Source organism: Dethiosulfatarculus sandiegensis (genome assembly GCF_000931935.2).
GTDB lineage: Bacteria > Desulfobacterota > Desulfarculia > Desulfarculales > Desulfarculaceae > Dethiosulfatarculus > Dethiosulfatarculus sandiegensis.
The window spans coordinates 1-163,047 of record NZ_AZAC01000017.1; the positions used below are offsets into that span (position 1 = coordinate 1).

Below are 163,047 nucleotides of genomic sequence, written 5' to 3' on the forward strand. Positions count from 1 at the left end.
GTTTTTTACTGTCCCTTCATCGCGGATTTTGACCCGCAGGGCGTCGAAGATCACCAGAGGGTAAAGGGCGTCCAGGGGCCGATTCTGCCATTCCCGAACCTCTTCCATAACGGCGTCGGTCACTCGCGAAATCAGGTCGGGCGAAACCTGGACTGCGTATAGCTCCTTGAGATGTGACTGGATTTCCCGGACCGTCATGCCTCGGGCATACAAGGAAATGATCTTGTCGTCAAAGCCGTCGAAATGGCGCTGGCCCTTTTTGATCAACTGAGGTTCGAAGCTGCCGTCGCGGTCGCGGGGGACTGACAACTCCATTTCGCCACCGCTTGACTTCACCCGCTTTTTGCCGTGGCCGTTTCGGGTGTTGCCGCTTTTGGCTTCCGGCTTCTTACCTTTCTCGCACCCCAGGTGGTGCGTAAGCTCCGCTCCAAGCGCCTTCTCAACCAGGGCCTTCTTCAGCTTTTGGAATATTCCGTTTTCTCCCAACAGGTCTTCGGGCTTCTCATAGCCCTTGAGCAACTCATCAAGCAACTCGTCCTTGGTAGCCATTCTGCGTACTCCTCCGATGATGGGGTGATTATCTCACAATTGGCTCTATACACGAAATTCCTGACACTCCTTCGCTTAAAACGATCTTGGTTTCAGATACGTGCCGCTCCAGACGTAGCAGTCGCTCATGGCGGCTCAAAAGGTTGTGTCGCGACCACACGCCTCTAACCCCACCGGAGCTGACTTGGATTCCTTTGAGAGCCAGCTCATCGGCAACTCGAAGGCACCCGTGGGTGGGATAATCCAAACAGTGATCCAGAATGGCCTTTTCGATTTCCTCTGATACGCGGTTGGGGTGGGGGCCCTTGGGGCCTGGCAGCCGGTCTATCAGACCTTCTGCTCCGTAGGTCTGATAGTTGCGTCTGATCTCATAGAACTGCTGGCGTGAATAGCCCATGATCTTGCAGGCGCGACTTACGTTTTTCATTTCGGCAGCAAGCTCTAGCAAACTGAGCTTCCTACGTGCTACTTTCTTCTCGGTGGTCATGTCCTTTGCCTCCTTGGGTTTGAAGTGCTTCAGCAACACTTCTTCTAACCCAGTAGGAGGCGACATGGCCACCTCTTCATTTGGCTCAATGTGTCAGGTAATTACCATCACAGAACACGTGCGGCTAAAACCGTAATCCCTTTTCAGAGTACCGAAGCCCCTCTCAACTTTTCCCCTGAGGCCGCTGATAACCCGGTTCATTAATTTTTCAGACTCAGTCAGTTCTTTTCCCTTGACTGCCTTGCACATGATTCCGCCAGTGAGGTTGCCCTTTTTAAGCTCTATTCTGTTCTGGGCGCTGGCATATTCCTTGTCTGCGAAAACCATTCAAACCCGGGGTGTGTTTGATTCTTGGACCACCTCCATAAGCTCCTTGGTGTCCGCCTGGTTGTCCGGTGTTACATGACCGCCATTTTTGAAGCTATGATCAGCATCAGTGGCCATGTGCAGTTTGTAGCCGTAGTAGGATTTTTAGCCTTGATGGCCCATTTGGCTTCACTATCATCAGAGTAGGTGGTGGTCACCTCACAATTTGACAGGCTGTCTTCATCTTCTATTTTCCCCACGATTAGAGTTTTTCTGGGGCGACGACTGGATTCCACAATAGATGCGTCAACGATAGCCCCTTGTTTGATTATCAGGCCATGGTCTTCGAGTTGACCGGCAAAAATGTTGAACAGCTTCACGTCCAAACCGCGCTCTAAAAGATGATTGCGGAAGCGGCCTATAGTGGAGGCGTCTGGGGTGTCGTAATCAAAAGAAAAACCGGCAAATCCGACCACCGGCGGGGGCGAGAAAGGTTTGCCCCGGCTCGGCTGTTTCCTTGCCCGGACAATTCGAACCAATTGACCGCACAAGTGTTTAGGTGTTATTAAAAATTAATGAACAACGTCTGGGTGGGGGGAAACATGTCCAGATATTTTTATGTGCCGCTTTTGATCCTGCTTTTGGTTTGCACTGCCTGTAAAGAGTCTTCTCCTTCCAAAACAGATCTTGCCTCGGGCATCAAGGCCTATGAAGCTCACGACTATGTTACAGCCCTCAGGATATTGAAACCCCTGGCGGAAAAGGGTGATCCCAAGGCCCAGTATTACCTTTCCCTCACTCACTTGGGAGGGGCGGCCCGCTACCCTGAGTTTTCCTGGAAAAAGGGCGAAAAGTGGCTGAAAAAGGCAGAGGAACAAAAATATCCAAGGGCCCTGTTCGATGTCGCGGTTGATTGTTTCCATTCCGGCAGGGTTGATAAGTCAAAGTATCAAAAGGCAAGAGAGTATTTTCTGGAGCTGGCGGAAATGGGTGATCCCGTGGCCCTGGATTACCTGGGGGAGATGTATTTAGAGGGCAAGGGGGTGCCGATTGATCCTGCCAGGGCTGCGGACTATTTCCGCCGGGCCGACGCCCGTGGTGTGCAGAGGGCCAAAGTTAATTTGCACCAAATGTTTGACTACGGCCTTGTGTTTCCCCCTGATTATGCCCGGGCCCTTAAACATTACCGCAAAATGGCAGAAGAAAATGTTGGTGGCGAGGGCGCATATAACCTGGGGCGGATGTACCTGAAAGGCTGGGGCGTGGTTCAAAACGATGAAACAGCCGTCAAGTGGTTTGAAAGGGCCTTGGAACGGAATTTTTATCAGGCCGCGTTTAGTCTGGGGAGCATGTATTACCAGGGGATGGGCGTGAAGGCGGACCCCGAAAAGGGCCTGCGTTATTTGCAAAGGGCCATGTTGGGCGACAATGGAGCGGGCTATTTGTATTTTTATGCCATTTACCTTCATGACCGATTCAATATTTTGCCTTTTGACCAGGCTTTTAAGTTGATCAAAGATCGGGCAATAAAACAACAAGACCCCCATGCTGAATATGCCTTGGGCATGATTTTTTACCAGGGCAGGCTTGTACCCAGGGACTATTCCAAGGCGGTTTTCTGGCTTACCAAGTCGGCAGAAAAAGGTCATGCCGCGGCTCAGTACTGGCTGAGTAGATGCTATTTCTATGGGCGAGGCGTGTTAGAGAATGATGAGAAGAAGAAGTACTGGGTTGTTAAATCCGCCTTTCAGGGGAATCTGATTGCCTTGGATGTGTTTACGATAAAGGTGGATTACGCGCTTTGCTGGGACTTTCCCAAGGATATGGAGGATGCCAAGTTGTTTTTGAATGAGGCCTTTTTGGGTGATCCCAGGTTGCAGTATCAGGCCGGCCGCATGTTTGAAATGGGGTTATTGTTTGAGCAGGACTATGCCAAGGCAGCCCATTGGTATGGCCTGGCCGCTAAAAGGGGCCATGCCCTGGCCCTGTATCGAAAGGCCCGTCTGCATCATTATGGTCAAGGGGTGAAAACCGATTATAAAAAAGCGTTTTCCGGTTATATGCAGGCTACCCTGCAAGGGGTGAAAGACGCCTACATCGGTTTAGGAGAGCTTTATCGCTTGGGTTTGGGGTGTGAAAAGGATGCGGAAATCGCCCTGACTTGGTATCAGGGCACAAGTGGAGAGAGGGCCTGGGTTAACCAGATGGTAGGAGAGATTTATGCCAAGGGCCAAGGCGGTTCCAAAAATTATTTAAAGGCAGTACATTGGTTCAAAAAGGCTGAGTTTTGTGGTTATCTTTGGGCTGAATATCGTTCTGCCGAGATGGAAGACGATGATTCCAATCACTCCCAAAAGACCCTCCTTGAAAGAATTAAATATTTGTACAAATTGGCTGAAAAAGGAGATCCCAGGGCCCAGAACAACCTGGGAGTGATTTATGCCAAGGGTGTGGGGGTTAAAAAAAATCCTGCGTCGGCCCTTAAATGGCTCAAACGTTCCGCCAGGCAGGACAATCCAGTGGGCCTCTATAACCTTGGGGTGATGTTTTATAATGGAGATGGCGTCCCTCATGATTACCTAAGGGGATTTTATTCATTTTTGGCTTCAGCTGAAAAGGGATATGCCCAGGCTCAATATATGACAGGCTATTGTTATTACAATTGTCATGGAGTCCCCTTGTCCGGTAGTAGTCATGGACTCTCTTATGCGTCTCATGTGTCAAGTGAGTGGTTTGATAAGGCAGTTAAAAAAGAACATCCAGGAGCACTATATTTTACGGCCATGTTTTTAACCGGGCATTTTGAGAGAGATAAGTATCGGTATTTAATGAAAAGAGCCTGTAAGAAAAAATATGCAAAAGCCCTTTATGCGTGGGGGGAGTATATACTTCACGGTCATTATAAAAGAGAGCCTGAGACTGATAAAAAGGCCTTGGCCTTGATCAGGGAAGCTGCTTTAAAAGGAGTTGCCAGTGCCCAATACAGTTTGGGGGTTAATTTATTGATAAGGGCTGAAACATGGGAACAAAGAAAAAAGGCCATGGCCTGGATAAAACAGGCTGCAGAGTCTGAAGATTATGAGGCTCAGGGATTTTTTGGTGAAAAGCTGGCTAAAGGCGAGGATGTTGAAAAGGACTTGGTGCAGGCCTACAAATGGTTCAAGCTGGCTATGGCCGGATTGGCGAAGGGAGATTACTATGAAGATATCGGTGATCTTGTAGATGAAATTTCTCAAAAAATGACCCCAGAGCAGCTTAAACAGGCCGAATTTTTGACCAGAACCTGGGAACCGCCAGACAGAAAATATTATCTTACCAATTGAAATTCTATTGCCATATCTCTTGGTAAAAAATGGTGTTTTTCTTAATTTCTTCGAACCCATTGTCAAGGTTATATTTGCTTAAAAAAAGTAACTTTACCCATTGGCTATACATAATCACTTTAAAATAGTGTTATACCGTTTGGCTGCGAGAGAGGTGATATCCTTAGTCTGTCGGCTAAAGAAGTCACTGTTTTAGAGGGGGGCTATAAGATGGGTTCATTTTTAGGTGATTTAAAGGTTCAATATTTAGGTGCCTTTAGTGAAGAAGACCTTGATTATGATCCAGCAAGGGATGGTAAGGCTCCTATAAGGTTTGATTCTTATCACCAATGGCTGGTCTTGGATGATCTTTACTATATAACTGATAAAAACAGGTTGATTAAAATAGAAGCCGGTACTTTGACTGATTTTGCCAGTGTGCCTAAGGTGGTTAGAAAGTTAATACCTGATACAGGTAAGATGTCCAAGCCTGCGTTGCTTCATGATTGGCTTTATCGTAAACCTTTTTATGATAAATTAAAATATGCACCTCAGTCAGAGCAGCCCATTTCTTCAATTGGAGTAGAAGACTTAGAAAGATCGTCTGTTCTTATAAGAGAAGCTTCTGCATGTAAGGGTAAAAAATCCGTTAAATTTGATATTGAACATATCAAAAAAAAGAATGGTTGGTCTGATGAAGATCTCTCAAGGAGTTTTACCTATATTTTTAAATGCTGCAAAAATCCTACTCTTCTAACCAAGATATCACAAAATAGTCTTCGCAAAAATGGCAATGAGGATGTTAACCGGTCATTAGAAAGTGAAAAATCTTCTAATGTCGGTGAATTAAAACTAATTTTAGATAGCATTATAGTAAAAGAAAACAGTAAAAGTAAAACAGAGAAGAAAAAGTACCCGCTTTCGCAAGACTATATTGCTGACTCAGGAGAACGAGTTCCTTTTATCGATGGTGTTTCTCAGATTGGTTACAAAAAAGCGGGGATTGGGAGTAGGTTAGGAGGTAAGGGTGATGAGTTACGTTCTATATCTCGGTCAGATATTGATAAGATGCTATTTGAAAATATGCTTACAAATGGTTTTAATTATGGACAAGCATTGGCAACTTTTGTTGCAGTGAATTCTTTTGGGGCAGACTCATATAATGGTGGACCAGAAAAGAATGAAGGTGCTTCAATAGATCCCGAATTGATTCTTAAAATGCTTAATAATAAATTTAAATTGAAAGCATTAAAAGCAGAACTAGAATATATCACTGGGAATACTTTTCAAAACTTACCTAAAAATACTGATGCCGATGGTTTTCTCAAAAAATACTGTGGTGTACTTAGGCGCGTGTATAATAGTATAGATACCCCTGAAAAACTCCAATCCTATCATATAGCCCTTTTGAGGTCATTTAAGGGAGATCCCCATGAATATATGCGTAAGGCATCGGAATTTGAAAAGGCTTCTATTTTCGCCGGAAACAAAGAAGCCTCAGATAGGATGGATCAGCTGGAGGCCATGACTTATTTCATGAAAAAAAATCCTTTTTCTGATATTGAAAATACCAGGCAATATAGGGAGGTATTACGAAAAAATTTTTATCCAAATAAAGATTATGATCTTTTGTCCAAGCAGGAATTGAAACTCACCAGTTGGCCGGGATCGAACCATAAAATAGCTGAAAATAAAAATGACTTTTTTGTACCTAAAAAATCGATTTCCCAAAATCCTTCCATTTTGAATAAAGAGACAATCGATACTCCCGGCAGGAGTTGGTCGGGTAATAATTTTCGAGTTGATCGGCCGCTTTATGCTCAAAATTTAAACCAAAAACCAAAAACATATGGTGCAGGTATTGTTGGAGAGGGCTTTGCCAAAGAAATTGCTCCGGTTAATCCGTTAGCGGCTACGGCCCAAGCCGAGCCCCAACGTGCATCGTATGGCGAGAAAATCGTCAGGCAAGGCCTTTTGGCCGGGAACAGGCCGGTAGATAAGTCGGCGTCTATAGCCCAAGCCACACCCCTGAATTTTTTTCGTGGAGATCAGATTACAGGGGCGGGGATTTTGGGGCTCAACAGGCCTGAAAACCTGCTAGGCCAGGTTTTGGCTGATATTTTAAAGAGTCGAACAGAGACACCTTTTCCGGGGATAAGCCAATCAATTCCCACAGCCGGGCCGGAAACTTTGATCCCCGGGACAACGGGGCCGATGATCCCAAATGGGGGGGTAAGCAGTTTGGGTCTCTTAAATCTGCCCGCAGCCTTTTTTTTGAGGGATGAAATGCCCAACCAGCCGATCTTTGAATTTGGCGGTTTGGGGCAACATGCTCCTGCAACACGGCAAACAGGGCAGCCAATACCAGGCAAGCCAAGGCAATCGCCCCGTTAAGCCCATGGCGTTTTTTATGTTGCAATAATTACCATAGGTTCCGCACCTGATCCGGATCTGTAGTAATGTCGTTGCTTCTTAATTTTGCAGCGCACGGGAGCCCTTTATCATCAAGTTGACTAGTTTTATTAAGAAAAGGCCTTTTCCCCCAAAGGGCCGTCCTCCTTTTATAAATACTGCAAAGTTTTTTTGATCCTTACCGGCATAAACGGTGGTTCAGTCACCTGATAACACAATATGAAGCCGGCGCATAATTAACTTGGTTGTATCTTTCCCTTTTTGATACGGTTTTTTATGGTGCCAGCCCTGTTTTTTTTCAAAATGAGTAGCCTTTTAGTTGCCTCTTTGGGGCGCTTCGGACCGTATTGAGGCGTCTTTTATCCCCTCGGCGCACTACCCTCACCATAAGCGCCGCCTTTTTAAGGTTGAAGGCCATGGTGGTTAAGAGAAACTCCAGTTTCACCTTGGCACATCCAATGTAGCGAGTGCGGCTAAAACCGTGATCCCTTTTCAGAGTACCGAAGCCCCTCTCAACTTTTCCCCTGAGGCCGCTGATAACCCGGTTCATTAATTTTTCAGACTCAGTCAGTTCTTTTCCCTTGACTGCCTTGCACATGATTCCGTCAGTGAGGTTGCCCTTTTTAAGCTCTATTCTGTTCTGGGCGCTGGCATATTCCTTGTCTGCGAAAACCATTCAACCCCTGGGTGTGTTTGATTCTTGGACCACCTCCATAAGCTCCTTGGTGTCCGCCCGGTTGTCCGGTGTTACATGATGCCTATTATGAAGCTATGATCAGCATCAGTGGCCATGTGCAGTTTGTAGCCGTAGTAGGATTTTTAGCCTTGATGGCCCATTTGGCTTCACTATCATCAGAGTAGGTGGTGGTCACCTCACAATTTGACAGGCTGTCTTCATCTTCTATTTTCCCCACGATTAGAGTTTTTCTGGGGCGACGACTGGATTCCACAATAGATGCGTCAACAATAGCCCCTTGTTTGATTATCAGGCCATGGTCTTCGAGTTGACCGGCAAAAATGTTGAACAGCTTCACGTCCAAACCGCGCTCTAAAAGATGATTGCGGAAGCGGCCTATAGTGGAGGCGTCTGGGGTGTCGTAGTCAAAAGAAAAACCGGCAAATCCGACCACCGGCGGGGGCGAGAAAGGTTTGCCCCGGCTCGGCTGTTTCCTTGCCCGGACAATTCGAACCAATTGACCGCACAAGTGTTTAGGTGTTATTAAAAATTAATGAACAACGTCTGGGTGGGGGGAAACATGTCCAGATATTTTTATGTGCCGCTTTTGATCCTGCCCATGAAAAACGGACAATCAGTTAAGCTACAGTTTTCATTTCAAAGTCCAATGGGCTGATATGTGCCATTGGCACTATGCCTTATGGTTCGGTTGCATTCCGCCTCAATATACTCAAAGACAGCCTGACGCGTGATTCCACGGGTGTCGAAGCTTTCGCCATGGACCAGTTCTACTTTCATGGAATGGAAAAAGCTCTCGTCAAAAAGCATTATCGTATGGGTTGCCTTTGGCGCTCATGGAGCAAATCAGTTTTTGTTTTTTGATCAGGGCTTGGTATTTCTTAGAGTAATACTGGCTGCCCCGATCAGAGTGAACGATTACGCCCTTGGGCATGCGCCGCCGCCAAAGGGCCATTTGCAAAGCATCAGTGTCCAGCTTTGCATTCATGCGCTTATCCATGGCCCAGCCGACCACCATGCGCGAAAATAACTCCAGCACCACGGCCAGGTACAGCCAGCCCTCGCCGGTCCACTTGGCAAGCTGCCGCTTCAGCCGGGCATTTGCGATGGCCTGCTCTTTTTCGGTCTCACTGCGGCTGGCCTCAAATCTGTCTTTCTTGCGCCAACCATGGAGCTGGGACTCCTGAAGACCCAGTTGCTTAGCCGCACCGGCTACTCCAACCTGCTCGGCCAGCCCAAGCGCCTCTGGCTTGAACTCCGTCGAAAACCGGCGGCGTGGCGACTTCTTCTGATTTTTCTGTGCTGCCATTGAACACCTCCGTAAAGCAAATTACTCGCTTAACAAGGTGTCCGTTAAAGATGGGCTGGATTAAACAAGGTCTCAAACAGATTAGTGTACTGACGGGGTAAACAAGGCCGCAAACTTCCGGGTAAAGGCTGCTTCGCAGTTACTATCTCATAATTTGAGATATAGGCTCGAGTAAGGAAAGATCTTGGCAATCAGCTATAAACGGACGTGACTCACGGTGGAACGCCGGTGCCTCCCACATGAACCATGCCATTAGTAACTAATCGTTTTTTTTAAAGCATGTGCTTGATTATTAGGTTCGACCATTAAAGTTTTGTTTGTTGGAGCCGATAAGTATTATAGCGAGCTGAAAGCAAGAGGTCTCAGCTTTAAAACCAAGGGGGGGTAAATGTCTGAAATGGTTGTATCAAACACTGTTCAGCCTGTAGGGGTTAACAGTGTAGATATCTTTACAAAAAAACCTTTACAGTCTCCCGAGGAGGCAAGCGTGCTTGCCCCAGTGGAGTCCCAGGTGAAGGTTACAATTTCTGACCAGGGCAAGGCTTTGCTGAAGCAGTCTCAAAGTAGTGCTATTGCTGCAGAAGATTCTGTTACGATGCCTGCCGCAGCAGAACAAGAATTATCTTTTTCTGAAAGGCTTGAACTATCCAAGAAGGCCCTCGCCAGTATTGCAAAAACTGTAGATGAGATTACAAAGAAGCTTGATGCCTACTATGCCCAGCAAACTGGTGTTATAAATGACTTGAGTCTCACTATGGCGGAGAGGCAGGATCCTGCAGAGCCGGCAGATAGCGGGCAGGCTAGTTTGCTAAGTGAAATGCAAGCTATGCTGGAGGGCCTCCTGCAAAGTTTTGCTGATAGGATTTCAGCTGAGCCACAAAACGAAGAACAGCTTACCCAATTGGAACAAGGTTTATCTGATTTTAGTGTGTTAGCTGAAGCGTTGTCTGCTAGTTTAAACGATCACCAAATTGAGCAAAACTCGGAAAGTGGTGATCTTAGTCAGTTTAGCACCGGTAATAATTTACTGGAAGGCACCTTATTTAATCGAGAAAAGGGAATAGAATACGATGGAATTGCGCTTGAGGCTGAACTGAGAGAGGCACTTAAGGCAGTCAATCAGCTGCTGGAGGCAAACATATCCTCTTCCCAGGTAGGCCAGATAGTGGGTGAGATAGGAGAAAGAGCCGAAGTCTTCGAACAATCTTCCACTAAAGAGTCGAGTGCAGATGAAGCGTCGAGTGCAGATGAAGCGTAGAGTGCAGAATCAGAGCTTGACCTAAAGCGTTTTCATGGTGAATTGGGACGATTTTATGGTGTGTACGAGGTCCCGCCTCTCGATCGAACTCTTCCATTATCTGATGAATTAAAACAGAAAATAGTAAGTAACAAGACAAAACTGGATAAGGCCGTGGTTGATGAGCTGGTAGAGGGTGTCCGCGAAGATAAAGAGGATAAAGTGCAACACGAAGGAGATGTATCCAATAAAAATATGGAGGGACTGGATACAGAGACAACTCAGCAGCAGCTTGCAACCCGAGATTCTAAGATCGCAGATGTTATGGCATCCAATAGAGATCTAGAGGGGCTAGGTGCAGAGGCAGCCCAGCAGCAGATTACGACCCAAGGTCATAAGACTGTAGATGTTGTGGCATAGTTGGAGCTGCAGTGCGAGAAATCCTACTTTGTCCAAAAGATTATAAAAATTCGAATGAATAACCAATAGAAGATTGCTATTTAAGCATAATCGTCAAGCGAGGTTTTGACTCCCACAGGCCAGGAGGCTGCCTATATAACTGGACAGGTGCTATAGATTGACGGCGGCTGCCTCGTTATTAAACCAATCCACCCAGGCCAGGGAGGCGAATTCCACGGCTTGACGATGTCTCCAGGGACCTTGTTTATTGATCACTTCGGTTTTGTACAGGCCGATCACCGACTCGGCCATGGCGTTGTCATAGGGCATCGCCCACGCTCCCCACGGACGGCTCAATGCCGGCGTCAGCCAGGTGCTCGGTATAGCGGATTGAAAGGTATTGGGATCCGTGATCCGAGTGATGGACCAGATGACCAGTGTCCTGACGGGCGAAAATAGCCTGTTCCAAGGCAGTAAGAGGCAGATCGGTTTTCAAGGAATTGGACAGACACCATCCCGCGCTCATACGGGCGAACACATCTATGACAAAGACCACATAGGCAAATCCCCGCCAGTTCGATACATAGGTCATATCCGCAATCCACAGCTCAGTGGGCCGGCTGGCCGGGAAGCCTCATCATCGGGTGTGGTGGTCTTGAACTTCTTGCCCCTGACAGCCCCGGATAAGCCTATATACGCTCCTTGAAAGGCGCTCCCTTTGAATATATGCGTAAGGTATCTCAATTTGAATTTAATTCCCAAAATCCTTCCATTTTGAATAAAGAGACAATCGATACTCCCGGCAGGTGTTGGCCGGATAATAATTTTCAAGTTGATCCGCCGCGTTATGCTCAAAACTTAGCCCAAAAACCAAAAATATATGGTGCAGATATTGTTGGAGAGGGCTTTGCCAAAAAAATTGTTCCGGTTAATTCGTTAGCGCCTACGGCCCAAGCTGCGCTCCAGCCTGCATCGTATGGCGAGCAAATCGTCAGGCAAGGGCTTTTGCCCGGTAACAGGCCGGTAAAGCAGCCAGCGCCTACAGCTCAAGCCGCACCCCTGAATTTTTCTCGTGGAGATCAGATTACAGGGGCGGGGCTTTTGGGGCTCAACAGGCCTGAAAATCTGCTTGGCCAGGTCTTGACTGATATTTTAAAGAGTCGAATAGAGACACCTTTTCCGGGGATAGGCCAATCAATACCCACAGCCGGGCCGGAAGCTTTGATCCCTGGGGCAACGGGGCCGATGATCTCAAATGGGGGGCCAAGCGGTTTGGGGCAACATGCTCCTGCAACACGGCAAACAGGGCAGTCAATAGCAGGCAAGCCAAGGCAATCGCCCCGTTAAGCCCATGGCGTTTTTTATGGTGCAATAATTACCATAGGTTCCGCACTTGTCCGGGTTTGTAGTAATGTCGTTGCTTCTTAATTTTGCAGCGCACGGGAACCCTTTATCGTCAAGCTGACTAGTTTTATTAATAACAGGCCTTTTCCCTAAAGGGCCGCCCTCCTTATTTTTAAACACCGCAAAGCTTTTTGGATCATCACCGGCAAAAACGGTGGCTCAGTCACCTGATAACACAATATGAAACATGATGATTGACTTACCTGGTTGGCGGCCATTAGGATAAAATCGGTGGGAAACTTTATTTTCCCTTATTTTCCCTGTAGTTCCAAAGAAAAAAGACGCTATCCCGTGACCTGGTCATTTTCCAATGGTGTAGCTGTTAATAAACCAACTTGACTTTTCTGATCATCGCGTAATCACCCACAATTGTTTTAAGTTGACCCTGAGAGCCGGGATACAGCGTTTGGGCCAAGGAATCGATGACGTCCGGGCATGGAGCAGTATGCCGGGCGGATCACAGGAGGAGAGGGGCCATGACCACAGTTAAGGGGTGCGTGAAGGTTAAGGAGACCGGCGATCCCATGGACGGCTTGGTTGTTGCGGTGTTTTTCGGCAAAATGGGGGTGACAACCCCCATGAACAAGCCAACCTCCGCCGGTTTTTGGAAGGCGGACCCGCAAAGCCTGGGCTCGTCTATAACGGATCTTAATGGAGCCTTTGAGGTTCAGATAAACCCGGACGCCCTGGAAAAGATCAAGGGCAGCCAAAATGTCCGAATGTTGTTGGCCGTCATGGCCCCGGCAACAGCACAAACAGCCAAAGCCACTACCTCCGAAAGCCTGCGCGCCAGGCTTCTGCATTGGGTGGAATTGCCCAAACTGAGGCCCGGGCAAACAGAAGCCTGTGTGATCCGCGTGTTGGAGAAACAGTTGGATGGTTTTGGCCTTGTTTCTCGCAACCGAAAGCCAAAAGACAACATCAAGCGGATCGCCGAACGCCGAATTCAAGCCGAACATGACAGTGAGGAGCTGCGTCTCCGCATACGCGAAGGCCTGGCCCCACTGCGGAGCAAAAGGATAAACCTTCGCCGCAAGACCGCCGACGCGGCCCGGCTGTTTGCCTCCCAATTTAACGCAGTGCCCAAAAAGGCGCTCACCCACGCCAACTTTATTTTATCCCGGGACCAGGCCGAGGCTGCCCAACAGGATGCCGTGAGAGACGGGCTTTTGACCATGGCCCAGGGCGCGGAGCGCATAGCCTCTATTGGCGCGGTCTATCTGGACGATAATGACCTGTCATCCATTGGGGTTGCCGTTGCTCCCGTGGTGGGCCGGGCCGTTCAGGTGGATGGCGAACAGTTGTGCAGGCTTTTAAGCGAGCGGCGCGGGGGAACCGAGCTGGTCAGGGTTCACGGATTGCTTGAGGCCTATAAGGCCGCTTCCGAAGCCGCCGACAGGTTGGATGGTCAAACCACGGAGGAGGAAGAGACCGGGGATTCCACGGACGAGGCCCTGCCGGTGGAAGAGCGATTGGAGGCCTCTGAAGCCGCCCGGCAGCGTGTGTTGGGCCAGATCAAGGATATGCCGCTGGCCACCGGAAGCGATGGCCGCGAATTTCAACCCCTGACCAGGGAAGAGCTGAATGCCCTTTTGCCAACGGTTCAGCTTCGGGCCGGACCGGCCGACACGCCTGCTTTTCATGATTTTTACAGCCTGCAGATCGCTTTCCCCCATGTCTGGACCGAAGCGTTTGACGGCGAACTCCGTGAAGAAATAGAAGAACTCTACAAGCTGTATGTGGAAATCAATGAAGAATACGGCAGCGTGGAGTTGCCCGAGGTTGAACTTGGGGAGCGGGATGATCTTTTGAGGTTCCTGGCTCAACTCAGGAAACTGGATTCGGAAACAGACGAGCCGGTGCCTGAGTGGGCGGAACAGAACTTTAACTGCACCTTAGGCGAGTGGAACAGCTTGAGTGAGGCGCAAAAGCTCGAGCTCCTTGAGCTGTTCTATGAATATCATGATCCCACTTTGCATCCGGGGCTGCGGGAGGCCGTGATGCATAAGGCATTGGATTTGATCTCCGCGGCAGCCGGTTACAAGACTCGTCTGGCCCGGCTGCTCGGCCAGGTGGCGATTCGCATCAACGAACCCTATGCCTTTCACCATTTCGTGCCGGATACGGTAAATTTCGGAATCCTTTTGACTTACCGGCAAAATTGGCTGCCCGGCCCTTATCAGGTGGGGGACCTGGTTGCCACCATTCCTCTGGCTCCGGGCGAAAAGCGCAAATACACCACCAAGGAAAACGTCAAGCGCACCCGCTCCCAGACAGAGTTGGAAAAAGCCCTGGCCAGCAAGAGCACCGAGGCCACCACCACGCGGCGCGCCGAAGCCGAGATCACGGAAAAGGCCATGATGCGCAGCAACTTCCAGATGACGGCGGAAGGCACTTTCCGTTTCGGTATCGGCGAGATTTCTTCCGGCACCCAGTTCGGCATTGATCAATCACAGGAATCTTCAAGAATCAAAAGGGATTTTCGGGAGGCTGTGCTCAAGGCGTCCCAGGAGTATCGGCACGACCGCTCCCTGGAAGTTCGCACCACCGATGAGGTCACGACTGAAGCCACCACTTCCGGCGAACTTATAAATCCCAATAACGAACTCACGGTCACCTATCTGCTTTATGAACTGGAGCGTCAGTACCGGATCTCCGAACGCATCCACCGTGTAACGCCTGTTATTTTGGTGGCCCAGAAAATACCGAATCCCAACGAGATCACCGAAAGCTGGCTGTTGAGTCACGAGTGGATTTTGCGGCGTGTGATATTGGATGACACCTTGCGCCCGGCTCTGGATTACCTGTCCGAAGCCTTTGCCGGGGAAGAGGTCAGTGTTCAGGTGCGCAAAGCCGTCTGGGAAAAGCAGGTGGCCCTGGTGTCGGATCTTGAAGGCAAGGTCAAGGGGCTCAAGGAGGCGCGTGATGTCTTGAGAGGGCGGTTGATCGAAGCCGAGGAGGAGATCAGCCGTCTGGAAAGTGTGGAGGAGGCAAGCAAGGCGTCCCGCATTTTACGCGGCATCTTCACCTTCGGGCTGAGCGAGCTGGCCCCTTCGCCCGGAGAAGCGGCCCTGGCAGACGCCACCTCCATGCAGGAAAGCCTTGAAAAACGCCTTGAATACCTTGAGGAATACCTCACTGAATCCCAGGAGCGGCTGAGCAGCGGTCAAGAGGCCTTAAACGAGGCGACAAACGCCTATACAAGGGTCATAGAGACTCAAACCAACCGGCGTGTGGCCATTGATCAACTGCGGGTTCATGTTAAGGAAAACATACTGTATTACATGCAGGCCATTTGGGATCATGAGCCCCCTGACCAGCGTTTCTTCCGCCTCTACCATATTATGGTCGATCTTCCCGAATCATCCACTCGCACAGTTAACCTGAGGCGGGCCAGCGAGGCTGAAATTGAAATGGGCATTCCGTCCATTTCGCACGCAGGGAAAAAGTACATACTGGAGTATGATCCCCCGGAGCCCCCGGACCCGGACAACCCCAACCAAAAACGGCTGGTTGAAATCGCCGACCTTGATCATCCGTTGGGATACAAGGGCAACTACATCATGTTCTCCTTAAAGGAATGCCTGTATCTCACCAACTTTATGATGCGGGAATTTTTTGACGACTATTTCGGGGTCAGGGATCCGGATGTGGCCGCCAATTTCAGCATTGAAGAGCTCCTGGCCTACACCGAGGCCTTGATCCGGGAAGGTTCTCTCACTGAAGATCAGCGGGCGGCCCTGCAGGCTATTGTCATGACCAAGCTTAAGCATCCGCGGCGCGATTCGGAACTGGTGGTGGTCCCCACCGGCGAGCTTTATATGGAAGCGCTCTTGGGTGAACATGCCTTGCTGGAAGAATACAAGCTGAACCATCGTTTCTTTGACATGGCCAAGGCGCGCGCTGAATGGCGCGAAGTGGAGATCGAAAATCTCAGGCGGGCCTTCAGGCTGCTAAAGGAAGAGCCTGATCTGGATGACCCTGATATCGATGAAAATATCGTTGTCAAAGGCGCTGGTGATATTACCGTGGACACCCCCTGAATCCGGGATGAGGTTGAAAAATGGCCAACTGGCGAATCCTGAGGCGGGTGGTGAACAGCCGGGGGCGTCCCCGCGCGGACATAAACGAATCGGATCTCATCATCCAGGGTGAGGAGATAGAATTCGAGCTGATCTACGGCGCGGACCTGTTGTACGGGCAGTGGGAACACGCCCAGCAGGGCGCCAACTGGTCCCCCAGGTTTTCCATGGCGGTTTATCCCATGGGCGGTTCCGCATCCATGGCCGAGCCGGGAACCATAGTCTCCGCCACGCCTCAGCGCCCCCGCCACCTGCGCTTTCGATTCCGGGCATCAGGGCGCAGACGCCTGTTTTTCCAAGGAGCTTCGGTCAGCGCTCCCCACCGCTCCGTGGCCGCACCCCGGCCCGGAGCCGCGCCGAGTGAGCCCCTTTTCCCGCCGGTCGAAGGCGAGATGGTCATAGAGGTCGTAGACCGGCGCACCTATGAACAAAGACGGGCCTCCGGTCCCCTGGCCGGGCGTTCACGTCAGCAGGCCCTGGCCACAATGCAGGGCGAGGCAAGTCAAGGGTTCCGCCATTGGCAACGGGAACAGGCCGTGCTGGAGCGGGAACAGCAGGCCAGCCCCGGACGGCAGCGGTCCGGCGTTCCCAACGGAGTGCTGGATTTTCGGGTGCTGCCGGAGCAGGAGACCTGGGACCTGACCATGGGCGAGTTCAGCCAGTACATGGATGCCTTGAATAGGGCCGTGATGGCCACCCCCGTGCTTGATCTCAGCTCCAGCACCCATAGGCAGTTTTTGCCTTGGCGCGCTCCCGGCCTACAGCAGGGAAGCGGCCCCATCCTTCCGGATACCATTTCGGTTCAATTGAACTGGCAGGTGGAAGACTGGGGGGGCGCTGAGGTGCGCATTTCCGCGACAATGCAGGCCCGGGGCATACTCGGCAATGAAATGAGAATGTGGCGCAGCCTGGTTGCCGAAAGGAGAATTGAAACAGCTCAGTTTTATCCCACTGACTCCTGGCTGGTGGTTCGCATAAATGGCGGGGAAGGCCGTCCCGTCGGGCCGGTGCTCATGACACCGCGGGCCCTCATAGCCCATCAAACCCGGCTCACGCTTCTTAATCTATGGGAATGTGTGGAGCGGGTGGCAGATATCTATGATTTTTTCACCTTTGTGACCGCCGCAGGGGGACCGGCGCTGTTCGGAACCGCCCTGATCGGCCGTGGTCTGCGAGCCGCTATCCGAAGAGCGCGCAGCGCCATTGCCCGCCTGGGGCGTGAAGCCTGGCAGAGCGCCCGACGGCTCTTGCCGCGAGGCCGGGGAAGGCCGCTGGCCCTTCCCGCGCGCGGTGTGGATGATGCGGCCCGCGGAGCCTCCAGAGGCCATCGGGCTGCCGGGCGCGGCAACAGAGGCAGCGGGGGGCCGGATCGGGGCGTCACTGCGCCGCGGCTGCCTCGCGGCCCTCACACCGGCGGTGCCGGAGTCGAAGAGCCGTTTGAGGAGATCGGCATCCAGTTTGGCCGCAGATCCGTGCTCGAGGTGGGTTACGCGGCAAGAAGAAGCCGCAGCACTTTCGAGGTCAGCCAGGCCGAGCTTCGCCGCATAGCCGAGGAGATTTTTGATAATTCTCCGGTGCTCCAGGAATTGGCCAGACTGAGTCAAGGACAAGTGGGGGAGCTGCGGGAAGGGGTGGAGCAGGTCTTGCGCAATTGGCACCATCAATCCGGATACGGGATCGAGATTGTCAACAGCATCCCGGCGGCGAGCGGACGCGCCAGCCTTTTTTCCCGGCGAGGTTATCTGCAACTTTCCACTGCCTGTCTGGAGCGCAGCCCCGCCGGATTTCACGAATCCATAACCCACGAGTTGGCGGCTTATTACAGCTGGCGTCATTATCGCGCCCTGGGCGCTCCTTTGCCCAGATTCGGTGAATTTTACAACCTGCCTTTTTACCTGGAGGCAAGAGTCCTGCATGGCAGGTGGCTTTAAGGTTCAAGGCCCGAGACAGAGCAGGCAAAGCCAAAGCAAACGGCCTGTTAACCTCGGGCCGTTTGCTTTGGCTTTTTGCGGTCGGTTAAAGTTTTTTCAGACCTGATCCGGCCCTGCGGCAATGCCGTCTCTTCTGAACTCGGCAGCGCCCTGGAACCCTTTGCCGTCAAGTTGCCTGAGCACTGTGTGCACTGCGCCCAGGTAAAAGGATCGGGGCCTTCTCTGGTCCAGGGTGTAGCCCTGGTGAGCCAGGCCTTGCACCAGCTCGTCTTTAAAACCGCCTGCCTCCAGGCTTACGGTGCGGTTTGTTGCGCAGTGAATCCTGGGTTGGGCCTGGGCACGGGCAATGGAGAGTCCGCCGTCGGCCAGATACAGGAAAAAACGGGCCAGGGCGGAGATGATCCTCTCCGAGCCGGGACTGCCGGTCACCAGCCAGGGCTTGCCCTCAACCATTGCCATGGTGGCAGCCACAGAGGACCAGGCCATGCCGCCGGGGGCCCGGTAATTGGGGTGGCCGGGGGTGTGGTCCTGGGTGTCGAGAAGGTAGTTGTTGTACAGAAAGCCCAAGCCCTCACAGGCGGTTTTTGAGGCGTAAACCAGGTTTACCGACTGGGTCAGGCCAACTGCGTTGCCCTCGTTGTCCATCACCGAAAGATGGGTTGTTTCTCCTCCTTGCCAACCAGGCTCGGAAAAGCTCATATCCGGGGTTTTGCGGCTCAGAATCCAACGGCTGATTTTTTGGGGCAGCTCCGGTGAAGAAAGCACCGGGTCTTTTTCCTGGTCATATTGATCCGGCCAATAGGGGTGCTCTTCCCGCTCCATCAGGCCTTTTCTCATGACTTCGCAGAAATAGGCCATGGATTTTTCGGTGAGGGGCAGATGAAATTCAGGGGGCATGGCCTCCAGGAGTTTCAGGATGAAGAGTAAAATACGTCCTGAGGTGGGGGGAGGCGTGGAGACCAGTTCAATCCCCCTGAAACTGCCGGTAACGGGTTTTCTTATTTTGGGCCAGGGTGTTTCGGCCAGGTCTTCGGCCCGCAGAAATCCCTTGTTTTGCCTCATGTCCCGGTCTATGGCTTGGGCGATTTCGCCCTGATAAAAACTCTCCAGGCCGTTTTGGGCCAGATGTTCCAAAAGCCCGGCCAGGTGGGGCTGGCAAAAGATTTCGCCGGGTTCATAGGGTGTGTTTCCGTTTTTTAAGAAATAGCGGGCCGCCGAAGGATTTTCCGGCAGGAAAAAGTTTTCCAATTCCCTTTTTTGCAAAAAGCTCTGCAAAGGGGTTATGGTGTAACCCTCTTTGGCCAGTTCTATGGCCGGGGAAATCACCTGTTCCAAGGTAAGTTTGCCGTATTTTTTGTGCATAAAGGCCAACACCGCCGGGGTGGTCGGCACAGTTGTGGCCCGGTAACCCACTTTGGTGTCGTTGGGACCGAATTTGTCCGGTTTGGCCAGGGCCGGGATGGGGCCTGAGCCGTCCAGGGCCAGGGTCTGGCCGTTTAGATGCAGGAGCACCATGGACTGACCGCCAAGCCCGCTGGCCTGGGGCTCGCCCACAGACAGGGCCAGGGCTGTGGCGCAGGCCGCATCCGCCGCATTACCGCCTTTTTTAAGCATCAGGGCTCCGGCTTTGGAAGCGGCGGGAAAGGCGGAAGAGACCATACCGCCTTTGCTGAAGCAGGAGGTCTGGTCAGGTGTCGGTGTAAAGGCGCTTTGGATGCTTTCAAAATCAATCACAGGGCAGCCCTCCTTAAAGGCGAGGTAAAGACCCCGGTTTGGCACAGACGGGAGCATTCCAAAAGGGAGAGGGTGAAGAGCGCGGCCCTGGGGGCCAGGCTTTTGGTGACAATGAATTCCTGGTCACTGTGGTCCTTGCCCCCCAGTGGCCCCAGGCCGTCGACCACAGGGGTTCTCTGGGCGGCGATGAGGTTTGCGTCAGAAACCCCCTGCCTGAATTCATGATCCAATTCCTGGCCCAGTAACGCCGCCACCTGGGCCAGAACCTGGTAGAGCTTCAAGTTGCCCTGGGACTGGTCCATGGCAGGCCTTTGGCTGGTGGGTTCTGTCTGCACGCTGGTTCCGGGGATAAGCCCCGTTTCCGTGGCTTCCTTAAGGCTGCTATGGAAAAAATCCAGTTCCTTGGGGGTGCTGAACCGCACATCCACCAGGGCCTTGGCATTGGGTGCGATTGTGTTGGGGCCAATGCCGCCTTCAATCTGGCCCACATTCACCGTAAGGCCGGGCATCCTGTTGTTAAGGCCTTCCAGCACAATGATCTGGCGGGCCAGCTCTAAAATCGCGCTGGGTTTGGCTGCCTCGGCATAGGCGGCGTGGCCCGCCTGACCCTTGACCTCAAGCTTGAAGCCAAACTTGCCCTTGCGGCCGGTTACCACCTCGCCCTTGGTCCCGCCGCACTCCAGAACCAGGGCCAGGGCGGCCCTTTTGGCCTCCCGGCTTATCAGGCCCCTTGAGACCGGCGAGCCTATCTCCTCGTCCGGGTTAAAGATAAAGCGCAAGGGGATATCAGCTAAGAGTCCCCTTTGGCTCAGGAGCTTAAGGGCGAATATGCCGATAACCAGCCCGCCTTTCATGTCCACCACACCCGGCCCATAGCAGTTTTCTTCATCCTGCTTAAACCAGTTGAAATCAGTACCCTTGGGAAAGACCGTATCCATGTGCCCGACCAGGAGGATATTGTCCCGGTCTCCGGCCGCCGGAGTCTCGGCCAGCAGGATGTCCCCGTGGGCCGGGCAGGGGTGGCGGGTGAGTTCAAGCCCCAGGGGGGCCAGGGTTTGGCTGATAAAGCCGGCCACCTGGTCCACCCCTGGTTTGTTATGGGAACCGCTTTGGATCAGGACCATTTCCCGCAAAAGGGAGACCATTTCATCGGTCCCCTCCAGGCAGGCCTGGACCAGATCCCGGTTCAGCTCAGGCGTAATATTTTCTAAAGGCAAAGGCTGCATCTTCGGCATATTCTCCAGGTTCGGGATCGGGGTAGCTTACCTGCTCGCCCGACCAGGGCTTGCGCAGGGTTATCTTGGCTCCGGTCTGTTCCACCACATTGGAGCGGTGCAGGGGGACCTTGCCTCCGGCAGTGGCGATATATCTGGGAATGGCGTCTCCGCTGATATTGCCGTACATGGATTCCACAATGTCGCGGCCCTTTTCCACCGGCACCCTCAAGTGCATGAACTGGGGATTTCGGTAGGAACAGTTGAAAATGTAATAGGGCCTGACATCCGCTTCCTGTATGGTCTCGCATAGTTTCCACATCTTGAATTGATGATCGTTTATTCCCTTTAACAGAACCGCCTGGTTCAAAACCGCGGAGACCTTTTTGTTGATGCGGTGGAAGGCGTCTTTGCTCACCGGGGTGATCTCCTGGGCGGTGTTGATCTGGGTGACCACGCGCACCGGTTTTTTGTCGTTGGATTCTTCCAGAATATCCAACAGCTCCTGGTCCACCCTTTGGGGAGAAGTCACCGGGATGCGGGTGCCCAGGCGTTTCATCTTGAGGTGATCAATCTCATCCAGACGCTCGAGCAGCCAGCGCAGGTTTTTGTTGGGGAGCATAAAGGCGTCTCCGCCGGTGATCAGAACATCCCTGACCGCGGGGTTTTCCCGGATGTAGTCCAGGGCCTCTTCATAGGCTTCCGTGGCGTAGATGCGGTCCTTTTTACCGATATGGGCCAGGCGCAGACAGTGGGTGCAGTACATGGCGCACATGTTGGTGGCCTTGATGGTGACCACCCTGGGATAGAACTGGTCTATGAGCCTGGCCGGGGAATGGTCCGAGGCCACCGGCGGGATCTCCTCGCCCACATTATCCACCATCTCGGCCGTGGGCACGCTCTGGATCAGGATTGGATCGTTGATTTTGCCCGGCTGAATCAGGCTGGCGTAATAGGGGGTCAGACGCATGCGGTAGGTCTCGGTCACCCTCAACACATCCTTTATGGCGGCCTCGGGCAGGTCGATCACCTTGGACAGGGTCTCCACCGAGTCTATGGCATGGCGGAGTTGACCGGAAAAGGAGTTCCATTCTTCTTCCGTGATATTCAGGGTCTTTTTAATGCGGGCCATGTTTTCCTGGATCTGGCCCCACAATTCAATGCCGCTGGGAGCCAGCTCGCCCTTTTGCTCCAAATAGTCCTTGACCCTTTGGTTGGCGCTTAAGGCCACCTTGCGGGCCTGGGCCAGGCGGCCTCCAACGGTCACCCCGTGCTCCTCCATCTCGGCATAGGCCCCGGCCAGTTCGGTCAATGCCTCCAGGCTGAATCCCAGGTCCTCCGGGGTGAGTTTTTGTTCCTTTTTAATCTTGGTCAGCCGCAGGAAAAAATCGTTGACAGGCTGGGTTAAATTATTATTGTCACAGGCCTTTTGGTAAAGCTCTTTTAGTTCGTCCTTAACTGCCTGACTGGGGGCTCCCCCTTGGGCCGGGCTGAACAGGTCTTGGAAAAACTCTTTGCTGAATCCGTCCATTTCATAGCTTTTACTGCCTGGATTACACACTGTTACACACCTTGTTTACGGTAAGTTGGATGTATTACCCGCCTTTAAAGTAAAAAAAAGGTTTTGGTCAAAGGACGGGGTTTTATTTGAGCTGTAAAGCAAGCAAAGGATGTGCCTAGATTTATCTATTTGATATTACAACTAAAGATAGAATAGAGTTGGAATAATAGGAATTTGGAGTTCTTTTAATTTTTGAAAATAAGAATTACAAATTCCGATTGTCGAGCAAAACGATCCTTAACCCCAGGCTTTGCTTGAAAATAAAGGCCCCGGTTTGCTATTAGTGAAGAAGTTCAGATGAACGGGACAATGATTTTGGGAAAATAGGAACTATAAGTTCTTAAAATTTTGGAAACCAAAGCCGATGGATATTGTCAAGGTTGAACAGGGTTTTTGCCCAAGTAAAGACGGCAAGGCCACCCGATCTGAGGGAGGCATGGTTGCCACTGCCTTTCCCCTGGCCACTCAGGCCGGGGTGGAAATGTTGAAAAAAGGGGGCAACGCAGTGGACGCGGCCTGTGCCGCCGCCTTTGCCCTGGGGGTGTGTGAACCCCAGGCCAGTGGGCTCGGCGGCCAGACCATGGCCCTTTTGTATTTGAACGGCCGAACCTTTGCCTTGGACGGCTCCTCCAGGCTGCCTTCCCTGGCTCATCTTGACCGGCTGGGCACCCCGGAGAGGATAAGGGGATACAAGGCGGCCACAGTGCCTTCCACCCCGGCGGTGTTGGGTTACATGCATCTGCGTTACGGAAGCCTTTCCTGGGATGAAATTTTAGAGCCCGCTTTGAGGCTGGCCCATGACGGATATGAAATAAGCCCCTTACAAAGCGGGTTGCAGGAAAGGGAGCTTGAGGGCTTTAACCAGGTTCCGGGAAAAAGCGGGGCCAGGGCCTTTCTTAAAGACGGCATAAGGCCCTATGAAGCGGGCGACCTCTTTAAACAACCGGAGTTGGCCGCCACTTTGGAGGTCTTGCTGGAGCAGGGGCCCCGGGGGTTTTACCTGGGCCCGGTGGCCCGGCGTATTGACCAGGATATGCGGGAAAATCAGGGGCTCATAAGGGCTGAGGACCTGGCTTTGATTCCCTGGCCGGTGGAGAGAAGGCCCATAATGCGTCCCTATCGGGATCTGCAAGTGGCAACCATGCCTCCGCCTGCGGCCGGGCGCACCTTGCTCCTGGTGCTTTTAATGCTCGACAGCCTGAGGCAGGGCTTTTTGGCCAAGGAAGACCCTGAAACCTGCCTTTTTCTGGTGGAGGTTTTTCGCCGGGCCTTTTTGCAAAGGCGGCAGCAGCCCATGGACCCCAACCGCTATGCCCAGTCCCCGGACCGGACCATGACCAGCCTGGCCTTTGCCCGCTCCCTGGCCCGATCCATAAGCACCAAAGTGGCCCCGGACCTTGGCGCGCCGGAAGGCCGGGCGGGCGGCGGGGAGACCACCCATATTTCGGTCATGGATAAACACGGAAACACCGTGGCCTTAAGTCAGTCCATTGAATCCATATACGGTTCCAAGGCGGCGGCTGAAGGGCTTGGTTTCATGTACAACAATTATATGCGCACCATGGAGACCATGGACCCGGCTCATCCCTATTATCTGCGCCCCAACGCGGCGCCCTGGTCTTCCGTGGCTCCTGCCATTGCCTTTTACCGGGGCAAACCATGGCTGGCCGTGGGCAGTCCGGGCAGCGACCGCATCTATTCCACCATTGCCCAGTTTTTCGTGCATATTGTGGAAAGGGATTTTTCCCTGGAAAAGGCGGTGGCCCACCCCAGGCTGCATTGCTCCATGGGCGGCAGGGTGAGCCTGGAGGCCGAACGTTTTGATCCGGCCATTGTCAACCACCTGAAGGAGATGGGTTATAAGCTGGATAAGCGAAAACCCTACTCCTTTTATATGGGCGCCTTGAACGCGGTGATGAAGTGCAGGAGCCGCAGGGGTTTTTTGGGAGCCGCCGAGGTGCGAAGGGACGGCTCCGCCATGGGGCCTTATGAGGTTTAGCCGATGACCAGGCGGGAACGGGACGCGTATCCGGAGTCTGGGACCGGCCCTTCAGGATCCGGTCGGAGAAACCAGGGATCGGGTTTTTCAGATGCCCTCCCGGGGCACGAGGCAAGCCCTGATCTGTGGCAGGAGGAGGTGACCGATTCTCTGCGCACCTCTTCCCCTGTCATGGCCGAGGTGTTGGAGCAGGTGCGCCTGGTCGCCGCCACAGACAGCACGGTTCTTCTCACCGGTGAATCCGGCACCGGCAAGGGAGTGACGGCCCGTTTGATTCATGCCCTCTCCCCCCGCAAAAATCTTCCCTTTGCCAGTGTGCACTGCGGCGCTATTGCTGATTCCCTGATCGAAAGCGAGTTGTTTGGCCATGAAAAAGGGGCCTTTACCGGGGCGGTGACCCGTAAAAAAGGGCGCTTTGAGCTGGCCTTGGGAGGAACCATTTTCCTGGATGAAATAGGCACCATCACGGCGGGCACCCAGATAAAGCTGTTGCAGGTCTTGCAGGACCGCACCTTTCAGCCGGTCGGCGCGGAAAGGGTGATGGAGACAAACGCCCGCATCCTGGCCGCCACCAATAACGACCTGGAAAAGATGTGCGCGGAAGGGCTCTTCAGGGAAGACCTGTATTACCGTCTCAAGGTTTTTCCCCTGGAAGTTCCGCCCCTGCGCAAGAGAAAAGAAGACATCCCCCATCTGGCCCGGGTTTTTTTAAGACGCCTTGACCGGCATTACGGCAAGGGCATATCCGGCTTGGAACCGGGGGTGCTTAAAGCGCTTTTAGCCTATGACTGGCCCGGCAACATAAGGGAGCTTGAGAACCTCATGGAGCGGGCCTATATCCTGGAAAAGGGGGATATGCTGAGCCGGGGTAGTTTCCCGAGTGATTTTTTCCATTCCGGTAAAAGCTTTGTTGAAGCGGCAAAAGCCGAGGACCTGCCCACCTTGCCGGAGATGCGGGCCGAGGTGCTGGCCAGGGCGGAAAAGCAATATCTCAAGCAGGTGCTTGCGGCAAACCAGGGGCGCATAAACAAAAGTGCAGCCACCGCAGGCATAGGCACCAGGCAGCTGCATAAGTTGATGACTAAATACAACCTCAGGAAAGAGGAGTTCAAAAAAGGTTATTCCGATTAGGGCAAGGTTTTTTGGCTGGCCGGGGGACACTTTTCCAAAGTCGGGATTCTCGCAAAACCCGAGCAAAAAATCCTGATTTCAAATTGTTATTAAAATCGGATTGCCTTAGGCAGGAGCCAATGCGGGCTTTGTCTTTTGGTGATGAAAGCCCCCTTCCTGATCGGAAGAGGGCTTGATTTATCTGCAAGCTGAGAATGGGCGAGCCAATTCCCCTTTTTTACAGTTTAGGCTCAGGCGGGGGTGAAGACATAGTTGATCTGCCCGTTGGACAGGGTGTTGGCAATAGTCTTCATTTCCATGCCGACCTTTAATTCTTCAAAAGCCAGGTCGTCTGCAATACGGCCAAACACCTTGTAATCGCCGTAATCCAAAAGCGCGATGCTGTAGGGCAGGTCGTCTCCAAACCCCACCGGCGCATACATCAAACCGCCAAAGGCCACCAGCTTGCCTGTGCCGCCGACCTCAAACCATTCCATCTCCGCCTTGTCCAGGCATTTATAGCAATGGGCCCTGGGCGGGAAAAATTTGGTTCCGCAGGTCTTGCAGATCGTGCCGCAGATCTCCCCTGCTTCAAGCTTGTCCACAAAGTCGTTCACCTGGGTGGTGGCCGTGAAGCTGACTGTGCCGAACTTGTTGAAACGGGCGTCTATCTCTTTTTTCTTTTTCTTTTTGTCGGCCATGGCTCACCTCCCCAGGATGCTGACGTTGCCGTAAAGGCCCACACCGCCGATATTGTGCACCAGCCCTATCTCGGGGTCTTTGACCTGCATTTCACCGGCCTCGCCCCTCAGCTGCAAGACAATGGTGCGAATCTGGCTGCCGCCGGTGGCTCCTATGGGGTGGCCCTTGGAGAGCAGACCGCCGTCCACGTTAACCGGGATTTTGCCTTCTTTGTAGGTCTCCTTGGCCCGGATCAGCTCCGGCCCGCCTCCGGGCTCGGCAAATCCCAGGTCTTCGTAGGCCATCATTTCGGCGATGGTGAAGCAGTCGTGCACCTCGGCCACATCCACCTGGTCCGCGCTGATGCCTGCCATGGCGTAGGCCTCTTTGGATGCCATGCGGGCCACGGCCAGGCCGTTGAAAAGATCCCTGCCTGCCAGGTTCACCGGGTTGGAGGCCGATCCCAGGCCCAGGATCCATACAGGCTTATCGATCCCCAGCTCCTTGGCCTTTTTTTCGTTGGCCACGATCACGCAGCTGGCCCCGTCCGCATTGGCGCAGCAGTCAAAGACCTTGAGCGGCTTGGCCACCGGATCGGCGTTCATGCACTGTTCCAGCTCCACGCCTTTTCGGTAGACCGCTTTTTCATTTATCTGGCCATAGGTGGCGGCCTTGACCCTGATTCGGGCCAGGTCTTCTTCCTTGGCCCCGTAATGGTTGAGATAGGCGCTGGCATACATGGCGTAATAAGCGGGCATCATGGTGCCGAAGGGGCTTTCCCACTGGATGTCCGCGCCCCGGCCCATGCGCTCCTGGCTTTCCGCGCTGGTTATTTCGCTCATTTTCTGGAAGCCGATAACCATTACGCTGTCGTGCAGACCCGACTCAACCATGGCATAGGCCAGCTTGAGTCCGGTGGAAGAAGAGGAACAAAGGGTTTCAGCGTAAAAAGTGGGCTGGGGGGTGAGCCCCAGATACTCGGCTATCACACCTGCCGGTGAACGTTGTTTGTCATACTCGGGCGCAGAGCAGATAACAGTTGCGCCCACGTCTTTGGTCTCAATTGCCGCATCCTGCATGGCCTCGCTGAAGGCCTCAAAGGCAAGTTCGCGGATGGAGCCTGCGTATCCGCGAACAAATGCGGATTGCCCGACCCCGATGATGCCGACTTTCGCCATGACACGCTCCTTGGTCTCGGGAAAAAATCGTTTTCCCTGTCATTGACAGGGGTTTAGGTTCAGGTGGGAGCTCAACAGCTAAAATGTAGCTGCAATATAATTCAAATCCCGGCTGGTGACAAGAAAAACCTTGTTAGACTATAAGAAAGGGGTTTTTAGTGATAAATCCGGATAAAAACCGGCACGCGGAAATTATATTTCACCATAATTAATCTGGCTCGGCCCTTTGATAAGCATTAAAATTAAATTCCTGTTTGTATTATTAGCGCCGAGTTTTTTAGTCTGGTTTTAAAATCGGGTCCTGATTTCCGGTAATATAAGTAAAAAATAGGGATTTATGGATAGCCTGTTGATAAAAATGAGTCTTGGGTCTTGATAATCCGGTTTAATAGTTGAGGTGCGCGCGTTTTTGAGCTAGATTTCTTTATAAATGTGAAGATGTTATCCTTGTACATTCAACGCCCGGAAAAAGATGGAAAATTTTTCAGCGCCAAAGAGGTCTTAAAACAGGCGGCTTGCCAACCGGGGCCCGGCAGGCATAAAATTTGAAGTAACTATTAACGCAGGAAAAATTCATGGCCGGAGCCTGGCTGTTAAAGCCTGCGGGAATAAGATAAAGGGCCTGTGGGTGATCGTAAAGATTGCGGCTAAAGTCGCTCGGGCAACATGAAATCACCTGTAATTCTTAATTCATCAAAAAATCGGGTCGTGTTTGGCGGTCCGCTATAGATGCCAGAACATTTCGCCAAGGAGACTTGAAAGTGCTGGACCTGAAATTTGTACGCGAAAATTTTGAAAAGGTGAAAACTTCGGTGGCCCAAAGAAGGGCCAAGGTCAACTTGGAAGCCTTTCAGGAACTTGATTCTAAGCGCAGGGATATTCTGCCTGAGCTGGAGAGTTTACGGGCCAGGCGCAATCAGGTCTCAGCCGAGGTGGGCAAGATTAAAAAACAGGGCGGAGATCCTTCCGGCGTATTCGCCGAGATGAAGGAAGTCGGCGGCCGCATCAAGGAGTTGGAGGAAAAACTCTCCTCGGCCGAGGCCGGGCTGAAGGATCTGGTGCTCACCATCCCCAATATTCCCGACGCCTCGGTGCCGGAAGGCAAGGGCGAGGAAGACAACCCGGTGGTCTCCACCTGGGGTGAAAAACCCCGGTTTGATTTCGAGCCCCTGAATCATTGGGACCTGGGCGAGGCCCTGGATATCATTGATTTCGAACGGGCGGCGCGTATGACCGGGGCCAGGTTTGCGGTGATGAAAGGGGCCGGCGCCAGACTGGAGCGGGCATTGACCAGTTTCATGCTAGATATCCACACCACGGAGCACGGCTACACCGAACTCTTGCCGCCCTTTATGGTGAACAGTCAGGCCATGACCGGCACGGGTCAGCTGCCCAAGTTTGCGGAAGACCTGTTCAAACTGGAGAACACCGACTACTGGCTCATCCCCACGGCAGAGGTGCCGGTGACCAACATGCACATGAACGAGACCGTGGACACCGAAGAGCTGCCGATAAAGTACACCGCCTACACCCCTTGTTTCCGTTCCGAGGCGGGAAGCCACGGCAAGGATGTGCGGGGCCTCATACGTCTGCACCAGTTTGACAAGGTGGAGCTGGTGCGTTTCACCAGGCCGGAGGATAGCTTTGACCACCTTGAAGAGCTGACCGCCAATGCCGAGGAGATCTTAAGGCGGCTTAACCTGCCTTATCAGAAGGTGGTGCTCTGCACCGGCGATCTGGGCTTTTCATCTGCCAAGACCTATGACCTGGAGGTGTGGCTGCCCGGCCAAGACAAGTACCGGGAGATCAGCTCCTGTTCCAACTTCCTGGATTTCCAGGCCAGGCGGGCGGGGATCCGCTGTAAGGCCAAGGGCCAGAAGGGAACCGACCTGGTTCACACCCTGAACGGCTCGGGCCTGGCCGTGGGCCGCACCCTGGTGGCCGTCTTGGAGAATTACCAGCGGGCCGACGGATCGGTGGCCATTCCCGAGGCGCTGGTTCCCTATATGGGCGGCTTGACCGAGATTAAACCCGCTTAAATGAATTTGGGGAAGAATTTAATGAAACTCCTACGCAGGCCGATTTTCCAACGGGTCTTACAGGCCCGGTCGGCCTGTGTATTGTGTCTTCTGCTTTTGCTTGCCCTGGCTTTACCCACGCCGCTTATGGCCCAGACCACCTTGGGCAAGGAGCACATGCGCCAGCTTCTGGCCGGACATCTGACCCAGGCCACCAAAGGCGGCACCCTGGTTATCAAGGACAGCAGACTCGGCAAGGTGGTCATAGAAAACACCCTTGACCCCTACCTGCAGAAAAAAGTAAACCGCCTTTTAAAACACAGCCGCATGAGAAAGGCGGGCGTGGTGGTGATGGACGCGAAGACCGGGGAGATCCTGGCCTTGAGCGGGGTGAAGAGAAGGCGGCTCAAGCCCGAGGTGGCTCTTACGCCGGGAGGACCGGCGGCGTCATTGTTCAAGATCGTCACCGCGGCCGCGGCCATAGAAGACACCGGCGCCAAACCGGGGAGCAGGTTTAAATATGCCGGGCGCTCTCACACCCTTTATCGTTATCAGATCCGTAAAACAGTGCGCCGTAAAAAAAGGGTGATCTCCCTTAAATCCGGTTTTGCCAAATCCAATAACCCTCTTTTTGCCCGCCTTGGCATCTACCGGGTGGGGCTCTCCAAGTTAAAGGAACACGCCCTGGCCCTGGGCTTTGAAAGGCGCATCAATTTTGAGATGCCCACCGGTATAAGCAGGCTGGGCAAGGTGAATAATTCTTTTAACATAGGCGAACTGGCCAGTGGGTACCACCGCTACACCACCACCAGCCCCCTGCATGCGGCGGTGATGGTGGCTCCCTTTGTGAACGGTGGTCACCTGGTGGAGCCCTATGTGGTGCGAAAGGCGCTGGGCGCTGCGGGAGAGGTGCTTTATCTGGGGCATCCCAAATTCTCCGGCAGGCTTTACAGCCAGGGCACCTGCACCAAAATGTGCCAGTTGATGCGGGCCACAGTCACCGAAGGCACCGCCAGAGGGGTTTTCCGCAGGATAAGGCGGGACCGGGTGCTTAAGCACGTGGAGGTTGGCGGCAAGACAGGCACCCTGCGCAGCGCGGACCGGTCCGAGCTTTTTGTTTGGTTTGCAGGCTATGGCAAGGACACCCACACCGGCAAGACCGTGGCCGTGGCCACCATGGTTGCCCACGGCAAGGTGCGCAGGGGAAATCCCCGCAAGCTGGCCAGGCAGATTCTGCGCTATACCTTTGAGTCGGATAATTTGCGCAGGCAGGCCGCCTTGCAGAAACCGGTCAAGGTAACCAGCCAAAAGGCCGAATTGGCCGTGCCTTCCAAAAATCGGAAAAATTAAGCCCTGAAATTGAAAAAAATCCGGCTGCCCGGATTGTTTTATGAGCCCGGCTTGAAGCCGGGCTCTTACTGGGTATGGCGAGAAGATGAGAGCTATTCACCCAAATAGGTGGCCTTTGCATTGTCAGACTCCCAGGCCGAGACGCTTTTCATGGTGACCTGGGAGGGAAGGCCTTGGGCAATGGTACTGAAAAGGTGTTTGGCGATCTGCTCGCTGCTGGGGTTAAGCTGGTCAAACGGCGGCAACTCGTTCAAATACTTGTGGTCCAGCCTGTCCAGCGCCTGGTTCATGAGGGCCTTTAAGTCGCCAAAGTCCATGAGCAGGTCGGCTTTATCCAACTCGGTGCCGGTCACCACCACCTCGATCTTCCAGTTGTGGCCGTGAAGGTCTTCGCATTTGCCCTTGAAATTACGTAAAGAATGGGCAGCCGCGAACTTGCCCAAGACAGTTAATTCATACATGGAAAACTCCTTAACACAAAAAAACGGACTTGAATCTGATAGAGCCTTGAAATGGGCTTATCAGCTTTCCGTGTCCTGTTTTTTTTCGGGCCTGGAATTAGGTTCCTCTTCCTGTTTTTTTTCAGGTTCGGAATCGGATTCCTCTTCCTTTTTTTCCTCGGGTTGGGAATTTGTTTCTTCCTGAACCGTATCCAAAGGTTCTTCAGAAGCGACTTCAGGTTTGTAGGGTTTGCCGCATTCAGTACACTTGCCGTCAGGGCCGATAATCCCGATACACAGCCCGTCTGAACAGGCTATGCGTTCAGAGGGGTCAAAGGTGAAATCATCCTGGTCCTGATCCTGTTCTTCAGGCTCTGCGTGCCTGGAATGGCCGCAGCTTGGGCAGTAGTCGAATTCAGGCAGCAAAGGGCGGTTGCAGGAACTGCATTCAATCAGCTTGGGTTCTTCCCCGGCGGGCAGCGCCAGTTGGTGACCGCACTGGGGACAGAAATTAGCGCCCTCTAAAGTGGGCTGGCCGCATTGAGGGCATGTTTGCCCGGGTAGCTCTTTTTCACAATGTGGACAGTTCATTTATCAGTCTCCTGATTTGATTTGACCGTACCTCGGGCCTGGGCTTTTTGCCCGCCCGTCCAGGCAAATTTTGCGGCTAAACCGCTTCCGTGTCAACTAAAGTGGTAAAAGGGGTTGCCTTGACAGCGGTCAGGGCTCATGCTAGCTTACAATCTGCCATACTGGATTCAAAACTACCATTATAGTGGGTAATTTGCTATCCATAGGCATTTATTTGAAAAAGCGAAAATAATTTGACGCTGCATTCAAATTTGAAAATTCCACTAAGAACAAGACTAAAAATCACGGGGTGTAATATGCAGAACCGCCGGGTGCTTGGTCCGGTCCTTTGGGGCTTGGCCGTCTGTATGCTTTTTGTGACCCTTGGAGGCGGATATGCCCAGGCAGCGGCTCCCCAAAGGGTCGCGATCCTGCCTTTCACAGCCAATGCCAAGGATGATATTTCCTACCTGATCAAAGGTGTCAGGGATATGCTGGCCACCCGTTTGGCCTGGCATGACAAGGTAACGGTTATTGAACCTGATTTGGTGGCGCCTGTGATGAAAAAGGTAAAGCCGCCTTACAACGACGCCAAGGCCCGGAAAATGGGTAAGGAGCTCAATGCCCAGGCCGTGGTTTTCGGTTCCATAACCATGCTCGGCAAAAGCGTTTCCGTGGATGCCAGAGTGGTGAAGACAGGCGATGACTCACCGGCCTTGACCACCTATGTCCAGGCTTCGGATATGGACCAGATTATTCCGCAGATCAGCAACTTTGCCCAGCGCATCAATGCGGAGATTTTCAGACGGCCCGAGGCTGTGCAGGCCATGCGCGAGCAGGAGGCCAGGCCCGCCGAGGCAAAGCCGGGGGCAGGCGGCGACCAGCAGCAGACCGCCCAGGACTCCAATCTGAACAAGCTTCCTCCCCATATGAGCCCCTTGAACCCACTTTTTTTGCGCAGCCTTTCCGGGGTTGACTCGGATCGTTATTGGCGCAGCCCGCGTATAAAAGGCCAGATCACCTCCATCGCAGTGGCGGATATTGACCTTGACGGCAAAAACGAGATTCTGGCTCTGCACCACAAGGGACTTAAGGTCTATCGCCTGGCCGGTAAGCATTTTGCCCTGATCTATGAAATGAAAAACGGCCCCAAGGGCACCTATCTTTTTGTGGATGCAGCTGACATTGACCAGGACGGCAGGCCCGAGGTTTTTGTTTCCTGCTTAAACGACGAAGTCATCGAAAGCTTTGTCATGGTCTGGCAAAAGGGCAGTTTGGTCGTTAAATCCAAGAACCTGCCTTATTATTTCCGGGCCCAGCCCAGGCCGGACGGCAAGGGGGATATGCTCTTTGGCCAGAAAAAGGTTTTGGGCATGGCTTTCTCAGGCCCGATCTATGAGATGCAGGCCAAGGGCGACGGGTATGTTCCCAAAAGGGACATGAAAATGCCCGAAGAGGTCCACATCTTTAACTTCGCGGTGGCCGACTTAAACGGCGGCGGCAGCTACATGACCGTGCTTATCGGCCCTGCCTGGGATCTGCAGGTGTGGAACCGTAAGGGCACCCAGATGTGGATCGGCACCGAAAGCATCGGAGCCTCCAGCAAGTCCATTGTGTTGCCGGCCGGAAGCACCGGCGGCAACAATCCGGGCGATGAGGAGAGCTATTTCTATCTGCCGGTCAGGATTGTCACTACGGACCTCAACAAAGACGGGCGCACCGAGGTTGTCTGCGTTAAGAACAGCGACCGTCTCGGCAACATCATGGAAGTGCTGACTATGTATTACAAGGGCATGGTTTACGCCATGCAGTGGAACGGCATGTCTTTGATCGAGGATTGGCGCACCCCGCGCATCAGCGGTTACTTAAGCGACCTGGCGATCGCGGATGTGGGCAATGTGGGCAGGCCCGCCTTGGTCATGGCCGTTAACCAGGAGAAGTTCTCCGGACTTCTTTCCAAGGGAACTTCCCACCTGGTGGCCTTCACTTTAAAGGCCCAGAAAAAGAAGGCTAAAAAGAATAAGGGTTTATAAAGATAAAACCCTATAAGGCAATTAAACGGGCATGTCGCTTTGGTTTAAAGCGGCATGCCCGTTTTGATTTTATGGAAGCTTTTTAATGGCTGCTCAGGCGTAAAGGTGGCAGGCCATAAAGTGGCCGGGTTCTTTTTCCTTAAGCCCGGGCTCTTCTTTTGAACAGATATCCATGGCCTTGGGGCAGCGGGTGTGAAAACGGCACCCCGAAGGCGGGTTGATGGGGCTGGCCACATCTCCGATCAGAGGGGGAGGGGGTTGTTTTATATGGGGGTCCGCCACAGGCGCGGCCTGAATGAGCGCGTTGGTATAGGGGTGAATCGGCCCCTCGCCAAATCCCTTGGCACTGCTTATTTCTACGATTTTGCCTAGATACATCACCGCAATGCGGTCTGAAAGGTGCCTCACCACCGAAAGATCGTGAGCAATGAACAGATAAGTGAGGCCAAAACGTTTTTTGAGGCTGGCCAAAAGGTTCATGACCTGGGCCTGAATCGATACGTCCAGGGCGCTCACCGGTTCGTCGGCCACCACCAGTTTGGGGCGCAGGGCCAGGGCCCGGGCAATGCCGATGCGTTGCCTTTGCCCGCCCGAGAACTGATGGGGATAGCGCCTGGCCTGGTCCGCCCTCAGACCCACATCCTCCATGAGCCGGGCCACCTTTTGGGCCCTTTCCCGCTTGCTCCCCAGGCCGTGAATCTTAAAAGGTTCGCTTAAGATGCTTTCAACCGTCATGCGGGGGTTAAGCGAAGTGACCGGGTCCTGGAATACGATCTGCATCTCACGCCTTAAGTCACGCATCTTTTTGCGGGAAAGGCCGGTGATCTCCCGACCCTGGAAAAGGATTCTGCCCTTGTCCGGTTTAAGCAGGCCCAAGGCAAGCTGCCCCAGGGTGGATTTTCCACAGCCGCTTTCACCCACCAGGCCCATGACTTCTCCCTGCCTGACGGCAAGGTTCACCTGATCCACCGCATGCACCACCTGCTTTTGAGCGGCCATAAAGCCGGTTCCAACCTGGAAATGTTTCACCAGGCCTTCCAAGGCAAGCAGGTATTCGCTATTTGGAGCGCCGGTATGATTCATGCCGCGGCCTTTCTCTTTTTACGCACTTCCTTATGATGCAGAAAACAGCGCACCATGTGGCCGGAAGAAACCTCCACCAGGGCCGGCTCGGCCTCGCGGCAAAGGGAGAAGGCTTCCGGGCAGCGGTCCGAGAAGTTGCAGCCTTTGGGCAGAGCGTCCAGGGGAGGAACAACGCCCGGTATGGTGGGCAGATCCACTCCCAGCTCCTGTGACCTGGAAGGAAGGCAGGCCATGAGCCCTTTGGTGTAGGGGTGCAGGGGATGGTCGAAAAGTTCTGTTACATCCGCCTGTTCCACCAGACGGCCGGTGTACATCACCGCCACGCGATGGGCCATCTTGGCCACCACGGCCAGGTTGTGGGTGATCAAAAGAAAGGCGCTCTGGGTTTTTTGCTGCAAGGATTCCATCAAACCCAGAATCTGGGCCTGAATGGTTACGTCCAGGGCGGTGGTGGGCTCGTCCGCTATGATAAGGGCCGGTTTCAAAGCCAGGGCCATGGCGATCACCACCCTTTGGCGCATACCCCCGCTCAACTGATGGGGATAGGCCCCGGCCCTGTTCTCCGGGTCTGCTATGCCGACCTGGGCCAGGCTCTCTACGGTGAGTTCCCAGGCCTTTTTCTTATCCATTTTTCGATGAGCCAGGATCAGCTCCGAGATCTGCCTGCCCACGGTGAAGACCGGGTTCAGAGAGGTCATGGGCTCCTGAAAGATCATGGATATCTCAGCTCCCCTGATCTTTTGCAGGCGCTCAGTGCTTGCACCCAGCAGCTCCTCGCCCTTGAATTTGATACTGCCCCGGCTGACCCTGCCCGGGCTCGGCACCAGCCCCAAAATGCTTAAGGCCGTCATGGATTTGCCGCAGCCGCTTTCCCCCACCAGTCCCAGGATCTGGGCCGGGCGTATATTCAAGTCCAGTCCGTCCACTGCCTTGAGTTCGCCTTCGGGCCAGGGAAAAGAGGTCACCAGGTTTTTTATTTCCAGTAGTGATTCGCCCAATTGTCTCCTAATGAATAACAGTTTCGATTATCTACAATCTAGGCGCGGGTATGGGGTTCAGTCAAGCCAAACCGCCTGGGTTTTTAAGTTAAAAGAGCGGAATAAACTTTTCTTCGCAGGTAAAAATCCGCCCTTTAGAAGCAGTCTGCTTTTGAAGGGCGGAGATTTGACGGCTATATAACGGCCTGTCAGTTACGCCTTTTTATGTTTGGCGGGCTGGTAAAGGCAAAGCGGCTCCTCAGCCATTTCATCGCCGCTCACCTCATAGGCCCTGGCCCGGCAGCCACCACAGACCCGGCGGTATTCACAGATGCCGCATTTGCCCTTGAGCTTGTCTTCATCCCGCAGGCGGTTGAAAAGCTCGGATTCTTGCCAGATGGTGCTGAAGGGTTGCTTAGTCACGTCTCCGGCAGGCAATTCCAGGTAGCCGCAGGGCTGCACCTGCCCCACGTGGCTCACAAAGGCAAAGCCCTTGCCGCCCAGACAGCCTTTGGTCACTGCGTCCAGGCCATGGGTTTTGAATTCAACCTTTTCGCCCTTTGCCTTGGCCCTTTGCCGGATCACCCTGAAATAATGGGGCGCACAGGTGGCCTTGAGCTCCATTTTGGCGGTTTTCTTTTTCTCGGCAAACCAATGGAGAACATCTTCGTATTCCTGGGCGGTTATTATCTCGCCGGTTAAAGCCCTTCCCCTGCCGGTGGGCACCAAAAGGAAAATATGATGGGCAACCGCGCCAAGGTCTTCGGCCAGTTTATGGATATTCTCCATCCAGGGCAGGTTGCTCCTGGTGACTGTGGTGTTGAGCTGAAAATCAAGCCCCACCTTTTTGGCTGATTCCAGTCCTTCCAAGGCCTTGTCAAAGGCCCCGTCCAGGCCCCTGAAGGCGTCGTGACTCTTGGCGTCCGGTCCGTCTATGGAGACGCTGATGCGCTGAATACCCGAATCCACCATGCGTTGGGCTATCTCGTCGGTCATAAGGGTGCCGTTCACAGCCATGACCATTCTGAGGCCCAGGTCGGTGCCAAAGCGGGCCAGGTGAAAGATGTCCTTGCGCAAAAGCGGTTCGCCGCCGGTGAGGATAATAACCGGCTTGCCCATGGTGGCCAGGTCTTTGAGCATCTCCTCACCCTGGGCTGTGGTGAGTTCATTGGGATAATTTTCGTCTTCGGCGCCTGCCCGGCAGTGCAGACAGGAAAGGTTGCAGCGCCTGGTGGTTTCCCAGGCCAGAAGCCTCAATTCAGGTGTGCCTTTATGTCCATCGGCGTTCATATGTACGCCGGGATGGTTATGTGTCATGTGTACTCCTTGATTTTTGAGCACCGGAATGTAATACCGGCAGATTTGAATTCTAGCTTTGTTGGGCTTTTGCCGCAAGGAGATGGAAATAAATGATTCTTTATCAAATTAATTGACAAAATGGGTTAAGTTATATTACCGTGATAACTGAGCGAGCGCTCAGTCGCTAAAGCGGATGCCACGCAATCAGAGATGGATGGTTAACTACTAATGGAAAGACCCCAGGCAGGTAATCATTGGCGGGAGATACCAACCGAGGTCAAGGACCCTTCCCTGGTGACAGTCAGGAGAAGGCAGATAGTCGACGCGGCGGTAAAGCTCTTTGTGCAAAAAGGCTTTCACAAAACCACAACCAGGGAGATAGCCAAGACCTCGGGATTTTCCATCGGCACCTTGTATGAATATGTGAAGAGCAAAGAAGACGTGCTTTATCTGGTCTGCGAGGCGATCCACCAGGAGATGGAGGAAAAGATAACCCAAAGGCCCCAAAACCAGGCCAAGGGAGCCGTAGAGCTTAAAGAGGCGGTCAGGGGGTATTTGAGGGTCTGCGACCAGATGAGCGACCATATTCTTCTGATCTACCAGGAAACCAAGAGCCTGCCTTTTGAATCCATGCGTTTTGTGCTTAGTCATGATGAATATATTACCGAAATATTTGCCGAAATCCTAAGACGTGGGGTGGAGGATAAATCCTTGCGCCCTTTGAGTGAATCCAAAATGATGTTGTCGGCCCACAACATCGTGGTCCTGGGGCATATGTGGACCTTTCGCAGATGGTCATTGCAAAAGCGTTTCAGCCTGGACCAGTACATTGAATGCCAGCTTGAATTTTTGCTAAAGGAGCTGGCCTCTTAACGGGGGAGGAGTCATGGTAGTGGAAAGTGAGCCCTATGTACCCAAGCACAGTATCAGGGTGGTGACCGCAGCATCCCTTTTTGACGGCCACGACGCAGCCATCAACATTATCCGAAGAATTTTGCAAGGCACCGGGGTGGAGGTGATTCACCTGGGCCACAACCGTTCGGTTTCCGAGGTGGTCCAGGCCGCTGTCGAAGAGGATGCCCATGCGGTGGGGCTGAGTTGCTACCAGGGCGGACATGTGGAGTTTTTCAAATATACCGTGGATCTCCTGAAGGAAAACGACTGCGGCCATATCAAGGTCTTTGGCGGCGGCGGCGGGGTGATAGTGCCCGAGGAGATCAAGGAGCTGGAGGATTACGGGATTTTCAAGATCTATTCTCCGGAAGACGGCCGTAAGATGGGTCTGCAGGGCATGATAAACCATCTGGTCAGGAGTGTGGATTATGCCCTGGGAGACGGTCAGGGACCTGAGCTGGCCTCTGCTCTGGCCCCTTCGGCTCCCTCCAAGGTGGCCCGGGTCATGACCCTGGCTGAAAAGGCGGCCTTAAACGGCCGGGGAGGCAAGGCCGAGGCCTGGAAGGCCGCCCTGGGCAGTGCCATGGGAAAGAAAACGCCGCCTGTTTTGGGTATCACCGGCACCGGCGGATCAGGCAAATCCAGCCTGACAGACGAACTTCTTTTACGTTTCTTGCAGGATTTTCCAAAAAAGACCGTGGCTGTGCTTTCCGTGGACCCCACCAGGCGCAAGACCGGAGGAGCGCTTCTGGGGGACCGCATCCGCATGAACAGCCTGGTGAGCCCCAGGGTGTTTCTGCGCTCCTTGGCCACCCGCGGCTCGGGCATGGAGGTGAGCAAGGGGCTTTCCGGGGTCATAGACACGGCCAAGGCGGCGGGCTATGACCTGATCATTGTAGAAACTGCGGGCATCGGTCAGGGCGACGCGGCTGTGGTGGATATGGTGGATATAAGCCTTTATGTCATGACCAGCGAGTTCGGCGCGGCCAGCCAGCTGGAAAAGATAGACATGCTGGATTTCGCGGACCTGGTGGCCATAAATAAATATGACAGAAGAGGCGCGGAAGACGCCTTAAGGGATGTGCGCAAGCAGATGCAGCGCAACAAAGGGGCCTGGCACACGGACCCCGCCTCTATGCCTGTCTATGGGACCATAGCCGCCAAATTCAACGATGACGGGGTGACGGCCCTTTACCTGGCCCTTTTGGATCTCTTGAACCATAAATGCGGCCAAAAGCTTAAGACTTCCCGTCCAAAGGTGGAGGGCCATTCTTCCTCCAGCAAGACCATCATCGTACCGCCTGAACGCAGCCGCTATCTGGCCGAGATAGCCGACACGGTAAGGGGCTATCACGCGGAGACCAAAAACCAGGCCGAGATTATCCGTCTGGTCTGGCAGATGAAAAACACCCACGACTTGCTGGCCCAGAGCTGGCAAAAGGATAAAAAGCTGAAACCAGCCCTGGATGAGATGCGGGCCCAGGTGCACGGTCTGGAAGAGGGGTTCACCGAGGAAACTCACCAGCTTCTGGCCAAGTGGCCCCGGATGAAAGAAGACTATTCAGGCGAGGAATACGTCTACAAGGTGAGGGACCGGAAATTCAAGGTGCCTTTGATCACCACCTCCCTCAGCGGCAGCAAGATACCCAAGGTGTGCCTGCCCCGCTGGGAAGACCCGGGCCAGGTTTACACCTGGATGAGAAGCGAGAACCTGCCTGGTCATTTCCCCTATACCGCGGGCGTTTTCCCCTTTAAACGCACCGACGAGGACCCCACCCGCATGTTTGCCGGGGAAGGGGATCCCTTCCGCACCAACCGGCGTTTCAAGTTGCTTAGTAAAGACGCCAAGGCGGCCCGGCTTTCCACGGCCTTTGATTCAGTGAGCCTTTACGGAAATGATCCGGATGAACGGCCGGATATTTACGGCAAGGTGGGCAACTCGGGCGTGAGCATCTGCACCCTGGAAGACATGAAGGTGCTTTACTCGGGTTTTGATCTGGTGGATCCCAACACCAGTGTATCCATGACGGTTAACGGACCCGCCCCTGTAATGCTGGCTTTTTTCATGAATACGGCCATCAGTCAGCAGCTGGGAAAATTTGAAAAAGAGCATAACCGGGAACCTGAAAAGGAAGAAAAGGAAGAAATAAAGAAAAGGGTCCTGAATACGGTCAGGGGCACTGTGCAAGCCGATATCCTCAAGGAGGATCAGGGCCAGAACACCTGCATCTTTTCCACGGATTTCGCCCTGCGCATGATGGGCGATATCCAGGAATATTTCATTAAAAACAAGGTGCGCAATTTCTACAGCGTATCCATAAGCGGCTACCATATTGCAGAGGCCGGCGCCAACCCCATCAGCCAGTTGGCCTTTACCCTGGCCAACGGGTTCACCTATGTGGAGTACTATCTTTCACGGGGTATGAAGATAGACGACTTTGCGCCCAGCCTGAGCTATTTCTTTTCCAATGGAATGGACTCTGAATACACGGTTATCGGCCGGGTGGCCAGGCGCATATGGTCCATAGCCATGCGGGAAAAATATCAGGCCGGTCCCCGCAGCCAGATGCTGAAATACCATATTCAGACCTCGGGCCGCTCCCTGCATTCCCAGGAGATAGACTTCAATGACATAAGAACCACCCTGCAGGCCCTTTGCGCGGTTTATGACAACTGTAACAGCCTGCACACCAACGCCTATGACGAGGCCATAACCACCCCCACCGAGGAGTCGGTGCGCCGGGCTCTGGCGATTCAGCTCATAATCAACCGGGAATGGGGCCTGGCCAAGAACGAAAACCCCCTGCAAGGCGCCTTTATTGTGGATGAACTCACAGATATGGTGGAAGAGGCCGTTTTAAGCGAGTTTGAGCGCATCGCAGCCAGGGGCGGGGTCCTGGGGGCCATGGAGACCGGTTATCAGCGCTCCAAGATTCAGGATGAATCAATTTGTTACGAAACCCTGAAGCATACGGGCGACCTGCCGATTATCGGGGTTAACTGTTTTTTGAATCCTCAGGAGGATCAGGTGGTGCAATGCCAGGTTGAGCTGGCCAGGGCCACGGAAGAGGAAAAACAAAGCCAGCTGGACCGCTTGAAAGCTTTTCACCAGGCTCATGAGGACGAGAGTGAAAAAGCCCTGAAAAGGCTGCAAAAGGTTGTGCTTAAGGGTGAAAATATTTTTGCCGAGCTGATGGAGACGGTAAAGTCCTGCTCCCTGGGGCAGATAACCAGGTCCCTGTACCAGGTGGGTGGACAATACCGAAGGGGCATGTAACAAAAAGTGTAAAATATGTCAGACTGAAATTATGAGCCCCCTCACTTGTGGTTTCAGCCTTTTTAAAAATGTCGATCTGTTTTTACTTCCCTTGGAGCCTGCATGTTGTTGCGCTTTTTAAGGTGGGCGGTTTTTTCGGTGGCATTTTGCCTTTGCCTGATCTCAGGCCCGGCCGCTTATTGCGACGAGCCTCCCACACCGCCCGAGCTCGGGATCAGTGAGCAGGAGCTGACCCAAAAGGCCCGCTCCGGGCGTTTGAAAACCTCGGAGCTGATTCTGTTGGGGGAAGACCTTTCCTGGTTCACCAAGCTTAAACTTTATCTTTATTCCAAGGAGCTGGAGCCCTTTTTCCTGGGCCTGGAGGATGCCATAAGAGATTTGGCCCGCACAGACCCCAATGACCAAAAGGCCCTTGCCAGGTGCGGAAAAAAGGTTTTCGAGTCTTTGGCCCTTTCCAGAAAGCGCCTTGCCGAGGCCGGGAGGGGGGACCTTGAGCTGGAATGGCGTCGGGGCCTTGCGGGCTTGATTTTTTTGGATCATGACTGGCGCGGAAGGGTTTATGATCAGAAGAAAGATGAAATAAGAAATTCCTATGACCTGGTCCGTCTGCTTGACTGCATGGATGCGCGCCTGCGCGGCCTGGACCGGGGAGACCCCTTAAAATGTCCCTTGCGTTAGATCGGATCGACAAAGGAGGTGAGACAGGATGGAAAAAAAGGTTCTTTTGTGTGTGGACGGATCCCAGGCCTCCCGTTGGGCGCTGGATTATGTTTCCATGATGGAGAGTTCTGTGCTCAAGGGGCTTAAGATCACCTTGTTTCACGTCATGAATCCGGTGCCGCCTTTTTTGCGCAGGGAGGCCCAGACAAAGCCCGAACTGTTCCGCAGCCTGCGGGCCATGGAGCAGAAGTATCGCCAGGAGGCCAATGAAATTCTTGAAACGGCCAAAACCAGGCTGGTGGAACATGGTTCGCCTGCGGAAAATATCGAGACCTTATCAATGCCCAGGGCCTCTGACGCCGCCCGGGATATTTTGTTCCATTCCGAGCAGGGGCTTTATGACGCGGTGGTTCTGGGGCGCAGGGGCTTAAGCAAGGCCCAGGAACTGTTTGTGGGCTCTGTGACCAACAAGGTTGTGCAGCATGCGGACCGCACCCCGGTCTGGATCGTCGGCGGACAGGTGGAGAACGAAAAGGTGCTCTGCGCTGTGGACGGCTCCGAGGGATCGCTCAAGGCGGTGGATCATGTGGCCTTTATGTTGGGGCATAATCCGGATGTGATGGTGAACCTTTTTCATGTCACCGCTTCTTTGGCCAGCTATTGCCCCATAGATTTCAGTGAAGAGCTGCAAAAAGAGATCCAGGGGGATCTCATGAAAAGCGATCTGGAATGCATGGACTATTTCTTCAGCCGGGCGGTGAAGGTGCTGGAGGAAGGCGGCATTGACCAGAGCCGCATCTTAACCAGCATAAAAAGCACCACTCTGGGCATAGCCAAGGCCATTGCCAATGAAATGGAAGAAGGCGGCTACGGCACCCTGGCCATGGGGCGCAGGGGCGAGAACCGCTCCTTTTTCCTGGGCGGGGTGAGTGACAGGATGCTGGTCAAGGGGACCTCGGCCGCTTTGTGGATAGCGGGATGACTGAAAAACAAGCCCTGGCCAAGAATGTCTGGCGTCTGGGTAATCACCATATAGCCGCTTTTTTTATTAAGGGCAGTCACGGCCAGGCCTTGTTTGAAGTGGGAGTGGGGGCCACCGCGCCCCTTATTCTGAAGCAGATGCAGGAAGTGGGACTTGACCCTGAAAAGCCTCTCTATCTCATAGTGAGCCACAGCCACGCGGACCATTCCTGCGGCCAGGCGGGGCTTTTAAAAACCCTGTCCGGGGCCATACTGGTTATGACCGAACCCTGCCTCAAGCACCTGGGAAAACCTGCGGTGGCCAGGCACTTTAAAGAGGAAGACGATTTCACCACCCGGGCTTTGGGCCTTTCCAACGCGGCTGATCCCTTGCCCTTGCTTCCGAGACCGGTGAGTATAACCAGGTCCGGAGAAAGACTTGATCTGGGAGGGATTAGCCTTGAGTTTTTAAGCGCCCAAGGCCATGCACCCGGCGGAATTATGGCCTGGATTCCGGAAAAGGGTGTGGCACTTTGTTCTGATTCAGCCGGGTTTTTAAATAACAGCGGTCAGATTTTTCCTTTGTTTTTTGTTTCTTATAAAGTCTACATGGAAGAGTTGCAGGCCATAGCGAAACTTAATCCCCAGGTGGTCGCCCTGGGGCATCAGGCCTGGTTCAAAGGTAAGAAGGCAGGGGAATACCTTGAAACGGTCCGACAGGAGATGGAACAGGTCCGGCAAGGCATAAGAGACAGAAAGCTGAGGGGGATTTTAGACCAGGATCAGGCCAGGGAAATGGCCAATAGCTATTATCAAGGGGAATTGACCATTTACCGGAAAAGGGGGATTTACATCTGCTGCGACCTTTTGGTAAAGAGAGCCCTGGAAGACCAGCCTATTGAACCAGGCCCACCTTGATAAGCCTACGCAGGCTCACCGGCTTTTTACTATCCATGAAAATCGCCATGCGTTGAAAGATCAGGGCTGTGGCCAGACAGTCGCCAAAGGCGGTGTGCCGGTCGGCCAGGTTCAGGTTGAATCTGTTGCAGAGTGCATCCAGGGTGCATTGCCTGCGGTTTCGGTTTATGCCGTAAGGATCGTGGGGGAGAATCACCTGTTCGCACATGCGAGCCGTATCCAGAACCGGGTTCTGCAAGGCAAAGCCGTAAAGCCGCTTCATGGTCAGGTTAATAAAATGCAGGTCAAAGGCCGCGTAATGGGCCACCAGTATATCCGCCCCCAGAAAATCCAGAAAATCCTCAAAAACCAGGCTTGCCGGTCTGGCCCGGGCAACCTGGTCCGGCTTTATACCGTGGATCTTTATGGATTCGACCGGTATGTCGCGTCCCGGATTCACCAGTTCGTTAAAGCGGTCGGCCAGACGCACCCTACCCTTTACCAGGCGCACCGCGCCCACACTCACCACCCGGTCCTTTTGCGTGTCCAGGCCCGTTGTCTCCAAATCCACAACCACATAATTGAAGTCGGTATAGGGCAACTCGGGTTTGTATTTTTTCAGGACATGAAGGTTTTTTCGGGCTCTGGCCGGCAATTCCCGGCTGCCCACCCTGGCCCTGGTCAGGCGGTTTTTCAATCTGGCTTTTAAAAGGGACAAACTTTTTCCTTTTTTCAGGTAACCAGCCAGGTCTGGAAACGGTGTTCCAACAGGTCCTGCAACCGGTTTATCACTGTGAAGCTCTCCTTAAGCATGCTGCGCTGAAGCTTGTTGAGGCCCGCGGGATTGAGGAAGTTGTCCGGTTCTTTTCCGTGGGCCCGGTCTTCCAGATGCCTGGTGATGCGCAAAAGGGTTATAAAACAAAAGGCCTCTTCCAGGTCCGCGGCGAAATCGCCCTTTAAAATTCCCCTTTGAGCCAGTTCCCTTAAACGGAAAAGGGTGTTTGTCTCTTTTATTCCCTGTTCCAAGGAAAGCACCCTGGCCGCGTCAACCAAAGGGGTGAGGCCGCTTAGTTTCAAATTGAGTTTGTTCTTATGCTCCCCCGATTTTTCCACCACAAATTGCCTGAAAAAGCCCAAGGGGGGCCTGTTGTAAAGACCGTTTTTGGCCATGAAACGCAAGAAAAGCCGATTTGCGTCCATGGCCCTGCCCAGCTTGGCGGCCAGGTTGTCCAAGAAATCGGCCTCCACCATAATTCCGCGGAAATCAAAGAAAATGCTGGCCAGCCTTAAAGTCTTGGGATTGGGCTCCCTGACCCAGGAGATAAAGGTCTTTATCCATCTTTCCTCGGTTTGGCAGCATTTGGGGTTGCTGGCCATAACCCCGCCCTTGCAACGGGGAATACCGCAGCGTTCCAGTCCGGCCACAACCTGCTCGCCGAATTCCAGAAACCAACCCTGGATCTGGTCGTGTTTTTCCGGCGGTACATTGGCAAAGATAATGGAGTTGTCCTGATCTGTGCGCAGGGTCTGTTCCCGTCTGCCCTCACTGCCCAGGGCCATCCAGACATAGCGCACCGGCGGGCTGCCCAGGCCTGATGCCTCCATCTGGTTTTCAATTATGTGGATTAATTTTCTGACCACCCGGTCGTTAAATTCGGTGACCAGCTCCAGCATGGTCTGGGCGCTGCCTCCCTGGCGCAAAAGCATCTCCAGGATGCGGTCCACCCTTTCATGCTGACGCACCAGGTCGTCAAGTTTGGTGATTTTGTCTATGTCCCTGGCCACGGCCACCGGCGAGGAACCGGTGAGAGTCTGCAGGTCGTGATCGCTTAACACCCCCACCACCCGTTCATTATCCGTGACCACCAGGTGATGCACCCCGTGACGGCTCATTTGCAAAAGGGCCTCGAAGGCGAATTTATCCGGGGTTATGGTGTGAAGGGGCTGGCTCATGACATGATAAACGCTGGCGCCGTAGTCCATTCCTCGGGTCAGGACCTTGGTCCGCAGATCCCGGTCGGTGACTATGCCGACCGGAACGCCTGACTCCTCCTTGATCACCATGGCCCCCACCTGGGCCTGGGTCATGCGGCGGGCCGTTGTACGGATGCTGGTGGCAGGCAGGCAGGAGAGCACCTGGCGGGACATAAGCTCGCCCACCCGGCTGCGCACCAAGGCCGCCTCTAAATAAAGCCCGCCCAATCCGGTGACCTGGGGCAGCTGATTGTCCTTGCCCTTGCGCACCGCCTCCAGGTTTCTGGCCAGGGAAAAGGCAAAATGGCGCTCAAACACCTGGTTCTCCTCCACCAGGCGCTTGAAGTTAAAGGCAGGTAAAAGATAGCAGATCAAGTCCTCCCTGGCAGACACCTCAAACAGGGCCTTTTTGCCCTGCAAAAGGCTTAAGGCCCCAAATGAGTCGCCCTCTCCCCGCACATCAACCAGGATTTCGCCTTCGTCGCCGGGCAGGGTGATTCTGGCCGATCCTGACTGGATGATATGTAAGAAAGAAGAGGGCGGGCCGCCCATGGGGATGATCACCTCGCCCTTGGGGTAAAAGGCAATCTCCATCTGGGAGACCACCTCTTCCAGGGCCTCCCTGTCCAGGGCGTCAAAGGGGGTGACTGTGGCTACAAAGGCCAGCACCCTCTCCAGAGGAAAATCGGTCATGAATCCGCCTTGGTTGTAATCTGAAAAGCCACAGCCGCTTTTAAAACGGCTGTGGCTTTTTTACGGTTTAAGGCATGGTGAATGACCTTGCCGGGAGTTTTGGGTTTTTACATATTGCGGGCGTCAAAGACCCTCTTGGCCTTGCCCTCGGAGCGCTCAATGCTCTTGGGCGGCACACAACGGACCTTGACCCCGATGCCGATGATGCCCCTGATGCGGCTTTCGATCTTGTGAGCCACTTCGACGAGTTTTTCTTCGCCCAGATCATAGACTTCCGGCTTGGCTTCCACATCCACGCTGAGTGCGTCGAGATAACCCTTTTTGCGGATTATCAGCACATACTGGGGCTCAACCTCTTCCACATCCAGCAGAATGGATTCTATCTGGCTGGGGAAGACGTTGACGCCGCTGATGATCAGCATGTCATCGCTTCTGCCGTAGACCTTCTTCATCTTCAAAAGGGTGCGGCCACAGGAGCAGGTCTCCCGCTTCAGCTCGGTTATGTCCCTGGTGCGGTAGCGGATCATGGGCATGGCCCTGCGCTGGATGGCGGTGAAGACCAACTCGCCCTTTTCACCGATCGGCAGCACCTCTTCGGTCACCGGGTCGATGATTTCGGCCAGGACATGGTCCTCGTTTACATGCAGGTATCCGTCCTGGGCCGAGCAGTCAAAGGCAACGCCCGGTCCCATCAGCTCGGTCAAGCCATAGGCCTCATGGGCCTTGATGCCGATGCGATCCTGGATTTCCTTCCTCATCTCCTGGGTCCAGGGTTCGGCCCCGAAGACACCCACTCTCACCGGCAGCTCCCTTAAGTCCACGCCCATGTCCTTTGCCTTTTCAGCAATGGTGAGCGCATATGAGGGAGTGGAAAAAAGGACCGTGGTTCCAAGGTCTTGCATCAGGGTTATCTGACGTTCGGTCATGCCGCTGCCGGCCGGAATAACCGTACAGCCCAGGGCCTCGGCCCCCTGATGGAACCCCAGGCCGCCGGTGAACAGGCCCAGGCCATAGGCGTTTTGTGCGATATCCTCCGAGGAGACACCCGCTGCCATCAGGGTGCGGGCCATGCAGTCCTTCCACTGGTCCAGGTCTTCCTCGGTGTAGGGACCGGTTATGGGTTTACCGGTGGTGCCGCTTGAGGCATGCACCCTGACCACCTTGGTTGGGTCGACCGCACAGAGGCCAAAGGGATAATTATCCCTCAAGTCGGTCTTGACCGTGAAGGGCAGCTTGCCCAGGTCTTCCAACTGGTTGATGTCTGCGGGGGAAACGCCTAGCTCGTCAAATTTCTTTTTGTAAAATGGGATTTTTTCGTAAACCCAGGCCGCAGTCTCTTTCAGTTTATCCAGCTGAAAGGCCTGCATCTCATCGGTGGACATGCTTTCGAATTTTTCTTGCCACATACTCACACCCCTCCCTCATGAGAGTTCCATACCCCGCACAAGACACACTTGTCTCAGACCCGTCCCAATAGAGGACAATTCCGTCAAAACGCAGGGAGATACTGTGATTCTTTTAGCATAGCCAAGTTGCGCGGCGCAAGCTACTTTTCAGCTGAAATATAACTCTATTGTGGCTAGATTTATTTAGAAAGGGACAAAACGGTTGTGTCTGGGGGATTTTTCCCTTAAACCAGACAGAGGAATAAAAAAAGGCCTTTCACCCAAAATCCTTTGGCGGGAACAAAAAAAGTGCCTCCCCGGAAAGAAAATATCTGCGCCCTTTGCCACGGCCAGAGAACAGGCTGCTGCACCCTTGGAGCAGGGTCCCAAGAGCAGATGTTCGGCCTGACCAAAGACGAGATTAAGGAAATGGCAAAGGCAAGCGGACTCGCACCCCGCGATTTTGTGGTTGAAGACCGGATAGGCAGGGATTTTCAGGATCTGCTTCGTTCCATAAACCCGGTCTTTTTAAAGACCATGCCGGGGGGAAGACGTTTGAGGCTGCGCCTTAATCCCTTTGGGGACTGCATTTTTCTGGGCAGCCGGGGATGTACGCTTCCCCGCCGGGCAAGGCCGATCTATTGTCGCCTTTATCCCTTTTGTTTTACGGCTGAGGATCGCCTGATGGTGCTTTTGTCCGACACCTGTCTGGCCCAGAAAGGGGCCGGATCATGGCATGATGTGATTGAGCGCATGGGTGAGGATGAAACCGGCCTGCGTCGCCTTTTCGCAAGGTTCAAGGAAAACGCAAGGGAACACGCCGAGTGGGCCGCGGCCGGGGGGACTGTCGACGAACTGAATTAAAACCAGGGGTTTTATTCGGAACAGGCGTCCTGGTATAGTTTTTCCGAAAAGGTTTTTCAAAGCGACTGTTTAAGAGGATTTTAACTATCATGCTCGAACAGAGAAAACCTAAAAGCCCCTGGTTCGCCTTTTTTGCCATTGGCGTGTTGGCCGTGCTCTGCGGTCTGGGATTCAATTTTTTCATGCCCCAGGGCATTGGGCTCAGGCCCTCCTATGTGGAATCTCCCTTGTGGAAATCGGTTGATCTTAAGGAAGCCATGAACCTTTGGATCAACGGAGCCGGTTTTGTGGATGCCAGGGATCCGGGAGACTATAAGCTTGTGCGGGTGAAAAGGGCCGTCAATCTTTATCCCGCTGAATATGAAATTATCTATCCCCTGCTCAGCGAACAGCTCAAAGGTTTTTCCTCCCTGGTGGTCTACGGCCGCACCATTAGCAGGTTTCCGGCGGCCCAGGTGGCCCAGAAGCTGTCTGAAGCGGGAATAAAAAAGGTGTTTGTTTTGGATGCCGTTTTCGAAGATCTGGAGGAAGCGGGATTCCCCTTGCGCAAAAGGGCAAGGAGGCAAACCTCATGAAAGGTCTTATGGAGTTGATTTCCCTGGCCGCCAGACTTTTTCTGGCCTGGCTCTTTATCTATGCCTCCTATGACAAGGTGTGGGACCCGGCCGGTTTTGCAGATTCCGTGGCCCGTTATGAGGTGTTGCCCCTGGTTCTGGTAAACTCGGCTTCGGTTTTTTTGGCCTGGGTTGAGATGATTATAGGGGTGTTCCTTTTGGCCGGGGTGGCAACCCGCTCCTCAGCCCTGTGGGCAACCCTGCTTCTGGTTGTTTTCACTTCTTTGATGCTTTATGCCGAATACACCGGCGCGGGCTATGACTGCGGATGCTTCCCCGGGCAACACGATCAGCACACCGCCGGACTTGAGGCCGCTTTGAGAGATCTGGCCTTTTTGGCTCCCGCCCTTTGGCTGCTTTTCAAACCAGGCAACAGGCTTATCTTCAGTTTTCGGTTGAGAAGAAGAAGGACAAGCCGCATTTCCCTGTAAATGGAAGATATAAATAAAGACCCTGGATCTGGTTGCGGGCAGGGTCCATAGAGTATATTTGCCTGAGTTGAACCAAGACAGTTATTGCATACCGGAGGCCGGACCTATGGATAACCAAGCACATCAAGCCATCAGCCAGGCGGCAGGTCCTGGCAATTACACCAGGTCCCCCAAAACCCGCATGGCCTTTGCCTCTGATGCCACAGGACGGTTTTTCCCGCCCGAGGGTGTGGTCAGGGCCAGGGATATGGAGCAGGTGTCGAAGGTTATGGCCGCCTGCACGGCCACCGGCACCCCAGTGGTTCCCAGGGGGGCGGGCAGCGGCATAACCGGAGGCGCCCTGCCCGTGGACGGGGGGGTTGTCCTGGACCTGGCGGGCCTCACCGAGATAATCAGGATCAGCCCCGAGGATCAGCAGGCTATTGTGCAGCCAGGCGTGATCACAGCCGAACTTTCGGCCCGGGCCAATGCCCAGGGCCTTTTTTATCCGCCGGACCCGGCCAGCAGCAATTTCAGCTCTCTTGGCGGCAATGTGGCCGAGAACGCGGGTGGTTTAACGGCGGTCAAATACGGGGTCACCCGCGACTATGTCATGGCGGTAAAGGCGGTGTTGCCGGACGGACGCATCTTCAAGACCGGTTCCAGGGCCATTAAATCCGTGGTGGGCTATGATTTGACCCGGCTTTTGGTGGGAAGCGAAGGCACCCTGGCCGTTTTGATGGAACTCACCTTGAAGCTTATGCCCCTGCCCGAGGCCAAGTCCACCATGACAGGGGTTTTTACAGACCTGGATCAGGCAACCGCGGCCGTTAAGGAACTTTTGCTCAGCGGAATCAGGCCGGTGGCCCTGGAGTTCATGGACGGGGGCACTTTAAAGGCTGTGGAAAAATATGCCCACTTAGGTTTGGACCCCAAGGCGGAGGCCATGCTTTTGGTGGAGCTGGACGGACCGCCCGAGGTCTTGAATCGTCAGTCTGACCAGGTGGTGGGTATCCTGAAAAAAGCCGGTGGATCACCTGTTGAGAAGGCGGCGAGCGAGGCTGAGGCGGACCGCCTTTGGAAGGCCAGGCGCTCCATTTCACCGGCCATGTTTCAGATAGCCCCTTCCAAGCTGAATGAGGATATCGCCGTGCCCTTGGGCAACTTGGCCGAGATGGTGAGGCGCATTAAAAAGACACGGGAAAAAAGGAAGTTGCCTATTGCCTGTTTTGGCCATGCCGGTGACGGCAACCTGCATGTGAATATCATGCACGACGCTGCGGACCCGGACCAGAGGGCCAGGGCATTGGAGGCGGTGAGCGACGTGTTTGCCGATGCCCTGCACCTGGGCGGCACCTTGAGCGGCGAACATGGAGTTGGCCTGAATAAACTGGGCTATGCCGGGGCTGAGATAGACCCGGTGGCCTTGGACCTTATGCACGGCATAAAAAAATTGTTTGATCCGGCCGGTGTCCTGAATCCCCACAAGGCCATCCCCTATCCGGAGATCCTGTCATGACCGGCGCTGCCAACCCCAGGGAATCGGACGATTTCAGACAGGCCCTTGATTCCTGTGTGAGTTGCGGCTCCTGTCAGAGTGTCTGCCCGGTCTACAAGGTCTCCCGCCAGGAGGAGCTGGTGGCCAGGGGCAAGTTGATGCTTTTGAAAGGCTATGAAAAGGGCTTTTTAAAGGCTGACTCCCAATTGCTCGAGATAATCAGCCGTTGTCTTTTATGTGGCCGGTGTACGGACAACTGCACCAACAAGGTGAGGGCCATGGAGGCCTTGCGCGAGGCCAGGGCCAGGCTGGCCCGGGAAACAGGGCTGCCCTTTGTTAAACGGCTTATGATCGAGCAGGTTATTCCCAAGAGCGAGAGGCTCGATAAACTTGTCCGTCTGGGATATTTGGGGCATCCCCTTTTCAAGGGGCTTTTGTCTGCCCAAAGCGGTTTGAACTTGAGCCTGCCCGGAACTGAAGGCCTGGAAAAGCTGCCCCGGGCGGCGGGGCATTCCTACCTCTCCCTGGCTCCCAGGGTGGTGCAGGGGCCCAAGGGCGCACCCAAAGTGGCTTTTTTCGTGGGCTGCATGGCCAATTACCTGCGTCCCGAGTTGGCGGAAAAAGCAGTGGCGCTTCTCAGCCGCAGGTTTACCGTGTTTATTCCCCCTGATCAGGGGTGCTGCGGGCTGCCCGCTGTTTCAGCCGGGCTCACCCTTTCGGCCAGGGAGCTTGTGGCTGGAAACTTAGAAGCCCTGAACCGGGGGGAGCCGGATCTGATAATCACCACCTGTGGGTCCTGCGCCTTTGCCCTGGCCAGGGAAATCCCCAGACTCGCGCCGGAGACGGACCGGAAATCGGCTTCTTTGCTGAGCGCGAAGGTCAGGGAGATCAGTCAGGTGCTGGCTGAAGAGCCCGGTCTGGTGCAAGGCCTGGCCCGGCCAAAAGGGCCGGTGGCGGTGCATGACCCCTGTCACTTGAAGCTGGGGCTTTCCGTTTCAGAAGAACCCAGGGAGATGCTCAAGGCCGCCGGGGCGGAGTTGGTCCCCATGCAGGGCCAGGATGAATGTTGTGGTGGCGGAGGACTTTTACCGGCCAATGAGCCTGATTTGGCCGGCCGTATATTCGCCCCCCGCAAAGAGGCCTTTGCCAAATCCGGGGCATCGGTGCTGGCCACCAGTTGCAGCGGCTGTTTTGCCCAATGGCGCAGGGGGCTTGACCAGGGTACTCCTGTGGTGCATCCCCTGGAACTCCTTACGCTTTAGACTTAACCGCCTTATTGGTCAAGGGTAGCCGGTGAGAGATATTTCAGACAGCTTGTGCTCTCCGGGGGGAGGCTTGCAGTGCTTTGCCTGCTGTCCCCCCATCAGGCCCAAGGGATATGATCATTACCCCTTTCGTTCCTCCCTGCGCAGGTTGTTTATCGACTCCACCGCCCTTATAAAAAAGGGCGTGCTTCCCCAAAAGGAGATGTTGGGTTTTTTTTGCCCGGGCTTGGGTTTTTTGGACAAAAGCGGTCAAAAAATAGGCTGCCTATTACACCCCTTGCAAAATCAGGGCAGGGATCTGAGGGTGCTTACCGGGTATCAGCCCAAATGCGCCAGGGAATCCTGCCCTGCCTCCAGGGCCTATGCCGTTCTTTCCGCTGAGGACAGGCTTTATTTCAGGGATCTTTGCCTGGGCATGGATTCCTTTTCTTTTTCCAGCCCGGGTCAGAACCCCGTAATGCGGCTTTTAAACCTGGGGCCTTTACTTGCCCGGCTGGTTTTCAAGGCCGGGCCTTTTGGCCTGGCTGAGATGGATTCCTGGGCCTGCCTGGGGCCGGACCTGCCCCCTGCCGAGGGTTGGTTCTTGGCCGGTCTTGCAGGCCTGAGGGGGAAGCAATTGCTGTGGGACCCCGGCCTGCCGGTTCTGCTCAAGGAATTGAACCATGATCTGCTTTGCCGCCTGGAACCCCTTTCTCCCAGGGATGGGGGAGAGCCTTTGAATTGCCTGACAAATGAATGGGAGGCCCGTTTCTGGCGTCACCTCACCGGGCGGAACCGGGTTGTCCCGGCTGAACTTGAGAACTGGCGTGCTGCGCTTAATCGCATATTAATTTGACAATAACGTTTTAGCTGATGGGTTTAATGTTATATTGAAGCGGGGGGCAACCATTAACCAAAAGACCCTTGGAGCAGACGCATGGAAGAGTGCAAAGTCAGTTTGTCCCGCATCATGGTGGCCTTGGATCTTTCCGCCTATTCAGAGAGCGCCTTTTTGCATGCCTTGACCCTGGCCCAGTCTTTGGGCACCGAGCTGATTCTTTTGAATATCATCAATTCCCGGGGCCTGGAGTACATGGACAGCCTGGAGGCCCAAGGCTATGGAATCGGCCGGGACAAGTACATCCAGGAGCTTACGGCCAACCGAAAGGAAGAGCTGGAAAAAGAATACCTTTCCAGGGTGGGGCAGGTTTCCGCCAGGCTTGTTTTCAGGGTGGGGCTTCCCTATGAGCAGATTCTGAAGGCCGTGGACAAGGAGCAGGTGGACCTCCTGGTGATGGGCACCAAGGGCCGCACAAACATTGCCGGGGCTCTCTTCGGCACCACTGCGGAAAAGGTTTTCCGCCGGGCGAACTGCACTGTGGTCTCGGTAAGGGGGCCGGAGCATTGCCGCCTGCCCGAAGCTACTTGAGCCGATAAAGAACCGGGAGCAAAACCACCCCAAAAATCAAAGATTTTCGGGGGGCTATAATGGCAGCCGCCGAATTGGATTTTTTTTAAGGCGGGTAATTCGTGCCGGTTGGCAAAATCCGAAAGGGTTTTGTCTGTAAATTAAACCGGGGTCATATAGACCCCGGTTTGAAAATCAAAGGATTGTGATCTTTATCAGGTTTTTAGGTTGATGGCCTTTTGCAGCATTTCATCACTGGTTGTGATGGATTTGCTGTTGGCCTGGAACGCCCTTTGGTAATTGATCATGTTTACGAACTGCTCGCTCATGTCCACATCCGAGTTTTCCAGGGCATAGGCCTTGATTTTGCCCATGGCCAAATCCTCGTCACCGGGTTGTTCCACCTGGGGATCACCGGCCGCGGCTGTGGCCTGCCACAGGGTTCCGCCGATGCGGTTGAGTTCGGTGGGGCTTTTAAAGTTGGTCAGCGCCACCACCCCGATCTGTTCCTTTTCCTCGTTAGAGAAAAGCGCGGTTATCATGCCGTATCGATCAATATCAACCCCTGTTATGCTCCCGGCGCTGTAGCCGTTGTGGTCAAGGTAAAAGGTTTCATTGGCTCCGGCCAGCATGGTGGAGGAGTTGCGCGCGGTTGGTGAATAGTCCAGGGTCACCCTTTGCTCTTCGTCAAATTCAAAATCCAGATTTATTTCACCATTGTCAGCGTAGGCAGTGCCGTTGGGCGAGACGCCGCTCAGCTGCCCCTTGTCGTCAAACCTGAGGTAATAGGTGTTGTCCGGATCAGGTGGGTTGTCGATATAGGTGCCGCCCGAATACTCGAATACACTGGTTTTCCAGGTCAGTCCCACCCCGCCGTCTTCGTTTTTTTGCCTTTGATGAAACGCAGTCAGATAGTGGGTCACACCGTCTGCGTCAACCACTTCAAAACTGCTGGTGGTGTTGTAGGTGTTGATATTGGTGGGATCAATGGCCTGACTGTCGTTAAAAGTCCTGGTGTCCGCCGCATTCAGGTTTATGCCCAGATTGACCAGGTCCGTGGGTTCGGCTCCCTGGGGGGCCCTTGGCACCACTATATCGACCAGGACATTTTTGTTGATTTCACCCTCATCGTCAATGGCAAAGCCCTTCAACACATAACCTTCCGGGTTGACTACCAGTCCGTTTTGGTCAATGGTGAAATCGCCGGAACGGGTGTAATAAAGGGCCCCTTCATCTTGGGGATCTTCAACTGTAAAAAAACCATTTCCGTTAATCGCCATGTCGGTGGCATAATCCGAGGGTTGCATGGAGCTTTGGGCCATGATGTTCACCACATTGGTAAAGGCTCCACTGCCCGGCTGATCGTCCGCCCCCGCACCGCCCAGCTTCTGGTAGATCAGATCCTCAAAGGCGGCTCGGGTGGATTTGTAGCCCGGCGTGCTCACATTGGATATATTGTCTGCCACGCTTTCCATGGCCCTGGTGTGGGCCTTTATGCCTGCCAAACCGTTAAATAAAGAGCTTGCGTACATGCCTTTTTGATCCTCTATGGTTTTGGGCTGCGCCTCGGACTTGAACCTCTTGGCTGCAAGACAGGCGCTTTATGCCCGGCAATAAACCTGCGTTTTTTGTATTAGCAATTAGAGTGCCAAAGCGTGGCTATTGCTAACGTGCTGTTTTTAAAAACTAATTTTTTAAAGAAATAGAAGTGTCCAGGGCCGGTGGGCAATTTTTACCTGATTTATACAGGCAAAGTTGAACCGTTTTTCTTATTTGAGTAATCTGGAAAAGAGGCCTGTTAGTCGGAAGCGGATTTTTATCCACACAGGTTTGTTTTATATTTTCAAAAAGGGACGCGGTATTGGGAAGCGGTTATTCAAAACAGCCCAAGCTCACTTCAGACTTAATTATCCACAAAGAGGTGATGCTTAACATAATCCAGTCCATTGCCGACGGGGTGATGGTGATCAACCGCACAGGCGATATTATCCTGGTCAATCAGGCCTTGTGCCGCATCCTGGAAATGGATCAGGACCGGATACTCGGCAAGGGGTGGGGCGAGCTGTTTATAGCCGACGAGGCAAACCTTGATTTTGCCCAGGTGGTGGTGGATGTGATCCAGAAAAACCAGGTCCATTACAACCGGGAGGTCTGCTACGCTTCACCCTCTGCCAAAACCAAGGAGCTGATCGCCAATACCAGCCTTTTGCGCGAAGATGACGGCGATATTATCGGAGTTGTGGCGGTCTTCAAGGACGTCACCGAGCTTAAGGGCCTGCACAGGCGCGAGGTGGAGCTTCTGCGTCAAAGCAGGATGCTCTACGACGAAAACAAAGAAGGCCTGGATCGCATAGCCAGGGCTGTTGCCCATGAGGTGCGCAACCCGGTGACTGCCATCGGCGGGCTGGCCCACAGGCTGCTTAAGGAAGAATCGCCGAACAGCCGGGGCGCGGCCTATCTCAAACGGATTGTGGATGGAGCCAAGAGCCTGGAGCGGATTGTGGAGCAGGTGCGGCTTTACAGCGAGATACCCAGACCCAGCATCACAGAGGTGCAGCTTGATAAATGGCTTAAGGAATTTCTCTCGGATTATCGGGGCAGGGCAGAGCAGCAGGCGGTGAGGATAACGCTTAATTTGGATCAACACATCAAGGTCAGGCTGGACCACACCCTGATGCATATGGCCCTTGGTCATATTGTGGAGAACGCTTTGGATTCCATGCCCGCGGGCGGTGAGTTCACCGTTGACCTTAAGGCCGAGACTGGTTGGGCGGTGGTGGATTTTTCCGATACGGGTAGGGGGATGGAAAAAAGTGAAATTCCGTATCTTTTTGATCCCTTTTATACCACCAAGGCGGACTCGGTGGGTATGAGCCTGGCTATTTCCCGGCGCATCCTGGCTGAACATTTTGCCGAGATCAAGGCTAAGAGCACACCCGGCAAGGGTTCTGAATTTACAGTGCGTTTGCCCTTGGCTCCTGATCAGGCCTAACTGGCAGCCTGCTCCAAGCCGTTCCCAAAAAACGAGCCCGAACCGTCCGCACCCCTAAATTGCCTTTAAAGGCCAAAAGCCCGGCAGGTCCCCGATCAAATTCTTTTCACCGTTCGGCCAAATAGCGGGATTTTCTTTAGGGAATTAACAGGCGCCAACCGGTGTTCGGCATGATTCATAAATACTTTGTCGCCAAGCCAAAAGGCCGTCCCGGCTTTTTTATGATAAGGTTCCTGGTGACCGGTTACAGACCATCAGGACCTTTAAGATAAACCACCACCTCTGTCCGGGAGAATCAAGGCGTGGCCCCTGAACGGCGTTTTACATTTTGGCAGAGACTTCAGTTTGCGATCATCGCCCGGTTGGGTTCCTGGATCACCAAGAGCCTCATGGCCACCTGCCGTATAACCGTGGTTAATCCCGAGATGGAAGAAAAATACTTAAAAAGCGGCAATCAGCTTCTCATGGCCACCTGGCATAGAAGCTCCCTCTGCGGGGTCGCCTATTTGGGGAAATATAATCCGGCCATTATGGCCAGCCTCAGCAAGGATGGGGAGATTGTATCCCGCTATGAAAGAAACCTGGGCTGCGTGCCCATAAGGGGCTCTTCTTCCCGGGGCGGCATGGCGGCCCAGAGGGGTATGCTGCGTTTTATGAAAGAGGGCGGTCTGGTGGCGGCCAATGTGGCCGACGGCCCCCGGGGGCCGCGCTATGTGGCCAAGGCGGGGATGATCTCCCTGGCCCAGCTCACCGGCGTCCCCCTGGCGCCTGCCATGTGGTCGGCCCACCCTTGCTGGGTAATGAAAAAATCCTGGGACTTGAGCATTATCCCCAAGCCCTTTGCCAAATGCATTGTGATCTACGGAAAAGAGCTGAAGGTTCCCAGGAGGCTCACCCCTGAGCAGGTGGAGGAATATCGCCTGGAGCTGGAGCAGGAACTGAACCGCTTAAAGGACGAGGCCGACCGTCTTACCGGACACGCCGATCCGGTTGTTTGATCAGGGCAGCCAAGGGTTAAGCTGATCCAGAGTGGCCTTTTGAAAGCCCCGGGGCGGCCTGAAAAGTTCGGCGGGGAGATTTTCCCTGGCAATGGAGAAAATCCGGTTCCCATTTTTTGCCGTTCGGCGTATGGATGATTGATTTAAGGGCCAATCCCCTGATTCTAGCCTGTATCACCTGGGGACGCCTCTGCCAGGCCTGATACCCTGCTATGGACATCTCAAGGGACATGAAGAGGAATATTTTTGGGTCCCATTCCTTTGCCAGTCCGGGTATATCTGCTTGCCAGATTTCCTCTTTGAGTGTGTCGTTTATCCAAATCTCAGTCTTTACAGCCCGGTAACCGGCCACCTCCACGGTTTCCCGCCTGGAAATCACAAAGACCTTGTATTGCCTTTGATCCGGCGTTTGGCGGTAAAGTTCTCCTGTCTTGTGGGTGTAGGCCTTTTGCAGTCGCGGCGGCAGCTTTCTGATGCTTTTCAATAATTCTCTTTTGTTGAGTGCCCGTATTTCGTTTTTGAATTCCACTGGTGAGCCGCGCCAGTACTCGGTCAGGGCGAAATGAACAAAGATGAGCTGTTTTTTGTTGAGGTCGTAGATCCTTTTCCGGTAGGGGCAGCCCGCACGGATCGTGTTTTGCCTTATTGCAACCGTCACCTGAGGGCCCTTTATCACCCAACCCGCCGAGGCGGGACCGGGCCCCAGGACCAAGATCCGGCTTAAGGCAAAATACGGGGCTTTTAACATGGGGAATCTCCCGGTTTGAGTTCCCCTTCCTAGTTTCATGATAGCCCCTGAGAGACGCAAAGGTGAAATACCTTGCCTGCTAATGGCCAGGTATTAGAATGTTTGATCATACGTGATTTAAGATAAGCGGGTCTTTTGCCGGAGTGTCCGACTATAAGGACCATACCTTGCAAAGGGGATATACATGCCGAGCCGGGTTATTTGCCTGAAATCCATTGGTGTTATTCATTCGCCTTTCAAAGATGCTGAAGGCGCGCCCATTCAGCCGAGCGGGGCCAAGGGGACTCCCGGTAAAGTGGTGCTGGATGAAGCCTATGAGCCGGGGTTAAAGGATCTGGAGGGATTCAGTCATCTTATTCTGCTTTATCATTTTCATCTCTGTAAAAAGGAACAGCTCACAGTCACCCCCTTTTTAGATAAGGCGGAGCACGGGGTATTTGCCACTCGCGCCCCCACCAGGCCCAACCATATAGGCGTTTCGATTGTGCGTTTAAAATCTCGCCGGGCAAACACCCTTGAACTTCTGGATGTGGATGTGCTGGACGGCACGCCTTTACTGGATATCAAGCCTCTGGTGCCGGGTTTTGACCTTCCCTACCAAGAGGTCAGGGCGGGCTGGCTGGATGAAAAGGCTCAAAAGGCAACTGAGTTTCGCTCGGACGACCGTTTTAAATAAAAAAAACCGCCTTTTTTCACCAGCGCCAAGCCATTGCTTTCAAGTCAGGTGGGCTTGTGTTCATAATTAATAAATAAGCCTGTATTTGGCGAAGGTTGCCCCCTTTACCCCCTAATATGGTTTTTTATTGCATGGTCGGATCGGGTTTGACTGTCAATAAAGGCGAGGGTTGCTTTTTGTTCTTCAAGTTGTGACAGGCGGAAATTAAAAAAACCTTGATAATAGACTCAACAGTAGAGGGTGTGGGAGACTTTTTTTAGGTCCAATTTTTATGGGCCGCCAAACTTTATCGGAGGCATAGATGCTGCGCCGCACCAAAATAGTGGCCACCCTGGGGCCCGCTACCGACTCGCCGGAGATGATCGGCAAGTTGATAGAAGCCGGGCTGAATGTAGTTCGTTTGAATTTTTCCCATGGAACTCATGAAAGTCACCGCCAAACCATTGCCCTGGTGCGCCGGATAGCAAAGGAAATGAACCGCACCATCGGCATTCTACAGGACCTGGCCGGTCCCAAAATTCGTCTGGGAGACCTGGCCCAGGGTGAACTGGAAGTGCAAAACGGCGACACCATGGTGCTCAAGGCCGGTGAGGCCTCGGACGACCCCGGGATAATACCGGTGGGTTACCCTTACCTGGCCGAGGATGTGGAAAAGGACGAACGCATACTCCTGGCCGATGGTCTGGTGGAGATCCTGGTCAAGGAGATCAAGGACGGATTGGTTTACTGTGAGGTGATAGTGGGCGGCAAGCTCAGCTCTCACAAAGGCATAAACCTGCCCTCCAGCAACCTGAGGGTGCCGTCATTTACGGGTAAAGATAAAAAGGACCTGGCCCTGGGCCTGGAACTGGGGGTGGATTTTGTGGCGCTTTCCTTTGTTCGCCATGAAAAGGACCTTATCCAGGTGCGGGAAATTTTGAACCAGGTGGAGAATCCGCCCCTTTTGATCGCTAAAATTGAAAAACCTCAGGCTGTGGACCGCCTTCCCCAGATTCTGGCTCAGGTCGACGGTGCCATGGTGGCCAGGGGGGATCTGGCGGTGGAGATGCGCTTGGAAGAGGTTCCCTTGATCCAGAAAAGAATCATCCGCCTGGCCCGCAAGGAAGGTAAACCGGTTATCACAGCCACCCAGATGCTGCGCTCCATGATGGAAAACCCCCGCCCCACCAGGGCGGAGGCCACGGATGTGGCCAATGCGGTTTTGGATGGAACCGATGCCGTGATGCTCTCTGATGAGACCGCGGTGGGCAGCTTTCCGGTGGAGTCCGTGGCCATGTTGGACCGCATCGCCCATTACACCGAAGGCAAGATGGAGGATATGGATTTTGAGGCCCAGGACACGGAAGTGGTCCCGGCCACCGAAGGCTCCATCAGCCGGGCGGCATGCATGCTGGCCAGGGAGCTTAGGGCCGCGGCGATTGTGGCCGCCACCACCAGCGGCTCCAGCGCCAGGCTGGTGAGCCGTTTTCGCCCTAAAACAGCGGTGATAGCCATTACCACCTCAGAAGAGGTGCAAAGGCAGCTAGCCCTTTCCTGGGGGGTGGTGCCGGTGCTCTCGCCCAACTACGACAATACGGACCAGATGTTTGAGCAGGCCAAAAAAGACGCGCTCAACTGGGGGCTTGCCAAGGGCGGCGACCGCCTGGTTATCACCGCCGGAGTGCCGGTGGGGGTGCCTGGAACCACCAACCTGGTGAAGGTCATGGATATGATTGACTAGGGCCTTTTGCTCTTAACTTTAAAAACGGTCGGGGTTAAGCGCCCCGGCCAGTTTTTTTATAAGCACGCCCACCCTGGGACCGGCCCGGCAGGAAAGTCCGCAGGGCAGGACAAGCAGCCGTTGGTCCTTTATGGCCCTGGTCTCGCGCCAGCCCGGCAGCCCGGCCAGCACCTGCAACTCTTCTCTGTTCCATCCGCAGATCCACAAGGCCTCCGGATTCAGCCGGGCTATTTCTTCGGGATTGAGCCTGGGATAAGCGGATGAATGGGGGATATACGGATTTCTACCTCCGGCCAGGCGGATGACATCGCTCATAAACGAGTTGTTGCCTGCCACAATAGGCGGATCGGCCTCCATCAAACGCATGGTAAGGGGTTTTTCAGCCTGTTTCAGGCCTGCCAAGAGACTTTTTGTCTCGTTTATCAGGTTTTGGATGGATTGAACCAGGTCTGCGGCCTTTTCCCCGGTGTCAGTAAGTTCCCCCAGCCAGAGAATGGAATCCAGGATTTCCGCCACTGTGGCCGGGTCGATGAGCTTGAGCTCAAGTCCCTTTTCTGCCAGGGGGACTTTAAGGGAGTCGAAAAAGTCTCCCTGCGCCAGGACCAGGTCCGGCTTAAAGGAAATTATCTTTTCAATATCAGGTTTAAAGACCGGACCGGTTTTAGGAATGTTGCAGACAACCTCGGGGTAGTCACAGGCCTGGCTCACTCCCTTCACCCTGTTTCCCAGGCCCAGGGCAAACATCATTTCCGTGGTGACGGGGGTGAGGGAAACGATTCGCTTGGGCTTTTGAGGGGCCATTATTGGTTGATCCGGTCCAGGGCCTTGAGCTGGGTTTCTATCTTGCCGCGCCAGGTCGATTCATCGGTAAATGAAAACTCAAATACCACAAACTCAGGTTCTATCAAATCAAACAGGCGGCAGATGCCGGGATGGGCAAAGGCATCATGCTGGTCTATTTCACTTACATGTATATGGGCCTTGCCCAGTTTCTGCCAGAAATCACCCGCAAGATCCACGCCCCTTTTCCGCACCCGTCGCACATATTCACCAGAAAGGCTTTTGGTGAGGTGCACGGCCTTGATGGTCTTTTTCAGTTCTCCCAGGTTTTTCACGGTCTGTAAAAGATAGTCAATGGCCTGGGACTCGTCGGTTAATTCCTGGTTTTTGTTGAGCACATGCCCGGTGTCCAGAACCAGCCCGGCATTATTGAAGTCAAGCTTTTCAAACAGCCGCTCCACTTCTGCGGGATGATCCAGGCGCAGGCCGCCGGGCCACCACAGATTCTCGAACAAAATGGGGTAATCGGGTTGTGTCCGTTTCACCAGGGTGTTGGTGATCAAAGCCGAGAGGTCTATGGTAACCTGCCAGGTCCAGGGAAAGCGCCAGTCCACCAGGTGGTCCAGATCCGCCTGAGATGCGTGGAATACCGCGTATTCCACCTTGGCCCGCTTGCCCCAGGCCAGTTGCTCCTGATAAACCGAGAGCAGGTCTTCATATTCCAGTCCTCCGTAATAATGCCTGGCTGTATCGAGGTCGCCAAAGGTTTGCTCAAGGGTTTTTGAATCTGAACTGCAGATGGCGTTCAGAAAAACAAAAAAGCGTAGGTGAAGACCCAAGGCCAATTCAGACGGTATGCGGTCCATGTCGTGGCCGGGAACCGGATACACCTCCAGGCCCTGAAAGGCATAGTCGGCCAGTAATTCCCTGGCCAGGCCCCAGTCCGGCCCGACTAAATCCAGGTGTGGCTTATAAGTGCTTAAGTTTAGTAATTTTTTCAAACCGGATTTTCCAATGTGGCCACCTCCACCAGATTGCAGTGAAAGGCGCAGGATTCGCCCATGTCCGTTATGTTTTGACTGGTCAAGTGATTGGCCGAGGCTTCTTTGTCAAAGATGCCTTCCATCACCACAAGCCCCGGTTGGGTGTCATCGGTCACTTTGGCCTGAACCAGGCAGATCCCCCTGTCATTGAAAACCCTGACCTGCCGGCCGTCGGTTATTCCCCTGGACCGGGCGTCTTCCGGGTGAATAAGCGCCCTGGGCGGACCTGCTTTTTCCCTTAAACTTTCCACCTCATTGAAAGAGGAGTTCAAAAGATGATGGTTTGGCGGGGTGATGAGCTGAAGGGTGTAGCGGTCCCTGCCTTCAAGATCCAGGCTGGGGCTGCCGTCCGGCAGGACGGGCAGACCTTTTTTGCCCAAGCTTTCGCTCAAAAATTCCACCTTGCCTGAAGGCGTCTTGAACCCCTGTTCAAAGGGGTTGGCCCCGACTTTAAGCCGCAGGGGCTTGAGGCTGCTCAGATCTTCAAACGTGATCTCCTGCATATAGGGAGAGTCAGTCTGAAGAAGCTGCTCTATGATTTCGTCTTCGCTTTGTTTGAAGACTTCCTCCGTGAAACCGAACCTGGCGGCCAGATCCTGGAAAACCTTAAGGGTGGAGCGTGAGCGGCCCACAGGTGGGATCACCGGCCGGGCCATCTGCAGGTAATAATGGCCATAGGAAGTGTAAAGGTCGGTGACTTCCATGGAGGTGGACCCGGGCAGAATAACGTCTGCATAACGGGCCGTATCGGTCATGAAAAGTTCATGAACCACGGTGAAGAGGTCTTCCCTTTTCAGTCCGGCCCGCACCTGGCTCAAGTCCGGGGCAACCACCGCCGGATTTGCCAGGTAGTTGTAAAAGACCTTTACCGGCGGTGAACCCAGGCTGGTAAGTGCCTGGCCCAACTCCACCATATTCACCACCCTGGTTCCCTCAGGTGAGAGGTCCGGCCTCAGGAAGGGAGCCGTGTTCAAGGCAAAGGCCGGGGATGTGGAGCGGTTGATGCCTGCGCCGGGGCGGGAAAAAGCCCCCACCAGGGCGGGCAAAAGGGCTATGGTGCGCATGGCCATGCCGCCTTTAAGCTGGCGTATGGGGCCGCAGCCCGGGCGAATGAAAGGGGCTTTGGCCCGGCCATAGGCCAGGGCAAGTTCTTCCAGGACGCCTCTATCCACACCGGTGATCTTCTCCACATAAGGCGGGGGGTATTCCCGTGATTTCCGCACCAGGGCTTCGAAGCCCTGGGTGTGATTTTTGATGAATTCATGATCCAGAAGATCCTGGGCGATCAGTATATGCATCATGCCCAGGGCCAGGGCCGCGTCAGTGCCTGGCTTGATTTGAATGAACAGGTCCGCCTTTTGGGCGGTTCTGTTTTTATAGGGATCGATGACTATAATTTTGGCCCCGTTTTTTTTGGCCTTTTCAAAAAAGGGCCAGGCATGCAGGTTGGTGGTGAGGAGGTTGCACCCCCAGATGAGGACCAGGTCTGAATTAACGGCGCTTTCTATGTCTGTGGAGGGGCCCGAGCCCAGGCTGGCCGTAAATCCGGCAGTGGCCGCATCGGAGCAGATGGTGCGCAAAAGCCTGCTGGCCCCCAGTTTGTGGAAAAAGGCATGGCCTGCGTTTCTGTGCACCACCCCAAAGTGCCCGGCATAGGAATAAGGCAGAACAGACTCCGGGCCGTAAGTCTTGATCGCAAGGCGCAGGTTGCCTTCCACCAGGTCCAGGGCTTCTTCCCAGGAGGCCGGTCGGAAGCTTCCGCCGCCTTTGGGACCGGTTCTGATCATGGGGGTGGTCAGGCGGTTTTGGTTGTGCACCCTTTCGGCGTAGCGGGAGACCTTGTGACAGATAAATCCCCGGGTGAAAGGATGTTCAGGGTTGCCTTTAACGGTTTTTATATGGTTGTTTTCCACCTCAACCAACAGCCCGCATCCATCCGGGCAGTCATGAGGGCAAACAGAAGGAAGTTTTTTTGTCATGGCTGTATCTCCTGACCTGGAACTGCCGGTTATTGAGTGAAAAAAACCGGACATGCCTTTTGGATTCAATCATGAAACACCCCAGGTTAAAACACAAGCAATAGCTGGTCAGGCAAATCATAGCTTGCTTTTTCGGGCAATTCATAGGCAGGATGTTGACATTTGAAATGCAATGGAGATGCCCTTTGCATGCCGCGTTCGGAATGGGGAGGTGAAGTGTGACCCATAAGGTGCATTACGGCAAGGAAATCATTGAGTTTGAGTTGCCCCTGGGGTGGCGGTTGATGCCTTCCAGGCCGGTTTCGCCTGTGCGCGAATCAGTCTCTGTGGCTGAACAAACGGTTCTTGCCTTAAAAGATCCTTTGGAGGCTTCTGTCCTGGCCCAGAGGGTCAAACCCGGCGACAGGGTGGCCATAATCACCGATGACGGCACCAGGCAAACCCCGGTGCGGGAAATGCTTCCCCCGCTTTTAAGTGAACTTTTGGGGTGCGGACTGGATAAAGAGGCGATTGATATTGTGGTGGGGCTCGGAACCCATGCACCGATGACCCAAGACGCCCTGGCCCATAAGCTTGGCCCTGAAGTTTTTAAAAACTTCAGGGTGAGCCAGCACGATTGCCGCTCCATTGATCTTGTGCCGGTGGGAAAACTTTCCACCGGGGCTGAAGTCTGCGTAAATCCTTTGGTGGCAAAGGCCCAGGTGGTTATAGGCCTGGGCGTGATACTGCCCCATCCCATGAACGGATTTGGCGGGGGGCCGAAGATTATTTTTCCTGCGGTGGCTGATTATGAGGCCATCAGGGAACACCATTTGGCTTGGACCACAGATCCGCAAAGCGTTTTTGGCAGCACCAGGAATAATCCGTTTTTAAAGGAGGTGGCTTCCGTGGCCAAGATGGCCGGGTTGACCTACAGCTTGAACTGCGTCTTTGATCTCGACGATCAGGTGGCTTCGGTGCTTTTTGGCTCCTGGCAGGCCGTGCACGGAGAAGGGGGCAGACTCTCCCAAAAGGTCTGCGGCATGGAGTTTGAGACCTTCTCCGATGTGACGATCATTGCCGGCTATCCTTATGAAGAATCCCTGCAATTGATGAAACCCCTGGCTTTGGGCTCCCTGCTCACCCGTAAAGACGGGCCGGTGATCCTGTTGGCTAAAAGTAATTCTCCCCTGCCGGAGTTTTTTTTGGATTCCTTTGCCAGGATTCTGTGGGAGTCGGGCGGCAATGCCAAGGATTATGTAAGGGAAAAATTTAAACGGGGCGAGCTTCTTTTGGAAGACGCGCCGATTGACTTGAACTGCGCCTTGTTCTTCGCCCTGGTCTGCAAAGGCAGGCAAAGGGTGGTGATTGTTTCCCGGGATCTGGATCGCGATCAGGTAGAGCGCATGGGATTTGTACATTATTCCGATCTGACAAAGGCCCTGGCCGGAGAAAGCGCCATAAAGCCAAAGGCCATGGTCAACCTTTGCCCGGTGGGTGGAATGCTGCCTGTTTTACCCAAGGGCCATGTGCTGGCCTATTAGCCGGTTTGGGGAGCAAAGAAAACGCAGAGATTGTCTTTTGACTATCTCTGCGTTTTGATTTAATGGTCGGGGCGATAGGATTTGAACCTACGACCCCCTGCGCCCAAGGCAGGTGCGCTGCCAGACTGCGCTACGCCCCGACATTATTTTGTTTTATGATGCTATGAACTCTTTAAGGCCTGGCACGATTTTTTGCAAGGCCTGAGCCCTATGACTGATGGCATTTTTTTCTTGAGCCGGAAGCTGGGCCACTGTAACCCCTTTATCCGGCAGCTCAAACCAGGGATCATAGCCAAAGCCGTTTTCACCGTGAGGCTTAAGTGCAATGCGCCCTTCCATGCGGCCATGGGCGGTTAAAAAACGGCCGTCCGGCAATGCGCAGACCATGCAGCATTCAAAGGCGGCTCCCCGTTTTTCAAGGGGAACTCCTTCCATTTCCCGGGCAAGCTTTTGGTTGTTTTCTTTATCTGTGGCGTTTTCTCCGGCATAGCGGGCGCTTTTCACCCCGGGACGGTTGCCCAGGTGATAGACTTCCAGGCCGGAGTCGTCGGCCAGAACGGGTAAACCAAGCTCAGCCGCCACTGTGCGGGCCTTTAACAGGGCATTTTCCTCAAAGGTATCTCCTGTTTCTTCTATTTCCCGGTCAAAACCCAGCTCACTCATCAAGAGCACTTCAATGCCCAGGGGTGCGGCCATGGCTTCAATTTCCCGGCGTTTGCCTTTATTGGTGCTGGCAAGGACCAGTTTCATGGCGGATCAACCTTTTATGGCGGCGTTTTGGGCCGCGAATATTTCCCTGGCCGCTTGCGCACCCAGGGAGATCATGGTGATTAATTCCTCTGGTGTGTAAAGGCCTTGCTCTGCCGTGGCCTGCACCTCAACCAGCTCCCCCCCCGGGGCCAGAACCAGGTTGGCGTCGACCTCTGCCTTTGAATCCTCTTCATAGCAAAGGTCCACCAGGATTTCGCCGTCCACCTTGCCCACGCTGATTGCGGCCAGTTGCAGATCAGGCTCGAGACCCAGGCTCTTAAGGGCGAGCGCCAGGGCCACGTAGGCTCCGGAGATGGATGCAGTGCGGGTGCCGCCGTCGGCCACCATTACGTCGCAGTCTATGTTTGCGGTATAGCCGTCAAGACGGCCAAGGTCCACAGAAGCCCGCAGGCTGCGCCCTATCAGGCGGCTTATCTCCCTGGCCCTGCCTTTTTTGTGGTGACTGCGCGAGGTGCGGGTGTGGGTGGCCCTGGGGAGCATGGCGTATTCAGCCGTCACCCAGCCCTTGCCCGAACCTTCCAGAAAAGGGGGAACTCTCTTTTCCAGGCTGGCCGTGCATAAAACCCTGGTGTTGCCAAAGGAGCACATGGCGCTGCCTTCGGCGTAGGGGTTCACATTCGGTTCAATCTTCACCGGCCTTAAGGCCCGGTTGGTTCTTTGGTCGATTCTATTCATTGGCCTTGGTTTTCTTAAAGAAAAAGGGCTGGAACAAGATCTAAAAATCTAGCTCAGGGGAGCTTTGGTGTCAAGGTGTTCAAAAAAACCTTAGTAAAGGTGTTGACAAGCCGATCCAAAGGAGCTAAACATAGCTTCAATAAATTCTCTGCATTCAGGCAGATCATTTCTTTTCACTGTACCAGGAGTACACTTAGATGGCGCTCTTAGCCCATTTAACGAGCACGCGAATTATTAGGCCGAACCGCTCCGGTGAGGCTTGCGAGCTCCTGTTACAGGATCACCTTCTGGTTCTGCAAAGGCCGGGCCTCTCCGCTGGGGGGTTCGGCGTCGCTGTAGCCTAGGCGGGCTGCCGACGAATTCTATTTTTGTCTGTCAGACTCCGCCGAAGCAAATCCTACTAGCTAAATAAAAATTTTATTAGTTAATACGCGATCATTAGCAGCTGTGCGCTAAATTTGCATAGTGCAGAACCCGAAGGAGTATTCAAATCATGTTTGCGCGCTTTTTTTCTGCGGATCCCCTCAAGGTCATGAACACCGAGTTGGCTAAACAGACCCCGGATTCAAATTTTTGGAAACATCTCTCCAAGTATTTGGTGCAGGGCGTGCGTCCCAAGGACGACAAAGCCGAAGCGGTGATAAAGACTTATCTGGATCTGCGCGACTCTCTGGGAGTTCGGGCTGTTTTCCGTCACAACGCGGTGTTGAGCCACGAAGCCCTGGCAGAGCCTTGCCGGAGTTTTTTCTGCAAATATTCAGGCCATGATTGCATGGAATCGTCCCAACTCATGTTTTGGGCGCGTTTCTGCCTGGCCGCAGACCATTTACTGGCGGTGGCCTATGAAGCCCGACTGGAAACGGGTGAGGCCCGGAAGCGGAGAATGGATGCGCTCATGCAGTTCTTCGCCAAGGTTCAGACTGACTACCTCAATCCCCTGCAAAGGGAGGGACAAAGACCTCGGGATCTGGCCGGGGACAATAGTAGGGAGTTTGAGGGGTCTGAACCCGCTGGTTTTGAGTCTGCCCAGGCAGCCTGACCAATTTTCCGCTCTTAACCTTCCGGGTTGACGCTTTTGGCTTAATGCCATAAAGTTCCGGCAGGCGTCCTGAAGCGCCGGGGCGAGAGTGGCGGAATTGGTAGACGCACTGGACTTAGGATCCAGTGGGGGAAACTCCGTGGGGGTTCGAGTCCCCCCTCTCGCACCAACATGATCGCGTGCAGTCGCGGCCCCAGCCTTTGGCTGGGGCCGCTTTTCTCCGCCGGCGTGAACTTAGCCGGTTCGCCATTTATGACTCGCCTTAACCTTATAACCGTTCCACCTCTCTCCTTATTTTGCCCATCCAAATTCTTTACCCTTTATTTTATTAGTAAAAAAGGTTTTGGAATGAGCGAAAAACATAGTAGTATACAGTATGTAAGTCATATTTGTCGTTAATAAGGATATCTACTGATGTCAAAGACACTCCCTTCGGCTGATTCAGAGAGCGGGTTTAAAGCGGCCTCCATTATCCTGCCTATTATGAACGAAACACATTCACTTTCTAAGACCATTGAAATTATCGAGTCTGAATGTGCAGATCTGGTGGGCCAATACCTGATAGTAGCCTGCGACCGTACGGAAGAAGAAAGCCTCAAGAGAGCCAGGGTCTTTACCTCTCGCGATTCAGACAGATTTCAGCTTTTTTTCCAGGAATTGCCTTTTTTGGGCGGAGCCATGCGGGATGCCTTTTCCCGGGTTTCGGGCAGTCATGTAGTCATGATGGCCAGCGACCTGGAGACCGACCCCCATGATGTCAAGCATCTGATAAGCATGGCCCAAAGATATCCGGCAGACATAACCACCTGTTCCAGATGGGTTAAAGGCGGTGATTTCGCCGGTTACGACAAGTTGAAACTGGTCCTTAATTATCTTTTTCAGAAGTTTTTTTCTTTGGTCTTTTCCTGCAATCTGTCCGACATGACCTACGGCTACAGGATTTTCCCCACTGCATTGGTCAAGTCGGTTGCCTGGCAGGAAGTAAGGCATCCTTTTTTATTTGAAACCCTGGTAAAACCATTACGTTTAGGTGTTAAAGTCCATGAAATTCCCTCTCAATGGAAAGCCAGGGAAGAAGGAGAATCTCAAAACACCTTTTTGCGTAATTTCGAATATTTCCGCACAGGATTAGCCGCCAGGTTCGCAGACAGGGATTCACTGATTCTATAAAGGCGATTTGGGAAAGCACCCGGCCTTAAAGCGCCGGGCAGGGAGAATTGCGGCACAAGGGAGGGGTCATGCGAAAGGTAATTGTCACAACCACCATCAACCCGCCGACTGAAGCCATCATTCGTTACGATTCCATGGAAGACTGGAGCCTGGTGGTCATAGGCGACCTCAAGACCCCCAAGGATTACAAGTTGAAAAAAGGCGTCTATGTCTCTCCTGAAGAACAGGAGGCATATGACAAGGAACTTTCTGACGCCATTGGCTGGAACTGCATTCAAAGACGCAGTTTCGGGCTTTTGTGGGCCAGGGATCTGGGAGCCGACCTGGTGGCGGTTATTGATGATGACAACATACCCTTGCCGGGGTGGGGAGAGAACCTCATGCTCGGCCGGGAGGTGTCGGTAAATTATTATGCTGATCAGTCGCCTGCCTTTGACCCGGTGGGGGCCACCAACCACCCCCATCTCTGGCACAGGGGGTTTCCCTTGCCGCTTTTGGCCCAAAGGGACTATACGGATGTCTCAACCCGGCGGATAACTTGCGATGTACAGGCTGATTTTTGGAACGGGGACCCGGACATAGACGCCATCTGCCGCATGGAGCACGCCCCGGAGTGTGATTTCAATTCTGAATTATTTCCCTTGGCCGGGCAGGGAATAAGCCCTTTCAATTCCCAGAATACGTTTGTAAGTGGCCGTTTTTTAAAGGATTATTTTTTGTTCCCCCATGTGGGGCGCATGGATGACATCTGGGCCTCTTTTTATCTCCAGGCCTTGGGCGCCAAGGTGGTTTACGGCAAGCCTTCGGTTTACCAGGAAAGAAACGTCCATGACCTGGTGAAGGATATGAAACAGGAATACCTGGGCTATGAGAACAACCTCAGGCTGGTTCAGGAACTGGAAGGCGATCCCAAAGCCCTTTTCAAATATCTGCCCGAACGCTCTCAAAAGGCTTTTCAACTCTATCGGAGGCACTTTAAAGATGAGTAAAATCCTGATCACCGGTGGGGCCGGTTTTGTAGGCAGGCATTTTTGTCACAGGTTGTTGGAGGCAGGGGACCAGGTCCATTGTGTTGATTCAGTTGCCCAATATACGGGAGGGGTGCATCCCGATAACCGGTGGCCGCTTTTCGAGCCCAGGGATTTTGATAATTTTCATTTTTATCACCAGGATTGCAGGGAATTTTTCCAAAACAACACAGACACTGATTTTGACTATGTGTTTCACCTGGCAGCCATGGTGGGCGGGCGCTTGATGATCGAGAACAACCCCCTGGCCGTGGCCGACGACCTGGCCATTGATTCCATGTATTGGCAATGGGCCCAAGAGGCCCGCCCCGGAAAAAGTGTTTGCTTCAGCTCCAGCGCCGCCTACCCCATAAAGCTCCAGACCAGGGAGAACAACCTCCTCTTGAAGGAAGATATGATCGATTTCAGTGAGGATATAGGCATGCCCGACATGTCCTATGGCTGGTCGAAGCTTACCCTGGAGTACCTTTGCCGCCTGGCTTATGCCAAGCATGGCCTTAAAAGCGTGGCCTACAGGCCGTTTTCAGGGTACGGCGAAGACCAGGACATGACCTATCCTTTTCCGTCCATTTGCCAAAGGGCGCTGGATAATTACGGGGCCGAGACCCTTATGGTCTGGGGCAGCGGGCTCCAGATGCGGGATTTCATCCATATAGAGGACTGTGTAACCGGAGTCTTGACCACCATGGATAAGGTGGACGATGGCAAGGCCATCAACCTCTCCACCGGTGTTCTGACCAATTTTCGCCAACTGGCCGGGATGATGGCTGAAAAAGCCGGGTATTCGCCCGAGATCGTAAGTAAAAGCGATAAGCCGGAGGGGGTCTTTGCCCGGGGCGGTGACACGGAAAAACAAAAGACTCTGGGTTTTGAACACAGCATCTCCCTGGACCAGGGCATTGGACGGGCTTTGGAATATCTTTCCGCCAAGACGGAAAGGGCCTGATGAAACAAGCCGCCAAAATGCACCTGTTTTTCGGGGCCAAGGTTGTTATCAGCCTCGGCCTGGTGGGAGTATTGTTTTACCGCCTGGATTGGGAGGTCATAAACCGCCTGAGCCTTTCTTTTGATTTTTGGTATTTTTTACCGCTGGCCGCGGCGTTCACCCTGATGCAGATTCCCGGGGCATGGCGCTGGCAAGAGGTTCTGAAATGCCACGGGCTCAAACAGTCCCTTTGGCAGGGGGCCAGGCTTTACCTGGTGGGTTATTTTTTTAATAATTTTTTACCCACTGCCATTGGCGGGGATATGGTCAGGGGTTATGAATCAGGCCGCAGGCTCGGCAGCCTGGCCAAGGTTTATACCTCCATCCTGATGGAAAGGCTTTTGGGGCTGCTGGCCTGCCTCACCCTGGCCTTGTTTTTTTTACCTTGGGTTAATCCGCCCCGGCCGCTTTGTTTGATGGTTCTGGGCTTGAATCTTTTGGCCTGGCTGGGCATGGCGCTGGTATTGTGGTCCAAAACCCATGCCCTGGTAGACACCCTCTTAAAGCGGCTTCCGAGTAAAATCAGCCAAAAGCTAACCCGTATAACCGGCTCCCTGGCCGAATACCGGGGCCATATCCCCAGGCTGGGGCTTGGCTTCCTGGCCGCCTTGGCTTACCAGGCAGGATTGATCTGGGTGGCCTGGCTCGGCGGCTTTCTGGCCGGATTCACCTGGATCAGCCTGGCGGATTATCTGGTATTCGTGCCCCTGATCTGGGTGGTTTCTCTTTTGCCGATCACCTTCAATGCCCTGGGAGTGCGGGAAATAAGCTTTGCCTATTTTTTCAGCCTGCTTGGCGGGGAGCCGGAACAGGGTGTGCTGGTCTCTTTGGTCCTTTTTGTCACAATTTTGCTCACCAGCCTAAGTGGCGGGGTTCTATGGTGGACAGGCGGTGAGAAACTTTCCGGCCTAAGGCAAAGGGCAGAGGCCGGTCCGGGAAATTAAACGATTTGGCGTCCTTTTTTGTCTTGGGACTGACTCCTATTTAAAATAGTGCTATTGTTGTAATGCGCGAGCAGGTGAGACACTGTTTTTCCGGGAGCATCCAAATTGGGTTCCATGTTGATTCCGCTGATCCTCATGGTCGGCGTATTTTTTTTGAATTTCCTTTCCCGGGTGGTCATGGGCCCGCTGTTGCCCTTGATTGAGATGGACCTTCACCTCACCCATTCCCAGGCGGGATCGCTTTTATTCTTTTTATCCTTGGGTTATTTCATTACTCTTTTGGCTTCGGGGTTTGTATCTCAGAAACTGGACCACAGGCGCACCATGTTGATCTCCTGTTTGGGGGTGGGGGTTGCCACGCTGGGGCTTAGCGTGGCCGACTCCCTTTGGAGCATGAGGCTTGGCTTGTTTGGCCTGGGCATGGCGGCAGGCCCCTATCTGCCCAGCGCCATAGCGGTTCTGACCCATATCATCCCCTGTAAGTATTGGGGCCGGGCCTTGGCCATTCATGAAACCGCCCCCAATGCCGCCATGTTGGTGGCTCCTTTGAGTGTGGAGTTTTTCTTTGCGTTTCTTTCCTGGCGCTCCCTTTTGCTGGCCTACGGTCTTTTGAGTTTGTGTGTGTTTGTTGGTTTCCTGCGCTGGGGTCCCCAAACAGACTTAAAAGGCCAGGCTCCGTCCCCAAGGGTAATGGCCGGTCTTTTGACCAAACCCCAGATTTTTGGGATGTGTTCGCTTTTTGTGCTCGGTGCGTCGGTCAGTCTGGGGGTTTACACCATACTTCCCCTGTATTTGGTATCCGCCAAGGAAATGGCCATATCCCAAGTAAATTATCTGATCTTCTACTGCCGCATCCCGAGCCTTATCATTGTTTTTGGGGTGGGGTGGGTCAATGACCGCCTTGGCCCCATGCGCACCCTGGCCATTGTTATGGGGATTGCAGGAGCATTTTTGGCCTTGTTGGCTTTGGCGGATGCGAGCTGGGTCTGGATAGTTGTCTGCGTACAGTCGCCAGTGGCGGGTTGTTTTTTCCTTCCCGCCTTGAGCGCTGCGGCCCGTATGGGCCCGCCGAGCCAGAGAAACCTGGTGGTTTCCATCTGTAGCGCAGGGGGAATACTTTTTGGAGCGGGGGTGACACCGGCCTTTGTGGGCTGGATGGGCACAAAGGGACAGTTCGACCTTGCTTTTATCCTGCTTGGCTTGGCCATACTTTTGGGCTTGTTGCTTTTACCACTGCTTAGGACAAAGGAAGACCCCCTGAAAGATGATTCCGCCGGGGCCGCCTGTTGAATTCAGTTAATGCGGCAGCCGCACTGCGAATATAAGGACTATGTAGTCAGGATTATTAGATGGGCTGGATTTTTGCAACCCGCCGATCTTAAAACAAATGCCCTGGAGGCGTTGCGCCAGGGCATTTGTTTTCCAGAAACGGGCTGTTTGTTAATTACTTGGTAAAGGCCTCACCGGTGTAAACCGCTTCAAACTCCTTGCCCTTGATCTTTTTCAGCCAGTTTATTTGATCATCATTCCAATCCGGATGAGGTGAGCCGGAAATAAAAAGATCTCCGCCGTTGTCCGCCAGGATCATGCCGTATTTTTTAAGGGCCCTTAAGATAACCTTGACCGGCTCGGGAAAGGGTTCAATATCAAAGCTTGCCTTCAGGCGCAATCTGAGGCCCATGGGCGGCCGCACATCAGCCTTAACCGGGCTGGCGTGGTGGGTTGCCGGCAGGATATATGCCTTTCTGGTCTTTTGTACGGTAAAGCGGAGGGCATGGTTGATCTCGCCCTTTTCGTGCACTTCTTCATACCTGATCAGGCCAGGAAAAATGGGCAGCCCTGCCGCGTCAGCCGAGGTCCAGCCTAAGGGCCTCAGTTTATTGGTGGTGAGGTCGAAAATAGCTCCGCTGCCAGCGTTCCAGCCCTTTCCCGCCTTGGAGGCCAGGTAGACCTCATAGAGCTTTTTGGCGTCATAGTCAACTACGATTATGTGCCGGTCACCGCCTTTTTCTATAGGCGCATCAGGGGGAATGGGGTAAGGACCTGGGTCGCTTTCCCTGTAGTATTTGAATTTAACCGGAACCTTGGGCTGGCCCTTACGCACCACCACGTAGGGGATGCCGAAGGGTGTGCCTTTTTTCAAGGGATAACCCAGCACTTTCCAGCGGTTGCCTGAGCCAAAGTCGGGATGCAAAGAAGTGTACATGCCTATGTTTTTGAGATAGACGTCTGATTTGGGATGCCTGGGCAGGCGGGAAATGTCCATGTTCCAGGGGTTGTCCGGGGGGAATACCTGTAAAGGCAATTTTTTGCCTTTATATACTACAAAGGTTTTTCCCGGAGCTTCCCGACTGGCCTTGAATTCAGGGGCGCTGACCGAAAGAGTTTTTCGTTGGGAATCAAAAGGCGCCCATTGGCCTGCTATGTTGTAGGTTGGCCAAAAGCTCCAGTTGCCGGGCATATCCAGAATAAATGACGCCTGGTAGGAAATGCTTTGCCCGGGCCGCAGCCGCCAGCCCTGGTATTGGTAGCCAAAGTCCCGATTCAGCATTTTGGGGCCCCTGGACCAGCGAGAGCCTACAAATATCCCGAATTTATTGTGAAATACAACCGAATCATTAGAAACATTGCGCAAGGTGAAGGAGATCTCCACCCTGCTTCCTATCTTGGGTTTTTCTTCGCAAACCAGGTTAAAGCGGACCAGCTCAATTCCCTGCCCCGAGACCTTGGGTTGGGCCCAGGCGTTTTCAATGCCTGTGAGGGCCGCCAAAATGATCAAAAGAAAAATGGTTGTTTTTACCCGCATTTCGGTAAATCAACTTTCTTATTTGATTTTGTTCAAAAGCTTTTGCGCCTCGGGTTTTTCGCGGAAAGACCCTGGTATGGCGAGTGCTTTTTCCAAGGTCTTCTGGGCCATGCTGATGTTCTCCAAGCCATAGTAGGCCTGGGCCATGTGATAGAGGATAGTGGGGTTGTCAGGCGATATTTTGAGAGCCTCTTCCAACTCAACCTGCGCGCTTTCGTAAGCCTTTCTTTGAATCAGAATCCAACCCATCGTGTCCAGTATCCTGGGATCTTCCGGGGCCAGGCGTTTGGCCTGCTGAATAAGGGGCATGGCTTCGTTCAAGTACTTGTCCCCGCCCAGACGGGCCAGGAGATAAGCCAGGTTGTTGAGGGCCGGGATAAAGTCGCGGCTTATGGCCAGGGCGTCACGGTAGTCCTTGGCCGCCTCTTCGGTATTGCCCAGGACTTCCTGCGCATCACCTCTGGCCACCAGAGCGGCCAGGTTGGTGGGGCGAAGTTCAAGCACCTTGTCCAGATATTTTTTTGCGTCTTTCGGCTTATCCTGGGCCCTGGCCACTGCGGCCATGCCCAGATACGGCCCGACCAGTTTGGGATTAAGGGCCAAGGCCTTTTCGTACTGCTCAACAGCCATGGGGAAATTCTTTTGCATCTGATAGACATCACCGAGCATGGTATGCAAAACATAGGGATTTTGCGATCTGGGCAGTTGCTTTTGAATGACTTCAACCGCCTTTTTGGGCTTGCCGTCATCCATGGAGATCATGGCCAGGCGCATGATGGAGTCATATAGGTCAGGCTGTTTTTTGAGCGCTTCCTCATAAAATTTAATTGCCTGCTCTTTTTGGCTGCGGGCTTCCGCCAGTGAACCGAGGCGCTGGTACCCCAGTCCGGATTGAGGGCGCTGTTTGATGATTTTTTTGAATTCCTGCTCGGCCTTGCCGTAGGCTCCCTGAGCCAGGTAGAGACGCCCCATCATATCAATGGCGCCCAAGTTTTTAGGCTCCTTGGCAAGTATTTGATCCACTTGGCCGATCGCCTGTAAAAGATCACCTTCCTCGGCCTGTATGTTGGCTAAAAGAAAGCGAACCCTTATATCAGCGGGATCAGACTTGATAGCCTTGTTCAGGTCCGCCTTGGCCAATTGGGTCTTCCGCTGGCGCACAAAGGCCTGCCCCCTTCTGTACAGGGCTTCCGGGTCCAGTGGCCTGGCTCTCAGCACCTCGGTAAGGGTGGTTACCGCCTTCTCCAGGTATCCCCGGATCAGTTCGATCCTGGCTTTCAGAATCAGGGCCGAGGATTCGGTGGGGTTTTTCTTGAACACCTTGTTCAGAGTAGCTTCGGCTTCCTGCAGCTTACCGCTTTCAATATCCAGTTCGGCCAAGGCGTTTTGAGGCATGGGTGAATCAGGTTCGATTTCAGCGGCTTTTTGCAGATAGCTTCTGGCCTTGGGCCGGTCGCCCTGGGCTGCGTAAAAACGGGCGGTCATCAAAAGGGGCCATATGGATTTGGGATCCTGTCTTATAGCCTCCAGATAGGTCTGCTCAGCCTGGCCGGGTTTGCCCGATACTGTGAAGAGACGGGCAAGAGCCAGTCTGTAACGCACTTCTTCCGGATGCTGGGAAATAAGTTGACGCAAGGCCTTTTCGGCCTGTTGGGGTTTTTGCTGGCGCATCAGAAGCTCCACCAGCATGAGTTGGAGGCGTCCCTCCTCCGGATGGGCCAAGGCTGCTTGTTTTAAGTATTCGGCAGCCTCTTTGTTTTTATCCTGGGTCAGGTAAAGCCTCACCAGGAGCAGTTTGGGGGTGAGCAGTCTGGGCGCCAGCTGGACGGCCTTTTTGAATTCCTTTTCCGCCAGGTCAGCTCGGCCTTCCTCCAGGTTCTGTTGACCTAAAAGGACATGGATGTCGGCCCTTTTGGGCGCCAGGGCCAGGGCCTTTTCCAGACTGGCCACGGCCTTTTTGGTGTTTTGCACCTGGGCAAAGGACTGGCCTTCCAAAACCAGGGCGTCTATATTTTCAGGCTCTGCCTTGAGCACCAGTTGAGCGCGCTCCAGTGACTCATCGGCCCGCCCCGCCAACAAGGCTATCTGGCCCAGCCTGATCTGGGCGTCAAGGTTGTCCGGATCCAAAGTGACCACATTAAAGAAAAGGCGGTATGCCTGGGCCATTTCCCCAAGTTTCATGTAAGTGAGCGCCAGACGATAGTGGGCTTCCACATATTTTGGGTCCAGTTTCAGCGCGTTCCTCAACTCAACTGTGGCTTCTTTCAGCTTCCCCTCTTCATAGTATTTCAGACCTTTTTGATAGTAATCATGTTTGTCTGCGGCCAGAGCAACAGTGGCCGTCGTCGATAGACTTAGCGCCAATAACAGAATCGCAAAGCCCTTGAGCCGAGTCTGAAAAACTCTCATGTTCTCCTCCAGGCGCCCGGCAGATCGGGCTTTACAAAAGGATGAGAAGTCAAGCGACGCTCTTCCCGGCGCCGACTGCGACTTTTTTAGGAGGCCTCTCATTATAATCGACAGATACCCTTAATTTCAGGGACTGGAATTATTGATCAACCTGTTTTTTGGGGTTTATTTAGAGAGCTGAGCCTTCCGGCAGGCAGATGGTATTTTAAAACGGTTGTGCCTGCGCGAGTTCCCTATAGCGCTCACCTCTCTATAACATGGTATAGCATATAAACTGCGTTTTATTAAAGACAGAGTTCATTTTACACAAATTCAAGGCGAGATAAACTTAAGTTTGTTTGGCGCCGTTTGAAAGGCTTGTATTTTGATTACGGCGTTTGGGAAACCAATTGGAGAAGGGAAAGCCTTGCGGGCTTTTAAGTCGAATCGGGCATGAAAACGGTTATATCCTGTTATTCAAGCCGCTTGATTTTTATCAGGCGTAATTGGGCCGGTCGGTGAGCATGATTTGCCTTCAATATAATTTGGATCTTGGAAATCTGTTCTTGACCGGTCTGGAATATCTTTTCAGGATGAAATCTTGATAAGCCGACTAGTGATAATCTGCCGACGGCATCTTAAAGGCGCTTAGGGCATAAGGTTGCCATTTACTGCTACCACAACCATTGATTGAGTAATGTTAAGGTTTTATTTTCTTGGAAGTTATCCGATAATTTAGCAAAGGCCTTTTTAGTTGTTTTGTTTTTAAACCCGGTTCAGAATAACTTTCATTGAAAAATGGTGTGAACGACATGTATTTGAACCGGCGGAGTAAAAATTGAAATTTGATTCAGCGTTTAAATTCATCCGGCAAGTTGTGTCCTTGCCTCAGGCAACCATTGACTTGTCTTTGGCCAAGGCTGAACGCAACGATCCTTTTTTCGCCCAGGTGGTAAGGGATTTTTATACAGAGACCCGAAAGCCTCATCCCAAAATGCCATTGCTGCGTCAGTTTCGCATAGGAATGGCCCTTTGCCCCCTGCCAAGTGATTTTTCAGAATATTTCGCCACAGTTGATGCCTCGGCCCGGCGCAACTGCAAAAAGGCGGAACGCCTGGGGTATGAATGCTCCCCGATTGATTATAATCAATACTTGGAAGATATAAGAGAGATCAGGGCTTCGACACCTGTACGTCAGGGCAAGGTCAGCGAGGAACTCCTTACGGGTGAGGTCGTTGAGGTTCACAACCCTGAGTCCCAAGATCCCACACATGATTACCCTGTTTTTGGGGTTAAGAAAGATGGAAAGCTGGTGGCTCAGGCCAGTTGCATGGTGGCAGGCGACCTGGCCATGATCCAGCATATTTTGGGGCATGCCGATTACCAGTCTGACGGCATAGTTCCCTTTATGATTATTTCCATGGTTGACCACATCATTAAAAACCACCCTGGGGTGCGTTTTTTTGGTTACGGCACCTATTACGGGGCCCTGCCCAAGATGCAGAGGTTCAAGGCAAAGTTTAACCTGTTGCCTCATCGGGTCAGATGGATTCTGGGGGACGGGAGCGAAAAAGAGAAAAAATGGCCCGCCTCTTTTGTGGAGCCAGCTCCTAGGCCCGAGGGGCGGGGCAGGTGGCAGATGGTCTATCGTCAGGTTCTAGAAAAATTTTTGGCGGTGGCCAAGCGCAAGGAGACTGAATTCGTTCTGTTTAAAAACCCTGTGCTTTTTCTTATGTTCGCACAGCCTTTGCTTAAGCTTATGGGGACTTCGGGCTATCTCCGCTCTCTGGTTAAATTGATTACTGTAAGGCGATCCTTTTATTGTGTTTTTCTGAAGGAGGAAGCTGTTGCCACCGGCTGGTGTACAACTTCTTTTTGCCGTCATTACCCTGTGGAGCCGGGGGCGGTTGTGGTGGGGCCCATCTGGACTTCACCTGATGTAAGGCGCAGGGGGTTGGCCACTTTTGCCCTTAAAAACGCAATCAATTGCCATCGCATGAGCGGGCACAGGGTTTTTTATATTGATACTTCGACAGATAACCCGGCATCGCAGAAGGTCATAGAAAAATGCGGGTTTGGCAGGCCTGTCAAATACCTGCCCAGGGAGGGGTGAGGGCTCATTGGGCAAGGCCTGAACGGCAGATGATGTTGTAGACCATATCCTGGCTGAACTGCTCAAAAAAAGGTTTTTCCGGATCAACCTTTAAATCCGGTTTTTCGCTTACCTGGAATTCAACCTCGGCCAGTTGGGTCAGCCATTTAAGCATGAGCGAGGGATCTCTTTGGGTCCTTTGGAAATGCCTGGGGTGCGCTTCCATTGAAATTACAAAACCATCCGCATTTTCAATGGTTTTTGAGGCTCCCTCAAGCACTTCCCATTCATGGCCTTCCACATCTATTTTCAGGGCCAGGCTGTAGCCCGGAGTAAGGTCCAGGCTATCCAGCCTTTCCACAAAAATATCACCTTCGGGGTCGGCCTCCACAAAACGGGCGTGGCTGGAAGGATCATGGGGCGGGCTTTTCAAGGAACCGGTTCCCTGCATGTTTCCAACCGCCGCCTGTCTGGCCTGGGCCGGCACAGGCAGGTTTGCCAGGTTTTTTTGCAGGAGACTATAGACATCCGCATTGGGTTCATAGGCCACAACCCGGTTTATGTTTGGGCAGGCAGCGCACATCTTGGCGCTCATTATGCCTATGTTGGCCCCGCAATCCAGAAAAGTCACCTTGCCTGGCAAATTTTTGATAAAGGCGGCAAAGGCCTGCACCACCTGTGACTCGTAATCTTCCACCCCAATGCCATCCAGGGCGTCGTCCGGTCGGTAAAGGGGGATTAAAAGCTGTACTTCCCGGCTTAAATGGTGACGATAAAGTTTGTTCAAAAGGCCTGCCTGCCTGGCCAGGGTGAGAAGTCGAAATCCTCCCCGGATTTTCTTGCGCACAAGATTCATAGCCAATCTAAAGATAAAAGGCTCTGTCTCCACTATGGGAAAATCAATAACCGGAGGTGTGGACTGGGTTGAAGTCATGTTGGTCCTTATCTGCCAACAGGCCGGGGAGACGGGTTGCACACTCCTGCCTGGATCATATGCGCCTTTAGGCGGGTTTAGGTTCGTCAGTTTGCTTTCACGTCCTGGCGCGGCTGGTCTGTTTTTTGGTTTCTTTTCCGGGGCTCCACCAGGAAGGAGAGCATGCCTCCCGGGCTTGAGGTGAGACCCTTGCCCGGCTTGATGCTTATGGAGTTTCTCCCGGCTGTTATGTGATAACTTTGGTTTGGCGTCAATCCGGCGACTATGTGCCTGGTTTTACCCCCGGGGTAGAGATATCTCAGGTCTGCCTTTGGATCGGGCTCGCCCAGGCGCACCGCCACTATCCTGGGCCATTTGGCATCAGGCACCACCAAACCCTTTACGTTTGCGTTTTGGGTGCTTAAAAGCCTGAGCTGCGGGGGCTCCGGAGCGTTTTCAGCAGCCGGCAACAGTGCGAACACCTGGGGTTTTTTAGGAATATCTCCCGTTTTTCCCGTGTATTCGGCCCGCCAGGTGGCCAGGATTCTGGTCCCCTTTTTGGGGGGATATGTTTTTCCGTTTACCTGGAAAGCGGCCTTGCCCATGCCCCCAAAAAGATGCAGTTCTCCCTGGGCAGGCCACAAGGGCACCACTGTCAGCCTGGCCCTGGTGGTTTTGAACCGAAGCTCCTGGGCCGGTCCCTTGTAACGGCCATCGCCCAGAGGCTTTACATCCAGGGGAATTTGGGGTTGGCTCGGAAAGTGAACTACAAACCCCACCTTGGCCTTCTCCCGGTTCAAGACCACATCGTCGATCACGGCCACGACTTCCGGAGCCAGGGCCGCCTGGGGGCCTCCACCCCTTAAATGAAACAGGTGCCTCACCACCCTGGCCGCTTTTTTGGTGCTGCCTTGGTAAGCCTTGGTGGCATTGGCCCTCATGTAGGTGAACCTGGGTTTGCCCTCCAAAACCTCTATTTCAGCAGCTTTGTAAATATCCTGGTTGGCCTGCCACTCTTTCAGGCTGCTGGCGGTCCATGGCAGGTTTTTGATTGCCTTGCCTTTTTTATCAAAAGAGGCCCAGGCCCTTTGGCCGCCGTCATTGGTAAAGGTCCCCTTGGGTTTGACTTCGCCCCTTAAGTCATACCAGGAGTATTCTTTGGGGTCTTTTATCAAAAGGGTGTTGTGCCCCAGGCTTCTTATACCGTAATTAAGGGCGTAATTACTGCGCAATCCGTCGTAACCTCCTGAGGGCGGCATCAAGAGGGCCTGTTGGAAAATGACCAGGGAAAGGGCGTCAAGGTGTTGATTGATGGCAAATTGGGGGCCTGCGCTAAAGGATATCCAGGTGGCCCGATCCGACCAGTCGGAACGGGAATAGGCCCTGCCCACATCCGGGGCAAACCAGGAAAGCGGGGCAGTGGTTAAAGGAGCCTGCTTGGCCTCCATGTCAAAAAATAAAAATTCCATAGGCAAAAGCGGTCCGGGCGCTACACCGGGCCTGCGGGAGTCTATCTGTAAAGCCCTGGCCCAGCCGGTCATGGGGGTCTGGGGCCAGATTTCCGTGATCATCAGCATTTGCAGGCGGGCAAGGTCCGAAGCCATGCGGGGGGAAAGCACCTGATCTCCGCTGGGCGAAACCAGAAGGGGGCCGAAATACCCGGTTTGGTTTGAGCCCGGTAAAAGGCTGAAGATCAGGCATCCCAACCGGTCCTGAAACCAGGGGATCTTTTCAAATACATCAATACCTGCCGCGGTTTTCAGCACGGCGGCAAAACACACCAGATCATAGCCGGCTCGAGCGCCGAGATTTTCTCCTTCGAACCAGCCTCCACCCTGGCCCAGTTGAGCCAGGCAGGGTTTGATTTCCCGGTTGAAGCGGGTGTCAAAGGCGAACTTGAAGATTTCGTCGGCCTTTTGATGGGTGCCCCGTATGGCCAGGGCCGTGTAAGCCGTGAGTTTTAGGGCCGAAGCTGCGGCCGAATTAAAACACCCCCGGCCCTGGTCTTTGAGCCTCATGGTGTGCTTAATCAGCCAGTCGGCCAGGTCATTGCGCTCCCTGGCGGTGAAGCCTTGCCAGGCCCAATCCAGGGTCAGGGCCACAGAGCAGATCAGATCCGCGTTTTGAGCCAAGGATCTCAAGGGTGGTGTTTTCAAGGCGGCAAAGGCGCATTTTGTTGCGGCTTCGCGGTTTTTTTGGGCCTGCTGAGGTTGAAGGTCATCAAGGAGCAGGGCAGCCAGGGCCAGGCCCGGCCCGTCCTGGGGAAGATGCTCTTTACGTTTATCCTGCTGGCTCCACAAGATCAGCCTGGTCCAGGAAGGTTGTTGCTGATTTGCTATTTCCTTAAGACGTGAAAGCCTTTTGGGGGTGAGCAAAAGGCCGGGGTGGATTACTTCTTGCTTTTCCACTTGGGGGTCCTGAGCCGCGGCAAAACCGGGCGCCATAAGCAAACATGCTATTAGAATAGCTAAAACCTGTCGAACGCTCAAAATGCTACCTCGCCCTTTTCAATCCTCTTGATGAGTTGGACCATCTCCCAGCATGTCACAAAATACAAGTTAATTCCATTTTCCTTTGCCTGTCTGCCGGTCATTGCCTGCCATTGGGCCTGCATGGCCTCGCCCAACAAGGCTTCATGATGAACCTCCGGCGCGCCGTGGCAATGCAGTTTTAAAAAGCGTATGTTTTCGGCGCCTATGACCCTGGGGGCGTACTTAATCCAGGCCGGGACACGGTCTTTTCCAGGTGGGCGATGGGCGCCCAGGTCCGAATTTTCCAGAGAAGGCAATACTCCGTATTTTCGCCTTCTGAAGTTCAAGGCCAGCACTCCCTGCACCATTAAAAGGTCGCCGGATGGGGGAACCCCCACCTTGACCGGTCGCCCCTGGTCGTGGCTTTTGGGCCGTTCGGGATCATCTGTGGCATAGTAAATGGAGTTGATTATCCTGGTCTGGGTGGGGCTGGGGGCCGAGGGCAGGGTGAAGTCCGCATAACATCCGGTGCGGGCCAATATGGATATCTCGTCGTTTACTCCGCACCACATGCCGTCCGGCCTTGAGTTGTCCAGGGCCCAATTGCCGTGGATAAAACCATAGGCCAGGTTGCCGGTCTGCGGGTCTTTTCGTAAAAGCCCGTGTTTTTGATGGAGCCGTTCAATCCAGGAGAGCAGGAACTCTTCCAATTGGGCCGAGGTTTCTCCATGATGATGCAGATGGACTTCAACATCACCAAGCCCCTGCTCCCTAAGGGCCGCCAGGCGATCCATCACCCAGGGGTCATACTCATCCAGGGGATAAAAAAAGGTGTGTTGGGGGCCTTTGCCCCGGCTGTCCCTGCACCCCTCGCCGGACTTGGCCAGCCTGTTCTCCCAGATCGAAAGACGAGTCAACGCGGTGTTGCGGTCCGCTTTTCCCCAGAAAGGTTCAAAATGGTCCGCTACGGCCACCACCAGATGCAGGGGCTTTTTTATGGAATGGGAGAAATTCCATAAAACCTGCCTGAGATAGGCGGGCAGCCATATTTCCAGATTGTGTTTCATTTATTTTTAAACCCCTGAGCCCTTCTTTGCACAGGGCGCCTGGTTAAAACCATTCAATGCCAACTGTTCCGGGTGAAGGTGTTTTTGTGCAGCCCTGCTTTCTCCTAATACCTTTTTATAGCGGAGGTCCGGTTTTTCAAAGGGCGATCGCACCCCGAATAATTTCAGGAGATAGACCAAAGAACCCTTAGGGCGATATGGACGAAGACAACGCTTCCCAGTGTGGCGGCAAGGGTATAAAGCATCTGTTTGGTGCTCCAGGGATGCCTTACATATATTCCCTCGTTGTCAAGACAGTTCAAGGTGGCCACCACCAGGGCCATCAAAATAAAACTTTGCGGCTTGTAAGATTGGCTCAGGAAAAAACCCGCTATCAGCCAGGCCACCAGGGCCTGGTGAAGCCCATCCAAGAGCTTGTCTAAAAAAGGCGGGGCATTGGGAAGGTTTTTGGTGAGGGCAATTTCCCTGAAGGCGCTGTAAAACATGGCGATCCAGATGAAACCGCCGAAAAGGCCCAGCTCCGCCAACACCAGCACCAGTGAGTTGTGGGCCGTATGGTGGTGGAAATCTGTGAATCTGAAGGCTCCCACCCCAAAGACGGGGTTTTCCTTTAAAAGCTGGAGACCAACCGACCAATGTTCCAGTCGCCCCCTGGAGGAGCTGTCTTGAGTGTTGATTTGGCCTATTCGGGGGATGCTCACCACCAGTGAGGCAAAGAGCGCCAGGGCGGCTATGGCTATGACAAGGCCGGTGCGCCGGTAAAAATAGAACCAGAAAACCGAGGCCAGAGCCAAAAATCCGCCTCTGGAGCGGGTGTAGATCATGCCCGATATCAAGCCCACCAAAAGAATTATACCGCTGATAATGGTTGGTGAAAGAAATGGTTTGTGAATGGCCGGCATGAGGAAGGGGATCCAGATAACCAGGTTCAGGGCCAGGTCATTGGGGTCTGAAAAAATGCCTATGCCCTGGGCTTGACGGATATAGGTTCCAGCTTCGGTGGATCGCATGGTTATGTCGCTTCCAAATAGTCCGGAGCCAAAATGGAACTGCATAATGGCGTGAATGGAGAGCAACAGGGCAAAAATGATCATGGCCCAGATGTATATGCGCAGTCTGTTGAAGGTGTTCACCGTGAGCACGATCAGAAAATACAAGATCAGGGTGGGTATGAACTTTCCCATGGCCATGGTGGCTCCGCCAAGCCAGAAATTGGCTATGTGGCTCATGGCCAGGGTAAAGAAAAAAACCGGGAGCAGGGCGTTTAAAAAGGAACGCTTTAACCGGGAGGCCTGAATGCTGCCTTCCAGAAATACAACACCCACCGCAACCATGGCTGTCCAGTCAAGGATAGGCCAGCCCTTGACTGCCTCCATGAAGTCCTGGGGCCTTATATAGATAACGGCTGTGAATAAGAGTGTGAAAAAAAAGCCCAAGTTTTTGACTCCGGGTTTGGCTTGTTTTTATCCGCCCTAAGCGTTTGGCTGCAAAAAAGTTTCTTGTTAGCTTCCTTGTGTAGGTCCCGCCGGAGGCATGAGCCTGTTCAGGGCCGGGATCAGGGGCTTGGCCAAACTGATCAGGTCTTTCAGGTGGTTGGGGTTCATGGGATCCACCACCATGGTGAGCCTCACCAGCGCACCGTCGCTTCTTTTTAAAGTGAGTCCGTCCAAGAGCAGGTTTATACGCTCTTTATATTCGTTTGCCTCGATACTGCCTCTACCCTGGTACCAGTATAGTACGCTGAGTTTCTGCAGCTCATTGGTTATTATAAGATGGTTTACCTTGTAGGGTCCGTTATTTCCGGGGATGTCGATCTGCTTTCGGCTGCTTATCTGCCAGCCCGATCCCGGCAGACAGTGTCTGGGGGAGTGGATTATGCGCCCCTCTTCCTGAAGCCCGAAATAGGCCAGAAAAACCGCTATGTTTTGGCCTCTGGGATTCACATAATCCCGCAGGAGGAAGTCAGAGGGTTTCAGGAGGCCCAAGGTGCGTTCGTCCAAGTCCACATCCGGGCCCACCCCATGCCAGAGACCGAGCCTGAGGTCCAACTTCTGCAAAGGGGCCCTGAGGTATTGAGCTTTTACATTTTTGCCTTGGTAAATCAAGAAACTTGTGACCCCCAGGCAGATCACGACCGCCCAAAGCAGGAGAAGTCTTTTTTTCTCAGGATTCATTGGCGACCTCCTTACGGCGTGTAAGGCGGTTCAGCAGCCAGGTTATTCCGCCCAAAAGGGCAAAGGCGGCCATAAAGACCAGCCAGCCGGTAAAGTCGTGCACGGTTCCTTCCAGAGCCTGGGGGCCGTAGAATTTAGCCAGAATGCCCCCGGCCACCACCCTGAGGGCGTTGGTAAAGACAGCCACCGGTATCACAAAAACTACTACCAAGACTTTCACCCAGCGGTTGGGCAGCACCATATAGGCCATGATAACCCCTACTGCCAGGAGAGAGATCAGGCTTCTGATGCCCGAGCAGGCGTCCACCACATTGAGTACGATATGGGGTAGATGCAAAACATTGCCTTCCACCAGGACCGGGACCCCAAAAAGTTCAAAAAACCAGCCTGCTATGGATGCGGCCACCAGTCGCAAGGGGAAGGCCACGGCATCGTAAAGTATGTAGGGCAGGGGCACCATAAGCGCCAGATAGGCAAAGGGGAAAATTACTTTTGCTCCCAGTTTCCACCCCCAATTCAAAAGGGTGAGCCCCCACAAAACCGGGATGAGGCTTAAGCGTTTCAAATAAAATTCATGCCCCAACTGCCCCACCAGGAGCATGAAAAGGCCTATCCCTATAAAAAGTAGGCCCCAGGGCTCGGGCCCGGCAGCCGCCCTTTTAAGCTGGGTGCGTCGCCGCCAGATAAGGCCGAATGAGACCAGGGGCACTAAAAAACCGTGGGAGTAATTGGGGTCGTTCCACCAGTTTTCCACCATGGATATAATCTGGGGGATATAGAGCCAGGCCAATAAAAAGGCCAGGGCGGTCCATACCAGGACCAGGTTGAACCCGGGTTTTTTTACTTCAAGTGAAGTGGCCTGACCTGAACTCAACGTCCACCTCCACCGAAAAGCAGGATTTTAATGGTTTGAAAAAGAATGGTTATATCCATGCTTAGTCCAAAGTGTTTTATGTAATAGAGGTCATAGTTGAGTTTTTCCATGGCCGCCTGTTTGGAAGAGCCGTAAGGGTAGCAGATCTGGGCCCAACCGGTTATGCCGGGTTTGACGTTGTGTCTTTCAGCGTAAAACGGCAGGTCCTTTTGCAGCTCTTCCACAAAGTGGGGTCTTTCAGGCCTGGGGCCCACAAAACTCATGGTGCCGATAAGCACGTTCCATAGTTGCGGTATTTCATCCAGGCGGGTTTTTCTTATAAAGCGGCCCACCTTTGTTATGCGGGGATCTTCCTCCTGGGCCCAGACCGGGCCGGAGGCTTTTTCAGCATCGGTTACCATGGAGCGGAATTTATATATGGTAAAAGGTTTTCCCTGGTATCCGGTTCTTTCCTGGCTGTAGAGCACCGGGCCTTTGCTCTCCATACGGATGGCCAGGGCGGTCGCCAGGGCAAGGGGCAAAGAAAGCAAAAGCCCCACACTGCTGACACTTATGTCAAAGAGCCTTTTGGCATAGGCCCTTATGCCGCCGGTGGTGAAGCCTTGAGCCGAGAAAATCAAGGCGCCTGCGGTGACATGGTCCGCCAGGATGCGGCCTGCTATGGATTCGAAAAAATCCTCGCCTGATTTGATCAAGACACCCTGCATGCGGCAGTGTAACAGGTCGTTCATGGGCATGGCCCCTCTTTTTTCCTCCATGGCCACCACCACAAGATTGGCCCCATAATAGCGTACAAGAGAGTAGATATCCTCAAATTCTTTGTGATAATCAGCTCTTAAAAGTTTGCCCCACAAGGGCATGAGATTGATTGGATTTTTATCAGCTTTGGTTGCAAGTTCTTTTTGGGAAGGCCCCGCATCCAGAATGCAGACCAAGTTGTGTACATTGTCGGTGCGTTTGGTGAGTTCCTCCAAGATTGCGTCGGCAATGGCGCCTTGCCCCAGCAAAAGAACCTTGGTGGACAATAGCCTTTGGTGCAGCGCCCAGCCGTAACCCCAGCGCCAAAGGGTGACCAGGGTGATAACCAGAAAAAAGCTCCAGACCATCACCCCGCGGCCCAGAAACAACCGGGGCATTATGTAGTAGATTACAGTGAGGCCCATATTCCCCACTGCCACGGCTGTGAGCAGTCTGGAAAAGGTCCAGATAAAGGGTTTGGCCACCCGGAAGTTGTACAGGTCAAAGTAAAAAAAGGTGGCCTGCAACACTATGGGCACCAGAACTATGCGGTGCCAGGAGTATTTCCAGGTAAAAAGTTCTCCAGGATCGCCCACCCTTAAAAGCACTGCCAGGGCCACGGCCACGCCGATCAGGAGGCTTTCCCCCAAAACGAAAACAACGTGGTATGGGCTGGGCCTGCTGGAGGGCACCAACATAGTTATTAAATCTCCCCTGCCAGGGGACCGCTGAAGCTGGTGGCGTCTGACACAGCCTGATGGCGGTCATTTAAAACCACACCGATTATTTTTTCCTCGGGCAGGCGGGCGATGCCCCTCATGGCCACTTCACGGTCTGTTGTGCCGCCCATGATCACCACCACTATGCCCTCCACCATGCGGGCCAGCACCGCCGGGTCGTCCACGGCCTGGACCGGGGGTGTATCCATGATGATGTAACGGTCTTTATAGCGCTCCTTAAGCTCCTCCACCAGATCCATCATTTTGTCGGTGGCCAGAATCTCGGCGGAGCGGCGGGAAGGGCTTCCGGCCGGAATAACCGAGAGTTTATCCATGCTGGTTTTGTGCATGATTTCCGGCGCGGTGGCCCCGTGTTCCAGATAATCGGAAAGCCCCGGTCGGAGTGGGGTGCCCAAGAGCCGGTGCATTTGGGGGTGAAACAGGTGGCAGTCCATGACCATTACGAACTGCTCCAGCCCCCTGGCAAATGATATGGCCAGGTTGGCCGCCAAAAGGCTTCTTCCCTCTCCGGGCAGGGCGCTTGAGACCATGATGATCCTGGGCGGGTCTCCATGAAAAGGATATAAAAGTTGGCTGCGCAGAATATCAATGCGTTTGGCTTCCGGGCTGCTCGGGGCAAAGTACGAGACCAGACGATCCTTTTCATTGCTGGAAAGTGTTTTCTTTCTGGCTTGCCTTGGTTCTATCTCCAGGGAATCCAGATCCGGCATAACCTGCCGCCTTGTAGGCGGTTCGGCCTGTCTGGCTTCTGGCGGCGCGGCTTCTCTGGACTCCTGGGGAGGGAGGCCGCTTGTGCCTTGGGTGGTCTGCCTCTGGCTGGGCAGTGTTTTGCCTCCGCGCTTTAAGATATCATTCATGTTAGCCATTAAGGCCTCCTTTGGCGGATGTTTCAGGCGGGGCTTCCACAATCGGGCCCCAGTCCCCTACGCCCTCAGATTGTTTGCTGTCCCGGGCCTTGGCCGTTTCGGGAGCTTCTTCAGGTACAAAAACACCCGGCGGCTGGTCGGACGTCCAGACTTTCCATTTGTAACGTAAATAAGAAACCCCACCTACTTTAAAAAAAGCAAAGCTCCCGCTGATAACAAAGAAAAGGGCCAAAAGCACTATCGCTCTTTTTAAAAGGCCGGAGCTTTTTTTTGCCCGGGGCGCTTTTTCTGCCCTGGATGGCCTGGTTTTGCGGGCGGCCTTTTTGCCCCCTTTTTTGAACATCCGTTTTTTAAAGCGGCTTGGCTTGGGAGAGACCTCTTCCTGGTCAATATAAGTGTCACCGTATGGTTCCTGGGGCACGGGTATGTATTCCCACGATTGTTCCTGGTCCTGGCCGGCCGGATAGTCATATTCCCACTTGGCGGGTTCGGGCTGCGGCGCTGTTTTTGGTTCGGGGGAGATCTCCGCTTCTTCCTGCACAGGTGTAGGCGGGGTGGGCTCCACCTGTTCGGCAGGTTTATATTCTTCAGGCTGCAGTTTGGCCGCCGCCTTTTTTTCCTTTTCAAGGAAATCAGGCTCAACCTGGGGTTCTTCTTCCGGCTCCCAGTTGAGCGAGGCTTCCTGTCTGGCCGCTTCCAATACTATTTGTCTGGTCAATTGCCGGGTGTCTTTGGAAAAGGCCAGCAGCATGGCTGCATCGCACAGGGTGTTTATCAGGCGGGGGTTGCCCTTGGTGACCTTGTAAACCGCAGCCAGGGCCCGATCACTGAAAAGTTGGGGGTCTCCACCCGCGATGGAGATTCGGTGGCGCACATAAAAGGTCGTGTCATCAAGGTTTAGAGGGGAGAGAAGATAAAATCGCCTCAGCCTTTGCAGCAGCCCGGAGGAGCGCGCCTTGCGCAAAAGCCCCGCCATCTCCGGTTGCCCCACCAGGAAAATGTTCAGAATTTTAGGCGAGGAGTCGTCTATGTTGCCCAAAAGCCTCAACTCCTCAAGCATCTCCATGGTAAGGCTGTGGGCTTCGTCCACCACCAACAATATTGTCTTATTGCGTTTTCTGCATTGGGCTGTGAATTGATTAAAGGCCGCTATAAATTGACCCTTGGTGGCAAAGGGGCCGTTCATGCCCAGTTCCAGGGCGATCATGTTGAAAAAATCCAAAGGCGTCAGTCTGGGATTGGTGAGGACCGCGGCTATGACATCATCTTTAAGTTGGCGCAAAAGAGCCATGATGAGAGTGGTCTTACCGGTCCCCGCTTCTCCCAGAAGCAGGGCCCATCCTTCTTTTTCCGTTATGGCGTAGACTAACGTGGCAAGCGCCTCGGCGTGTTCGTCGGGCAACATGATAAAGCGCGGATTCGGTTCTATGGCAAATGGTTTTTCGCGCAGATTGAAAAAAGCTTCGTACATTGTAGCTACAGCCCGGTGAATCCGGTTTTTCAGCGAAAAAGCATGCCCTCCGAAAGGACGTTGTTTTCACTGCCCGGAAGAATATGTTTACCTTTTTAGCCTACTTGGGTTCGCATGGTTTAACCTGCCGGATGTCTGGTCCCGGCAGATTGCGGGAATAATCCTTCTTTTAGTTTCTCCGGAATCACGGGAACCTAAAACTCTTGTGATTCCTTTGGGCAGTTATTTAGAGGCCCCGACGAAATAACGGATTTCGGGGTGTTTCCGCCCGTTTCAGAAGCCTTTCACAGGTCGCCCCTTAGGAGAATATCCCCAAGAGCATCTGCCTCAAAGCCGGCCCCTTACCGGTGAACAGAATGGCCAAAAGTCCGGCCATGAAAAAACCCAACAGTAAGTAAAGTAAAATAAGCAACATATTGTTGCGTTTCTTTTTGGCCCTTTCGGCAGGAGTGGTCAAGGGAGGGACCACCACCAGGACGGGCAGCTCGGTAAACCTTTCCATCTGCTCCACAGAGGTAAAGGAATTGTCCAGGAAATTTAGCCCAAAAGCCATTCCCACCGCCAAGGCCAGCGCCATGAGAAATGAAACCGGAATGGCCCTCTTAATGCTGGGGCGATAGGGCTCGTCCGGTTTCTGGGCCGGATCCACCACCTCAAACTGCTCTCCGCGCTGGGTGCGTTCCAGGTTGGCGGCCATGTTGGCGTCAAGCCATTTGGCGTGCATCTTCTCAAAGGCGTCTTTTAAAACATCGTATCCCCTGGTCAGTTCTTCCAGGTCCTTGGCCACAATGGGGCCGTTTTGGATGCGTTGCTGGGTTAGCTTTATATCTTTGGTTAGCTGGTCTCTTTGTTTTTCGTATTCCTTGACCCTGGCCTTATGTTCGGCTAGGGCTTTTCCCATCCGGTCTCTTGTTTCAATAAGGCTGGCCACCTCCAGGGCTTCAGCGTCACTGATCTCGGAATCGCTCTTGCCCTGGGCCTTTAAACGGCCTTCCTTTTCAGCTTTTTGGGCCTCGGCCTTAAGCAGGTGACGCTTGAGCCTTTGGATATCCGGATGATTGTCTGTGTAGAACACCCTTAAGCGGGCGATTTCCTTTTTGATCGCCTGCGGGCTGCTTTCGCTGATGCCCTGTTGCCCTCCTTGGCCGGGGCTGACCGCGCCCACCTTGCGTTCATGGGCCTTGCGCAGTTCGATTTTTTGAATCTCCGAGTTCACAACCACCAGCGAGCGTTCCAAAAAGGCGATGCGGTTAAGGTCTTCGCCTATCATTTCTTCAGCGTGTTCCCTGGCTCTTCTGGTGTGCTCCATTACCTGGAGGTTCTTTTCCTGGGCCGAAGGCAATTCTTGCAGGTGCTCCTGCTTGAATTTGGTGATTCGGGCGTCCCATTCCTTTAACTGGTTGCGCATGCGCTCCAGTTCCCTGGTCAGGAAGCGGGCCGTGCCCACGGCGTCCTGTTCCCTGAGTCTTAAGTTGCTGTCCACATAAAAGGAGGCCAGGGCGTTTGTGACCGCTGAGACTGCCTGGGCTTCTTTATATAAATAGGTGATGGTGAAATAGTTTTTTCTGGTGATTTTGATGGTGATGTCCTTGCGCATGCGCTCGGCCAGGTCATCGGGCGTCATCTTGCCCTTTTCCGTAGGGTAGAGCTTAAACCGGTCTATCAGCTCGGTTAAGCGTGAACGGCTCAAGACCCTTTGGGTGATGATTTGAAGTCGATCCTCTATTTTGCTGGTGATAGTGGTTTGAACGATGCTGCCCGGCACTTTTTGGGGCTGCACCACAATCAGTGCAGTCGCCTGGTAGGTCTTGGGCCAGAAGAGGCAATAGCCCACGCCTGTTCCCAATACCAGAAAGAAGATCAGGACCGACAGGGCCCAGCGGCGTTTTAATACAAACAGATACTGTCTAATGTCTATACTGGTCGTTTGTTGCATGGCATCACCAGCGGTAAGGGTATTCACCAGTCAGGATCAGCATGACCCTGTTTTCTCTTCGTTCTTCATCCGGGTCTTCTTGATCCCGGTATAAAAGCCTGTAGTCAAGCCCCAGGGTGAGGTAGCGGGTCATGGTCCAGCTTAACCTACTGTAAAAGGCGTAAGTATGCACATCTCCCCGGCCGAAGGAGGCGGCGAGAAGGGGCTCCTGCTTATAGGAATCCCTTATGTATGACGCCCTGGTATAGAGGTTCCAGTGTTCGGTGAATCTGTAGGTGAAATCAGCGTTGACCCGGTGGGTGAAGGTTAAGCCTGCGTTTTGGCCGTAGAGGTCGTACTCACCCAAAGATGTTTCCGCACTGAGCCCAAAGCGCCAGGTGTCTCCCCGCCATTTGGCCCAGAGGTTTACGATTGGGTAGATGTCCTGCTCTCCCCTGGTTGTAGGGGTGTCCGCCCGGAATGTCTTTGATACACCGGCTGCCGCGCCGTAGCTGAAGGTCTGGGTAAGGTCGTGGGAATAGCCCAGAATCACACTGTAGATGCGGTAGTCGCGGTTATCTGATATTTCCTGGTCGTCGGTGAGCGCCCTTGCCTGGCTGTAGGCAAAAGTGACCGAAGCCTCCTGGGTGGGGCCCATCAGTCTCACCAGGGTGAGACTGGCGCTCACGCTGTCTATGGTCGGGGTGAGGTCGTATTCGGTTCTTTTGGCGCCGCCTTCACCCTCCAGACGCCAGTTGGGGCTCATGCGCCATTTGCCGCCTAGGCGGGGCCAGTGAATGTTGGAGGAATCTGCGTCCTCGTCCTCAAAATGGTTTATTAAATAGGTGTATTCCGCAAAGATGGTGTCATCGGGCCCGAAATTGTGAGTCAGCCTCACTGTGGATGAGTTTCGGTCTCTTCTTCCCTCTACAGGTTCGAGCGTCACCAGCCGGTCCTCGTCCAGAATAGGGGCGTCATAGGTGGAGACAAGGGTGTTTGAGATATCCAGAATCCATTTCGGTGAAAAAACCCGGGTGTAATGCAGGTCCAGGCTCCCGCCCTCCACCCTGGTGTATTCCGAGATGTCGAAATAATAGTCGTAGTTTATTTTTCCACTGGCCCGGAAATGGTTCTCCGGTGGACCCAATTCAAGCCTGGCGCCCGGGGAAACCCGTAGAAAACCGGATTCCCTGGCCACTTCCTGGAAACGTGCGTTATCCGTATACCCCAGGTCCACCTCTACAAAAGGTGTGAACTTGTCCGCCCGGGCAGGGGCGGCAAAGGCGGTCAGAAAGGCCAAAGCGACCGTAAGTAAAACCTCGGGCACTATCCGTTTGTTTCGGTTTAAAACTAAACCAAACTCCGAATGAAAGCGCTTGGAGAAATATTTACGTTTCGCAAAGAGCACGGGCAGGCTCCACCATTAAACAGGTTTCGCTAAATAAACCGGGAGGCTGTTCGCAAACAGACTGCTAAGGAACTATGATTACATCACCCGGGTGCAGGATTATGTTCTGCTCCAGGGTTTCACCTTCGACTACTTTATCATACTCAAAGGGAAGTAATTTCTGTTCTGATCCCACTCCCCTTACAATCACCACCTCGTCGTCATTGGCCCATTCATTAAAACCTTCGGCAATGGAAAGCCCCTGCAGAACCGTTGTGGGTTTGAGCATGGGATAACGTCCGGGTTTTACAACATTACCCAACACACTGAATGTCTGGCTGCGAGGATCTTTGACTATAACGTATACTTTTGGGGCTTCAACAAAACGCTTAAGAGCTTTGGTTATTATTTCCTTTAATTGCATGGGAGTCAGCCCGGCGGCCATCATATCGTCGAGCAGAGGTAAAGTTATCCTGCCGTCAGGGCGCACTAATACTTCCGGAAAGCTCAAGGCATCCTCTCGCCAGACTATGATCTCCAAAATATCACTGGGGCCGATTCGATAAGTGGTTTGAGGTTCGGCCCATGCCTTTGGCGAGGTCAAAAACATGGCTGAAGTGACAGCCAAAATAAAAAAAGCCGTCAATCCCAACTTCATAAAGCTCCTGAATTGCCGCTCCATGTAGCCTCTCTTGGAATCATAAAAAAGAAATAGTCTTTTTAAATTAATATGGAAGGACCGCAATAGTTCCAATTTATTATAATACACCAGCAAGTGGTTTTATATCAATAAATATGCAATACCGAGGCCAATACTCTCTAGCCTTGAGAAAATACCTGAAATATGTTTACTATGTCAACAAGTAATAGGACAGGCACAAGGTATATTAGCATAATAAAAGTAAAAAAGGAGAAAACTCATGTTGCGGGCAAGGGTGTGGTTCAGGTGTGCGGCCATGCATGATCCTGTTAGTCCAGTATTGGTCGAACCAGCCCGGATAGGTTGGGACGCCAAACAAAGGGATGTGGATTTGACTATTGAAAGATCTTTCAACGGCGTGGAGTTGTTACGCAGAATGAAAGGTTGGGTTACAGTGAATGTTGAGCAAGCTATAAATATAATTACTAAATATGGGAGGTTGAAACTTTTAGACGATAGAATTCTGGTTATTGAGTTTGAAAATAAGAAGGACTACACTGCCCTTCAAGATGAGTTGGCCAAGGAATTTGACGATCAAGCTGATCTGGAAGTTATGAATTGACAAAATTTTGACGTGTAGCTTGGCTATGGTTCTAATAGCAGAACTGCCGGGATTATTTTTAGATGCTTGCTGAAAAGCATGAGCAAAACTATTCTCCAACCGGTTTGCTTTTCCTTTTTTGAATAAAAAATCGGTTGGATAATTTTTTGTTAAAATATCAGTAAGTTGCATCTTAGTTATACATGGAGTAGGAAAAATGAATGAAATATTTCAGCTATGGTGATGTCGTTAGTGGTTTTTTGCCGGTAAAGTTTTTTTCTTACTTTTGCATATTCTGAGAAGGCCTTCCCCGGCCCCTGGGCTTTTGCAGGCCCGACCGGTTACGGTTTTAAAAAAACCGGGTGCCGGACTTCTTTTTGTTGACGCTTGCCGCTTAAGGTTTTCTCCTTTTTTTATAAGGGCCGAAAATCATCGTACCCTTACTCCATGCGCCTGAAGGCAGTTTTCCAAAACATAAGCGTTACCCCCATCAAAAGGAACTGTAACGTGAGCTGTTGCCGCGTTTTCTCTTTTTGTTTATTGGAAAACATTTTAATCCCACCCCATTAGCCCGTATAAGCCGGCTCGAACAGCGTGAGAAAAAACACCAAGCAAAAAACGTCCTTAATAGCCGGGTCCTTAATTACCTCTGATTATGCTAGGATTTGACTATCTGCCTATTATTTTACAAAAAAATTTATATTTAATTGAGCGGTTCCAAAATTTGAGGAGTCAAAAACGGGTCTTAAAGGCCTATTTTATAAAATTACCATTATCGGTAAGTAAAATCTGGTTGATTTCAGGTTAAGATTCTTGATTTGTTAAGTAAATATGCATTATTGTTTTAATGTTACGTTAAGCAACAGTAAATATAGGTAAAAGCTTTCACCTGAGGCCCCTGTCAGGTTCTCGGAGATCGTAGAACAAAGGAACCAGCCGCATGGAAAAGTTCAGATACCTACAAAAGTGAAGAGTGCCGTTTGTTTTATGATTGCGATGGGAAAAAGGTAAAATTAGTCTTAATTTCAGCTTTTTAAGTTGGCTAAGGGAGTAGTTTTAATGTCCAGACAACTAAAAGTATTTTGCATTGCCACCGCAATTTGCCTTTCACTTATGATCTGCTCCACAAATGCCTCGGCCAAATCAATAGCCATGGGCACTGGAGGCTTGAAAGGGGTTTACTATCCGGTTGGCAAGGCGATTGCCAAGCTGTTTAACGGAAAAATACAAGGGACAAAGATTGAGGTGTTGTCAACTCAAGGGTCTGTTCAAAATATCGGGGATCTCATCTCCGGCAAGGTTGGCTTAGGTATTTGTTCAGGCAGATGTTGCCGATAAGGCCTACAAGGGGAAATTGCCTTTCCAAAAGGGGAAGCCATATAAGGGATTGCGGGCCATAATGTCATTGCATATGGAGCAAATGACAATACTTGCCCGCGAAAAATCAGGTGTAAAGAAGCTGACTGACCTGAAAGGAAAAAGGGTGGCTGTTGGAAAACCCGGGTCGGGAACTTATGAAAATGCGAAATTGGCCTTAAGCGTCGCTGGGATGACCTTTAAGAATTTGGGAAAGGTTTATAAAATAGGAGGCAAGGAAGCGGCGGCAAAATTTGAAGAGGGTAAGCTCGACGCCATCTTTTACTTTGTAGGTAATCCGAATAAATATGTAAAACAATTATGCAAGTCGCGTAAGACCAGGATCCGTTTCGTCCCCGTCCCCAATGTAATCGAAAAGATATTAATGAAGAATAAATATTATAGCACGGGCTATGTTTCAAAATATTTTTACAGAAATTCATTGAATAAAGTTGGAGCTGAAACTTTTGGGATAAAGGCGCTTCTGGTGACTGATGCTAAAACCTCCAACAAAACAATTAAGAATTTGTTGGGTTGTGTGCTTGATGATTTTAAAAAATTTAAAAGGCAACACCAGAGCTTGATGTTATTAACGCCCACTGGAATTACAGAGGGGATTTCCATTCCCTTGCATCCAGCGGCCAAGGCGGTCTTTAAAGCCAAAAAACGGTAAAAATTTGTCCACTTCCGGGAGGCTGTGACTTTTATAAACGGCCATTCATCTAACTGCCTGATTTAACGCTGAAGGTGAAATGCATAGGTTTGCCTTATGCCGAAAGATGAATGGAGTTAACAATGGTTTTTTGAGTAATTACTAATATACGGCCTGCCCATGCGGCTGTCTGAAGTGATGTGGTCAGGTTCAAGTCGCGCAGCCTCTTTTAAACTTACCTGATTAGTATGTTTGCGTTCTGGTTAATGTCTTAATGATCCGCCGGTTTGCAAGTAAAGGGCCGGACCGCGCGGTGAACCGCCAAGATTAACGATCAAATCCGATCGGCCTTTTCTCCTGCCCGGGCCTGTGGGTTGCCAGGCCTGATCAGGCCGGGGAAATTTCTGCCGCACCTTTAAAATAAATGGATTTGTCCGTGCCGGCAAAGGGAAGCCGGACTTTATTTTGCAGTTTCCGCATCCCTTGGTTGAGGAGTGGACCGGCTTGCCAACTTTCGGGCTGTGTGCCAGAATGCAAGCCCAGAACGAGTTGATTTCCGAACAGATCCTTGCATGCCATTTTAACTTTTTAAACAGGGCAACGTCTTTTGATAATCCGCAATACACTGGTGGGCTGGTCATCCATGGCGGTTAACTTTGCCGTGGCCCTGGCCTCGGTCCCTATTCAGGTCCACTACCTGGGTAAGACCGGCCTGGGTGTCTGGCTTTTGCTCATGAATATGTGGGCCTTTATGCTGCTTTTGGATCTGGGAGTTTCCCAGTCCCTGGCCAGGCATGTGGCAGACGACCTGGTGAGAGACGATATCGACTCCCTGGGCAAGAGCGTTTCAACCAGCCTTGCCATGTATTCAGTTCTTGCCCTGGCCGCAATTTTGATCTACCTGGTGCTGGCTTTTAACCTGGACAGGTTTTTTAATATCCCGCCTGATTTTCTTGATTCCGCCACCTGGGCCATGTTGCCTTTGTGCGCGGTCACGGTTTTCAGTTTACCGGCCAAGATATTTGAAGCCCTTTTGTTTGCCAGGGAAGAGCTCTATATCTACCAGTCCGTGGTTATGACCACAGTGCTGGCAAGGCTCGGGCTGATTTGGCTTTTCCTGCACCAGGGCTGGGGGCTTTTGGGGGTGGGGCTCAGCTTTGCCCTGGCCGGATTCTGCGAGTTTGCCATGACCGGTTATTTCAGCTTAAGGGGCATGCACGCTTCGGCCTGGTTAAGGGTGAGCTGGGATTGGGCCAGAGCCCGAAAAATGATCATCTATGCCAGAGATGCGCTTTTGATCCAGTTGGGGCTTATAGCAAGGGCTCAGCTTCCGGTCCTGATACTCGGTATATTAAGCACCCCCGTGGCGCTGGCCTATTTTGGGGTGGCCATGCGGCTGACCACCCATGCGGTGAGCCTCTCCACTGTGGTTGCCAGGGCGGTGCAGCCCAAGCTTTCCCTGCTCAAGGCGGGTGACAAGGATGAAGACATGGTGCGGCTGCTTAAGCGCTCCACCCTGTATGCCAGTTATTTCGCCGGTTTTCTTGGCCTGGGCCTTTACTTTCTAAGCGAGCCCTTTTTGGTGCTCTGGCTGGGAGAAGGCTTTGTGAAGAGCGCCAAGGTTGTGAGAATTTTAGTGGTCCCCCTGGTGATGCTGATGTCCCTGGGGCCCTCGGAGGCCGTACTTTTCAGTATCAAGCGCCATGGCTTCACGGGCATTTTGAATTTGATTGAAATTGCGATAATGGGGCTGGTTATTTTTGGGTTGGTTCAGGAAAAGGGTGATATCGGCGCGGCCATTGGCTTGGGCCTGGCGCTGTTGCTTCTGCGGCCCTGGGTTTTGCCCTGGTATGTCTGTCGCAAAACCGGGGTGAGGCTAGGGGAATTTTGGCTGCAGGGAATTTTAAGGGCCTGGCTGCCTCTTCTTTTAATTGCTCCCCTGTTGGGCTTTTTTTTACATACATGGCCTGTGCATGGTTGGTTTGGGTTCGTGGCGGTATGCCTGGGCCTTGGTTTGCTCTGCGGCCTTGTTTTTATTTTTGTGGTGATGGGCCCTGTGGAAAGATCTTTTTGGCTGCAGAAGCTCTCCTTTTTTTAACTGATCGGAAAAAATAACCATCCGACGGCCCGGCCGCCGGATGGTTATATCCATTAACTACACTTTACAATCAGGGAACCAGGACCATCAGCCAAAGGCTGAAGGTCAGGGCTGAAAGTGCGGTGGTGAGGCTCACCATGGTGGAGGCAAAATCAGAGTCTCCACCCATCTGGTCTGCAAAGACCACGCTCAAGGTGGCGGTGGGTGAGGCCACTATAAGCACCGCCGTGGTCAAAAGAAGCCCTGAATAACCGAACATGCTCAAAAGGCCCCAGGCCAGGGCGGGGAGTATAAACAGTTTCATGAGCATGGGAAGCGCCAGCATGGGAAGAGGCGCTTTTATGCGGGTTTCCCCCAATTTGGCGCCTATGATCAAAAGGGCCAGGGGCACACCCATGCCTCCCATGATTTTAAGGGTTCTTCCCACCACGCCGCTAATATCAATACCCAAAAAGGATATGGTCAGGCCGATCAGAATGGCGATGATTATGGGGTTGGTGGCTATGGCCTTGACCTGCTCCAGGGGCTTGGCCTTGGTTCCGGCCAGGTAGGAGAGGGTTATCACGGTTATGGCATTTTGCAAAATGCTCATGACCCCCACCAACAAACCCGAGGCCGCCACCCCTGGGTCTCCCAAGGCATAGAGGATAACCGCCAGGCCTACGAAACCGTAGTTGCCATGCACCGAGGTTTGAATCCAGGTGGGGCGGGTTGATTCGTTGTTCTTGAAAAAGACCCTGGACAACTGCCAGGAGACCAGCCAGCAGAAGAGCATGGCCCCCATGGTGATGGCCAACTGCACCGGCTGCCAGAAGTCGCTGACATGGGTTCTGCCAATGGCGTTGATCAAAAGGGCGGGAAAGGCGAAGTTAAAGGCCAGCTTGTTGGCCGGTTTTTGAAAAGACTCGGGGATCAGTCCTCTTTTACCACCTATTACACCAAACAGAATAACTATGAATATGGGAGCAATACTTGCAATGATCTGCATTTTAAACGTTTCTTTCCAGAGTTATCAAATGCCTTGGATCAGTTGATCCAGATGGCGGGCCAACTCGCCGGTAAGGCGGCGGCGTTCGAAAAATAAAGGAGGGTTGGCAAGGCCGGTTGGAGGGCCAACCAGCCAGTTGGTTAAAATATCGGCCAGGCCTTGGGCATCCTTGGGCAGGGACACCTGGCCGGCTCCGGCGGCTTCAACAATGGCCGTGGCCGCGCCCAAGGGGGATATGGCCAGAACCGGCCTTTTGACCGCCAGGTATTCAAAGAGCTTGGCCGGGATCATTCTTTCCAGGCCCGGAAGATCGGCCATGGTCATGACCAGGGCATCTGCCGCGGCCATGCGCTTAAGCACCTGGTCATGGGGCTCATAAGGCAGGTAATCCACCTTGAAATCAGGCAGGCCTGGATCGGTTTTCTGGCCGGGCACCACTCTGCCGACCACCTGTAAAGATATTTTTTGCCGGTCCTGGTCTTTCATCAGGGCCAGGCCCCGGAAAAGGTCATCTAAGGGGTGCGACTCAAATACCGTGCCTGTGTAAAGAAGATTAAGCCTGCCCGGTTCGGGGGCCGGGGGGAGGTCTTCATCTGCCGGGGATGTAAAGTCATCGGCATCATAACCGTTTGGTATCCAAACGTATTTTTTGCTTGGCCCACCGTGGGTGGCAGCCAGGCGGCTGGTCATGCCGGGCGTGTTTCCGATCACCAGCCCTGCTTGCCCGACCAAGCTGTGTTCCAGCTTGCGCACCATTTGACGCCAAAAAGCACCGCCGCCGTGGCCTTTGAACCCCTTGGTGAAGAATCCGCTCCACTCATCCCGAAAATCCAAGACCAGCGGTAAATTCAGAATTTTGGCAGCCATGGCTCCGAGGATAAAGCTGGAAAAAGGCGGAGCAGTGACCATTATCACTTGGGCTCGGTCCTTGCGGGCGGCCCTCAGCAAACCGGGCAAGGCAGTGGCCAGCCAGACAACCTGGTGGTCTGGAAACAAAAGGGAAAGAGCCATTTCCTTGAGCAGTTTTTTGACTCCCCCAAGATCTGTTTTGGCCTGGCCGACAACGGCATCGGCGGCCTTGCCTCCCAGGTTGATTATAGGCAGATGATGCACCTTAAGCCCTTGGGGCAGGTCTTTTTCATGGGAAGGGTCTTTGAGCGGGGCATAGGGCTCCCTGGGGGTGGCTACAATTGGCTCCCAACCAAAGTATCTTAAGTATTTTACAAACTTAAGAACCCTTTGCACTCCCGCGCCGCCTGTGGGCGGAAATACGTAGCTTATGATCAGGACCCGTTTCAATGCTCTGCTCCCGCGGTTTTTCGCATGGTTTTCAGGATGCGGTCAGCGCCGCCCTGCCAGGACCGGTCTTTGACAGAGTCCACCAGGGTCTTTTCCGGGAAGTTTTTATTCAAAAGCATTTTAAAAGCCTTGGCCAATTCATCCGCATTTTCAGGCTCCACTAAAAAACCCTGTTCTTGGTCCCGCATCAGGGCCGGGACTCCACCCACCCGGCTGGCCACTACCGGCCTGCCGGTGCTCAAGGCCTCCAGAACCACATTGGGCTCGCCTTCACTGAGGCTGGGAAGCAGCAAAAAATCACAGGCCTGCATGTACCTGGCCACTGTTTCATGGGGCTTGGCCAGGGCGAATGTCACCCTTTGGCTGATCCCCAGTTCAGCGGCTTCGGCCCGCAGGGAGGCTAAAAGCGGCCCCTGACCCACCAGAACAAGGTCCAGCTCCGGAGTTTGGGCCAGGGCCTTTAAGGCATAAGTGATCCCCTTAACCGGGTCTAAGTTGCCCACAAACAGAGCCAGCCTGCGGGAAGGGTCAAGGTTGAGCTTCTTTTTGATTTCAAGCCTGTCGGCTGGGTGAAACAGTTCAGAGTTGACCCCGTTTCCCACCACCTGGATTTTATCCTCCGAAGCCCCCATTTCAACCAGAGTCTCTTTAAGGTGCCTGCTCACCGCGATCAGGGCCTGGGCCTGAGTTATGGTCTTGTGCAAAAGGGCTTTTCTGGCCGGATCTTGACCCAGTTTCAGAACATCACTGCCATGAACCTTCAAGGTAAGGGGAATGCCAAGCCTTTGGGCTGCCAAAAGGGCCGCGTAACCATCCGGATATAGCCAGGTGGCAAAAAGCGCCTGAGGCCTTATCTGTTTGTTCATGCGGGCAATTGCCCCCCAAATAGAGGCCAGGTAGGCCCTGCCTTGCCAGGTGCGCATCAATCGGGGCAGATACCAGAATACAGGCCTTTTCACCGGGATATCCGGCACCGGCTCCTCAAAGTCGTTTTGCCTTTTATTACGCAAAAGCGGCCAGGGAATCGGAGCCACCAGCCCCAGGCGGCAGAGATCGGCCAGGGCGGAAATCTGCTGCCGGTTAAAGGCGTATTTCAGGGGCGCGTAAGCGCTGGGATACAGGCTGGTCACGGCCAACACCCTGAAATCATCAGCGCCTTTTGGCCCCTCGGCTGATATGGCGGAATTTTGAATCATAAAAAAAGAGTTTAGCACAGAGCTGTGAATAAGGCTTTATTGACTTTGTGAGAATTGTGGGTCTAATGAATAGAGTAGAGTTAAATTAACGTATAATTCTTAAGAGAAAGGTTTTAAACAAGCGGTAAGGGAGACCGCAAGGACCTTATCAAAGGAACCCATGGAAAATAAAATAAAAGTTCTCCAGGTAGCCACTTCCCTCCATACCGGCGGGGCGGAACAGGTGATAATCGATCTGCTGAAATGGGGGCCTCAGGCTGGTTTTGAAAACCAGGTGGCTGTGTTGGTGGAGGAAGGCGAATTGGCCCGGGTGGCCAGGGATCTGGGCGTGGAGGTCCATTGCCTGAGCAAGCGCCGGGGCCGTGACTGGAGCATGGTGGGCGCGATTTTACGTTTGGCCAGACGGATCGGGGCGGATCTGATCCATGCCCATAACAACGGAGCCGGGCTTTACGCCGCCCTGGCCGGAAGATGGGGGCGCATACCTGTGGTGACCACCCGTCACGGACTCTACATCAAGCCCGGCACCGGGCTTTGGCTTTGGCGCTTGGTGGGCTTTTTAAGCACCAAGATGGTGTGTGTGGGCGCGGATGTGCGCGACCTGGCCATTGACAGGGTGGGGCTTTCAGAAAAACGGGTGCGGCTGATCTTTAACGGCGTGGACCTTAAAGGCTATGCCCCGGACATGGAGGCAAGGTCCCTGATCAGAGAGGAGCTGGGTCTTTTGACCGGCCAGGCCCTTTTGATAACCGTGGGCAGATTATCCCAGGTCAAGGATCAGGCCGGTATGCTCCAGGCTTTGGCCCTGCTAAAGGGTATTTCACCCCTGCCGGTTCTGGCCCTGGTCGGTGACGGTCCGGAGAGAAACTCCCTTACCGCCCTGACCGAGGAATTGGGTGTAAAGGACCATGTGAGGTTTTTGGGTGATCGCAGGGATGTGCCCAAGCTTTTGGCCGCCTCTGATTGCTTTGTCCTGAGTTCGGTCAGCGAAGGGATCAGCAAGGCACTTTTGGAGGCCATGGCAGTGGGGCTGCCGGTTGTGGCCACCAACGTGGGAGGAAACCCGGAGCTGGTGTGCCCCAAACAGACCGGACTTTTGGTGCCCCAAGGAGAACCAAAAGCCCTGGCCCAGGCCCTGGCTACGGTTCTTTTGGATGGAGGTCTGGCTCAGAGGTTGGGCCGGGCTGGCAGGGAAAGGGTTAAAAAGAGCTTCGATGTCAGGGCCACTGCCCAAGCCTATGGCGACCTTTTCGCCGAACTTGTCAATAAATAAGGAGGAGACTCCATGACCCGCCAAAACGGGCCTCTGGACATAAGCTTTGTGATTATTACCTATAACGATGGCGCAAAGCTCTCCCGGGCCATTTCTTCCGCTGCCCTGGCTGCTTATGAAAGCGGCCTGACCCATGAGATATGGGTGGTTGACAACGGCTCGATGGATCACACCAAGGAAGTGCTCACAGCCTATGAGGAAGTTTTGGGCGGCAACTTGAAAACCCTTTTTCTGGGGACCAACACCGGCACCACCTATTCCCGCAATCGGGCCCTGGAAAAGGCGCTTGGCAGATATATCTGCGTCATGGATTCAGATGCGAGCTTTCTGGATAATGACCTTAATCCGGTGTTAAATCTGTTGGCGGATTTGAAGGGGGTTGGATTGGTGGGGCCGCGTATTATCATGCCTGACGGCTCCACTTATAATTCGGTCAAGCGCCTGCCCACCCTTTGGGACAAGCTGGCCAAACTGCCCCAGATCTTCCTACACACCGCCCCGCATAACCGGGACTGGTACGATGAGTTCCCCTTTAACGATATAAGGCCCGTGCAAAGCGCCATAAGCTGCTGCTGGCTTTTCAGAAAGGATCTTTTTCAGCTTTTGGGGCCTTTGGATGAGCGTATTTTCTATGCGCCGGAAGATGTGGACTATTGCCTCAGGTCCTGGAAAAAGGGCAGGGCGGTGGTTTATTTCCCGTTTTTACGGGTGCTGCACCACACCCAGCAGATCTCCCATAAAAAGCCCCTTTCCAAAACAGCGTTAAGCCACTTCAAGGGTCTTTTGTATTACCTGGCCAAGCATGGCTATTGGTTCAGCCGCAAGGGAATTGTTCAGAAATGGGTGACACCCCTGGCCCGGATCCTGGGGCCCGAGTTGGCCCTTTGGCAGGAGGAAAACCATTTATTAAGCCCCGGAAAGGATACAAGGCCTTGATCCGGGGCTTTAGGCTTAAAATTTTCAGGATTCTTCCCGGTCCCCCATGTAACCCTGGCGTTTTTTAATGGTTTTATTTATTTCTTCTTGGGATTCCTGCATGAAACGCATGGTTTCCTCGGCCAGGGGCACCAGCTCTTCCTTTTTACCCTTGGCTATCACCTTGCCCGGCAGGAGTTTTTCCTTTTTGGCTAAAAAGGCCACGATTTCATCCTCTGCATCCAGCTCAACTCCGAATTTTTCGGAAAGTTGAACCAGCCGCTCGCCGAATTCCTGAGGGTGCTCCAGAATTTCAACCGGTATGGAGGTTTCACTGGCAAGGGCCGAACCAAAACCGGGGGTCAGGGCCGAACCTTCGATCAGGTCCGCGGCATGGGCAAACTCGTGAATTACAGTGGATTCATTTACATCGGGAGTCAGGGCGACGTAAATGTGCAATGGGTCCAACACCCTGGTTTTATAGGGGTTGATCAAAAGCCCCCCCGGACCTTGAGGTGTGGATTTGGCGTTTTTCATTGATATGGCCTGGTAGGCGTCCAGATCCACCAATTTGATTTTAATTTTTTTCCCTGCCGCTGAGGTGAACTCAAGGGAGCGGGCCATTTTTTCGGCCCCGGCGTGCCTGGCAGGGGGGAGGTCTCTTATTTTTAAGGCCAGCTCGCTGGTTTCAAACTTCATCCGGTCTTCCAGAATCTTGTCTTCGCGGCCCATATGACAGTTCTTGAATTTTTTGCCGCTGCCGCAGGGGCAGGCATCATTCCTACGCACGTGGCTGAAATCCATGACAAGCGCTTCTTTCCGGTTGGCTGGCTCCCCTTGGCTTGGCCTTTGGGGGAGGTGTTTAAAAAAACCGGGGAGCCAAAAATTGATTCCCCGGTTTAAGATGGATCGAATTATTCTTCAACTATTCCGTCTTTGCCAGCAAGCGGGGTGTTAACCGGGAAAGGCCCCAACTGCCCGGTATTGGGATCATAGCGGTGGCGGTAGCCTGCCTTGATGCCGATTTTTTTGAGAGTGAAGTCCCAGCTTCTTTTGTAGTATTCGCACTCGTCGTTGAAACAGATATAAAGATGATCCGTACCCCAGCTGTAGGTGGCAGGTGACTCCCACCTTTTCATTTTGGTGTTGCAATGGGGGCAGATGGTCTTGTCTTGTTCAGTCATGATCTTCTCCCTTATTGAGCCTGGGGCGGTGTTTTTTAAAGGCTGCTTCAGTGCCTTGTTAAATATGTATCCTTAAGAGGGCCGAGGCAAGCTTAAGAACCATAATTCTCATTAAGTATGTTTAGACTATGGGTTCAACCCGGGGAAAACAGGCCGTAACCGCCAGTGCGGACGGGCGGCTTTTCAGGCCTTTTCATGGCCGCAGACCCCGCAGCGGGTGCATTTGGCAGGGTTGCAGTCCGGCGACTGTTTTTCCTGCTCCGCCCTTTTAGCCTCGGCCAGAAGATATGATTTGGTGATTTTGTGGTCCACAAAATCCCAGGGAAAGAGCTCATCTTCCATCCTTTTGCGATCCGCATAAAAACCGGGGTCCAGATCCAGGGCGGCAAAGGCCCTTTGGGGATTGGGGTCCTTGGCCAGGGTCAGCAAAAGAGGGGCCAGGCGGCGGTCACCGCGAGACAGAACCGCCTGTAGCTCGGCGTATTTGGGCACATCGGCCACTATTTTCAGGTTGGGCATGCCGGCCAGTTCTTTTTTGACCCGGTTCATGCGTTTTTTTACAGTCTTAAGGGGAGCCATCGGCTGCCACTGAAAAGGGGTCCAGGGCTTGGGAATAAAGGCGTTCATGCTGATGGTCACCCGCCCCAGATACCCCCTGGCCCTGGAGAGGCTCACCACCTGCTGCCTTATGCGTTTTATGAGCCCTATCATTTCGGTTATGTCTTCTTCCGTCTCTTCGGGAAGGCCGACCATGAAATAGAGCCTTATGTTCGGAACCCCGCCCTGAATCAGTTTTTCCACCCCCCCGGCCAGGTCTTCCTCGGTCAAGTGCTTGTTTATGATTCTTCTCAGCCTGGGGCTGCCCGCCTCCGGGGCCAGGGCCACGGTCTGGTGTCGGCTCTGGGCCAGGGCCCTGACCAGATCATCGCCCAGCCGGTCCGCCCTTAAGCTTGAGACGGAAATCTTGCCGCCGAGCCTGATTACCTCACTGGCCAGATGATCTATGCCTTCAAGGTCGCTGGCCGCTGCGCAGACCAACCCGATTTTGTCCCCGTTTTTCGCAGCCTCAAGGGCCGGTTCCATGAAATCGTCGGCATGCCCCAACCTGGGGGGGCGATAGATGTGACCGGCCGCGCAAAAACGGCAGCCATGGCCGCAGCCGCGCCCCACCTCCAGGAGCTTCATATCCGCCAGCTCCGGACCCTTGGACTGGAATACACTTTGGGCCATTCCCTTGGCAGGGCCTGTGTATTTGGGTGCTTTGATGCGTTCGGGCAGCCCCTGGGACGGGGTGAATGCTTTCAGCCTGCCGTCCGGGTGATAAAGAGGGGTGTAAAACATAGGCGCGTAAAAACCGGGGGCATTTTTTGAAAGATGGAGCAGTAATTCCTCCCTGGATTCCGTGGGAGCCTCTTCAAGGGCCTGGATAAAGGGGTCCAGGATTACTTCGGCCTCTCCCAATAAAAAGCCGTCCATCAAAAGGGCCAGGGGCTCGGGGTTAAGCATCATGGCCACACCACCGGCTATCACCGGCGGGCCGTTTCGTTTTTCCGCCCAAGGGTCGAGCCCTGCCATCTCAAGCATGCGTACAAGATTGGGGTAGTCGTTCTCAAAAGATATGGAGGCCAGGATCAGGTCAAACTCGTCAAGCGGCCGACAGGATTCCAGAGTCAGAAGCGGGGCCTTGGCTTTTTGTTGTATCTTGAGACCGGCCCGATCGGGTAAAAAGGCCCTTTCACAAAGGGTGTCCGCCCTTTGGTTCAACATATCATAGATCACGGCCAGGCCCAGGTTGGCCAGGCCCACCTGATAGGTGTTGGGGTAGAGCAGGGCTACATTGAGCCTGCCCCCTGGTTCCTTTCTTACCCAGCCTGTTTCCTCCTTGAGGAGGTTTGCATGGTATTCTCTTACGGGCCAGAAGCGTTTAGCCACTTTTTTTCAGCCTTTTGGGGGTGTTGTATTAATAGGCAATTGATTACCATATAAAGGCCCCAAAGGCCACGTGTGCACCCCGGCTTGACGTCTTGCAAGCGCCCTGTCAGTCTTGAAACCACAAGCTACTGTCAATTCTCGGAGGTCGCCTCAAGGCAGGAAAAGGAGATTCCATGGACACCAGTGACAGCCGCAGGCTGCTCGAAGAGCTTGCCAAACAGGGAGAAGAGGCCAACACCACCCGGGCGGCGGAGACTCTGGGGCTGGACCGTTCCCAAGCTGAGGATTTGACTGTGGCCCTCATGGGCGAAGGCCTTTTGGAAATGGTCAGCTTGAGCGGCAAGGTGCGCCTGACGGAAAGCGGACGCCAGCTTTTGGGCGGTCAATCCGGGCTGGGCCCCGAAGACGGCTTGGAATCTTTGGTTGCGGATTTAGCCTCCTGGCGGGCCGGTGATATGGACCCTGTTTCCCTGCATGACTACACCCAGGACCTTAATTGCCTCAAGGCCCAGGCCAAACGCTCTGAGCCTCTCTTGCCTGTGGTGACAGCCTGCCTCAAAGCCATCCAGGACGCCCTTTCCAAAAATCCGGATTCAACAGCCACTGAATTGTCCCGGCGTATAGGCGATTTTTTGAACACACAGCCCTAGAAGCTAATCGTAAGCCCCGCGGTGAGTGCCTGGGCCTGGTAGTCGTCTGCCCAGGCCAGGTTGTAATGGAGATATAAATCCAGGTCTGGCTGCACAGACATCTGAATCCCCGCCTCAGTGAGCCAAAGGTCTTGGGGCAGGTCGGCTCCGTATACGGTAAAAGGTGCTGAGCCATAGCCCTTGAAAGCGGCCTGCAAAGATGGCCTGTCATGCTCCAGGCGATGCAGCCAGGAGAATTCCAGAGTGGGCAGAATCTCCCAACTTTCTGTTTTAAAAGGCCTGCTCAGGCCAAATCCCAGGTTGGAGCCCAGGGAGTTGGTGTCGCGGTCGGCTATATTCAGGCCCAGGAAGCCCGCTCCGTTTTCAGTAAAGCCTTGTTCCTGCAAGGATTGGAACTTCAAACCCGCCTTGGGTTCAAAAAGCCATTTTTCAAAACGCAGCTCATAACCCAGGGTCAGGCTGGCTGCAAAGAGATCCGCCTCAAAGCCGGGCTTGGCTGAAAGGTGGGTGCCTTGAAAGTTGATTTGCCTGGAGGCGCTGTTGTCCAGACGGGCGTAAGAGGCGGTTAACCGGGCATAGCCGCCCTGGTATGCCGCTTTAGCGTAGAAGCCTGTGTGCAGGGCATAGATCTCGCCTGCGTAATTAACGTTGCCCCATGAAAGATGGCTGCGGGTGACTCCTGCGGCCAGGCCTGCGGCCAGCCAGTGGTTCAAGGCGTAATCCGCTCCCAGGGCTCCGCCGCCGGTTGATTGACCGTAACCCCTAAAGCCGTTTGTCTGATCCTGATCCACCCACAACCCCAGGGCTCGGGCCCACATGTTCCAACCGCCGGATGCATGGGTTTCCGTATTGGGCCGCCTTTTAGGCAGATCCTGCATCCTCCAGGCCATGGCCTTGTCAAAGAGTTCGCCGCTGTTTAAAGAGGCCGCGCTGAAGGCGGTGTACATCTCCGGGTTCAGTGCGCTTATTACCTGCCCGATTTGGTTTGCCTTCAGGCCAAAGTCCAGGGACAGGAGAAAGTTTTCCATCTGCCCCAAGGCCAGGGGCATTAGGCTGTCAAGGCCTCGGCCGGTTTGGGCCGCGCCGCCTGTACCGAATTCACCGTAGGATCTACGGTTCACAACCAGGTTAAGGGTTGATCCTTCCGCCTTTTGACCCAGGCTAAGCACCGCAGAATTTGGCTGGCATTCGATATAATCAAAAGCCCCGCTCACCCCGTCACCCGCGGTGATGAGTTCCCAGGAAAATCCGTCAGTATAAAGGGCCCTTGGCAGTGAAGTAGTGGATAAGGTTCCGCCGTTTATGGTCACCATACCTGAGACCGAGAGCAGATCACAGGAGCCGTTTCCCCCTCTCTCCGCGATAAAGGTGGAGCCCGGTTCAAAGGTGACCGAACTGGCCACATTCAAGGTGCCTATGGAGTTGCCCGGACTTATAACGCCTGCGTTGATGATATCGGAGTGGATGACGCCTGTGCCGTTGATAAGTCCGGTATTTGCAAGGGTTACAGTGCTCAACAGGCCGTTTACATTGAGAGTGCCCGAGTTTTGGGTGCTCCCCGCGATAAGGGCCCGGCCGTTTATCACGGCCGGGCCGCTGTTGGTGAGGTTCTTTGCACCCAAAGATCCGTTCACTTCAAGATAACCTTGGTTGCTGACCTTGCCGCCTATTACCGCCTTGCCGCTGAAATAGGCCCGGCCTTTGTTACCGAGGTTGGATGCGGTGAGGTGATTTGCGGCATTGAGGGTGCCTGTGTTCATCACGCCGCCGTTTATGTTGGTTACCCCGTAAAATCCGACTGTGCCTGAATTATTGAGGCTGCCTGCGCTGAAGGTGCTTGATGAGCTGAGCGTGCCGCTGTTGTTGACGCCGTCGTCTATGGTGGTGTTTCCGTCAAAGGTTGCGGTAGCGCTGCCCGTGTTTTCTAGGCTGTTTGCACTAAAAGTGTCTGTGGCGCTGAGCGCACCGCTGTTGGTGACCTGGCTGCTGAAGCTCACCGGGCCGTTAAAAGTGGCTGTGCCCTGGTTATTCAAGCTGGGGCCGCTTAAGCTGCTGTTCAAGGTCAGAGAGCCGCCGCTGGTTACTGTAGACTCCAGGTTCAAGATCCAGTCACCGGTGAGCCAGGTGTCACCGTCTACATAAAGGCCCAGGTTCTCGAAGTTCAGGTACTTGGCTCCGATGCTGCTGGAGTCTATGGTCCCGGAAGCGCCGAAATACAGGTTGTCTGCGCCTTCCTGGCCGTCGACCACTCCGGCCACGCAAGAGCCGTGGAGGATGTAAACCGTGTCGTCCGCATCACCGGCAAAAATGCCTCCGCCCACGGTGCCGGAATTGTATACGGTGTTTCACGCCCAGCCGCTTGAACATCCTACGCCGTTGTTTAAGGTGCCGTAGATGCTGCCGCCCACTGTATGTACCGTTATTGGTTATGGTGTTTCCACCTCCTGTGGCGTTTGTGTAGTAATTTAAGGGGCCGTAGATATTGTCCTGGACTCTGCCAAAGTTTTTGATTATGTTTTCGCCGCCGCTCGAGTATTGTTTGCTGTTATAAGTGCCGAAGATAGTGCCGTCTACGGTGCCCGAGTTTTGTATACTGTTTTGGCCGCCGGTCGCGTATTTACCTTGGTTGAAACTGCCATAGATATCCATGTTTACTATACCGTTGTTTTGTGTATTGTTTTGACCACCACTGGCGTTGTCGGCAACATTGTCGTTTGCAATGATGCATTGGCTGACAGACCCGGTTGTTTCATTGGTCATGTTGTCCGGATTGCCGGTGCCCACCCAGTCTCCGGCGATAGCTTCGCTGTTGACCAGGTCGTCGGCGTGGGCGTTTAATGGTATGGCAAGGATAAGGAGTATGAGCAAGGTGATTGACAGGCGTGGCAAATAGTGCATTTTATTATCTTTAATAATTGAAGCTACAGTCCCGGCAATCTGAAATCTAAATATCTAAGCTTTGCTGTTCCGTATCGGGTTTATTTATTTGAAAAACCTAAATTCTTGTTAATTTTCAATAATATAGGGGCTTTTATTTACACCGTATAGTAAAGTAACTGCTGTTAAAGTTGAAGCATTAAATAATATATTTTAATGATAAATAATATTATTTTTTAGCCTGGATAATAGTAAGATACTTAAAAAATAAAAATTGCAGGGGCATGTTTGGTGGTAAATATAATGCTGTGGCCCCATGCTCGGGACCATTGGTGGTGGGGTAAGATGGCGGATTTGAAGTTGCCGGGAGCCTTAACCGTTTGGTTGGGTTCTTTTGGGCTAAAATGGAAAAAAGCCCACGCCGAAAAGCGGGGACTTGGTCGGCAAATTTGAACCCGCCCCTTGTGATCAAGGGGCGGGTTTTTAAACATAACCTATGTTAGGCCTTAGCAGCTGCAGGAAGCTCCGCAGGTGTTTCCGCCGCCAAGTGGGTTATCCGAAGAAAGGACAAATCCCTGCTGCCAGCCGTTATCCACAAAATCGACTTTTACGTTACCACTTTTTTCCATGAGATCTTTGTCGATCAGGTAGGTCAATCCGTCAACTTCGTACTTTTCGTCTGCGTCCTTTGGCTCGTCCAGAACCAATCTCAAAGAAGGACCTCCTCAGCCGCCGGACTGGAGATAGACCCGCAGGCTGGCAGAGTCCACCTGCTTCTCGGCCAGGAAAGACCTGATTGCCTTGCTGGCGCTTTCAGTGACATCAACCATGATAACTCCCTTAGTTGGTGTTAGTAGTATTTCCTACTAAAGTAATATGGCAACGGAAAGGGGCCTACGCAAGGTGTGACCCCTGTTTTTTTTCATAAATCTTGCCGGAGTTTTAATTTATTCCGTAAAGACTCCATAATTTCCTAGGAATTCACTTGGGAACCTTGGACAAACTTATATAGGCTACAAACCCACTTGTCAAAGCAAAGCCGCCTTGAATCAAGCTTCAAGGCGGCTTTGTGAAATCCCTGAAAAAATAAGGTGAAGCAACTGATCCTTCAGCTCCGGTCGATACGGGCCCGGCGCCTTTAATCAGTCTGCCTGGGCTGTGAACAAGAGGGCGAATATCTTGGCATCCTGTACAAGATCGCTCATAAGGCAAAATTCATTGGGCGTGTGGGCCGTGTCCTGGAAAGTGGCCCAAACCGCGGCAGGCAGGCCCTTTTCCCGGAAAAGCGCGGCCACACTGCCGCCGCCTATCCCACCGGCCCTGGCCTCCAGGCCGGTAACCGCCTTGATAGCCTTTGCAAGGGCCGTCACCACCGGGGCATCGGCGGAAGTGGCAGGCGGAGACTGATAACCCTGGACCCGTTCAACCTCGACCCTCACCCCTTCTTCCTCGGCAATGGCCTGAAATTTAACCCTGAAGGCCTTTTCCACCTCATCGACCTTGATTCCAGGCAGGATGCGGCAGTCAACATAAAAGGTGTCCTGGCCCGGAACCGTGTTCACATTCGGCACTCCGGCCTCTTTTTTGGTGGGTTCCATGGTGGATCCCGGAGGTGAGAAAAGATCGTCTTTTTGGGGAAACTGGTCCCTCACCTCATAGGTGGCCCTTATCATGCGGGCCGAGGCATAGAGCGCATTTTTACCCTTTTCCGGAGTGCTGGCGTGAATTTGGGTTCCGTAAACGTCAACCTTAAGCCAAAGGATGGACTTTTCCGATATCTCTATGAGGCCGCCGTCCGCCTCTCCTGAATCGGGCACCACGATGAGGTCATCTGCGGAAAAGATTTCAGCATGATTTTCCAAGAGATAACCCAGACCGTACTCACTGCCGGTCTCCTCGTCGCTGACCAGAATCAAACCCACCTTGCCGGCCGGTTTGATTCCCAGATCGATCAAGGCCTTGAGTCCGAAATAGGAGCTTACGATCCCGGCCTGATCATCCAGAACCCCCCTGCCGTAGAGCTTGTCACCGTCTACCCGCACCTGCCAGGGATCGCTTTCCCACAAGTCCAGCGGCCCGGTGGGAACCACATCCAGATGACTGAGCACCCAGATGGTGGGGCCGTCCCCCCCGGAGAGGCAGGCGGTTAAATTGGGGCGGAATCCGCACTCCACCCTGGAGTCCGGGGCATCGTATCTGGTTATCTCAAGTCCCAGCTCTGTCAGCCATTTTTCAGCCAACAGGGCCTTATCAAGTTCTCCCTGCCCCTGGTTCTGTGGCCCCAGGGCCGGGGTGCCGGTGAATTGCTTCTGCATTTCAAGCATTTGGCCGCTATAGGAAGCGGCCTGTTTGGTGAGCTTTTCAGCCAAGGACATGGCTTTACTCCTGATAGTAATTTAAGCATAAATAGATATTTCGCCCTGCCGCTTTAGGCGGTCAAGGGCCCATGGCTTTCATGTTATAATACATAATTTAACTGAACAAAATGAGCCTTCAAACATTAGCAGGCCGTCCTCAAACAGCCTGTCAGATTAAAATCCGCCCCAAGGGGCGGGAATTTCCAATTTGAGGCAGACGATGGCCAAGTTTATAAATTCGCCTGACGTGGCCCGTTTTTCAGGCCTGTACAGTTTTATTTCTCCGGAAACCTATCAGGAACTGGGCGTGGACCCGGACGACCTTCCCTTAGGGGCCTTCCCGGCCAGGGATCATCCGCCTTTTTTGCCCAACCGGTTTGGGGGCAACGCCTATGGCCTGGGTTTTTTTGAACAAAGCCTGTTGCCCGCCAAGGAAATACAACTTCTGGAAAAGGTGGATTTTTCTTGCCCCGAACAGGTTGTTCAGCATTGGCGGGAGTTGAATTACACCTTTAAACGTCTGGGGCTTTTGATTCGTTTCACCCGTTTTGGCAACCCCTATTATCTCATTCCCAGGCAATATGTGGCTCACTATCTGGTGGAGTTGCAGGCCAGGGCGGATGAGATAGTGAACTTTTTGCGCGGGGTGTTGGCCAGGCATTTGACCGAGAGCCTTAAAGTCGGTATTTTGGCCGAGGACAGCCATCTGCTTCTGCCTGAGTTGCAAAACCGTGTTCCCCACATGAGTTACCGTGTAATTTCCAGTCTGCGGCAACTTTTTAATAAAAATAATAAGTTCGATGCCCTGGTCCTGGTGGGGGACCCAAGGGACTTTGTCCTTTCCAAAAAGATGGGCGCCGGTCCCCTGGACCAAAAAGTACGGGACTCCTATGGTTATTTTGCCTTTACCCGGTTTTATGAGCTCTTAACCAATGCCGGAGAGCTGTTGATTCTTTGTGACAGACCTTTGATCGACTCTCAGGAGACCATGGAGGTCAGGTTTTTAAATGAGCTGGATTATAAGCGTTTTCTGATTTATTCCCATGTCTATAAAACCAAGCGCCGCTACTTAAGCTCCCCTACCCTGGCTGATTCCATAAACCGTTTTGACTTTAATGCCTTTCTCTCGGGACCTCGCCTTTACAACGAAACAGTGGAGGGACTTTTGGAGGGCAGGGCCCTGGAACAGGTGACTCCCGCTGAACTCGATGCCCTGCCTTATCAGAACTTGGAGCTGGCCAAGGGAGCGGAACATACGGTTATGACCGCCTGGGCCCGCTGGTTGGAGCCTTTTTTCAGCACCGAGATCCTTGATACGGTTTTGCCCAGGTTGCAGAAGGAGGAGTGGTCTAAACGCTATGAAGTGGACAGCCGTTTTTCAGCCACTCACCTGGTTTTCAAGGGGCGGGTTAAAAAGGCCCAGGTGACCTTGGATCAGGTTCAGGCGGACTTGACTCCCCGCCGTCTGGCGGGCTGCGACCCCAAACTTTTGGCTAATTATAAGGATTCCTTTGCCTATGTGCTGAAAGTCCTGAAGATCCTGAAAAAGGTCAGGGAGGGCCGCTTCCGGGACCTGCCCGGCCTGGAGTTGAGCAGGCTGCGCAAGCCCTTTGAGACCTTTCACCGCATCCAGGAAGTCCTGGATGTGATAATGCTCATGGAAAAATCCAGGCTTTTGGCTCGGTTTGAGGATCGTTTGAACCCCGAAGACATCATGGGACATCGCACGCCGGTTTTGGAAAATCTGGAAAAGCTCGGCATGATGGGGCTTGAACCCGGGGTGTTGCACCAGCTGTATCTGATTGTGCTGGGTCATTCCACCATGACTCGGGTGACCTTTGGCAAACTGCCTGAAACCACTTTGCGTCAGCTTACCAGGCTTGAGTTTTATCGCAGCCTGGAAGAGGCGGTTGACATGCTCAGGCTTTTCAGGCTGATGAGCGTGGCCGAGGCCTCTGCCGCAGGCAGCCGTTCTCTGACCAAGCAGCAGGCCAGGGAGTTGTTTTCCCTTTATGACGACGCCATCAGTGTGGTCTCTGATCCCGAGTTGGATTGGGATGAGATCATGGCCCAGCGGGACCAGGAGATGGGCGGGGTGCAGGCCAAGGCCATGCGCAAGATGTTGAAGCTCTTTGACCGCTTTGAATTCCTGGATAACTGGCGTTCCCTGACCAGTACAGGCCCCAGGCAAAAGGAAGCCATGGCCGACTACGATCCTAAAAAGCTTTCCCGCATCTATGATGTGGTGGCCCTGGATCAACAGATGCAGCGGTTTTTGGGCAGGTTTTATGAGGGAGACTCCACGGCCAGACCCTATTTTTACCGGGCGCTTTTAAGTTGCGAGATGCACGGCACCGGCAGGCTTTTGCCGGTCTTGGGGCCCTCGGCGGGCTTTACACTGCTTTGGATCTGTGTGCATTTGAGCGAAAGAAAACTTTTGAACTTCAACAACCTCCTGGATGGCCAGGGGGCGGGTCCGAAAGAAGAGCGCCTGGCCAAGCTGAGAAATTCCCTGGATGAACTCACCCCGGAGATGCTTTCCCCGGACTGGCTCACAAGGTTGCTTCGCACACTCAAGGAAAAGGGCGAGGCCTATATCTATGGCTCCGGGTTATATCTGGTGGTGGAGCCCTCAACCGATGCCCTTTCCCCTAAATTTATAGATGCTCAGGAAGAGTTGAACCGCCTGGAAAGAGATGCGAAAGAGGTGGTGAAAAAAAATCTCTTCCAGGTGCCCTGGTTCATGCTAAAGGCAATGGACAACCGTTTTGACGAGTTGGGGCGTTTTTTGGGCGCCTTGGGGCGTTCCAGCCCCTTAAGCAGGATCGGCCGTTCGGGTTTGCCTGAGATGGCTCGCCACCTGGCCAGTTTTTCCTGGCAGATAGAGCAGTATATCCTGGAACAGCTTCTTTCCCTGCCGGTTTTTGCCGCCAACTTAAAGAGGCTTCTGGAATTTTGCCCCCACATTATGCAAAGGCTTTTACCCACCGCCCGGGCAGAAGTTGAAATGGCGGCCAAACAGGCCAGGGCCGATAAATTGGGGGCTCTTTACGAGCACAGCCTGGAAGGTTTCCAGGATATGCTTTTAAGTCACGAGGCGGCCAGGAGTGAATTCGGCCCCAATGCCGCCGGGATCGTGGGGGTCACCCCCAGGCAGTTTGAGCAGCTCTCGGCCACCCTGACTCAGGTTTTGGAAAAAAAACCCGAAACAGGCCTTTTGCTGATGCTGGCTATTTTGTTGAAACCCACCCAGCAGAGAGCCAGCGCCGGGGAGATAGCCGCGGCCTCTCCCCTTACCAGGGGGATGGTTCTTTCGGGTCTCATTCGTCAGGATCTGCAGTTTCTTCTGGCCCAGGGCCGGCTTTATATGCAGATCATGAACGGCGAGGCCTGCCTAAGCGGCCTGGCAGGGGTTCTTAAAAGAAAAGACCCGCTTCTCACTGAAGCGCTTTTTATTTTTTCGGTTATTGACATAGCAGCCGGTCAGGAAGGGATGCTCACCGAAGACCGCCTGGCCTTTTTACAGGCCCTGCAGGACCAGGTACGCCTGTTGGCCCTTAAGGGCACAGACGCCCGCAAGGCGCATCAGGAAAATATAAAGGAAGAGGGCAGGAAACTTTTGGCGGTCTACCGTTATCTGGGCCTGGTGGAAAAGCATATACCAGCGGCCAGCCTGCGCCACCTTTTGGAGACCACCAGGATTCCGCTTGAGGAAGAGCGGAAATGGTCGGCCAAGGGCAGGCTCCAGGCGGGCATGGACCGACTGTTGAGGTTAAGGGGTCTTTTCTTTATCAATTCTCTGGATCTGGTGCTTTTGAAAAAAGAGCTTCCCATCGCCTTTATCTATATGATGAAAGGCCTGCGCTCCATGGGGGAGACCCATTTTGAGCGGGATCTTTACGAGGGCCTGCGCCTGCATAAGGGGCTTACTCAACTTGAGCCCAGTCTACAGGAATTTTTACTGCATTCTCTGGCCAATGTTGAACGTCCTTTGCGTTTGGCCGGTTTTTCCTCTGTGGCTGAAAGACTCACCTACACCAACCAGGTCAGGTTGTTGTTTTTGGGCCTGGTGGCGGCCTTCAGGCTTAACCTGGAGCCGCAAGGCCCCAGAACCGTCAGTTTTGTCCCCCTGTCCAGGGTGATAGACCAGAAATTCGAGCTGATAAACGAGGCCGTGACCGAGTTGAACCCCGCTGATTTGATGGAAAACAAAAAGAGCCTGCAAAGTTTGTTCTCCATCAGCGAGGGCTTGGGCCTTCACTGGGATTCAACCAGCGCCACCTTGAGTGTTTATGTGGAAGACCCGGTGAGCCTGGATCGCAAAATGGCGGCCCTGGCCCGGACCACCACGGCCGAGGAGCTCAAGGAGGTTTATCACAATGAGTTAAAGGAACTCAAACTGGTAAGCCACAGCACCATGGATTACCAGGAGCGGCTGGAATCGGCTTATTACGAGCACTTGAACCGTTTGGGCGCGGAGATGCTGGAGCGGGTCAGGAATCTTATGGCTGCGGAAGAAGACCTCTTGACCCTGGAGAAGTTATTTGAACAGGCATGGCAGGAAGGCATGACCCTGCCCTTGAGCCAGGACAGGCAACAGAGTCTGAGGGACCTTTTTGAAATGAATGTGGAAAGGCTCAGGGCCAGACTTTTGGAGAAGGTGAACCGCAGGCTTATCGCCACCAACACCTTTGCCGGGCTGGATGCCCTGTGGGAGGAAGCCAAAAAAAATCTCAAGGCCAGGCGTCAGCTCTTGAGCAAGGAGTTTGACCTGTTGGTGGCCGAGCTGTTTGATAAAAGGGCCAGGGAAATCAGGGGCAAGGTGAGGCCAAATCTGTAGGATGGGCTTTACATTTCTCTTAAAGTGACTATTTGTCAAATACCGGACGGATCGGTCTCAAAAAAAATCGGCAGGCGGGATTCCCAAGGCAAGGGGCTTTTAAACCATTGAAACCGTCTGTGCTCGGACTTCATTTTTCTTCGGCCCGGGAGGCTATTTTTTCTATTTCGGAAAGGTATTGATTAAGGTCAAACTCAAAGGGGCCTAAATTTGAGTAATCCCAAAAACCGCGGCCAGCGCCCTTCACCCGGTGGGGTTGCTCAAAGTCGCTCCATATCACCCGGTTATCGGTCACCGTGATCTTCACTGCAAAAGGCCAACAACCTTCACTACGGCATTCGCATTCCAAAATGGCGACTTTGTCACATTTATCACCATAGGCCAGGTCAATTTTTCCAAGGAACAGTTCTCGCCTTGCGTAGCAGGTTCCTAACCAGGAGTAGTCGCCGGCTATGTCCGGATGACCTTCCGCCTCGGCAAAGGGCTTTTCAAACTTGCATAAAAGGTCTATCAGGTCTCTACCGTCGATTAAAACCTTGACCCCCTCGTAAGGGAATGCATATTCTTTAGGATATTCAAACACTTGATCAATGATGATTTTGATCTTGTTCATGACGCATTCCCCCACCAAGGAAAAAGGATGCGGCTTTGCGAACAAAACTGTTTCCTGCGGTTCTAAAGGCTCTACACGGCTTTTTGATCAGCCCGTATTTCTTATCATAAATTAAAAAAAAGCGGCCCGGATTAGGGGCGCGTCCGGTCTAAAAGGCCGCCCAGATAAGGGCCACCAGACCGGCCAGCCAGAAATTAAGGTCAACCAGGCCTTCACTCAAGGCTCCGGGCATGATCCAGGCCCGGTTCAAGACCAGTTGCATAACCGCCATTCCGGCCACAGGCAAAAGCAGGCCAAAGGCCAGGGTGGGGGCCTGACCCAGGATAGGGGCCAGGAAAAGGACCGCGGCCAGGCCAAAGGTGATTACCCACATGATGGTTTTGGTGCGTTTTTCCCCCAGCATTATGGGGATGGTCTCGGAACCCACGATCAGGTCGCCCTGCACGTCCAAAATATCAAAGATAGCCGAGCGCACCAGGACCAGGCAAAGGGTGAAGAAAAAGGCCAGAGCCGTGTTGGCCGGATCGCTCATGCCCAGGGTTGCCGCCGGTATCAGGGCGGACATGGTGGCCCAGGCCAGGGAAGCGCTGATCGTCTTGGAGCCCGGTATATCTTTAAGCCGTTCTATACCCAGTTTTTTTTGCAGGAATTTGGGGACCACCGGAACGGAATACAAAAGCCCCAGGCCGCTCATCACCGTGACCAGGGCAAAGGGCAAGATACCCAAAGTGGCGCAGATAATAAGGGCGCAGAGCCCGGCAAAAATCCCGGAGCCTATCAAGAGCCAGCTGAATTGGTTGAGAAAGTGCGCCCTGGCGGGTTCATTGTACTGCCCCGCCTCTTTATCCAGGAACTGGTTCAGGATGTGCATGGCAAAGATATAAAAAGCTGCCGCCATTATTAGAGAGCCGTTCAGGGGAAGATTTTGCAAAAGGCTGGCCGCAACCGCCATGGAGGCCGCGCCCACCCCCACCAAAACCTGACCGGCCACCAGAAAACGGAAAACCTGGCGCAGTATATAGCCCAGGCGGCTCTCCTTGCTGGAGCGGATGCCGCTAAGCTCCCGCATCACTTTTTTGATCATCCAGTTCGGTGTGCTGGCCCCTGCGGTGACCCCTATATCGCTTAAACTGGCGAGTTCATCTGCGGCCAGCTCTTCTTCGGTCTCAACCAAAAAGGCCCTGGCCCCGGAATCACGGGCTATTTCATAGAGCCTTTTGGTGTTGCCGCTTTGCCTGCCGCCAACCACCACCATGCCGTCGACATCCCGGCAAAGGCGGCGCACTTCCTCCTGGCGGTTGTGAGTGGCCTCGCAGATGGTGTTATGGACCTTCACTCGGGGAAACTTTTGCTTTAACGCCCCCACCACATCCAAAAAGGCGGCTCCGTTCTGGGTGGTCTGGGCCACCACGGTCACTTCTTCCAGGTTGGGAAGGCCGGGTATGTCCTTTGGGCTTGAAACCACATATCCCCGGTTGTCCACGGCGTGGCCCAAGAGTCCCACCACTTCCGGGTGGTCGGCGTCGCCCACAATGATTACATTGCCGCCCTTTTTGGAAACCCCCCTGATTATGGCCTGAACCTTGGTCACCCTGGGGCAGGTGCCGTCGATGAGTTTGCTGAAGCCCGCCTTTTTAAGCCGCTCTTTCTTCTCCCTGGGAACGCCGTGGGCCCGGATTATCACCGTGCCTCCTTCCTGGGAGCCCGGTTCCGGGATTTCCTTCAGCACTTCAATGCCCTTGTCCGCCAAAAGATCCAAAACCTGGGGGTTGTGAATCAAGGGGCCAAAGGTAAAGACCTTGTCCTGTTCAGTGTGGGCGGCGGCCAGGGTGAGTTCCATGGCGCGTCTCACCCCCATGCAGAATCCGGCGGTTCTGGCCAGGCGAGTTTTCATGACTGGAGGCCCTCCAGGTTGGCGAAAAAGTCCTCGGTGTGACGCCACAGCTCGTCCAGGTCAGTGCTGGGACCGGCTGTGCGGCGGAAGCTTACGGCCCCGGGCAGGCCCCGGGTGTACCACATCATAAACTGTTTTACAAAATGTACGGCATGGCCTTCGCCACCCTTTTGCCTGGCCAGGTCCATATGCTCCCAAAGGGCTTCCTTCCTTTGGGCAATGGAGACTTCCGTAGGCTCCCCGCCCAAAAGAACCTCTTGGGCATGGGTGAAAATCCAGGGGTCACCCAATGCCGCCCGGCCGATCATAACGGCTGTGCAGCCGGTTTCCTTAAGCATATTCACTGCGTCATAAGGGGTTTTTACATCCCCGTTTCCAATGACAGGCAGGGGGCACCAGGCAACCAGCTCCTTGATGGCCTGCCAGTCGGCCCGGCCGCTGAAGCCCTGATCCGTGGTGCGGGCATGCAGACAGACCGCCTTTACCCCTGTTTCCAGAATGGGGGGCAGAAACTCCCTTAAGTTGTTTCCGTACTTACCCATGCGGACCTTCACCGTAACCGGCGCCTTGGAATTCTCCACCACCGCCCGCACAATTTCCAGTGCCAGTTCAGGGGATTCAAGTAGTTTGGAGCCCGATCCCTGGCGGCGCACCTTGCGGGCCGGGCAGCCCATGTTGATGTCCAACAGGTCCACATTCAACAGTGAGGCAATGGCTGCGGCCCTTCCCATCACCTCCGGGTTTGAGCCAAAGAGCTGTAAACCGGTCGGGCGCTCTTCCGGTTCCACTCTGGCCATGGCCAAGGTCTTGGGCTGACTTTTCACCAGCCCAACGGCGGAGATCATCTCGGTGTAAACCAAAGACGCACCACCCCTCCTGGCCATGAGCCTGAAGGCCGGGTTGGTGACCCCGGCCATGGGCGCGGCTATGAAAGGTGTTTTCAGCTTCAGGTCGGCGATTTGCATGGCCGCAAGTCTACCTGAGGCTTGGCCTACTGTAAAATCAAACAGGAGCCTGAGAGATATGATAGTGAATTAGTTGTAATCATGGCTAATTTTGGATTTACAGGCCGTGTTCGGGGCATCTTGCCGATCTGTGAGGACCCTTGGGTGGGCCTTGACATAATCACCTGTGGGTTTATGCTGAGTTAAGGCCCTTTGACTGATTGATTATCATTAGTTTAAACCGGGTTTGCGACCTTTTGGAAAAGGATGCCAAGGTCCTTTAAAAAGTGCGGGACAAGCGGGGGGCTTAAAGGCTTGACAATAGAATTTTTGTTTATTAATCAACCCTATTTTTCGAGGGGAATAAATTGACTGTTCGTGAACAAAACGGCCAGGCGGTCTTTGGACCGGTGCCGAGTCGTCGCCTGGGCATGAGCCTGGGCGTGGACCTGATTCTGCCCAAGACCTGTTCCCTGGATTGCATATACTGCGAGGCGGGCCCCACCACTTTGCACACCAGCCAAAGGGGCCGTTTCAGAGATCCTGAAGAACTTTTGAACCAGGTCAGGGAGCGTCTGGCCGAGCTTGAAAATCCGCCGGATTACATAACCCTGGCCGGTTCAGGCGAGCCTTCCCTGAACCTGGATATGGGGGCTATCCTGACCGAGCTGCGTAAACTTTCTTCGGCCAAGCTGGCGATTCTGACTAACGCCACCCTGGCCACCGATCCCCAGGTGCGCAAGGAGATGTGCCTGGCCGACACCCTTATCCCGAGCCTGGACGCAGTGAGCCCCGAGGTCTTCCGCCGGGTGAACCGTCCGGTCAAGGGGCTTGACATCAAGGAGATAATCGAGGGAATCGCCCTTTTGAGCCGCGAGTTCAAAGGTGAGCTGATCCTGGAGATTTTGCTGGTGGAAGGGGTGAATGATCATCCCGGGGAGATCAAGGGCCTGGTCGAGGCCGCCGCCTACATCAATCCTTCCAAGGTGCAGCTTAATACCGTGGTGAGGCCTCCCGCCCTGGAGTCGGCCGGTCCTTTGAGTGATCAGAGGATGCAGGAGATAGCGGCCCTGTTTACGGTTCCCACCGAGGTCTGTTCTCTGCCCGCCAATCAAAGCGGCAAGGATTCAGGCAACTTGGCTGAGGAAATTGTGGAGCTGACCAAAAGAAGGCCTTGCACCCTGGATGATATTGTGAGCATGACCGGCCTTGGACAGGCCGAGGTCAAGGAGATGCTCGTCAGCCTTACCCGAGAAGACAAGGTTTTAGTTGAGCAATTTGGAGATAAAGCCTTTTATAGAGGAGTCTGAATCATATAAAATCTTAGGACAGGCTCATTTGTGGAGTCCGGGGCACCGGCGGTCTGTTTATAAACAGACCGCCGGGAGCAGGATTAAGTAAAGTCCCTTGAGATGGGAAAGGGGATATATCTCCCCGACCTACTGCCGGGCGCGGCGAGTCCTTAATCAAAACGCGTTTTCTGTATGCCAGCGGATTTTTAGTCAACGGCAAAAGATTTTGTCTCAATGGAGCATCTCTTCTGAAAGGGATTTTTCTGAAAGAGGCCCGGAGCACCGGTTTTTTTGGCTGATGATTTCGCAAGGAGGCATTTGACCCCGGCCGGGGAAAAGACTCGGCCGGGTTTATCTCCCTGCTTTTATCCGATAACCACTAGACTGCGGTTGATGGTGAAGATGGAAAAGGCGGATCAGACAGTAAAACGGAAAGAGCCGCAAGGGCTCTTTTTGGGCTTGGACGTAGGCAGCGTCAGTCTGGACCTGGCTGTGACCGGACCGGACGGCGAATTGATCAAAACAGGTTATCACCGCACCAAAGGCAGGCCCTTGGCCGTGGCCTTTGAGGTGTTGACTGACCTATTCCGGGAGATTCCCGCTGGTGATTTCAGGGCTTCGGCTGTTACCGGGGCAGGGGCCGCAACCTTGGCCCCGCTTTTAAACAGCCAGGAAGTAAACGAGATCATAGCCATTACCAAAGGGGTGGGCCGGGTGCACCCCGAGGCCCGCACCATAATAGATATGGGCGGCGAAGACGCCAAAATGATACTGGTCAGGCCCGACGCTGCAGGCGGCCTGGCCATAGACGACTTTGCCATGAACACCATGTGCGCGGCAGGCACCGGCTCCTTTTTGGATCAGCAGGCCCACCGCCTGCAACTTACCATTGAAGAATTCAGCGAGATAGCCCTTAAAAGCGAGAACCCTCCCCGCCTGGCCGGTCGCTGCTCGGTTTTCGCCAAAAGCGACATGATTCACCTGCAACAGGAGGCCACCCCGGACTACGATATTGTGGCCGGCCTCTGCTTTGCCATGGCAAGAAACCTCAAGTCCAATATTGCCAAGGGAAAAACAGTGACACCGCCGGTTTTGTTTGCCGGAGGGGTGGCGGCCAACCAGGGAGTCTCCAGGGCCTTGACCGAGATCATGGGCCTACGGCCCGGCCAGTTGATTGTTCCGGATACCTTCGCCTGCTTAGGCGCTTACGGTGCAGCCCTCATGGCCCTGGAACAGGGGGAGCATATGCCCCTGGCCGGGCTTGAGGCCTTGGCCGGACGGGCCGCCCAAAAGGGTGAACAGGCCAAAAGACTGCCCCGGCTTTGCTTAAGCCCCGGCCACGAAGCCCCTCCCGCCGAGCCTGTTCCGCCTGTGGAAATGGTGGAGGCCTACCTGGGAGTGGACGTGGGGAGCATCTCCACCAACTTGGTGGTGATCAACAGGCAGGGCGAGCTTTTGGGCAAGCAGTACCTCATGACTGCGGGCCGTCCCCTGGACGCGGTCAAACAGGGGCTTACGAGCCTGGGCAGGGAACTGGGCGACAAGGTGAAGATCATGGGGGCCGGCACCACCGGCTCGGGCCGCTATCTCACAGGTGATTTCATCGGCGCGGATGTGGTCAGAAACGAGATCACCGCCCAGGCCACGGCCGCCGCATTTATAGATCCCAAGGTGGACACCATCTTTGAGATCGGGGGGCAGGACTCCAAATACATATCCCTTAAGGACGGGGCCATTGTGGACTTCACCATGAACAAGGTCTGCGCCGCGGGCACTGGTTCATTTTTGGAGGAGCAGGCCGAAAAGCTGGGAATCAGCATCAAGGAGGAGTTTGGCCAAAGGGCCCTTTCCGCCAAGCATCCGGTGCGCATGGGTGAGCGCTGCACTGTGTTCATGGAATCGGACCTGGTCGCCCACCAGGCGGCCGGAGAAGAGATAGACGACCTGGTCGCAGGGCTCAGCTATTCCATTGTTTATAATTACCTGAATAAGGTGGTGGAGGACCGGCGCGTAGGCGATCGCATCTTTTACCAGGGGGCCACCGCCCTCAACAAGGGGATTGTGGCCGCCTTCGAGGCTGTGGTCGGCAGGCCGGTGACCGTACCTCCCCATAATGATGTCACCGGCGCGATCGGCGCGGCGCTTCTGGCCATGCGCCAACGCACCTGGAAAGAATCCGCTTTCAAGGGATTTGAGGTGTCTCAGGCCGGGTACAGCATCACCACTTTTGAATGCAAGGGCTGCCCTAATGCCTGCGCCATACGCAAGGTGAAGGTGGAGGGGGCAAGCAGACCCCTTTTCTACGGCTCAAGGTGCGAAAAATACGACGTGGATCTGAAGGCCCAGGAAAAGGCGGGGGAACTTCCGGACCTTTTTGCCCAAAGGGAAGAGCTTTTACTCTCCTATATCAAGCCCGTGCCCGAAGGGAAGGCCCTGGGGGCCCTGGGCCTGCCCAGGGCCATGGTGTTCCGGGAGATGATGCCCTTTTTCAGTGCTTTTTTACATAAGCTGGGATTTTCAGTTGTTGAGAGCGGCCCCACCAACAAGACGCTGATCCATAAGGGTGTGGAGGTGATGGTTAACGAACCCTGCTTCCCGGTGAAGGTGGCCCACGGCCACTTGGCCACTCTTATGGAAAAGGGAGTGGAGAGGATTTTTCTGCCCTCCGTGGTGAACCTGGATGTGCCTGCCCATCCCCTGGGCTACGGCCTGGTTTGTCCCTATTCCCAAACCCTGCCCTATACCGCTCCGGCCAGCTTTGACCTTAAGGCCGCGGGAGTGGAGATGGTAACTGCGCCTTTGCGTTTTGGCCTGGGGAAAAGGGTGCTTTTGAGGGATCTGAAGGTGCTGGCAAAGAGGCTGGGCGCTTCTTTGGGAGATCTGGAAGAGGCCCTGGAGGCGGGCCTGGCAGCTCAGGCCGATTTCCGGGACAGGCTTTTGGGCCTGGGACGAGAGGCCCTTCAAAGGATGGGGCCAAACGACCTGGGCATGGTGGTGGTGAGCAGACCCTATAACGGGGCCGATCCGGGTGTGAACCTGGGGTTGCCCCGCAAGATGCGCTCTCTTGGTGTTTGGGCCCTGCCCATGGATTGCCTGGACCTTTCCCCTGAACTGGGGGCCGAAGAAGTGGCCGAGATGTACTGGCGCTATGGCCAGTCTATCCTGGCAGCGGGCAGAATGGTGCGCAAAGACCCCCGGCTTTACGCAGTCAATATAACCAATTTCGGCTGCGGGCCGGACAGCTTCATAGGACATTTTTTCCGCAAGATCATGGAAGGCAAGCCTTTCCTGGAGATCGAGATAGACGAACACTCCGCAGATGTGGGCGCCATCACCAGGTTGGAGGCTTTCCTGGATAGCCTCTCCAATGCCCCGGTTAAGGAACGACCTGTAAGACCGGCCAAAAGGCGCAATGTCATGACCAAGGGCAGGACAATATACATCCCGCCCATGACTGATCATTCCCGGGCTGTGGCCGCCGCCTTCAACGCCTGCCAGGTGGAGGCCGAGGTGTTGCCCAAAAGCGATGAACGCACCCTGGAGCTGGGACGCCGCCACACCTCGGGCAAGGAGTGCTACCCCTGCGCCCTGACCACCGGCGATATGCTGAAACTGCTTTTGGATCAAGACGCGGATCCGGAGAAGGTGGCCCTTTTCATGCCCTCCGGCACCGGTCCTTGCCGCTTTGGCCAATATCATCGCTTCCATCGTTTGGTTCTGGATGAAATGGGCTTTGACAAGGTGCCGATTTACGCCCCGGACCAGTCGGAGGTGCTTTATGAGGAACTGGGCATGGCAGGGGGCAACGGTTTCACCAGGCTGGCCTGGCAGGGCGTGGTGGCGGTGGATCTTTTGCAAAAGGCCCTTCATGAAAACAGGCCTTATGAAATAAAGCCCGGTGAAACAGACCGGGTTTACGAGGGCTATCTCGATCAGGTCTGCCGGGCCATGGTTCAGGGAAAGGACTTGAGGGAGGTGATGCAAAGGGCCAGGCTGGCCTTTGCCGCCATACCCAGGAAAAACGGCACCCCTAAGCCCCTGGTGGGGGTGGTGGGCGAGATCTATACCAGGGCCAACGAGTTTGCCAATGAGAACGTGATCCGCTCCATTGAGGAACTCGGCGGCCAGGCCTGGCTGCCCACCATAGGCGAATGGGTGCTTTATATAAACTTCACCGCCACGAGAAGGGCCAGGCTTTTAAGGCGCTACCGCAATTATCTGGGAACCAGGCTGATGGATTATTTCCAGCATAAGGATATTCATCGCCTGGCCGGACCCTGGGACGGTTTTCTGAAGACCGCCGATGAGCCGACCATAAAACAGACTTTGGGCATGGCCTCCGCTTATCTGCACGACACCTTTGAGGGCGAGGCCGTTTTGAGCCTTGGCAAAACAACGGACATGTTCGGAAAAGGTATATCCGGCGTGGTAAACGTGATACCCTTTACCTGCATGCCCGGAACTATTGTTAACGCGGTGATGAAACGTTTCCGGGAAGACCACGAAAACCTGCCGTTTTTGGCCATGGCCATGGACGGGCAGGAGACCCAGGGCAGCCGCATCCGGCTGGAGGCGTTCATGCACCAGGTGGCCCGCCGCCGGGCTGAATCCAAGGGCTAACCAAATCTGAAACCTCCGGCAAGGCAGACCTTGGAAAAGGTCTGCCTTGCCGGGAATTCTTGCGACGCCGATTGTTACCGGAGGAACAAAAACTGGTTTTCACTCTGCTTAACCGGCCTTTTACCTGTTGTTATTTAAGTTTTTTTGTTTCACGGCCAAGGAAAACATGAAGCTTCTTTTCCTGAAAAAATTTTTAATTTTAAACTCTTATGCGAGCTTGTCCCTTTTGGCGCTTGGCAAGTTAACCGGTATGTTAGCTTGGTGAGTTGAGATAGTTATCACATTCACAAAATTTTTCTTGACATTATCTCTTAAGCTGGGCTACTTAATATTGAAACTCGGTAAACCCGTTACACATATTAAGTGAGTGGGTGACTGAAAGGGTGGATTTAGGGGGATATCCCTCTAAAAACTTTTTTTAGTCCGGCTTACTCGCCGGATACCAGTCGCGCCAGGCAGGTTCTGGATGCCGCCCATTATGGGTCGGTGTCCTCCTTAGTTAGGTCAACTGAGTTGTTCAAGGTTGTGCTACAGCCAACAACACCTATGGAGGAACTGAATGCCAAGTTTCGTAATGGTTGAAAAGTGCGATGGATGCAAGGGCCAGGACAAGACCGCTTGCATGTACATCTGCCCGAACGACCTTATGCTCCTGGATAAGGACGGGTCATTGGGTTACGGTGAAATGAAGGCCTTCAACCGCGACCCCAGCATGTGCTGGGAGTGTTATAACTGCGTCAAAATTTGTCCCCAGCAGGCCATTGACGTTCGCGGCTATGCCGATTTTGTGCCCCTGGGCGCCAGCGTGGTGCCTCTGCGTGGCTCCGACAGCATCATGTGGACTGTCAAGTTCCGTGACGGCTCGGTGAAACGCTTCAAGTTCCCCATCAGGACCACAGCCGAGGGCGAAGCCCAGCCTCTGGGCGGTTTTGAAGAGGGCGACGGCGACATCAACAGCGTCAACCTCATGACCGAGCCCATGAGCGCCGGCGTGGACAAGATGCCCTCCATCTAGTGAACCTTTGAGCTAATTGGGGAACGATCACCCGCTAAAAGATCCTTAGGAGGATTCAACTATGGCGAATTGGGAAACTGTAGAGGTCACCACTGACCTTCTTATCTGCGGTGGCGGCATGTCCGCTTGCGGCGCGGCCGTGGAGGCTGCCTACTGGGCCAAGAAAAATGGCCTTAACGTAATTATGGTTGACAAGGCCACCCCCACCCGCTCCGGCGCCGTGGCAATGGGCCTCTCAGCCATCAACGAATACATCGGCTACTCCAAGGACGAGAACACCTGCGAAGACTACATCAACTACGTCCGCCAGGACCTCATGGGCATCGCCCGCGACGACCTGGTTTTCAATATCGCCCGTCACGTCGACAGCTCGGTGCACCTGTTTGAAAAATGGGGTCTGCCGATCTGGACCGATGAAAACGGCAAGTATGTCCGCGAGGGTCGCTGGCAGGTCATGATCAACGGTGAGTCCTATAAGGTCATCGTGGCCGAGGCCGCCATCAACGCCATGAGCGAAGCCGGATTCGAAATCTATGAGCGCGTCTTCATCGTCGGCCCCATCATGGACGGCGATCGTGTGGCCGGCGCTTACGGCTTCAGCACCCGCGACGAGAAATTCTACGTATTTAAAGCCAAAGCCGTCATGGCCACCATGGGCGGCGCTGTGCACGTATTCCGCCCCCGCTCGGTTGGTGAGGGTCTGGGCCGCTCCTGGTATCCGCCCTTCAACAGCGGCTCCTCCACTTACTTCACCGTGATGGCCGGCGCAGAGATGACCTGCCAGGAAGTCCGCTTCATTCCGGTGCGCTTCAAAGACGCCTACGGACCGGTCGGCGCCTGGTTCCTGCTCTTCAAATCCCGGGCCACCAGCGCGGAAGGCGGAGAGTACATGGCTGTCCGCAAGGAAGAGCTTTCCAACTGGGCTCCCTACGGATTGGTGAAACCCATCCCGGCCAACCTGCGCAACTACCTGGGCATGCTCGACACCGACGCCGGCCTGGGACCGCTCTACATGGAGACCGCCGAGGCTATCCAGAACCTGGCCGAAGCCTACAAGGACGACAAAAAGGCCTTCAAGAAAAAAATGAAGGAACTCGAGAGCGAAGCCTGGGAAGACTTCCTGGATATGACCGTGAGCCAGTCCATCCTGTGGGCCGCCCACAACATCCAGCCCGAGTCCAGCCGCTCTGAAATCGCGGCCTGCGAACCATACTTCATCGGCAGCCACTCCGGCGCCAGTGGAGCCTGGGTATCCGGTCCCGATGACATCGAAACCCCCTACAAGTGGGGCTACGGCAACATGACCACGGTCCAGGGCCTGTTCACCGCCGGTGACGGCTCCGGCGCCAGCTCGCATAAGTTCTCCTCCGGCTCCCACGCCGAGGGTCGTTATGCCGCCAAGCAGGCCATCAAGTTTGTCCTTGAGAACAACACCCAGCCCAATGTGGGTGATCTGGACGCCATCAAGGAAGCCTGCTTCAAACCCATGGATCTGTTCGACGCCAACAAGGGCTACACCACGGATCCGGACATCAACCCCAGCTACATTCGTCCCATGCAGTTCATGTACCGCCTGCAGAAGATCATGGACGAGTACGCCGGCGGCGTTTCCAGCGCCTTTAAGACCTCCAAATCCCTGTTGGAGCGCGGTCTGGAACTGCTGGCCATGCTGAAAGAGGACGCCGATAAACTGGCCGCCGAAAACTCCTACGAGTTGGAGCGCTGCTGGGAGAACGTCCACCGTATGTGCCAGGCCGAGGCCCACGTACGGACCATGCTCTTCCGCGAAGAGACCCGTTGGCCGGGCTACTACTTCCGGGCCGACACTCCCAAGATGGACGAGGATAATTGGAAGTGCTTTGTCAACTGCACCTACAAAGATGGTGAATGGGAATTTGTCAAACGCGATGTCGTTCCCTTGTAATGCCGGCTTTTAGGGCAGAAAATATTCTGACCAGATAATGGACTCCAGGCGCCATGCCTTGGCGCCTGGAGTTTTTTGCCTGTCCCGGGGGAAAATGATTTTCCCGGGACAGGCAAAAAACAAACGGGATTTAAAAAGGTTTTAGACAACTTGAGGCGGAAAATGGTGGGCGCATGCGCCAAGGGATCGCTCATCTGCATGTATCGCTTGCTTTTTCTGGACTCCATAGGCGGGCTGTGCTATTTTCGTCGCAAGCTGCCGGCTGACAATCATGGGCCGGTTGTTTCCGCAATAACCCGTCCTGTCCCTATATGGGCCTGAAATGGTCGCCGATCCATCACGGTCCTCGCGGGAGTAGGCATCCGGGCGCGAAAGAACCATCGCGGAGGTGATAAATGACGGATCAGGACAAAACCAGTGTGCTGGTGGTCGGTGGCGGCATAAGCGGCCTTACCGCCGCCCTGGAAGCTGCCGAGGCAGGGCATGAAGTGGTTCTGGTGGAAAGAAGCCCTTATCTGGGAGGCCGTGTGGCCCAGCTTCACCAGTACTTCCCCAAGCTCTGTCCGCCCAACTGCGGCCTGGAGATCAACTTCAAAAGGCTGCGGGCAAACCCCAATGTGACCATTCACACCATGAGTGAGGTGAGCTCCATAGAAGGCGCGCCCGGTGAGTACAAGGTCACCATCAAAACTTCTCCCCGCTTTGTGAATGAAAAATGCACCTGCTGCGGCAAGTGTGCCGAGGCGGTGGAGACCATGATCCCCAACTCCTTCAACTATGGACTGGACCAGATCAAAGCGGCTTATCTGCCCTATGACATGGCCTTCCCCATGCGCTATGTGATCGATCCTTCCATCGCAAAAACCGAAGAGGGCAAAAAGGCTGCCGAGGCCTGTCCCTACGGGGCGGTGGATTTGGAAGACAAAGGTGCCGAGTTCACCCTGACCACCGGCTCTGTGGTCTGGGCGGCCGGTTGGACCCCCTATGATCCGACCAAGCTCACCACCTACAATTTCGACCAAAGCCCCAATGTGATCACAAACGTGCAGATGGAGCGCCTGGCGGCTCACAACGGGCCCACGTCAGGCAAGATTTTGCGCCCCGGCGACGGCGAAGCGCCCAAAAGCGTGGCCTTTATCCAATGCGCCGGCTCCAGGGACGAAAACCATCTTCCCTACTGTTCCACCGTCTGTTGCCTGGCCAGCTTAAAGCAATCCCTTTATGTCAGGGAGCAGCTGCCCGAGGCCAAGGTCACCATCTATTTTATTGATATAAGGGCCATGGACAGGAATGAAGACTTCTATAACAGGGTGAAGGACGACGGCGGAGTGGATTTCATAAAATCCAAGATTGCCACCATCACCCCCATGGAAGGCGGGTCCAAGCTCATCCTGGAAGGCGAGAACACGGCCACCTGTGAGAAGTTCCAGGTTGAACATGATTTGGTGGTCCTGGCCACGGGTATGCAGCCCAATACTGATCTGGACAAGATTCCGGCTGAGGTTTTGTACGATGATTACGGCTTCCTGCTTCCCCAGGAAGGCATTATCGGAGTGGGCACTGCGAGGCGTCCCTGCGAGGTTGTCTCCTGCACCCAGGACGGCACGGCCGCTGCCCTGAAGGCGATCCAGGCCGTGGCGGGAGGTAGATGATCATGGAGAAAAAGAGCACCTGCTATCTGTGTAAGGGCTGCGGTATAGGCGAGGCCTTGGATTTTGAGGCCCTGGCCAAGGCGGCCAAGGAACAGAAAATAACCGAAATCAAGGAACACGACACCCTCTGTTCGCCTGAAGGCGTGGCCATGATTCAGGCCGATGTGGACGCCGGAGTGAATGCGCTTTTGATCGGAGCCTGTTCCGCCCGGTTTAAGACCGATGAATTTTCCTTTGGCGACGCCATTGTGGAGCGGGTAAGCCTGCGCGAGCAGGTGGTTATGTGCAGCGAGCCGGAATATGAGGATGAAGAGGAGCCCGGTGAGGATCGCCTCATGCTGGCCGAGGACTACATCCGCATGGGCGCGGCCAAGCTGGACAAGTGTCAGCCCCTGGAGCCTTATCAGCCTGAAGAGGAGATCGTAAAGGATATCATGGTGGTGGGCGCAGGCCCCGCCGGGCTCAGCGCTGCCATAGAGGCAGCCAAGGTCGGCACCAAGGTCTACCTGGTGGAAAAAGAAGACCACCTGGGCGGCTTTATGTCCAAGATGGCCAAACTGGGGCCTCAGACTCCGCCTTACACCAACCTGGAAGAGAACAACCTAGAGGAGTTGATAGACCAGGTTGAGGCCAGCGAACTGATCAAGGTTTATACCAGCGCCACAGTGGCCAAGACCTCGGGCATGCCCGGCCTTTTTGACGTCAGCCTTTCCACCGGAGATGAATTCAAGGTGGGGGCGGTGGTCCAGGCCACGGGTTGGCTTCCCTATGATCCCGAAAATTTGAAAGACGACCTGGCCTACGGCTCCAATCCGGACATCATCACCAACGTGCAGATGGAGGAAATGGCCCGGGAAGGCAAGATCACCCGTCCTTCCGGCGGCGATGTCTCGGCTGTGGCCTTTATCCAGTGCGCCGGTTCCCGTGATGAGAATCATCTGCCCTATTGCTCTGCCTTCTGCTGCCTGGTCAGCTTAAAACAAGCCATGTATGTAAAGGCCCAAAACCCCGAGGCAGCGGTATACGTAATCTACAAGGATATCCGCACTCCGGACCAGAGTGAGGAAGTCTATCGCGAGGCCCAGCGCCAGGGAGTCATCTTTATCCGCCGCGACGAGACCTATCCCACCATTACCGAGTCCGGCGGTCAGCTCAAGATCGAGACCAAGGACGTGCTTTTGGACGATCAACTTGAGATCGAAGAGCTTGACCTGGTGGTTCTGGCAACCGGCATGAAGCCCAACAACCCCAAGGTGGTGGATGCGCCTTTGGTGGCTTTTGGCGTGAATCAGGACGAAGCCAAAAAAATTGCCGATCAGGCCTTGGCAGATTGTGAAGACTGGTCGATTCTGAACCTGGATTATCGCCAGGGGCCCAACCTGCCGACGATCAAGTACGCCATGCCGGACAGCCATTTTATCTGCTTCCCCTATGAAAGCCGCCGCACCGGCATCTATGCCGCCGGTAACGTGCGCAGGCCCATGCGTGTGACCAGGGCCATGGAAGATGGAGTGGGAGCGGCCTTAAAGGCTATACAATCCATTGTGGGTGCGGAAAAAGGTTGCGCAGTGCATCCCAGAAGCGGGGACATGTCCTTTCCCGAGTTTGCCATGCAGCGCTGCACTCAGTGTAAACGCTGCACCGAGGAATGCCCCTTTGGCGCGATCAACGAAGATGAAAAGGCAAACCCCTTGCCGAACATCACCCGTTGCCGCCGTTGCGGAACCTGCATGGGAGCCTGCCCGGAGAGAATCATATCCTTTAAGAATTACTCTGTGGATATGATAGGGCGCATGATCAAGTCCATTGAGGTGCCGGAAGAGGACGAGGAAAAACCCAGGGCCCTTTGCCTGGTTTGCGAGAACGATGCCCTCCCCGCTATTGACGCGGCTGCCCAAGCCGGTAAAAAGTGGAGCCCCTACATCCGCTTTATCCCGGTGCGCTGCCTGGGATCGGTGAACCTGGTCTGGATCGCCGACTCCCTCTCCGCGGGATTTGACGGTGTGATGCTCATGGGCTGCCGCCATGGCGAGAATTACCAGTGCCACTTTATCCGCGGCTCTGAGCTGGCCAATGTGCGTATGTCCAAGATCAGTGAGACGTTGGATCGTCTGATGCTTGAAAGCGAGCGCGTCAAGGTTGAAGAGATCGGCATCAATGATTCGGACAAGGTGATTGAGGTGCTGGATGAGTTCATGGAAGAGTTGGACGATTTGGGCCCCAACCCCATGAAAGACTTCTAGATCTTATTCAATGAATGATTTAAAGGGGAGCTGCCTCAGGGGCGGCTCCCTTAGTTTTCAGTCAAAGTCCTCCCGGGCTTTGTCAGAGGCCATTTGGTAAAAACTTGGGTTTTGCCAAATGGCTCGAATTTCTCGCCTTAAGAAAGCCTTACAACTCGGCGGGCCGTCATTCGGAGTCTTTGAAAAAGTTTTAGTATTTTTGGGTTGTTTGCATGGCCCGTTTATTTTTCCAGACGTGGTTGCCTTGAAAATATTTAACTGGGAAATACCATGCAAAGTCGCATAGATAAACGGAGAATAAATGCCGGAGGGCTAAAATTGGGGAGATTGGTTGGTTGTTAAAAAATATCCGGTAAGCTGCCGGTTGATTGCATAGTTTATAGCTATGCGATAAACTATTTTCAAATACTGTGTAAAGTATTTTTAAAGTAATCAGGATCAGGCCGCTTCTTAAAAGGCTGACGGTTACTTTTTCTCTAACAGCCTCTTTTAATTGCCTTTTGCCTGCCCCGGCAAAGAGCCTATGCCGCATATCCGTGCCATAAAACAAAATTTGAAAGATGCGCTTTTGCATCTGGATTCGGCTGAGGTGTCTGTTCTTTTGGCAGATGTCAATTCCGCTTCAAACAGGTTGCTTTCCATGGAACAGGTAATGGTGCCGGTTTTGGAGGAGATAGGACTGGACTGGGAAAATGGCAGGGTTTCGTTATCCCAAGTCTATATGGCCGGAAAGATATGTGAAAGCGTAGTTGATAAACTGCTTTTAACCCACGGCAAGTTGGAAAACGGGGGCCCCCGGTTGGCCATAGCCGTTTTGTCGGATCATCATGCCCTTGGTAAGAGAATGGTTAAATCAGCTTTGCATTCAGCCGGTTATAAAATGTTGGATTACGGGCATGGCTGTCAGAGCCGGGATTTGTGCGAGCATGTCTTGCGGGATAAGGTGGATGTCCTGTTGATATCCTGTTTGATGTTGGCTTCCGCCTTTAAGGTGGAAGAGTTGGTGACCAGGTTGCAGGATGCCGGTTCAAATACTGCTGTGGTGGTGGGGGGAGCGCCTTTTCGCCTGGAACCCACTCTTTATAAAAAACTCGGAGCCAAGGCCATGGGCCGCAATTCGGCTGAGGCCGTAGGCATAGTTCAGTCCTTTGAAGAGGATTAGATATGGGCATGACCTCGAGCCAAAGGCTTAACCTGGCCCTTAGCCATCAGGAGCCGGACCGGGTGCCCTACACCCTTTTTGCCACCATGCATCCTGCCAAAAAATTTGGTGTGAGCCTGAAAGAGTATTATTCCAGGCCGGATCTGGTTGTAGAGGGTCAGTTGTTTTTACGTGAGGAATATCAAAACGATATCTTGGGCTGCTATCCCTTTGCCGGAGTGGAGATGATCCCCTGGGGAGGGGATGTGGTTTATTTTGAGGAGGGGCCGCCCAACGCCGGAAAACCAGTTATCAAAGATCCTCGGGATATACTTAAGCTTAAAGCCCCCTCCGTTGCTTCCAGCCCGGATCTGCAATCAGTTCTAGAGGCCGTGACCCTGCTCAAATCCAAGGTGGGAGAGGACATTCCCATAGCAGGCACGGTAATTTCTCCTTTTTCCCTGCCGGTCATGCAGATGGGCTTTGAGGCTTATCTTGATCTGATCCATGCAAAGCCGGATCTCTTACAAGCCCTTTTAGATATTAATATTGAATTCTGTGTTGCCTGGGCCAACGCCCAGCTCAAGGCGGGTTGCAGTGCCGTGGTTTATGCAGACCCGGTTTCTTCCCCTACTATTTTGCCTTCTGAAATCTCCCTCAAATATGGCCTGCCCACTGCCCGTAAAGCCTTGGCCCGTATAAATGGCGGTGTGATGTTCCATCTGGCCTCGGGGCGGGGCCTTCCCCTGGTTGAAGAGCTGAGCAAATTGGGAGTGGCCGGTATGAGCGCCAGTGCGGAAGAAGACCTCTCAGAATTGAAAAGGGCCTGCCAAGGCAAGATGGCCTTGGTGGGGAACTTAAATGCCGTCTCCATGCAAAGTTGGACCCCTGAAATCGCAGAAGCAGAGGTCAAAAGAGCCATTGCCCGGGCCGGTCCGGGTGGTGGATTTGTATTGTCGGATAATCACGGTGAGATTCCCTTTGCCGTGGACCATCAGACACTAAAGGCCGTTGCCAAGGCTGTCCGCCGCTGGGGGCGTTATCCGTTGGATTGGGTGAATGGTAATGGCAGATAAACTGCGTATCTGGTGTTGCCCCCATTTTAAAGACGAAGTGGAAGCAATTGTAGCCTCCTCACCCCTGTTGTCCTCCGCCGAAATCACCACCTATCCCTTTTCCTGCCTGCAGATTGGCCAGAACGGTCGGGGAAAAATCGATTTTTCATCAAATGGATCAGATTACCGGGACCTGATAATTGGTGGAGGTTGCCTGAACAAATCGATTGCCAAAGACCTGGGGCTTGACCTGAGTGGGTCCTTGGTGCCGGATCAGTGTTTTTATTTGGTTACCTCCAAGGTCCTGGTGGATGATTATCTGGCCAAGGGAGCCTATCTCTTAACCCCCGGTTGGCTGAAAAATTGGCAAAAACAGATTGCTGATTGGGGATTCGACCAAAAAACCGCCAGGGAATTTTTTCGGGAAACCACCAAAAAGCTTGTTCTGCTGGAGACCGGAGTCAGGGATTCCAGTCAAACCGATTTAAAGGACCTTGCCCGGTATTTGGATTTGCCCAGCGAATCCATCCCGGTTGGCCTTGAGATGCTTAAGCTGTCCTTGGAACACCTGGTACTGGCCCAAACCCGGCCCAGGGAGGCGGTCGCGCCGCCAGATCGTTTTTTTGCCGATAATTTAATGTTGGTGGATCTGCTTAACGATCTTCTATCGGCCGGTCGGGAGGAAGAGGCGGTTGCCAGGGTCATGGAGTTGTTTCATCTATTGTTCGCCCCCGGGGTGCTCGATTATAAACCCCTTTTCAGCGGACAGCCCGGTGAGAAGGCTCCCTTGCTGGATGAATTCAACTGGACCGGATCGGGCCGGGGGTTTGAGATTGCCTTGAAACACAAAAACCAGGTGATGGGTTCCCTGATTCTTGATGACCTGGCCTTTGCCCAATACAAGGAGCGGTACCTGGCCTTGGCCTTGCCCCTGTCCAAGGTCTGTGCCCTGGCGATTAAAAAGGCCAGGGATCTTGAAGAACAGAAAAAGGTCCAGGAGGCCATAAGAAGAATGGCCGGAATTGTGGAATCCAGTGATGACGCCATCATCGGCAAAACCCTGGAGGGGGTTATTGTAAGCTGGAATCAAGGGGCCAGGCGTATTTACGGGTATGAGAAACAAGAGGTTTTGGGGAAGCATGTTTCCTTTCTTTTACCCCAGGACCAACCGGACGAGATAACCCGTATGCTGGAAAAGATAAGGCAGGGTAAAAGTGCTGATCCGGTGGAGACAGTCTGGGTGAGCAAGGAAGGTCGGTTATCTGATGTTTCTCTCCAGGTTTCTCCCATCCGGGATGAACAGGGCCGAGTGGTGGGCGCTTCCAGCATTGCCAGGGATATTACCGAAGAAAAACAAAGGGCATTGACTGAGCGGAAATCCTTGGAAGCTCAGCTGCTGCAGGCCCAGAAGTTGGAGTCGGTGGGGCGGCTGGCCGGAGGAATAGCTCATGATTTCAATAACCTGCTGGCAGTGGTTTTGGGTTATTGTGAATTATCGTTGGAAGATGTCCCGGAAAGTGATCCCACCTATTACAATTTGACCCAAATATCCCAGGCCGCCCAAAGGGCCAGGAGGCTCACCAGGCAGCTTCTGGCCTTTGCCAGAAAACAGGTTTTGAGCGTAACCAGTGTGGATTTGTCTGAAGCGGTCTCCGAGTTTATCGGCATGATCAAACGTCTGATCGGAGAGGATGTAAAGATCGAACTGGATTTGGCCGGTAACCTACCCCAGATATTGGCTGACCGGGCCATGATAGAACAGGTTCTCCTGAACCTGGCTGTGAATGCCAGGGATGCCATGCCCAAAGGCGGTGTTCTAGCCTTAAGCACCAGCCAGGTTGAACTGGATGAAGGTTACAGCGCCACCAAGTTCGCGGTGGTGCCAGGCGAATATGTGATGATCTCGGTGAGCGATACCGGTGAGGGCATGGATGAAGAGACCAGGCAAAAGATTTTCGAGCCTTTTTTCTCCACCAAAGGCCCTGGCCAAGGCACCGGGTTGGGGCTCGCCACGGTCTACGGCATTGTTAAACAGCATGGCGGTAATATATGGGTTTATAGTGAACCTGGGCAAGGCACTGTATTTAAGATCTATTTTCCGGTCACCAAAATCAAGGGACAGGTTGTTTCCGCGCCTAAGGAAGAAGATTTGCCCATGGTCGAAGGTGAAGTGGTTTTGGTGGTGGAAGATGAAAAGGAACTGCGCGAGCTTATCTGTTGTGTGCTCACCAAACAGGGTTATGAGGTTTTGTGCTGCGAGGGCCCTGAAACCGCCCTTGCCGCGGCGGCTCAATATGAAGATAAAATAGACCTTATGCTCACAGATGTGGTGATGCCCAAGATGAACGGCAAAGAACTTTATGACAAACTGTTTGTCCAGCGGCCCGGCCTTCTTGTGGTCTTCATGTCCGGTTATACGGAAGATGTGATCGCCAACCAGGGGATACTGCATAATGGTATAAATTTTTTACAAAAGCCCTTTTCAACCAAAGAACTGCATCGAAAATTGCGAGTGGTGCTTTCCGCATAACGCTTGCTTTGGTCTCCTTTCTTTATTCCATTAATAATGTTGCCGAACAGTCGACTGGTTTTCTGCTGATAATCGCCCTTTGGGCGAGGCAGGGCTGTCACCCGCCAAGCCCCGTGGTATGATTATGATTTCAGGCAGGTTTTATTTTTTTTGTTTTCCTAAAAAGCTGCCGTGTTTGTGAAAATCACCATGAAAACCGGAGAGACAATGGCAGACGAAAACGGGCTGTCTCCATTTCAGACCGATCTCAATGAGTTGCTGAAACTGAATCGAACCGATTCCAAGGCAGCGGAAGAACAGTTTAATTCCCTGCCTTTTGAAAAACGGGTTCGCCTGGTTCTGAACGCAGCAGGTGGGGATCGGGAGCGGTTGTTGACCCTGGACAGGCAAAGTAAGAGGCTGGTGTCCGCCCTGCCGCCGGACGAGTTTACCCGTTCGGTCCTGGAAGTGGGGCATGAGGATGCCGGCACTCTGCTCGCGCTTTCCTCAGACAGTCAGCTTACCTATTTATTTGATGTCACAGGCTGGCGACACGATAAGCTTGATCCGGCCCGTTATGAGGTATGGCTGCCCCTTTTGCTGGAAGCCGGGGCGGGGAGAGTGTTGCGCTGGATTGAAAGCACGGATCTGGAAACCATGGTGCTTTTGTTCAGGCACTGGTTCAGTGTGGTGAAATATCTGCCGAGCCAGGATATGCAGGAACCGCCGGACGACCTGCCGAAATTTACACTCGACGGGGTATACTACCTTGATCTTTTTGATAAAAAGTCATCAGATGTGGTGGGCCAGGTTCTGATTACCCTGCGCAATGAAAAGCCGGAGCTTTATCAGACCATTATGGAGGCCATGCTTTGGGAAGACGCCTCGCCTGTTGCTGAAGACGCGCTAAGATGGCGAAACGGCAGGCTCATGGACCATGGATTCCCGGATCGCATGGAGGCCCTGGAGCTTTGGGCCAGGCCTGCACCGGGTGAGACGGATTGGCAAAAACAACCGTCTAAGGATGACCTTGCTTTTCTGGCTGACGCGTCGCCCCGTTCGGACGCAGTGGTTCGGTTGTTGCCTCAAGTGGAAAATTTGCCCATGGTTCTGAATGAACTTTCCGGGCATCAGGCCGACCGCCTGCGGGCTGAGATGGCCTATGTGGCCAACTGCGGTGTGGTGGCCTTGGACGCAGACCCGGCCGACCAGGAGGAGATGCAAAAGGCCGCCAGGGAAAGCCTGGGTATGGCCAACCTGGGTCTGGCCATAATCTCGGAGGGGGAAAGGCAAACGGCCCTTAAGGTGATAAGCCGGGTGGGGCTGCCCGCCCTGGCCAGGCAGGGAGCCGCAGCCATCAGAGAGTTGAATAAAGAGGCCTGGGATTTGATCAAAGAGGGGTGGCTTCAGGGCTTCCCCACCAGCCTTTATGTGCTGGATCAGCCTCTGGACCGGAATCTGGCCGGTTTGGTCTATCCCCGTCCCAGATACTATGATCCCTCCTTGCCGGGAGATAAGGAGTACAGGGCCTTTTTAAACCTGGCGGATCTGGAACAATCCCGCCTGAGGCTGGATCAGGCATGGTTCTGGGGTAAATTGCTTTTCGAGCTGATCGGCCTGGATAAGGGTGATGTGCTGGGATTTTGGCAGACCAAGGTATATCCTGAAGATGCCAGGGAGATCAAGACCACTGCCGTTTTGGGCACCTGGCTGGCCAGAAGGTATCTTGGCCTTTCAGGGCCCTTGGCCCCATTGCCCAGGGATAGTTTTAACCAGGCGGTAAAGGCCTTGCAGACCGAACTATCAGACAGTTTGCCCGAGGAAATAAAAAGCTCCTGCCAGGCGATCACTGACCCCAAGGAAGCCGCCTTGGCCGGTTCGCTTTTGCGCAATTCATTGAACAGGCTGCTTCTGGAGCTTAAACGCCTTAATACTGATTACGATTTGGATCCGGGTAGAACCTGGGGAATTATCACGGAACGATGAGAGACGCCTCGAAGCAGATTAGAGATGTTGAAAGTATTTTTTCCCAGGTGGTGCCGGTTTATGATTTTTTAAACAGGCTGATGAGTTTCAGGGAAGATGTGCGCTGGCGGCGTTTTGTGGCCAGGTGCCTGCGTTTAAAACCCGGTGACCAGGTGTTGGATGTAGCCACCGGCACCGGCGATCTTGCCCTTGAAATAGCTGATTTGCCGGAAAAACCCCAGGTGGTGGGCCTGGATTTGGTGCCTGCCATGTTGGGTCCGGCCAGGAAAAAGGTGGCAAAAAGTGGAGCCAATGTGAGCCTGATCAACGGTGACGCCACTTGTTTGCCTTTCTTGGACAATTGTTTTCAGGCCATCACCATTGCATTTGGCATCAGGAATATCCCCTACAGGGTGCTGGCCATGCAGGAGATGCGTCGGGTTCTGAAACCGGGGGGCAGGCTTTATGTGCTGGAGTTCGCCACGCCACAGCACCCCCTTGTTCAGACGGTATATAAAAAATACCTGCTTTCTTTGTTGCCAAAGGTGGCGGGTGTGATCTCCAATAATCCCGGCGGATACCAATATCTGGCTGAGACCATACTCGAGTTTCCCCTTCCTGATGCCTTTCGCCGGGAAATGACTCGAGCCGGATTTGTAGGGGGCAGATCCCATGCCCTTACCCACGGTATAACCTGGCTGCACGTTGCGGAGAAGAGGATGGACCATGAAGCTTTTGTTTTTGGGGACAGGGGGAGCCTGGGGGCTTCCGGAGCATGAATGCCCTTGCCAGACCTGTCGCCATTTGAGGCGCATCGGCGAGTTCCGCACCAGAACCGCCTTATGGTTTGAGGCTGGAGCCAGGATCCTGTTGGACCCCGGCCCTGACCTGCGTTATCAGTTGATGCGGGAAAACCTGCCCAAACCGGATGCGGTTCTGATAACCCATGAGCATGGTGATCACTTTTTGGGGCTTGATGAGCTTTTATGCTTTAAAAGGGCCATGCCGCGCTCAAAGTGGCAGCCGATAAAGGTTTACGCCCATCCCCTGGCCTGGCCGGTTATTGAGGCCAGGTTTGGTTATCTTTTTGGCGACCTTTTGGAAAAACAGATAGCCGAGCCTGATATGCCCTTAACGGGCGGCCCCTTTGGAGAGGATCTGGTTTGCCTGCCTAAGAAGACCTTTCACGGCGCCCTTGCCCAGGGTTCACAAGGCTATGTCTTCAAGATAAAGAACTCAAGGGAAGAATTTTCCTGGGGATACACCGGCGATCTGGTGGAGGCCGAAGATCCGGATGCCTTTTCCGGCTTAGACGCCCTGGTCTGCCAGTGCCATTTCCTGAACGAACCCAAGGAAAACCGGGCCAACCACCTAAGCCTACAAAACGCCTTGCCGCTTTTAAAAAGATGGCAGCCGCGCCAGGTCTATTTTGTGCATATTTCCTGCCAGGACATGAGGCCTGAAGATGAAGTCGGTAACCAGATTTTAAAGAAATACCAGCCTGCCGAACCGCTTTGCGGCCCTTCAGGCTCAGTCTATGAGATTCCCAGAGACCAGAGATCATGGCAGGATACAGTGGAAAGAGTCTTCAGAGACCACGAGTTGACCACCATGGCAAAAGTGGCTTTTGACGGCCTTTCTGTTGATATGCCTTGAAAAAACGCCCTCAGGGCAGTGGATCTCTCCATTACACAGGCAGTTCCGGGAGCCTATTCAGATAAGCTCCCGGGCGCGGATAGAAACCCTACATCATGTTTACCAGAGACATCTGAGTCACTATGCCTATGCTCTTCAAGGTAACGTTATAGGTGGACTGCATCTGTCTCAGTTCCATAAAGGCCTCTTCAAGGTCCACTTTCTGCAGATCCTTCAGGGTCTGGCTGTGGAAGAGGTTGTAATCCTCAAGCACGCTTGTCCTGACAGTCACCCGGTCTTTTTTGCTGCCCGCCTCACCCACATAGTCAAGCAGGTTGTTAAGGGCCAGGTCCAGGGCCTGCAAGGTCTCCTGGCCTGCGGTCTGCGGTTCAAGCCCGTTGCCGTAAGCCAGCTGGTACTCAAGCTGAATCAGGGTGTCCACCACATGCACCGAATCCTTGGCAATGCGATGGTAGAACCCGTCGCCCACCTCAAATTCACCCTGGTCAATATAAAATTTAACTCCGTTGCAGTCCGGAATGGTCACTGCATTGTCCTGGCCTGTGCCGGAGACTGTAATCTCTTCGGATCTTTTTTCGCCGTCGTCTCCAGTCCAGCTTACCCGGAAAGTCGGCGGGTCTGCGGGGGCCTGGCCCTTTGAGATGACATCTATATTAAGATCTCGGGTGGTGAGGCCGTTGTAAGCCCCGGCCAGGTGCACGCTTCCAGTGCCTGTGTTGTTGTTTTTGGGCAGAGCCTCAACTCCCAGGAGGCTTCGGACCATATGGTTGCCGATTATCTGTTCCTGGTTCCAGTTGTAGGAAAGACGGTGGTCTGCACCCTGGCCGTCATAGTTGGCCATTATAATGCTCAGTTCATCATGGTTGCTTTGGTCATGGCCAATGGCCAGGTTCAAGACAGCGCCCTCGTTCCAAACCGAATCGTCTTTGTAAATTTTAAGGCCGCCCATGCCGAGAACTTCCACCGAGTTTTCATTGCCCGAACCCTGCAAGGTGGCTTCCTGGGTTTTAAGTTGGCCGTAGTCGTCATACCAGCGCAGGCGCAGGGTTACGTCTTCTCCGTCCACCTTCAGCACCGTGGCCTGAATATTAGTGGCCAGCCTTAAATTGCTTGAACCTTCACCATAGATCTTGCCGGTGGTGACGGTTTTGGCGCCGTCTAAGCCGCCGATAAGGGTGTCTGTGATATCCACCCCGGAGTTTGCGTTGGTTGCCTCAAGGCGGACATTGCCCGCCTTGCCCACAGCCCGGGCCTCAAACTGAACCGAAGAACCGGTGAGGCCGGTGGAGGCCGATGCAGTGAACTGATCGCTTCTCTGGTTGACCCAGGAGGCTAGGGCCTCACTGAACCCTTCGGCCGTGGCGGGCATTTCCCCGCCGGTGATTTCCTGCCAGGACCAGGACTGGTCCCCCAGGGTTACCGTGTCCGTGGCTGCGGGCAGGGCCACGCCGCCTCCGAAATGCAGGGATCCCACCGCCTTGGTCCCGTTGTTGATGGCGTTATTCAGTTGTTCCAGGCTGGTTGAAGCGCTTGTTCCCTGGTCAATGGTCATAACCCCGCCGGTATCCTGGGTTTCCTGAATGGTTATCGGCGGAGCTCCGTCCTTGGCCATGAGCTTGACTGTGCTGTCTCCTTCCAGATAGGCAAAATAATTGGGATCGTTTAATCCGGTTGGTGAGTTAATCCAGTCCACCAGCTCTTCTGCGCTGGATGCGGCGTCGGCGCCGCCTATGGTATAGGTTGTGCCCCCCACATCAATGGTGGTGGTGTTTGCACCTCCGGCCCCGCCGCTGAACTCGACTGTGGTCCTGGTGCGGAAGGTGTGGGTTCCGTCAGCCGGATCTGCTGTCCAGGAGAGAACCTCGCCCAGGCGGTCTGAAACAGGGCTGGCCGTGCTTGGCAGGCTGGTGGACCAGTTGGTCATGATCTGGCTGGTGCCGTTTCCGGCTATCTGGTCTATCTGCCATTGGGGCAGGCCCGGGGAAAAATCAATCCCGGCCATGGGGGTGGTGAGCCCCAGGTTGGTTGAAGGGTCAATGGAGATAATCGCGCCCGAGCCGGTGGTGTCTCTGGAAAGACGGAGATGATAATTGCCGGAGGCGTAAACCAGGCTGGACTGGGTGCCGTGCCCTGCGGCGCTGTCGGCCCATAGGGTGGAAGGGCCCTCAGCCTCCGGAGTTGAGGTGAGGGGATTCAACTCCGTGGGGTCCAGGCCGCCGTAGAGGGCTCCCGAGCTGAGAATGGCAGTGCCCGAAGCGGTAAGGGCCACATTGCCTGCTTTTCCCGCTGCCCTGGCTGTTATCTGAACCGTGGGCCTGGAGCCGGATTTAACCACGGAGGCATCGTATTCATCTGTCTCGGTGGATATCCAATTCGCCAGGACCTCTGCATAATCCTCAGGCGTAACAGGGGTTTCACTCCCCTTGATTTCGGCCCAGGACCATATTTTGTCACCAACTTTGATGGTGTCCGTGTCTGCCGGGGTGGAGCTTATCTGCAAAACACCCACCGCATGTATGCCGCTGTTGATCTTATCCAGCAACTCCTGCATGGTTGTGGTGTCTTTTACGCTCACCTCTCCGGTGGCGCCTGTGATATCAAAGGCGCCCTGACCCTTGGAAACCACATGAACCGTCTCGTCTCCCTCTATATAGGCGAAATAACCCCGCGTGGAGTCTGCGTTGATCATCTCGACCAGCTGAGACGCGTCGCTGAAAGAAGTAGCCGGGGGAGGGGGATAGGCGTCGCCGCCTATGGTGACAGTGCCCGCGCCGTTAACCTGGATTACACCTTCGGTGCGGAAAGTCTGGCCCCCTGCGCTTTCATCACGGGTTATGGTTAAATTCCCCGAGTGATTAACCTCTTCCACCTGGAAAAAGCCGGTGGAGACAGGTTCGATATGCACCTTTTCCGTGCCTTCCAGCCAGGCCCGGTAATCTGAACCGGCCGCATTGATCTGGTTGACCAGGTCCTGGGCATCGGTCACCGCATAGGCCGGGTCTGTGCCCACCTGAACCGTGCAGGCCCCTTCCACGTTTAAAATCCAGTTGCTGCGGTCCGGCAGTTGGCCTCCCTGGCTGTTGCCCTGCCAGGTCAATTCCTCACCGACCTGGGCGGAAACCAGATCGCTTAAATAGGTCACCATGGCCTGGTTGCGGGCAATCATGCCCTGAGACGGGCTGTCGCTGGCTGCCTGCTCGGTGATCCAGGTGTTGAAATCCAGAGGCGCGGCCAGGCTGGCTCCCAGGGTGTTGGAAGTGCCCAGGAGCAGATCGGCCAGGGAACCATGGTCATCCCTGGCAAACTGGAGACCGTAACCGCCGGCCCCTTCATAGGCCGAGGCAACGGTTGAGTGCCCTGTTCCCAAAAGGGTTTCTAATATATTGGCCATATTGGGCCGGTTTTCCGTGTTGGAGCCTGCGAAAATGTATCTTCCGTTCACCCTGGTGTTGGAAAGGCTGATGATCTGTTCCAGGATGTTATGAATCTCCGATGCTGTTGATCTGCGCTGGCTCAAATCATAGGTGCCGGTGGCCATCTTTTCGGCCACAACTTTGGCCCTCTTAAAGGTGTCCACAATGGATTGCATGGAGGTCTCGGATGTGCTGAGCCATTGCTTGGCCTCACTGAGGTTGCTGCCGAACTGCTCGATTTCAAATAGACTGTGTCTGCTGTTCAGGATAGTCACCGCCAGGGAGGGGGCTTCCGAGGGGGCATTGACCTTGTTGCCGGTGAAAATGCTCTTGTCAACGGCAAAGGATTCGCTTTGCAGCCGCATCATGTTGCTGACTACGGTGCGGTATATATTTGATTGCCCTACACGCATGTTTCCCTGCTCCATCAAGGTATTGACCGTCTAAAAACACAGCAAGGTTCATGCCATGGGCATTTGGGGAAATTTTTGATTCTATTTGATTGTTATTATTGCCTTAATTATTCCCTTCTTCTCAAGGGGGGAATCACTTGGGCATCTGAGGCCGTATTAGTGGGCAGTAATTGCCGGGAAAAAAAGGCATTTAAATAAGCGCCTGCCGGTGGCTTTCAAGCCTTGGCCAAGGGCAAAAGCGCGGGACGCCCGTCTGGGCGGACCTTCAGGCTGAGTCCGTATAAGGGAGCTAAGGAAAGGGCGGGTCTGCCGAGCAGCAAAAGAAGCTCATCCGGACCAAAGCCGTAAGTATTGCTGATGCCTTGACGTAAGTGATGATCCAGCTGCATTAGCTCCAAAGCCGAGGCGGCCTGGGCGGGATTATTGTCTCTGGAGACTCCGATCAAAAGCCTGTCCAATTTCCGGGCCGGGATCTTGAGATCGTATTCTTTGATCAGGGCCAGGGCGGTCTGGTTTCCGGCATACAGGGTTTCGCGTTCCAACCGGGGAAGGGAGTCCAGGTTGGCCGCGTTTTGGTTGCTCCAACACTCAAGATGTCTGCATTGCAAAGGGTGATTGGGGTGGATGGTGCATTTAAAAGCCCTGTTCAGAAAAAGACAGGCGCCTTCTTGCTCCCTGATTTTAATAAGGTCGTTTTTCAGGATGCTTCCCTTTTGGGTGCGGGCCGAATAAACCCTTTCCCCGGACCTCAATGTGTACATGGAGCTTTTTGTTAATTTCTGCGCCAGGTTAAGGTCTTTAGCATACAAGGTGGGGCTTGAGGTGCGGCAACAGGTTCCACACCCCAGACAGTCTTTCAGGGCGGCCAGCTCGCTCAAGAGGCCTGCCTGCTCTAAAAAATAGGCTTTCTGGGCTTCCGCCTGTTCCGGAGGATTGGCGCAGATCTGCTTGCGTTTGATTATGGCCAGGGCCCCTTTTTCATCCATGGGACGAAGATGGATCAATTCCCGGGCTGCCCAAGCTTTAAGATTTTCCAATTGCCTTTGCTTCCATGCATGACCCAGACGGGTGGCCAGATTGGCCTGGACGGTTTTGTCCATCTTTATCTGTCCGCCCTTTGCAAGGCCTTTTCCAGGAAGCCGAGAGAGTTCCTGTATACCTGGTCCGCCTGTTTTTGGTCAAGCCCGGCTCCCAGGGCCACTTTTCGGGCCTGGTCTTTGTTTATCAGGTCTCCGGGGGCGTGAGTGTCTGTGTTCACCACGAGTTCGGCCCCTGTTTGCAGCCCCAATCCGGCTACATGACCATTGGCCAGGCAATGTCCCTTGCGGGCGGAGATTTCCAACATAACCCCTTTTTCAGCAGCCAGGCGAGCTTCTTCGGGCAAGAGAAGCCCCGGATGGGCCAGGATATCGGCCCCACCCCGGATAGCGGCCAGGTTGGTCCCCGGCTCCACCGGTTCGGAAAGGGTTTCCCCATGGACCACCACCAACTGAGCCCCCATCCGCCTGGCCTGGGCTATCAATTCAGGTATCAGATCCGGAGGAACATGGGTCAGTTCCGCCCCGGCCAGAACCTTGGTCCGGTGAAAACGGTTCAGATCCTCGGCAGCTTTGAGCAGCCTGGGCAACACAAAGTCCAGATTGCTCATATCCACGTGGTCGGTAAGGGCAATGGCCTTGTGACCCATGATTTCGGCGCGCTGCACCAACTCCGAAGGGATAAGCTCACCATCGCTGAAAAGGGTGTGGCAATGAAGGTCTATCATTTGGTTCTCTCTTTTAAAAATAGCCCGGGCATGTCTTGTTTAGTGGGTGATTTTATCCACAGATGCTTTGATCGGTCAATCTTTGGGCTGATAAGCACTTAAGAGGCCCACCCGGTTGCGTCCTTTTTCCTTGGCCAGATAAAGACCCTTGTCCGCAGTCTCCAAAAGGGATTGGGCCTCTGTGTCGGATGCGGGCACGCTGTGGGCCGCACCCAGGCTTATGGTCACATATGGAGCAACCAGTGAGTCTGCGTGTTCTATTTTAAGGTCCTCTACGCTTTTGCGCATTTTTTCGGCTATGGTGAGCGCCCCTCCCTGATTGATGCCGGGCAGGATGGCGGCAAATTCCTCACCGCCGTAGCGGGCAAAAAGATCACCAGGCCTTTGCAGTAATCGGTCCAGGGTGCGGGCCACGCTTTTCAGACATTCGTCACCCTGGGCATGACCATAGCGGTCATTGTATTTTTTAAAATAGTCTATGTCCAGCATGATCAGGGACATGGAAGTCCCATCCCTTTTAGCCCTGCGCCACTCCTGATCCAGACTTTGGTCAAAGAACCTTCGGTTGGCCACCTTGGTCAGTCCGTCTCGGGAATTCTGTTTTTGCAACTCCCGATTAAGGGCGGACAGCTTCGCCGCCATATCCAGTAGTTCCTGCTCCCTGGCTCGGCGGCGGTCGATCTCCATTTTTAAGGTCAAGGCCGAGTTCACCCTGGCGATAAGCTCTATCGGCTGGATGGGCTTGGTAAGGTAATCCATCACCCCGGCCTCAAAGGCCCTGCCCAGGCTTTGGGGATCGCTGCGCGCAGTGACCATGATGATGGGAGTTTCTTTCATAAGGGGGTGTTTTTTGATCATGCGGCAGGCTTCAATGCCGTTCATGTCCGGCATGACAAAATCCATCATAATCAGGTCTATTGGCTTTTCGGGCGGGAAACCGTTCTTTTCATGCAAACCTAAAATGGTCAATGCCTCGGAGGCAGTGGTGGCGTGCAGTATATCGTTAAGGCCTTTTTCCCTTAAAACCTGTTCTATAGAGGTGCGGGCCAGGCGAGAGTCATCCACTAAAAGGATAACCGGATGGCTAACCTTCATTTTCTGATTCCCCTTCAAAGACAAAAATAAATTATCAGGCCTGTTGCAATAAATCCCGATACCATAAAAAGCCGCAGGCGGAAGCATTGAAAATTTGCCGAAGATTCAATAAAACCAATCAGTTCTGTGGCCTTTTTTAAAAGGGTAGCATATAGAGGAAGCGTGTGTGAGGAAGATTTGGTAATTTGAAAAAATAATTGCAAAATTACATTTTGTATTTTCCAAAATCTTCCGGCGTCATCTCTTCCAAGATGTCTTTCCATTTTTCGTCAGAGCGCTGGTCCTCATCCTGGCCGGAGATTCCGGACTGGTCTAAAACGGCCTTGGCCACAAAGATAGGGGCCTCGGCCCTTAAGGCCAGGGCTATGGCGTCTGAGGGGCGCGAGTCTATGGAGACTTCACCCTCAGGGCCCATAAGCTCTATTTTCGCATAAAAAGTGTTGTCTTTTAGGTCGTTTATAGTAATTTTGCCGACAGAGTAACCAAGCCCGTTGATAATGTTGCGTAAAAGGTCGTGAGTCATGGGCCGTGAGAACTCGACCTTTTCCAGCTCACTGGCAATTGCTGTGGCCTCAAGCAGACCTATCCATATGGGCAGGTTCCTCTCCCCCTCCGGATCCTTCAGGATCAGGATCGGGGAGTTGCTGCTGGGGTCTATGGTAAGTCCTTGGACGATCATTCGGACCACGGCTTATTCTCCCTGGGCTGGTTTCACCAACCGTCCCATTAACGAGTTTATGCGCGCTTCAGTTATCTCCACTGTTACCAGGGTACCAAAAAGCGAAGGATGACCGGGGAAGTTTACCGCCCGTCCGGCCCGGCTGCGCCCGGTTACCAGAGCTTCTCCCCTTTTGGCCGGTCCCTCCACCAGCACCTCCAGCTTGCGCCCCACCAACTCCCGATGCAGTTCAAGCGATTTCGATGTCTGCAATTCCTGCAGCCTGGCCAGCCTTTCGCTTTTCACCTCTTCAGGCACCTTGTCCTCAAAATCAGCGGCCTTGGCAAAGGGGCGATCCGAATACTTGAAGCTATATGAATAATCGTAACGCACTTGGCGGACCAGCTCCAGGGTATCTGCAAAATCGTCTTCGGTTTCACCTGGGAATCCCACTATCAGATCCGTGCCCAGAGCGGCGATCTTAATGTTTTTTTTGAGCAATTCCACTCTGTCCAGGTAATGCTCCCTGGTGTAGCGCCGGTTCATGGCCTTAAGCATCCGGTTGCTGCCTGATTGGGCCGGAAGGTGCAACGATTCCATGACCTGGGGGACCTCGGCCATAACTTCAATCAGCTCCGGGGAAAAGTCCTTGGGATGGCTGGTGGTGAACCTGACCCTCCAAAGACCCGGTATCTCGGCCACCCGGCGCAGGAGTTGCGGGAAATTGAGCCCGCTTTCCGCATCATTATAGGAGTTCACATTCTGGCCCAAGAGCATGATTTCCCGGGTGCCTTTTTCCACCATTCCCCTGGCTTCAGCCAGGACCGTCTCCGCGGGCCGACTGTATTCCCTGCCCCTTACATAAGGGACAACGCAATAGGTGCAGAAATTGTTGCAGCCCTGCATGATCGTTACCTGGCTTTTAAGGCCCGGGTCGGGCGGCAGTTCCGGCTCGATCTGGCGCCCCAGGGCTCCCAGGGATGTGGCGGCCAGCCTTTCCCCGGCTTGAGCCCTTTTGACCAGGGCGGCAACGTTTTCCACTTCACCGGGGCCGAAGACCAAATTCAGCAAGGGGACTTTTTTAAGGAGCTTTTCCCCTTCCTGCTGGGCCACACAGCCGGCTACTCCGACTATAAGATTTGGATTTTCTTTTTTAATTTCCTTTAGGGAACCTAAAAAGGAATATACTTTGTGCTCCGGTTTTTCCCGCACACTGCAAGTGTTCAAAAGAATCAGATCCGCGGCTTCCTTGTCCCTGGTCAGAGTATAACCTTCCCGGGTCAGCAAGGCGGCCAGCCTGCCTGAGTCATAATCGTTCATCTGGCACCCGAAGGTGGTTATATGGAGTAGTTTTTGGACTTTTTTATCGGACATGGAGATCGCTTTCCCGTTAGGATAAATTATTTTTGAAGAGTATCCCAGTGGTGGAAGGTATGCAAGAAAAGTGCATTTTTGCATGATTAAAGCCTTGCCGGGATTATAGAGGGCTTTGCTGAGCCGGGCGGCGGCCCTCAGCCACCCCTAAAATGCGAGCATTTTGGGGACCCCGGAGACCACCCCTAAAATCGGAGATTTTGGGGACCCCGGAGACCACCCCTAAAATCGGAGATTTTGGGGACCCCGGAGACCACTCCTAAAATCGGAGATTTTGGGGACCCCGGAGACCACCCCCAAAATCGGAGATTTTGGGGTCCCCGGGGGTGCATGGCCGTTGCGCAGACTTATGAAGCAAGTGAGCAGGTTTTTGGAAAATTTTTTTGAAAGGGGCCTGTTTAGAAGACTTGGACGGCTTTTTTTGAACACCTGGATGGACAGATGCGTCCCGGTTGCGGGAAAATACTGCCAAGGGAGGCCCAAATCGTGATTCCCATCAAGGACGACAACCCGGTAGGCCGGATACCTGTAGTGACAGTGGTGCTCATTGTCTTGAATGTGCTGGTCTTTATTTTCCAATTATTCATGCCGCCCAAGGTTGAGTTGATTTTTGCTCATCATTACGGGGTGGTGCCCGCCTGGCTCACCGGGTTGGGTCAAATTGCCTATCCCCCCGAATGGTTTCCCAGGTTTCTGACTCTTCTAACCTATCCTTTCCTGCACGGCGGGTTCCTGCATTTGGGCGGGAATATGCTTTATCTCTGGATCTTCGGCAATAATGTGGAAAATGCCATGGGCAGGCCGAGGTTTATCCTTTTTTATTTTTTGGGGGGAGTGCTCTCCGGCCTGGCCCAAGTGGTCACCGCGCCTTCTTCGGAAGCGCCGATGATCGGCGCGTCAGGCGCCATAGCCGCTGTTTTGGGGGCTTACCTGGTTCTTTATCCCCAGCACAAGGTGGTTGTGCTGATCTGGCTTTTGTTTTTTGTCAGACTTATCCGGATTCCGGCCCTGGTGGTGCTGGGCGGCTGGTTTTTTCTACAGGTCCTGGGCGCAGGCGGAGAAGGAGTGGCCTGGATGGCCCATATCGGCGGTTTTGTGGCCGGGCTGGTCCTGGTACGTTTTTTTCTGCCGCGCCCCATGGTGCTGCATTAAGCCCCGAAGAGAACCGGCCGGTCCTTTCGGGGCTGGATTTGCTTTATTTTTTAAAGGGCGCATAAAAAGGGTGAAGGCGCAGTTGCCGAATACCCCTTCATTTTTTATTGATTGAGCCCGAGCACCTTTATCATGCGGACTTCTTTCAAGGGAATCCGGTAGTTGCCGTATTCTGTCTTGCCTGTGGCCATGAGCCCGGGTTTCACCCTCAGCTCCACGGGTTCTCCCTGGGCCAGGGTGATTTTGGCCTTTAATTTGCCGTTGACATGGTTGATGATAACTTCCCGCACCTTGTCCAAAGGCACTGCCGCCTGGCCTTGTCCCAGATCCCCCAGAACAAATGCCACCCCTTCTATGGCAAACTTGGTGAGAGTCACCCTTGAGCCGGTCTGGTCGGTGAGCATGACCTTGTAGTTGGCCTCTGGGTCCGGAATGCGGGTGGGTCCGTCTGTGTCTCCACCTCCCATTGCCATTAAAAAGGGACTTAAAATCAGAATCACTATCAAAGAGGCAAAAGCCTTAAGCTTGTGCATGGATTCTCCTTGCCGAGTTTGGCGCCGACCGTAAAAAAACGGTTTTAACAGATATAGCAGCAATGCCTTTGGGCAAAGCCTCTCAAAAAAATGGGCCCTTTTTAATGCCTGTAGTGCCCGGCATTCAGGCCCCCCCGCGGGAACACCCGCCTTAACCACACGGATTTTAAATTTATGTGGTCAAGGGGAAAAGTATTTTATTACCTTTCCCGATATCTACCTAGATACCACGGTCTTATAGGCAAGGCCAAGGCTTTTGAGCCCACAGGGCTTCAAGTTTTCAACCCCACCTCAGCTTGGTGCGCAGAATCTCGAAATAATCCTTAAATGGAGAATGGATTATGCGCACCGCTTTTTTGGCCCGCTGAATATATATCTTGTCTCCGGGCTCCAGATCAAGCCCGACCTGGCCGTCGCAGGTAAGGCTGGTGTCCAGGGACCGGTGGTCCAAGGTTATGCTCAAAACCAGATCCGGCTCCAAAAGGACCGGTCGGTTGCTCAAGGCAAATGAACAGATAGGGGTGACCACTATGCAGTCCAGGGCCGGGTGGCAGATGGGGCCGCCGGCTGAAAGGTTATAGGCCGTGGACCCGGTGGGTGTGCAGAAGATGAGCCCGTCTGCCCGAAAGGTGGTGAGGGGGCGTTTATCCACCACAATCGAAAGCTCCACGATAGGCGCTTGGGCGGATTTGTTGATCACCACATCATTTAAGGCGGTGAACTGGGCCAGGGCGACTCCGTTTCTCTCCACCCTGGCATCCAGCATGAGCCTGGGCGGGGCTGTGTATTCCCCGGCCAGGACCCGGTCCATGGCAGGCAGGAGTTCATCAGGCCCCAAAGCGGTTAGAAATCCCAGGCCGCCTAAGTTCACCCCCACTATGGGGGCGTTTTCCAGACCCTCTTCAACCAGGTTGCGCACTGCCCCGAGCATGGTGCCGTCTCCACCCAATACCACCACCAGGTCGGTTTTCGGGTCCATTTTGCCTTGGGGCGTATCATCTTCGGGCAGGTGTGAACCGGCCTTGATCAGATTTGATTCCAGTTTTCGGCCTAAGAGCCATTTGTTCAATAGACTGGCTTGCTTAAAGGCTTCTTGGGAGTGGGATTTGTATACAATAGCCACATGCGGCATAATCGATTCTCCAAAAATGGAACCCCAAAAATCGGCCTGTTCGGTCTTATCTCTCAGTTTACAGGCTTCAGGCAGGAGGCCTTTTTATAAAATCCACTAAAGGCCGATCAGCACCTGAACGCCTTTGGCTCCATAATAGCTGTTTCAGGCAGGATGGGAAAAGCCGATAAATATGCCTGCCCTGCCATGGGGTTGATACCATTTAAAAGTCTGCCTGAGAATATACAGCCAGGCATCCCAAGGGCAATCTTAAAGTGTATGGCTGCCTCAATACTCCCAGAAAAAATATCCAGGTCAAGTAAATGGAATTTTATTTGTCCGGAATGGATTTCCGATAATCTGGCGAGATTATCCCGCTCTGGTGCGGGTTTGCAATCAAACTTTGTTTTTTGAATGAAATAAATGCTAACCTACTGTCGGGTAAGTATTTTTTAGAGGAATACCCTGCTTGGGCCTTTATTGGGGTGTATTAACTTAGAAGCCCTTTAAATATTCTGTTCCTTTTCAATAAAGGAGCAAAAGGTGACACCAGCCAAGATACTTAAGCTTATGCCGGTTTTTTGCCTGGCCCTTTTTTTTACTCTAGGCGAGGTCTTTGCTTATGAACCGGGAGTAATGCGCGCCTCTGGTGTCTTTTTGCTGGCGGGGCTGGGAATTGCCCTGATGGCCTTACGCAGTCGAGATGGGCCTTCACCGGTGGATATCACCATTTTTATCTTTATCTGGCTGGCTGTAAGCGGCATATGGCTGGCCCCTTTGTTTACCCAAAAAATTCTGGCCGGTTTTGCAGCAGCTTTGCTCTATGCGGCCCTGTTTTTAATGGCCGCCCTGCCTCCTGTTTTAGGGCTTGGTTTTTTTACCGAGTTTTTCGCCCGCAAAAGAACCCCTCCCCAGCTCAGGGAGACTGATATTTACAGAAAAATAAACCTTCACCTCAATTGGTTTTGGGCCGGTATTTTCGTGCTTTGCGGACTGGCCGGTCTGGTTCCGGCCTTTTGGCCCGATTTGGCAGGACACTTTACCCGATTACTATTTCACACCTTCATACCCTTGGCTTTCTTGTTGGGAGTGGGGTTTCCCCTTACCCGCGGGTATCCGGATTATTACCAGCGGAAGTTGGGGTTGGAACCCGTAACTTTTGAGGGAGATGTGGAAAAGAATGAATCAGTTATTCCCCGGACAATAAAGGAAAATGTCATGAGTTCACAGAATAAGGTCGTAGCTGTAAACGGCTCGCCCCATGTGGGTATGGGCAGTACGGATATCATGCTTGATATGCTTGCTGAGGAACTGGCTCTGCATGGCCTGGACCTGGAGGTTATCCACTTACATGGAAAGGATATCGGTTATTGCGTGGGTTGCGCCCTTTGCTTGAACAAGGGTAAGTGCTGGCAAAACGATGATCATAAAAAAATAACCGACAAACTTTTTGCCGCTGATGCGGTTATCCTGGCTTCTCCGGTTTATTTCCGTTCCGTTACCGGGCAGATGAAGACTTTTTTTGACAGATGTCTGGTCCATGGCCATAACCCAAGGGCCTTTTCCAAGCCGGGACTGGCTGTTTCCGTCTCCGCCGGATGGGGGGAGACGGAGGTGGGGGCTTATTTGGCCAATTCACTGCATGTCTTTGGGGCATATTCCGTGGGAACCTTTACCGCCATGGCGGTAAGCCCGGGGGCTTTTTGTGGTAAAGAGGCCGTGGAGGCAAGGGCCAAGGACTTGGCCGGAGACCTGGCCAGGGCGCTTAAGGAAAAAAGGCGCTATCCTCCCACTGACCAGGATTTCAGCTTCTGGTCATTCATGGGCTGGCTGGTCAGGGAAAATAAAGAAATCATGGCCCATGACTATGAGCACTGGCAGGAAAACGGCCTTTTCGAGAGCTTTGAGAAGTTCATTGGGCTTTCCACGGAAAAAGTCTCCTATGATTCACAAATGCACGAAGCCTGGATCAAAAAAGTGATATCAGAGGCTAAAAACACTTCCGGAGTGAAAGAAAAGGACAGGAAAAAGCCAAGCGGGGCCGCCTCGGCCGCTTCCTGTTATGAATTGATCGAGATGATGCCCCGTGCCTTTAACTCGGAAAAGGCAGGGGATCTTAAAGCCACTATACAGTTCAAGGTAACCGGCTCCGAAGATTTCAGCGCTTATTTAAGTATAGAAAACCAAAAATGTCTTTTTCAGCAGGGAGAAGCGGCAAAGGCGGATATTGTCATAACCACTCCGGCTGATTTGTGGATGGATATCTCCACCGGAAAGGTCAACGGCCAGACTGCCTTTATGAGCGGAAAATACCAGGTAAAGGGAGATATGAGCCTTTTGTTGAAAATGGGTGATCTTTTTGGCGGCTAAAACAGAGGCCGCTTGGCAATAAGCGAATTTTGACCAAGTGGCGCCTGACAAGAGCCGGGAGGAAAATTTTCAGTATGCTGATCGGGCGGCCCTTTTGATTTTGGGCCGCCCGATTGTTTTAGAAGCTGTAGCCTAAGGAGAGTTTGAAAATCATTCCGTCTTCCAGGTCAATACGGTTCTGATCCCGGTCATCATAGTTTTCCCCCTCAAAAATAAGGCGGTCAAAGGACCAGCCACCGGCGGCCTCAAGCTTTAGACTTTTGGAAAATCGGCTGGTGATACCCAGCAAAGCCCTTTTTTCAAAGAAGAACAGACGGTCGTCGTCATATTTGCGATCACTTCTGAAATAACCGTTGTGGGTCCAGGCAAAAGAAGTGAAAACCGTGGTTTCCTTAGTGAGATCGTAACCAATTTTTACATAGGTTTCCGTGGGATAGGCGTATCTGGCCAGGAAACTCAACTTTTCGAGCGGCCGGTAATAAATGCTCAGGGCAGGCACACCGAGATTAAGTCTCAGGTTTTTAGACGGTGTATAGAGCCAGGACACCCCGGGCACCGGAATGCCTCCCCAAAATGCGGCCAGGCTGGAGTAGAAAACATAAAAATTCCAGGCCTGAGAGGGGGATGTCCTGAGGCTGGCCATGCCTGCCGCACGAACCGCCGTGGCATCGCTTTTGTGAAAGGGTTCATCCGATGCCGAGCCCACTCCGGCAAAGCCGCCGGCTATCCAGCGGGAGCTTATTTTTCTTTTGTGATGTATTCCCAGGCCAAGATCCCAGAGGGTTTCCGGAAAATCCTTGCCGCTATAGGGCATCACAGCCTCTGTTTGTATGTTTTTGTTCCTGGCCCAGGCCCCTATGCCCCATTCAGACTTGTTGTCCTGGCTTAAAGGGGTTATAAAGCTCAGCTCCTGGGTAAAAATCGACATATCCGCGTTTTGTTTGTCCAAATCCTGGGTGGGGTGGTAGAACCCCTCGTAAGCTATGCTGGTTTTCAACTGGCCGACAGTCGGGCTGAAGAGTCGGGAAATGGGGTCTTCAGCCTGTGCCTGGCCAGCTAAAATCGTAAGCGCCAATGTCAAGGCACACCAGGCTGCAAAAAATTTGGACTGTTTAGCCAATCTGGACATCAAAATACTCCTGAATAAAACTTGTTTTGTTGATCCTTTTTTCCCTCGCCCCGGCCCTGTCTTCGGCCCTCCCCCAAGGCCCTTAAGTCTTTTTGGGGAGCTAATATGGCTCTGTTGGATGTTGCTCGCAATAAAAGTTTAACTTATTTTGGATTCCAACCGGTTTTTTTATGCTTCCTTTTTTTTATCCAAAACCTCCCGCAGAACCTTCAGGGCCTGGTTGACCACAGGCATGCCCGCATAAATAGCCACCTGAAAAATGGCCTCGGCGATTTCTTCAGGATCAAGTCCCACATTCAATCCGGCCCAGATATGCATCCTGAGCTCTTCTGTGCGTTCCAGGGCGGTCAGGGCTGATATTGCCACCAATTGCCTGGTGGGGTGGGGCAGCTTTTCCCGTGCGTACATTTGACCGGTGATAAAAAGACTTAAATCCTTGGCTAGATCTTTATCAAAGGAACGCCAAAGATCATAGGGCCTGTCCCAGGGAAAATCATTGAAATAGGCGTGCGCGGTTTCAGCGGTCTTTTGTTTAACGGTTTTTTCTTCTGCCATGATTCACCTTTTTGATAATCAGCTTTTTAAGTACAATTTTTCGATATTATTCAATAAATTAAATGCGAATTTGTCATCGTTTTGTGACAGGTCCGGATGTTTCTTACCGGAAGCGGAACTCAGCCCGAGGCCTTGGATACTTTGATTGCTCCCCCAAACCCTTACCCGTGAAGCCTGGGTCCGGCAGGTGAGGCAAAGAGTTTCTGCCTTTTTGTCTGTGCAGATATGCTAAATTTTGAGCTTATCCAACCCGATCTCCCCGCATAAATAGGAACACCAGGCGGCATCGTCCTTTTCCAGCCTGGAGGGGAGGAGATCTCCTGTCATGGGTCCCACGGCATAGGCCGGTTTAGGGTCTTTTTTTGCAAGCACTTCCATGATCAGGTCCGAGACCACCCTTGGGCCCGGAATGGAGGCGGGGTCAGTCACCTGTTTTAAAAAGCCCATGGCCTTTTCATGCACCGGCTTGTATGCCTCGTCCGAGTCGGCCAACCAGGGGGAAAGAGCGCCCACCACCTGGCCGAACTCCGTGGCAATAGGGCCGGGCCTGATGGCAACCACCTTGATCCCAAAAGGAGCCACTTCGGCCCGCAAGGCATCGGTTATTGCCTCAAGGGCGTGTTTTGTGGAGGAATAAAAGCCGTTGGCCGGAAAAGTAAGTTTGCCGGAGATTGAGCTTAGATTGAATATCCAGCCGGATCTCGCCTTTCTCATGCCGGGAAGGCAGGCCTGGGTGAGCCTGATAAGGGAAAAACAGTTCACTTCATACATGCGCCGCACAGCATCCAGGGGAACCTCTTCCACCACACCGCGCACAGAATAACCGGCGTTGTTCACCAAAACCGAGATCGGTTTTTCCAACGATTTGATCTTACAACATAACTCTTCCACCTCTTCGGGTTTGCTTTGATCCAGTACATGGGTGGTTATGTCTTTAGAAAGAGATGCCAGGGAGCCAAGCCTGTCCCGGCGGCGTCCCAGGGCCATTACCTCATAACCTTTTTGGGCAAGGCTGTGAACAGTCTCTTTACCAATACCACTGGTGGCGCCAGTGACCAGCGCAAGGGGTTTTGCCTGCAACTTTCAGCCTCCTGGTTTTGGTCTATGTAAAAAAGGCGGGGCCTTGTTTCTTTTCGCTGTAATAAGGGGAGCCGCCGTTTGTTTTGACTGTTTATTTAAGTGAAATGAAAGATAAATATGAAAAAATGAACCTGCTAAAAACGATTCTTTATTTCTGTGTTTGGAAGTTAACTGCTTCAAATATAAGTAAATTAGTTAAGAAACCACTTCGCTGGACCATGGTATCTCATTTAAGACGGCTCAGTCAATCATTGTGCCGTTAAGTTGAGGCGAAACGATAGGGATTAAGGGCAAATAACTTAAAATATTAAAATAATTTCCGAGGTAATTTAAAATTTTTGTAAATTTAGTCTCCTTCTTTTTTCGCGTTTTGAAAAAGAGGTTTTTTGGGTATTCGCTTGCCTTTTCGCAATATTGGGCAAGGTCTGGGACGGACTGAGATCCTTATTGGCTGCCAATGTATTTTTTTGTGTATTTACTGAAAGTTATTAAGGGCTAATTGTTTTGTAACCGCCTTTTAATCTTTTTGTGAATTATCCGTGACTCTTTTGGCTTTTGTTTTTTCTAAAATCGGTGGTGCTTTTAAAGCATACAAAGACTTCCTTGCAAAGAGTATCCGGCAAAAAACCGGGCAATGGTTGACCCCGGTATACGAAAAACTGCTTTTTGGAGATTCAAATGCCTGAAAAAACGATCGAACGCCGTTGTTTTCTGAAGTTGGGCCTGGCAGCGGGGGCTGTTGGCGCTGCCGCATTGGCCATGCCCAAATTTTCCCTGGCAGCTGTCAAAAGCATTAAATTCAGCGACTGCCAGGCAATGTCGCCTGTGAAAATGGCCGAAAATTCCAGGCTGGTAATGGATTCCTGGAAATACCTTAAAGCAACTGTGGAGACCATCAAAGACCCTGGGATCAGGAAAACCGTTAAGGAAATACTGGCTAACCCCGCGCCGACCCTGGCCGAAGACCTGATGGATGGCAAAAACAGAAAACAGGTCTATGGGGAGTTGAAAGCCAAGGGGTATGTGGAGAAGATCGCCTATGATCAATTTTTGCCTGCTGTCAATGATCCCGGCAGGTCTCCCTTTCCCTTTTATGCCGGTCCCGGTTCGGGCTATTCAAGCCACCATTCCTATCCCGGCGGCCTTGTCACCCACACCGCGGCCAATCTGGTGATTTCTCTTTCCATATATGATACTTACCGTAAAGTCTACGGCTTTGGCCTGAATCGGGACATGGTTATAACCTCCCAGGTTCTGCATGACCTGCACAAACCCTGGGTTTTTCAATGGGCTGAAGACGGTGAGTCCCGCACGGAATTGAGCTTGGCCGGAACCGGCGAACATCATTCTCTGAGTGTAGCGGAGTCTTTTAAGCGGGGGTTGCCTGCCGAGTTTTGTGTGGCCCAGGCCTGTGCCCATAATCACCCCGGTTTTCCCAAGGAAGAAGCCGGACCGGTTAACTGGATAACAACCGCCGGGATATTGCTCGGTATTGATCCCAGGGAAAAGGGACTTTTGTCCCCGGACGGCAAGACCCTTCCCCGACCCAGGCGCATGGAAAACTTTGTCTGCCATTTGGGCGACCACGACTGGATCTTGACCGTGCCTGCGGCCAAGTGGCTTATTCCGGTTTTACAAAGGATCGCTCAAGAGGAATACGGCCTTGAAAAATCGGATCTGAAGACAAAAAAATTCAATCAATTCAGGAATTATGTCTTTTCCCAGGCCACTATCATGACCCTTTATGAGACATACAGCACCAAGGGTTACAAAGAACTTTTGGGTGTGGTCAAGGCAATGGTTGCCAAGGGGTAGCGCTTGAAACCAAAAAACCGGGCAGGGAGCCTTAAGCGTCCTGCCCGGTTTTTTTATGATTCGTTTATTTTCTTATCCCTTGATAATCCTCGG

The 163,047-nt window shown here is 53.4% G+C and carries 121 protein-coding genes, 2 tRNA genes and 5 pseudogenes; 60 read left to right on the forward strand and 68 right to left on the reverse strand.

Annotated features, from left to right (window positions below; translation table 11 throughout):
- From X474_RS13070 to X474_RS13085, 4 genes and pseudogenes are all read right to left on the reverse strand, one after another.
- Positions 1-549, reverse strand: a 549-nt coding sequence (locus X474_RS13070; RefSeq protein WP_044349524.1) for an IS256 family transposase, incomplete at its 3' end; no start/stop codon positions are given.
- A gap of 70 nt (positions 550-619) precedes the next feature.
- Positions 620-1,036: pseudogene (locus X474_RS13075) on the reverse strand (helix-turn-helix domain-containing protein); the annotation flags it as partial.
- 93 nt (positions 1,037-1,129) lie between these two features.
- Entirely contained in the window at positions 1,130-1,363 is a 234-nt protein-coding gene (locus X474_RS13080; protein WP_052515180.1) for a transposase, read from the reverse strand.
- 71 nt (positions 1,364-1,434) lie between these two features.
- Complete coding sequence (locus X474_RS13085) at positions 1,435-1,881, reverse strand: hypothetical protein (RefSeq protein WP_156360754.1); 447 nt, start codon at positions 1,879-1,881, stop codon at positions 1,435-1,437.
- A gap of 63 nt (positions 1,882-1,944) precedes the next feature.
- Between X474_RS13085 and X474_RS13090 the strand changes: the two genes are divergently transcribed.
- On the forward strand, positions 1,945-4,665 hold the full coding sequence (locus X474_RS13090) for a tetratricopeptide repeat protein (RefSeq protein ID WP_197282090.1): 2,721 nt from the start codon (positions 1,945-1,947) through the stop codon (positions 4,663-4,665).
- Positions 4,666-4,875: 210 nt separating this feature from the next.
- Entirely contained in the window at positions 4,876-7,038 is a 2,163-nt protein-coding gene (locus tag X474_RS13095) for a DUF1353 domain-containing protein (protein ID WP_052515181.1), read from the forward strand.
- A gap of 316 nt (positions 7,039-7,354) precedes the next feature.
- Here X474_RS13095 and X474_RS13100 read toward each other — a convergent pair whose 3' ends face one another.
- The 3 genes and pseudogenes from X474_RS13100 to X474_RS13110 all read right to left on the reverse strand — a co-directional run bounded on the left by X474_RS13100 (position 7,355) and on the right by X474_RS13110 (position 9,059).
- Entirely contained in the window at positions 7,355-7,732 is a 378-nt protein-coding gene (locus X474_RS13100; RefSeq protein WP_052515182.1) for a transposase, read from the reverse strand.
- Between the two features lie 85 nt (positions 7,733-7,817).
- Positions 7,818-8,249, reverse strand: a complete 432-nt coding sequence (locus tag X474_RS13105; RefSeq protein WP_156360755.1) for a hypothetical protein — start codon at positions 8,247-8,249, stop codon at positions 7,818-7,820.
- Positions 8,250-8,370: 121 nt separating this feature from the next.
- Positions 8,371-9,059: pseudogene (locus X474_RS13110) on the reverse strand (IS3 family transposase).
- Between the two features lie 388 nt (positions 9,060-9,447).
- On the opposite strand from X474_RS13110, the gene X474_RS13115 reads away from it, so the two are divergent.
- A complete protein-coding gene (locus X474_RS13115) occupies positions 9,448-10,317 on the forward strand; it encodes a hypothetical protein (RefSeq protein ID WP_044349529.1) in 870 nt (289 codons plus the stop codon).
- A 60-nt stretch (positions 10,318-10,377) separates the two neighbouring features.
- On the forward strand, positions 10,378-10,716 hold the full coding sequence (locus X474_RS13120) for a hypothetical protein (RefSeq protein WP_044349530.1): 339 nt from the start codon (positions 10,378-10,380) through the stop codon (positions 10,714-10,716).
- Positions 10,717-10,866: 150 nt separating this feature from the next.
- On the opposite strand, the pseudogene X474_RS26820 reads toward X474_RS13120, so the two are convergent.
- A pseudogene (locus tag X474_RS26820) lies at positions 10,867-11,388 on the reverse strand (DDE-type integrase/transposase/recombinase); the annotation flags it as partial.
- A gap of 33 nt (positions 11,389-11,421) precedes the next feature.
- Here X474_RS26820 and X474_RS13130 point away from each other — a divergent pair.
- From X474_RS13130 to X474_RS13140, 3 genes are all read left to right on the forward strand, one after another.
- Positions 11,422-12,042 carry a hypothetical protein gene (locus tag X474_RS13130; protein WP_044349531.1) on the forward strand — a complete coding sequence of 207 codons (621 nt, stop codon included), beginning with the start codon at positions 11,422-11,424 and terminating at the stop codon, positions 12,040-12,042.
- Between the two features lie 533 nt (positions 12,043-12,575).
- Positions 12,576-16,142 (forward strand): hypothetical protein, encoded by a 3,567-nt coding sequence (locus X474_RS13135; RefSeq protein WP_044349532.1) that lies wholly within the window; start codon positions 12,576-12,578, stop codon positions 16,140-16,142.
- Between the two features lie 20 nt (positions 16,143-16,162).
- Positions 16,163-18,112, forward strand: coding sequence for a hypothetical protein (locus tag X474_RS13140; RefSeq protein WP_044349533.1), 1,950 nt, complete (start codon positions 16,163-16,165; stop codon positions 18,110-18,112).
- Between the two features lie 96 nt (positions 18,113-18,208).
- On the opposite strand, the gene X474_RS13145 is transcribed toward X474_RS13140, so the two are convergent.
- Genes X474_RS13145 through X474_RS13155 form a run of 3 tightly spaced genes read right to left on the reverse strand, consistent with a single transcriptional unit; the run spans position 18,209 to position 22,621 of the window.
- A complete protein-coding gene (locus tag X474_RS13145; RefSeq protein WP_052515183.1) occupies positions 18,209-19,846 on the reverse strand; it encodes a gamma-glutamyltransferase family protein in 1,638 nt (545 codons plus the stop codon).
- The gene (locus X474_RS13150; RefSeq protein ID WP_197282091.1) at positions 19,843-21,063 is read right to left on the reverse strand and encodes a M20 family metallopeptidase; all 1,221 of its coding nucleotides are present in this window, start codon (positions 21,061-21,063) and stop codon (positions 19,843-19,845) included. Before X474_RS13150 ends, X474_RS13145 begins: the two co-directional genes overlap by 4 nt.
- Positions 21,038-22,621, reverse strand: a complete 1,584-nt coding sequence (locus X474_RS13155) for a KamA family radical SAM protein (RefSeq protein WP_197282092.1) — start codon at positions 22,619-22,621, stop codon at positions 21,038-21,040. The genes X474_RS13150 and X474_RS13155 overlap by 26 nt, the downstream gene beginning before the upstream one ends.
- Positions 22,622-22,985: 364 nt before the next feature.
- Here X474_RS13155 and X474_RS13160 point away from each other — a divergent pair, with 364 nt between their 5' ends.
- Both X474_RS13160 and X474_RS13165 read left to right on the forward strand, forming a co-directional pair.
- On the forward strand, positions 22,986-24,620 hold the full coding sequence (locus X474_RS13160) for a gamma-glutamyltransferase family protein (RefSeq protein ID WP_044349534.1): 1,635 nt from the start codon (positions 22,986-22,988) through the stop codon (positions 24,618-24,620).
- 138 nt (positions 24,621-24,758) lie between these two features.
- Positions 24,759-25,751 carry a sigma-54 interaction domain-containing protein gene (locus X474_RS13165; protein WP_197282093.1) on the forward strand — a complete coding sequence of 331 codons (993 nt, stop codon included), beginning with the start codon at positions 24,759-24,761 and terminating at the stop codon, positions 25,749-25,751.
- 230 nt (positions 25,752-25,981) lie between these two features.
- On the opposite strand, the gene X474_RS13170 is transcribed toward X474_RS13165, so the two are convergent.
- Both X474_RS13170 and X474_RS13175 read right to left on the reverse strand, forming a co-directional pair.
- A complete protein-coding gene (locus X474_RS13170) occupies positions 25,982-26,431 on the reverse strand; it encodes a Zn-ribbon domain-containing OB-fold protein (protein ID WP_044349535.1) in 450 nt (149 codons plus the stop codon).
- Positions 26,432-26,434: 3 nt separating this feature from the next.
- Positions 26,435-27,589, reverse strand: coding sequence for a thiolase domain-containing protein (locus X474_RS13175; protein ID WP_044349536.1), 1,155 nt, complete (start codon positions 27,587-27,589; stop codon positions 26,435-26,437).
- 761 nt (positions 27,590-28,350) lie between these two features.
- On the opposite strand from X474_RS13175, the gene serS reads away from it, so the two are divergent.
- Both serS and X474_RS13185 read left to right on the forward strand, forming a co-directional pair.
- Complete coding sequence (gene serS, locus X474_RS13180) at positions 28,351-29,628, forward strand: serine--tRNA ligase (RefSeq protein WP_044349537.1); 1,278 nt, start codon at positions 28,351-28,353, stop codon at positions 29,626-29,628.
- A gap of 21 nt (positions 29,629-29,649) precedes the next feature.
- On the forward strand, positions 29,650-30,957 hold the full coding sequence (locus X474_RS13185; protein ID WP_197282094.1) for a penicillin-binding transpeptidase domain-containing protein: 1,308 nt from the start codon (positions 29,650-29,652) through the stop codon (positions 30,955-30,957).
- A 92-nt stretch (positions 30,958-31,049) separates the two neighbouring features.
- Here X474_RS13185 and queD read toward each other — a convergent pair whose 3' ends face one another.
- The gene (gene queD, locus X474_RS13190) at positions 31,050-31,418 is read right to left on the reverse strand and encodes a 6-carboxytetrahydropterin synthase QueD (protein WP_044349539.1); all 369 of its coding nucleotides are present in this window, start codon (positions 31,416-31,418) and stop codon (positions 31,050-31,052) included.
- A gap of 60 nt (positions 31,419-31,478) precedes the next feature.
- On the reverse strand, positions 31,479-31,988 hold the full coding sequence (locus X474_RS13195) for a zinc ribbon domain-containing protein (RefSeq protein WP_044349540.1): 510 nt from the start codon (positions 31,986-31,988) through the stop codon (positions 31,479-31,481).
- A gap of 296 nt (positions 31,989-32,284) precedes the next feature.
- On the opposite strand from X474_RS13195, the gene X474_RS13200 reads away from it, so the two are divergent.
- Positions 32,285-34,000 carry an FG-GAP repeat domain-containing protein gene (locus X474_RS13200; RefSeq protein ID WP_044349541.1) on the forward strand — a complete coding sequence of 572 codons (1,716 nt, stop codon included), beginning with the start codon at positions 32,285-32,287 and terminating at the stop codon, positions 33,998-34,000.
- A gap of 93 nt (positions 34,001-34,093) precedes the next feature.
- Here the strand turns inward: X474_RS13200 and X474_RS13205 are convergent, their stop codons facing one another.
- The 3 genes from X474_RS13205 to ahbD form a co-directional block, all read right to left on the reverse strand.
- A complete protein-coding gene (locus X474_RS13205; RefSeq protein WP_044349542.1) occupies positions 34,094-35,083 on the reverse strand; it encodes an ABC transporter ATP-binding protein in 990 nt (329 codons plus the stop codon).
- Positions 35,080-36,081, reverse strand: coding sequence for an ABC transporter ATP-binding protein (locus X474_RS13210; protein WP_044349543.1), 1,002 nt, complete (start codon positions 36,079-36,081; stop codon positions 35,080-35,082). Before X474_RS13210 ends, X474_RS13205 begins: the two co-directional genes overlap by 4 nt.
- Before the next feature lie 192 nt (positions 36,082-36,273).
- On the reverse strand, positions 36,274-37,377 hold the full coding sequence (gene ahbD, locus X474_RS13215; protein WP_044349545.1) for a heme b synthase: 1,104 nt from the start codon (positions 37,375-37,377) through the stop codon (positions 36,274-36,276).
- Between the two features lie 210 nt (positions 37,378-37,587).
- Here ahbD and X474_RS13220 point away from each other — a divergent pair, with 210 nt between their 5' ends.
- The 5 genes from X474_RS13220 (at position 37,588) to X474_RS13240 (ending at position 44,068) form a co-directional block, all read left to right on the forward strand.
- Positions 37,588-38,232 (forward strand): TetR/AcrR family transcriptional regulator, encoded by a 645-nt coding sequence (locus X474_RS13220; protein ID WP_044349547.1) that lies wholly within the window; start codon positions 37,588-37,590, stop codon positions 38,230-38,232.
- A 13-nt stretch (positions 38,233-38,245) separates the two neighbouring features.
- The gene (icmF, locus tag X474_RS13225; protein ID WP_044349549.1) at positions 38,246-41,530 is read left to right on the forward strand and encodes a fused isobutyryl-CoA mutase/GTPase IcmF; all 3,285 of its coding nucleotides are present in this window, start codon (positions 38,246-38,248) and stop codon (positions 41,528-41,530) included.
- 102 nt (positions 41,531-41,632) lie between these two features.
- A complete protein-coding gene (locus X474_RS13230) occupies positions 41,633-42,208 on the forward strand; it encodes a hypothetical protein (protein WP_044349551.1) in 576 nt (191 codons plus the stop codon).
- A gap of 28 nt (positions 42,209-42,236) precedes the next feature.
- Positions 42,237-43,172, forward strand: a complete 936-nt coding sequence (locus tag X474_RS13235) for a universal stress protein (protein WP_044349553.1) — start codon at positions 42,237-42,239, stop codon at positions 43,170-43,172.
- A complete protein-coding gene (locus X474_RS13240) occupies positions 43,169-44,068 on the forward strand; it encodes an MBL fold metallo-hydrolase (RefSeq protein ID WP_044349555.1) in 900 nt (299 codons plus the stop codon). The genes X474_RS13235 and X474_RS13240 overlap by 4 nt, the downstream gene beginning before the upstream one ends.
- Here the strand turns inward: X474_RS13240 and X474_RS13245 are convergent.
- From X474_RS13245 to X474_RS13255, 3 genes are all read right to left on the reverse strand, one after another.
- On the reverse strand, positions 44,046-44,765 hold the full coding sequence (locus tag X474_RS13245) for a 3'-5' exonuclease (protein WP_044349556.1): 720 nt from the start codon (positions 44,763-44,765) through the stop codon (positions 44,046-44,048). The genes X474_RS13240 and X474_RS13245 overlap by 23 nt on opposite strands.
- Positions 44,766-44,779: 14 nt before the next feature.
- The gene (locus X474_RS13250) at positions 44,780-46,714 is read right to left on the reverse strand and encodes a putative nucleotidyltransferase substrate binding domain-containing protein (protein ID WP_044349557.1); all 1,935 of its coding nucleotides are present in this window, start codon (positions 46,712-46,714) and stop codon (positions 44,780-44,782) included.
- Positions 46,715-46,821: 107 nt separating this feature from the next.
- On the reverse strand, positions 46,822-48,120 hold the full coding sequence (locus X474_RS13255; protein ID WP_044349559.1) for a phenylacetate--CoA ligase family protein: 1,299 nt from the start codon (positions 48,118-48,120) through the stop codon (positions 46,822-46,824).
- 288 nt (positions 48,121-48,408) lie between these two features.
- Here X474_RS13255 and X474_RS13265 point away from each other — a divergent pair, with 288 nt between their 5' ends.
- The 7 genes from X474_RS13265 (at position 48,409) to X474_RS13295 (ending at position 54,158) form a co-directional block, all read left to right on the forward strand.
- Positions 48,409-48,963 carry a YkgJ family cysteine cluster protein gene (locus X474_RS13265; RefSeq protein ID WP_156360757.1) on the forward strand — a complete coding sequence of 185 codons (555 nt, stop codon included), beginning with the start codon at positions 48,409-48,411 and terminating at the stop codon, positions 48,961-48,963.
- Between the two features lie 89 nt (positions 48,964-49,052).
- Positions 49,053-49,538 carry a rhodanese-like domain-containing protein gene (locus X474_RS13270; protein WP_044349563.1) on the forward strand — a complete coding sequence of 162 codons (486 nt, stop codon included), beginning with the start codon at positions 49,053-49,055 and terminating at the stop codon, positions 49,536-49,538.
- Positions 49,535-50,008 (forward strand): MauE/DoxX family redox-associated membrane protein, encoded by a 474-nt coding sequence (locus X474_RS13275; RefSeq protein ID WP_052515186.1) that lies wholly within the window; start codon positions 49,535-49,537, stop codon positions 50,006-50,008. The genes X474_RS13270 and X474_RS13275 overlap by 4 nt, the downstream gene beginning before the upstream one ends.
- Before the next feature lie 106 nt (positions 50,009-50,114).
- The gene (locus tag X474_RS13280) at positions 50,115-51,506 is read left to right on the forward strand and encodes an FAD-binding oxidoreductase (RefSeq protein WP_052515187.1); all 1,392 of its coding nucleotides are present in this window, start codon (positions 50,115-50,117) and stop codon (positions 51,504-51,506) included.
- Positions 51,503-52,747 (forward strand): (Fe-S)-binding protein, encoded by a 1,245-nt coding sequence (locus X474_RS13285; protein ID WP_044349565.1) that lies wholly within the window; start codon positions 51,503-51,505, stop codon positions 52,745-52,747. The genes X474_RS13280 and X474_RS13285 overlap by 4 nt, the downstream gene beginning before the upstream one ends.
- 73 nt (positions 52,748-52,820) lie before the next feature.
- Positions 52,821-53,585: a hypothetical protein gene (locus tag X474_RS13290; RefSeq protein WP_044349567.1), complete on the forward strand. Its 765-nt coding sequence runs from the start codon at positions 52,821-52,823 to the stop codon at positions 53,583-53,585.
- A gap of 81 nt (positions 53,586-53,666) precedes the next feature.
- Positions 53,667-54,158, forward strand: a complete 492-nt coding sequence (locus X474_RS13295) for a universal stress protein (protein ID WP_044349569.1) — start codon at positions 53,667-53,669, stop codon at positions 54,156-54,158.
- A gap of 194 nt (positions 54,159-54,352) precedes the next feature.
- On the opposite strand, the gene X474_RS13300 is transcribed toward X474_RS13295, so the two are convergent.
- The gene (locus tag X474_RS13300) at positions 54,353-55,669 is read right to left on the reverse strand and encodes a flagellar hook protein FlgE (protein WP_044349571.1); all 1,317 of its coding nucleotides are present in this window, start codon (positions 55,667-55,669) and stop codon (positions 54,353-54,355) included.
- Between the two features lie 329 nt (positions 55,670-55,998).
- Between X474_RS13300 and X474_RS13305 the strand changes: the two genes are divergently transcribed.
- The gene (locus tag X474_RS13305; protein ID WP_044349573.1) at positions 55,999-57,129 is read left to right on the forward strand and encodes a two-component system sensor histidine kinase NtrB; all 1,131 of its coding nucleotides are present in this window, start codon (positions 55,999-56,001) and stop codon (positions 57,127-57,129) included.
- A 302-nt stretch (positions 57,130-57,431) separates the two neighbouring features.
- On the forward strand, positions 57,432-58,127 hold the full coding sequence (locus X474_RS13310; protein WP_044349575.1) for a lysophospholipid acyltransferase family protein: 696 nt from the start codon (positions 57,432-57,434) through the stop codon (positions 58,125-58,127).
- 16 nt (positions 58,128-58,143) lie between these two features.
- Here the strand turns inward: X474_RS13310 and X474_RS13315 are convergent, their stop codons facing one another.
- Complete coding sequence (locus tag X474_RS13315; RefSeq protein WP_044349577.1) at positions 58,144-58,875, reverse strand: hypothetical protein; 732 nt, start codon at positions 58,873-58,875, stop codon at positions 58,144-58,146.
- A 184-nt stretch (positions 58,876-59,059) separates the two neighbouring features.
- Between X474_RS13315 and tsaA the strand changes: the two genes are divergently transcribed.
- Together tsaA and pyk are read left to right on the forward strand one after the other, a co-directional pair.
- The gene (tsaA, locus tag X474_RS13320; RefSeq protein WP_044349579.1) at positions 59,060-59,551 is read left to right on the forward strand and encodes a tRNA (N6-threonylcarbamoyladenosine(37)-N6)-methyltransferase TrmO; all 492 of its coding nucleotides are present in this window, start codon (positions 59,060-59,062) and stop codon (positions 59,549-59,551) included.
- A 301-nt stretch (positions 59,552-59,852) separates the two neighbouring features.
- Positions 59,853-61,271 (forward strand): pyruvate kinase, encoded by a 1,419-nt coding sequence (gene pyk, locus X474_RS13325; protein WP_044349581.1) that lies wholly within the window; start codon positions 59,853-59,855, stop codon positions 61,269-61,271.
- A gap of 18 nt (positions 61,272-61,289) precedes the next feature.
- Here the strand turns inward: pyk and X474_RS13330 are convergent, their stop codons facing one another.
- Genes X474_RS13330 through X474_RS13340 form a run of 3 tightly spaced genes read right to left on the reverse strand, consistent with a single transcriptional unit; the run spans position 61,290 to position 65,073 of the window.
- Positions 61,290-62,072 (reverse strand): ABC transporter substrate-binding protein, encoded by a 783-nt coding sequence (locus tag X474_RS13330; protein ID WP_044349582.1) that lies wholly within the window; start codon positions 62,070-62,072, stop codon positions 61,290-61,292.
- Entirely contained in the window at positions 62,072-63,052 is a 981-nt protein-coding gene (locus X474_RS13335) for an apurinic/apyrimidinic endonuclease family protein (protein WP_044349583.1), read from the reverse strand. Before X474_RS13335 ends, X474_RS13330 begins: the two co-directional genes overlap by 1 nt.
- Positions 63,049-65,073 carry a molybdopterin-containing oxidoreductase family protein gene (locus tag X474_RS13340; protein ID WP_044349584.1) on the reverse strand — a complete coding sequence of 675 codons (2,025 nt, stop codon included), beginning with the start codon at positions 65,071-65,073 and terminating at the stop codon, positions 63,049-63,051. Before X474_RS13340 ends, X474_RS13335 begins: the two co-directional genes overlap by 4 nt.
- 218 nt (positions 65,074-65,291) lie before the next feature.
- Between X474_RS13340 and X474_RS13345 the strand changes: the two genes are divergently transcribed.
- The gene (locus X474_RS13345) at positions 65,292-66,596 is read left to right on the forward strand and encodes a lactate racemase domain-containing protein (protein WP_044349585.1); all 1,305 of its coding nucleotides are present in this window, start codon (positions 65,292-65,294) and stop codon (positions 66,594-66,596) included.
- Positions 66,597-66,659: 63 nt separating this feature from the next.
- On the opposite strand, the gene X474_RS13350 is transcribed toward X474_RS13345, so the two are convergent.
- From X474_RS13350 to rph, 3 genes are all read right to left on the reverse strand, one after another.
- A tRNA-Pro gene (locus X474_RS13350) sits at positions 66,660-66,736 on the reverse strand.
- Between the two features lie 13 nt (positions 66,737-66,749).
- Positions 66,750-67,346 (reverse strand): XTP/dITP diphosphatase, encoded by a 597-nt coding sequence (locus tag X474_RS13355; RefSeq protein ID WP_044349587.1) that lies wholly within the window; start codon positions 67,344-67,346, stop codon positions 66,750-66,752.
- A 6-nt stretch (positions 67,347-67,352) separates the two neighbouring features.
- On the reverse strand, positions 67,353-68,042 hold the full coding sequence (gene rph / locus X474_RS13360; protein ID WP_044349588.1) for a ribonuclease PH: 690 nt from the start codon (positions 68,040-68,042) through the stop codon (positions 67,353-67,355).
- Positions 68,043-68,535: 493 nt separating this feature from the next.
- On the opposite strand from rph, the gene X474_RS13365 reads away from it, so the two are divergent.
- From X474_RS13365 to X474_RS13395, 7 genes are all read left to right on the forward strand, one after another.
- On the forward strand, positions 68,536-69,081 hold the full coding sequence (locus X474_RS13365) for a hypothetical protein (protein ID WP_044349589.1): 546 nt from the start codon (positions 68,536-68,538) through the stop codon (positions 69,079-69,081).
- Positions 69,082-69,163: 82 nt separating this feature from the next.
- Positions 69,164-69,250: transfer RNA gene (locus tag X474_RS13370), tRNA-Leu, on the forward strand.
- Between the two features lie 245 nt (positions 69,251-69,495).
- Positions 69,496-70,251, forward strand: coding sequence for a glycosyltransferase family 2 protein (locus tag X474_RS13375; protein ID WP_044349591.1), 756 nt, complete (start codon positions 69,496-69,498; stop codon positions 70,249-70,251).
- Positions 70,252-70,319: 68 nt separating this feature from the next.
- On the forward strand, positions 70,320-71,240 hold the full coding sequence (locus tag X474_RS13380) for a hypothetical protein (protein ID WP_044349593.1): 921 nt from the start codon (positions 70,320-70,322) through the stop codon (positions 71,238-71,240).
- The gene (locus X474_RS13385) at positions 71,233-72,225 is read left to right on the forward strand and encodes an NAD-dependent epimerase/dehydratase family protein (RefSeq protein WP_044349595.1); all 993 of its coding nucleotides are present in this window, start codon (positions 71,233-71,235) and stop codon (positions 72,223-72,225) included. Before X474_RS13380 ends, X474_RS13385 begins: the two co-directional genes overlap by 8 nt.
- Positions 72,225-73,208: a lysylphosphatidylglycerol synthase transmembrane domain-containing protein gene (locus tag X474_RS13390; protein ID WP_044349596.1), complete on the forward strand. Its 984-nt coding sequence runs from the start codon at positions 72,225-72,227 to the stop codon at positions 73,206-73,208. Before X474_RS13385 ends, X474_RS13390 begins: the two co-directional genes overlap by 1 nt.
- A gap of 114 nt (positions 73,209-73,322) precedes the next feature.
- Positions 73,323-74,498 (forward strand): MFS transporter, encoded by a 1,176-nt coding sequence (locus X474_RS13395; RefSeq protein ID WP_231688329.1) that lies wholly within the window; start codon positions 73,323-73,325, stop codon positions 74,496-74,498.
- A 154-nt stretch (positions 74,499-74,652) separates the two neighbouring features.
- Here X474_RS13395 and X474_RS13400 read toward each other — a convergent pair whose 3' ends face one another.
- Positions 74,653-76,014, reverse strand: coding sequence for a hypothetical protein (locus X474_RS13400; RefSeq protein WP_052515189.1), 1,362 nt, complete (start codon positions 76,012-76,014; stop codon positions 74,653-74,655).
- Between the two features lie 18 nt (positions 76,015-76,032).
- Entirely contained in the window at positions 76,033-78,423 is a 2,391-nt protein-coding gene (locus X474_RS13405; protein ID WP_044349597.1) for a tetratricopeptide repeat protein, read from the reverse strand.
- An 817-nt stretch (positions 78,424-79,240) separates the two neighbouring features.
- On the opposite strand from X474_RS13405, the gene X474_RS13410 reads away from it, so the two are divergent.
- Positions 79,241-80,515: a GNAT family N-acetyltransferase gene (locus tag X474_RS13410; RefSeq protein ID WP_044349599.1), complete on the forward strand. Its 1,275-nt coding sequence runs from the start codon at positions 79,241-79,243 to the stop codon at positions 80,513-80,515.
- Between the two features lie 4 nt (positions 80,516-80,519).
- Here the strand turns inward: X474_RS13410 and X474_RS13415 are convergent, their stop codons facing one another.
- The 12 genes from X474_RS13415 to X474_RS13470 all read right to left on the reverse strand — a co-directional run bounded on the left by X474_RS13415 (position 80,520) and on the right by X474_RS13470 (position 95,768).
- Complete coding sequence (locus tag X474_RS13415; RefSeq protein ID WP_197282095.1) at positions 80,520-81,428, reverse strand: FkbM family methyltransferase; 909 nt, start codon at positions 81,426-81,428, stop codon at positions 80,520-80,522.
- An 86-nt stretch (positions 81,429-81,514) separates the two neighbouring features.
- Entirely contained in the window at positions 81,515-83,851 is a 2,337-nt protein-coding gene (locus tag X474_RS13420) for a hypothetical protein (protein WP_044349602.1), read from the reverse strand.
- A gap of 41 nt (positions 83,852-83,892) precedes the next feature.
- A complete protein-coding gene (locus X474_RS13425) occupies positions 83,893-84,945 on the reverse strand; it encodes a hypothetical protein (RefSeq protein ID WP_044349604.1) in 1,053 nt (350 codons plus the stop codon).
- Positions 84,946-85,109: 164 nt separating this feature from the next.
- Positions 85,110-86,381, reverse strand: coding sequence for an O-antigen ligase family protein (locus X474_RS13430; RefSeq protein WP_044349605.1), 1,272 nt, complete (start codon positions 86,379-86,381; stop codon positions 85,110-85,112).
- A gap of 66 nt (positions 86,382-86,447) precedes the next feature.
- On the reverse strand, positions 86,448-87,119 hold the full coding sequence (locus tag X474_RS13435) for an exosortase C-terminal domain/associated protein EpsI (protein ID WP_052515190.1): 672 nt from the start codon (positions 87,117-87,119) through the stop codon (positions 86,448-86,450).
- Positions 87,109-87,993: an exosortase gene (xrt, locus tag X474_RS13440; protein ID WP_082464359.1), complete on the reverse strand. Its 885-nt coding sequence runs from the start codon at positions 87,991-87,993 to the stop codon at positions 87,109-87,111. The genes X474_RS13435 and xrt overlap by 11 nt, the downstream gene beginning before the upstream one ends.
- Positions 87,990-89,429, reverse strand: a complete 1,440-nt coding sequence (locus X474_RS13445; RefSeq protein WP_044349606.1) for a TIGR03013 family XrtA/PEP-CTERM system glycosyltransferase — start codon at positions 89,427-89,429, stop codon at positions 87,990-87,992. The genes xrt and X474_RS13445 overlap by 4 nt, the downstream gene beginning before the upstream one ends.
- 5 nt (positions 89,430-89,434) lie before the next feature.
- The gene (locus X474_RS13450; RefSeq protein ID WP_052515191.1) at positions 89,435-90,337 is read right to left on the reverse strand and encodes a CpsD/CapB family tyrosine-protein kinase; all 903 of its coding nucleotides are present in this window, start codon (positions 90,335-90,337) and stop codon (positions 89,435-89,437) included.
- On the reverse strand, positions 90,330-91,808 hold the full coding sequence (locus X474_RS13455; RefSeq protein WP_052515192.1) for an AAA family ATPase: 1,479 nt from the start codon (positions 91,806-91,808) through the stop codon (positions 90,330-90,332). Before X474_RS13455 ends, X474_RS13450 begins: the two co-directional genes overlap by 8 nt.
- 298 nt (positions 91,809-92,106) lie before the next feature.
- Positions 92,107-93,744: a GumC family protein gene (locus X474_RS13460; RefSeq protein WP_044349607.1), complete on the reverse strand. Its 1,638-nt coding sequence runs from the start codon at positions 93,742-93,744 to the stop codon at positions 92,107-92,109.
- A 4-nt stretch (positions 93,745-93,748) separates the two neighbouring features.
- Positions 93,749-95,131 carry a hypothetical protein gene (locus tag X474_RS13465; RefSeq protein ID WP_044349608.1) on the reverse strand — a complete coding sequence of 461 codons (1,383 nt, stop codon included), beginning with the start codon at positions 95,129-95,131 and terminating at the stop codon, positions 93,749-93,751.
- A gap of 64 nt (positions 95,132-95,195) precedes the next feature.
- The gene (locus X474_RS13470) at positions 95,196-95,768 is read right to left on the reverse strand and encodes a polysaccharide biosynthesis/export family protein (RefSeq protein ID WP_052515193.1); all 573 of its coding nucleotides are present in this window, start codon (positions 95,766-95,768) and stop codon (positions 95,196-95,198) included.
- 298 nt (positions 95,769-96,066) lie between these two features.
- Here X474_RS13470 and X474_RS13475 point away from each other — a divergent pair, with 298 nt between their 5' ends.
- The 4 genes and pseudogenes from X474_RS13475 to X474_RS13495 all read left to right on the forward strand — a co-directional run bounded on the left by X474_RS13475 (position 96,067) and on the right by X474_RS13495 (position 100,457).
- Positions 96,067-96,372, forward strand: a complete 306-nt coding sequence (locus tag X474_RS13475) for a hypothetical protein (protein ID WP_197282096.1) — start codon at positions 96,067-96,069, stop codon at positions 96,370-96,372.
- A gap of 1,131 nt (positions 96,373-97,503) precedes the next feature.
- Positions 97,504-97,689: a TAXI family TRAP transporter solute-binding subunit gene (locus tag X474_RS27275; protein ID WP_353743132.1), complete on the forward strand. Its 186-nt coding sequence runs from the start codon at positions 97,504-97,506 to the stop codon at positions 97,687-97,689.
- Positions 97,676-98,380: pseudogene (locus tag X474_RS13485) on the forward strand (TAXI family TRAP transporter solute-binding subunit); the annotation flags it as partial. The gene X474_RS27275 and the pseudogene X474_RS13485, both read left to right, overlap by 14 nt.
- 586 nt (positions 98,381-98,966) lie before the next feature.
- Complete coding sequence (locus tag X474_RS13495; protein WP_056009631.1) at positions 98,967-100,457, forward strand: lipopolysaccharide biosynthesis protein; 1,491 nt, start codon at positions 98,967-98,969, stop codon at positions 100,455-100,457.
- A 70-nt stretch (positions 100,458-100,527) separates the two neighbouring features.
- Here the strand turns inward: X474_RS13495 and X474_RS13500 are convergent, their stop codons facing one another.
- Genes X474_RS13500 through X474_RS13510 form a run of 3 tightly spaced genes read right to left on the reverse strand, consistent with a single transcriptional unit; the run spans position 100,528 to position 103,940 of the window.
- A complete protein-coding gene (locus X474_RS13500; protein WP_044349615.1) occupies positions 100,528-101,445 on the reverse strand; it encodes an AEC family transporter in 918 nt (305 codons plus the stop codon).
- Between the two features lie 24 nt (positions 101,446-101,469).
- Complete coding sequence (locus X474_RS13505; protein ID WP_044349616.1) at positions 101,470-102,744, reverse strand: glycosyltransferase family 4 protein; 1,275 nt, start codon at positions 102,742-102,744, stop codon at positions 101,470-101,472.
- Entirely contained in the window at positions 102,741-103,940 is a 1,200-nt protein-coding gene (locus X474_RS13510; protein ID WP_044349617.1) for a glycosyltransferase, read from the reverse strand. The genes X474_RS13505 and X474_RS13510 overlap by 4 nt, the downstream gene beginning before the upstream one ends.
- A 160-nt stretch (positions 103,941-104,100) precedes the next feature.
- Here X474_RS13510 and X474_RS13515 point away from each other — a divergent pair, with 160 nt between their 5' ends.
- Complete coding sequence (locus X474_RS13515) at positions 104,101-105,213, forward strand: glycosyltransferase (RefSeq protein ID WP_052515194.1); 1,113 nt, start codon at positions 104,101-104,103, stop codon at positions 105,211-105,213.
- Positions 105,214-105,225: 12 nt separating this feature from the next.
- Positions 105,226-106,149, forward strand: coding sequence for a glycosyltransferase family 2 protein (locus X474_RS13520; RefSeq protein ID WP_044349618.1), 924 nt, complete (start codon positions 105,226-105,228; stop codon positions 106,147-106,149).
- 699 nt (positions 106,150-106,848) lie between these two features.
- On the opposite strand, the pseudogene X474_RS27610 reads toward X474_RS13520, so the two are convergent.
- The 3 genes and pseudogenes from X474_RS27610 to X474_RS13535 form a co-directional block, all read right to left on the reverse strand.
- Positions 106,849-106,944 (reverse strand): annotated as a pseudogene (locus X474_RS27610) (SEC-C metal-binding domain-containing protein); the annotation flags it as partial.
- Positions 106,945-107,042: 98 nt separating this feature from the next.
- A complete protein-coding gene (locus tag X474_RS13530) occupies positions 107,043-107,312 on the reverse strand; it encodes an ogr/Delta-like zinc finger family protein (protein WP_044349620.1) in 270 nt (89 codons plus the stop codon).
- Positions 107,313-107,495: 183 nt separating this feature from the next.
- Complete coding sequence (locus tag X474_RS13535; RefSeq protein ID WP_044349621.1) at positions 107,496-109,244, reverse strand: radical SAM protein; 1,749 nt, start codon at positions 109,242-109,244, stop codon at positions 107,496-107,498.
- A 173-nt stretch (positions 109,245-109,417) separates the two neighbouring features.
- Between X474_RS13535 and X474_RS13540 the strand changes: the two genes are divergently transcribed.
- Positions 109,418-109,894 (forward strand): IclR family transcriptional regulator, encoded by a 477-nt coding sequence (locus tag X474_RS13540; RefSeq protein WP_044349622.1) that lies wholly within the window; start codon positions 109,418-109,420, stop codon positions 109,892-109,894.
- Here the strand turns inward: X474_RS13540 and X474_RS13545 are convergent.
- The 4 genes from X474_RS13545 to X474_RS13565 form a co-directional block, all read right to left on the reverse strand.
- Positions 109,891-112,215, reverse strand: a complete 2,325-nt coding sequence (locus X474_RS13545) for an autotransporter outer membrane beta-barrel domain-containing protein (RefSeq protein ID WP_044349624.1) — start codon at positions 112,213-112,215, stop codon at positions 109,891-109,893. The two genes, X474_RS13540 and X474_RS13545, sit on opposite strands and share 4 nt — an antisense overlap.
- Positions 112,190-112,792 carry a hypothetical protein gene (locus tag X474_RS13550; RefSeq protein WP_044349626.1) on the reverse strand — a complete coding sequence of 201 codons (603 nt, stop codon included), beginning with the start codon at positions 112,790-112,792 and terminating at the stop codon, positions 112,190-112,192. Before X474_RS13550 ends, X474_RS13545 begins: the two co-directional genes overlap by 26 nt.
- Positions 112,793-113,277: 485 nt before the next feature.
- On the reverse strand, positions 113,278-113,601 hold the full coding sequence (locus X474_RS27125; RefSeq protein ID WP_337833341.1) for an IscA/HesB family protein: 324 nt from the start codon (positions 113,599-113,601) through the stop codon (positions 113,278-113,280).
- 312 nt (positions 113,602-113,913) lie between these two features.
- A complete protein-coding gene (locus X474_RS13565; RefSeq protein ID WP_044349629.1) occupies positions 113,914-115,146 on the reverse strand; it encodes a M20 family metallo-hydrolase in 1,233 nt (410 codons plus the stop codon).
- A gap of 202 nt (positions 115,147-115,348) precedes the next feature.
- On the opposite strand from X474_RS13565, the gene X474_RS13570 reads away from it, so the two are divergent.
- Entirely contained in the window at positions 115,349-119,968 is a 4,620-nt protein-coding gene (locus X474_RS13570) for a hypothetical protein (RefSeq protein WP_044349631.1), read from the forward strand.
- Between the two features lie 130 nt (positions 119,969-120,098).
- On the opposite strand, the gene X474_RS13575 is transcribed toward X474_RS13570, so the two are convergent.
- The 3 genes from X474_RS13575 to dusB all read right to left on the reverse strand — a co-directional run bounded on the left by X474_RS13575 (position 120,099) and on the right by dusB (position 123,440).
- Positions 120,099-120,581 (reverse strand): hypothetical protein, encoded by a 483-nt coding sequence (locus X474_RS13575; RefSeq protein WP_156360759.1) that lies wholly within the window; start codon positions 120,579-120,581, stop codon positions 120,099-120,101.
- A 148-nt stretch (positions 120,582-120,729) separates the two neighbouring features.
- Positions 120,730-122,475: a 4-hydroxy-3-methylbut-2-enyl diphosphate reductase gene (gene ispH, locus X474_RS25630; RefSeq protein WP_044349632.1), complete on the reverse strand. Its 1,746-nt coding sequence runs from the start codon at positions 122,473-122,475 to the stop codon at positions 120,730-120,732.
- A complete protein-coding gene (gene dusB, locus X474_RS13585) occupies positions 122,472-123,440 on the reverse strand; it encodes a tRNA dihydrouridine synthase DusB (RefSeq protein WP_044349633.1) in 969 nt (322 codons plus the stop codon). The genes ispH and dusB overlap by 4 nt, the downstream gene beginning before the upstream one ends.
- A 347-nt stretch (positions 123,441-123,787) precedes the next feature.
- On the opposite strand from dusB, the gene X474_RS13590 reads away from it, so the two are divergent.
- From X474_RS13590 to X474_RS13620, 6 genes are all read left to right on the forward strand, one after another.
- Complete coding sequence (locus X474_RS13590; RefSeq protein ID WP_052515197.1) at positions 123,788-124,729, forward strand: radical SAM protein; 942 nt, start codon at positions 123,788-123,790, stop codon at positions 124,727-124,729.
- A 375-nt stretch (positions 124,730-125,104) separates the two neighbouring features.
- The gene (locus X474_RS13595) at positions 125,105-129,331 is read left to right on the forward strand and encodes an acyl-CoA dehydratase activase (protein WP_197282097.1); all 4,227 of its coding nucleotides are present in this window, start codon (positions 125,105-125,107) and stop codon (positions 129,329-129,331) included.
- A 559-nt stretch (positions 129,332-129,890) separates the two neighbouring features.
- The gene (gene aprB / locus X474_RS13600; protein ID WP_044349634.1) at positions 129,891-130,346 is read left to right on the forward strand and encodes an adenylyl-sulfate reductase subunit beta; all 456 of its coding nucleotides are present in this window, start codon (positions 129,891-129,893) and stop codon (positions 130,344-130,346) included.
- Positions 130,347-130,407: 61 nt separating this feature from the next.
- The gene (aprA, locus tag X474_RS13605; RefSeq protein ID WP_044349635.1) at positions 130,408-132,270 is read left to right on the forward strand and encodes an adenylyl-sulfate reductase subunit alpha; all 1,863 of its coding nucleotides are present in this window, start codon (positions 130,408-130,410) and stop codon (positions 132,268-132,270) included.
- 395 nt (positions 132,271-132,665) lie between these two features.
- Positions 132,666-133,922, forward strand: coding sequence for a CoB--CoM heterodisulfide reductase iron-sulfur subunit A family protein (locus tag X474_RS13615; RefSeq protein ID WP_044349637.1), 1,257 nt, complete (start codon positions 132,666-132,668; stop codon positions 133,920-133,922).
- Between the two features lie 2 nt (positions 133,923-133,924).
- Positions 133,925-136,165, forward strand: a complete 2,241-nt coding sequence (locus tag X474_RS13620) for a hydrogenase iron-sulfur subunit (RefSeq protein WP_044349699.1) — start codon at positions 133,925-133,927, stop codon at positions 136,163-136,165.
- 190 nt (positions 136,166-136,355) lie between these two features.
- Here the strand turns inward: X474_RS13620 and X474_RS26165 are convergent, their stop codons facing one another.
- A complete protein-coding gene (locus X474_RS26165) occupies positions 136,356-136,739 on the reverse strand; it encodes a hypothetical protein (protein WP_197282098.1) in 384 nt (127 codons plus the stop codon).
- Here X474_RS26165 and X474_RS13625 point away from each other — a divergent pair.
- The 6 genes from X474_RS13625 to X474_RS13650 all read left to right on the forward strand — a co-directional run bounded on the left by X474_RS13625 (position 136,734) and on the right by X474_RS13650 (position 144,491).
- The gene (locus tag X474_RS13625) at positions 136,734-137,327 is read left to right on the forward strand and encodes a cobalamin B12-binding domain-containing protein (protein ID WP_197282099.1); all 594 of its coding nucleotides are present in this window, start codon (positions 136,734-136,736) and stop codon (positions 137,325-137,327) included. The two genes, X474_RS26165 and X474_RS13625, sit on opposite strands and share 6 nt — an antisense overlap.
- A gap of 2 nt (positions 137,328-137,329) precedes the next feature.
- Positions 137,330-138,382 (forward strand): uroporphyrinogen decarboxylase family protein, encoded by a 1,053-nt coding sequence (locus tag X474_RS13630; protein ID WP_044349639.1) that lies wholly within the window; start codon positions 137,330-137,332, stop codon positions 138,380-138,382.
- Entirely contained in the window at positions 138,372-140,891 is a 2,520-nt protein-coding gene (locus X474_RS13635; RefSeq protein WP_056009634.1) for a PAS domain S-box protein, read from the forward strand. Before X474_RS13630 ends, X474_RS13635 begins: the two co-directional genes overlap by 11 nt.
- 207 nt (positions 140,892-141,098) lie before the next feature.
- Positions 141,099-142,856: a DUF6178 family protein gene (locus X474_RS13640; protein WP_156360761.1), complete on the forward strand. Its 1,758-nt coding sequence runs from the start codon at positions 141,099-141,101 to the stop codon at positions 142,854-142,856.
- Positions 142,853-143,614: a ubiquinone/menaquinone biosynthesis methyltransferase gene (locus X474_RS13645; RefSeq protein ID WP_044349643.1), complete on the forward strand. Its 762-nt coding sequence runs from the start codon at positions 142,853-142,855 to the stop codon at positions 143,612-143,614. Before X474_RS13640 ends, X474_RS13645 begins: the two co-directional genes overlap by 4 nt.
- Entirely contained in the window at positions 143,562-144,491 is a 930-nt protein-coding gene (locus X474_RS13650; protein WP_052515200.1) for an MBL fold metallo-hydrolase, read from the forward strand. The genes X474_RS13645 and X474_RS13650 overlap by 53 nt, the downstream gene beginning before the upstream one ends.
- 88 nt (positions 144,492-144,579) lie before the next feature.
- On the opposite strand, the gene X474_RS13655 is transcribed toward X474_RS13650, so the two are convergent.
- The 6 genes from X474_RS13655 to miaB form a co-directional block, all read right to left on the reverse strand.
- Positions 144,580-148,317 carry a flagellin N-terminal helical domain-containing protein gene (locus tag X474_RS13655; protein WP_044349646.1) on the reverse strand — a complete coding sequence of 1,246 codons (3,738 nt, stop codon included), beginning with the start codon at positions 148,315-148,317 and terminating at the stop codon, positions 144,580-144,582.
- A gap of 215 nt (positions 148,318-148,532) precedes the next feature.
- A complete protein-coding gene (locus X474_RS13660) occupies positions 148,533-149,417 on the reverse strand; it encodes a YkgJ family cysteine cluster protein (RefSeq protein ID WP_044349647.1) in 885 nt (294 codons plus the stop codon).
- 2 nt (positions 149,418-149,419) lie between these two features.
- Positions 149,420-150,082 (reverse strand): histidinol phosphate phosphatase domain-containing protein, encoded by a 663-nt coding sequence (locus tag X474_RS13665; protein ID WP_044349648.1) that lies wholly within the window; start codon positions 150,080-150,082, stop codon positions 149,420-149,422.
- Positions 150,083-150,157: 75 nt separating this feature from the next.
- Entirely contained in the window at positions 150,158-151,177 is a 1,020-nt protein-coding gene (locus tag X474_RS13670) for a GGDEF domain-containing response regulator (RefSeq protein ID WP_044349649.1), read from the reverse strand.
- A 205-nt stretch (positions 151,178-151,382) separates the two neighbouring features.
- The gene (locus tag X474_RS13680) at positions 151,383-151,856 is read right to left on the reverse strand and encodes a bifunctional nuclease family protein (protein ID WP_044349652.1); all 474 of its coding nucleotides are present in this window, start codon (positions 151,854-151,856) and stop codon (positions 151,383-151,385) included.
- Between the two features lie 12 nt (positions 151,857-151,868).
- The gene (miaB, locus tag X474_RS13685; RefSeq protein WP_044349654.1) at positions 151,869-153,209 is read right to left on the reverse strand and encodes a tRNA (N6-isopentenyl adenosine(37)-C2)-methylthiotransferase MiaB; all 1,341 of its coding nucleotides are present in this window, start codon (positions 153,207-153,209) and stop codon (positions 151,869-151,871) included.
- Positions 153,210-153,695: 486 nt separating this feature from the next.
- Here miaB and X474_RS13695 point away from each other — a divergent pair, with 486 nt between their 5' ends.
- Positions 153,696-154,361 (forward strand): rhomboid family intramembrane serine protease, encoded by a 666-nt coding sequence (locus X474_RS13695; protein WP_044349657.1) that lies wholly within the window; start codon positions 153,696-153,698, stop codon positions 154,359-154,361.
- Between the two features lie 104 nt (positions 154,362-154,465).
- Here X474_RS13695 and X474_RS13700 read toward each other — a convergent pair whose 3' ends face one another.
- Positions 154,466-154,894: a hypothetical protein gene (locus X474_RS13700; protein ID WP_044349659.1), complete on the reverse strand. Its 429-nt coding sequence runs from the start codon at positions 154,892-154,894 to the stop codon at positions 154,466-154,468.
- A gap of 280 nt (positions 154,895-155,174) precedes the next feature.
- Entirely contained in the window at positions 155,175-156,026 is an 852-nt protein-coding gene (locus tag X474_RS13705; protein WP_044349661.1) for an NAD(+)/NADH kinase, read from the reverse strand.
- Between the two features lie 522 nt (positions 156,027-156,548).
- On the opposite strand from X474_RS13705, the gene X474_RS13710 reads away from it, so the two are divergent.
- Entirely contained in the window at positions 156,549-158,375 is a 1,827-nt protein-coding gene (locus tag X474_RS13710; protein ID WP_044349663.1) for an NAD(P)H-dependent oxidoreductase, read from the forward strand.
- Between the two features lie 118 nt (positions 158,376-158,493).
- Here the strand turns inward: X474_RS13710 and X474_RS13715 are convergent, their stop codons facing one another.
- The 3 genes from X474_RS13715 to X474_RS13725 form a co-directional block, all read right to left on the reverse strand.
- A complete protein-coding gene (locus X474_RS13715) occupies positions 158,494-159,504 on the reverse strand; it encodes a DUF6268 family outer membrane beta-barrel protein (RefSeq protein ID WP_044349664.1) in 1,011 nt (336 codons plus the stop codon).
- Between the two features lie 168 nt (positions 159,505-159,672).
- Positions 159,673-160,059 carry a carboxymuconolactone decarboxylase family protein gene (locus X474_RS13720; protein WP_044349665.1) on the reverse strand — a complete coding sequence of 129 codons (387 nt, stop codon included), beginning with the start codon at positions 160,057-160,059 and terminating at the stop codon, positions 159,673-159,675.
- Positions 160,060-160,287: 228 nt separating this feature from the next.
- Positions 160,288-161,139, reverse strand: coding sequence for an SDR family oxidoreductase (locus X474_RS13725; protein WP_052515201.1), 852 nt, complete (start codon positions 161,137-161,139; stop codon positions 160,288-160,290).
- 678 nt (positions 161,140-161,817) lie between these two features.
- On the opposite strand from X474_RS13725, the gene X474_RS13730 reads away from it, so the two are divergent.
- On the forward strand, positions 161,818-162,954 hold the full coding sequence (locus X474_RS13730) for a hypothetical protein (protein WP_044349666.1): 1,137 nt from the start codon (positions 161,818-161,820) through the stop codon (positions 162,952-162,954).
- Positions 162,955-163,047: the final 93 nt, after the last annotated feature.

Coding starts and splice junctions, on each gene's coding strand:
- X474_RS13080 (WP_052515180.1), bottom strand. CDS start 1,363: ATGGTTTTCGCAGACAAGGAATATGCCAGCGCCCAGAACAGAATAGAG.
- X474_RS13090 (WP_197282090.1), top strand. CDS start 1,945: ATGTCCAGATATTTTTATGTGCCGCTTTTGATCCTGCTTTTGGTTTGC.
- X474_RS13095 (WP_052515181.1), top strand. CDS start 4,876: ATGGGTTCATTTTTAGGTGATTTAAAGGTTCAATATTTAGGTGCCTTT.
- X474_RS13100 (WP_052515182.1), bottom strand. CDS start 7,732: ATGGTTTTCGCAGACAAGGAATATGCCAGCGCCCAGAACAGAATAGAG.
- X474_RS13115 (WP_044349529.1), top strand. CDS start 9,448: ATGTCTGAAATGGTTGTATCAAACACTGTTCAGCCTGTAGGGGTTAAC.
- X474_RS13130 (WP_044349531.1), top strand. CDS start 11,422: ATGCGTAAGGTATCTCAATTTGAATTTAATTCCCAAAATCCTTCCATT.
- X474_RS13135 (WP_044349532.1), top strand. CDS start 12,576: ATGACCACAGTTAAGGGGTGCGTGAAGGTTAAGGAGACCGGCGATCCC.
- X474_RS13140 (WP_044349533.1), top strand. CDS start 16,163: ATGGCCAACTGGCGAATCCTGAGGCGGGTGGTGAACAGCCGGGGGCGT.
- X474_RS13160 (WP_044349534.1), top strand. CDS start 22,986: ATGGATATTGTCAAGGTTGAACAGGGTTTTTGCCCAAGTAAAGACGGC.
- X474_RS13170 (WP_044349535.1), bottom strand. CDS start 26,431: ATGGCCGACAAAAAGAAAAAGAAAAAAGAGATAGACGCCCGTTTCAAC.
- X474_RS13175 (WP_044349536.1), bottom strand. CDS start 27,589: ATGGCGAAAGTCGGCATCATCGGGGTCGGGCAATCCGCATTTGTTCGC.
- X474_RS13185 (WP_197282094.1), top strand. CDS start 29,650: ATGAAACTCCTACGCAGGCCGATTTTCCAACGGGTCTTACAGGCCCGG.
- queD (WP_044349539.1), bottom strand. CDS start 31,418: ATGTATGAATTAACTGTCTTGGGCAAGTTCGCGGCTGCCCATTCTTTA.
- X474_RS13195 (WP_044349540.1), bottom strand. CDS start 31,988: ATGAACTGTCCACATTGTGAAAAAGAGCTACCCGGGCAAACATGCCCT.
- X474_RS13200 (WP_044349541.1), top strand. CDS start 32,285: ATGCAGAACCGCCGGGTGCTTGGTCCGGTCCTTTGGGGCTTGGCCGTC.
- X474_RS13205 (WP_044349542.1), bottom strand. CDS start 35,083: ATGAATCATACCGGCGCTCCAAATAGCGAATACCTGCTTGCCTTGGAA.
- ahbD (WP_044349545.1), bottom strand. CDS start 37,377: ATGACACATAACCATCCCGGCGTACATATGAACGCCGATGGACATAAA.
- X474_RS13220 (WP_044349547.1), top strand. CDS start 37,588: ATGGAAAGACCCCAGGCAGGTAATCATTGGCGGGAGATACCAACCGAG.
- icmF (WP_044349549.1), top strand. CDS start 38,246: ATGGTAGTGGAAAGTGAGCCCTATGTACCCAAGCACAGTATCAGGGTG.
- X474_RS13230 (WP_044349551.1), top strand. CDS start 41,633: ATGTTGTTGCGCTTTTTAAGGTGGGCGGTTTTTTCGGTGGCATTTTGC.
- X474_RS13235 (WP_044349553.1), top strand. CDS start 42,237: ATGGAAAAAAAGGTTCTTTTGTGTGTGGACGGATCCCAGGCCTCCCGT.
- X474_RS13240 (WP_044349555.1), top strand. CDS start 43,169: ATGACTGAAAAACAAGCCCTGGCCAAGAATGTCTGGCGTCTGGGTAAT.
- X474_RS13250 (WP_044349557.1), bottom strand. CDS start 46,714: ATGACCGATTTTCCTCTGGAGAGGGTGCTGGCCTTTGTAGCCACAGTC.
- X474_RS13255 (WP_044349559.1), bottom strand. CDS start 48,120: ATGTGGCAAGAAAAATTCGAAAGCATGTCCACCGATGAGATGCAGGCC.
- X474_RS13270 (WP_044349563.1), top strand. CDS start 49,053: ATGCTCGAACAGAGAAAACCTAAAAGCCCCTGGTTCGCCTTTTTTGCC.
- X474_RS13275 (WP_052515186.1), top strand. CDS start 49,535: ATGAAAGGTCTTATGGAGTTGATTTCCCTGGCCGCCAGACTTTTTCTG.
- X474_RS13280 (WP_052515187.1), top strand. CDS start 50,115: ATGGATAACCAAGCACATCAAGCCATCAGCCAGGCGGCAGGTCCTGGC.
- X474_RS13285 (WP_044349565.1), top strand. CDS start 51,503: ATGACCGGCGCTGCCAACCCCAGGGAATCGGACGATTTCAGACAGGCC.
- X474_RS13295 (WP_044349569.1), top strand. CDS start 53,667: ATGGAAGAGTGCAAAGTCAGTTTGTCCCGCATCATGGTGGCCTTGGAT.
- X474_RS13300 (WP_044349571.1), bottom strand. CDS start 55,669: ATGTACGCAAGCTCTTTATTTAACGGTTTGGCAGGCATAAAGGCCCAC.
- X474_RS13315 (WP_044349577.1), bottom strand. CDS start 58,875: ATGTTAAAAGCCCCGTATTTTGCCTTAAGCCGGATCTTGGTCCTGGGG.
- tsaA (WP_044349579.1), top strand. CDS start 59,060: ATGCCGAGCCGGGTTATTTGCCTGAAATCCATTGGTGTTATTCATTCG.
- pyk (WP_044349581.1), top strand. CDS start 59,853: ATGCTGCGCCGCACCAAAATAGTGGCCACCCTGGGGCCCGCTACCGAC.
- X474_RS13330 (WP_044349582.1), bottom strand. CDS start 62,072: ATGGCCCCTCAAAAGCCCAAGCGAATCGTTTCCCTCACCCCCGTCACC.
- X474_RS13340 (WP_044349584.1), bottom strand. CDS start 65,073: ATGACAAAAAAACTTCCTTCTGTTTGCCCTCATGACTGCCCGGATGGA.
- X474_RS13355 (WP_044349587.1), bottom strand. CDS start 67,346: ATGAAACTGGTCCTTGCCAGCACCAATAAAGGCAAACGCCGGGAAATT.
- rph (WP_044349588.1), bottom strand. CDS start 68,042: ATGAATAGAATCGACCAAAGAACCAACCGGGCCTTAAGGCCGGTGAAG.
- X474_RS13365 (WP_044349589.1), top strand. CDS start 68,536: ATGTTTGCGCGCTTTTTTTCTGCGGATCCCCTCAAGGTCATGAACACC.
- X474_RS13375 (WP_044349591.1), top strand. CDS start 69,496: ATGTCAAAGACACTCCCTTCGGCTGATTCAGAGAGCGGGTTTAAAGCG.
- X474_RS13380 (WP_044349593.1), top strand. CDS start 70,320: ATGCGAAAGGTAATTGTCACAACCACCATCAACCCGCCGACTGAAGCC.
- X474_RS13385 (WP_044349595.1), top strand. CDS start 71,233: ATGAGTAAAATCCTGATCACCGGTGGGGCCGGTTTTGTAGGCAGGCAT.
- X474_RS13390 (WP_044349596.1), top strand. CDS start 72,225: ATGAAACAAGCCGCCAAAATGCACCTGTTTTTCGGGGCCAAGGTTGTT.
- X474_RS13395 (WP_231688329.1), top strand. CDS start 73,323: ATGTTGATTCCGCTGATCCTCATGGTCGGCGTATTTTTTTTGAATTTC.
- X474_RS13400 (WP_052515189.1), bottom strand. CDS start 76,014: ATGCGGGTAAAAACAACCATTTTTCTTTTGATCATTTTGGCGGCCCTC.
- X474_RS13405 (WP_044349597.1), bottom strand. CDS start 78,423: ATGAGAGTTTTTCAGACTCGGCTCAAGGGCTTTGCGATTCTGTTATTG.
- X474_RS13415 (WP_197282095.1), bottom strand. CDS start 81,428: ATGACTTCAACCCAGTCCACACCTCCGGTTATTGATTTTCCCATAGTG.
- X474_RS13420 (WP_044349602.1), bottom strand. CDS start 83,851: ATGGCGCCCGGTTTTGCCGCGGCTCAGGACCCCCAAGTGGAAAAGCAA.
- X474_RS13425 (WP_044349604.1), bottom strand. CDS start 84,945: ATGAAACACAATCTGGAAATATGGCTGCCCGCCTATCTCAGGCAGGTT.
- X474_RS13435 (WP_052515190.1), bottom strand. CDS start 87,119: ATGAATCCTGAGAAAAAAAGACTTCTCCTGCTTTGGGCGGTCGTGATC.
- X474_RS13445 (WP_044349606.1), bottom strand. CDS start 89,429: ATGTTGGTGCCCTCCAGCAGGCCCAGCCCATACCACGTTGTTTTCGTT.
- X474_RS13450 (WP_052515191.1), bottom strand. CDS start 90,337: ATGGCTAACATGAATGATATCTTAAAGCGCGGAGGCAAAACACTGCCC.
- X474_RS13455 (WP_052515192.1), bottom strand. CDS start 91,808: ATGTACGAAGCTTTTTTCAATCTGCGCGAAAAACCATTTGCCATAGAA.
- X474_RS13460 (WP_044349607.1), bottom strand. CDS start 93,744: ATGCAACAAACGACCAGTATAGACATTAGACAGTATCTGTTTGTATTA.
- X474_RS13470 (WP_052515193.1), bottom strand. CDS start 95,768: ATGAAGTTGGGATTGACGGCTTTTTTTATTTTGGCTGTCACTTCAGCC.
- X474_RS13475 (WP_197282096.1), top strand. CDS start 96,067: ATGCATGATCCTGTTAGTCCAGTATTGGTCGAACCAGCCCGGATAGGT.
- X474_RS27275 (WP_353743132.1), top strand. CDS start 97,504: ATGGGCACTGGAGGCTTGAAAGGGGTTTACTATCCGGTTGGCAAGGCG.
- X474_RS13500 (WP_044349615.1), bottom strand. CDS start 101,445: ATGCAGATCATTGCAAGTATTGCTCCCATATTCATAGTTATTCTGTTT.
- X474_RS13510 (WP_044349617.1), bottom strand. CDS start 103,940: ATGATTCAAAATTCCGCCATATCAGCCGAGGGGCCAAAAGGCGCTGAT.
- X474_RS13515 (WP_052515194.1), top strand. CDS start 104,101: ATGGAAAATAAAATAAAAGTTCTCCAGGTAGCCACTTCCCTCCATACC.
- X474_RS13520 (WP_044349618.1), top strand. CDS start 105,226: ATGACCCGCCAAAACGGGCCTCTGGACATAAGCTTTGTGATTATTACC.
- X474_RS13530 (WP_044349620.1), bottom strand. CDS start 107,312: ATGACTGAACAAGACAAGACCATCTGCCCCCATTGCAACACCAAAATG.
- X474_RS13540 (WP_044349622.1), top strand. CDS start 109,418: ATGGACACCAGTGACAGCCGCAGGCTGCTCGAAGAGCTTGCCAAACAG.
- X474_RS13550 (WP_044349626.1), bottom strand. CDS start 112,792: ATGCACTATTTGCCACGCCTGTCAATCACCTTGCTCATACTCCTTATC.
- X474_RS13565 (WP_044349629.1), bottom strand. CDS start 115,146: ATGTCCTTGGCTGAAAAGCTCACCAAACAGGCCGCTTCCTATAGCGGC.
- X474_RS13570 (WP_044349631.1), top strand. CDS start 115,349: ATGGCCAAGTTTATAAATTCGCCTGACGTGGCCCGTTTTTCAGGCCTG.
- X474_RS13575 (WP_156360759.1), bottom strand. CDS start 120,581: ATGAACAAGATCAAAATCATCATTGATCAAGTGTTTGAATATCCTAAA.
- ispH (WP_044349632.1), bottom strand. CDS start 122,475: ATGAAAACTCGCCTGGCCAGAACCGCCGGATTCTGCATGGGGGTGAGA.
- dusB (WP_044349633.1), bottom strand. CDS start 123,440: ATGCAAATCGCCGACCTGAAGCTGAAAACACCTTTCATAGCCGCGCCC.
- X474_RS13595 (WP_197282097.1), top strand. CDS start 125,105: ATGGTGAAGATGGAAAAGGCGGATCAGACAGTAAAACGGAAAGAGCCG.
- aprB (WP_044349634.1), top strand. CDS start 129,891: ATGCCAAGTTTCGTAATGGTTGAAAAGTGCGATGGATGCAAGGGCCAG.
- aprA (WP_044349635.1), top strand. CDS start 130,408: ATGGCGAATTGGGAAACTGTAGAGGTCACCACTGACCTTCTTATCTGC.
- X474_RS13615 (WP_044349637.1), top strand. CDS start 132,666: ATGACGGATCAGGACAAAACCAGTGTGCTGGTGGTCGGTGGCGGCATA.
- X474_RS13620 (WP_044349699.1), top strand. CDS start 133,925: ATGGAGAAAAAGAGCACCTGCTATCTGTGTAAGGGCTGCGGTATAGGC.
- X474_RS26165 (WP_197282098.1), bottom strand. CDS start 136,739: ATGCAAAAGCGCATCTTTCAAATTTTGTTTTATGGCACGGATATGCGG.
- X474_RS13630 (WP_044349639.1), top strand. CDS start 137,330: ATGGGCATGACCTCGAGCCAAAGGCTTAACCTGGCCCTTAGCCATCAG.
- X474_RS13635 (WP_056009634.1), top strand. CDS start 138,372: ATGGCAGATAAACTGCGTATCTGGTGTTGCCCCCATTTTAAAGACGAA.
- X474_RS13640 (WP_156360761.1), top strand. CDS start 141,099: ATGGCAGACGAAAACGGGCTGTCTCCATTTCAGACCGATCTCAATGAG.
- X474_RS13645 (WP_044349643.1), top strand. CDS start 142,853: ATGAGAGACGCCTCGAAGCAGATTAGAGATGTTGAAAGTATTTTTTCC.
- X474_RS13650 (WP_052515200.1), top strand. CDS start 143,562: ATGAAGCTTTTGTTTTTGGGGACAGGGGGAGCCTGGGGGCTTCCGGAG.
- X474_RS13655 (WP_044349646.1), bottom strand. CDS start 148,317: ATGCGTGTAGGGCAATCAAATATATACCGCACCGTAGTCAGCAACATG.
- X474_RS13660 (WP_044349647.1), bottom strand. CDS start 149,417: ATGGACAAAACCGTCCAGGCCAATCTGGCCACCCGTCTGGGTCATGCA.
- X474_RS13665 (WP_044349648.1), bottom strand. CDS start 150,082: ATGATAGACCTTCATTGCCACACCCTTTTCAGCGATGGTGAGCTTATC.
- X474_RS13670 (WP_044349649.1), bottom strand. CDS start 151,177: ATGAAGGTTAGCCATCCGGTTATCCTTTTAGTGGATGACTCTCGCCTG.
- X474_RS13680 (WP_044349652.1), bottom strand. CDS start 151,856: ATGATCGTCCAAGGACTTACCATAGACCCCAGCAGCAACTCCCCGATC.
- miaB (WP_044349654.1), bottom strand. CDS start 153,209: ATGTCCGATAAAAAAGTCCAAAAACTACTCCATATAACCACCTTCGGG.
- X474_RS13700 (WP_044349659.1), bottom strand. CDS start 154,894: ATGCACAAGCTTAAGGCTTTTGCCTCTTTGATAGTGATTCTGATTTTA.
- X474_RS13705 (WP_044349661.1), bottom strand. CDS start 156,026: ATGCCGCATGTGGCTATTGTATACAAATCCCACTCCCAAGAAGCCTTT.
- X474_RS13715 (WP_044349664.1), bottom strand. CDS start 159,504: ATGTCCAGATTGGCTAAACAGTCCAAATTTTTTGCAGCCTGGTGTGCC.
- X474_RS13720 (WP_044349665.1), bottom strand. CDS start 160,059: ATGGCAGAAGAAAAAACCGTTAAACAAAAGACCGCTGAAACCGCGCAC.
- X474_RS13730 (WP_044349666.1), top strand. CDS start 161,818: ATGCCTGAAAAAACGATCGAACGCCGTTGTTTTCTGAAGTTGGGCCTG.